Below are 220,261 nucleotides of genomic sequence, written 5' to 3'. Positions count from 1 at the left end.
TCCTCTAAAGAGCCGTTGAAGACTACGACGTTGATAGGTTGGATGTGGAAGCATAGTGATATGTGAAGCTGACCAATACTAATTGCTCGTGAGGCTTGACTATACAACACCCAAACAGTTGTTGTATTAAGCATCAATTGATTCGATATTCAGCAAAATAACTTGATTTAGTGATCAAGCTAGTTAAACTAAACAAACTTAATTCAACCCAAATATTCTGTTAATAACTCATTTGGTAGAAAGCATTGGCATACACTGAAAAGTGACGAAATAAGACCAAAGCGAGTATCCATAAACAGTTGTGCTGGCGACAATAGCAAGAGTGAACCACCTGATCCCTTCCCGAACTCAGAAGTGAAACCTCTTTGCGCTGATGGTAGTGTGGGGTTACCCATGTGAGAGTAAGTCATCGCCAGCTCATTATTCCAAACACCCCCAATTTAACAGTTGGGGGTGTTTTTTTGTGCGTGAAGAAAGGCTTAGGTGATCACTCAGATGAAATCTCCACAGAAAAAATGAGCGAAAGGCGTATACTGGATCTATCTAAGGAGCGGATATGTCCTCAAATTCATCTTCTAGCCATATTGAATATGGTACTACCGCATTTAAAGCAGTACTTTTTTCCTTATTTCTTGCCGGCTTTGCCATTTTCTCATCTTTGTATTGCCTACAGCCGATGATGCCCATTTTGGCAGATTATTTTCAGGTCAGTCCGACTCAAAGTAGTTTTCCCTTATCACTTTCTACCCTTGCCTTAGCCATTGGTCTGCTATTTACCGGACTGATTTCAGACCGTTTTGGACGTAAACCGGTGATGGTCTGTTCCCTGGCATTGATTGCAATTTTGTTAATGCTCAGTTCGATACTATCTCTTTGGTCGGTATTTTTATTGCTTCGGATCTTGATTGGTCTCTGTGTCAGTGGTGTGGCAGCAGTCGCCATGACTTATATCGGGGAAGAAATTGCCGAAAAAGATATCGGTTTCGCCATGGGCTTATATATTTCTGGTACAGCCATTGGCGGGATGGGCGGGCGTTTGATTGCCGGAGTTCTAGTTGATTTTATCTCCTGGCAATCTGCTACTCTGATAATTGGTATCTTAAATATCTGTATTGCAGGATTATTTTATTATCTGTTGCCGGCATCGCAACATTTTAAAGCTTATCCGATCAAGTTTAATCGATTCAAAAACTCATTCAGGCATAATCTGGCCGATCCGAAACTTCGGATTTTATTTCTGCAAGGTTTTATCCTGATGGGCTGTTTTGTCTCGATATTTAACTATCTCAGCTATCGTTTGCTTCAGGCACCTTTTGAATTATCACAGGCCTGGATTGGTTTAATCTCGGTGACATATTTGGCTGGTATTTATAGCTCCCCCCGAGCGGCACATTGGGGTCGGCATTATGGTAAATTCAAGACATTGGTCGTCATGATGCTGATGATGCTCCTTGGATTAACGCTCATGCTGCTCAACCAGCTGGCTCTGGTCTTTATCGGATTACTAATCTTCACTTTTTCATTTTTTGCCGCGCACTCTACTGCAAGTAGCTGGGTGTCGATCCAGTCGTTACAATATCGGGCAGTCGGTTCTTCGCTATATTTATTCTGTTATTACCTCGGTTCCAGTGTGTTGGGCAGTTCGAGTGGACTGGTCTGGGAAAATTATGGTTGGAGTGGATTAACTGCATTTATTACACTACTGTTGCTGAGTGGTCTGGCATTCAGTTTCAAGCTCCGCTCAGATTAGAACATCGTATTTAGATTTTTCTCTATAAAATAAACCCTGTGCATTTATCTTGCGGATCATTTTGCTTTCAATTCTGATGATGACCAGGCCTTGATTCGCTTAGTTCCTGATTTTGTATAAATTATAATCAAGCAAGCTGGGTCTAATTCATGGTAAAATGATCGGCTTTCATCTTTGATCTTATTTTAGATCTCCTATCATCTGCCAGCCGAGAATTGCTAGCCATGTCTACTGCTTATACCATGCAGACTGCGCCAAAAGCGTTGTTTGATTACGACAAATATTGGGCGTCTTGTTTTGACCCTGCGCCTTTTTTGCCGATGTCACGCGAGGAAATGGATCAACTCGGCTGGGACAGCTGTGACTTTATTCTGGTCTGTGGCGATGCCTATATTGATCATCCGTCTTTCTGTTCAGGTATTATTGGCCGGGTATTAGAAGCCCAAGGCTTTCGTGTCGGTATTATTGCACAGCCAGACTGGACCAACGTGGATGCGTTCCGCGTTCTGGGTAAACCGAATATTGCTTGGGGGGTAACGGCAGGGAACATGGATTCCATGATCAACCGTTATACCGCCGACCGTAAAATCCGCTCGGATGATGCCTATTCCCCAGATAATCAGCCAAATAAACGTCCAGACCGTGCAGCAACTGTATATTGTCAGCGTGTCCGTGAAGCATATCCAGATGTGCCTGTATTATTAGGTGGAATTGAAGCTTCTCTGCGTCGTATTGCACATTATGATTACTGGTCAGATAAAGTCCGTCGTTCAGTGTTGATGGACTCAAAAGCCGATCTTTTGATGTACGGCAATGGCGAACGCTCAATTACCGAAATTATGCATCGTCTGGCGCGTGGCGAAAAAATTCACGAGATTACCGATGTTCGCGGTACTGCGTTCATTGTCAATAAACATAACCGTGCATCGAAAGCAAAGTTTGTCGAAATTGCCTCGAATGATGTTGATGCGATTGGCCGTGTCGATCCAATCATTAACCCTTATGTGATGACTGAAGATCTGGAAGGTTGTGAAATTGAAAAAGACAAAGATAGTCTGACTCAATATCAAGGTTTCCAGAAAGAGCCTGTCGCCAATCCGATTGTGCGGGCCGGCGATGAGCTAGATCCTGATACGCAAATCGTGCAATTACAACCCGCTTCAAAAGCAATTAAACATAAATTACCACCGCGTGAACTGGCCGTAATTCGCTTGCCTGCATTTGAAGAAGTGGCTGCAGATCCGGTGCTTTATGCCCATGCCAACCGAATTTTGCATTTAGAAACCAATCCGGGCAATGCCCGTGCCATGGTACAAAAGCATGGTGAACGTGATGTCTGGCTAAATGCGCCACCAATTCCGTTGACCACGGAAGAAATGGACTATGTGTTTGACCTGCCTTATGCACGTTTGCCACATCCTGCTTATGGTGAAGCGCGTTTTCCAGCGTTTGACATGATCAAGTTCTCTGTGAATATCATGCGTGGCTGTTTTGGTGGCTGTACCTTCTGTTCGATTACAGAACATGAGGGTCGTATTATCCAGAACCGTTCTGAAGAGTCGATTCTGCGTGAAGTGGAAAAAATCCGTGATACGGCGCCGGGCTTTACCGGGATTATTTCAGACCTAGGTGGCCCGACAGCCAACATGTACCGTCTGGCCTGTAAAGATCCAGAGATTGAAAAGAACTGCCGTAAACCGTCGTGTGTCTTCCCGGGCGTTTGTCAGAACCTGCATACCGATCATGCACCATTGACCCAGTTATACCGTAAAGCACGTTCATTACCGGGTATTAAGAAGATCTTGATTGGTTCTGGTTTACGTTATGACTTAGCGGTTTTAAACCCTGAATATGTCAAAGAATTGGTAACCCATCACGTCGGTGGTTATTTAAAAATTGCACCGGAACATACCGAAAAAGGCCCACTCAATAAAATGATGAAGCCGGGAATCGGAACCTATGATCGTTTCAAACAGATGTTTGAACGTTATAGTAAGGAAGCCGGCAAGGAACAGTATCTGATTCCTTATTTCATCGCAGCGCATCCGGGGACTACCGATTACGACATGATGAATCTTGCGATTTGGTTGAAGAAGAACGGTTTCCGTGCTGACCAAGTACAGACCTTTTATCCATCACCGATGGCAACGGCTACCACCATGTATTACACCGGTAAAAACCCGCTTGCCAAAGTGGCACGTTATACTGAGCAAGTAGATATTGTCAAAGGTGATAAACGTCGTCGTCTGCACAAAGCTTTCTTGCGTTACCATGATTCAAACAACTGGCCGTTGTTGCGTGAAGCTCTGAGAGAAATGGGTCGTCAGGATTTGATTGGTAACTCCAAACAGCATTTGATTCCGACTTATCAGCCTGCTGGCAGTGCAGAAGGTCAATACCAGTCTGCGCGCAAGAAAAACTCGACAGTGGCGGGTGATTCGCAGAAACGTACCGGTGAGCAGGGAAATCGTGGCAAGGCTGCACAAGCTCAGTCCCGTCCTTCAAATACCAAGAAGCGTCCTGAGCGTGGTCAAATCCTGACCCAGCACACAGGCCTACCGCCGCGTGAAACAGGGGATGCCAAAAAACCATTTGGTGGATCAAAGCCGAAAGCAAAGCCTAAATCACGTGCATAATTGAGTTAATAGAAAAGACACTTCGGTGTCTTTTTTTAGCACTTAGGTAAAGTAACGTAGCTTGAAACGAGGACTGAAAAATGTAAAAGGATGTATTATTTACATTAAGTCTGGCTTAAAAGTGATATAAAAATAACACTTTATCGGAATTGTTCTACAGTTGGGCAGATTTGTATTGCGATCAATTCTAGGGATGTTTTAGAGTGCATTATCAGTACTTTAAATCCACTTTCATTGACATAGGGAAAGATGTCATTTTAGGTAACGCAGAATCAGGTTTTGATACCGGTTGTATGGGTATCTAAGCAGATTAGTTGTAAGACCTATTTAAAATAAAGTGTGAGTTTATACTGCACCACAATAAAACAAAAATGATGATAAGAATGCAAGGATTGAGGCATGACCACCTATATTATGATTGGGAGTTTCCTGCTCTTCTGTGTCGTGCTCATGGCATGGAAAACGCTCGGAAATAATTCCAAACCACAAGACAGCGCGTTAAAGCAGCGTGCTATTTTTAACCTGAATGAGCAATTGACCTTCACGCGCTTGAAGGAAGTATTACCTGAATATATTGTTTTGGCCCATGTGTCCTATGACGCCTTAATGACCACCAAATTTAACCGGACGCGACATAAATATCGCAACCTGACTGCAGATTTTGTGATTATGGATCAACAGCATCAGATTATAGCCATTGTGGCTGTGGATGATCCTTTAATCTTGAAGCGTCCACAGCAGACTGGTTTTCAGGATGCCTTGTTGAGTATGGCCGGTTATCGGGTGATTCGCTACGATGATGTGCCGGAATATTACCAGTTGCGGCAAGATTTTCTGCAGGAGCAAGCGCAAATGAAGAAAATGCCCAAATATACGGTCAGCAATGATCTGAAAAAGTATTATTTATATTCAGATTTAGAGCGCAGTAAAATCAAAGCAGTAGGTTAAAATAAAAAAGCATGCCATGAGCATGCTTTTTTATGCATATCGATTTTGCCACATTATTCTGGTTTGACGGCCACGACTGTCATTTCAACCAAAACCCGTGGATCATAAAGTTTTGCCTCGACACAGGTACGAGGTAATGCTTCGATATCAGCCACCCATGCATCCCAGATTTCATTAAATGCCGCATAATCTTTTTCAATGTCTTTTAAATAGATGGTCACCGACATGATGTGACTTTTGTCTGTACCGGCATCTGCCAGAAACTGGTCGATAATATCTAAAGTTTGTTGGGTTTGACCTTTGATATCCAGCTCAACATCTGTGGCCAGTTGCCCGGCAAGATGTACCAGATTGCCTGCAATGGCAATTTCTGAAAAGCGTTTCGAGATATGTAAGCGTTCCACTGTCATATTATTCATCCTGCGTTTTGGGCACCAGGGCTGCGACCAGTGCGGTCAGCAAGCAACCCACTGCCAGATAGAGGGCAATATAATGCCATGAACCGTCTGCCCAAATCACCCGTACTGCTGCAATAAATGGGGGTAAAACCACCACCAATAATACTGCCCATCTGATAGCCAACGCCGGCACCGCTGTAGCGATATTCGGTACCGAACAGGGAAGTGAAAATCGGTTGATGAGCCCTGACCACCCTGTCGTATGCAACATTTGCCAGTAAAATTATGTCGACAATGATCATTCAGGTGTTTTGTGCATCGAGTGCCATAAAGAATGAAAAGGCCGAGAGCGCACCAATCAAACTATTCTAGCCACACATTTTTTGATGATGAAATGTATCCACCCGTCAGGCAAAAAACGGAATGCTGAAACAGCGGATTGCACCGACCATCAAGGTGATATTCCAGAAGAACTGTTTGTCCATGCCCAAGTAATTGCTAGAAATTCCCATCAGGACGACGGTTAAGACCTGCATTTTCTTATGGCCAAGCTAGTGACCAACGTGACCAAAGACCATGCCATCTAAGGGCAAAACAGAAAGCCAACACCAAAAGTGGCCAATGCCGCCAGAGTGTCCATATTCTCACCAATGCTGTGGAAACTGATCTTTAAAAATTAAGGTTGCAACAATGCCGTAAAGGAGAAAATCGATACCAATCGACAACAGCACCAACAAAACTAGACAGCGCAGCTTTACGCGTGTTGTTTTTGAACTACAGAAGATTTACAGAAGACATGCAGGAAGGAAGTCCATGAGTTACATCAGAGTTGCCCTGTAATATTCGGATTTGATCGTCACGCCAATCACAGGACAGCATGCTGAAAGTAAAGGTGATTTTCAGCATCTCAGCATATACATGGATAATGCATTGCGCAGATAGAGTACTCTAAAAAATCAAAATATAAAAATAAAGTTGCTGTATTTTTAAACTGATGTTCAAAACATGAACAAAAGTCGTTTAGAGCAGTAATAATTGGGTTTCAGTCTCGGGGGCGCTGAGTTGATAGACGCCGACACCGATCAGCCGGAATTGCATCTGCGGCGCGATATGCAGATCATCCAATAGTAAGTCTAAGGCTTGTGCTAATTCCTGCGGACTGCGCAAGAGCTGCTTAAAACTTTTACTGTGTTGCATCACCTGAAAATTCTTGAGCTTTAATTTGACCGTAACGCCGCGAGCCGAAAGCTGCTTTTTTTGCAAGCTTTGCCACAGTTGTGTAACTAAAGCTTCCCAATAGGGATGGCACTGATTTAAATAAAGATCATCATCAAAGGTGGTCTCTTTGGAAATCTGCTGGCGTTCCCGTTCTACTTCGACCGGTCGTTCATCAATGCCTTGCGCATATAAAAACAGCCGCCGTCCATATTTACCAAAATGCTGAATCAGGATAGCTTCATCTATCTGTTGTAAGTCACCCAAGGTATCCAGATTCAGGCTTTTCAGTTTTTCCTGGGTGACTTTACCCACCCCGGGAATTTTCTTCAGCGGCAGATTCTGAATAAAACGCTGCACCTGTGAGGGCTTGATCACACAGATGCCATTCGGTTTGTGCCAGTCCGAGGCAATTTTGGCCAGAAATTTATTTGGTGCCACGCCGGCAGAAGCAGTCAGTCCAGTCACTTGAACAATATCCTCCCGAATCCGCATGGCGACCTCGGTAGCACTCGGAATCTGCTGTAAATTTTCTGTGACATCCAGAAAGGCTTCATCTAGCGATAAAGGCTCAATCAGGGCAGTATATTGCTGGAAAATTTGATGGATCTGTGCAGAGACCTGACGGTATTTGGCAAAGTCCGGCTCAATCACGATGACCTGCGGACAGAGCTTGCGCGCCTGTCCCATCGACATGGCAGAACGTAGACCATATTCGCGTGCCGGATAGGAGGCAGCCGCAACCACCGCCCGGGGATGATGCGAGGCAATCACCACAGGCAGGTGTCTGAGTTCTGGACGTTCACGCAGCTCGACCGAGGCATAAAACGCATCCATATCGATATGAATAATTTTGCGCATAGCCGCTATCTTAAGGGGCTTTAATCTGCTTGGGAAGAGACCGCTTCGCGGAGTAAGTAAGGCTGTGGGCCGCTGAGCAGGATGACTTTAGTGCCTTGTGCCTCGGCGGCCTGAATCAGCAGATTTAAACTTTTTGGCGTGTCATCTGCAAGGCGGGGTAAAAATTGTAGCGGCTGGCTTAAAGGCTGGAAAAAATCATCCCAATGTATCGGGATGACCACTTTGGGTTTGAGCGTTTGCAGGGTTTCAGCCAGATAGTGCTACTGATAGTCATTGGATTGTCTGGAGAGCTGGGCAATACCCAAAAATAACGTATCGACCTGCAGGTTTTTAAATTGATCCGGGATAAATCCGGTACTGGCCTTGACCAGAATCTTGTGTCCTGAATGCTCAATCAGGTAATCAAAACTGCCGCCTTCCTTAAATTCGGAAAATTTGGCCGGCAGGGCTAAAGGTTGGAATAACTCTTCGCCTAGGTCATCATTTACCGCTGTGGCTGGCGTATGTTGTGAAGGAATTGCGGTTACTTGAAATTTGTTGACGTGCTGTATTTGCTCAGGCGTGACGGAGTGTAACTGCTGCGGACTTACTTTGGGATTTGCCCGGGCGATATTCAGGCTAGTGGGTGAACCGATGACAGCGGTTTCAGGAAGCATTTCCAGTAAAGCCGGTAGATCCAGAACATGATCATAATGCGAGTGACTGACCAGAATGGCTTTGGCCCGGTGCAGTTCATGCTCTTGAATTAGCTGCCTTAATAGCACGCTATCACTCTGAATTGGACCGCTAAGCACTTGCGACAACGACGGCCGGCTAAAGAAACCATCTATCAGGATCTGATCCTGACCATCATCCAGCAACAGGGTGGAAACACCGAAAAATTTAACGTTTAGTCCAGAACGAGAGGAACTGCTTTGCGGCTGCCAGTTCTGAAAGTCACTGAGCTTGCCTGAAGGTTGCAGCAGATAAGCCAGCACACCCACGCTGAGCAGCAGAACAATCACCAGACCGAGTAAAATACCTTTAATCCATTTCAAGATTTTTATTTCCTTATTTTTCTACTTTTATAAAGCGCTTGTTTTCAATCGATCGATTTTATTTGGCCTGATGAGTAGATGATGGTACTGCAATTGCATTCATTCTCAGAAAATCCAGCCACTGCTGTTCTGAGCCATAGAACACATTCAGATCCACAGTTGTACTAATGCCGGGAATTTTACCCTGATTGCTATGTTGCCAGAAGGTCCATTTGGGCTGATTGTTTAAATCGGGCAGGCCCTTATACTCGCGTACCCAGAGTGGCACTTCGGGAAAATATCCTGCCAATACAATATTATAAAATGCTTTAGAAATATAGAAAACTGGCTGTTTGCCATAATGCTTTTGCAGGGCATCGTGCATGATCTGGATTTCGTTTAGAAGCTGCTCTTTGGAATAGGTATTGATGCAATTGCTGTCATATTCCAGATCAATCACCGGCGGTAAAGCATTGGCTTGCTTGGGGACGGAGTCGATAAAGTTCTGTGCCTGAATGCTGCCATCGCGACAAAGCCGATAGAAATGATAGGCACCAACCAGAAAGCCGCGTTCCCGGGCCTTGAGCCAGTTCTCTTGAAAACGCGTATCTTTAAAGTCACCACCTTCTGTGGCTTTCAGATAGACAAAACGGTATTTTTCCGGCGAAATCTGCTGCCATTGAATTTCTTTTTGATGATGTGATACATCGAAACCCTGGATCGGATAATCTGCTGCATGCGCAGAAGGGGCTTTAATCAGGCAAAGATAAATCATGGCGATAATCATCACGGCGATCAGAATGCCAAGCCCGATGAAAAGCGGCTGTTTGAATCTGTTCAGAGCCAGATTTTTTTGCATTTTCAGTTCTTACCTGTATCTAAACCTGAGCTTAAAGGCTGCATTCGCCTGGCGTTAATATATCGTATTAAACAGGGGTGTTTTTAGGAATATGCCAGAAAATATAAGCCGCAATAATATTGATACAGCCTAAACAGATCAGTGACACATGAAAAGCAGCCACCAGATTGTCAGCGCCGTAATAGGCACTCAGCATGTTGACCAGGGTGCCTGCCAGCGCCACCCCGATACTCATTGACAGCATCATGATCATCGACAGGAAACTGTTGCCGCTACTGGCATCCTGCTGGCTTAAGTCCTTTAAAGTTAGGGTATTCATCGATACAAATTGTAGGGAATTTAAAATGCCGAAGATAAAGAAATGAATTGCACGCAGCCAGATCGGGGTGTCCGCCGTGGTCAGGGCAAAACTGGCAATACACAGACCCACCAATAAGGTATTGACCAGCAAAACCCGACGATAACCAAAACGCTGAATGATTTTTCGGATAATCGGTTTAGACGCCAGAGAGCCGAGTACGATTGGAATCATCAATAGACCGGTAATAAAGGGCTCAAAACCAAAGGCGACTTGCAACATAAGGGGGAGTAAAAACGGAATCGAATTACCGCCAAGACGGGCAAAAAAATTCCCCAGAATGCCAATCGCATAAATTTTATTTTTAAAGAGCCGACTGCGGAACAGGGCATTGCTATGCGTATGCGAATGATAGGCATACATCAAGGCCGCCAAGATTCCGGCCAGAATCAGGCTTAGACTCCACCACAGCGAATTTTGTGGACTGGCAAAATTTTCAATTCCCAGACAGAGTCCCACCATGGCCACAACCAGCAAGACAAAGCCCCAATAATCAAAGCGAGCGACCAGCGGTTCAATGACATTCGGCATGGCCCTAAAAGTAATCAGCGCTCCCAGTAAGCCAATCGGCAGATTGATCAGGAAAATCCATTGCCAGGACAGATATTCCACCATCCAGCCCCCAAGAGTTGGACCAATCAGGGGGCCAATCAGGCCGGCCAGACTCATTAGGCTCATGGCAGCCAGAAACTGGGTACGGGGAATGATCTTGAGCATGGCCAAACGGCCGACGGGGAGCAGTAAGGCGCCACCCATTCCTTGCAAGATCCGATAAGCCAGTAATTCATTCAGACTATCTGACCAGGCACAGCCCAAAGAGGCCAAAGAGAAAATAATAATTGCAGCAAAATAGATATTTCTGACGCCGAAACGGTCTGCCAGCCAGCCACTCAAGGGAATACAGGCTGCCACAGACAAGACATAAGCCACCACAACACTGTGCATGCGTAAAGGATCGGCCTGTAAGTTATGTGCAATCGCGGGCAGAGCTGTATTAATAATGGTGGTATCCAGCCCCTGCATAAAAAATCCGATCGATACCAACAAGACCAGCAGTCTGAATTCGGGATCTAAGGCTTGATGCGTAGGCGTGGCATTCATAATTCTGGAAAACTGAAAATTTTGAATAGTTTAAAGGAAGAGTAAGGCACAGGTGTAGTGAATACGTGTGAACTTTTTTGCAAGATATAAATCAGTTATAAGTGTAAAACTCATAACAAAGTGAGTATTTATCAGATCGGTGCTCCATAGCTGTAAAGAGCGATAAAAATAAAATTAAAGCAGTACTTTTTTGTTTATAAACAGCTTTCTCTGTCAATTTCATCTTCATCAAATGAAAATATGACAAAATTGTCATGAAAATGAAATAAAACCGTCATAATCTTGGGCCAACTTTTCAGCAATGCTGAAATCTCCTCGCGTATAGGTTTGTTTTTATGACAATCGAGATTTTGATGGTGATCGGCTTCTGTTTAGCCGCTTATTCTATTGTCGGAAATGATGTACCTCAAACCCTAGGGACATTTATTTCTTCGAATTCACATCGCCCATGGTGGGTGTTGTGGATTTATATCAGCTCAATTTTAATTGTCGTATTGGTCTATGGTTGGTATGCATCTGGGGTGGGTGATGCCTCATACGGTCGTTTAGAAACCATTCCTTTCCCTGAAGGTGGCATTACCTGGCTGTACATTGTGCCGCCAATTCTCCTGTTACTACTGACCAGATACGGGATTCCAGTCAGTACCACCTTCCTGGTGCTTACGATTTTCTCTCCTGCCAGCCTGGGCTCGATGATGGTCAAATCGATGATGGGCTATGCCGTCGCCTTTATCGTGGCGATTGTTATCTATCGTTTTGTGGTCAAGCAGCTGGCACGCCATTTTGCCAAGACACGTCATCAGGAGCACTCCAAGGTCTGGATGGGCTTGCAGTGGGTCTCTACCGGTTTCCTGTGGAGTCAATGGCTGATTCAGGATCTGGCTAACATCTTCGTGTATGTGCCACGTCAGGTTCCATTTGAATTCCTGATGTTTGCGATTACGGTATTCGTGGTCTTGCTGGGCGTCATTCTGTATCAACGTGGCGGGGCGATCCAGAACATTGTCGACACCAAAACCGGTGTGACCGACATTCGTGCTGCAACGATTATTGACTTCATGTATGCCATTATCCTGTTAGTTTTTAAAGAGTGGAGCAACATTCCAATGAGTACCACCTGGGTATTCCTGGGATTACTCGCAGGTCGTGAATTTGCCATGTCGATGATTCTGGATGAAGTCAACAAACATCGTACTTCACGTAATGTCAGTGCAGATGCCATGAAACTGATGTTCGGTCTGGCTATGTCTGTCATTCTGGCAACAACTTTGCCGATGTTTTACGAGTTCGTGACGAATTATGGTCAATAAGTCCTGATATTAAAAATCCAATAAAAAAGCGAGCCAGGTGCTCGCTTTTTTATTAATTGGAACGGTTTAAACCACAAATCTTTGCGGATGGCCTAAATTGGTTAAAGTTGTATAAATTTCTTCTTCGTGTTCGCAAATGATCAGTTTGGCGCGATGCTGTGGTGGTAAAAAACCATCTTCGACTGCACGGTCCAGCTGCGCAATCAAGGCATCATAGAAACCATTCACGTTATACAGCATCATCGGTTTCTGGTGCTGGTTCAGCTGACCCCAGGTGGCAATTTCCAGAATTTCCTCAAACGTGCCCAGTCCGCCCGGTAGTGCCACAAAGGCACAGGCCCGCTCAGCCATCATAGCCTTACGTTGATGCATGCTGGTCACCACATGTAATTCAGTGAGCTGGTTATGGGCAATTTCATAATCCAGCATAAATTCGGGAATCACCCCAACGGCTTCACCGCCATGCTGGATCATGGCATCCGCGACCTGTCCCATCAGGCCAATACTGGCGCCACCATAGACTAGCCCGAAACCATGTTCTGCCAGTCCTTGCGAGAGATGAATGGCTTTTTCTAAATAAACCGGTTTGTTGCCTGCACGTGAACCACAATAGAGTGCCACTAGAGGGCGAGTTGTTTTTGGGGAGTTGTCTTTAAAATAATCTGTCATTTGAATTACGCTTTGCATTTATTTTCTTCACCTTATCATTTTTCTTTCTGGTGACTCTAGCTTAATTAATAAATATGACAATTCTGTGTGCGGCTACATTTTCACTGCAATAGGGCTCAGCAAAATTCATCGATAAACAGCCATGAAAACAGGTGAATTTCAAATTGATCTTGATATACTGAAAATTGGTTTCACAACAATAGAACGAAAATGGGTAGTGGTAGTTGGCCGTGTAACGCTATAAATCGCCGTCAAGTAATTGGTATTGTTCAATATCAAAAATATTATGCTGTTTCATTACAGTCTCGGTTCATTCAATGCTGCAGTCCTGAGCTTCAGGAGCCAAGCGTATGATCTTTGAATGGATGTCGGACCCTTCAGCCTGGGTCGGTTTACTCACGTTAATTGTTCTTGAGATTGTACTCGGGATCGACAATCTGGTTTTTATTGCCATTTTGGCGGAGAAACTGCCACCAGAACAACGTAATGCCGCGCGGATTGTGGGCTTAATGCTGGCCCTGGTGATGCGTTTGATCTTGCTGGCTTCGATTGCCTGGGTGGTCACTCTTACTGATCCACTGTTCCAGATCTTTGATCATGCTTTCTCGGGCCGGGATCTGATTCTATTGTTTGGTGGGGTATTCCTGCTGTTCAAAGGCACCATGGAACTGCATGAGCGTCTGGAAGCCAAACCTGTCATTAAAGAAGAAAATCCGGTACATGCGGTATTCTGGATGGTCATTGTCCAGATTGTAGTCCTGGATGCGGTATTCTCGCTCGACAGCGTGATTACTGCGGTGGGCATGGTCAAAGACCTGTCTGTGATGATGATTGCCGTGATTATTGCCATCGGGATTATGCTATGGGCATCCAAAGCCTTGATGGATTTCGTCAATAAGCATCCGACCGTGGTGATTCTGTGTCTTGGCTTCCTGATGATGATCGGTTTCTCGCTGGTGGTAGAAGGCTTTGGTTTCCATATTCCGAAAGGTTACTTATACGCAGCAATTGGCTTCTCTGTCATTGTCGAGTTTATTAATCAGACCATGAAACGCAATCAGGAAAAAATGGTGACCACCACGGATATGCGTTACCGAACTGCTTCTGCAGTGATGCGGATGCTCGGTGGTAAACCTGCTCAGGACAATGATTCTTCGGAGCCGGAAGATGTTCTGGCAACCCGTGCCTTTGCTGATGAAGTCTTTAATGATGACAACGGCATCTATCACAGTGTCATGGTGCAGGGAGTTTTGGGTCTGTCTGAACGTCCGGTAAAATCGGTGATGACGCCGCGTCCCGAACTGGAATGGATCGATCTGGACAATGATGCCGACAGCATCAAAGCACAATTGTTGCAGATGAGCCATTCGCGTTTGATCATCGCTCGCGGCGAACTGGACAATATTGCCGGTGTGGTGCTGACCCATAAAGTCCTGAATGAATATATTGAAACTGGGGTGCTGGACTTTGAAAAGCATTTACGTGAGCCAGTCATCGTACATGAAAATGCTCAGGTACTGATGGTGATGGATCAGTTGCGTCAAGCTCCCTTACAGATGGCGATTGTGCTGAATGAATATGGCTCAATTGAAGGGATTGCCACGCCGATTGATATTCTTGAAGCGATTGCCGGTGAATTTCCAGATGAAGATGAGCTGCAAGTGGCAGCAGAAAGTCTGGATGATGGTAGCCTGATTCTGGATGGTTCTACCGATATTCGTCACGTTTCCTTGCTGCTGGATCGTGATCTGGTCAATGAAACCGAAGAATATTCAACCCTGTCCGGCTATGTGTTATTCCATATGGCACGTTTACCACATAGCGGTGAAAAGTTTGAAGCAGTCGGGCATATCTTTGAGGTCGTGACTATGGACGGTCATAAGATCGATAAAGTGCATATCATTCCGCAGCTTCCTGCACAGGACTAGACTCTAGCCAGTGTTTGGCCTGTAAAGTTTGCTAAAATAGCCCGCATTGTCGGGCTATTTTTATGGAACTGAAATGTCAGAAGCATGTCCATGTGGACAAGGCGAATATCACAACTGTTGTCAGCCGCTGCATGCAGGACAACAGGTCGCAGAGACTGCACAGCAACTCATGCGTTCCCGTTATAGTGCCTTTGCCAAGCATGAAATCGATTACATCAAAACCACGACTGCGCTGGGTCAGCAGCAGGCACTGGATTTGCAAGCCATTAGCGATTGGAGCAAAGCCAATCAGTGGTTAAAGCTTGAGATTATTCAAGCCAATGAAAAATTAGATAAAAATCATGCCTTAGTCGAGTTTAAGGCGTATTTTCATGCTGGCAAGCAGGCACACGTGCATCATGAAGCTTCGCATTTTGTAAAATTTGAAGGCCACTGGTATTTTCTGGACCCGACCACGGAGCAGAAACTCAGCATGAAACAGGTTTGCATTTGTGGCTCGGGGAAAAAATTTAAGCAATGTTGTGCGGGATTTTTATAACTTTCACATAGATTTAGCTTAGAATAAGCGCCATCTCAAAGCCTCAGGTGGAAGCAGGGCGATGTTACTGACCGTCATCTATATTATTGCAATTACCGCTGAAGCGATGACCGGGGCACTGTCCGCTGGCCGGCGCAGCATGGACTGGTTTGGTGTCATGATCATTGCCTGTGTTACGGCACTGGGTGGTGGGTCGGTTCGTGATGTTCTGCTGGGACATTATCCTTTAACCTGGGTCAAACACCCCGAATATCTGGTGCTGACCTGTTGCGCTGCTTTCGTCACCATCCTGATTGCAAAATGGATGCGCCAGTTACGTAATGTCTTCCTGGTACTGGATGCCTTGGGTCTGATTGGTTTTACCATTATTGGCTGCCAGATTGCTCTGGAAATGGGACATGGTTTTGTGGTGAGTGCCGTTGCAGGTGTCTTGACCGGTGTATCCGGCGGGATCTTGCGTGACATCCTATGTAATGATGTACCTTTGGTTTTCCGTCGTGAACTGTATGCCAGTATTGCTTTTGTTTCAGTGATCTTTTACTGGCTCTGTAGCCATTACGGCTTGTCGCAGGACCTGACCATTCTTTCCACCCTGATTTTCGGCTTTAGCTTGCGTTTGATCGCCATCTATTTTGGACTGGAAATGCCAAAATTCATTTATAAAGAAGATGATGAACATTCGGCATCTTCCAAAGACGAATCCTGATTTGTAATCGTCATGAATGCGGCTATAAAAAATAGCCGCATTCAGCTTAATTCATAGTATAAAAAATACAAAGCAGCCTACCTGTTGAGAAAGCAGCATCTCCCGTTCCACCTGATCAGAGATTTTTGTTATGGATTTAGTTTCTCGCATACAACGCTTACCGATTGGTCGGTTTCATTACACCTTGCTGGTGGTGATTGGACTCGGTTGGATGTTTGATGCCATGGATACCGGATTGATTTCGTTTATTCTGGCAAAAATGGCTGAAGACTGGCAGATGACTGCGGATCAAAAAAGCTGGGTAGTGTCGATTGGTTTTGTTGGTATGGCAATCGGTGCAATCTGTTCAGGTGGTCTGGCAGACCGTTTCGGCCGTAAAACCGTATTCGCTGTGACACTGGTGATTTATAGCTTGGCTACAGCGGCCTGCGCTTTTGCACCGAATTTGACCTGGTTGTTGGTGTTTCGTTTTATCGTCGGTTTAGGTCTGGGTGGACAGTTACCCGTGGCAGTGACGCTGGTCAGTGAATATATTCCTGCGCATGTGCGTGGCCGTTTTATCGTATTGCTGGAAAGCTTCTGGGGACTGGGCTGGTTGGTTGCGGCTCTGGTATCGCGCTTTGTCATTCCGGATTTTGGCTGGCAAACCGCTTTCCTGATCGGTGGTCTGCCTGCGCTATATGCGATTGTGATCTGGAAAATGGTGCCGGAATCTATTCCATTTCTGATTAACCGTGGCCGTGTAGAAGAAGCTTCGGCACTGGTGAAAAAGATCGAGCGTCAATGCGGCGTTGAAGTTTATGAAATCTTTGAAGTGAAGCCGGTCGCAGAGAAACAGTATATTTCATTTACCCAGTTGTGGTCGGGTATCTTTGCGCGTCGTACCCTCATGCTGTGGCTGATCTGGTTCGGTATTATATTTTCTTATTATGGCATCTTTACCTGGTTGCCAAGTTTGCTGGTCAAAGAAGGCTATAGCATCGTCCAGTCCTTTGAATACGTGCTGATTATGATTTTAGCGCAGTTGCCCGGTTATCTGGTGGCAGCATGGCTGGTCGAAAAACTCGGTCGTAAACCGACCTTGGCAGGTTTCATCGGCATGTGTGCCATCTCGGCATATTTCTTTGGCCAGTCGGGCAGTGTCACCGAAATTGTGATCTGGGGCTGTCTGATGTCCTTCTTTAATCTGGGTGCTTGGGGCGTGCTTTATACCTATACACCAGAACAATATCCAACCAATATCCGTGCTTTTGGTTCAGGCTGGGCTGGCGCAGTAGGCCGAATTGGGGGCATCGCAGCACCTTTTGCTGTCACCCATCTGATGGGCATGCCAAATGGTTTCAGTTATGTCTTCACCATGTTTACTGCGGTTCTGGTTGCCGTTGCAATCGTGATTCTGGTTTTGGGTGAAGAAACCAAAGGCAAGACCCTTGAGTCGATGGGCTTATAAACTTGATGAATTTTTAGTTGCTTAGGGTCTATAAAGTGGATATTTTTAGGCCATAAGACACAAATTGTCGCGCTGAGGCATTTGATGCTCTTGTGTCATCCCCAGCCGCGACATAGCATAAGAAACATTGATACAAAAACGAATTATTTAGGACTATAGGTTGTTATGACAAGCCTTGCGCATCATGCGACAGAAAACCGCTCCGTAGCAGAATTTACCGAACAAGCTTATCTGAATTACGCCATGTACGTGATTATGGATCGGGCATTACCGCACATCAGTGATGGCCTGAAACCGGTACAGCGCCGTATTGTCTATGCCATGAGTGAGCTGGGCCTGAAATGGACCAGCAAACCAAAGAAATCTGCACGTACCGTCGGTGACGTACTGGGTAAATATCATCCGCATGGTGACTTGGCCTGTTATGAAGCCATGGTGCTGATGGCACAGCCGTTTAGCTATCGTTATCCGTTTATTGAAGGACAGGGCAACTGGGGCTCACCCGATGATCCGAAGTCTTTTGCCGCAATGCGTTATACCGAAGCCAAACTGTCTCAGTACAGTGAACTGTTACTGTCTGAACTGGGTCAGGGTACCTGTGACTGGCAGGACAACTTTGACGGTTCGATGAAAGAGCCGGTGAACTTGCCGGCACGTGTACCGAATATTCTCTTAAATGGTACAACGGGAATCGCCGTCGGTATGGCCACCGACATTCCGCCGCATAACCTGCGTGAAGTGATTAAAGGCACCATTGCCCTGATTCGTAACCCGAATCTGACCGATGAAAAAATCTCAGAATATATTCCTGCGCCGGACTTGCCGACCAAAGCAGAAATTATTACCCCACCTGCTGAACTGTTAAAAATTCAGGTCACAGGTCGTGGTAGTTATCGTATGCGCGCGGTCTATACCGTCGATAAAAATGAAATTGTGATTACCGAACTGCCATATCAGGTCTCAGGCTCCAAAATCATCACCCAGATTGCCGACCAGATGCAGGCCAAGAAACTGCCTTTGGTCAGCGATGTACGGGATGAATCGGATCATGCCAATCCAACCCGTTTAGTGATTGTATTGCGTTCTAACCGGATTGATGCCGAAGCGGTGATGAGTCATTTATTTGCCACCACTGATCTGGAATCGAGCTACCGTGTCAACATGAATATGATTGGTGCTGATGGCCGTCCACAGGTGAAATCGATTCGTCGCATTTTACTGGAATGGATCGAGATCCGTAAAACCACGGTGACCCGCCGTCTGCAATATCATCTGAACAAAATCGAAAAACGCCTGCATATTCTGGGGGGGCTGATCATTGCCTACTTGAGTATCGATGAAGTGATTCAGATTATTCGTGAACAAGATCAGCCCAAGCCCGTGTTAATGGAACGCTTTGGCATTGATGAGATTCAGGCCGAAGCCATTCTGGAGCTGAAATTGCGTCATTTGGCCAAGCTTGAAGAAATGGAAATGCGCCGTGAGCAGGACGAGCTGGAAGCGAAGGCTGCGGTGATTCGTGAACAGCTGGCCAATCCGGAATCTTTAAAAGCGCTGATCATCAATGAACTGAAAGATGATGCCAAGAAATTTGGCGATGATCGCCGTTCGCCACTGGTGCAACGTGCCGAAGCTGCTGCGATTAATGAAAATGAAATGTTACCAGCCGATCCTGTGACCGTTATTTTGTCGGAAGCTGGCTGGATTCGCTGTGCCAAAGGCCATGATGTTGACGCTGAAAATCTGAATTTCCGTGCCGGTGATCAATATCTCAGCCATGCACAGGGCAAATCCAATCAGCGTGTCTATATATTAGATGAATCGGGACGTAGTTATGCCTTGCCAATCAATAACCTGCCGTCGGCGCGTGGTCTGGGTGAACCTTTAAGTTCAAAATTATCACCTGCCAGCGGCATCGGTTTTAAACAGGTCTTTGTTGCAGAGGATGAGACGGAAGTCCTGGCGCTGAGTAACAAGGGCTATGGTTTTAAAACGCAGGCCAAACAGCTGGATACCAATGCCAAAGCAGGGAAGGCCTTCCTGAACTTATCCGATGGGGCGCAAGTCATGAGCCTGCAGCCACTCGAAGATGCCACGCATGTTGCACTGCTCAGTTCAGCAGGACGCCTGTTGATTGTCGATTTGGCAGAATTGCCTGTATTGAACAAAGGTAAAGGAAATAAATTGATACAACTTGAAGGTGGTGATCAAATTTTGTCCATGACAATATTGAAGCTTGATGAAATAATTCAAGTGCTTGCAGGACAACAGCAGTTAAAATTAAAAGGGGATGATTTGCAGAAATATATCGGCAAGCGCGGTGCAAAAGGACAGCTTTTACCACGCGGATATCAAAAAGCAAATAAACTGTTGATTCAAAGATAAGACTAGCATCCATCCTGTAAAATACGTTATATATGAACAACGATTCAACAAGATGGATGCAATATTGCACATATACAAGTCTAAAAATGGCGTGTGATATTGAAAAAAACAGTTGAAAACACTAAGGATTATGATTGGAGAGATGGGCATTATGGAAAAAATTTGGTTGGCTGAATACCAAAAGACAGGGATTCCGGAAACAGTAGAATTACCGGCAGAGAATACTTCTCTAGTCGATGTTTTTGAACGTAATTTCCAAAAATTTGGTTCGCGTGATGCCTTTATCTTTATGGATAAGGCCATGACTTTCAATGATCTGGAAGAGGCGAGCCGTAAGTTTGCAACGTATTTACAAAGCTTGGGGTTGGCAAAAGGTTCACGTGTGGCGGTGATGATGCCAAACGTTCTTCAGTATCCGGTCGTGGCACTTGGGGTTTTCCGCGCAGGGTTGGTACTGGTCAACGTCAATCCACTTTATACTTCGCGTGAACTTGAGCATCAACTCAATGACTCAGGTTCTGAAGTCCTGGTGATTATTGAGAACTTTGCCTCTGTTTACCAGGCGATTCTGGGTAAAACCCCGGTAAAACATGTGGTTATTGCTTCTGTAGGCGATATGCTGGGTGCTTTGAAAGGAACTCTGGTGAACTTTGTCTTGCGTTCTGTGCGTAAGCAGATTCCAGCTTGGGACATTCCAGGCCACGTGAAATTCAATACGGCATTAAATAAAATTAGCCCGAGCAATTACAAACGTCCTGAGTTGAGCCTGAGCGATACTGCGGTTCTACAATATACTGGTGGTACTACGGGCGTATCGAAAGGGGCTGAACTGACACATCGTAACCTGGTTGCGAACATGTTGCAGTGTGACGGGATCTTCCAGAGTAAGTTTGGTGCACAAGATGGCCAGCCAGATGACCGTATTTTCTGTGCCTTGCCGCTTTATCATATCTTTGCATTCATGGTGTGCGCACTTTATGGCATGTATAAAGGTCAGGCCAACGTCCTGATTCCGAATCCGCGTGATCTTCCTGCGGTGATGAAGGAACTACGTAAATACCAGCCGACTTTCTTCCCGGCAGTGAATACACTATTCAATGCGCTGGTGAACAATGAAGAGTTCAAACAGCTTGATCATAGCAAATTGAAAATGGCGATGGGCGGCGGTATGGCGGTACTTCCTTCTACAGCAGCAGCGTGGAAAAAGCTCACTGGAACCAATATTGTTGAAGGTTATGGCTTGTCTGAAACCTCTCCGGTTGCAACGGCAAACCCGCCTGCTTCTGAAGAATTCAGTGGCACCATCGGTATTCCATTGCCATTAACTGAAGTGGCGATTCTGGATGATGACGGCAATGAAGTTGCACTGGGTGAGCAAGGTGAAATTTCAATCCGTGGTCCTCAGGTCATGAAAGGCTACTGGAACCGCCCAGACGAAACTGAAAAAGTCATGGTTAATGGCTTCTTCCGTACTGGTGATATCGGTGTCATGGATTCACGTGGTTATGTGAAAATCGTAGACCGTAAAAAAGACATGATTTTAGTGTCTGGTTTTAACGTGTATCCATCTGAGATTGAAGAAGTTGTTGCAACCCATCCAAAAGTACTGGAAGTGGCTGCGATTGGTGTGCCAGATGAAAAATCTGGTGAAGTACCGAAACTGTTTGTTGTGAAAAAAGATCCGTCTTTGACCACAGAAGAAGTCTTGGCCTTCGCTAAAGAAAATCTGACCGGTTATAAACGTCCACGCTATGTGGAGTTTATGGACGAATTACCGAAATCGAACGTGGGTAAAATCCTGCGTAAAGATTTACGTAAAACAGCTTAAACTCGATATTAAAAAAAGCGCCTGATGGCGCTTTTTTTATTTGCAGGTTTTTATTTTTTCATGAGCCAGCGGTCAAAATAAGGACGTCCTACACCGACTACTCCCAGAAAAATAAACATGGTGCCAAATTGGCGGGTAAATCCTGTCTGGTTAAAGTTGCCATAACTCAGAATATTGTCGACCACACAATAGACCAAAATGGCTACCACCCAGTGCCAGATTGGCATGCGCTTGATGCCGACGGCATAAAAGGCAATCCATAAAATGGCAAAGCTAAAGATCGGCGACCAGATATTCATATTGGCACAAATCACGGCCATCAAAAAAGCCACAATCGGCAGCACGATTTTTAATACGCGATCCACTTGACGTTGATGCTGGCGCTGTTTATCGAGGACATCGAACATTTCATTTTGCTCAGGCGCGACCATAGTGAATCCTTCTTAAGTAATAAAAAACACTCTATTTAACAAAATTTATTCACGAAACACCATGCTATGATAGATATAAAATTTTCATGAGAAAAAACAGATGCACAGCATTAGTGGGGTGATTTATCTCATTTTAGCCGCTTGTCTTTTGCCTTATGTATTTACTTTGATTGCAAAGAAATCGGCAGGCTTTAGCGCGAAAGACAATCAGAACCCACGAGAGTTTTTAGCAAAATCAACCGGGCTCTCGAGCCGTGCCAATGCGGTTCAACAAAATAGTTTTGAAAGTTTACCATTGTTTATTGCCGCTATTTTAATGGCTGAATATATGGTGGTTCCTCAAACCCTGGTCATGACCTTCGGGATAGCCTATCTGGTATTTCGTGTGTTGTACGGCATTTGTTATCTGGCCAATTGGGCGACTTTACGTTCGATCGTCTGGCTACTTTCAATTTTATGTCCTGTGGCTTTATTGCTGCTGATCATCAAGATCGTTTAAGCAATCAATTACAGTTCGCGGACATATTTACAGTTCGATATTTTAAAATCCAAAAATTTCTTTAAAAACCGTTATAATTGTCGCGGTTTTTTAAAAGATATAACTTGTTAAAGAGTGATGCTATGAGCTACAGCAATATCCCAGCGGGTAAAGATGCGCCAAACGACATCTATGTCATTATCGAAATTCCTGCCAATGCAGCACCGATCAAATACGAAATTGATAAAGATTCTGATGCATTATTCGTAGACCGTTTCATGGGTACAGCAATGTTCTACCCAGCGAACTACGGTTATGTACCAAATACACTTTCATTGGATGGTGACCCGTTAGACGTATTGGTCGTAACACCACATCCAGTAGAGCCAGGTTCTGTGATTCGTTGCCGCCCAGTGGGTAAATTGAACATGGAAGATGACGGTGGTATTGATGCGAAACTGGTTGCTGTTCCGCACGAAAAACTAACCCCAATTTATAAAGATGTTCAAGAATATACTGATCTTCCACCATTGTTGATCAGCCAAATTGAACACTTCTTCCAACACTATAAAGACTTAGAACCAGGTAAATGGGTGAAGTTAAGTGGTTGGGAAGGTGCAGATGTTGCAAAACAAGAAGTATTGAACTCAATTGAAGGTTATAAAGCAGCAAATCCATAATTTGCGCTTAGCCTGCTAAGCTTTTTATTTTAAAGCTGAGATAAAAAAACCTGCACAATTTTTGTGCAGGTTTTTTATTGGGTTTCTATTCTGAGAAATTAGAATAATTTCACAGGAATATCTAACCAGATACGCCATTCATTGGTTGAGCCAATACCTTCGCTGTTATTCACTTTTTGGTTATTGTAGCTGCTACTTGAACGCAAGTACGAGTAGCGTAAGCGTAAGCTCGCATCTTTGAAGGCACCAGATTGAACCGTGTATTTCACTTGGTTGAAAAACTCATGTTCTTCAGCTTGATCAATAATTTCAGTTTGGTTGTCGCGTTCCGCAACATCAATATCCCAACCGTAAACAAATGCACTTGTCCAGTTCAAGCCAGGTAAACCGTGGTTTTTAAAGTTGTAGTTGTATTGCAAACCTACTGATTTTTCATCATTACCGTTGAAATCAGATAAGTATGAATTTGGTACATAAATACTTTGTAGACCATCTGCATTGTATGCATAGTCATAACCTGTATTGCCAGCATTATCTTGATAAGCCAGCATTACATTGTGAACATCTTTATTGTAGGTTGCCGAAACTCCCCAAATAGTGTTTTCACGGTCTGCAAGGTTATCTGTAGTATGTGAACCTGTGGCTGCGCCAGCTTCCCATTGTGTGTTATAGGCGACAGCATCTAAGGTTACATTTGCATCGTTTGGTACAGCAAAGTTGTAATTTGCATTGGCATAATGGCGTTCTAATTTATCTTTAACGTCTACCCCATAATAAGAGGCATTAACTTGGTCGTTAAACTTGTATTTTGCGCCCCAGAAAATAGCACTGTCCAAATTTTGTTGGTCTGAGCTGATATCATTAGACCATTGGTTTTTAGTAAATTTACCGCCAATTAAGGTCAAGTCTTTAATTTCATTACTTTCAATATAAAGACCAGTGTAGTACTCAGGGGTTAAACGAGCAGTATTGCTTGCAATTACTGGAATTTCAGATACTTGTGTACCATATTTAGCTGTGGTATTCGATACACGTGCTTTTACATAAGCACCGCCACGTGCCCAATGATCATAGGCATCTTTAGTTCCATCGGCATTATCTTGACTATGAGTTGGGATCATTTGGTTACCAGTATGCCCATTTTTACCGAGTTTAAATGAAGCATCCCCAATAATCCCTGCACCAAAACCAATTACACCTTTAGTAAAGCCTGAATCTAAATTGACAATTGCTGTTTGGGCAGCAGAACTGGTGTCATTAGTGAGACCATCTTTTTTATCACGATGTACAAAACCTGTACGGAATAAAACCGAACCGTTTGCGTCTTCTACAAAGCCTTTAGATTCACTTTGTTCATTTGCATATACAGATGAAACCAAAGCAGCCTGAATCAAAACTGCCAACATTAATTTTTTTGAATTTTGCATTGGGGAGAGAGCCTTATACAAATTGATCGGAATTTTTAGGAATTGTATAAGAATTGCTGAAAAAATGTCATTTTTTATTGAGCATATTCCACTAAAGTTAAGATTTTTTACAGATTACATAAGAATCTGATTGAATATTAAGTGGTGTATTTTTTTATCTATCATATAAAATTTATTAAAAACAATATTATATTTAAATATCAAAATAATGAGCTTAAGCATCTTCATCCTAGAACTGTTCAGTCTATTTACTTTTTTAAAGTTAAAATTCTACAACAAGATCAAGAGTGGTGATGATGCACTGTTTTTTAGCATAAATTTTAATCAATATGGAAATGGGGTTAAAAAGAGGCAATATGTAAATAAATATATATTGTTTAAAAAAACAATAAGAGAGTATTGAAAAACATTTTGAGAATGAATTATCCAGCGTAAAGGTATTTTAAATATTCTATTTTTTAGTTTTAAATCAAATAATTAAAGTAGAAAGTATTTTTCTATTTTTAGCTCATTTGTATTTCTTTCTCGATTGGCATAGCTTTTGCAAAGTTTATCCCGAGTGCAATAAATGATCATAAAAACGTCTGAGGACGGTCTTGGGGAGCCATATAATGAAACTAATTTTAAAAGCCTTATCCGTTGCTGTGTTGGGTGCTGCATCTACTTTTACTTTTGCAGATGAACCTGCATCGGAACATACATTCTCTGGAAATATTGGCGTACTTTCGAGCTATAACTTGCGTGGTATCACCAATGTACCTGAAAATAAAGGCGCGACATTACAAGGTGGGCTCGATTATAACCATGCCTCTGGTTTTTATGCAGGATGGTGGGGTTCAACCCTAGATTATGGCAGCGATAATGGTAGCGAATTCGAAAATAACTTTTATGCAGGTTATAACGGTTCAATCAATGATGATTTGGCTTATACCATCGGTTTAACTTACTATTATTACTATGATGTCGGAAATACAGACTCGAATGGCTTTGAAACCATGTTAGGTCTGAGCTACAAAGATTTCGGTATAAGCGCTCAAACACTTTTGGAAGATACCGCTTGGGGCAATACTGGCGATACCTACCTCAAAGGCAGCTATAGCTATGCCTTACCTCATGATTTTAGTCTGGATACCGCACTGGGTTTGTATATTTATAAAGAAAGTGGTGATTATATTCCTGACTCAACTGAAAGCTTTGGCTTCCGTCATTTTGATATCGGTTTAAGCAAGCCGCTTGCCGATACAGGCGTAACGGCAAGCATGAATTATATTCTGGGTGGTTATGATCGTAATGATGTAAAACAAAATAATAAAGTGGTCTTCGGGTTGGCTTACAGCTTCTAATTTCCTCTAGATAAAAAGCGACCTCAGGTCGCTTTTTATCTGTTGATTTAGATCTGTTGCTGTCCCCGATAAGACAAAGCTTCAGACAGATGCTGACTCTGGATTTCTGTGCTTTGATTTAAATCAGCAATAGTACGTGCCACCCGTAATACCCGATGATAGCCACGTGCGGATAAATTCAGTTTTTGTTGAGCCAGTTCAAGCATATTCTGGGCAGTCGGATTTAAACCAGCATAATGTTCTAACTGTTTTGGACTCAAACTCATATTCAAGCTATTTTGCCGTTGCATCTGAATCTCATAAGCTGCTATCACGCGTTGTCTGACCGTTTCAGAGTCTTCTGTCGGCCGATTATCCTGTAACTCATGCGCCTGTAGGGGCGGTACATCAATATGTAAATCAATCCGATCCAGCAGCGGCCCTGAAATCCGGTTCTGATAGCGCTTGATACTGTCAGGCGAACATTGGCAGCGAATATCCTGATTAAAGGCATAACCGCATGGGCAGGGATTCATGGCAGCCACCAGCTGAAAATTGGCTGGAAAAGTGATCTGACGTGATGCACGAGAAATCACAATTTCTTTGGCTTCCAGAGGCTGGCGCAAAACTTCCAGTACCTTTCGATCAAATTCAGGCAATTCATCCAGAAATAACACGCCCAAATGCGCCAGCGTAATTTCACCCGGTTTGGGGTGTGAGCCGCCACCGACCAGTGCAACAGCAGAAGCAGTATGATGCGGTGCTCGAAACGGCCGCTGGCCAAAAGGATGATTAGCATTGGCGACTGAATAAATACTGGCAACTTCCAGATTTTCCTGGGTTTTTAAAGGCGGTAAAATACTGGCCAATCGAGATGCGAGTAAGGTTTTTCCTGTCCCCGGTGGTCCTCGAAACAGCAGGGAATGGCCACCCGCTGCTGCAATTTCCAGTGCACGCCGTGGCCGCAATTGGCCTTTGACATCGGCAAGATCACATTTATAAAAATGGTTGGTATCGACTGGGATGGTTTGTATTTCTGCTAAGCACTGCGTCTGAGCAAGATGCTCACACACCTCTTTTAGATGATTGGCAGCAAAGACCTTAAAGTCCGGGAGTTGGCAGGCTTCTTGTGCATTCGGACCCGGCAGCATCAGTTGATGCTGATCATGTTGACAGGCAATCGCAATGCTCAGGATCCCTGTGACTGGGCGAAGTTGACCATCGAGAGCCAATTCTCCAATAAACTCAAGATCATCGGTGCAGTTTTCCGGAAGCTGTCCGGAGGCGACCAAAATACCTAAAGCAATCGGTAAATCCAGACGCGAACCATCTTTCGGTAGATCTGCTGGAGCCAGATTAATGGTCAGGCGTTTGGTCGGAAACTGAAAGCCACTATTTAAAATGGCAGAACGCACCCTGTCTTTACTTTCCCGGACTGCGGCTTCAGGAAGCCCCACAATCGTGAGTGAAGGCATGCCGGAACTGACATGAACCTCGACTTCAATTAAAGGCGCGTGCAGGCCAAGCAAGCCTCGCGTATAAATTTTGGCAAAAGACATTATTATTGTTCCAATTTAGTGCATTATTTTTATCGGTCTTAGGTCTTTTGTGCACTGTACTTGTGCTTATTTTTTATTCGAAATTTTATCTTCTAAGGCTTCAACCTGTTTCAGCAAATCATTGAGGCGATGATTGGCATTATCGAGGGCAGTACGTTGACGTTCAATTTCTTCTTTGGACACCAGATCCATTTTTGTCACAGCTTCATTTAATAGAGCACGAATATTCTGTTCCAGATCTTTCTTAGGTTGTTCAACTTGCTGCAAAATTGCTTGTAATAGGGTTTCAATCATTGTCTGATCCATCGCCATCGAAAGGAAGCGACAGTTTAGCATTGCTCGAATACAGACCCTAGTATTTCAGACAAAATATAGGCTTAATCGATAAGAGATATTGTAAAAATCCACATAAAAAATGTCGGTTTTTTAAAGATTCAAAACCTTTATAAGTATAAAATAAGGTATAAATAAACCGCATGCCGGGCTTTCTAATTTCCCCCGACCTTAGGAATCTTGGCATGAAATTTGAACGTAAAACCTTACTGGTGAAATAAGCCGAAGGAAAACAAACATGAAGCTCGTAACTGCAATCGTAAAACCTTTTAAATTGGATGATGTTCGTGAAGCATTGTCTGAAATTGGTGTTCAAGGCATCACTGTAACTGAAGTGAAAGGCTTTGGTCGTCAAAAAGGCCATACTGAACTCTATCGTGGTGCTGAATACGTTGTAGATTTCCTGCCGAAAGTCAAAATTGAAATCGCGATTAGCGATGACATGGTTGACTCCGTCATTGAATCTATTACGCGTGTTGCTAGCACTGGAAAAATTGGTGACGGAAAAATTTTCGTGACGAACTTAGAACAAGTCATCCGTATTCGTACAGGTGAAACAGGTGCAGACGCTGTTTAACTTGGCACGAAGTTTGCTGAGTACCTAAGAACTCACAAAAACTTGGTTGGGGGATACGAATGAAAAAAATGCTACTTGCGTTCGGCATGGCCGGCGCACTTTTTGGTGGTTCTGTTGCATGGGCTGAAAATGCTGCAACAGCAACACCACCCGCAGAAGACATTGTGCTTGTTGAAGAAACAGGCGAAACCACACTGAATAATACGGCAGATACTCCAGCAGCAATTGCTGAAGCAGCGCCAGTTGAAACAGCAGTACCTGCAGAAGAAGAAGCAACATTAGATACAGGTGATACTGCCTGGGTTTTAACGTCCACCGCATTAGTTTTACTCATGACCATTCCGGGTCTAGCACTCTTTTATGGCGGTATGGTCCGTAAGAAAAACGTCCTGGCGACCATGGCGCATAGCTTTATTGCCGCTGCAGTCGTCAGCATTGTCTGGGTGATTATCGGTTATACCCTGGCCTTCGGGGAAGGAAATGCCTTCATTGGTAGCTTGGACAAATTTATGTTGGCCGGTATTACCACAGAGGCGCTTTCAGGCACCATTCCTGAAATTCTGTTTGTCATTTTCCAAATGACTTTTGCCATCATTACCGTTGCAATTATTAGTGGTTCGATCGCAGAACGGATGAAATTTGGTGCTTTCGTTGCTTTCATTGCACTTTGGGTGGTGATTGTCTATGCGCCGATTACTCACTGGGTCTGGGGCGGCGGCTGGTTGGGTAATGACGGTGCGCTCGATTTTGCTGGTGGTACAGTGGTTCACATCAACTCGGGTGTTGCCGGTCTGGTAGCAGCGTATATGCTGGGCAAACGTATGGGCCTGGGCCGTGAATCGATGGCGCCACACAACTTGACCCTTACTGTGGTGGGTGCATCTTTACTTTGGGTGGGCTGGTTCGGTTTCAACGGTGGTTCTGCCTTGGGTGCGAACGGCTCTGCAGGTTATGCGCTGGTGGTGACTCAGGTGGCAGCGGCAGCGGCAGCGCTCTCTTGGCTGATTACTGAAAAACTGGCACGTGGCAAAGCATCTGTATTAGGCGGCGTATCGGGTGCAGTTGCTGGTCTGGTGGTGATTACGCCAGCCGCAGGTTTTGTGACGGTCGGTGGTGCATTGGCGATGGGTCTGATCGGTGGTGTGGTGTGTTTCTGGGGGATTACTGCGCTGAAACGTGCCTTGAAAGCCGATGATTCTTTAGATGCGTTTGGCCTGCATGGTGTAGGTGGTGTGGTCGGTGCAATTTTGACCGCTTTTTTTGCCAGCGAATTCATTATGGGGGATGCTGCGCCAGCCAACATGATGAGCCAGCTTTGGGTTCAAGTTGAAGGTGTACTTGCGACCATCGCTTACTCTGCCATCATGACCTTCATCATCCTGAAAGTGATTGACTTGATCATTGGTATCCGTGTCGCATCTGATGATGAGCGCATGGGTCTGGATTTGAGCCAGCATGGTGAACGTGTCGAATAATAATAAACACACAATAATCAATATATAGTGCAAAACAGCCCAAATGGGCTGTTTTTTTTCTATATGTTGCGTAAGACTCTACAAAGTTTGCAATTTTTGCTACACTCGGAATCCATCTGGATTTGTTCAATTAAACCGCTATGCATTGCCCATTTTGCAATACTGCCGACAGTAAAGTGATTGATTCACGCCTGGCAGCTGAAGGCTGTCAGATTCGTCGTCGCCGTGAATGTGTCAGTTGTAATGAACGTTTTACGACTTTTGAAAGTTATGAAGTGGTGATGCCGCGCGTGATTAAATCGGATGGCAAGAATGAACCCTTTGATGAAGCCAAATTACGTCGTTCCCTGATGCATGCCTTGCAGAAACGTCCGGTAACCCAAGAGCAGATTGAAACAGTTTTGAGCGATATCCAGTTACAGATTCGCCGTTTGGGTGAGCGTGATGTGAAATCGCGTACCATCGGTGAAATTGTCATGCAGTCTTTATTCGCACTCGATCACGTGGCCTATGTGCGTTTCGCTTCGGTTTATCAGGATTTCCAGGATGTTGAAGCTTTTCGTCATCAAATTGAACAGATGCAACAGCGAGAATCACAAGAATAAGCATGTCTGAACTGAATCAAGATCAAGTCTGGATGCGCCGCGCAATTCAGCTTGCCCAGCAAGGTCAATACTCGACCAAGCCCAATCCGAATGTCGGCTGTGTCATTGTCAAAGATGGCGTCATTATCGGTGAGGGTTTTCATCCTCAAGCAGGGCAGCCGCATGCTGAAGTATTCGCGCTGCGTCAGGCTAGTGAGCAGGCACGTGGTGCAACCGCGTATGTCACTTTGGAGCCGTGTGCGCATTATGGGCGAACGCCGCCATGTGCCAAGGGTCTGGTTGAAGCTGGTGTGGCTAAAGTGGTCGTGGCCTGTCCTGATCCAAATCCGCTGGTGGCGGGCAAGGGTGTACAGATTTTAAAAGATGCCGGTATCGATGTTGAAGTCGGGATTGGTCAGGAACAAGCGCATCAGCTGAATCAAGGTTTCCTGAAAGCCATGGCGACCGGCATGCCGTATGTGCGACTTAAAATTGCATCCAGTCTGGATGGCCGTACGGCGATGGCATCCGGTGAATCGAAATGGATTACCGGAGCCGAGGCGCGTCAGGACGTGCAGTATTGGCGGGCCATTTCCGGTGCAGTCATCACTGGGATTGAAACAGTTCTGGCCGATGACTGTCAGCTGAATGTGCGGCAACTCGATGGCATTGAAGATATTGAAACAGTAGTACAGCCCAAGCGTATCATTTTGGATCGTCAGGGGCGTTTGCCATTAACGGCGAAAATTCTAGCGCAAGCCGACACCGTGTTGGTGATGGGACCTTTTCGGCAAGAGCTGGCCGATCTGGGTGTGTTACAATTGCCGGTACAGCCTTTAAAACAATTATTGTCCCAGCTGGCTGAGCAGCATCAGATTTATGATGTCTTGGTGGAAGCAGGGGCGACCTTATCTACGGCATTTTTACAAGAACAATTGGTTGATGAACTGATCAGTTACGTTGCACCGACCTTATTGGGTCAGTCTGCACGTACTATGTTTAATGCAGAATTCAGCCTTATGGCAGAACAACTCCGATTTAAGCTGCGCGATGTGACCCGCTTGGGTGATGACGTGCGCTTCAGGTTAATTCCTTTTCAAGAGACACTATGAGTTCAGAGTCTACGGTTTATCATAAACGTCGCCATGCGGCACGTACCACCGATGAATATCTTTTCCATCAGCTGGTTCCTTATCTGGGCAACAAACGCCGTTTATTACATTTGATTCTGGAAGCACTTGAAATTACAGGAACTCTGAAGCGTGAAGATGGCCGTGCGCCGATTTTTGCTGATTTTTTTGCTGGTTCTGGTGTGGTATCACGCTTAGCCCGTCAAAATGGTTATCGCGTGATTGCCAATGACTGGGAACCCTATAGCCATGCATTGAATCATGCGGTGCTGGCCTGTACTGAAGCACCGGCGTTTAAAGAATTGGGTGGCTATCAGAAAGCCATTGATTATCTGAACCGTCTGCCGGAAGTGAAAGGCTGGGTCACGCATAACCTGTGTCCGCGCAATGATGAAATTTATGATCCCGCCCGTGACCGTTTGTTCTTTAAACGTCGTAACGGCATGCGTATTGATGCGATTCGTCAGCAGATTGCAGCTTGGCAGGCCCAAGGTGCCATTGACGATGTAGAGATGTCTGCCTTGCTGGCACCATTACTGTATTCAGCCAGTTTTGTCAGCAATACCTCGGGCGTTTTCAAGAGTTTCCACCACGGCTGGGGCGGAAAAACCCAAACGGCGCTGGAACGGATTGAATCTTTACTGTGGCTGACCCCAAGCCGCTTTTGCGAGTCGGATCAGAAGAAAGGTATGGCTGCCGAAATGTGGTGTGTCGATGCCCAGCATCTGGCCAATCAGATGAGCGGTTTTGAAGTAGATGTGGCTTATCTGGATCCACCGTATAATCAGCATGCCTATAGCAGTAATTACCATGTCCTGAATGCTTTGACCTTATGGGATCAGGCCGATTTACCGACGCCAGATACCAAGGGCTTCAAGAGCGGGATTGACCGGGCATGGCGCAAAGAGCGTCCGAGCCAGTACAACTCTTCCAAATATGCCAAAGAAGCCTATGAAAACTTGTTGGCGACCATCAATGCGCGTTTCATTCTGACCAGTTATTCAACGGATGGTAATATCAGCGCCACTGATTTATTGCAGGCCAACCTGAAACGTGGCCGGGTGACCTTGCTGACTCAGGATGTACCACGTTATCGGGTCAGCAAACAGCGCCAATCTGAACGTGCACGCGTACTGGAATTTATTGTGATTACCGATACCCATGCCAGGTCAGGTCCACCGATCCGTCAACTCCTCAGCCAGTTGCATCATTATGCAGAATTGGGCGGTGTGGATACCACCGGTGTCAGTACCCAGTTGGCACTCTGGTAAAAGAATAGAAAAGGAAATAAAAATGTTTACAGGTATTATCGAAAGCCTTAGCAAAGTAGACAGTCTGCAAAGTGTGGGTGGTGATGTACGTTTACGTATCCAGACTGACCTGGACATGTCGGATGTACATCTGGGTGATTCTATTGCTACAAATGGCATCTGCCTGACAGTCATAGACTGGGGCGAAAACTGGTATGCAGCTGATGTGTCCCGTGAAAGTCTGAACCGGACGACACTGGGCAACTGGAAAGCCGGTCAACCTGTTAACGTCGAAAAAGCCATGTTGCCGACCACGCGTTTTGGCGGCCATATTGTTTCAGGTCATGTCGATGCAGTCGGCGAGATCACTTTGGTGCGTGCAGATGCACGCTCGATTTATTATGAAGTCACTGCACCGGCTGAAATTGCCAGATATCTGGCAGAAAAAGGTTCGGTCACAGTCGATGGTATTAGCCTGACCATTAATCACTTGCGTGGCTGTGTGATTAGTCTGAACTTGATTCCGCATACGGCTGAACGTACCAATATCAGTACCTGGAAAGTGGGTAGCAAGGTCAATCTGGAAGTGGATGTGCTGGCACGTTATATCGAGCGTTTATTGCTCGGTGATAAAGCCGCAGATACCACTGAACAGTCTAAGATCAGCATGGATTTTCTGGCTGAAAATGGCTTTTTAAAATAAGCGGAATGCTTAAATACTGAACAGTCTGATTGAAAAATTAGACTGTTTTTTTATTTTTCGGGATAATCAGCAATTCAATTTGCAAATATTGCCTTGGTGGACGGGTCGAATGCTCGATTTTTTACTCAACTTGGAACAGTCATTACCGCTATTGCTTGATCAATATGGGGTATGGATCTACGCGATCCTGTTTCTGGTGATTTTTGCGGAAACCGGCTCAGTATTTTTCTTTTTTCTGCCCGGTGACAGTTTATTGCTGGCTGTAGGAGCTTTGTGTGCCAGCAGCGATATATTGACCCTGCATTCGATGGGATTACTGCTCTTTACTGCATCGGTACTCGGCTACACCGTGAATTATTACACTGGAAAAGTGCTGGGTCTAAAATATTTTAATCGGCATTCACGCTATTTCAAGCCGGAATATATGGTGAAAACCAATCACTATTTTATGAAACATGGCGGTAAAACCATTCTGATTGCCCGTTTTATTCCCTTTGTTCGTTCATTTGGTCCTTTTGCCGCCGGTTCAGCCCATATGAGTTTTGCCACATTCAGCTTTTATAATATTACGGGTGGTATTCTCTGGATTGGTACTTTATTAACTATTGGCTATTTGCTTGGAAATGCTGCCTTTATGCTGGCCGATGTGCTCTAAAAGATCAAATTAAAAATCCGAATCAGCCGAATGCCAGTCAGTTAAGCAATTGACTGGCATTTTCTTTTTTAAATTCATGATTATATTTGATGGGTGGAAAAGTCATCCGCAACTGTTTGAGGTATGCGGTGTATTGCACCGCGAGATGTCCTCCTTGCGAAGCTCTGCTTCTCATTTGGGCAAAACCAAATTAACCAATAATTTACAGATGTTTGATGTAAAACCTTAAGGTTTCGTCGTGAACGGCTAAACAGTTAAAGCATCTATTTCTAAACTCCTTAACTGATCAGCATTACCGAATGAGCGGACTTTCTATATGAATTGGGATTTTTAATCAGGTCTCACTTGCTCGGAAAATTCTGAATTTTTCAGTATGTAGTCGATTTCTTCTTGGGCCGCCACACGCATTTGTTCTCTTAGTGCATTGATGGTCTGTTCAATCACCGTTTCTGCTTCAAGTTCCAGACGCAAACGCACACTCTCTAATTCAGATAAAATGGTGTGGTCTTCAATCTGGATACGACCTTGGGCAAAGTCAAAACTATGCTCAGGATTTTTCTGATAACGGGCAACATAGTGCTGCATTTCTGTCTTTAGACTGAGGTTTATGTCAGCGAGGGCTTGGGTCTGTTCAGCAAATTTACGTTGTTCATCCTGATATAGCTGTGCAATCGCAGCCTGCTCTGCAGCACGTTTATCGGCCAAGGCCTGTTCGAGTGCCAGCTGTCTGCGAATACGTGCAGCCTCAATCAATTCAGCCTTGCGCTGCGCATAGGCTTCTTCAATCTTGCGTTCAGATTCCTGCTGTAAGCGCTGATCACGAATCTGCCATTCTTCTAAAGAGGTTTCAGGCTTTAAAATGTCACAGATCCGAGAGAGGTCATCGATAAAGGTCTGACGTACAGCTTCCGGCACATTTAACCAGCGCTGTTTAAAATCTGGACCTACATTTAATGCCACATGCCTCTCCTTGTGGGTGATATCGGTTAAAGCTTATGGGTGTTGGGCTCAATACCTAAACGACGATATTGTTTGAATTTTTCACGACCCAGCTGTTTAGCCGTTTCATGGTTTTCAATGATCTCAATAATGTGACTAAATTTTGCGTAAGGTTCAAGTGCTTCCGGATTAAAATTGAAAATAATCCAGTCGGACTGTTCAGGCAATGTTGCCGAAATACACACGCTCGCCTCAGGCTGATCAATGCCATGCGGAATAAAACTCGCGCGATCAAAGCTCCACAGGCGTTCATCCAGCTGCTGTTGTAACGCTGCATCGGCACATAGTAACCAGATCCGCGCCGGCTGGCGCAGAATCTTGCGGCATAAACGACAAGCACTTTCGACTTGTCGTTCAGGACTTTTTTCAAATAAATAAAAGCTGACCTTAGCCATTCGTTTGAACGCGGTTGGCCAGGAACTGCATCAATAATGGCACTGGACGCCCAGTTGCGCCTTTATTGGCACCTGAGTTCCATGCTGTACCTGCAACATCCAGATGTGCCCAGCGATATTCACGGGTAAAACGTTGCAAGAAGCAGGCTGCAGTGACAGAACCAGCTTTTGGGCCACCGATATTGCCAATATCGGCAAATGGTGAATCGAGTTGTTCCTGATAGTCATCTATGACCGGCATACGCCATACCCGGTCAAATGAATGCTGGCCGGCAGTTTCCAGTTCTGCTGCCAATTTATCATCTGGTGTGAACAGACCTGTCAGCACGGAACCCAAAGCCACCACACATGCACCGGTCAAGGTCGCAATATCAATCACCAGAGCAGGGTTGAAACGTTTCACATAGGTCAGGGTGTCACATAACACCAGACGACCTTCGGCATCGGTATTCAGGATTTCAACCGTTTGACCGCTCATCGTCGTGACGATATCACCTGGACGAGTGGCTTTACCAGAAGGCATATTTTCTGCTGCGGCAATGGTTCCTACCACATGCAGAGCTAAGCGGGACTCACACAATGCACGCATGGTACCCAGTACAGAGGCTGCACCGCACATGTCGTATTTCATTTCATCCATACCTGCGCCAGGTTTGAGTGAAATACCACCGGTATCAAAGGTAATGCCTTTACCGACCAGTACCACTGGCGCTTCACTACGCTCTGATTGATATTCAATGCTGATAATACGACCCGGACGCTCTGAACCCTGGCTGACTGCAAGGAAGGCACCCATGCCTAAATATGCCATCTGTTGTTCATCCAGTACCGTGACTTTCAGTAAATCCGGATATTCAGCAGCCAAGGCGATGGCCTGATCTGCCAGATATTCCGGGAAACAGATATTGCCCGGACGGTTGCCCAGATCACGTGCCAGGTTTTGCCCGCTCTGTACTGCTTGAACCAGTTGCAGCTGTTCTGTCGTTAAAACGCTATGCGTGGCAATCAGGTCGATCTGTTCAAGTACAAATTCATTCTTTTTCGACTTATATTCATCATAACCATAGCTGGCTTGGGTCAAAGCCAGAGCAAACAGATAATGCAATTCTTGTGGAAGTTGTGTCAGGTCTACAGAAATCTGTTTGAATTTTTTTTGAGTGGCCTGAATAATAGTCTGGGCAATTTTTGCGAGTTTTGCTGGTTGCAATTCAGCGACTTTGCCTAAACCGATCAGTGCTGCATGGCTGGACTGGCTGACTTGGCCAATCAGGCTCAGACTTTCAGCCAAAGCTGCTTTGAACTGAGATGCTTCAATTAATCTGTCTAAATTGTTGATTTGATAGGTTGAGGTGGTATTTTGAAGTTGTTCTGAGTCAACTAAAATCAACAAAGATTGACTTGATCCATTCTCTGGGAATGACGTATTAATTGTAAGTTTCATATTCTGTTTTCACGCCTGTCTAGATTTGTAAATCATTCAGTCATTGAACCATTTATCTGAATAGAGTTTCAATGGGTAGGGCCGTGTAGGTTTTATATTTTTGCTATTCGGGTAAACTAGCACTCGTTTTATAGACCTTATTTTGGAAGAATTAATTTGATTATTCGGCGTTATCTGGTCAAGCAAGTTGTCTCGACATCCTTGGTGGTGATTGCCTTATTGACCTTGATCATGATGGGTGGCCGACTGATCAAGTATTTTGGTGTCGCAGCGCAAGGCCGTCTGGATGCAGGCATTTTATTTAGCATCATTGGCTACCGTTTGCCTGAGTTTTTGACCTTAATTCTTCCGCTCGGTTTCTTTATTGGCCTGATGCTGGTATTTGGCCGTTTATATGTCGACCATGAAATGGCGGTGATGAATGGCAGTGGTGTCAGCCGGCATCAATTGGCGCGCCTTCTGGTGCCGATGACCTTGGTGTTTCTCATTGCCCAAGCCGGCTTGATGCTCTGGGCAGCGCCATGGGGAATCCGCCAGTTTGAAGCGCTGACCACCAGTCAGGCGGTACGCACCGGCTTTGATCTGGTACGACCCAAAGAATTTATTTCCTCTGGCCCCTATACCATTTATGCCGGTGATCTGTCCGAAGACCGTAAAAACTTAAAAGATATTTTCTTCTATCAGCGAGCAGAAAAACCCGGTAAACCGGATGTGATGATTCTGGCCCAGGAAGCCACCCGCATTGAGGTGCCAAATGATGCGGCCAATGTGGTCGATCTGATTCAAGGTCGCCGTTATGAAATCTATCCGGGCACTCCGCAATATACCCAGGCTGAATTTGCAAGCTATCGTCTGCGTTTAGAAAATGATGAGGAAGCACAGTTTGCCAGTGCTGAAGTTGAAGCCCTGCCAACCTCGCAATTGTGGCAGAACCGTCAGGATCCTGTGGTGGCCAGTGAATTAGGCTGGCGGGTATTTGTACCATTTGCGATTCTGATTGCTTTGATTCTGGCCGTGGCCTTGTCTGAAGTGAGTCCACGCCAAGGTCGTTATCTCAAGTTATTTCCGGCGCTCATGATTTTTGCCAGTCTGATTGTGGCGTTAATGGCCGTGAAAACCCGGATCAGTAAAGAGGAAATGGGGATCTGGGCTTATCCATTGATCCTGATTGCTTATGCGATTGCGGGTGCCTTGTTCTCACGTAAACAGAATTTGGCCCCGAAAATCAAGAAACAGATTCAGCGAGTGAGGTCTTAATAATGTTGGCACGTCGTATAGTTGCAAAACATGTGACCCAAACCACTGCGCTGGCGATGCTGGGTGCAACCGCTGTGTTGGCGGGTTTACAGGTGTTATTTACTTATCTGGGTGAGCTGGGTTCACTAAAAGAAGGTTATGGCGCCTGGGATGCCTTGAAATATGTGCTCTGGGGTGCTCCGAATTATCTTTATGAAATTCTGCCGATCTCGGCGCTGATCGGTGCGGTTTTAGGTTTGGGCACATTAGCCTCAAATAGTGAACTGATTGTGATGCGCTCGATCGGGATCAGTCTGTGGCGGATTGTCGGCTGGGTGATCCGTTCAGCATTACTGCTGGTGGTCTTGTCATTTGCCTTGAGCGAGTGGGTGATTCCTTATACCAATGAACAGGCCAAGAGCGTAAAAAGTTCGAGTAAAGCCGCGCAACTGGGCGAAGTACGGGGTTACTGGACACGGGAAGGGCAGCGCTTTATTTATATTGATTATGCCAATTCGCAAGGCCAGCTGAAAAATGTACAGATGCTGGATTTTGATGACGATTATCGCTTGCGCGGCACCTTGCAGGCAGATCAGGGCGAGTTCGTCAAAGATGGCTCCTGGACGCTAGGCAACACCGAGCAGTTCGATATTTTACAAAATGGTAATGCCACCCTGATCAAGCAGCAACAGCAACCCTTGGCGCTGGCCTTGCAGCCTAAATATGTGCATATGGTCACCATCGATCCTGAAGACTTGTCACCGAGCCAACTGGTCAGTTTCACAAGTTATATGCATGAATATAGTCAGGTGCCAAAAACCTATCAACTGGCTTTCTGGCAGAAACTCGGTTCTCCTTTTGCCCTGATTGCACTGGTGGTGATTGCCTGTTCATTTATTTTTGGGCCGCTGCGTCAGCAATCCATGGGTTTTCGTCTGGTGATTGCCTTATTTGCCGGTCTGGGCTTTTTCTATCTGCAGGATTTCCTCGGTTATGCCAGTCTGGTCTATGCACCATCTCCGGCATGGTTTGTCTTTATTCCGATTCTGATCATGTTCGGTATTGGGGGTTACCTGCTGCATCGGGCACGCTAAGACCCAGGAAAATAGAACAAATCAATCGCGATGAGTGGCTTAAACCATACTCTGGTCATGGCCTCTTTTTGCAAACTTCGCTAAAATAGAGCGATTAATTCGTAGACGAACAGAGTATTTCATTATGACGGATGCAACTGCTGGCAAAATCCCTCACGTTTTGGTGATTATGGATGGTGTGGGTCATCGCGAAGCGGTCGAAGACAACGCGTTTTTAGCAGCTAAACGACCAAATTTAACTGCAATGCAGGACAAGCATCCGCATGGTTTGATCTCGGGTTCAGGCGAAGATGTTGGTCTGCCAGATGGCCAGATGGGGAACTCGGAAGTCGGACATATGAACCTCGGTGCAGGTCGTGTGCTGTATCAGGATTTTACCCGGATTACCAAAGACATTCGTACCGGTGATTTCTTCAATCATGAAGTACTCGTCGATGCGGTTGAAAAAGCCAAAGCTTCAGGTGGTGCAGTGCATTTGCTCGGCCTTTTATCTCAAGGCGGTGTGCATTCGCATGAAGACCATATTGTTGCGATGGCTGAACTGGCACTCAAACGTGGTGTCAAAGTTTATTTGCATGCTTTCCTGGATGGTCGTGATACGCCGCCACGAAGTGCCCAGCCGTCATTGGAAAAACTGGATGCGCTGTTTGCACAATATCCAGGTCAAGGTCGTATTGCCAGCATGATTGGTCGTTACTTCGCGATGGATCGTGACAACCGTTGGGATCGCGTCGAACAGGCCTATCGTTTATTGACTGAAGGCGAAGCGGCCCGTACAGCTGCCACCGCAGTTCAAGGTCTGGAACAGGCTTATGCCGCAGATGAGTCGGATGAATTTGTCAAAGCCACCCGCATTGGTGAGCTGGCAAAAATTCAGGATGGCGACAGCGTGGTCTTCATGAACTTCCGTGCCGATCGTGCCCGTGAATTGACTCGCGCATTTGTAGAAAAAGATTTTGCTGGATTTGCACGTAAAGTGGTGCCGAACTTAGCCAAGTTTGTGATGTTGACGCGTTACCAAGCAACGATTGATGCGCCTGTGGCCTATATGCCAGAAGCGTTGGTCAACTCGATTGGTGAATACCTGTCAAATCTGGGTAAAACCCAATTGCGTATTGCTGAAACTGAAAAATATGCACACGTGACGTTCTTCTTTAGTGGCGGTCGTGAAGATGAATATCCGGGTGAAAAACGTATCCTGATTCCATCGCCAAATGTAGCAACTTATGACATCAAACCGGAAATGAGTGCTTATGAAGTGACTGATGAGCTGGTCGCTGCGATCAATTCAGGCGAATTTGACCTGCTGGTGGTGAACTATGCCAATGGTGATATGGTCGGTCATACCGGTGTTTTTGATGCCGCAGTGAAAGCGGTTGAAGCGGTCGATACCTGCTTAGGCCGGGTTTATGAGGCGGTGATGGCGCAAAAAGGTCATATGCTTATCACTGCCGATCATGGTAATGTAGAGCAGATGCAGGACTATCACAGTGGTCAGGTGCATACTCAACATACCACTGAATTGGTTCCATTTATTTATGTAGGTCCAACTCAGGCCACGATCGCAGAAGGTGGCGTATTGGCAGATGTCGCACCGACCTTATTAAGTCTGATGCAAGTTCCAGTCCCTGCGGAAATGCAAGGTCGCAACCTGATTAAACTGAATCAATAATTTTCGATAAGATTTTAAAGAAAGGTAAAAAATGGCAACAACACATTGGAAGTCTGTCGTTATACCATGCTTACTGATGTGTTTGAGTCATTCGGCCTGGGGTGCGGGCTCAAAAGAGCCGGTATTCGATGATATGCAAATGGATGGTCAGGTTTATACTGAAATTCCTGTGGCATCCATTCAAGAATTTGTACAAATTTACGGCATCGTCAAAGACAATTATATTCAAGACAAAAATGACGACGCCTTGTTCCAACAGGCAATCCAAGGGCTGGTCAGTGGCTTAGACCGCTATTCGCGTTATTTGTCTCCTGAAGATTATAAGCAGCTACGTGAATATACTGAAGGTGATCTGGCCAGCATTGATTTCGATCTGCAATTTAACTCGCAGATGAAGCAATGGATGGTGCAGGGATTGAGCGCCGATGCCGACTCTGCCAAGCAGGGACTGCGCAATGGTGTCACGGTCTATAAAATTGATGATCAGGTACTGAGTAGCCTGAATCAGGAGCAGGTGCGACAGTTATTGAGCGGGGCGGTCGGCTCTACGCTGAGCATACAGCTTTCCCCGCAAAGTCCGGTGGTTCGTCTGGTAAGGAATACCAAGCTCGATACTGAAATTAAATCCAGTCTGCACAATAATCAGGTACTGGTATTGCAGGTCAAAGTTTTCCAGCAAGATACAGCCAATGAAATCAAGCGCCTGATTGAAAGCTATTCTGACAGACGCTTAAAAGCGGTGATGTTTGATCTACGCAATAACCCGGGTGGCTTACTTTCTGCCGCAGTAGAATCGGCCGATTTATTTTTGAATCAGGGTGTGATTGTCTCGACCCAAAGCCGTTCGGAAGGCAATCAGCAATTTCAGGCGCTGCCAAGTTTTGAATTTCAGAATCTGAAAGTGGGCGTTCTGATTAATAACCGTTCAGCTTCGGCAGCTGAAGTCTTTACGGCAGCATTGAAAGAACATAGCCGGGCTTGGGTGGTCGGTGAGCAAAGCTATGGCAAAGGTGTGGTACAAAAGCTATTTCCACTGAGTAATGGTTCTGCTTTACAAATGACAGTGGCACAATACTTCAGTCCGAGTGGTCAGATGATTGAAGGGCGGGGCGTGCAGCCACATTTCAGTTATCCGTTTAAGCAGGAAATGCGTGAGGAGAGCTATCTGGAACACGTCACAGACCTGCTGCTCCTGCAAAAATAATTATTCGTCTTCCTCAGTATCCAGTCCGAACTTTTTCAAACGATAGCGTAGGGAGCGGAATGACATACCGAGCTTTTTCGCGGCCAGTGTGCGGTTCCAGTGCGTTAGATTCAGCGCATTGAGTAGGACTTCTTTTTCAATCTTTTCTAAATATAGCTCTAGGCCTTCTTCTGGGAGCTTTCTCGGGGCAATCAGGGTGTCAGTCGCAATGATCTCGCTCGTGAGCGTATTCATCTCCTGAGCGCTGTTAAGAGCCTGACGTAACGGTGCACTTTGCAGGTGCTGAAGGTCAATCCGTTCTTCATCACTCAAGGTGATTGCACGTTCCATAATATTACGCAATTCACGTACATTACCCGGATAATATTGTTCCAATAAAAATTCTTTACTGCGTTCTGTCAGTTTTTTATTGGCAATGCCCCATTCCTGGCAAATCTTCTGAATAAAATGTTCGGCGAGTAAGAGAATATCCTGACTCCGTTCACGCAGCGGCGGTAAAGTCAGATCCATCACATGAATACGGAAATATAAATCCTGACGGAATTTGCCTTGGTGTACCAAGGCTTCCAGATCCTGATGAGTGGCACTGATGACGCGGAAATCCACATCAATTTCAGTATCTGAACCGAGTGGACGAATACGTTTTTCCTGTACGGCACGTAACAGTTTGACCTGCATGGAAAGTGGCAGTTCTGCAATTTCATCCAGAAACAGGCTGCCACCATGTGCCGATTGAATCAGCCCCTGTTTGTCCTGAGCGGCGCCAGTAAAGCTGCCTTTCTTATGCCCAAACAGTTCGCTTTCCATCAGTTCAGTGGGAATCGCACCACAGTTAATTGCAATAAAAGGGCCTTCATTACGGTTGCTCAGGCGATGGACCAGATTGGCCACCACTTCCTTGCCAGTTCCCGATTCGCCAGTAATAAAAACCGGTGCCTGGGAGCGGGCAATTTTTTGTAAGGTAATACGTAAGTGCTGAATCGGTATCGATTGCCCAATCAGCATTTTATGTTCTAAAGCATCATTTGGATTATTATGGGAATAATCCACCGGTTTATTCAGTGCTTTTTGTAGCAGCTGTTCCAGATGTTTCTGATTGATCGGTTTGCTGACAAAGTCAAAGGCACCGGCCTTGAGTGCAGCAATCGCGATTTCCATGTTGCCATAGGCGGTCAGAACCGCGACCGGAAGTGCAGGATAGAGATGACCAATCCAGTCCAGTAACTCCAAACCATTGCCATCGGGCAGGTTCAGGTCAGTTAAACAGGCATCATATTGATGATCTGCAAGATATTTTTTAGCATCTTGCAGACGATGTGCGATGTGCGTACGAATCCCCATCCGCAGCAACGACATTTGCATGAGGGTGCATAAATCTTCTTCATCATCCACCAAGAGCACCAGTGGCTGTTGTTCCACACTCATTTCCCTTAAACCCCTTTATACCGTAATACGTTGGCAGCTAATGCGAAAGCATGCGCCCTGTTCTTGTTGTATATAGTTTAATTGTGCCTGATTTGCTTCACAAAAACTATGTGATAAGTACAGTCCTAATCCGGTTCCACTAATCGAGGTACTGAAAAAAGGTTGAAATAATAGGGCTTGGTCGTGTATGGCTACACCTGAGCCGAAATCCCGGATATCAATCCAGACCCGATGTTCATAGGGATGTATATTCAGCTGAATGTAATTGGCATCTGCTGAATTGTGACGGATGGCATTGCGAAGCAGGTTAATCAGGACTTGCCGGAACTGCGCTTCATCGAACTGAATCAGCAGTGGCACATCAATATTAAATTGAATCTGATCGCAAATATCGGCCAAATCTTCCTGGATAAATAACGGGATAAATTCATTGAGATGAATCGGCACCGGATGGGTTTCTTTATTTTTGACCATATTCAGCGTGTCCTGAATAATCCGGTCAATCCGGGTCGCCTGTCGGCCAATCATCTGGTTGAGTACTTGTTGTTGTTCATTGTCAGAGTCATGATATAAATCATTGGCCTGCACAATAGCTGCCAATGGATTACGAATTTCATGCGCAATACTGGCTGAAAGCTGGCCCAGTGCAGCAAGCTTGAGTTGCTGCACCTGTTGATTGAGTTTTTTGGCATCCTGTAACACCAATAACATCAGGGTTTGATGCGGCACAATCAGCTTTTGTACCTGTACATGAATGTTATAGCGACTTTGCTGTGATTCAAACTGAAAACGCTCGCCATTTTCCAGCGTTTCAAACTGGATCAGTTCAAATAAATCTGGTTGTGACTGGTAGAGGGTAAATTTCTCATGTGCAAATTTTGCTTCGATCCCGAGCAGTGTACAGGCCGCAGGGTTACTCAGGACCACATGATAATTCTCATCCAGCACCAGATAACCGGTTTCGATCTGTTCCAGAATATAACGGTTAATATTCTGTAAGCGATAAAGTTCCAGAGATTGCGAAAAGTTCAGGTTTTCCAGAATCTGAAAACGGCGTACCGCAATTTGCCCGGTTCCATAGACCACAAAGAACAAAAAGGCCAGCAGGGCACTATTACTGATATTGCTTAAGGAAGAAAATGCAAAAATACTGCCGATAAAATGTTGATATATGACACTAATCACAGCAATCAGCGTGACCACCAAAGCTTTTTTTGCATCCAGCAATAACGATGCGGAAAAGATGGTAATCACAAACAGCAAACCAATTTGCAGATTAGGCCCATCACTTGCCAAAGTCAGTAAACTTAAGACGCAGACATCGCTAAAAAAAATCATAATCAGCTGCGGCTGGATCAGGCGTCTGATCCATTTCAGTGCGAACAGCTGCGCTGTATTAATGGCAACACCGATTCCTAGCGCATAATAATACAGTTGTGGATATTGATAATCGCCGGTTAGCTCGGGGTAGGTCAGCAGAAAAATCAGCAGCAGGCCAGTGCTGATCAGCAGGCGATACGCACTATACCAGATCCCTAAATGATACTGATTGAGTTCAGAATAATTGGTTTTTTGTGCCATATGCAGCGCGACTCGCCAAAGGCTAAGGTTTAATCAGCCCATAGCGCATGGCCAGATGCGTCAGTTTGACATCACTATCAATATTCAGTTTTTCAAAAATACGATAACGATAAGTATTTACGGTTTTGACGCTGACAAAGAGCTTGTCAGCAATTTCCTGAGCGCTGATACAGTTCACCACCATCATCGCCACTTGCATTTCACGTTCTGACAGTGCATCAAAAGGCGATTGCTGTGTATCAGAAAGGTAAGAACTCGCTAACTGTTCTGCAATGTCGGCACTAAAATATTTACCGCCTTGCATGACTTTATTGATGGCGCGAACCATTTCTGAAATCGGCGCCCCTTTGGTAATATAACCTTTGGCTCCGGCTTTTAATAACAGCGAAGGATAGGGTTCTTCTGCCAGACCGCTGACAGCCAGTACTTTGGTTTCAGGGGCGCTCTGAAGCAGACGACGCGTGGTTTCTACGCCACCAATGCCCGGCATATTCACATCCAGTAAAACCACATTCGGATGATGCTGACGAACCAGAGAAATCGCTTCTTCACCAGATTCAGCCTGTCCAATCACCTGAACCTCCGCATGGTCTTCCAGCATTCTGCAAATTCCAGTACGTACTAATTCATGGTCGTCCACAACTAAAACTGTGATCACCTACGCTCTCCCTCTGTTAAAAAAATCATTTTTTTGTTACATAAAGCAAAATAAGCTTGCAATGAAAGTACAAAATTAGCAATCCTATTCGCAAGATAAAATCTGAAACTTATCACACAGTGTCAAGATCAAAAAATGTTCTGCAATGTGTTTAAATGTAAGGCATATTAGAGGTAATACGCAAATCAATCTTACCTCTGTTAGTTGAGTGAAGAAATAGTGAAGAAAATAAACAAGTCTTTAAGGCATGTATTGGGCCTGTCCGTGTTAGTCAGCATGAGTGCGACAAGTTTTGCTGAAATCATTATGAATTCTGGCACGACAGAGGGCGGATCCAGCATTAGTTGGTCTTCTGAGGAAGTCAATCAGCTGATGAGTGATGATTTCCGTGTGGCTGCTGATGAGCCTTCGCCACCCGGTTCAGCCACCGTGACCACGACCTTGCGTCAGAGTGTACCGAGCACCCAGCAGTCGGTCAGTGTTCAGCAACCAGCAAAAACAACACAGATTTTTGATACAAACAGTTATAGCAATCAACCCTCTGTAAATGCCCGTGCTGCATTGGTTATGGATGCGCAAACCGGTGAGGTGCTGTTTAGCAAAAACACCAATACCGCTTTGCCGATTGCATCTATTACCAAATTAATGACAGCAGTGGTGATTTCCGATGCACGTTTAAACATGTCAGAAAAAATCACGCTGCAACAGGTTGATTTCTCTTGCGCAGGTTGTAAAAGCTCAAGCTCGACCTTACGTGCTGGCGATAGCATGAACCGTGCCGAAGCTTTATTGTTTGCTCTAATGAAGTCTGAAAACCCGGCAGCTGCAGCCTTGGCGCGAACGTATCCAGGTGGTCGCAGTGCATTTATTGCAGCGATGAACAGTAAGGCCAAGGCCTTAGGCATGAATTCATCCCGCTTTATGGAATCAACCGGCTTACACCCTGGAAATGTGGCATCAGCACGTGATTTGGGTATTTTAGTGAATACCGCTTCTCAATATGGTTTGATTCGTCAATTCTCGACCACACCAAGCTATGACTTTAACTTGGGTTATCGTGTACTGAAATCGAATAATACCAATGCACTGGTGCGTAACGGCGGCTGGAATATCAATATTTCTAAAACCGGTTTTATTAATGAAGCAGGGCGCTGTGTGGTGATGCATACGACCCTGAATAACCGTCCGGTGGCAGTGGTACTGTTAGGTGCAAATAGCTCACAGGCGCGTACCAATGATGCGACCCGTTTGATGAGCTGGGTGAGCCAGCAACCAAAACGAATCTAATCTCTGCGCTCATAAAAAACCCTGCAAATGCAGGGTTTTTTATTCTGGCTGAAATTACATGTTCGACAGAATAGAGTCTTTTACCTGAGCCATGGTTGCGTCGATAGACAGCATCACCGCATCGGCACATTGTTTGATCGCGGTATCTGGATCTTTTAGACCATTACCGGTTACGGTACATACGATTACTGAACCTTCAGCGATTTTACCTGCTTTGATATCACGGATTGCACCGCCAACAGACGCAGCAGATGCAGGTTCTACGAATACACCTTCATACATCGACAGCAGACGTTGCGCTTCAAGAATCTCAGCATCCGTCAGTTCATCAAACCAGCCGTTTGAATCACGAACGACAGCTTTGGCATGATTGAAGCTTTGCGGATTACCAATACGAATTGCAGTTGCAACAGTTTCCGGATTTTCTACTGGACCACCACGCAGGAACGGAGCAGCACCAGACGCTTGGTAACCGGCCATGATTGGCAAGCCAGCCGGTTTAGGACCAGTGAAAGCATCGGTTTCAGCATCGTAAATCACTTGCTCAAATTCTTCTTTCGACTGATTGGCCACCGCTTCGGTATAGCCCATCCAGTGTGCAGTGATATTACCTGCGTTACCCACTGGCAGGCAGTGGTAATCCGGGGCACGACCTAAAGCTTCAACGATCTCGTAAGCAATGGTTTTTTGACCCTGCAGGCGGTACGGGTTGATTGAGTTTACAATCGTTACCGGTGCCTGATCAGCAACTTCCTTCACCAGACGCATGCCGTCATCGAAGTTACCACGAATTTGCATGGTGATTGCACCATACATCATCGCTTGGGCCATTTTACCCATGGCAATTTTGCCTTCCGGGATGAGCACGAATGCTTTGATACCGGCACGAGCAGCGTATGCAGCCGCAGCAGCAGAAGTATTACCAGTGGATGCACAGATGATGGCTTTAGAGCCTTCTTCAACGGCTTTGGTCACTGCCATAGTCATACCGCGGTCTTTAAATGAACCAGTCGGGTTTAAGCCCTCGTACTTCACATAAATTTCAACATCTTTACCAATAATGCGTGGAATATTCTCAAGCTTGATCAGTGGAGTATTACCCTCACCCAAAGAGATCGCACGAGTAGTTGCAGACACTGGTAAACGGTCGCGATAGCGGTCAACTAAACCAGTATAACGATTGGCATTCGACATGATGATGTTCCAATTGTGTGTAGAGCTTGGCAAGGGGAAATACTCCCCTTAACCCGATTAATTATCAAGCGATTCTAAACGAATTCGTACAATTTCGCCATGAATGACGGGTAATGCTTGAATTTGTGAGAGCGCTGCATCCATTTTTGATTCGACGATAGGATCGGTCAGAATCACGATCGGAATAAGGTCTTTTAAGCGAGGTTGCTGCATGATGGCATCGATACTGATTCCGGCACGACTGAGAATCGTGGTGACATCGGCAAGCACGCCCATTTGATCTTCGGCATTAATACGGATGTAATAGCCGGTGGTCATTTGTTCACGACTCAAGATCGGTAAATCGGTCAGTGCTTCAAAGGCCAGTTGCGGAATGGTTCCAGCACCGTCTTCGGTATAAATGATATCACGGACAATATCCACCACGTCTGCGACCACAGCAGAAGCCGTTGGGCCTGCACCCGCACCTGCGCCGTAGTACAGCGTTGGGCCAACCGCATTGGCTTGTACCAGTACGGCGTTTTTCACGCCATTGACGTTGGCAATCAGTTCTTCTTCAGGAATCAGGGTTGGATGAACACGGAGTTCAATCCCGGCATCGGTGCGGCGTGCAATTCCCAGGTGCTTGATACGGAAACCGAGGTCTTCTGCATATTTCACATCTTGTGCAGTGACTTTGCCAATACCTTCAGTAAAGACTTTGTCAAACTGTAGCGGAATACCAAAGGCACATGAAGCCAGAATGGTCAGCTTATGTGCAGCATCAATACCTTCCACGTCAAAGGTTGGATCGGCTTCGGCATATCCGAGTTCTTGTGCTTCTTTGAGTACGTCTTCAAAAGTACGGCCTTTTTCACGCATTTCGCTGAGAATGAAGTTACCCGTACCATTGATGATGCCCGCCAGCCATTCAATCTTGTTGGCCGCCAGACCTTCACGAATCACTTTAATAATGGGAATACCGCCAGCCACTGCCGCTTCATAGGCAATCTGCACGGCATTGTCTTCAGCCGCTTTAAACAGCTCATTCCCATGTTCAGCCAATAGCGCCTTGTTGGCAGTCACAATATGCTTGCCATGTTTCATGGCTTCCATAATAATTTCAAAAGCAGGATGAATCCCGCCCATGACTTCGACCACCACGTCTACGTCAGGTTGACGCACGATGTCCATCAAGTCTGCACTTTGTTTCACTGATGCAGGTAGGTCCAGATCAGGACGTGGACGACGGGTGCCTACATAGGTAATTTCAATTTCACGACCGGTGCGACGTTTAATCTCAGCAGCATTTTCTTTTAATAGTTTCAAGGCACCACCACCTACAGTACCAAGACCGAGGATAGCCAGACGAACTGGTTTCACGTCACACTCCAAATAAACAGTTTTTTACGAGAACCTAGATCATAGCTAAAAAAACGCCATGACTCTAGGGTCATTTCAGAATATCTTTATGTATAAAATAAAGTTAAATAACGTATTAAAATGAGTTATTTAAGTCGCTTCAATAATTCAGCGCTAGACAGATATCCGCCGAGGTAAACCCCTTCCGAACTATAAATGGCAGGGGTGCCATTGACGCCCATATTCAGGCCCATGTGATATTGATCTTGAACAGGATTTTCACATTTCTCTGCACTAATTTGTGCGCCGGCAATGGCCTGATCAAAAGCACTATGACGGTCAGCACTACACCAGATTGCTTCCATGGCCGGCATATGCTGTTCACCACGCGGCCAGGCGATATAACGAACTTCAATACCTTTACTATTCATTTCATCCATTTGTTCATGGAATTTATGGCAATACGGACAGCTGACATCGGTAAAGACATAGACCACATGCTTGGCCTTGCCTTTGGCCGGATAGATCAGCAGATCTTCTGCTTTCAGTTCGGCAAAGAGTTTATTGTTGATTCCGGCTTGCAGGTTTTCACTGACATTATGCAGCTGTTTATCACCGAGTCGGATCACGTCGCCCTGAATCAGGTATTTACCATCGCTGGTGACATAGACCGCAGACATACCTTCCAGACTGACCCAGAACAGGTTCGGTACTTCGGTGGTTTTAATATCGGTAATTTTGGCACTGATCCCCGCAGTTTTGAAATGCTTTTCCAAGGTAGAGACCAGACGCTGTTGTGCATTGCGTTCGGTCAGGGTAGAGGCTTCTCCCGTTGCTGGTGCACTTGCAGTCAGTGTATCTTGCTTTTTAGTGTTGTTATCGGAATTGGAACATGCGCTAAGCCCCAAACCAGCAGCAAGTGTACAAGCCATAAAAACTTTTGAGCGGGCAAATGTCATAAATAACCCTTTTCTTCTTGGACTAAAAACAGAGCATTAGCATAACAAAAAAAAATACAAACACGTCAAACTTCTCAGTTTATTCCATGTGTAGATATTTTAAGCCCGTGGATGATGCGCTGCATGCAGTTGCTGCATCCGCACTTGCGCCACATGGGTATAAATCTGGGTGGTCGACAGATCACTATGTCCAAGCAGCATCTGTACCACACGTAAATCTGCGCCATGATTGAGCAGATGCGTTGCAAAGGCATGCCGCAAGGTGTGCGGTGACAGCTCGGATGCAATTCCGGCCTGTAAAGCATAGCGTTTAATCGCATACCAGAAATTTTGCCGGCTCATGATGCCGCCATGCTGAGTCAAAAACAGATAATCGGTTGAGGTCTTATACAGTTGTGGACGGGCTTCATTCAGATATTTTTCCACCCATTCACAGGCCATGTGTCCCATCGGTACCAGACGTTCTTTATTGCCTTTACCGACGATGCGTAAATAGCCCTGTTTTAAGTTAATCAGTTCCAGACGCAAGTTAATCAGTTCAGTGACACGTAAACCGCAGGCATACAGCACTTCAAACATGGCACGGTCACGCAGGCCTAAAGCAGTATTGATATCGGGGGCATCAATCAAGGCCTCAACATCGGCTTCAGACAGGTCTTTGGGCAAGGCACGGCCAAGCTTCGGGGTTTTATGCGCTGCCACCGGATTATCACTACGCAGCTTCTGTTCACGCAGAAATTTATAAAATGAACGCAAGGCTGACAGACAGCGGGCAATTGAGCGTGGGCTTTTTTGCTGTTTGGTCAGTGCAATCAATACATCGGAAATATCGTCATGGGTCCATTCTGGCAAAGGCTTGCTCAGACATTCTGCACATTGCAGCAAATCAGATAAATAGGCATTTCGGGTGTGTGGACTGACCGTTTGCGCAATCAGATAATCACGAAAACCCTGTAAATAGCTCAAGGCTTCAGGAATTTGAACCGGGGCGGGAATACGGGGTTTTTTGTTCAGCATAGGGTAAAAGGATCTGATCTGAAAAAGCGATGAATTTAATAGGTATTCTCCACTGTAGTTTAATTTCACCAGACTGTCGATGTGATATAAAAACTAATTCAGCATGTAATCAATCTTATTTGTTAATTATTCTCATTTGTTTGTATACTGTACAAAATAGTTCAGGAATTTCACGGTGCGTTTGTCTGATTTAAAAGCAAAACAAATTGCCATCATTCGAAAAGTGAGTCGAACAACTGATGGTGAAAGTGCTCTACACGATGTCGTCGCGAGTCGTTTGGAAACTCTAGGCTTTGTGCCGGGTACGAAGGTACAGGTGATTACGAAAGGTATTTTTGGTGGAGATCCCATTTTGATTCAAGTTGGATTTACCCGTTTTGCTTTGCGTAAATCAGAAGCAGCCAAAATTGAAATCGAACAGGCGGTGTCGGCATGAGTGATACATTACGTATTGCCCTTGTCGGTAACCCTAATTGCGGTAAAACTTCATTATTCAACCATTTAACCGGAACACGCCAAAAAGTTGGTAACTATGCGGGGGTCACGGTTGAACGTAAAGTCGGTACGTTTCAGCTTGCTTCAGGCAAAGCGGTGCGGGTACTGGATTTGCCAGGGACTTATAGTCTGGATGCGACCAGCCCGGATGAAGAAATTACCCGTAATGTGGTGCAAGGTAAAATCGCAGAAGAACAGCAGCAGGATGCATTCTTATGTGTAGTAGATGCCACTAACCTGAAACTGCATCTGGGTCTGGTCCTAGAAATGATTGCTTTGGGTCGTCCGATTCTGGTTGTACTCAACATGATGGATGAAGCACGCCGTCGTGGGATGCAAATCAATACCCAGAAGCTGTCTGAACGTCTCGGCGTGCCCGTGGTGGAAACTGTAGCGGTACGCAGTTCAGGGATTGAAAACCTGAAGAATGCCCTGGATCAGGGAAAATTCTCGGTACCGCAGACTGAACTGAGTGGCTTAAAGGGTGACCCGCATCAGCAGGTAGAAGTCATTCTGAACGACGTGGTCAATTTCGTCGATCAGGAAGACAAACGTACTGATTTTCTCGACAGGATTTTTTTACATCCGGTACTGGGTCTACTCAGCCTGGCTGTAATGATGTTCGTGATTTTCCAAGCGGTATTTGCCTGGGCTGCGCCGTTTATGGATGGCATCGAAACCTTCTTTGGTTGGCTCGGTGAATTCCTCGGTGAATATATTGCTCATCCCTTACTGAATAGTCTGGTGGTGGACGGGATTATTGCTGGTGCCGGCGGGGTGGTGGTATTCCTGCCACAGATTCTGATTCTGTTCTTCTTTATTCTAGTCTTGGAAGAATCAGGTTATTTACCACGAGCAGCCTTCTTGCTCGATAAGCTGATGTTTAAAGCGGGCCTGTCAGGCCGTGCCTTTATTCCGTTATTGTCCAGCTTTGCCTGTGCCATTCCGGGCATCATGGCATCGCGTACCATCAGTGATCCGCGAGATCGTTTAACCACGATTTTTGTGGCACCGCTGATGACCTGTTCAGCACGTTTGCCGGTATATGCCTTGCTGATTGCAGCTTTCATTCCACAGCAAACTGTCTGGGGTTTTATGAACCTGCAAGGTCTGGTGTTATTTGGCCTGTATATGGCGGGTATTGTCAGTGCTCTGGCGGTGTCTTTTGTACTGAAATTTTTCCATAAAGATAAATCCCAGCACATGCTGTTGATGGAGCTGCCAAGCTACCGTTTCCCGGATCTGAAAAACGTCTGGATCGGCTTGCTGGATCGCGGCAAAATCTTCTTGAAGCGGGTCGGTGGCATCATCTTCGCCTTATCGATTGTACTCTGGTTCCTGTGCACCTTCCCGCAACCCCCAGAAGGTGCGACTTTGCCGGCGATTGATTATTCACTGGCAGGTATGCTCGGTCATCTGATGCAGCCAATCTTTGCACCGCTCGGTTTTAACTGGCAGATCTGTATTGCCTTGATTCCAGCCATGGCAGCACGTGAAGTGGTGGTTGCTGCATTGGGCACTGTCTATGCACTGTCTGCCGTAGATGACGATGCAATGTCCGAAGGTCTCTCTTCACTCATCAGTAGTGGTGGTGATCTGGGCTGGTCAGTGGCGACAGGTCTGTCTTTACTGGTGTGGTTTATTTATGCACCGCATTGTCTGGCAACTTTGGCGACAGTCAAACGTGAAACTGGTTCCTGGAAAACGGTCAGTATCATGACGGTTTACCTGTTTGGCTTGGCATATTTCATGTCATTCCTGACTTATCAAATTGCTTCATATTATTTGGGCTAATCTCAGGTTGGCCTCGGCCCGTTGAGCTTGCCTGAGTATATGCATGGGAGATTGAGATGATTGAAATTTTGATTGTGGCGGCACTGGTGCTGTGGAGTGCGCTGGTGGTATTTAAAAAGGTGTTTCCGAACACCTCTCACTCAGTCTTCCAGAAGCTGTCTGATGCCTGCGCAGCAAAAGGCTGGACGCGTCTGGCCAAATGGCTGCAACCGGGTATGGCTGCAGGCTGTGGTGGCAACTGTGCCTGTCCGGTGTCGGAGCAAAGTGCACAGGAAAAGCCGGCCCAGCAAGCGGTCAAATGGAAATAAGTTCCTTTTTGGCTGTAATTTTAAAAACCGTCATGAGCATGACGGTTTTTTACGCATGGACACAAAAAAATATGCAGAAAACTCAATCAGAAAAGGCATTCAAAACAGCAAAGTGCTACCATTTCGTCAGTTTCAAAATAGACCAAAATATGGGGCGAAAATGTTAATACAACGTGGTGGGTTAAAAGTCGTTGCAGGACTCGGAATATCAGGTGTTGCAGCAGTCAATTTCTTACATGACCAGGGCTACCGCGTTGCAGTAACGGATTCTAGAGCCATCCCTCCGGGACATGACCAGATTCCGGCCGAAGTCCAGACCAGTTTCGGCCAGTTTGATGCCGAGCTGTTGCTGTCTGCAGAAGAAATCGTGATCAGTCCGGGACTGGATCCAAAATTGCCAGAAATTCAGGCGGCGATGGCGCAGGGTATTCCTGTGGTGAGTGAAATCCAGATTTTACGCCGTGCTACGGATAAGCCCATTGTCGCGATTACCGGTTCCAATGCCAAAAGTACAGTGACCACTTTGATTGGCTTAATGGCAGCCGATGCTGGCAAAAAAGTCGCGGTCGGTGGCAATCTGGGACGTCCTGCACTGGATTTAACCAAAGATGATCCTGAGTTATATATCTTAGAATTATCCAGTTTTCAGCTGGAAACTACTTCAAATCTGGCGGCTGAAGTGGCGGTGGTACTGAACATGAGTGAAGATCATCTGGATCGGCATGGCGATATGATGGGCTATCACACCGCCAAGCACCGGATTTTTCAGGGTGTGAAAAAAGTGGTGTATAACCGGGATGATTCTTTGACCCGTCCTTTGGTGCCAGATGTGACGCCGATGCAAAGTTTTGGCCTGAATGCACCCGATATGAACCAGTACGGGATTCTTAAAGATACCGATGGTGGCATCTGGTTGGCGCGTGGTCGTGAACGTCTGTTAAAAAGTACCGAGATGTATATGCAGGGCACGCATAATGTTGCCAATGCCCTGGCTTGTCTGGCACTCGGTGAAGCGATTGGTTTGCCATTGGACAGCATGCTAAACACTTTAAAAACTTTCAAAGGTCTGGAATATCGCTGCGAATTTGTCAAAGCAGTGCAGGGCGTACGTTATTATAACGACTCCAAAGGCACCAACATCGGTGCAACCTTGGCGGCACTCGATGGTTTAGGTATGGCGATTGAAGCCCAAGGTGGCAAAGTTGCGATTATTCTCGGTGGACAGGGCAAAGGACAGGACTTTAAGGCTTTGCGTGAATCATTGAGTAAATATGCCAAGATTGCAGTGCTGATTGGTGAAGACCGTCCGATCATCGAAGCAGCGATTAGGGGCACGACTGAGCTGGTTCATGCAGAGAGTTTGCAGCAGGCCGTAGAAATCTGCCAAAAGCACACCCAGGCAGATGATGTCGTGCTATTGTCTCCTGCATGCGCAAGTTTTGATATGTTCTCGGGTTATCCTGAGCGTGGTCGCAAGTTTGTTGCGTATGTGAATGAACTCAATTAAGAATAACAAGGATTCGTGATATGGCTGGGTTTGCTCAGACTACGATCAATAAACTAAACCAATTTTATAGCCAGTGGGTACCCAAGCTCCCCGCTGAGCTAAATCCACGGAATGTACTAATTTTCTGTGTATTGGCTTTACTGTGTATTGGTTCGATCATGGTGGCATCGGCCTCGATGCCTTATGCTGAACGTATGCATGAAAATGCCTTTCATTATATTAGCCGCCATGGCATTTCGATTTTTGTGGCAGCAGTAGCCGCCTATCTAACCTATAAAATTCCCTTAAAGGTCTGGTTTAATAACACCTTCTTTTTGTGGATTATTACCATTGTACTGTTGGTGGCCGTGCTGGTGGTCGGGACTGAGGTCAATGGTTCCAAGCGCTGGATTCGGGTGGCCGGATTTACCTTGCAGGCCTCGGAAGTGGCGAAAGTGATGATGGCGATTTTTACCGCGGACTATGTGGTACGCCGTGCGGAAGAAGTCCGGAACAATATTAAAGGTTTGGTTCGTTTAAGTGCGATTATGGGTGTGACCGTCGGTTTGATTATTCTTGAGCCGGACTTGGGGGCAACCGTAGTAATTACCTTGACCATGCTTGGCGTGTTTTTCCTCGCGGGTGCGCCGTGGATTCAGTTTGGTGTGGCCTTTATGACCTTGGTCGGTGCATTTGCCGCAGCGATTTTATTAGAGCCTTATCGCTTGCAGCGTTTGATGTCTTTTTCAAATCCATGGGAAGATCCACTGGGTAGCGGTTATCAGCTCTCGAATGCACTAATGGCCTTCGGCCGTGGTGAGTGGGCCGGGGTTGGATTGGGGCACAGCATTCAGAAAATGTCTTATCTGCCTGAAGCGCATACTGATTTTATGCTGGCGATTTTAGGTGAGGAATTTGGCTTTTTAGGTATTGCGACCATCCTGATCCTGTCTTTTACCATGCTGGTCTGCTGTATCCGGATCGGACATCGTGCCTTGCAACATCAATATCTACGCGCCGGCTATCTGGCCTATGGGATCTGTATCATTTTCCTGTTACAGATTCTGGTGAATGCCGGTATGAATATGGGCGTGTTACCGACCAAAGGTTTGACCCTGCCATTTATTAGTTATGGGGGTTCATCATTGATTGTCTGTGCGGTGATGATCAGTTTAGTGCTGAAAATTGATTCGACCACTCGGCAGGTCAATCCAAGCCGGGAAGAATCAAGCTTCTAGATTGGAGTTGGACCCGGGCTCCGGCTGAGCATGGTCAAGCACTGTGCTCGGCATTGCAGTTCCGCAATTGGAACAGGTCACAAAAGCAGTTTTAGGCTTGGAAAGTGGAATCAATGGAATAAAAAACAAAGAAAAATAATGACGTTGCTGTTTCAGCTCATAGCCTGTACGGGTTCGGCAGACTGGACACAGGAACTGGCTCTTTTCAATAGTTTTGGTTTTAGGGCCGAATCCAAAAATAAAAAACATCTGCTTTTCCTCTCTGATTTTAATTCTAGAATTCTAGCTTAAGCCAAAACAGGTTTTTATTGATAACAACCTTGTAGCGCTGTTGTATGTGGAATCCGTTCAATGTTCCATTGCGCAACCGCCTGTTGCAGCATGCGTTGTGGCGTATCCAGATCAACTTCAGCCTGATGCAAAGCATTAAGTGCCTGTTTTAAGAGTTGTGGGGCCTGACTTAAATCCAGTGCTTGGGCCAGATTCTGTTTTGAGAGTTTTTGTCCCTGATCATTCATCGCCAGGGGTAGATGCATATAATTCAGACGCGGATAACCGAGCAACTGCCCCAGATAGATTTGCCGTTCGGTATTGTCCAGCAGGTCAGCACCACGTACCACATGGGTCATGCCTTGCAGATAGTCATCGACCACTACCGCCAGCTGATAATTAATAATCCCGTCACGACGTTTTAAGACAAAGTCTCCCAGATCTTTCTTCAGCTTTGAGCAGTGTCGACCTTGTAATTGATCTTCAAAACAGATTTCGATATCTTCGACTTTTAAACGGATCGCTTGATTGTCGAATGCCAGAGCTAGGTCACGGCAGGTATCCTGATAGATATGATTGGAACCGAGCATTTTACGGGTACATTGACAGGCATAAACCAGACCCTGCTGACGTAATTGTTCGATCACATCTGCATAAATATCTAAACGGTCTTTCTGGAAAATGATTTCGCCGTCTGGCTCAAGCTGAAAGGCGTCCATGGCACGCAAAATATGCTCTTCACTGCCCGGATAAATACGCGGAATATCGGTATCTTCCACCCGAACCAGCCATGTGCCGTGGTTGGCTTTGGCATCGCAATAACTGGCAACTGCGGTAATGAGGGAGCCAAAATGCAAAGGGCCGGTTGGCGATGGCGCGAACCGACCCACATAAGCCATCCTATTGTCCCCCTCCTTTTTTAAAGGAGGGGTTAGGGGAGGATTATTCAACAGCATCATTAACCGTTATTTTGCTTCTCTTTGATTTCCGCCAGGGTTTTGCAGTCAATACATAAAGTAGCCGTTGGACGGGCTTCTAAACGACGCAAACCAATTTCGATGCCACAAGTTTCACAGAAACCATAGTCATCATTCTGTATCGCTTCGATTGACTGTTCGATTTTACGGATCAGTTTACGTTCACGGTCACGGGTACGCAGCTCAATTGCAAATTCTTCTTCCTGAGTGGCACGATCGTTGACATCAGGCAGGGCAGTATTCTCATCTTGCATCGTATTCAGCGTACGATCCACTTCTGACATCAACTCGGCTTTCCAGGCCAGCAAAATTTGGCGGAAATGCTGAAGCTGACCTTCAGACATGTATTCTTCATTTTTTTTAGGTTGATAAGGTTCAATACCAAATAAGCTAGCAGTAGAACCACCGTCAGTCGTTTTAGGCTTAGATTTGCGTACGCGCTTTGCAGCTTTCTCTTCTACAACTTCAATTTGATTGTCTAAGACTTGATTTTGGTTGTCATTCGCCATTTAGGGCATTCCTCATCATATGCGTATGATTGCTACGCAAAAAATATGGTGATATGCAATTTTTATCCACCCTGTAGAAGGATTATCCTCCTGTGGGGGCCGTCATCATATAGACTTTTTATGCTTATTGATAGTCTTTGATGTCTGGACTATGCATATCACATTTCCTTTGGTTGCAATAAAGTAATGCAAAAAAAACAAATTGAAAAGTTAATAACCTGAAATTTCAGTATTAATATTTTGCTGACTCAATGCCACCCGTTCAATATAGGTATCAAACTCACCATTTTGTTGCAAATGTAATACACGATAACCGGGCGCCGCCTGATCTAGCGCGAAATCCTGGCTTTTAGGTTTGAACTGCACACTGGTCGATGGCGTGGATAAAAAATAGATACCATGCCATTCATTACAGGAATCCTGATGCACATGACCAAACAAGACCAGCTTTATATTCTGGTGCCGTGCCAGGACATCTTTCAGAGCTTCGGCATTTTTAAGCCGGTGCTGGTCAATCCAGTGCGATTTCATCGCAAAAGGGTGATGATGACAAGCGATGATGACATGCTGATGCTTAAACTCAAGCAATAATTGGTTCAATTGATCAAGCTGAGCTTGTTCCACCCAGCCATCAACCTTGCCTTGAACCGCACTATTCAACAAAATCATGGTCCAGCTACCAAAATGAATCGCATGTACCTGATTGGCATTCTGATGAAACGGAAAGATCCGGGTGTCATCATGATTACCTGGAATTTGATAATGCGGCACGTTTAAGAACTGGATAAAGTCTAAATAACGCTGATAAGTTCGTTCCACCGGCACCTGCGCCAGATCACCGGTATGAATCAGCGCATCCATTTTGGGAAAGCGCTGCTGAATCTGCTGCATCACTTCATGAAAACTCTGCTCCGGATTCATCCGGGCAAATTCCAGCTCTTCCCGATCCATCAAATGGGTATCAGAAATCTGGATAATGGTCCAGTCGGGCTGTTCGGTTGTATTTGACTGCGAAAAACTCATGTCTTTCCCCTTAGACATATCCCTGCAGTATGAATATGTTGTTGCAACCATTGCAAGGCCATAATGACCGGTGCATTCCTTAAGCGCCCATTGCTGAGTAGTGCGGAAATATCTGCATAATCCAGAATATGCAGCTGGATATTTTCACCTTCATCCGGCATACCAAAAATACCGCCCTGTTCAGGCAATTCGGTCTGGGCCACATATAAATGAAATAATTCGGAACAGGCACCTGCGGAAGGGTAGAAGCTGAAAATGTGCTGTAGCTCATCCAGGGTACAGCCTGATTCTTCGAGTGCCTCGCGGCGGATACATGCTTCAGGTGCTTCATTGCCATCCAAAACGCCAGCAATCACTTCGAGTTGCCAAGGAGAATCGACATCGTCCAATCCACCAATCCGAAACTGTTCAATCAGGCCGAATTTCTGCTGTTGATGGTTGTACATCAGTACACCCGCTGCTTCTGGCCGGTGAATCAGCTCACGTTGCAAAATAGGCGTCGAGCTGTCCTGCTGGAATAAACGGTGTCGCAGGCTGACTTTTTCCACCTGAATAAATCCCCGGTACAAAAACTCACGTGCCTCTATGCAAAAGTCTTTTTTATTATAAGAGGCCTGTTTAATAATATTCATATGCTCAGATAGAATGAATTGATTTATTTTCATCCTATCTGAGTTTTTTTTGAAGACAACTGTTTTTTTTAAAGTTTTATAGTTTGTGGTACAGATTTTGGCCAGACTTATGGAAGCTGGCTTTCATCTGATCCATACCTGCTTCAATTTCGGCCTGAGAGCTTGCCGGCTGATCAGGCTTGGCCTGCTGATTGGCATAGTCTCGAACATTCTGGCTAATCTTCATTGAACAGAACTTCGGTCCACACATGGAACAGAAATGTGCAGATTTATGTGCTGCTTTGGGCATGGTTTCATCATGCATGCTACGGGCTGTATCCGGATCCAGACTCAAATTAAACTGGTCTTCCCAGCGGAATTCAAAACGTGCCTTGGACAGCGCATTGTCCCGGGCCTGTGCGCCTGGATGCCCTTTGGCCAGATCGGCTGCATGTGCTGCAATCTTGTAGGTAATAATGCCGTCTTTGACATCTTTTTTATTTGGCAAGCCAAGATGCTCTTTCGGGGTGACATAGCACAGCATGGCGGTGCCATACCAGCCAATCATTGCGGCACCAATCGCTGAAGTAATATGGTCATAACCCGGGGCGATATCCGTAGTTAAAGGGCCAAGGGTATAGAAGGGCGCTTCTTTACAGACTTCCAGTTGCAGGTCCATATTTTCCTTGATCATGTGCATCGGCACATGGCCCGGACCTTCAATCATCACCTGTACATCATGTTCCCAGGCACGATGGGTCAGTTCACCCAAGGTTCTCAGTTCAGCAAATTGCGCTTCGTCATTGGCATCTTGCACACAGCCTGGACGCAGGCCATCGCCGAGGCTGAAAGACACATCGTATGCTTTCATAATTTCGCAGATGTCATCAAAATGGGTGTAGAGAAAGTTTTCCTGATGATGCGCCAGACACCACTGTGCCATGATCGAACCGCCACGCGAAACAATGCCGGTCAGACGGTTGGCCGTGAGCGGTACATATCTTAAAAGTACACCGGCATGAATGGTGAAATAATCCACGCCCTGTTCCGCCTGTTCAATCAGGGTATCTTTAAAGATTTCCCAAGTCAGGTCTTCGGCTACGCCGTTGACTTTTTCCAAGGCCTGATAGATCGGTACGGTGCCAATTGGCACGGGAGAATTGCGGATAATCCATTCCCGGGTTTCATGGATGTTCTGCCCGGTTGAGAGATCCATAATGGTATCTGCACCCCAGCGTGTCGCCCAGGTCATTTTCGAGACTTCTTCTTCAATCGAAGAACCCAAAGCCGAGTTACCAATATTGGCATTGATTTTGACCAGAAAATTGCGTCCGATGATCATCGGTTCCAGTTCCGGATGATTGATATTGGCCGGAATAATCGCGCGGCCGGCAGCGACTTCCTGCCGTACAAACTCCGGGGTGATTTCAGTCAGGTTTTTAGCACCGAAATTTTGTCCCGGATGCTGGCGCATATCGACACCCTCCAGTTGACGCAGGTTTTCACGAATGGCGATATATTCCATTTCTGGCGTAATCATGCCTTGTTTGGCATAGTGCATCTGGGTGATGTTCTGGCCGCGTTTGGCTTTGCGCGGTTTTTGAATATGCGCGAAACGGATGGCCGCAGTACGGATATCACGTAAACGTTGTCGGCCAAATTCAGAGCTTAAATCGTCCAGCATTTCTGTATCGTTACGCTGTTCAATCCAGCTGTCACGGATATTGGGCAGGCCTTTATTCAGGTCAATCGTCACATTGGGGTCGGTATAGACACCAGACGTGTCATAAACCATCAAGGGCGGATTATATTCACCGCCCAAGCCGGTCGGGGTTTCACTGAGGGAAATTTCCCGCATCGGCACCTGAATATCAGGACGCGAGCCTGGCAGATAGACTTTACGTGAAGCGGGTAGAATGCGCGTTAAATCACGTGCTTCCTGTTCATGAGCGGAGAGAGAAGTTTCAGAAGAAAGATTCGTTAACTGGTTCATGGCTATGATCCTTATGAATGACATCAACGAATCAAGCACGACCAAAAACGCGGGCAGATTTATCCTGAGCAGATAAAGCAGGGGCTGGGTTTTTAGCTGGCTTGATTCCTACGCAGGTATTAACCTGATCAGGTTCAACGGTACCCATGCTCAATTCCTGATAAAGATAAAAGGAATCACATGATCTCAGCGAGGGATTACTCGCGCTCCGTCAAGCGAGGCTAAAGCTTAGCTCAGTTTATGCCGAATAAACAGGTCTAAATCTCTCAACTTTAGCGATGGTCTCTTCAGGCAGGGGAAGCTGGACTTAAGCCAAATATTTCTAGCTAGATACAGAATGCATCCATAAAACAGTCTTTATCATATTTTTGTGAGGGTGGGCTGATCTTGGCATAATACAGAATCTGTTCAGCATCCGAACGGTTTCGATAGTCGGCAGGCAAGGCTTGCTGGCGCTGTTGCGGATTCATGTCCAGAAACTCCAGAAATTGGCGAGCCTGGGTCGAAAGCGTTGATTTCTGACCACTGGATAGACCAATAATGGTTTCCAGATGACTGGTATCGACTGCATAACGGTCGCGATAATCCTCAGAAACGGGAGATGCTTCGGTGCCTCTAAACAAAAAATAGGTATATTGTTTCAGCAGGTATTCGGCATCCCGCTTATAGCTGCTCTCAGGATAGGTCTTGAGATAATCTTCCCAAAGCAGACTGCGGGCTGCAATGTCAGCTGCTTCAATTTGCAGGCGTTTTTCCACCAGTACCGGCTGCATATTCTGTTCAGCCAGATGTTCAATAAAGGCTTTTTCAGCGTCGGGTAAATAAGGCGCAAAAATGCGGGCCAGATATTCCGGACTACGACGATAATGTAAGTTGCCATCGCCAAGATCCAGCAGTTCGACATAAGCCTGACCTTTGTGTTTTAACAGGTACTGGTCACGTGAGGTGAGCTGCTGAAAATGGGCTTGCTGAATGGTCGGATGCTGGGCCATTTCCAGCGCATACTGTTCAAAGGCGCGTTGCTGGAACTCGGTACGGTCGACGGCTAAAAAGCGCTGATACATTTCAGTAGAACGCAGCATCAGATGCTTCTGCTCCGCCAATTCCATCAGGGGCAGACACACTTTAAGATCCTGATTAACCTGTTCCAGCGCAAAAGTGGTGCGCTGGTCATTAATCTGGGACATATTTTTTTCAATATTCTTGCACATCAGGCTAAAGTCATTGACTGGACTTTGCTTCTGATTGGTCTCAGTCTGTTCAACCTGGATCTGTGGTTCCGACGGCTGCTGACAGCCTGCCAGAAACAGCAGGCTGCCGGAAATTAGACAGGCTTTGAATATCGACGGGAATGGCATTAACACTATGTTTCAGGACTCTGTATAGGTGAATTCAGAAAATAACGGCCTTGCTGGGAGATATATTGTATAGATCAAATAAAAATACTATGTTTAGTATTGTGAATTGCTTTGTTACATTGCGGGTATAGATCTTGAAAATTGAATTAATCGTGGATAAAACCCGAGAGTTATATTAAAAAGTTAATAAAAATCATACGCAAAAATGCAAAAAATCTCTTTAGTATGGCTTAGCTTAAAGCGCCAGAATTTTTGATCTGAATGGCTGTTAGGGGTTAACACTATAAAATGAAACTAAAACTCAGTGTCATGGCCGGTTTATTGTGCAGTAGTCCGGCGATTTTTGCCCTGGATCTGCAACAAGCCTATGCGCGCGCCCAGCAAAACGATCCGAACTGGCAAGCGAATCTGTTGCAATATCAGGCCGATCAGCTCAATCTGGGGATTGCCAGCGGCAATTTACTGCCGACCGTGAGTCTTTCAGGAAATATCACCCGTAAAAACCAGTCTGTCAATAACTCGCAATCTGCAGGTTTGCCGCCTGAGTTTGGTGAGTTGCAAAGTTCCAGTACCACCAGCCGTCAGGTGGCTTTAACTGCACGCCAGCCTTTATTTCGCTGGGATGCCTGGCAGGGCTATAAACAGGTCAAAACTTCGGTCGAACTCAGCGAAGTCAATCTGCGTCTGCAAAAACAGCAGCATATTTTACAGGTGGCAGAAGCCTATTTTAATGTCTTGCGTCAGCAGTCTTTGACCACGGCATATTTGCAGGAAGAACAGGCTCTATCTGAGCAGCTGCGCATGATGAATGCCAAACTAAAAGAAGGTCTGGTGGCACGTAGTGAGGTCAGTGAAGCCAATGCCCAGTATCAAAGTGCCCAAGCCAACCGGATTTCGACCCAAGTTCAGCTGATTCTAGCTCAGGAGCAACTGGCTCAGCTGATCGGGCCTTATCAGGAAAATCTGGCGGTATTACGCAATGACTTCCAGTTTCAGAAACCGATTCCAAGTGACATGCAGTCCTGGACAGATTTGGCACAAAGCCAGAATCTGAACATTCTGCAAGCCCGTCTGCAAAAACGCTATTCTGAAGATGCCAAACGGGTTGAGCAGGCCGCCCTCTATCCGCAGGTTGAAGCGGTCGGCACCTATGGCTATCTGAAACAGACACCAGAAACGATTATGTCCAGCAATGGTGATTTCGACCAGATTGGGGTGGAAGTCAACTGGAACCTATTTAGTGGTGGCCGTACCCAGAAAAGTATTCGTCAGGCTGGGGTCAATGTACAAAAAAGTGCAGCCCAATTAGACGCTGCGATCCGCAAAGCCAATACCAATGTGAAGCAGTCCTTCATGCAGGTAGAAACCGATCAGGCCAAACTGAATGCGCGTAAAGCGGCGATGGAATCTTCGGAAATGGTTTCACAAGCCTCCAGAGCCCAATATCAGGAGGGCTTAAAGACCATGGTCGATGTGTTGCTGGCCCAGCGCAATGCTTTTTCTGCCAAAACGGATTATCTGAATGCCAAATATGATTATCTGCTGCATGTACTCCAGTTACAGGCTTCAGTCGGGCAGCTGACCGAAAAGGAGCTGGCAGAGCTGAATGCCTGGCTGATCGAATATGATTCACCTCAGCCCAGATGACGCTACGATTGTCATCAAACTTTCATCATAAATATGCTTTAATGTGCTTTATTATTGATCATCGCTATATGCCGTTTCAGGAGTAGACTTCCTTGTGTCCAAATAATCCTGTGTTAAGTCATCACATTTCTTCGCAATTTAATGAAGAGTTGCAGGACGTCAATACCAAATTCATGACCATGGGCGGACTGGTGGAACAGCAGGTGGCCAACGCCATTCATGCCTTACTGGATACCGATGTCGCCATGGCGATTGATGTGCAGTTTCAGGACAATGTTGTCAATCAGATGGAAAGAGACATTGATGAAGCACTGACCCTGATTCTGGCACGCCGTCATCCTGCTGCGATTGATTTACGGATGGTACTGGCCATGTCCAAGGCCAATACCGATCTTGAGCGTATTGGTGATGAAGCGTCTAAAATAGGCCGGATTGCACAAAGCCTGAGCGAAGAGGGTAGTTCGCCGCGCGGTTATATGGAAACCCGGCATATTGGCAACCAGGTTCGGGTGATGATTCATGATGCACTGGATGCTTTTGCACGTCTGGATGTAGATCAGGCCTTGAAAGTGATGTTGGCAGATGCGGATATCGACCGTGAATACCAGTCAGCAACGCGTACTCTCATGACCTATATGATTGAAGATCCGCGACATATTAGTCGTGTTATCAATGTACTATGGGTGCTTCGTTCACTCGAAAGAATTGGCGACCATGCCCGGAATATTTCTGAACAGGTGATCTATATGGTCAAAGGTTTTGACGTACGTCATACTAGCGTCGAAGAAATTGAGCAAAAAGTTCAGCGTTAAGAGTGATCATCTTTCAATAAAAGACCTCCCGCTCGGAGGTTTTTTTATTGGCTTGGAAGAAGCCCTAACTATGGGTTTCTTCCTCGGCATCATCCTCAAAAGTCTTGGCGATTTTTTCAATATTCAGGCTCTTGGCCATGGCATCAAAAATTTCCTTATACACGCCTTGCTGATGATAAAGCTGAGCGTGCTCACCATGTTCGGCAATCCTTCCCTCTTTCATCACATAGGTATAATCCGCGTCAATAATTTGCGACAGGCTATGTGAAATGATGATCACGGTACGGCCTTGCTTGATTTGATCCAGACTTTGCTTGATCTGTTCGGTGGCGATGGCATCCAGACTCGCCGTCGGTTCATCCAGAAAAATAATCGGTGGATTTTTCAGGAACATCCGCGCCAAGGCAATGCGTTGCTGCTGTCCGCCAGACAGCATGAGGGCATCACTATCATAGCCATCCGGTAACTGTAAAATCTGCGCATGAATCGAGGCTTTTTCTGCCGCCTCAATGACATCGTCCATTGAAGCTGTAGTTTTGCCATAACGGATATTCTCAAAAATGGTGCCTTGAAAAATATGATTTTTCTGCAACACCAGACCAATATGATCACGCAAAAATTGGGTGTCATAGTCTTTCAGGTCAATGCCATCCAGTTTAATCTGGCCTTGTTGCGGCTCATAAAATTTATCCAGCAGGCTGATCAGGGTAGATTTCCCCGCACCGGATAAGCCGACCAAAGCCGTGATCTTATTCGGACGAATTTCCATCTCAATATCTTTCAGGGCATGATGGCCATTCGGATAATAAAAATTCACCCCAGTCAGTTCAAATTTACCAGTCACTTGCGGTTTTTGTTGACCACTTTGTTCAATTTCCTGATCCGCTTCCAGAATCTTAAAGAAGCTTTCTGAATAGATCATGGCATCATTCACTTCATCATAAATCCGGTGCAGTGAGCGAATCGGGGCGGAGACATTATTAAACAGCAGCACATGAAACATGATCATGCCGATACTCATCTGGCCATCCAGCACAAAATAAGAGGTCAGAATAATAATCAGCACAATGCCGATCTGTTCCAGGAACGTTTTCAGACCATCAAACAGGAAACTGGTCTGACGGGTTTTCATCTGGTTGTCGGTCAGTTCGCGTTGCAATCCTAGCTGCTTTTCCGACTCAATCGCTTCCCGGTTAAAGGATTTGATCACGGTAATTGAATTAATAATACTGAGAATACCCTGACTCTTTTTCTCGCGGCCATCTCTTAAACTGCGGCGCCAACCACCGAGCTTTTGTGCCTGTTTATAGGTCAGCCAGAAATAGATTGGGACAATGGCGGTGGCCACCAGACCGACATACATATTGGCATAGTACATCAGGCCCAAAGCCACAATCGCACTGGTAAATAACGGTAAAATATCAATAAAAAAGATCTGTACCAGACGGGTCAGTGAGCCGATACCACGATCAATACGGGTCTGTAATTTTCCGGCCTGATTATTTTCCTGATTAAAAAATTCCAGACGATATTTTAAGAATTTTTCAATAATTCCTTGGGCCAGATCCTGAGAAACAAAAATCCGTAGCTTTTCTCCATAAAACTTCTGGCCGAACTGGACAAAGGCATTGATAATCTCTTTACCGAGCAAGATCGCTGAAATCGTAATCAGAATATGCCAGCCCTGCTCCAGTCCCTGACCTTGTTCCAGCAGCGCATTGATACTATCGACTGCATATTGCAGGGTTAGCGCATTGACCTGTGCGGTAAAGGATCCGATCAGGGTCAAAATCAGCGTGGCAATGACCAGCACCCGATAGGGCTGAACAAAAGGACGAAGTTTCTGAAACAGCTGCCATAAGTTCATAAAGGATTATTTTTATTGTGAAAGTTAAATTCAGTTTAGGCAGGAACAGGACAAGTCACAAGAGCAAATCTTGTAGTCATTTGTGAAATCCGGTTGTACTTTTTCAAAGTCAATGTCAGTATTTTCAGTAAGATACTGGGTCTAATTGAGATGACTTTAGATTTATTTGCGCCCCAACCTGAAACGAATATCTTACCCTTTGATGGGGTGGTGGAGGACTATGGTCTGATTCTGGAGCAGGCACAAAGCCAGCAGTATTTGCAGTATTTTCTGAGCCAGTTGGCCTGGCAACATGATGAAGTACGGTTGTTCGGCAAGCACTATATCACAGCACGCAAGGTGGTCTGGTATGGCGATGCGCACTATCAATATCGCTATTCGGGGACGCTCAAGCAAGCTCAGTTGTGGCCCCCGGGATTATTGCGTTTAAAGCAGCATATTGAACAGCTGGTGGGTCATCCCTTTAATTCCTGTCTGGCCAATTTATATGAAGATGGTTCACAAGGCTTGGGTTGGCATAGCGATGATGAGCCTGCTTTATATACAGGAAGTTCTCGGGAAAATGTCATTGCTTCTCTGAGTCTGGGCGTGACCCGTAAAATGAGTTTTAAACATAAAACCCACGGGGATAAAGTCGAGTTGCTGTTACACAGTGGCCAACTGATTGTGATGCGCGGCCAGACCCAGCAGCACTGGAAACACAGCATTGGTAAAAGCAGCAAAGTATTAACACCCAGAATTAACCTGACCTTTCGTTATTTTTACCCTTAATAAATATTCCTAGGTATGAAAAAGCATCCCAAAAGGATGCTGATTTTAAAATTTCACCAGCAGTTTAAGGGGTGATTCCGGCAGGATGGCGATACCAGCTTTCAATCAATAAGGCTGCGGCGATACTGTCCGCAGACAACTTTTTGCCGCGACCTTGCGCCTGATAATGATCCAGCTCATCGCGTGCTTCACGGGTGGTCAGACGCTCATCGACCATCAAAGTTTCAATATTGGTCTGGTGCCGTAAACGGCGCGCAAATTTACGTGCCCGTGTCGAAAGCTCCGATTCACTATCATCCATATTCAGTGGCAAACCGACCAGAAATAGATTCGGTTGATGGCTTTTCACTATTTTGAGCAGTTCATCCCAGTTCGGAATACCATCTTTCATGGGAAATAAAGGTAGGGGACTGGCACTTGCAATCAGGGATTGTCCAACAGACATTCCCATTTTTTGTGTACCAAAATCAAACGCCATAATGGTTTGTGGCGTGTTTACATCAGGCATGTCCAATCTCGGAAGATAACCAGTTGCGGTCGACGCCCATCTTTTTATAGGCAGCATCCCAACGGTCGTTATAAGGTAAGTTAAAAATCAGATCCATATCAGAATCACAAATCAGCCAGTCACCGTGGGCAATTTCCTGTTCTAGCTGGTGTTTGCCCCAACTGGCATAGCCAAGTGCGATCTGATAGCGACCCACACCTTCATTATGCGCAATTGCATCCAGAATATCTTTGGAGGTGGTGATACAGACATTTTCACCCACCGCAATAGAGGAATGCCAGGTCGGCTGACCGGTATGCAGCACAAAGCCGGCCTCAGGGCGTAAAGGGCCACCTTGCAAGACTTCATGTGGATTGACATTGTCTGCTTCAATATCAAGATCATTCAGCAATTCTTTAATTTGAATACCGGCAGGGCGATTGATGATGATGCCTTGTGCACCATCTTCATCATGGCGAGCCAGATAGATCACCGTCTGGGCAAAAAAATCATCATCCGCATGTGGCGGCGCAATCAGACAACGATGTGTCAGAAACTGTTTGGTCACCTGAGCAGTTCTCCTTAAAATCAATTTCTTTGCAAAGAAATCGTATGATCCTAACCGCTACGTTACTCGAGCTTTATGGATTTACCAACTTTTATTTGTCTGGATTGTGATATTTAAACCTGCTGAAATTTCAACTGACGTAACTGACGGGCATGTTGTAAAGTCGTTTCACTGATTTCAACACCACCGGTCATGCGCGCGAGTTCATCAATACGTGCATCTTCTTGCAAACTCAGAATGGTGCTGCTGGCCGGGTCGGTTTGCTGCTTTTTCACCAGTAAATGCTGGTCAGATTGTGCGGCCACTTGTGCCTGATGGGTAATACACAGAATCTGTACATGCTGGGCCAAACCTGCCAATAAACGCCCGACAATCTCTGCTGTACCGCCACTGATCCCGACATCAATTTCGTCAAAGACCAGTACTTCGGCTTCGGTTTTTTCTGCATTCATGACCTGCATCACCAGTGCAATACGCGACAGCTCACCACCTGATGCCACGCGAGCCAGGGGTTGTGCTGGAATGCCTTTATTGGCAGTAAATAGGAGTTGAATAAAGCTGAGGCCTTCACTCGATGGCTGTTCCAAAGCTTCAAACTTAAACTCGAAATGGGCTTCTGGTAGTGCCAGTTGTTTAACCTGTTCTGTGAGCTGCTTGGCCAGAGGTGCTGCGGCTTCACGGCGAATCTGATCCAGGTGTTGGGCTTTCTCCAGAAAATCCTGATAAGAGACTGCAACCTGTTCAGCCAGTGTTTCTGGGTCTTCCAGTTGATGCAGCTGTTCTAATTCGGTTTGCCAGGTTTCATATTCTGCCTTGAGCAATTCCGGTTGAGTACGATATTTACGAGCCAGACGGTGGAAAACCTCTAAAGTTGAATTCAGTTCTTCCATGCGTTCCGGGTCAAAACTCTGACGATCCATAAACTGACGTAAATTCGCCGCAGCATCTTCAAGTTCGCTTTGTGCATTTAATAAGGAATTATAAATTCCGGAAAGCTGCTCACTACGACCGGCATGCGATTCGACCCGACGCATAATTGATGCGAGTTCCTGGGTCATGTTCTGTTCAGCCTCATCGAGTACATTCAGGCTATAGACACAATCCTGCATGATCGCTTCATGATGGGAAAGCCGGTCAAATTCCTGCTCAATCTCCTGATAATCAGTCTGAACGATGTCTTCCAGTTCTTCCAGTTGCAGCTCAAGGGTTTCGATACGCTGTTTACGGGTGGCTTGTGCATCCAGTGCTGCCTGATGCTGGCGGATATTTTTCTGCCAGGTACTGTAGGCATCCCGTACCGCTTGCGCCGGCGCATAAAAATGATAATAACGATCCAGCCAATGCTTCGGATAAGGGGGTTCGAGTAGTTGTTGCTGACTGTGCTGGCTATAGAGTTGTACCAATAAACGCCCAATTTCTTTTAGTTCGGACAGGCTGCTCGGTCGTCCATTGATCCAGGCTTTGCTGCGACCGGTGGCAAAAATTACCCGGCGTAAATGGATTTCACCTGATTCATCATCCAGCTCATGTTCTTTTAACCACGCGGCTTCAGGACTATGTTCCTGATAGCTAAAGCTTGCAGTCACATCGGCTTTTTCGGAACCATAACGCACATAATTGGTATCGGTTCGCTCACCCAGACAGGCAGACAAGGCATCTAACAAGAGGGATTTACCTGCACCAGTTTCACCGGTTAAAACGTTAAAACCTTTATCAATATCAATAGCAAGGTGCTCAGCTAAAGCAAAATTGATCAGAGTTAAATGTGTCAGCATAAACGCATCCGGGCTGCGAAAAGTTTGAGTGAAATAGCCTGATGTTGGATTGGGGTCACAACACGGCTGTGATTATAAATCAGGATGAATCAATTTCATTCTATCTTAAATTTTAGCGATTCATATATGCTTATTTCACTGTATTTTCGAAAGAAGCTGACTCAAAAGCCGGCAAATTCACTGCTTGTTTTCATAGTTTTGACATTGTCAAAGTTTAAGCTAGAAACCAAATCTGGCGGGCTGAATATACCATCAAGCCAGTAAACAAGCGGCCTGAATACCCCTTTCGCAACAGGCATTCAGGCGAGATAGAATATTTCACCGCTGCCGACAAACTTCGATTGATTAGTTGAGAGTGCACATTTAAACTACAGCAATCAAAATATTACAAAATGCTTTATCTGGAGAAATCGCATGTCAGCTCAGTTTGATCATGTATCTGTACTTAAAAAATCAAATGTATATTTCGGCGGTTTATGTATCAGCCATATTGTTCAATTTGAAGATGGCACCAAAAAGACTTTGGGGGTCATTTTACCATCAGAAAATGCCTTAACCTTTGAAACGCATGTGCCTGAGCGCATGGAAATTGTTTCAGGTGAATGTCGTGTTCAGATCGGAGATAGCGAAGAAAGTGAGCTGTTCCGTGCAGGCCAGTCCTTCTATGTGCCGGGTAATAGCCGTTTTAAAATCGAAACCGATGATGTGCTGGACTATGTCTGCCATTTTGAAGGTTAAGTACAGCGCAAGATCAGTGCAAACCGGGCAAGAAATTTCAGTGCGAATCGGTTAAACTAATCATTCTATAGAAATCCTGTGAAGTCAGCTTTACGGGATTTTTCTTTTATATATAAATTTAATTTAGAGGTCGTTCATGGCAAAACCTGAATATTTTTATGGCGTACATTCAGTGGAGTCATTGTTAGAGCTTGAGCCTGAACGTGTCTTGACATTATTCACTCTCAAAGGACGCGATGATCAGCGTTTAAAACGTGTACTGGAACTGGCTGAGCCGTTTGGCATCAGTGTGCAGCAAGCCAGCCGTGACAAACTGGAAAAATTGGCCGGTCAACCCTTTCATCAGGGTGTCGTAGCAGCCGTTCGTGCTCATCCGGTCTTGAATGAAAAAGATCTTGAGACATTATTGAGCGCAAATCCGCAAGCCTTGTTATTGGCCCTTGATCATATTACCGATCCACACAACCTCGGCGCATGTGTACGTACTGCCGCCGCGATGGGGGTTGAGGCGGTGATTGCACCACGTGATCGTTCTGCAAGCTTGACTCCGACTGCACGTAAAGTGGCTGCTGGTGGTGCTGACAAAGTCAAATTTATTCAGGTGACTAATCTGGCGCGTACCTTGGGGCAAATCAAAGAAGACTTTAATGTGCGAGTCGTTGGTACCATGCTGGATGAAAAAGCGCTGCCGATTCAGGAGTTTGATTTCACCGGTACTGGTGTCTGTGTGGTGATGGGTGCGGAAGATACCGGTCTACGTCCAATTACACAAAGCCAATGCGATCAGACGGTGTATATCCCGATGGCGGGTAATCTACAAAGCCTGAATGTCAGTGTTGCAACAGGTATGGCACTGTATGAAGCTTGCCGCCAGCGTAACCTGTAATTGATGATGGCATTGTCAGATCGTACACAAGGTTATGTCTTTCTACTGACGACTATGTGTATCTGGGGCGGTTTTACTTTAACCGCCCGTCTGAATGCGCTTTGGAACATCAGTGCCTGGGATATCGTGGCTCTGCGGTTTTCTCTGGCTTTTCTGATTCTGATGCCGATCTTGCTCTATCGCAAGGAGGCGGCTTTTTTACTGAAAAAAGAACCCTTTATTCTGGCCATGATTGGCGGAGTAATTTACTGTCTGTTTGCCTATAGCGCCTTTCATTATGCGCCTACCGCCCATGCCGCGATTTTCTTGAATGGCTGTATTCCGATTTGTACTGCAATCATGGCTTTTTTCCTGATGGGGCAGGCTTTTGATAAGCATACCTGGGCCAGCCTGATTATTATGATTGCGGTGCTCTGTATCATGAGTCTGTTGATGTATCAGGAAACCGGGGTGGCATTCGGGGCAGGGGATGGGCTGTTTTTTATCAGTGCAATACTCTGGGCAATTTTTACCGTGTTATTGCGGAAATATCAGTTAACTGCATGGCAGGCAATGAGCGGTGTCGCGATCTGGTCAGCAGTGGTTTACGTACCTGTTTATCTGCTGTTTTTACCCAAAAATTTGAGTGTGCCAGAACCCCAGCATTTATTGTTTCAAACCATCTTTCATGGGGTTTTTGTGGTAATTATTGCCACTTTAAGCTATGTCGAAGCAATCAAGCGTCTCGGTGCATTTAAAGCCGGTAGCATTACCAATCTTGCACCATTTATTGCTGCGATTCTGGCGGTGCCTTTATTAAATGAAGCGCTGAGCCTGGCGATGATCTGTGGCTTGGTGGGGATGGCAATTGGGGCCTTACAGCCTTGGCGCTGGATTGGCCGTAAAGATAGTTTAGAAGCACAACTTGCAGCACAGAAAAAGCAGTCTTAATCGGACTGCTTTTTTTATACCTCAGGCAGCTGCCATGTTTAAATATTTTTCATGCAATGGGCGGAGATGGGCATAAAGATGATCCAGATGACCATCATTCAGCACAATATCATCAGCCATGGCCTGTTTCTGTTCACGTGACATTTGTGCGGCAATAATGTTTCGGATTTGCTCAATATTTTGACCATCACGTTGTGAGGCACGTTCAATTTGCAATTCGATTGTGGCATCAATCAGTAAGCGATGCTGAGTGAGCTCATGTTGATTGGTCTCAAACAGGAGCGGTGAAACCAGAATGGCATAGGAACTTTGCGCAGCATCTAACTGCTGAATAATCGAAGTGCGAATTGCTGGATGAGTAATATTTTCCAGGGTTTTACGTGCTTCAGGAGACTGGAAAATATATTCGCGCAAGGCACGACGATTCAGTGAACCATCTTCAAGCAGTACCCAATCCCCAAAAGCCTGCTGAATCTGGGCGAGTGCAGGCTGGCCAATCTCGACCACTTCACGCGCCACCACATCGGCATCCACAACGACAATGCCTTGTGCTTCAAACCATTGACTGGCCGCAGACTTGCCACTACCAATCCCGCCGGTTAATCCGAGTATAAATTTCACTTTATTGACCTAAATACACTTTCATAATCTGCTCGCCCCACAGAAAAGCAATCCAGCCGGCAATCGCGATATAGGGACCAAAGGCAAAAGGCTGATTTTCCTTACGGACTTTCAGCAGGATAATCCCGATAATCGCACCCACTAAAGAAGAAAGGAGCACAATTAATGGTAATAGCAAAGGCCCCATCCAGGCACCCAAGGCGGCAAGCAATTTAAAATCGCCATAGCCCATACCTTCCTTGCCAGTGACAATTTTAAAGACATAATACACCACCCACAAACACAGGAAGCCAATGATATAGCCCCAGATGGCAGAACTCGGTGAGGTATAGAGGGCATAACTATTGACGCCCAGACCCAGCGCGGCCAGGGGTAGGGTATAACGGTCCGGCAATAACTGGGTGTCAAAATCAATAAAGGTCAGTGCAATTAAGACATAAGTCAGAATCAGGCCAAATAACATCTGGACAGTCGGACCAAAAACAGCCACCACCATCAGCGCACAGGCCGCGGTCAGAAGCTCAATAAATGGATAGCGGATACTGATGGGATTTTGACAGTTGCCGCACTTGCCGCGTAAGACCAGCCAGCTGATGACGGGAATATTCTGGTACCAGCGGATTGGCTGATGACATTTGGGGCAAGTCGAATCGGGTTTGCTTAAACTTAATTTGGTCTCATCAATAATTGGCTGTTCCGGATGCAGGAACATTTGGCAATCGGTACGCCATTCCTGCTCCATCATCTTGGGAGTGCGATAAATCACCACATTTAAGAAACTACCAATGCAGAGACTAAAAAGCCCAACTGCGCTATACAGCGCTGTTGGGTTTTGAATGAAATATTGAATAAGATCTTGCATTAAACCACAGAACCCATTTGGAAGATTGGAAGGTACATGGCAATCACTAGACCACCGACAAGTACACCGAGAACAGCCATGATCAAGGGCTCCATCATGGAAGTGAGGCCGTCTACGGCATTGTCGACTTCATTTTCATAATGGGTAGCAACTTTATCCAGCATGGCATCTAACGCACCGGATTCCTCACCAATGGCGACCATTTGCACGGCCATAGATGGAAACTTGTTGGTCACCCGCATGGCAAACTGTAATTGCTGACCAGTGGCAACATCTTCGCGGATTTTCATGACGGCATCTTCATACACCACGTTATTGGTTGCGCCAGCAGTGGATTCCAGTGCATCAATCAAGGGTACACCGGCTGCAAAAGTGGTGGCCAAGGTACGGCTATAACGGGCAATAATCGCTTTATACACCAGATCACCGAAAATCGGTGCTTTAAGTGCTGCTTTATCCAGAAAATCGCGGAATTTTTTACTGCGTTTTTTTGCTTCCAGAAAAGCCGTAATGATGGCCCCAATGGCAATAATGAGCAGGAACCAATATTTTTGCATCCATTCCGACATATTGACTACCATTTTGGTAAAAGCCGGTAAGTCAGCACCAAATGAAGAGAATAAATCCTGGAAAACCGGGACCACTTTTACCATTAGAATAATCGTGACAATCAGCGCGACCACGACCACCGCAGCCGGGTACTTCATGGCTTTTTTAATTTTTTGCTTGAGCAGTTCACTTTTTTCCTTGTAGATCGCAACCCGATCCAGCATGGTTTCTAGCGCACCGGATTGTTCACCCGATTCGACCAGTGAACAAAATAGTTTATCGAAGTATTGCGGGTATTTACGCAGTGCACCGGCAAAGGTATTACCACCTTCCACCTCACCTTTAATCCCCAGAACGACTTCACGCATGGCTGGATTCTCCAGACCCTCTGCAACAATTTCAAAGCCTTGTACTAAAGGTACGCCGGCTTTCATCATGGTCGCGAGCTGTCGAGTAAAAATCGTAATATCCAGTGTGCTGACACGTTTTTTCATTAAGCCTTCGAGAATGTTTTTTTTCTTTTCCCGAATGGTCTTGATGCTGATGCCCTGTTTTCTGAGCGTCACTTTGGCCAGTGCCATGTTGCGCGCCGGCAATTCCCCCTTGATCTTTGCCCCTTTACGATCAATTCCTTCATAGCTGAAGATCGGCATCATCTGGCCTTTCTTTACTGCTGCCATACCTTTATCCTTATTTTAGATCAGCGCACGATCATTCGCTGGTGACACGATTGACTTCCTGTAAAGAAGTCACCCCCTGCATCACCTTGATTAAACCTGATCGGCGTAAATTGTTAAAACCTGCACGGGCAGAAGCATCGGCAATTTCAAGTGCATTGCCATCTTCCATAATAATTCTAGAAATTTCAGGCGTCACTTTCATGACTTCATAAACACCTACACGACCCTTATAGCCTTCGCGACATTCATTGCAACCTACCGGCTCATAGATCTGGAACTCTGGTTGCTGGAGATCTGCTTCGGTAAAACCCATTTCCAATAAACTCTGCTGTGGAATGTCGGCAGGTTTTTTACATTGTGAACACAGGCGACGTGCCAGTCGTTGTGCAATAACCAGATTCACTGAAGTGGCAATATTAAAAGACGGCACGCCCATATTGCGTAAACGGGTCAGGGTCTCAGGCGCACTGTTGGTATGCAGCGTTGACATCACCATATGACCGGTCTGTGCCGCTTTAATGGCAATTTCTGCAGTTTCCAGATCCCGGATCTCACCGACCATCACGATATCTGGATCTTGGCGTAAGAATGACTTCAAGGCAGCAGAGAAGGTCAGGCCGACTTTATTGTTGACGTTGACCTGGTTAATTCCTTGCAGGTTGATCTCGACCGGATCTTCCGCGGTGGAAATATTGGTATCTTCACGATTCAGGATGTTCAAACCGGTATAAAGTGAAACCGTTTTACCAGAACCCGTTGGCCCGGTAATCAGCAGCATGCCTTGCGGTTTATCCAGCGCCTGCATAAACAGTTCTTTTTGTTCCGGTTCATAACCGAGTGCATCGATCCCCAGCATCGCGCTAGATGGATCTAGAATACGCAGTACCAGTTTTTCGCCAAACAGGGTCGGTAATGAGTTGACACGGAAATCAATGGCTTTGTTCTTTGAGAGTTTCAGCTTGATACGGCCATCCTGAGGAACACGTTTTTCAGAAATGTCCATTTGCGACATGACTTTTAAACGTGAAGACAGGCGGGTTGCCAACTGCAGCGGCGGTGTTGCAATTTGGCGTAATACCCCATCGACCCGATAACGAACCCGGTAGATTTTTTCATAAGGTTCAAAATGCAGATCCGAAGCACCCATACGAATCGCATCGATTAATAATTTATTGATATATTTGACAATCGGTGCTTCTTCTTCACCTTTGTCTTTTTCATCTTCTTCTTTACTCGGATCAGATGAATCGAAATCTACATCCAGATCAAAGTCTTCATCAAACTCAAAAGTGCTTTCTTCGGTAAAATTCTGCTCGATCAGTTTTTCCAGTTTATTGTGTTCAACAATAATGGTTTCAATATTGAGCTTGGTTGAAAAGCGAACGGCATCAATCGCTTCAATATTGGTCGGATTACTGATGGCAATATATAAAATACTGGAATTTTTAAAAATTGGCAGGATGCGATGCTTGGTAATCAGCTTCTCATCAATGATATCCCGCAAAATTTGCGCAGGATCATAGGCACTGATATCAAACAGCGGCTCACCAAATTCGACTGAAATCGTTTCAGCAATAACGGTTGGGGAGAGCTGTTGCTGGTTAATCAGCTCCGCCACAATATCTATTTTTTCTTGCTTGGCATGTGCCAAAGCACTGCGCATATCTTCAGCCGAGATGACGCCTTCCTCGACCAAACGACGAATAAATCCGGTAAATCTTGGCGACCCCTGTAATGCTGTCATGCTATAAATGCCTATAAATCAAATTTTTTTAATTGCTATATTAAAATTATACGTTTGTTACGTAAAAATACCATAGCTAAGAGTGCTGCTACCTTCCTCATATCCAGTAAAACTTTGAACTGGTTAGAAGAAGTTCCCATTTTTTTAAGTGATAACAAAAAACAACCATTTTGAATAGTCTAAACCTAGAATAAGTGATAAGAAAACTATTCTTTAAATTTTCCAATTCCGTGTAGAATGTGCCCAATTCGAAATATGTAAATAAAATAGGTTAATTATGTCAGTTTCGACGATTACCCCTTGGGTAATAGGTAACTGGAAAATGAATCCGCTGCAGGCAGATGCATTAACACTGGTGCACGGTATTAAAAATTTACTGGAAACTGCACCAATCGCCGCAGATAAATGTCATATCGGTGTAGCCCCGATTGCTCTTGCCCTGACCCAGATTCAGGCGGAACTGTCATCTGCGACTCGTCCTGTTTACACTGTAGCACAAGATGTTTCACGTATTTCAGGAACGGGTGCTTATACCGGTGAAGTGAGCGCTGAATTATTGCAAGACAGCCAGATTCATTATGTACTGATTGGTCATTCTGAGCGTCGTGAAGTTTTCGCAGAAAACGCAGAAGTTCTGAATGCCAAAATCAAGCATGCATTAACTGCCGGTTTAACGGTGATTTACTGCGTGGGTGAAAGCCTGGAACAACGTGAAGCAGGGCAGGCTGAAGCGGTCGTATTGCAACAGATTTGTGATATTGCAGCGGTAGTGGACGCTGAGCAATGGAAAAATATCGTGATTGCTTATGAGCCGATCTGGGCAATTGGTACCGGTAAAACCGCCTCTCCTGAAGATGCACAAGCCATGCATGCACAAATCCGTCAAGGTTTGAGCCAGATCACCGGCTATGGTGCAACCATGGCGATTTTATATGGTGGTAGTGTCAAGCCGGAAAATGCAGTAGAGTTAGCAGCCTGCCCGGATATCAATGGAGCACTGGTCGGTGGTGCATCACTCAATGCTGAGTCGTTCCATAAAATTGCTCACGCATTTGCAAATACACAATAATTAGGAGTTCAGCATGCAAACTTTTGTGCTGGTAGTACATATTATCTTAGCTGTTTTGATGATTGTCTTGATTTTGGTTCAGCATGGTAAAGGTGCAGATGCTGGTGCCTCTTTCGGTGGCGGTGGTGCGGCGACAGTATTCGGGGCATCGGGTTCCGGCAATTTTATGACCCGTTTGACTGCCATTTTAACGGCGCTATTTTTTGTGACCAGTTTGACTCTGGCTGTTTTGGCCAAGAAAGACAGCACAAATGCCTATAGTTTGGGAACGGTTCAATCTGCGCCGACCATGCCTGTGCAATCGAATGAAACTTCACCAACTGCACCAGAAACGACCGAATAGTTTTAATTAGTCCTTTCTTTTTTCCAGTGATGCGACTAGAATGCGTCACAGCTGCGGTGGTGGTGGAATTGGTAGACACGCTACCTTGAGGTGGTAGTGCTTTCGGGCGTGGGGGTTCAAGTCCCCCCTTCCGCACCAACTTATAATCCAGAAATTTAAGTTGGTGTATGCAGCTGAAAAAACTTCTGTTGATGCGGGATGGAGCAGTCTGGTAGCTCGTCGGGCTCATAACCCGAAGGTCGTTGGTTCAAATCCAGCTCCCGCTACCAATCAATCCTTTTTAAAGACGCAAACTTTTAAGAGGCAGTTTAATAAGTTATTAAGCTGAGAAATATAATTTGCATGTTGTTGCGGGATGGAGCAGTCTGGTAGCTCGTCGGGCTCATAACCCGAAGGTCGTTGGTTCAAATCCAGCTCCCGCTACCAATCTTTTAAAGATGCAAACTTTAAAAGCAGTTTAAGTTTTTTTAAGCTGAATGTTATTTGTACGCTGATGCGGGATGGAGCAGTCTGGTAGCTCGTCGGGCTCATAACCCGAAGGTCGTTGGTTCAAATCCAGCTCCCGCTACCATTTAAATGGTTTGGTAAATGTTATTTATGGATTTAGTTGATTGCTTGTCGGGCTCAACTCTCTATAAACTGGCGAAGGTTGTTGGTTTACATCTAGCACCCACTACCATTTTTTCAGTCACAGATGACAAATATGCAGAATGATGCAGTTTTGATTGAAAAGCTCTCATCTTTTGTATATAATTTTTGCACGTTGATGCGGGATGGAGCAGTCTGGTAGCTCGTCGGGCTCATAACCCGAAGGTCGTTGGTTCAAATCCAGCTCCCGCTACCAAGTTTCTAAAAAGAGGCTCACAACAAGGTGGGCCTTTTTGCACAGTGGGATTTGAAAAAAATCGCTATTGTGCTTAATTGGGGCGATTTACGCCCTTTTTTATTGGCTATCGTGTAGTGTCGACATTATTTGGTCACGTCTCCATGTTTCACTACTACTATAGTTTGTATTGGTTTGTAGTGGTCAAATAGATCATAAAATCGCACCAGATGACGAGAGTAAATGAAGCTATCAAATAAAACTCAAGCACTTCAGGACTTGATTGCACCGGCAGTTGAAGCCTGTAATGTAAACCTTTGGGGGATTGAGTTCCTGCCACAGGGTAAACGTTCGTTATTACGTATCTACATCGATAAACCGGTCGATGCAAGCGCTGAACCGGCCGTTAATGAAGACGGTGAAGAGGAACAGGGGCGTGGTATTGGTGTTCAGGATTGTGTGCGTGTAACGCAGCAAGTCGGCGCCATGCTGGATGTTCATGATCCGATCTCGGGTGAATATTCACTTGAAGTGTCTTCTCCAGGCTGGGATCGTCCATTCTTCCAGCTCGAACAGATGTCAGGCTATATTGGTCATAGCGTAGCATTACGTCTGATTAGTGCAGTAGATAACCGTCGTAAATTCCAGGCCAAACTGGTTGCAGTCGACCTAGACAATGAAATGATTCAAGTTGAAGTAGAAAAGCAACAGGTATTGGAGATCGACAGTCACAATATCGATAAAGCAAATTTGGTCTTCCAAGATTAATTGAATAAATAAAAATTTAACGAATAGGTGACGTATGGCACGTGAAATTCTGACCGTCGTTGAAACGGTTAGTAACGAAAAGGGTGTACCTCGTGAAGCAATTTTCGAAGCGCTTGAGCAAGCTTTAGTTGCGGCGACCAAGAAAAAATTCTACGAAGGAACTCGCTCTGAAGAAGCACGTTTACGTGTGGAAATTGATCGCAAAACAGGTGACTACCGTACTTTTCGTCAGTGGGAAGTAGTCGCTGACGAAGATCATGAAATGCCAGCGTGTCAGGATGCGATTTCTGATCTTGATCCTGCACAATGGTCAATTGGTGATATTCGTGAACTCGAAGTAGAGTCGATTGATTTCGGTCGTATTGCAGCACAAATTGCCAAGCAAGTGATTGTACAGAAGATCCGTGAAGCAGAACGCGCACTTGTGGCCGATGCTTACGAATCTAAAGTCGGCGAGCTGATCTATGGTGAAGTGAAGAAACAAACCAAAGATGGCTTTATCATTGACTTGGGTGATAATGCTGAAGCATACCTTGCGCGTGAAGAAATGATTCCGAAAGAAATCCTTCGTCCGAAGCAACGTATGAATGCGATTCTGTTCAATGTGAACCGTGAAGGTCGTGGTGCGCAACTCCAGTTGTCACGTGCCAAGCCGGATATGCTGATCGCATTGATGAAGAAAGAGATCCCTGAGATTTCTGAAGAAATTATTGAAATTAAAGCAGCAGCTCGTCAACCGGGTGTGCGTGCTAAAATTGCAGTAAAAACAAATGATCACCGTATTGATCCGGTTGGTGCATGTATTGGTATGCGTGGTACACGTATCCAGGCTGTTCAACAAGAATTGAACGGTGAGCGTATCGATGTCGTGGTATGGTCTGACGATCCTGCCCAGTACATCGCCAGCGCACTGGAACCAGCAGATGTATCGAGTATTGTCATCGATGAAGATGCCCGTACTGCAGACATCATCTTTGCAACGAGTGATCAATTGGCTCGTGCGATTGGTTCACAAGGTCAGAACGTTCGTCTGGCATCAGAATTGACTGGCTACAAGCTGGACATGATGCTGGAAGAGGAATACTACGCCCGTCAACAAAACGAAGCGCAACAGTATCTGGACATGTTTGTAACACGTCTGGATATCGCGGAAGATTTGGCGATGGCACTGGTAGAAATGGGCTTCACCTCGCTTGAAGAAATTGCTTATGTCCCTGCAGAAACGTTTGATGAAATCGAACTTGATGCTGAACTGGTTGAATTATTGCAAAGCCGTGCGAAAGAAATTGCACTTGCTGATGCATTACAACAGCAAGAAAATATACAAGCGCCAAGTGAAGAACTTGTTGCAATGGAAGGCATGACAGCAGAGATCGCGCAAGCTCTAGCAGCTCGTGGTGTGGTAACAGTTGACGATTTGGCAGATCAGGCGACCGACGATATCGAAGATATTGAAGGTTTGGGTGCTGAGAAAGCCGGTCAACTCATTATGAAAGCGCGCGAATCATGGTTTAACTAGGAGGTAGTATATGACGGACAAGTCGATTAAAGAGTTAGCCCTCAGCGTGGGTCGTCCAGTTGAGAAGCTCCTAGAGCAGGTTCGTGAGGCAGGTTTACCACAGCGTAAAGCTGACGATATTATTACCACCGAACAACAAGATAGCTTGATGAGCCATGTGAAGAAATCACAAGGTTCAGAAAGCCAAGCAGGGCAAATCACGTTGAAACGTAAAACAACCAGTACTGCAAAAGTTGCGAGTACTTCAGGTAAGGCGAAAACGATTAATGTAGAAGTTCGCAAGAAGCATACATTTGTTAAGCCTGATCCAGAACAGATCAAAGCAGAAGCATTGGCGAAAGCCAAGGCTGAACAACAGGCCAAAGCTGCGCCTGAGCAGAATACAGCACAAGCTGCTTCTTCTGCTGAAGCTCCGAAAACTGGCGTAAATAACGCGAGTAAAGCTCTAGAAGCGATGCGTGCTGCTGCAAAACAAACCAGCGACAAGCAAGAAGTTTCTAAAGCGGCAGTCGTGGTAAAACGCAAATCGACCAACAAGCCGATTGTAAAACAGGTTGTTAAACAAACTGAAACGGCTGAACAGAAAAAAGCACGTGAAGCTCAGGCAGCGCAATTAAAAGCGACTGAAGAAGCAGCACGTCGTAAAGCGGCTGAAGAAGCGCAGCAACGTACGCTTGAACAAATGCGTCAGATGGCGTCTAAGTACACCGCTGAAGATACAACAGCAACGATTCGTGTCGTAGATGATTCTCCGCTTGCTGCCGGTCTGGTAGGTCAGGCATATGAAGACTCATTTGCCAAAGAAGACCGCGAGATCAAACGTGGTACCAATACCCCAGCTGCACGTGCACCGAAAAAAGGTGGACGTCGTGGTCAGGAAGAACAGAGCTTCAGCAAACAGCCTAAACGCGGTTTGAAAACCAGCCAGGGCAATAAGCACGGCTTCGAAAAACCTGTGAAGAAACAGGTTTACGATGTTGAAATTGGTGAAACCATTGTTGTGGCTGACCTGGCTGCGAAAATGGCGATCAAGGTTCGTGAAGTTATTAAATCTCTCATGAAAATGGGTGAGCTGGTTACTCAGAACCAAGCCATTGATCAGGAAATTGCAGCGTTAATCGTAGAAGAAATGGGTCATAACCCGGTATTGGTTTCTGATACGCAAGCTGAAGATAACTTGCTTGAAGCAGCTGAAGAAGCACGTGGTGCACAAACAACGCGCGCACCAGTGGTTACCATCATGGGCCATGTTGACCATGGTAAAACATCGCTTCTTGACCGTATCCGCCGTGCCAAAGTGGCGCAAGGCGAAGCAGGCGGTATTACCCAGCATATCGGTGCTTACCACGTTACAACCGACAAAGGTATTATTACCTTCCTTGATACTCCGGGACACGCAGCGTTTACTGCAATGCGTTCACGTGGTGCCAAAGCAACGGATATCGTGGTACTGGTTGTTGCAGCAGATGATGGTGTTATGCCACAAACTGCAGAAGCAATCGACCATGCACGTGCTGCAGGTACACCAATCATTGTTGCAATCAACAAGATGGATAAAGAATCTGCTGATCCAGATCGCGTATTGAACGAATTGACCACCAAACAGATCGTACCTGAACAATGGGGCGGTGATGTACCGGTTGCCATGGTTTCGGCGCATTCTGGTCAAGGTATCGATGAACTTCTAGACCTGATTTCGATCCAGGCTGAATTGCTTGAATTGAAAGCATCGGAAGAAGGTGCTGCACAAGGTGTGGTGATTGAAGCACGTGTAGACAACAGCCGTGGTGCGGTCACGTCTATTCTGGTTCAAAACGGTACCTTGAAAGTGGGTGACCTGGTTCTTGCTGGTTCATCTTATGGTCGCGTTCGTGCAATGACCGATGAAAATGGTCAGCGTATCAAATCTGCAGGTCCTTCAATTCCAGTGGAAATTTTGGGTCTTCCAGAAGCGCCAATGGCAGGTGACGAAGTTCTTGTTGTTAGCGATGAGAAAAAAGCACGTGAAGTTGCCGATGCACGTATGGATCGTGAACGTCAAAAACGTCTTGAGCGTCAATCTGCAATGCGTCTTGAAAACATCATGGCGTCTATGGGCAAGAAAGATGTGCCTATCGTGAACGTGGTGCTGAAAACTGACGTACGCGGTACACTGGAAGCCTTGCATGTTGCACTTGCTGAACTTGCAACGGATGAAGTGAAAGTACGTATTATTGGTTCGGGCGTTGGTGCAATCACCGAGTCTGACGTAACACTGGCTGAATCTTCAGAAGCAGTTCTACTTGGCTTTAACGTTCGTGCGGACAACACTGCGCGTCAAAAAGCCGATGCAGACAGCATCGACATTCGTTACTACTCAATTATCTATCAATTGATTGATGATGTGAAAGCAGCAATGAGTGGTAAGCTGGCACCTGAACATCGTGAAACGATTCTGGGTGTTGCACAAGTACGTGAAGTATTCCACTCAAGTAAATTCGGTGCGGCTGCGGGCTGTATGGTTCTTGAAGGCGTATTGCATCGTAACAAACCGATTCGCGTACTCCGTGATGACGTGGTGGTATTCCAGGGCGAGCTTGAATCTCTTCGTCGCTATAAAGAAGTGGTTGAAGAAGTTCGTGCCGGTATGGAATGTGGTCTTGCGGTGAAAGGTTATAAAGACATCAAAGCACTGGATAAGATCGAAGTGTACGATGTTCAACTGATTAAACGGAGTCTTTAATGGCGGGTAGTCAACGTCTGAAGCGTATGGCGGATACAGTACAACGCGAGTTGTCAGAACTGATCCGTCAGGAGCTGAAAGATCCACGCTTAGGTGGTCTGGTGACCATCTCTGCCGTGAAGGTGAGCCCGGACTTGGGATATGCGGAAGTTTATGTCACTGTTATGGGACGTGAGCTGGGCGATGAACAAAGTGAAGCGGCGAATAAAGAAACTTTAGAGGTGTTAAACAAAGCCTCTGGTTTCCTGCGTCACGAACTGAGCCGTCGTATCAAAACCCGTATTACACCTCGTCTACGTTTCCATTACGACAAGACCAATGCCTATGGTAACTATATGTTTGGTCTAATTGCTGAAGCTGTGAAGGATTTACCTGAAGCTGAAGCAAAAAAAGATGATGAATAAGTCTTAGGACAATAAAAAAGCCACCTTCGGGTGGCTTTTTTATAGCTGGCTTTATTGAAACTTTAAACATTAGAAGTGAATCGACCTATCTAAAAATAGTCCAAATCAAGTGAGATCATCATTTTTATGATTCATTTTTTTCTCATAAAAAGCACGGCGACGTGAACGTTGCCAAGGCAGGGGACGCTCCAGTGTTTCTGGAACCTCACCACTTAGCGAGCGTAAACGTAAATGCAATGCTGCCTGCGCCATCAGATTGGCCGATACGGGTGCAGTGATAAAAGCAAACAGGGTAATCAGCACTTCAGCAAAACCGAAACGGCCGTACATGGCAGAAAAAATAATCGCGGCAATCAGAAAACTGCCCAAGCCCAAGGTACTGGATTTGGTCGGTGCATGCAGCCGCATAAACAGATCGGGCAGGCGCACCATCCCGATCCCACCGACCAGCATGAAGAAAGCACCAATCAATAAAAAAATCGAAACTAGTATTTCTAAAATTAACGGCATTTAAAAACTCCTAGTCGATGACATGGCCAGTGGTGAAATAACGCGCCAAAGCTGCTGTAGAGACAAAGCCGAGCATCGCCACCAGTAAGGCCTCTTCAAACAGAAAAGTGCTGCTCCAGTAAATTCCCAAAATGACAATCAGACAGGTGGCATTCAGGAACAGGGTATCGAGTGCCAAGAGGCGGTCAACGATAGAAGGGCCGGTAATGAGTCGGATCAGGCAGAGTAACATCGAGACAGTGACTGCACCCAGGCAAATCATTAATGCATAAGGCAGAATCGTCATATTTTTTCTCCTGTCTGTGCGCTGAAAATTTTAAGCAAGGGCTGTTCATAACGTTGTTTGATCAGCTCGATTTCAGCTGCTTCATCATCCGTGCTTAAAGCATGCACCAGAATATCACCACGATCCTGATCAATACCGGCAGTGACTGTGCCCGGTGTAGTGGTAATAATCATGGCCAGTAAGGTGTTGACTTCTTCATGCTCGGTTTCCAGAGGCACACGGAACCATTTGGGATGTAGATTTTTGGTCGGCCCCAAGACCAGTTTTGCAACTTTAAGATTGGCCACCACAATGTCCCAGACCACGACAAAGAACAGACGCAGCGCAGGCCGCCACTGGATATTCGGGGTATAGTCAATAAACGGCGCGACCATTTTGGGAATGACAATCGCCAGAAGCAGGGCCACCAGCAAGGTTCCGGCTTCTGTGCTATGTGACAGCAAAGTCCAGCTGAGTCCCACGATTACAGAAACCAACGGGTGCGGGAACCAACGTTGCAGGAATGATTCAGCCATTAAGGTCCCTCCGCCGGTTTAAGTTGATTATCATCATGTTGGGTTTGTTCAATATGCTGCTGGTCAATCTGACGTTGTTTGAATTCAGAAATATTTTCACCTTCCAAAGTGGCTTCTGAAATCATATAAGGAATCAGATGTGCATTTGGATCTACCACCTCGCCACCATATTTGGTTTCTGGCAAATAACTTGGATCAAAGGGTTGCACACTAATAAATTGACCTTCTGCATCACGTTTTAACAGGGCAGCTTCATAGACCGGATTGTTTTTAATCTGTTCTGCCGTCTGATAGTTATATTGATAGATCGGTCCAGCAAATACAACATAAGCTGTTAAGCCGGCAAGTAGCAAATAGATCGTGTGATCATTACGTGCAGGTGCCTTACTGGGTAAAGCTTCATATTTGTGGAAATCGTCAGAATTCAAATCATCTTCAGGTTTGGTCGAGCGCCAGAACAGCATAAAGCCGACTCGAGTAAAAGCCAGAATACTGAGGAAACTCACCAGCAGAATGGTCAGGATAATGATCATCTGATGCTCTGAATTGGCAGAAGCCTGCAAAATAAAGACTTTGCCAAAGAAGCCGCTTAACGGTGGCAGACCGGCCATCATCAAGGCAATGATGAAATAGACAATCGAAACCAGCTTGTTCTGTTTCATCAGCGGTGCGATTTTAAAATGATCTTTGAACTCACCGCGCTGTGAGGTAATCCAGCCAGACAGGATATAAAATGCCGCAGCAATCAGGGTACTGTGTACCATATAGTATAGGGCGCCGGCCCAGGCTGCCGTCGTATTCATGCCAATGGCCACCAGAATCGTACCGACTGAAGACAGCACCATAAAGCCGACAAAACGGCGCAGGCGTTCTGTACCAATCGCACAAATGACACCATAGACTGAAGTAATCAGACCGATCACCAGTAGACAGTTCATCAGAATCTGATGGCTGTATTCATCATCAAAAACAGTTCCATTGATTCGCAAAATCGCATAGATCCCGACTTTGGTCATGATGGTAAAGAGTGCGGCAACAGGGGTGGTGGCTACGGCATAGGTTTTGGGTAACCAGAAGCCCACCGGCAGCATTGCCGCCTTAATCCCGAAGACCACGAATAGCATGAGTCCACCGGCAACGGCCAGTTTATGCTGATCTGCTGCCAAGGTAGGCATTAAGCGCGCCACATCGGCCATGTTCAGACTGCCGACACTGCCATAAATCATGCCGAGTCCAATCAGGAACAGCGCAGAAGCCAGCAGGTTAATGGTGACGTAATGAATTCCCAGCTGGAAACGCGCCTTGCCCTGTCCATGCAATAGCAGCACATAGGACGCCATCAGCAAGATTTCAAAGAATACGAACAGGTTGAATAAGTCACCAGTCAGGAAGGCGCCGGTCAGGCCCATCAGCAGGAAATGCACCATGGTATGGAAATAACGGCCACGGGTATCCCATTCTTTACTGGCATACCAGACCACCGGTACTGCCAGGGCATAGGTCAACACCAGCATCATGGCAGAGAGTTGGTCCAGCACCAGCACGATCCCAAAAGGTGCCGCCCATTCGCCCAGTGTATATACACTGACTTGACCCTGACTGCTGTCAATTAAATAACTGACCGCAATGATCAGACCCAAGATACCCGAGATATGGCTGATACCACGACGCCAAGGCTGACGCCAGTCTGTGGTCAGGGAGCCAGAACCCGGATTGCCTAAAAGTACCAGACTAAAAGCGGTAATGGCCGGTAAAAGAATACTGAAAATTGGCGTATGTTGAGACCAGAAGTGAAGAAGATCAGTCATTAAGGCTCATCCTCACGTGGGTCAATCTGAGGTGTTTCTTCTTTTGAATCAACGTGGTCTGTTCCTGATTCATAACGGCTACGCAGTGCCAGCTGAACAATAAAGGCAGTGGTGGCAAAGCCAATCACGATGGCGGTCAGCACCAGTGCCTGCGGAAGGGGATCGGTGACTCTGGAGGCCTCGGTCAATACGGCAGGCGAATTCATCTGGATCCGCCCCATGGCAAATAAAAACAGGTTGACCGCATAACCAATCATGGCCAAGCCCAGCACCACCGGAAAAGTACGCGCACGCAGAATCAGATAGATTCCGGTGGCGGTGAGTAGACCAATGGCGGAGGCTAATAAAAATTCTAAACTCATCATTCTATTATCCTCTTGGTACTGGGCCAGTCATACTGGAGTGACGTGAATCGCCCAGCACAGAAATCATCAGCATGGTCGCACCGACTACAGTGACATAGACACCGACATCAAACAGCGCCGCCGAAGCCAGATGCATTTCTCCAATCACGGGTGGCGAGACATAAATATGCGCACTGGTCAGGAATGGGCGTGACCAGAACCAGGCTGCAACCCCGGTCAAACCGGCAATGGTTAAACCCACGCCAATCCAGATTTCATAAAGACGACCAGATTTGGCACCCAGCAACTGTTCAGTTTTATCCTGTCCCACCGCAATATATTGAATAATTAAGGCCAGTGAGGTGACTAATCCTGCAATGAATCCACCGCCCGGCAGGTTATGGCCACGCATAAAGATATACAGGCTGACTACCAGAGCTACAGGTAAAATCCATGATGCCGTGATACGTAACATCAAGGGGGAGGGATTAAATCGATAGGTCAAACCTTGGGTCATGGTGGTGCCATGCGCACGCATGCCATCCATAAGGCTAAGCACACCAATCGCGGCAATCCCGAGTACAGTAATTTCGCCGAAGGTATCGAAACCACGGAAGTCGACCAGAATCACATTGACCACATTGGTGCCGCCGCCGAGTGGAATTGACTGCTGCAGGAAGAACCATGAAATAGAATTATGATCACGGGTCATGATCAGCCAGGCGATGGTGGCAATACCGAGACCGCCGCCCAGCGCAATGATCGCATCGCGCCAGCGCCGGGTTGGACTGGATTCATAAGGGGTTAGCTGTGGTAGCAGAGATAAACTCATTAATAACAAGACGGTGGTTACCACATCGACCGTAATTTGGGTCAATGCCAGGTCAGGTGCCGAGAAGCCAATAAAGACCATGGTTACCACCAGACCCACTGCACCACTGATCAGTACCGCTTTAATCCGTTCATGATGGAACCATAGCAGCATCCAGCAGGCAGAAAATAGCAACATCCACAAGACAATGGCCAGGGCAGGGGCGTGGGTCAGCTCACGCGTACCGCTACCGATACCATTGGATAGCAATGGGAAACCAACCAGACCGATGGTAAAGATCACAATCCATAATAAATAGCTTTGTAATTTGCCAGTTTCAGTGGCACGGCGGAAACGACGTGAATTTAACAGCAGATTTTTCAGGAACAGGTCAAACAGGATCCGACCCTGTAAGCGGCCCAGTTTTGGATCCAGATCAATTTCACGTAAGGCACCACCTTTAGCCAGAGAAAAGTAAAATACTGCACCACCGGCCAAAGCAATCACACTCATTAATAATGGCAGATTAAACCCATGCCAGAGGGCCAGATGCGTACCTTCAAAAGCAAAATTTTGAGTCGTTGCCTGCGTGGTACTATTCACGATTTTTTCGACCAAAAGTGCGGGCAATAGACCCACTAAAATACATAAAAATGCCAGTAAAGTGGCGGGTGCACGCATGCCAAATGGTGGCTCATGCGCATTTTTATTCGGGACTTGCTTGCCCAGTGGGCCGTCGAAAAATACCCCATGCACCAGACGAATCGAATAAGTGACTGCAAAAATTCCGGCCAATGTTGCCACAATGGCTGAACCGACCAGCACTGGCCCGCTTAAATTGGCCACCAGCTCAGTAAAGAACATCTCTTTGGAGAGGAAACCATTGGTCAATGGAACACCGGCCATAGAGGCCGCAGTGATCATGGTCAGCGTTGCAGTAAAGGGCAGCAGTTGCCACAGACCGGAAAGCTTACGTAAATCACGGGTGCCAGATTCATGATCGATAATACCGGCAATCATAAACAGGGCCGCTTTAAAGGTCGCGTGGTTAATAATATGGAAAATTGCTGCTGCGACTGCCAGTGGAGAACCAATCCCGAGCAGACACATGATCAGACCCAGATGACTGATGGTTGAATAGGCCAACAGACCTTTCAGATCTTCCTTAAAAATGGCAAAAAAGGCGGCCATGCACAGGGTAAACAGACCGACAAAGGTCACAATATTATGAAACAGTGCCGCACCCGCAAAAATCGGGAGTAAACGTGCGACCAGAAACAGGCCGGCTTTGACCATGGTGGCCGAGTGTAAATAGGCAGAGACCGGTGTCGGTGCTGCCATGGCATTGGGTAACCAGAAATGGAAGGGAAACTGCGCACTCTTGGTAAAGGCACCGAGTAAAATCAGCAACAAAGTGGGAACAAATAGCGCATGTGACTGGATCTGTTCAGTCATCGTCAGGATTTGATCAATCTGATAAGTGCCGGTAATTTGACCCAGCAGGATGAAGCCACCAAGCATGGCCAAGCCACCCATGCCGGTAATGGTCAAGGCCATACGTGAGCCGCGCTGTGCGGCTTCGTAATTGCTCCAATAGCCCACCAGTAAAAATGATGAAATACTGGTAAGTTCCCAGAAAACCAGCAGGATCAGCAAGTTATTCGACAATGAAATTCCGAGCATGGCTGCCATAAACAGCATCAGCAAGAAATAAAGTTTGCTCAGCGAATTTTTAGGATTGAGATAATAATAGGCATAAATATAGATCAGGGTGCCTATGCCATTGATCAGCAAGGCAAACAGCAGGGCCAGAGAATCCAGACGGAAACTGAAATCGATCCCGAGCTGGGGCAGCCAGGACCAGGTCTGAATGATCACGGCACCATCAAAGATGGCAGGCGCCTGACTCAATAATAATAAGAAACTGCTGAGGCTGACACCAATTGCCCCTAAAGCCGTTACCCCGCGCGAAAATTGCTTCAGCCACGAGACAAGGGTTGTGCCTAATACTAACGGTAACAATATAATAATCGGCAGCACACTCGTATCCATTGTCGTGATTTAGGTTGTGACCAACCTAGGGTGAATCTTCATCTTTCAAGGACTACAGGATTACAAGGAGCAACCCAAACTTCTCAATCTTGAAAGCCAAAAGAATATTCAAAAAGAATATAAAAACAGTTGTATTGCGCAACTTATAAACGATAGCAAATTCCGATTTTACAATGAAATTCGCAAATAAAACCGATCATATTACAGGATAACAACAACATCAACGTTTTTATGTCGAACTTATAAATTATACGCGAGCAGGCTTTTGGCGTGGGGTGGATGCTTAAACAGATCATCCAGAAGTGACCGAAAATTAAGATTAAATTGCAAGCATTGATTGTAAATATGACTAAATGCAGTTTTACAATTGCAAAAAGACAGCACTAAAATGGTCTGGATAAATCTCGATATTCATCGAAACGATCATTACTGTTTTTCAACGTTACTTAGAGCGATTGCGGTAGCGTCGGCTGATCCTGAGCAAGTAAACGTAACAATTCCTGCTGCTGTTCAGGATTCAACTGTTGCTGAATCCGCTGTAATACAGCAAGCGGTGTAGTCGGTTCGGTGACGGTTTCTATTAGCGCTTCTTCGGCAGGAATTGCGTCTGGATCAGTATGTAGACCCATTTCGGCATAGATCTGATCAAACTGGATTTTCATGCTTTCAAGATGAATTGGATGCAACTGTTTATTTTCGAGTCTTAAGCACTGAAAGGCCTGTGCATGTTCCAGTAACTCAGGTCGGTTGCCGGTGGCAATAATTTGCAAGTTAGGAAATGCCTGATGCAGACGTGGCAGAATCTCTGCTGCCAGATCCTGATCCAGCTGATGATCAATGGCATCAATCAACAACACTCCTGTACCTTCCTGACATGGAAATAAACTGTTCGGGTTGAGCAGACAAAGACGCCGTACAATATCGCCCACCAGTGCAATCCAGGTGCGGATGCTATTGGGAAGTTGCTGAAAAGTAAAACTCTTGTCCTGATAGGTCAGCATCAGTTGCAGCTTGGGCTGGTATTTTAACTCAATCTGGCTGATGTCAGGCAATACCTGCGACAGGGCATTTTTTAAGGCCGTTAAATGCGGGGTATGCAGCTGTGCCTGGGCTTTCTCGATCTGCCACGCCAGTTCATCTCCCCGAATATCTTCAGGCTGCTGCAAGGCACGCGCTAAAATCTGATCCATGATCTTGGCGCTTTGCGCATTTTCAATATCACTGACTTCACGCAACCATTCAAAGAAACGGGCAAAGGTCGTAAACGGAATCGCGCCAATGTCGTAAGCATACGCTGTATGGAAAATGGCTGGATTGTTTTTGCTGATCAGATTGACGTCATTGACAAAGCGGTCGGCAGGATAATAGGCAATCAGCGGCAAGCCGAGCAGAGGATCATTGAATCGGGCTTTCTGATAAAGGCCAAGCATGCTGTCCAGTTGTGCAGTTTCTGCTTTGCTAAAGCCGAGTCCCTGACTATTTAAAGTCTTATAGACTTGCCAGGAACAGCTCTGTTGCTGTGCAGCTTCAGTCTGGCTGGATTCTGTAAGCGCTGAAACCTCTTCGGGAAAGCCAACCCGGATATCAATTTTGGATTGCAGCCGGTGTTGCATGATGTCCTGATCAGGCATCACCAGACCGGCAGCCCGGCTATCGCGATAACGCGCTGCAAACCAGGTCAGCGCCTGATAAGCACAGCGTAACAAAGTGGTTTTGCCAGTACCCTGATTGCCCAAAATTAAGGTAAGCGGATATTGTGAATAATCAAGCTGAAGCTGAATCTCTGGAAAATGCAGGGTGTGTTTCAGTTGAAGCGCTTCGATGTGCATAGATCACCTGTACCATGATTTTACATCCATACCTTAACCGACGGCTTGACGAAGCGACTGCGGCATCTTGATCTTCAGTTGTTGAATCAGGTCATAAATGTGATGAATATTTAAGCTTACTTTAGCACGTGTACAGGCCACGTAAAGTAAACGTAGCTCTTCATCACTAATTTTATGATCTTTTTCATTCAGCTTAAACTGATAGTCATCTTCAATATGCACCCGTTCCCACTCCAGACCTTTGGCCTTATGGGCAGTGGAAATAATATAGTCCGCCTGTCCAATCGGGGTGATTTTGGCTAGGGCTTTTTTCAATGGATCGGTGCCATGTTCATCGACCAGTTTAACCAGCGGTTTGATGTCGCTACCTTCATTGGTTTCACAGTATTCATGCACATCATGCCAGGAATTAAACCAAGCCAATTCCGGCACATCGACCACACGTTTGCCCTGTTTCAACATGGCAGCCGCATCGACAAAACGATTCAGTTTGACATGATCGGCTTGCAGGCTGACTTTATCACCACGCACCAGTCCGGCAAGTAACAGTTCCATGGCCCGGGCATTGGTCCGGCATAAAATTGCATCCCGCATTTTGGTATGCGGTTTATTCACGACTTTAGAATCTAACAACGGATTGCCAAGCAAAGGCACGGTTTCATTCAGTGCACCTAAAATGGCATTGGCATTTAACGCGATTTCAGGGCCGAAACGAAACGATGTGGTCAGGCGTGATTCGGGTAAGGGCAGTTGCTGCATGGCATTCACCGCACCGCGCCAAGCATAAATCTGCTGATGCGCATCGCCGACATAAATCACCTGAGTATTCCGCTGTTTCAGCAAAATTCCGAGCATGAGTGGGTCGGCATCCTGCGCTTCATCAAACAGCACATAATCGGCCGGAATATTCGGTTCAGACAGCGCCCAGAGTTTCAGGTAAATATCATGGCCAATCCCGGCCTGATGATTGGGATCGATTGATTCTAGCCAGCGCCGTTCTACGGCCGGATAGAGTTTCTTTTGCAGAATTTCAATATCATCTGGATGCAACCAGCTCGGTGCCTGAATATGCCGCGGAGCAGGGTATTGCGAACTGGTCGAACAGAAATAGCCAACCGCATTGGCGACTAAACTCGCCAGACGCGAAGGCATCAAGACATATTTTTCATAACGCCCACCCATCATACGGCGCATGGTCATCGGTTCCAGACGGTATTCTTTGGCAATAAAGCTTGGACTTAAACGGGGCAGACGCAGCTTGTCGGTGATTCCACGTGGAACACTGCGAAATGCCAGCGAGTGAAAAGTGCGGCAATCTACGCCGCGATGAAATTTGGCTTGCGCTTCACTGGCAATGGCTTTGTTGAAAGCCAGATACATGCCACGCCGTTCAGGCATGGCATCACTGATCATTTGTAATGTGGTGGTTTTACCTGTGCCGGCATAGGCAATTACTTTAAAGGAATTACCCAGACGGGCATTATCGATGGCAGTGGCCTGCTCATAAGTGGCCTTGGGTTTTTGCAGATCAGACACAGGCATATTCATCATTTAATGCTGACGGCTGGCTTTTTCAACCAGACCGGATAAGCCCTGACGACGTGCCAGCTCATTCAAGACCAGTTGCGGTTCGATATCGAAATAGCCGAGCATGACGATAGTATGGAACCACAGATCTGCCACCTCATAAATCAGATCATTTTTATTGTCTTCAGAGACCTGAGCGTTGAAATCTTTGGCAGCCAGCACAGTTTCAAAGCTTTCTTCACCGACTTTTTCTAAAATCTTGTTCAGGCCTTTGTGATAGAGCTTGGCCACATAAGAGGAATCCGGATCGGCCTGTTTGCGTTCTGCCATCATTTGGCCCAGATAGGACAAGACTTCGACCTGTTCAGACTGGGCGCTTGACGCTTCCATCGCCAGCGTATGCGGATTTGTGGATTTTTCACCATAAATTGCAGACGGGTGTTTCAGCTGTGCATCGACAATTTCCCAGCCATTTGGCGTGAGTTTACGATAGAAACATGATTCACGACCAGTATGACAAGCGATGCCGCCATGCTGTTCAATTTGCAGCACAATTACATCGGCATCACAGTCCAGACGGATTTCATGTACGGTTTGAAAATGTCCTGATTCTTCGCCCTTATGCCATAACTTGCTGCGTGAACGGGAGAAATACACGGCTTGGTTTTTCTCAGCCGTTAGTGCTAGCGCTTCACGGTTCATCCAGGCCACCATCAAGACACGACCAGTTTGATGATGCTGGGCAATGGCAGGGACTAATCCTTGTTCGTTAAATTTTACTTCATCGAGCCATTGCGCGTTGTTCATAAGGGTTTCCATCATTTCAATCAAAATATAAAAATACGGATAGGAAATATCCGCAGATAGTGTACGTGATCTCGCAGCATTTGCGGCAAAAATCTGTGTCGATAAAGACAGGCTATGTCGTGTGTGATCCAGATGAGCTTGCTTTCACCTAGAGATTTAAAACTGAGACATCAAAAAAGCCGCCCGATCGGCGGCTCGTATTTTCAGGAAATTATCCCAGTAAAAATTACCAGTGTTCGCCCGGGAACAGCCGTGCATATGCTTTTTGCACCAAATTTAATTTTTGTGGTTGACCCACAGAGGCACTTGAACTTGGGAACAGGTTATAACCAATCGACATCAGAACATTGTTGATATCCGGAGCAATCGAATAAGTAATCGAGGCCAGACGACCCAAACCGGTCGCAACTTTCTTCGGACGTTTCACGATGGCATAGGCAATCAGGTCAGCTGCCTGTTCCGGAGAAAGTGTCGGGACGTATTTATAAATTTTGGTTGGTGCAATCATCGGAGTGCGTACCAAAGGCATATAGATCGAGGTGATGGCGATTTTATGCGAATGTACTTCGGCAGACAGACAGCGACTAAAGGCATCCAGCGCAGCTTTTGACGCGACATAGGCCGAAAAACGGGTGGCATTGGCCAGTACGCCAATCGAACTGATGTTAATGATATGACCCGCGCGACGGATCATCATTTGTGGCAGGATATTCATGACCAGACGCACGGCGCCGAAATAGTTCAGCTGCATGGTCCGTTCAAAATCATGGAAGCGGTCGACCGATTCATGCACGGCGCGGCGAATCGAACGACCCGCATTATTGATCAGAATATCAATATGATCGACTGAGGCAATGATCTGTTTGGAGACCTCATCAATCGCCTCCATATTGTTTAAATCGCATGGAAAGATTGAGGCTTTGCCGCCTTTGGCTTCAATGTCTGCTTTTACTTGTTCTAGGGTTTCTTGAGTACGGGCCACCAGTAAAACATGCGCACCTGCATCGGCCAGTTGATGTGCCGTCGTTAACCCAATACCGCTGGATGCGCCGGTGATCAGGACGGTTTTACCCGCAACAGATTTTTCCAGTTGTTTGTGTAATCTAGTTTTCACATTTGTTATCCCTAATTTGAAGTCAGCGTTCAAATTATTTTTATTAAAGGTGTATGGCGCTCTAACAGGAGATGAGAGCGAAGGTGAGTACAGATATGATAACCAATTCTTCAGGAAAATCTATAAATTAAACCATTGAAATTAAAATAAAAATTAGAGTAATTGCTCTATTTGTGTTCGCTATTTCATTTAACTTTTACCATGAAAATAAAAAGCAAAGCAAGTGGCTGTTTTAGAATATAAATAAAAAAACTCCACCAGAAAGGGTGGAGTTTTGAGTCAGATGAAACACGCCTTTAAACGGTCGCTAGCGCCTGTTCCAGATCCGCGATCAGGTCATCAATATGTTCAATCCCAATCGAGAGTCGCACCATATCTTCACTGACACCTGCTGATTTTAACTCCTCGGCATTGAGTTGGCGATGTGTGGTGGTCGCCGGATGGCAGGCCAGACTTTTGGCATCGCCGATATTAACCAGACGGGTAAACAGTTGCAGCGCATCAATAAAACGTGTGCCGCCTTCAAGACCATGCTCTACACCAAAGGTCAGAATTGCAGACGGTTTACCTTTCACATATTTTTGTGCCAAGGCATGTTGTGGATGATCTTTCAGACCAGCGTAATTGACCCATTTTACTTTAGGATGCTGCTGTAAATATTCCGCAATTTTAAGCGCATTTTCAGTATGACGCTCCATACGCAGACTTAAAGTTTCCAAACCTTGCAGGATCAGAAATACATTTTGCGGGCTGATCGCGGCCCCAGTATTGCGTAGTGGCACCACACGCGCTCGAGCGATATAAGCCGCTTCACCGAGAACTTCGACATAGTTTACGCCATGATAACTTGGATCGGGGGTATTCAGCGCGGGAAAGCGTTCAGGATATTTACCCCACGGGAATTTACCGCTATCGACAATGATGCCACCAATCGAATTGCCATGACCGCCGATATATTTGGTCAATGAATGCACGATAATGTCGGCACCAAAATCAAAAGATTTTTGTAGCACTGGCGTTGCCACCGTGTTGTCCACGACCACAGGCACACCGTACTCATGCGCGATTTTTGCAATCTCTTCCAGATCAATAATATTACCCAGTGGATTACCAATGGATTCCACAAAGACCAGTTTGGTCTTGTCATCAATTAAACTACGCAAGCTTTCCGGTTTTTCATAATCAAAGAAACGCACGTCAATACCTTGCTTCGGCAGGGTGTGTGCGAACAGGTTATAGGTGCCGCCATAGAGCGTAGATACGGATGCAATATTGTCACCGGCTTCAGCAATGGTCTGAATCGCATAGGTAATTGCAGCCATACCAGACGCTAAAGCAAGTGCGCCAATCCCGCCTTCAAGTGCGGCGATACGTTGCTCTAACACCGCCGTGGTCGGGTTCATGATCCGGGTATAGATATTGCCCTGTACCTTTAAATCGAACAAATCGGCCCCATGTTGAGTATTGTCAAAGGCATAAGACGTAGTTTGGTAAATTGGCACTGCAACTGCTTTGGTGGTGGCTTCAGGGCTATAACCTGCATGAATCGCAAGGGTTTCTGCTTTATAACTCATTATGACTGATCTTCTTGTGTTTAAGTTTATGACTTGAGTGTAACATTTTCATATATAAGTAAAAGTGCAATTTTACTGAAATAGATAGATGAAATAATCATATATAAATTGGGATTCGACGCACTTATTTGACTTAAATCAGCTGTTTGAAAAATCACCATAAATAAACTTGTAACAATGCATTGAAGTTCATGGCAATGGCTTATGTTTTCGCAGCTTTCTGCGTATAATAGCCGATTATTTTTTCGCTCTTTTTTGAGCTGGGGTGGTTGTTTTAACCCCATTTGGTTTTTCAGTTGAGGAGTCCTACGTGGCCCAATATATTTATACGATGAACCGAGTGTCTAAGATGGTGCCGCCGAAACGCGAAATCCTGAAAGATATCTCCTTATCATTTTTCCCGGGCGCAAAAATTGGTGTGCTTGGTCTAAACGGTGCAGGTAAATCGACCTTGCTTCGTATTATGGCGGGCGTAGATAAAGATTTCTCTGGTGAAGCACGTGCACAACCAGGTACTAAAATCGGTTATCTCGAGCAAGAGCCGCCTTTAGATGAAACTAAAGACGTGCGTGGCAACGTTGAAGATGGTCTGCGTGAGCCGCTGGATGCTTTGGCACGTCTTGACGAAGTATTTGCAGAATATGCAGCAGAAGATGCTGACTTTGATGCACTTGCAAAAGAGCAAGAAAAGCTCGAAGCCATTATCCATGCATGGGATGCACATAACCTTGCCAATCAGATGGATCAGGCAGCTGCTGCACTGAACCTTCCAGCTTGGGATGCCGATGTTAAACTGCTTTCAGGTGGTGAACGCCGCCGTGTGGCACTGTGCCGTTTGCTCTTGTCTAAGCCAGACATGTTGCTTCTTGACGAACCGACGAACCATTTAGATGCATCATCTGTTGCCTGGTTAGAACGTTTCTTGAAAGACTTCCCGGGTACCATCGTTGCGATTACGCATGACCGTTATTTCTTGGATAACGTGGCTGAGTGGATTCTTGAGCTTGACCGTGGCATGGGCATTCCATACCAAGGTAACTACTCTTCTTGGTTAGAGCAGAAAAATGCGCGTCTAGAGCAAGAGAACAAGCAAGAAGAATCTTTTGCTAAAGCATTGAAAAAAGAACTTGAATGGGTTCGCTCAAATGCCAAAGGCCAGCAAAAGAAAAACAAAGCGCGTATGGAGCGTTTTGAAGAGCTTAACTCGCGTGAATTCCAACAGCGTAACGAAACCTCTGAAATCTACATTCCACCTGGCCCACGTCTAGGCAACAAGGTTGTAGAAGTTGAAGGCATCAGCAAATCGTTTGGTGATCGTACCCTGTATAAAGATTTATCATTCGTTGTACCGCCTGCTGCGATCGTGGGTATCGTCGGTGAGAACGGTGCAGGTAAAACCACACTGTTCCGCATGATGACCGGTGAGCAACAACCTGATACCGGTTCTGTGGTACTGGGTGAGTCGGTGAAAGTGGCTTATGTCGGTCAGATTCGTGACACGCTTGATGACAACAAAACCGTTTGGGAAGAAGTTTCTGGCGGTTTAGACATCTTGAAGATTGGCGAATACGAAATTGCATCTCGTGCATATATCGGTCGCTTTAACTTTAAAGGCCAGGATCAGCAAAAACGTGTCGGTCAATTGTCAGGTGGTGAGCGTAACCGTTTACAACTGGCGAAAATCCTGCAAATGGGCGCAAACGTAATCTTGCTCGATGAACCGTCAAACGACCTGGATATCGAAACCTTACGTGCGCTTGAGGATGCCATTCTGGTGTTCCCGGGTACTGTGATGGTGATCTCGCATGACCGTTGGTTCCTGGACCGTATTGCAACGCACATCTTGTCATTTGAAGGTGAAACACCTGAATTCTTCACTGGTAACTATGCTGAGTTTGAAGAATATCGCCGTAAGCGCGATGGTGATGATCTGGTCGCGAAGCGTCAAAAATACCGTAAAATTGGTGTTTAATCCCTGATTTTAAAATAAAAAACCAGCCTTCGGGCTGGTTTTTTGTGCTTATAGGGCGGTGGTGAGTGACTTAGAGTTCCCACTCGTGATTACATTCACGACATTTCCATTTCTTCTGGGTTTGCATAAATGCTTGCATGGAGATTTTAAAATCAGGTAGATCTTTATAAAACATAAAGCCTGCAATCAAAGAAAGAATAAAGACGATGACGGTTGCAGTCTGTAAAGTGGTACCTGCACCATCACCAAAGATCCACATCGCGATACTGATGATCACCAGTAATAATAATAGGAACAGGGCGGGCACCAGAAACATCAGGCTTTTAGGAACCACCGGACGTGGAGCTGCTTGACCTGGCTGGGCCACTGGCATGATTTTCGGGCTTTGACACTTAGGGCAACGATATTGCATTACAACTCCAAAATTCTAAATTACTGATTATTTTATCGGAAGATGCGAAGAAACCGAAATATTGCCCAACATAAAATATACAGGCAATAAAAAACCCAAGTCATAATGCTTGGGTTTTTTAAAAGACCACTTCAAAAGTAATCTTGAATATGGCGTCCCTACGGGGATTCGAACCCCGGTTACCGCCGTGAAAGGGCGATGTCCTAGGCCTCTAGACGATAGGGACAATTGAGGCGTTACACAGCTAAAGCAAGACTTGATTTGGTGGAGTCAAGGAGGATCGAACTCCTGACCTCTACAATGCCATTGTAGCGCTCTACCAACTGAGCTATGACCCCAGTCTGTGTGAGCGCTATATTAGGGATATCGCGCTCACACGTCAACAAAAAAATTAATTAAGCTTGATCAACCGCTTCATTTTTCGGCAATTTTAAGCTTTCATTGAGTTTTTCCCAGACTTTCAGCTCTTTTTTGCTTGGGCCACCGACAATTTCCAGCGCATGACGTAAACGTGCGAAGGTCAAATCCGGGCCAATGGTGACCATAGTCTGCATCACCGGGGTAGACGCAGTTGAACCGGCAATGGCAATAAAAAAGGCCGGCATGAAGTCACGCAGTTTAATTTCCATTTGTGCTGCCAAATCCATCAAGGTTTGGCTGACCGTGTCATTGTTCCAGGTGAACAGGCTTTCTAAACGCCAAATGGCAAACTGCAAGCTCTGACGTACCTGTTCGTCAGACAGTTTTTTGCTGACAAACTGCTCCTGAGTCAGGGCCGGGAAGTGGTTGAAGTAATGCGCAGACCAGTTCACTGCTTCAGACAGCAAGTTGATACGTGGTTGAATCGCAGCTGCGATTTCTTCTAATTTGGCACGGTCTGCTTTCCATGCCAGCAGCGTATCGAGCAATTCAGCAGGAGAAAGGGCTTTGATCCATTGACCATTGAGCCAGTTGAGTTTTTCAACATCAAAGATTGGACCACCGAGTGATACGCGTTTGATATCAAAATGTTCAATCATTTCTACCAATGTGAATTTTTCACTTTCATCTGGCATTGACCAGCCCATACGACCCAAGTAGTTCAACAAGGCTTCAGGCAGTACACCGATATCTTTGTAATAGTTGATTGAAGTTGGGTTTTTACGCTTAGACAATTTTGATTTGTCCGGGTTGCGTAGCAGTGGCATGTGACACAGCACCGGCATCTCCCAACCGAAGTACTGGTACAGCAACTGATGCTTCGGTGCAGATGGAATCCATTCTTCACCACGAATCACATGCGTGATTTGCATTAAATGGTCATCCACCACGTTGGCCAAATGATAGGTTGGCAAGCCGTCAGTTTTCAGCAGAATCTGCATGTCGACCTGCGCCCATGGAATCTCGACTTCACCACGCAGCATGTCATTAAATTTACAAATACCTTCAGTCGGTACTTTCATGCGAATCACATGTGCTTCGCCAGCAGCCAAACGACGCTCGACCTCTGCTTGAGAAAGGTTTAAGCCTCGACCGTCATAACGTGGAGATTCACCACGTGCTTGCTGTTCAGCACGCATTTGATCCAGTTCTTCGGCAGTGGCGAAACAGTAGAAGGCATGACCTTTTTCAACCAGTTCCAGCGCATAGTTTTTATAAATATCCATACGTTCTGACTGGCGGTACGGTGCATGTGGGCCACCCACATCTGGACCTTCAGACCAGTTGAGACCGAGCCAGCGCAATGAATCCAGGATCATCTTTTCAGATTCAGGTGTTGAGCGCAGTTGGTCAGTATCTTCAATACGAAGGATGAATTCACCCCCATGCTGTTTAGCAAAACATAAGTTAAACAAGGCAATATAGGCAGTACCTACATGAGGAAAACCTGTAGGAGAAGGTGCAATACGAGTACGAACAGTCATAGCCGGATATAATCTAGAATATAAATTTGGTTCTATTATAGCGAAAAAGCCACATCACTTAATGCTTTATTCAACATTCAGTGATATGGCTTTAAATCTTGGTGTTATTCGAGTTGGTTAAAACTGATTAAGAATTATCGCTAGAAAATATGCTTTGTACGAAGCGGGTAAAGCGATAATTTTGTGCTGCAAAGAAATTTTGTGAAGGTGCGACTTTCAGCGCAGTTAAGACTTTAAGATTATCGTCTGTATGCAACGTTTTTTCGCTTTTTTGTTGTTGAATTGCTTTTTCAATCGGCGATGTCTTGTTTTCAACAGTAGTGACTGAGGCCTTCTGCAAATCTGTCTTCACAACGACGGCATGACCCAGTTGAATCGAAAACAGCATGATCAGACTTAGGATGCTAGCTGTGAATAATTTAAATTTCATATCCAAACTTCCTCCTTGCTTCTGGTTGGTTTTATTCTGTTAAAAATGTTTTTTTAATACTCCGTCTACAATTTAATCACAGTTGATTATAAAGAAGTAGAACCAAGTCACATTTTTTACAAAAAATTAATATAACATCTATGGAAAATTACTAAAAATCGTAATTCTCTCTTCTGGCGGCCTATTTTTAACAGACAACTATGAAGAGAACGTGAAGAACTGTCTTATATTGTAGCAGGATATTAATTTTTTAGCAGAATATGTATCCAGGTTTAATTGTTAGCAGATATCTCAAAATCAGAAATAGATCATCAATATTATTATAAACACATGATTGTTATATTTATTTTTTATTTATACAGTGTGGTTATCTCAATAATGAGTCACATAACATGAAAAAAATAATAGCAACCGCAATCTTGACAATATTTACAGCAACCACCATGCAAAATGTAATGGCCAAAGATTTCCTGAATGTCTCTTATGATCCGACCCGTGAATTTTACCAAGAATATAATCAGGAGTTTGGCCAGTTCTGGAAGTAGAAAACCGGACAGACAATCAATTTTAAACAGTCACATGGCGGTTCAGGCAAGCAGGCACGTTCGGTCGTCGATGGTTTGCAGGCCGATGTGGTGACTTTGGCTTTGGCCAATGACATTGAGGAAATCGTCAATGCCGGTTTAATCGAGAAAGGCTGGCAAAAAGAGTTTTCAAATAATTCAGCACCGTATACATCGACAATCGTTTTTTTGGTGCGTAAGGCTAATCCCAAGCAAATCAAGGACTGGAATGATCTGACCAAACCGGGTGTCGAGATTATTACGCCTAACCCGAAAACTGGTGGAGCGCCACGTTGGATTTATCTGTCTGCTTGGGGCTATGCGCTGAAACAGCCCGGTGGCAATGATGCCAAAGCCCGAGATCTGGTCAAAAAGCTTTATCAAAATGTCAAAGTGTTGGATTCCGGTGCCCGTGGTTCACTGACGACTTTTGCCGAGCGCGGTATTGGCGATGTACTATTATCTTGGGAAAATGAAGCCTTGCTGGCAACGCAAGGTCTAGGTAAGGACAAGTACGATATCATCTATCCCTCTATTTCAATTCTGGCCGAGCCATCGGTGGCAATCGTTGATAAAAATGTGAATAAAAATGGCAATGCCAATCTGGCGAAAGGCTATTTGAATTATCTGTATTCCCCGAAAGGGCAGGAGTTGGCTGCGAAATATTTCTTCCGTCCACGCGATGCTAAAGTGGCTGCCAAATATTCCGCCCAATTTCCGAAAACTCAAACCTTTACCATTGATAAAGTCTTTGGTGGCTGGGCAAAAGCGCAAAAAACCCATTTTGTGAATGGGGCGATTTATGACCAGATTTATAATGAAAAGCGATAACAAGCTTGAATCTAAATTGAATGAAGAAAACGGATAAAGCGTTATCCGTTTTTTTTATATTTAATGCATAAAATTCTATATATTCGAAATAAGTGAAATGACTGGCTATATTTTGTTTTTAAAAACAGATGATTAAGAATAAAAAACCTTTGATTATATCGTGTTGTGATGTTGTAGGTTGAATTGCGATAAATGATTTTATTTCATATAGTTATATCTATACAAGATAAACTCCCGTGCGCTCATGAAAAATCAATTAAAATCGTTATTTAGCGTTGCCTTATTGGCTACAGGTCTAGGCTTGACAGCGACTGTCTCACAGGCGGCTGATCGTCAATTTCTAAACGTGTCTTATGATGCAACCCGTGAATTCTATGATGAATTCAATAAATCATTTGGTGCTTACTGGAAAAACCGTACCGGTCTGGATGTGAACTTTAAACAGTCACATGGTGGTTCGGGCAAGCAGGCACGTTCGGTGGTCGATGGCCTAAAAGGCGATGTGGTGACTTTGGCGCTGGCCAATGACATCGAAGAAATCGTGAAATCTGGTCAGATTCAACCCGGCTGGCAAAAAGAGTTTCCGCATAATTCTGCACCTTATACCTCAACCATCGTGTTTATGGTGCGCAAAGGCAATCCGAAGGGCATCAAGGACTGGAGTGATCTGACCAAGCCAGGCGTAGAAATTATTACCCCCAACCCGAAAACCGGTGGTTTGCCACGTTGGGTATACCTGTCTGCTTGGGGCTATGCCGAGAAACAGCCGGGGGGTAATAAAGCCAAAGCACAGGACTTTGTCGGTAAACTCTATAAAAATGTCAAAGTGATGGACTCAGCAGCACGTGCTTCGATGACCACGTTTGCTGAGCGTGGCATTGGTGATGTATTGCTGACTTGGGAAAATGAAGCACTGGTTACCCAAAAGACTTTGGGTAAAGACAAGTTTGATATTATTTATCCGTCAATTACGATTTTGACCGAACCATCGGTGGCCATTGTCGATCGTACCGTGGATAAAAATGGCAATAAATGGTTGGCAACAGGTTATATCAACTACCTGTATTCTCCATTGGGTCAGGAAATGGCAGCCAAACATTTCTACCGTCCGCGCAATGAGAAAGTATTAGCCAAATATTCAGCACAATTCCCGAAAATCAAAACTTTTACCATTGATGAAGTGTTTGGCGGCTGGGCCAATGCACAGAAAACCCATTTTGTGAATGGCGCGATTTTTGATCAGATTTATAACTCAAAACGTTAATCTGCTGATTTGAAGACGAATTACAGATAAACAGGCCTCCCTCGCGGAGGCTTTTTTATTGACGACACTCAAATAAAAACGGTTTTCTCTATGGAAAGTAATATTTATCTACAAAAAGTCGTTTGGAGCTTTGCTGAAACAGGGTGATAATGTGCAGTTAAATTTTTCGCCCTATTGATTGAGTTTTTATGTCACATATTTCTGTATTACTTCACGAAACGATTGATGCCTTGTTGGCAGGTCGCAATACGGGAATTTATGTAGACGGTACTTTTGGTCGTGGCGGACATACTCGTTTATTGTTATCAAAATTAGATGAACATGCACGTGTATATGGCTTTGATAAAGATCCTCAGGCCCTAGAGACGGCAGCAATCTTAGAACAAGAGGATCCACGTTTTAAAATTATTCATGCCAGCTTTGCCGATCTGAAAGACGCACTGGCTGAGCTTGGGATTGAGACCGTGGATGGAGTGATGGCAGATTTAGGCGTGTCTTCGCCGCAGCTGGATCAGGCCGAACGTGGTTTCAGTTTTATGAAAGATGGCCCGCTGGATATGCGCATGGACAATTCTCAAGGTCCAACTGCAGCAGAATGGCTGCTTGAAATTGAAGAAGAAGCACTGGCCAATATCATTTTTAAATACGGTGAAGAGCGTTATAGTCGCCGGATTGCCAAAGCCATCAAGGCGGCAGGGCAGATTGATACCACGGCTCAACTTGCGGAAATTGTGAAAGTCGCGCATCCAAAATGGGAAAAAAATAAGCATGCTGCGACGCGTACTTTCCAGGCGATTCGTATTGCTATTAATAAAGAATTAGAAGATATTGAAATCTTCTTGCCTCAAGCAGTTGAGATTTTAAAACCTGAGGCACGTTTGGCCGTAATTAGCTTTCACTCTCTGGAAGACCGTTTGATCAAACAGTTTATTCAAAAAGAATCTACATTAGACGAAGATTTTGGCTGGGGAATGCCGGGGCAGCAAAAAGATACACGACGTTTAAAGAAGGTATCCCGCGTAAAAGCCAGTGACGAAGAAGTCAAAGCCAATCCTCGTTCACGTAGTGCATGGCTCCGGGTCGCAGAACGTTTAGCTTAATAGGCACATCATGAAAACTGAAGTGGTTGATAAAAAAACAGAAAAGTTATGGCTTAAACAAGCTAGCATCTATCTCGTCTTGATACTGATGGTCTTCATCAGTGCAGTCTTTGTGGTATTTCAGGTGTTTGAATATCGTCAGGACACCAGAAAACTGAGCACTTATCTGCGTGAGCGTGATGACCTGAATGCAGATTGGGGGCGTTTGTTAATTGAACAGCAAACTTTTGGTGCAACTGCGCAGATTGGCACACGTGCTGTCACCCAGCTGCGCATGTATTCTCCCCCGGTTTCACAAAGTGTCGTCATTTCTTTACCACAAACTTCAGATGAGAAAAAATAAGGCTAGCGCTCGGACATGATAGACAAAAGAAAGAAGCAAGCGGTACGTAAAAAACAATCAGTTACCGACAAAAACGCCTCAAATGTGTATATCAATCGTTTCTATATCATGTGGGCGGTGGTGTTGCTGTGTTTTATTACACTGATTTGCCGGGCCTTCTATGTGCAGATTATCAATAAGGATTTTTTGCAAAATAAAGCCAATGCCAATATTTTAAGAACCAATACCATCAAGGCCATGCGTGGCGTGATTTATGACCGTAATGGGGTGCCGCTGGCGATCAGTACGCCGATCATGAAAATCGTGATTGATCCACGTGACTATTTTGACAATAAAAAACTCTATGACGAGACCATATTGGCACTAGAAAAAGAGCCAGATAGCCGCAAGCTGAAACGCCAGTTGCCGGATAAAAACCTGAATCTGGATGAACTGGCCGATGCAGTCGGTATGGATCGGGCAGAACTACGCAAAAAAATGCAAGAACGCCCGCGTTCTCGTTATCTGATCCTGAAAAAAGAAGTTCCGCCACAACAGGCCGAACTGATCATGAAGCGTAATTTTCAAGGCGTGTATACCGAGAAAAATTACAAACGTTATTATCCGCAGCCACAGCCCAATTCACAGATTATTGGTCTGACCAATAGTGAAGGCACCGGGATTGAAGGTCTGGAAATGCAGCTCAATACCCGTCTGGCAGGTAAAGATGGTGAGCAGCAGATTATCCGGGATAAAAAAGGCAACCGGGTTAAAGAGCCGGAAGTGATTAAAGAAGTCGAGCCGGGCGAGAATATCACCCTGAGTATTGACTCGCGTCTGCAATATATTATGTACCGTGAATTGACTGCGGCAGGTGTGGCCAATAATGCCCGTTCTGCGACTGCGATTGCGGTCGATGTAAAAACCGGGGAAATTCTGGCCTTGTCATCTTGGCCATCATATAACCCGAATGATAAAAATGGTCTGCTGAACAAGGATGCCATGCGTAACCGTGGTGCAGTGGATTCCTTCGAACCGGGTTCGACCATGAAGCCCTTCACTGTGGCAATGGCTCTGGAAAGTGGTAAATATACGGCCAATTCAGTGGTCAACACCACACCGGGCAGTATGCGAATTGGCAATCACACCATTCGTGATACGCATAACTATGGTCAGTTAACACTGGGCGGTATTATCCAGAAATCTTCGAACGTGGGTGTCGCCAAACTGGCCTTGTCTTTGCCGTATGAAACTCTACCTACTTTCTATAAACGCTTGGGTTTTGGCTCACGCTCAGCAGTAAAATTCCCGGGTGAAAGTGCCGGTCTGATCTTGCCACCAAGTAAATGGAATGTGTCAGAAGTGGCAACCATGTCCTATGGTTATGGTCTGAATGCTACTGTGCTGCAAATGGCGGATGCTTATGCCATGCTGGCCAATAAGGGTGTGAGAATGCCGCTGAGCCTGTACAAGCTGGAAGAACAGCCGCAGGGTGAGCAAATGATTGATGCCAATATTGCAGATCAGGTCTTGCTTATGCTGGAAGTAGCAACTCTGCCTGGCGGTACCGCCACGCGCGCGACAATTCCGGGTTATCGTGTGGCAGGGAAAACCGGTACTGCGCATAAACTGCGTGCCGATCGTAAAGGCTATTCTACCAATGAATATCGGGCTTTGTTTGCTGGCGTAGCGCCCGTGAGTGATCCGCGTATTGCCATGGTGGTGGTGGTCGAAAATCCGCAAGGCACCTATTACGGTGGTACGGTATCGGCACCGGTATTTGCACGCGTGATGCAGGAATCCTTGCGTCTGCTAAATGTCCCTCTGGACAAACCTTTAGAATCTCCCAAAGTCCAGTAAATAGGTGATCAATGTCTATTACATTTAAAGATCTCTACGCCGTTCAGGATACTGCTGAATGGATGACCCAAGCCTTTCAGGGTTTCGAACTGGATAGCCGTAAAGTTAAGGCAGGGCAAATTTTTATTGCCCTGACCAGTCTGTCACAACCAGAAAAAACGGCAGTATTTGCACAAAAAGCTTTAGAGCAGGGTGCCTTAGCGGTGATTTCTGAAATCGAATTGGATATCTCACCCAATCTGGTGGTTGCTAATGTCCGACATTTGATGGGACAGTGGCAAAAACAATACTTACAAGCCAGCCAACCTGTTCAGGCTGCAGGTATTCTTGCAGTGACTGGTACCAATGGTAAAACCACGATTTCACGTTTGGTTGCGGAATTGTTCATGTTGCAAAGCAAAGCTTGTGCAGTGATGGGGACGACAGGTAACGGGATTTTACCAAATCTGGAAGCCTCGTCGCATACCACGCTCGATGCTTTGCAATTGCAAAATGCTTTACATGTTTATGCTCAAGCCGGTGCTAAATTTGCCTCGATTGAAGCCAGTTCGCATGGTCTGGAGCAAGGTCGCTTGAATGGCTGTGATATCGAGATTGCGGGCTATAGTAATTTAAGTCGCGATCATCTGGATTATCACGGGACGCTGCAAGCCTATGCAGAAGCCAAATCTGCTTTATTTAAATTTGAAAGTTTAAAAGTGGCTGTCATCAACCTGGATGATGCGCATGCTCATATCATGATTGATGCAGCGCGCAACAATCCCTCACAGCCAGAAATTTTGACCTATTCAACCCGTCAAGCTGCGGATTATCAGGTTCAGGATATTCAATACAGCATTTCAGGTGCGACCTTTAAGCTGAAAACTGCTTCTGCTGAATATGTTGTTAACAGTCCGCTGCTTGGACATTTCAATATTGAAAATCTGGTCGCCAGTCTGATCATGGCAGAGCAGGCCGGATTTGATTTAAACAGCTTGATTGTGACTGTGCCACAGCTCAAAGGTGCACCAGGCCGGATGCAGGTGCTGCGTGATGGCGAGCGCCTATTTGTAGTGGATTATGCGCATACGCCTGATGCCTTGACTCAGGTTCTCATCACTTTAAAACGTCATGTTTCACAAAATCTCTGGGCAGTCTTTGGCTGTGGCGGCGATCGTGACCGCGGCAAGCGTCCACTCATGACCCAAGCAGCATTAGAAGGTTCGGATATTGCGGTCTTGACTTCCGATAACCCGCGAACCGAAGATCCTGCACAAATTTTTGCCGATATGAAAAATGGCATCGACTTTTTAGGCAAAAGCTACCATGAAATTCATGACCGTCGTGAAGCGATCAAGTTTGCCGTTAAACACGCGCAGGCAGGGGACATCGTGGTGATTGCAGGCAAAGGTCACGAAAATTATCAGGAAATTGATGGTGTACGTCACTGGTTTGATGATGTGGTCGAAGTGCAAGCCGCGATTGATGCCCAGCATCACAGCGCAGATTCAGCTTATCCAGCGTATTAGGATTCATATATGCATACCTCAACAACCAGTACCGTGCCACTTGCACCTTGGACAGCAGAACAGCTTGAACAAGCGACTCAAGGCAATTGGCTCAATAATAAAAAACCGGCAGACGCCATCAAACGTATTCTGACCGATTCGCGTGATGCTGAACAAGGGGATGCTTTCCTTGCGCTGCAAGGCGAGCGCTTTGATGCCCATGATTTTGTGGCACAAGTAGCAGCAAGCGGCTGTCAGATTGCGATCGTCAGTCGACCGCTCGATATCGATATCTGCCAGCTTGTCGTAGACGATACCCGTTTGGCACTAGGGCGGTTAGGCGCATACCGTCGTCAGCAGAATTCTCAGCTCAAAGTCATTGCCTTGACCGGCAGCAGTGGCAAGACCACCACCAAGGAAATGCTGGGGAGCATCTTGTCTCGTCTTGCGCCGACACTGATCACGCGTGGCAACCTGAATAATGACCTCGGCGTACCGGTGATGTTGCTCGAATTACGTCCCGAACATCAGTATGCAGTGATGGAGCTGGGTGCCAGTCATCAGGGCGAAATTGATTACACCTCGAAAATGGTGCAGCCGCATGTGGCTGGGATCATTAATATTGGGACGGCACATTTAGGTGAATTTGGCGGTCGTGACGGAATTTGCCGTGCAAAATCTGAGATTTATGCGCATATCTCTGAAACCTCAATTATTCCTGCTGCAGATGATTTTGCTGAAACCATTCATGCCGCAGTAACAACTGAAAAAAGCTTGAGTTTTGGTGCTGGTGGGGATGTGTATGCCAGCGACGTGGTATTGGATGCGCAATCATCAACCTTTACCCTGAATACAGCGCAAGGCTCGAAAACAGTTCAGTTGCCGTTTGCCGGTGAGCATAATGTCGAAAATGCGACCGCAGCAGCAGCTTTCGCCTTGGCGATCGGTATTGGTCTTGATGATATCGTGGCTGGTCTGGAACAGGCAGTCGGTGCTAAAGGTCGTCTGAACTTTATTCCGCACAAAGACTATTTATTTATTGACGACACCTACAATGCCAATCCGGGTTCGATGCGTGCAGCGGCTGAAGTTCTAGCGCAGCAGCAGGGCATCCGGGTGATGGTCACCGGCGATATTGGTGAACTCGGTTCATCTGCCGCAATCGAGCATTACAAGCTCGGTCGGGATCTGGTCTCGGTGAAAGGCATTAATTTTGTGGTGGCTGTGGGTGAATTTGCTCCGGCAGCACAAGAAGGTGCTCGTAGTACACAATATAGTAAAAAAATGCAGGCTTTCCTGAATCAGGAGCAGGCCTTACCGTTTTTAATTGATTTGATTAAAACACATCAACCTCAGCCGATGTCATTTCTATTTAAAGGGTCGCGTTTTACCCATATGGAAACATTGATGGCTGCATTGATGGAGAAACTCTAAATGCTGTTATGGCTCTTTGAACATTTGGCGGGCTTTGACAGCACGTTTCAGGTGGTTCGTTATTTAACTTTACGTGCTTTGCTCAGTGTCTTGACGGCATTGACCATCGGTCTGGTGCTTGGTCCTGTGATGATTCGCAAGCTGCAGGCGCTGAAATATGGTCAGGCAGTCAGCTCGTATGCTCCTGAAAACCATGCCAAGAAAATGGGCACGCCGACCATGGGCGGGGTGCTGATCCTGCTTTCGATTGGTATCTCAACTCTACTCTGGGCAGATCTTTCCAATCCTTATGTCTGGATTGTGCTGGGTGTGATGGTCATCTTCGGTGCCGTTGGCTGGGCCGATGACTGGATTAAAATCCGTTATAAAGACAATGCGGGTTTGCCTGCGAAGAAAAAATTCTTCTGGACTTCAGTTGGTTCTTTGGGTGCTGGTATTGCTTTGTATGTCATTGCACAGCAACAGACCAATCCGGTGCATACCGCGAATATGCTGGATCTGCTGATTCCATTCTTTAAAGACCTAAGCATTCCATTATCGATGATCCCATTGGGCATTGGTTTTATTATCTTTACCTATTTCGTGATTAACGGTGCCTCCAATGCCGTGAACTTGACTGATGGTCTGGATGGTCTGGCAATCATGCCAATCGTGCTGGTTGCTACAGGTTTGGGCGTATTTGCCTATTTGGCCGGTGACGTGCGCTTTGCCAATTATCTGCATATTCCTTATGTAAAATATTCGTCTGAACTGGTGGTGGTCTGTGCTGCCATGATCGGAGCGGGTCTGGCTTTCCTTTGGTATAACGCCCATCCAGCCCAAGTATTTATGGGGGATGTCGGTGCTTTATCTCTCGGTGCAATGCTCGGTACGATTGCCGTCATGGTTCGTCAGGAAATCGTATTTGCGATTATGGCCGGTGTCTTTGTGGTGGAAGCGGTTTCAGTGTTCTTGCAGATTGGTTCATTAAGAATGCGCAATAAACGTGTATTCCTGATGGCACCGCTACATCATCATTATGAAAAGAAAGGCTGGCGTGAAACCCAAGTCGTCATTCGTTTCTGGATTATTACGATTATGCTGGTAGTTTTGGGTCTAATGACCTTAAAATTGCGCTAAGAAATGCATTGAAAAAAGTCGGCGTATGCCGGCTTTTTTATTTTGGAGAAAATGATGAATTTACTCATGTGCCCAGTCTGTCGCCAGCAGTTGAGCTTAAATGAAAGAACATGGCGATGTGAGAATCATCATAGTTACGATGTCGCTAAACAAGGCTATGTGAACCTGCATGTGGTTCAGCATAAGCACAGCAAAAACCCGGGAGATACGCCTGAGTCTGTGCAGGCACGTCGTGCATTTCTCAGCGCAGGTTATTATGCGCCTTTGCAACAGGCTGTCGTGGAAAAGATTCGCGAGTTGCGGATTGAGAATCTTTTAGATATTGGTTGTGGTGAAGGCTACTATACTGATGCCATGCAGACTGAAGTGCTGCAATGCGTCGGGGTGGATATTGCCAAAAATGCCGTTCAGGTCGCGGCCAAGTTCAATAAAAATATCACCTGGGTCGTAGGAACCGGGGCGACTTTACCGGTGCTGGATGGGTCGATTGATATGTGTACCAGCCTGTTCAGTCCGATCCCAAAACAGGAAATTTTACGGGTTTTAAAAGCTGAAGGTTATTTAATGGTGGTGACACCTGCGCCACAGCATTTATATGCGATGCGTGAGGCACTTTTTGAAGAAGTGAAACCCCACGAACCGCAAAAGTTTGTTGAGCAACTGCAAGATGAATTTGATCTGCTCAGTGAGCAGGTGATTGATGCCCCGATGACTTTGCCACAGACAGATTTAAAAAACCTGATTGCTATGACGCCGTATGCTTACAAGGCCAAACCTGAACGCCGTCTGGCACTTGAACAGCAGGATCAGTTTAAATTGCTGGCGCAATATCAGATCTATCTGTTTCAGAAAAAATAAAAATTCACCGATAAAAAAGCCCTCATTGTTGAGGGCTTTTTTATACTAGTTTGTCGGTTGTGGTTATTGCACTTCTTGAATCAGGTTTTCTAAAGCGTCCACTTTGCTTGGTTGAAGCGGCTGTTCTGGCGGAGCAGTTGTTTCAGTAGCATCTGGCACAGCGATTTCCTGTCCCGGCAGATCTTCGAAATCTGTTTCTGTCCGTTTCGGGACGACCACAGGTGCCGGGCGGTAAAGCGCAGTGGCCATTGGTGGTGAAGACGGATCATTCTGCGCTTCATCACCCTGAACTACCTTGCTTCGATTCACTGGTGCCTTGGCATTACGGTCTAAACGCACCCATGCTTCTGGATGACCTTTTAAGGCATTGCCCATAAAGTCGGTCCAGATGGGTAAGGCTGCCACACCACCATATTCACGGCGTCCCAAGGTTTTAGGTTGGTCAAAGCCGACCCAGGTGATGGTAACCAGTTTGCCATTGAACCCTGCGAACCAGGCATCTTTGGCGTCATTTGTGGTTCCCGTTTTGCCCCCAATATCATTTCGCCCGATTCTTAAGGCCGCACGGCCGGTACCGTGCTGAATCACATCACGCAGAATATTGGCCATGTCATAGGCAGAGCTGGATTTTAAAATACGCTGTGCCTGACGATAATTACTGTCTTCAGCAGAGACTTTGGGTGCAGCCTGTTTCTGTTCTAGACTTGTATTGTTGATTGCAATCGCTTCGTCATCTGCGGTCATGGTGTCGGCAGGTTGAGCAGGTTCTTCTTCGGTATTGATACATGAAATACACGCATATTCAGGCTGAGCCTCAAAAATGGTATGGCCATAGGCATCTTCAATACGGGTAATGAAATGTGGCTGGATCCGGTAACCACCGTTGGCAAAAGTCGCATAACCTGTCGCCATCTGAATCGGCAGAACCTGAGGCGTGCCGAGTGCGATGGTGTAGTTACGCGGAATCTGATTGTCCTGTAAACCAAAATCCATAAACAGCTGACGGGTACGTTCAATCCCGACAGCCTGTAATAAACGCACTGAAACGGTATTGCGCGAAAGATATAGTGCGCGGCGTAGCGGGATCATCCCCAGATAACGGCCATCTGAATTACGAGGTGTCCATTTGCCAATGGTAATTGGTGCATCATTCACCATGGTATGCGGTGTCATGCCTCGTTCTAAAGCCAGTGCATAAACAAAAGGCTTAATCGTAGAGCCGGGTTGACGCCAGCCCTGGATTGCACGGTTAAATTTCGACTGATAAAAGTTGTATCCGCCCACAATGGCTTCAATTGCACCATTATTTGGATTGATGGCAATCAACTGTCCTTGCACATTTGGAATTTGTACCAGCGACCACGAGGTTTTATTCTGATTCGGTCGTAAACGTATAATATCTTTGACTTTGACAATCTCGGAAGCTTTGCTCGGCGCACCACCTACACTGTTGACATTGCGAAAGGGGCGCGCCCAAGACATACCGGACCACGGTACAGTTACCGTGGTGCCATCCTGCATTAACGCTTCAAAACTGGAATTGCCAATCTTGGTCACTTGAGCAGGGTAGGTGTTGGCATAGGCACGGAAATTTTCCAGTGGTTGATCATGTGCTTCAGCACCACGCCAGCCATGTCGACGGTCATAAGCTTCCAGACCTTCTTGTACCGCCTGTTCTGCATAGGTCTGGCGTTCACTATGGATGGTGGTATAGACCTTGTAGCCAGAATCTACCGCCTGTTCGCCAAAGTTTTGTACCAGTTCAGAACGCACCATCTCACCGACATACGGGAATTTATTGCGGGTACTGCGGTCAGGCATATCCAGATTGATGGGTTCAGCAATCGCTTGTTGATACTGACTCTGGTTCAGATAGCCCAGTTGCAGCATACGTCCTAAAATCCAGTTGCGACGTTCGAGAGCACGTTTGGGGTTGGCCACCGGATTATATCGAGAAGGTGCTTTAGGTAAGCCCGAAATCATGGCCATCTGCGCAATCGAAAGCTCTTCTAAACTCTTGTTATAGTAAATTTTGGCTGCTGCTGCGATCCCGTAGGCATTTTTACCCAAGAAGATTTTATTCACATAGAGTGTCAGAATTTCTTCTTTGGTCAGGCTTTGCTCAATCTTACGGGCCAGAAAAATTTCAGTCAGTTTACGCTTGAGTGTTCGTTCGGGGCTGAGATAATAATTTTTCGCCACCTGCATGGTGATAGTGGAACCACCGGTCTGCACATCCGAACCGGTGATACTTTCACTGACTGCACGGCCTAAGCTTTTAAAACTGATTCCGCTATGCTCGAAAAAGCTGGAATCTTCAGCGGCGAGGAAAGCATGAATAAACTCGGATGGAATTTGTTCATATTTCACGGGAACAGAAAGCTTGCCACCATACTCAGCAATTAATTCATTATCTGAACTAAAAACTTGTAAAGGCTTTAATAAAGGCGCCTTTTTAAGCGTGGACATTTCAGGCAAAGATGGGGCAATATAGAGATACATGCCATAGAAACCCATCGGAATTGAGATCAGGATAATGATAATGATCAAAAAAAATGGGTGAACAAGGCCTGAACAAGATAGCTTTTTCATAACAAGTAAGTTTTAATAAGAGCTAATGGCGAACTAATTACCGATCAGTATATCCTTTAGATATACATATTGTTAGATGAGTTATTGTATCTATATAAAATTATAGATCGGATCGATTGGTAAGTTAGATTTAATTGGGGACAAAAAAATAATAGGAATTATATTGTGCGCAGGTTATATCGTAAACCAAATAAGGGGTTAATAGGAGTTGATATTAGTTCGACTTCTGTTAAGGTTTTGGAGCTTTCTGTAAAAAGTAGCCGTTACTGGGTAGAGAGCTATGCTTTGGTCCCATTAATGGAAAACAGTGTTGTTGAAAAAAACGTCTTAAACCCGGAAGCAGTCGCGGATGCCCTTGGGCGTGCAATTAATTTGGCCAACACCCAGTCGAATCATGCCGCTTTTGCCATTCCAACCTCTATGGTGATTACCAAAACTATCGAGATGGATGCAGACATGTCGAATGATGAGCGTGAAGTTCAGATTCGTGAAGATGCAGAACAGTATATTCCGTTCCCACTCGATGAAGCCAGTCTGGACTTTGAAGTTCTGCCTGACCGTCTTGCCAATCCAAACCGGGTCAATGTGCTGTTGGTGGCAACCCGCATTGAAAATATTGAAGCACGCTCTGAAGTTTTGGAAATTGCCGGACTGACACCCAAGATCGCGGATGTAGAAAGTTTTGCGCTGGAAAATGCTTTTAAAGTGTTTTCGGATACTTTGCCGATGGGGGTAAATACTGTCGGTATTTTAGACATTGGACATAGTATGACCACCTTGTCGGTGATGCAGAACAACAAAATTATTTATACCCGTGAGCAGGTGTTCGGTGGCAAACAGCTGACTCAGGAAATTCAGAACCGTTATGGTCTGTCTTTTGAAGAAGCCGGGCGTGCTAAAAAAACCCGTGCTTTGCCAGATGATTATGATATTGAAGTGCTAGAACCGTTCCTGGATGCCGTAGTGCAACAGGCAGCGCGGTCATTACAATTCTTCTTTTCATCGTCTCAGTTTAATGAGATTGATCATATTTTATTGGCCGGCGGGAATGCCAATATTCCAGGTCTGGCAAAATTATTACAACAAAAACTCGGTTACCGTGTCACGATCGCGAATCCATTTTTGCAAATGGGCTTTTCTCCTCAAATTGATATTAAAAAAATTGAAAATGACGCGTCATCACTCATGGTTGCATGTGGTTTGGCATTGAGGAGTTTTGATTAATGGCAAAGATTAACTTACTTCCTTGGCGTGATGAGCTAAGAATTAAAAGAAATAATGAATTCGTGGCAATCTGTGTGGGGGCGCTTTTCTTAGGACTGGCGGCGGCAGGTTCAACCTGGTTTTATTATGATCACAAGCTTCAGGATCAGGAACAGGCCAATCAGCTGATTCAAAGTACCAACCAGAATCTGGATGTGCAGTTAAAAGCGCTAGAAGGTTTGCAAGAGCAACGTAATGCCATTGTTGAGCGGATGAAGCTGATTCAGGGCTTGCAAACGCAACGTCCGATCGCGGTACATTTGATTGATGAAATTGTACGGGTGACACCAGCCAATATGTACATCACCAAGTTTCAGCGTACTGGCGATAAATTTAGCATCGAAGGTCGAGCCGAGAGTCCAAATACCGTAGCAGAATTACTGCGTAATCTGGAAGCTTCCTCCTGGTACCGAAATGCCTTTATGAATGCCTTTCTGGTGGCTGAAGAATCCAAAGAAAAGGCACCGAGCTCGATTATTCCACGTGTTGAAGAGTCTTATGGCAGCTTTACCGTGACTGTGGATCTGGATCAGATCGCTGAACCGGTACTGAATGAAGAACAGCAAGCAGCCAATACCACTCCGGGGGCATCATCATGAGTAATGAAAAATTCGATGAGTTCAGCCAGGATGCCGTGGCTGTACCTAAAAATAAAATGACAGTTGAGAAATTTTTTCAGCAATTCAATACTCTAGATCCTAATAATTATGGCAGCTGGCCTTTATCAGTCAAGATTAGCTGCTGGATTTTTATTGTTATCTTGGTATTTATGCTGATTTATTTTGCTCTGACCAGAAGTACGATTGAATCAATTTCACAAGCCAGTGCCCAGGAACAAAACCTGCTGAATGAGTTTCGTGAAAAGGAATCAAAATTACGTAATCTACAACAATATCAGATTCAGCTTCAGGAAATGGAAGCACGTTTTAACCAGCAATTAGAACAATTGCCGAAGGAAACTGAAATTCCGGGTCTGGTCGAAGATATTAACCTGAGTGGGGTGAATTCAGGTCTGAAATTTAAAAATATCCGTCTGGAACCGGAGATCAAGCAGGAATTCTTTATTGAACAGCCGATTGCGATTGAAGCGACTGGGGATTATCACGCATTTGGCTCTTTTGTCAGCAGTATTGCCGGCTTGTCGCGTATCGTAACCTTACATGACTTCACCATTACCGGTACTGAGAATAAAGAGAAAAAATCTGAGATTCCGGTGATTGATTATGTGGTTAAAGCCAAAACCTATCGCTATGTCGGCAATGCTGATACTTCTGCAGCAGCGGGTAGCACAACTCAGGGGGCGCAGTAATGAATAGAATGAAAATTACTTCAGCTTTAACACTTGGGTTTTTATTGTTGGGATGCGATTCACGCATTGATGCAGTCAATCAGGAAATGGCTAATATTCGTAATCAGCCACCTTTGCCAATTGAACCTGCGCCTGATTTTATGCCAGTTGAAACCTTCAACTATGCAGCACATCAGATCAAAAGTCCTTTTTTACCAAGCTCTCTGGCTGCCGAACTGAAAATTATGGCGGGGAAACGGGTTTATCCAAACCTATCACGTCAACTGCAACCGCTAGAAAGTTATCCGCTCGAAACATTGACCATGAAAGGCAGTATGCGCAATCAGGCAGGACAAATTCTGGCTTTAATCCAGACGCCTGATGGTGAGGTTGAGCGGATTCAACGTGGTAGCTATATGGGACTTAATCATGGTCGTGTGGTTGGAATTACACCAACACAAATCGATTTGATTGAGATTATTCCAGATGGCCGTGAGGGATATGTGGAACGTCCGCGAAGTTTGGTTCTTATCGGGCCGGCGCCATAAGTTTTAAAGGAATAACAATGAATAAGAGTATTAAAGAATTTATTTTTGGGGATGTTAATACAATGAATCGTGTGTTTCGTCAGTTTTCCATGGGTGCTGTTGCGATTGCGGTGATGCAAGCAGCCAGCGCACAAGTGGCCGTAACGAATGTGGTACCTATGCAGCTTCCTGGTCAAGGAACTGAAATTCGGGTGATGTTTAATGGTTTACCACCTCAACCACAAGCCTATCAATTAGAATCACCGTCACGTTTGATTCTGGACTTTGACAAGGCCCAACAGAATTTAAAACAAAGCAAAATTCCGGTCGCAACGCGTGAAGCCAGTTCAGTGGAGGTCACTTCGGATGCACAGCGTGCCCGTTTGACGGTTAATCTGACAGATGCAGGTGCCTTTACCACTCGAGTAGAAGGCAATACTTTTATTCTTAAAATTAACTCGGCAACTCCTGTAGCCATAGCTCAACCTGTGCAGCAACAGTCAGCTCAGGGTATTAGCAATATTGGTTTCCAGCGCGGTGCGCAAGGTGAAGGCCAGGTCGTTATTGATCTATTAGGAAATAATACTCCTGTTGATGTACAGCAGCAGGGTACCAAGGTTATTGTGCGCACTTTAGGTTCCAAGATTCCGGCTCATTTGACCCGCCGTCTTAATGTGACAGATTTCGCGACTCCGGTATCAAGTGTGGATGCTGTGAATCAAAATGGTTCAGGAGTCATTACGATTCAGTCTGCGGAAAGTTATGAATATATGGCTTACCAGACTGATAACAAGCTGACCATCAGCTTGAAACGACCAGAAGCCAAGAGTCCATTGCGTCCTAAAACCGTCGCTTATAGTGGTAAGAAAATTTCACTAGATTTCCAGGATATTGAAGTGCGCCGCGTGTTGCAGTTATTGGCTGATTTTACCGATATCAATATGGTGGCTGCGGACAGTGTGCAAGGTAATATTACCTTGCGCTTGAAAGAGGTACCTTGGGATCAGGCGCTGGATATTGTGCTGAAAACCAAGAATCTGGATAAACGCCGCAATGGCAATGTGATCTGGATCGCACCAGTTACAGAGCTGATAAAGGCTGAAGAGGAAGAAGCTAAGGCGATTAAGCAGAGTGTAGCACTTGCTCCTATCCAAACTGAGTATATGCAGCTCAATTATGCCAAAGCTGCTGATATCGAAAAACTGATTACGCAGAATAAAGGGGCATCAAGTGGTTCGAGTGCTGGGGATAAGGAAAGCTTGTTGAGTTCACGAGGGTCTATTTCTGTAGATGCTCGAACCAATACTTTAATTATTAGTGATACTCAGCAATTTATTGATAAAATTAAAAATATGGTGGATTTGCTTGATATTCAAGTGAAGCAAGTTATGGTTGAGGCAAGAATAGTTACAGCTGAGAGAAACTTTTCTCGAGACTTAGGCATTCGTTGGGGCTTGCAAAGAAATAACCCAATTCCTTTGGATACTCCAGGTTCTACTGTATGGGGGGGAGATTATTCGCCGAGCTTAGATCTAGGGGTTAATCTAGGAACTGCTTCTGCAGGTACATTCAGTTTTGGATTATTAAAAATTTCTGACTATATGTTGGATTTACAATTAACAGCATTACAGTCAGATGGGCTGGGTGAGGTGCTTTCTGCTCCTAAAATTCTGACTGGTGATAAGCAGAAGGCTTATATTTTGCGTGGTACAGAGATTCCTTATCAATCTTATAGTGCTACTGAAGGGGTTAAAACTGAATTTAAAGCGGCTAATTTAAGACTTGAAGTGACTCCAAGTATTACACCTGATGGTAAGGTTCAGATGGAGCTTAAGATTGAAAAAGATACTATTGGAGCGATGACTCCTGATGGCCCATCTATCAATACCAATGAGTTGGAAACTAATGTCTTGATGGGTGATGGTGAAACGGTAGTTTTAGGTGGTATTTTTGATGATGCAAATACTAACAATTCACAAAAAGTACCAGTATTTGGGGATTTACCATATATTGGTGGTTTGTTCCGTAACAATACAAAAACTACCAACCAAACCGAGCTACTGATTTTCGTTACACCTCGAATTGTTAATGACAGTGTTTCAAGAAATCATTAATATATTTTGAATTTAACAAAACGAATAGGTGACTCCTTGCCAAGCAAAGAGTTTGAAACCCTGCCAAATATTTATTTGGTAGGGCCGATGGGGGCCGGTAAAACAACAGTAGGACGACATCTCGCAGAATTGTTAGGGCGTGAATTTCTAGACAGTGATCATGAAATTGAACGTAAAACAGGCGCGACCATTCCTTGGATTTTTGAAAAAGAAGGGGAGCAGGGTTTCCGTGACCGTGAAACTGCTGTCATTAATGACCTTACCTCACGTCCCCATCTGGTTTTAGCCACTGGCGGTGGTGCCATTACTCAGACCTTAAATCGGGATTATCTGAAACAGCGCGGAATTGTTGTCTATCTCTATACGCCGGTTGAAATTCAACTGCAACGTACCTATCGCGATAAAAACCGTCCTCTCCTTCAAGTCGAAAATCCGGAACAAAAGTTGCGTGATTTACTGGCAGTTCGTGATCCCTTGTATCGGGAAGTGGCACATCATATTATTGAGACCAATCAGGGTGCTGCACGAGATCTGGCGCAGCGGATTCTCAATCTCATTGTTCCTAAAAATTAAGTTCATTGAATAAAGTGGTTAATCAAGCATGCAAACCTTATATGTAGAACTCGGAGAACGTCGTTATCCTATTTTTATTGGAAGCGATCTGGATCCACAGGCCTTATTGGCTCCCTATATTCAGGGCAAGCAAGTGATGATTGTGAGCAATACTACGGTTGCACCACTCTATTTGCAGCGTTATCAAACTGCAATTGAGGCTCTGGATAAACGTGTTGCGACCTGTATTTTGCCTGATGGTGAAAAATACAAAGATAGCCAGCATTTGAATCTGATCTTTGATGCACTGCTTGAAGCCGGGTTTAATCGGGACTGTACTGTGCTTGCGTTGGGTGGGGGTGTGATTGGAGATATGGCTGGGTTTGCTTCGGCCTGTTTCCAGCGCGGTGTGTACTTTATCCAGGTACCGACGACCTTGCTGTCGCAGGTAGATTCAAGTGTTGGTGGAAAAACCGGGATTAATCATCCCTTGGGCAAAAACATGATTGGTGCTTTCCAGCAGCCGCAAGTGGTACTGGCGGATATGTCGCAGCTTTCTACTTTGCCTGATCGAGAGCTTTCAGCAGGTCTGGCTGAAGTCATTAAATATGCGCTGCTAGGCGATGAGTCATTTCTGGTCTGGCTTGAAGAAAACATGGATGCGCTGGTCGACCGTAATAAAGAATTACTTGCTGAAGCCGTTTACCGTTCCTGTGCGCATAAGGCCCGAATTGTGGCCAATGATGAGAAGGAACAGGGTGAACGTGCTTTACTCAATTTAGGGCATACCTTTGGTCATGCGATTGAATCCTATATGGGTTACGGGGTCTGGCTACATGGCGAAGCTGTGGCAACCGGTATGGTGATGGCAGCAGATTTATCACAGCGTATGGGCTGGATTTCTCAGGATGATGTGGAACGTACAAAAAAAATCATTTCTCGTGCCAAACTTCCGATTGTTTGTCCTAAAATCCCTCTGGACGATTTCCTGGCTTATATGGCCCATGACAAAAAAGTCTTAAATGGGCAATTGCGTCTGGTATTGTTGCAACAATTAGGCAAAGCTGTGATTACCCGAGACTTTGATCTTGAGTTAATGCAACAGGCAATTTTGGCCAATCAGGCATAGGTTTTAGTTTTTATGGCAGCATTACACACTCCTTGGCAAAAGGTTCAGCACTATTTCTGGCTGGTCTGTGGGATATGCTGTCTATTTGCAGCCTTGATCTTCTGGGCGATTACTGACCCAGATACCGTGGTTGAAGTAGAAAAAAAGCCGGAAACTAAAGCTCAGCTACAAATTCAGCCGGAAAAAGTAGCGACTATGACCCATCTTGGTGCGCTTTTCGACGAGGTTCAACCCCTTGACTTGAATACGCGCACCATTGTGAATGCCAATCATGAACCGGAATTTCGTGGCACCAAATTTGTCAATGAAGCTAAAAACCAGCATGCGATTGAGTTATTTCGCGTAAGTAATGAAGCCATCCTAAAAAGTTTTCTTAAGAAACAGTCAGATCGTAAGCCTTTTATTTATTTAAGAATATCGGGTGAAAATCAGCCAGAACAATATGTGCTGCTCTATGGTCGATATAAAACCGCAGCAGAAGCCAAACAGGCTCTGGCTAACTTGAATATAAATCTGCCTACGTCAGTCCAACCTGAAATTGTGCAAATCCAGCAGTATGTCGGTCTGGTGAATAATCTGGGTTCAGATGAGTTGGCAAGCAATCAGAAGCTGTATGAGGTGCGCTTGAAAAACGTTCCTTTACCGAAGATCGATGAATCGGTGCGGCTAAGACAGCAGACCCAGCCTGAGAGCAAGTCACCTAGTGCTGATGTAACGACCAGTACCACGATTGTACGTCGTGATTCTTCTGGCAATGTTGTTGATGTACAAAAATCCGAGAGCGCTGTAGAGGGTACACCGCAACTACAAAATAATAATAATCGACCGAACCCGGGAACTCCTTCCCGCCCTCAAAATAATGAGATTAGCGATCCTTTTAATTAAATCGGTCTAAAATAGCGCACCCAGGCAATTATATAATTATAAATGTGCGCTTTTGGTGCAAAAAATACCCATTAAAAATAAGCTATATTGCCCTGATCTATACTAAATCTCTGTCATGTGTATGGTTTTAATTTATGCGCTGTTTGTTGGCATGTAATTTGCTTTATTGGTGCATGAGTTGAATTAATCTCCCTGTTTTAGCGCGAAAAATGATTCGATGACAATGTATGAATGTCATATTTATTGCTAATTTTTATGTTATTCATCAGCAAAATAAACTTTATTTTTTATGCATTCGGTCTAAAAAAGGACTACGCTGAAGAAATAAAGAGGAAAAATTTTGCTCGATTAAAACGGTCTTCGAAAGTCCATTCAACGCAGCGCAGAGAAGAATTTAGATTGTTTAACAGCCTATTGAGGCTTCGTGAAAGAAGGGTACGCTATGCACATGCCATCGCCTAATAATGTAGCTCCCGCTCAAGGTTTATACCAACCGGATGAGTTTAAAGATAACTGTGGTTTCGGTTTAATTGCCCATATGCAGGGTGATGCAAGCCATGATCTCGTCAAGACCGCGATTCATAGTCTGAGTTGTATGACCCACCGTGGTGGTATTGCCGCGGATGGTAAGACTGGGGATGGTTGTGGCCTGCTGTTGGCGATGCCGAAGAAATTCTTCCGTGAAGAAGCAAAGCGCTTAAGTGATACGACTTTAAGTGAAGTCTTTGCTGTGGGTTCGGTATTCCTGAATCTTGATCCTGCCCTTGCTGCACATGCCAAACAGGTTTTAAACAAAGAAATTGAAGCTGAAGGCTTAATCGTTCTGGCTTGGCGTCTGATTCCAACCAATGTCAATGCTTTGGGTGAAATTGCCTTGCAATCGATGCCGGCATTTGAGCAGATTATTGTCAATTGCCCGATGGGTGTGACTGAGGTTGAATTTAACCGCAAATTATTCCTGGCGCGTCGTCGTGCAGAACAGTTGCTGGTAAATGACACTTCATTCTATGTCACCACCTTATGTTCAACAGTCATCAGCTATAAAGGCCTGATGATGCCGGAAGCGATTGCCGATTTTTATACCGATCTGGCGGATCCGCGTCTGGAATCGCATATTGTGGTATTCCACCAACGTTTCTCGACCAATACCTTGCCACGCTGGCCGTTGGCACAGCCGTTCCGTTATCTGGCGCACAATGGTGAAATCAATACCATTACTGCGAACCGTAACTGGGCCATGGCGCGGGTACCAAAATTTGAAAATCCGTTATTGCCGGGTTTAACTGAACTGAATCCAATCGTGAACCGTACCGGTTCAGACTCTTCAAGTCTGGACAATATGCTGGAAATTCTGGTCGGTGGCGGTATGGATCTGTTCCGTGCCCTGCGTATGCTGGTGCCGCCGGCCTGGCAGAACGTGGAAACACTAGATGCTGACTTGCGTGCATTCTATGAGTTTAACTCGAAACATATGGAAGCCTGGGATGGTCCGGCAGGTCTGGTAATTCAGGATGGCCGTCATGCCATCTGTATGCTGGATCGTAACGGTCTGCGTCCGGCACGTTGGGTGATTACCAAAAATGGTTATATCACGCTGGCGTCAGAAATTGGGGTCTGGGGTTATCAACCTGAAGATGTAATTTCTAAAGGTCGTGTCGGCCCAGGTCAAATGCTGGTCATCGATACGCAAACCGGCAAGGTACTGGATACGCAAGATGTCAATAATCATCTAAAACGGATGCGTCCATACCGTGAATGGTTACGTGACAATTCTGTACGTCTGCAAGGCAGTCCGGAGCTGGAAGAATATTTATGTGATCAAGGCTTAAAAGGCGATGGCCTGAAAGCCTCACAGAAAATGTTCATGGTGACCTTTGAAGAACGTGACCAGCTATTGCGTCCAATCGCAGAAAGTGGTCAGGAAGCGGTGGGTTCCATGGGTGATGATACGCCAATGGCAGTATTGTCACGTCAGGTGCGTCATGTCTCGGATTATTTCCGCCAGCAGTTTGCACAGGTGACCAATCCACCGATCGATCCATTACGTGAATCGATTGTGATGTCACTGGAAACCTGTTTAGGCCGTGAACAGAACGTGTTTGAACAGGGTCCTGAACATGCCGATCGCCTGATTATTTCCAGTCCGGTACTGTCAAATTCGAAAATGCACCAGATCCGTACCTTGGGTCGTAAAGGCTATGAAATTGCGGACATCGACCTGAACTATGCTGAAACTGAAGGTCTGCAAGCCGCAATCCTGCGTATTTGTGAAGAATCTGCGCAAGCGATTCGTGATGGCAAAACTTTACTGGTGCTTTCCGACAAGAAAATTCGTGAAGGTTACTTGCCAGCCAATGCCTTTATGGTGACTGGTGCGGTGCATCATCATTTGATTAATACCGGTTTACGTACCGATGCCAATCTGATTATTGAAACCGGTTTTGCCCGTGATCCGCACCAGTTTGCAGTACTTCTTGGCTTTGGTGCAACGGCAATCTATCCGTACCTGGCTTATGACGTGATCAATGATCTGGTTGCCAAAGGCGAGCTCTTGGGTGATCCGATCTATGCACAAAACAATTTCCGTAAAGGGATTGAGAAAGGCTTATTGAAAGTCCTGTCAAAAATGGGAATTTCGACAGTTGCCTCGTATCGCGGTGGCCAGTTGTTTGAAGCCGTGGGTCTGTCCAATGAAGTGGTCGATACATGTTTCGTTGGTGTGCCGAGCCGTATCCAGGGTGCGACCTTTGTTGACCTTGAAAATGACCAGAAACAGCTGGCAGATATTGCCTGGAAAAACCGTAAGCCAATCGATCAGGGCGGCCTGCTGAAATTTGTCTTTGGCAAGGAATACCATGCCTTTAACCCGGACGTGATCAACTCGCTGCACAAGGCGGTGCGTTCAGGTAATTATGCTGATTTTAAAGAATATGCAGAACTGGTGAATAACCGTCCGATTGCCACCATTCGTGACCTGTTCAAACTGAAAACTGATAATTCGATTCCTATTGAACAAGTGGAATCGGTAGAAGAGATCCTGCCGCGTTTTGACTCTGCTGGTATGTCTTTGGGTGCATTGTCGCCGGAAGCACATGAAGCAATTGCGATTGCCATGAACACCATCGGCGGTCGCTCGAATTCAGGTGAGGGCGGTGAAGATCCAGCGCGTTACGGTACCATCCGTAACTCGAAAATCAAACAAATTGCATCGGGCCGTTTTGGTGTGACCCCTGCTTACTTAACGTCTGCAGAAGTTCTCCAAATTAAAGTCGCGCAAGGTGCAAAACCAGGTGAAGGTGGTCAGTTGCCGGGTGGTAAAGTGAATGGTCTGATTGCCCGTTTACGTTACTCTGTACCGGGTGTCACGCTTATTTCGCCACCTCCGCATCATGACATCTATTCAATCGAAGATTTATCACAGTTGATCTTTGATTTAAAACAGGTTAACCCACAGGCGATGGTGTCCGTTAAGCTGGTTTCTGAACCGGGTGTCGGTACGATTGCGGCAGGTGTAGCAAAAGCCTATGCCGATTTCATTACCATTTCTGGTTATGATGGCGGTACAGCGGCTTCTCCACTTTCTTCAATTCATCATGCAGGTTCCCCGTGGGAACTGGGTCTTTCTGAGGCGCATCAGGCACTGCGTGTGAATGACTTACGTGGAAAGGTTCGCGTACAGACAGACGGCGGTTTAAAAACCGGTCTGGATGTGGTCAAAGCCGCGATTTTAGGGGCTGAAAGCTTTGGCTTTGGTTCAACGCCAATGATCGCATTGGGTTGTAAATACCTGCGTATCTGTCACTTGAATAACTGTGCAACCGGTGTAGCAACTCAGCAGGATCACTTACGTCAAGAGCATTATATTGGCGAGCCACAAATGCTGATCAACTTCTTCACTTTCATTGCTGAAGAAACCCGTGAATGGTTGGCAGCACTGGGGGTATCGAGTCTAAAAGACCTGATTGGCCGGACAGATTTATTAGAAGTCTTACCGGGTGAGACCGCCAAACATGCGCATCTGGATTTGAGTAAATTACTGGAATCCCATCCTGCTGCGGAAGGTAAAGCACAGTATTGTCAGGTTCAAGGCAATGCGCCATTTGATAAAGGTATTCTGGCAGAGAAAATGGTGGCGGAAATCCTGCCTGCGATTGAAGCCGGAACAGGCGGTGAGTATCACTTCTCGATTGGTAACTGTGACCGTTCGATTGGTGCGCGTTTATCCGGTGAAATTGCCCGCCGTTATGGCAACCTGAGCATGGAAAATCATCCGGTGAAAGTACACCTGAATGGTACTGCAGGCCAGTCGCTGGGTGTATGGAATGCTGGTGGCTTACATATCAGTCTGGAAGGTGATGCCAATGACTATGTAGGTAAAGGTATGGCCGGTGGTCGCATCTCGATCTTTCCGCCAAAAGGTTCGCCATTCCAGACGCAAAATACCGCGATTATTGGTAACACCTGCTTGTACGGTGCGACTGGCGGTAAATTATATGCAGCGGGTACAGCAGGCGAGCGTTTCGCGGTGCGTAACTCGGGTGCATTTGCCGTGATTGAAGGTGCAGGTGATCACTGCTGTGAATATATGACCGGTGGTATTGTGACCGTACTAGGTAAAGTTGGGCATAACTTCGGTGCAGGTATGACGGGTGGTTTTGCTTATGTACTTGATCTGGATAATGACTTCGTTGATCATTATAACCACGAACTGATTGAGCTGAATCGTATTTCCACTGAAGCGATGGAAGAGCATAAAGCCTTCCTGGGTCGTATCCTGGATGAACATATTAAAGAAACCGGTAGTGCTTGGGCGTACAAGATCCGCCATGAGTTTGATTTCTACAGCCGTAAGTTCTGGTTGGTGAAACCAAAAGCAGCCAACTTGCAAACGCTGTTAAAAACCACTCAAGCTGATCCACAATAATTTCACGACGAACAGATATATCGGCAGATGTAAGGCAACTGTGAACCCCTTACATCTAGCCACGGAGAGAGACATGGCAGAACGCCTGAGTAATGACTTTCAATTTCTGGATGTCGCACGCCAAGATCCAGAGAAAAAAGAGCTTGATGTCCGCAAAGCAGAATTTGTGGAAATTTATAAACCGTTTACTGCGGAAATTGCTGCGAATCAGACCCATCGTTGTCTTGGTTGTGGTAACCCATATTGCGAATGGAAATGTCCGGTACATAACTACATTCCAAACTGGTTAAAACTGGTGTCTGAAGGCCGTCTATTCCAAGCCGCTGAATTGTGTCACCAGACTAATACCTTGCCGGAGGTCTGTGGCCGTGTTTGTCCGCAAGACCGTCTGTGTGAAGGGGCATGTACCCTGAACGACGGTTTCGGTGCGGTGACGATCGGGAATGCAGAAAAATATATCAACGATACCGCCTTTGCTTTGGGCTGGCGTCCAGATATGTCCAATGTGCAATGGACCAATAAGAAAGTCGCAATCATCGGTGCAGGTCCTGCCGGACTTGGCTGTGCAGATATTCTAGTGCGTAACGGGGTAAAACCTGTAGTCTTTGACAAGCGTCCGGAAATCGGTGGTTTGCTCACTTTCGGTATTCCAGAATTCAAAATGGAAAAAGACGTAATGAAACGCCGCCGTGAAATTTTCACCGGTATGGGGGTGGAATTCCGTCTGAATACTGAGATTGGTACAGATGTGACTATTGACCAGTTACTTGCCGATTATGATGCTGTCTTTATGGGGATGGGAACCTATACCTACATGAAAGGTGGCTTCGCGGGTGAAGAGCTGAATGGTGTCCATGATGCACTGGATTTCCTGATTGCGAATGTCAATCGTTGTCAGGGCTGGGAAAAAGATCCATCTGAATACATCAGCGTGGAAGGCAAAAAGGTCATTGTTTTAGGCGGTGGTGATACTGCCATGGACTGTAACCGTACTTCGATTCGTCAAGGTGCTGAATCGGTGGTCTGTGCCTATCGTCGCGATGAAGAAAACATGCCGGGTTCACGCCGTGAAGTACAAAATGCACGTGAAGAAGGGGTGAATTTCCAGTTTAACCGTCAGCCGATCAAAGTTGTTGGTGAAAATGGTAAAGTGACCGGTGTGAAATTTATTACTACTCAGCTGGGTGAGCCGGACAGCCGCGGTCGCCGTAGCCCAGAACCAATTCCGGGTTCAGAAGAAATTCTTCCGGCGGATGCAGTCCTGCTTGCTTTCGGTTTCCGTACCAGCCCAGCTGACTGGTTCACCGATGTGGAAATTAATCTGGATGGTTCAGGTCGTGTCGTTGCCGCTGAGCAGCAGCAATATAAATTCCAGACCTCGAATCCAAAAATCTTCGCTGGTGGTGATATGGTGCGTGGTTCAGATCTTGTAGTAACTGCAATCTGGGAAGGCCGTCAGGCAGCTGAAGGGATTCTGGATTATCTGGATGTTTAACAGTTGAAAATTCACTGAAGTCATTCAAACAACCCGCTACGGCGGGTTTTTTATTTTTGGATATTGTCTAACTTAAAGAGAGGCCATTAAAAAAGATTATAAAAAGTAACAAAACTTTAGAAAATACTGTTTAAAATCAAATTAATTATATAAATATTAATAAAGAATTGAGGACAAGATATCATGCGTGTATTTAAACAATCTCTTATCGCCTTGATGCTGGCCAGTACCTTGACCCTGAGTGGTTGTGGTTATAACACCTTACAAGTCAAAGATGAAGCCGTAACGGCAGCCTGGTCGGAAGTCCAGAACCAGTATCAGCGCCGTGCCGATTTGGTGCCTAATCTGGTCAATGTCGTGAAAGGCTATGCCTCGCATGAAGAGCAGGTTTTAACTGAAGTCACACAAGCACGTGCCAATGTTGCCGGTTTAAAAGTAGATCGTGAAGTGCTGGAAAATCCTGAATTATTCCAGCGTTATCAGGAAGCACAGGCCCAGATGACCAGCGCCTTGTCTCGTCTGTTGGCTGTGACTGAAAATTATCCAGATTTGAAAGCGAATCAACAGTTCCGTGATTTACAGGTACAGCTAGAAGGGACTGAAAACCGGATTGCAGTGGCACGTAACCGTTATATTACGACAGTACAGGACTTCAACTCTTATGCGCGTCAGTTCCCGCAAGTCATGACTGCTAAAGTGATTGGCATGGACACTAAACCGAACTTTAGTGCCGAGCAAAGTGCTCAGAAAGCGCCAACGGTTTCCTTTGAATAAGTAAGATTTGTAAATAAGCGAGAGATCAGATGTCCGAGATGCTGCTGAAATATTGTGCTGGTTTGCTCCTCATGCTGGGCATGGGAATAACCACACTTGTTTCAGCAGAAACAGCCACAGCTACAGATACTGAAGAGGTCATCGTAGCCGGTGAAATTTTGCAGCCTAAAAATAATCAAAATACTCCAGCCCAAAATACAGAAACTGCAGCAGTATCACAGCCACAAATTGCCAATGATATGGCTGAAGGGCAGCTGCAGCGCGACTTGCCAAGCCTGAACCAACCCATCATTGACCAAGCCAATATACTCAGTGCCACTGAAAAACAGCAACTTAGTCAGCGTATTCTGAAGCTCTATGAGGAAGGAAAAGGCCAGATTGGTGTAGTGATTGTCCCAACAACGGGCCAGGAAGATATTTTTGATTATTCCATGCGGGTGGCCGACGCCTGGCAGCTCGGTTCGGCCAAACGGGATAATGGCTTATTGATGACGATTGCCATCAATGATCGCCGTATTCAGATCCTGACCGGTTATGGTCTGGAAGGGGTGCTGCCCGATATCGTGGCAGGTCGGATTATCAATGACAAGATCACGCCATATTTTAAACAGGGCCAATATGCGCAAGGGATTGATACGGGACTGGCTGAAATTGAACGGATTTTAAATCTTGATCCTGAAATTGCAGCACAGGCAGCGGATGAACTGAAAGAGCGTCAGGAACAGGCCTATCAGGCTCAAAAAGCCAGTAAGGCGACGTTCAGTAGCGTGCTTTTTATTATTGTTGCTGGTGTGATTGCTTCGATGATTTTTGGCAGAAAACTCAGTGCTGCAACTGCTGCAGTTGCAGGCACAGCTGCTGGCTTAGTCAATGGCATGGGTTTAATTGCCAGTTTAATGATTGGTGCCGGGGTATTCTTTTTATTGGTCACTTCACTGGCCCAACTGATTTTACATGCCTTTTTAGCAGGTGGCGGCCGAGGCGGCGGTAGTGGCCGTGGTGGTTTTGGTGGCGGCGGCTTCGGCGGTGGCGGTGGTGGTTTTGGTGGGGGAGGAGCATCAGGCTCATGGTAACAACGACAGATACGACAGAAATTGTCACGCGGCCGAAGCTGGAAGAGCATGCGCAGCCGAGCTTTAAGCGCTGGCTCAAGCATTTCTTTTATATGCCGGCCACCAAGCGTTTTTTTTCCAAGCAGGATCAGCATGCGATTGCAGTGGCGGTGGAAGAAGCCGAGCATGGACATGTGGGCGAAATTCAGGTGGTGATTGAAGGCTGTCTACCTTCACGATCTGCTTATTATCAGGATACTTTATGTCGTGCCCGACAACTCTTTGCTGAACTTGGGGTTTGGGATACTGAATATAATAGTGGGGTACTGCTGTATTTGAATCTATGCGAGCACAAGGTTGAAATTGTGATTGATCGTGGAATTAAAAATGCGACGACCCAGCAAGTCTGGGATGAAATCTGTCAAAACATCATTCAAAATCTGGCTCAACAGAGGTTTAAAGAAGGTGTAATTGAAGGTGTAAAGCAGATTGGAGAAGTATTAGATCAGTACTATGATCGGAAAATAGATGATTTAGAAAATGAATTAGGGGATAAACCGATTATTCTGGGGTGATTTTAGTCAACTAACTGACGATTTTTGTCAGTTAGTTACACAAAATAAAACACAGTAGTTACAAAAATAAAAATATTTTTTTAAAGTGCTGTTTTTTATCTCAATTTTATTATAATAAAACTTGGCACGCTTAGTGCTAAATATAAAATTAAGCTAAATGAGCTTTTTCTTTAGGCTTATAAATAAACAAAAAACATTTGTGGAGAATGTTATGAAAACTATGCAAAAGGGTTTTACCCTGATTGAATTAATGATTGTTGTAGCAATTATCGGTATTTTGGCTGCAATTGCGATTCCTCAGTATCAAAACTATATTGCGAAGTCTCAAGTAACACGTGTGATGGGTGAATTAAGCTCAATTAAGACAACACTTGAAACATGTATTCTTGAGGGTAAGACAGAAATTGTTAATGTTGAAGGTGATATAGCGGCAAATGAAGCACCAATTACCTGTGTTTTAGGTGCATCAACATCGAACCTGTTAGGTGAAACAGTACAATTATCTGAGGAAAATGGATTTAACGGCTTACTCGTTGGTTTACCAGTTGCTAGTACTGATCTAGGTTACGTTTCAGGTAAGTTTGGTAGTTCTGCAGCAGCAACACTTAAAGAAAGTATATTAACTTGGACTCGTCCAGTTAATGGTGCATGGCAGTGTAATACTGATGTAGCAGAAAAATTTGTTCCAACTGGCTGTACTTATACTGAAACAATGACTCATGGTACTGCAGTAACCTCCGAAGTAGTACCTGATTAATTGATATATTATAAAAAGTCCCTGTAAAGGGACTTTTTATAATCCACAAGAATATGCTAAAAAAAATGCTGTTTTTCAGCTATCTTTGCGCCATTTTTTGTTGGGGTATTTATCATACCTATGGTATAACTCCTTTTCTAAAAAAAAGCTATACTTTGGAAGCATGGTGGGGAGCTACAACCATTCATTGCAATGGGCAAGCAACAGATGCCATGATTCATATTTTAAAAACAATAATGCAAGACTATGGCAGTTTGTCGAATCAGTTTGTACTTAAGAAGCAAGATGGCCGAATTTTATCTTGCACCACAGGTGCAAAAACCCAAGAAGATACGAGATTCAGATTTGCAAGTTTAACAAAGCCTATTACTGCAGCATTGTTTTTAGAACATGAAGCACAAGGGCAGGTTCATAGAACGATGTTAATGAGCCAAGCTTTAGGTATTTCATCATCTACTGACTTAAGAATTAATACCATCACGTTACATCAACTTTTAACTCATACCTCGGGCTTTGACCGTTTACGTAGTCAAGACCCCCTCATGCAAGAGGGTGGGAAATCATGGTGTCCGTATAATTTATCTAAATTAAGCACTATAAGATTGGACCATAATCCGGGGGAAATATATAGTTACGATAATAGGAATTACTGTTTATTAGCCGTTGCTTTAGAAAAGGCAACAAATAAAAAGTATGAACAATTATTATCAGAGTATTTATTTAAATATAATTTTGAAAATATTCGTCTATTAGAAGGCCCATTTTTAAAAGATGAAGCTAGATATGATTTCCGCCATGAAGAACATTATTTCCCAAGTTATACAAAAAAATTTGATTTTTATGCAATGCGGCCGGTTGCGGGATTATCCGGATCAGCATTTGATTATGCAAGACTCATACATTTTTTCTTATATCAACGAAATTTACCTTTTCTGGAAATAATTGCGCAGAATCAAGATACCAAAGGCAGGTTAATAACGATAACTGCAGCATTAAGACAAAAGAAAATGAAAACTGGAGAAAGTGTTTTTTATCATACAGGAGCATTACCAGCTGCTAGAAGTCTACTTATGATACGAGAGAATGGAGATATTATTGTATGGTTGGGAAGCGGTGTACCTGCTGATCCAAACCTGGGAACAGAGGATCTGATGGAAGTAATTTTGTCTAATATTAACTGATTATCCTTTAAAAATTGCATAGGTACTAAGAATGTCCAAACGTGTAAAGTTTTTTATTAGTCATTTAACTATTTCTGCTCTAATAGCATGTTGCATTATTAGTGTAATATTTTTGCTCTGGTATCCTGGCGCTTTAGCATCTGCGGAAGGTGTAACTTATATCATTTTAATGTTGATTATTATTGATGTCATTATTGGACCTGCTCTTGGTTTCTTAGTTTATAAAGAAAATAAAAAAACATTAAAAATAGATTTAGGTGTGATAATTATATTGCAAATTACAGCATTAAGTTACGGAGTATATAATATTGCACAATCTCGTCCTATATGGATTGTACAGGCAGGTTCAATTTTTCAAGTTGTGCGTTTAAATATGATTGATGTTGATAGCCAAGAGCGTGCTGAGGCGGTGTATCAGGAACATTCTTTACTTAAACCTCAATGGGTGGCTGTTAATGAAAAGATTGCAAATGCAAGATTATTTGCAGAGCCGACAATAATGCCTGAAACTTATACTAATATGAAGGCTGCAATCGTACGAATCAGTACTCGTGCAAAATCTATCGATCAACTGCAAAATTTTAATCAGCTTGATGATGTAATACAGATTATAGATAAATATCCTTCAGCCAGTGGCTGGTTACCATTGCGTGCAGCTGACCAAGATAAGGTTGTACTTATAGACACTAATAAAGGCGAGGTGATCAAAATCGTCGACCTCCGACCTTGGAACTAATATTTTTTCTCTCTATAAAAAGCAGATTACCTCAAATCTGCTTTTTGATTATCATATGCCCAACCTCCACCGCGCATTCTCCACATGAAATTTACGCTCGCCCTTATCGCAGCAATCCTGATCTCCCTGGCATGGCTCATGCCCATTCATTATCGCCCTTGGGTGACTTACACAGGTGAGCTATACACATTTTTTGCCTTATTCGCCTTAGCTGCAATCTGCCTTAAAGAAAAACTAAAAGTCCCAGCTATTAGCTTACCTTTATTACTACTTGCCTGTGTACCATTTATACATTTACTGGCGGGACAGGTGTTTTTCTTTAGTATCGCCATGATGGGCTTTATTTTCGTATTTAGCTTTTGGCTGGCAAGTGTGCTGGGTTATCACCTTTCAACAGGAAACTATAACCGGGAAGAAACCTTTACCAACTTGAGTTATGTATTTCTAGCTTCAGGAACGATTACAGGCTTAATTGCTCTATGTCAGTGGACAAATCTGGATTCAATCCTGCCAGGCATGGTGAATATCAGTGGCAACCAACGGCCTTATGCCAACTTTGCCCAGCCTAATAATATGGCGACTTTTCTCATCATGGCTTTGATGAGCTGCCTTTACTTATATGAAAAGAAAAAAATCCAGACCAAATGGTTATTTGCCTGCGCTGCAGTGATTGTTATGGGAGTGGCGTTAAGTCAGTCGCGTACCGCGTGGGTCGCTGCGATTGCGATCATACTGTATCTGGCGTTCTATCAATATAAAGGCATCATTCGCCTGAAATGGTATTACAGCATCACTTGGTTGATCTTCTTTATTGCCTGTATCGTAGCGTTTCCATTACTCAGTCAGCTCGCTGCCCAGACGATGGATGCAGATGTCGTACAAAGTCGGGATGTGGTGTCGCGTGCCACCGGCGATATGTCACGCCTCGCGATCTGGGAGCAGATGCTGGCAGCAATTCAGGCACAGCCATGGTTTGGCTATGGCTGGTATCAGACCAGTGTGGCTTTTGTTTCGATCAGCGATACGGTGCAAGGCCCGGTCTGGATTCGTAGCGCACATAATTTTATTCTGGATTTTTTGCTCTGGAATGGACTGTTCATCGGTCTGCCTTTCTTGGCCTATTTTAGTTATTTGGGTTATCAGCTACAACGCTGGGTCAATACCCCAGAGTCTGTCATCGGGATTCTGATGATTGGGGCATTTGTGACACATGCCATGTTTGAGTTTCCACAACACTATGCCTATTTCCTGTTACCAGCCGGTTTTATTCTGGGTACGGTCTTGGCACAGAATCCAAAAATTAAAACGATTACGTTGCCATCTATATGGATGAAACTGACTTTCAGCCTTGGAGTGATCTTATTGCTCGTGATTTACCGGGATTATGATGTTGCTGTACCAAAACTTGGACAAAGTATTCGTTATGAAATGCAGCCAGAAAAGATCACTAATGAAAAGCCGATCTATCTGCTGACTGAGTTTAATCACCGGATTGCCTGGATTCGGGTCAATCCTTATCGCAAGATGAGCGAAGATGAAATTCATCAATATGAAAAGCTGGTGGTGAGCTATCCAACCAAATACAACTTTTTAAAATATATTCGTTTATTGGCTTATAATGGCTATGTAGATGAAGCCCAGCATCAACTTCAGCGTTTAAATACGATTCAGAAAACTGAACTCAGCTATGCCGAAGTGACGCGGGATATGCCAAGCCAATAAGTACAAAAAAGCCAGCATCTGCTGGCTTTTTTATTGTGAATCGAATCTTAGAGCTGGCTTTGAATATAGTTTTCGATACCCACACTTTCAATCAGATCGATTTGCGTGGTCGTCCAGTCCAGATAGTTTTCTTCTTTTTCCAGAATTTCCTGTAGCAGATCGCGGGTCACATAATCCATTTCCGTTTCGGCCAGTGCTACAGCTTTCTGAATGGTTTCGATATTTTCTTTGACTTTGCGCACATCACAATGCAGCACTTCTTGAGTGTGCTGGCCGATATACAGTTTGCCCAGATGTTGCAGATTTGGCAGACCTTCTAAAAATAAAATCCGTTCAATGATTTTGTCGGCATGCTTCATCTGAACAATGGATTCTTTATATTCTGCCGAGCCCAGTTTCTCAATGCCCCAGTCATTAAACATGCGCGAATGCAGGAAATACTGGTTAATCGCAGTTAGGTGGTGATACAACACCTGATTGAGCTGATTAATCACATCACGATTGCCTTTCATCACATAACTCCATTTGAACCTGTTTTATCTTTCTAAGAAAGCGCTCTAACTCATGATAGTAAAGCAAGTCAGGGGGCAATGGCGAGTAATTTATAGAACAGCAAATGAAAATCGCAATCAAATCGATCCAGCTCCAGATCGATGACAATAAAAACCCGCCAGAGTCAGAGGCGGGGGAGGAAGAATGATCTTAGATCATTGGTGTTATCATTATCTTTATTCGGTTTAGGCGGCCACAGCCAGACGGGCTGCAATTTGTGAAACTTCATCACTGATGATCATACGGGCTTCTGGTGCACAGCGGCCACAGCAAGTTCCCAAGTCCAATGCATCGCGCACATCACGATAACTTTCAGCGCCATTTGCAATAGCATCTTTAATGTCTTGATCTGTAATGCCACGGCATAAACAAACGTACATAGGACACAACCACAGTGTTTAAATAAGATAAGTAATATTATTGATAATTGTTATCGTTTGTCAATAAAAATCATTTGAAATAGCTTTTATTGTGATTGGTGATTTAGATAAAAAAATATCACTCAAGCAAAAATCCGATTATTGCTCGGGTTTTTGCTTGAGTGATTCATGATTGCAAACGAAATATAGAAGTTTAGGTATTAAATAAATTTTAAAAATTATTGCTGAATGATAACAACGCCATCCATCTCGACCAGAGCATCTTTTGGCAGGCTGGCAACACCGAGTGCTGCACGTGCTGGATAAGGCTGGGCAAAATATTCACCCATAATCTGGTTCACCAGCTGGAAGTGCGATAAATCAGTCAGATAAATATTCAGTTTGGCGATGTCTGCCAGAGAGCCACCGGCCGCTTCGCAGACGGCTTTTAAATTATCGAATACACGGCGAATCTGTGCCTCAATGCCTTCAACCAATTCCATACTATAAGGATCTAAGCCAATTTGACCCGATAGATATAAGGTATCACTGACTAAAATGGCTTGCGAATAGGTACCAATCGCAGCAGGGGCATTTTCAGTATGGATCACTTGGCGGGACATTAATTTCTCCTTTTATCATCAACATACATCATATTCGATCAATCCAGCCGACAACAGCATTATCGTTTTAAATGATTAACTCGCTTTAGATGCTTCGCTCAGAATGACGGGCCGGGTCAGACGGGTAATTCTTGGAAAACCGAAATACATACGCAGGTCCCGGATGATCTGGGCAATCTGTTTGCGGTTATGCACCACGATATTGACATAGGTCTGCTCATCTTGGGTGCGCACCATTTCCACCCCGGAATGTGCTTTACGACATTGATAGATCAGGTCAGAAATCTGCTCATCATCCATGGCCAGATCAATACAGAGATAGGCAGTAAAGCTGATGTCGTCCAGATCATCGGCGGTCCACTGCAAGGGCATGATATTTTCCGGATGCTGATGCTGTTCATGCAGCAGGTTATGACAGCGTGAACGATGTACAATCAGGCCGCGGCGGGTCAGATGACCCTGAATCGGGTCGCCCAGTACCGGATTGCAGCAATGGGCATATTTGACATCAACGCCTTCAGTACCCTGAATCAGACGTCCCGAGCTGGCGATATTCTGATGCTGGTCTTGGGCAAATAGATGATTGGCCACCAGTTGCGGCAATAAATCACCAACAGCAATCTGCTCAAAGAGTTGTTCTTTGGTCGCAACATGACGCCATTCCAGCAGGTTTTTCCAGTCTGCTTCGGTCAGATCTCGAATTGAGCGATGAAACAGTTTTAGTGCACGATTTAGTGCCTGTTGACCCACCAGACGTTGTTCGTCCAGATCCTGATCGCGCAAGATATTTTGAATGGCACGGCGGGCTTTTTGGGTGTTGATAAAGCTGAGCCAGTCCGGGTTGGGGGTTGCCAGGACATCGGTAATGATTTCGACCACCTGGCCGCTGACTAGCGGGGTAGAGAGCGGTTTAGTCTCATTGTTAATTTTCGCCCCGATGGCATGGTTGCCGAGGAACAGGCTGGCCGCATAAGCAAAATCAACCGCTGTGGCACCTTGTGGCAATTCGTGTAAATGCCCATGCGGGGTATATACCCAGATTTTTTCCTGATGCAGATAATCCAGTAATTCACTAAAGGTGGTTTTGGCGCATTCACCATCGACCAACACGTTCAGATTTTGCATCGAGGCCTGAATTGCAGAACGACAGGCTTGCGGGGCATTTTCACCCAGTACCACGCCAAAACGTGCGGCTTTACGCATCAGTTCGGTTTGAATGGTGAGCGACAAGGTGGTCTTTTCACCTTTTAAACGCATCATCAAGGACTGGTTGCCACCGGGTAATGGACGGCGAATATGATCTTCATAGCTTTGAATTTTAAAGCTTTGAGTCAGAATCTCTGCCAGACGGTCACAATCTGCAATGCTTTGTAAAATAATTTCAAAGGCATGACTATGGGTCAGCTCTTGCAGGTCAATATCATTTTTAACAAAATGACGTAACAGCTCAATATTATTATTTTTCTTTTTGATTCGACCTTCAATTTTATAGTCTTCTAAGAGATCATTCAGCTTTTGTTCCCAGATCGCCTGATATTCACAACGTTTTGGCTTGGTTTCTAATAGCGCTGCCTGAACGTTGTTGTACATGTCCAGATCAAGATTCTGATAACACAGGTGTTCCAGGTTGTCGGCCATTTCATTCATACCGACAATACGTGCCATCGGCACAAAAATTTCAAAGGTTTCGCGGGCGATACGGGCACGTTTGTCCGGGCGTAGCGCCTCTAAAGTGGTCATGTTGTGATAGCGGTCGGCCAGTTTCACAATAATGACACGTGGATCCTGTAAGGTGGCTTGCAGGATTTTTCGGAATGACGCGGCTTTATTATATTCTTTATCGCTGGAATGGCTGAGTTTGGTCACGCCATCGACCAGCTCGGCCACAGTAAAACCAAAAGTCTCGCTAATATCATCTTTGTTAAAGTCAGTATCTTCAATAACATCATGCAGCAGGGCGGCCATCAGGGTTTCAGTATCCAGCCGCATATGAGCCAAAATACAGCTTACCGCAATCGGGTGCAGAATATAGGGTTCGCCGCTTTTACGGGTAATACCTTCATGGGCCAGATCTGCATAATCACAAGCCGCAAGCACACGCTCGACTTCGCTTTCATTTAAATACGCGTCGATAATGATATGTAATTGTTGCTTGGCTTGACTGACCTGTGGCCCTGGCATAAAACACCTTTTAAACTGGATTTTCTTACAAACAAAAAACTGAAAGCTCTAATGAAATCGAAATCATAAAGCTTGTCAATTTTTTTCATGCTTAAAAGCAGAAAACCGGGACAAACTCGGGAGCTAACTGTTAAGTTATAACCGTTCTAGCATAAATATAAAAGTCACATAACAAAAAAAGCCTAGTTTTAAACTAGGCTTTTTTTCAGGAGGAGGGCTTATTGGAAAGAAAAGCCATCCAGATTAAGGTTGTTTGCAGAAAGTGCCAGATCCAAGCTCGAAGTTTGGTAATCCTGATCACGCTGTTTTAAAATATCTTTGGACACATGCCCTGCAGCGATTTCACGCAAAGCCACTACAGTCGGCTTGTCGTTGTCCCATTCCACAGTCGGTTCAATGCCTTGACGTGCCAATTGACGCGCGCGTTTGCTTGCCACTAGTACAAGCTCAAAGCGGTTGTCTACATGGTCTAAACAATCTTCAACGGTGACGCGTGCCATAAGAATTCTCGTTTGAATAATAAATTTTAACAGACTGCACAGTATAAAAGGCTTTGTCTATAGACTCAAGTTTTAATCACTGCTCAGTTGGCGTAATCAGTTTTTGGATCAGTTTTTCATGACGGTTGGCTTGCTGGCTAAGCACCAGACGATTGGCAATAATCACCGCTTCCAGGTCATGCAGCGCCTTATTAAAGTCGTCATTAATAATGATATAGTCAAAGTTGCTATATTGTTGCATATCTTCTACCGCACAGCTCAGACGATGCTCAATCACATCCACAGCATCAGTACCACGGTTAGACAGGCGTTCACGCAAGTCGAACTGGCTTGGTGGCAAGATAAAAATTTGTTTAGATTCAGGAAAAAGTCGACGAACCTGTTGCGCACCTTGCCAGTCAATTTCCAGTAGCACATCATGGCCTTTGGCCAGTTGCTCTTTGACTGTGGCTTGTGCGGTCCCGTAGTAATTACCAAATACTTCGGCGTATTCGATAAAACCACCTTCATTGACCAGATTTAAAAAATCTTCTTTATTGGAGAAATGATAGTGCACGCCATCGAGTTCGCCAGGTCGTTGACCGCGTGTGGTATGTGACACAGAAACGTGAAGGTTATTGACACGCTCAAGTAGGGCTTTAACGAGGGATGTTTTGCCTGTTCCAGACGCTGCAGAAACGACAAACAAGAGACCCGACATGATATTTTTCCTGATATGATAAAATATCTTCTCTATTTTAGAGTAGAGCGGCTTTAAACTAAATAGTTGTCAGTCGATTGTTTTACATTTATTTCAATTGAACCGCTAAAAATGGTGTGAGTATTGAGGATTCTATGGAAATTGTTTTAGCCAACCCACGTGGTTTTTGTGCTGGTGTAGATCGTGCGATTGCGATCGTGAACCGTGCCTTAGAATGCTTTAACCCACCGATTTATGTACGACATGAAGTGGTACACAACAAATTTGTCGTGGATGACTTGCGTCAGCGTGGCGCCATCTTTGTCGATGAGCTGGATGAAGTCCCTGACGACAATATTGTGATTTTTAGTGCACATGGGGTTTCGAAAGCAGTACAGCTTGAGGCTGAACGCCGTGGTTTAAAAGTCTTCGATGCGACCTGTCCGTTAGTGACCAAGGTGCATATCGAAGTGACCAAATATGCACGTGAAGGCGTAGAAGCCATTCTGATTGGCCATGAAGGCCACCCGGAAGTCGAAGGCACCATGGGGCAATATGATAAAAAAAATGGCGGTGCAATTTATCTGGTCGAAGATGAAGAAGATGTCGCTGCCTTAAGCGTGCATCATCCTGAAAAAGTCGCTTTTGTCACCCAAACAACCTTGTCGATTGATGACACCGCCAAAGTCATTGATGCCTTGCGCCAAAAATTCCCTTTAATTCAAGGGCCACGTAAAGACGATATCTGCTATGCGACGCAAAACCGTCAGGATGCTGTACGTGATCTGGCTGAACGTTGTGATGTAGTCTTAGTTGTGGGTTCACCAAATTCATCCAACTCCAATCGTTTGCGTGAGCTGGCGGAACGTATGGGTAAAGCAGCTTACCTAGTCGATAATGCCGATGAACTTAAACAGGAATGGTTTAAGGAAAATGCTCAGATTGGAGTTACAGCAGGTGCTTCTGCACCGGAAATTTTAATTAAACAGGTGATTCAGCGTTTGCAGGACTGGGGCGCTCAGGCACCACATGAGCTGGATGGGCGTGAAGAGAATATCACTTTTAGTTTGCCGAAAGAGTTACGTATTTCGGTAACTCAAGTCTGAAGTGTTAAGCATTTAACATTCTGAATTTTTTAAAAATTGACAGATAATTGGATTTTGGCAATTATCTGTTTTTTTATACCTTTTATCTGTTCTGTGTAGTTTTTGTAATTTTAATAAGTAATAGTTTAAATGGATCAAGCTTCGACCTAGGGGGAGGGAGAGTATGCGTAAAATTCAGGGGTTTACCTTAATTGAGTTAATGGTGACGATTGCGGTGTTGGCGATTATCGCGATGATGGCAGCACCATCTGTAGGCACAATACTTAATAAACAGAATTTAAAAAAAAGTAGTACTGATCTAATGAATACTTTGGCTAAAGCACGAGCAAAAGCAGCTTTAGAGCGCAGAGAGATAACTGTGGTAATAGGAGAGGGAGCGGACACCCCTAATAGACTACATTGGTCTCCATCTGGTAAAGCAATATTAAAGTCAGGTAATAATCTTATTTTTATGCCTAATGGATTGGTTCGAGATCCATTAAATGCAAATACAGTAATAGCGAATAATACAACTTTTGTGATTTGTGATACTGCAACGAATGCAACAGCATCTAAAACAATATCAATTTCTCGAATGGGTACAATACAACAACCTGTTGATGGAGCATGTGCATAATGAACAAAATACAACAAACAGGTGTGGGATTGATAGAAATTTTAGTCGCACTTTTAATACTCGCAATTGGAGTATTAGGTTTTGTAGCATTGCAATATCGTGCCATAGAAGCATCGAGTGAGGGAGAGAATCGAATCCAAGCTATTAATACAGCAAGAGATGTGGCTGAGAAGATTCGAGTGAATCGTGCAGCCTTAGCAACTTATTCAATAGAGCTTGCTCGAACAAATATAACTGAATTAACCACACCTAGTTGTTTTAGTACTTATTGTTCTCCTACACAAAAAGCTGAATTTGACTCTTCATTTGTAAAACTCTCCACTCAAAGAATGGGTATGACTATAAATATGATGACGTGTCCTGGTATACAAAATGGTCGGCGGTGTATTTACGTCGCTTGGGGAGATACTGCAGCGACAAATGCTGACGGACTGAATAATTGTACGACTTCGGGTCTTTACAGAGCAGATTCCACTTGTGTTGTGATGGAGGCCTATTAAATGAGACAGCAAAACGGTTATACATTAATGGAGCTGCTGATAGCATTAACTCTTGGTTTGGTCATTGTTGCTGCCGCCACTATGCTATTTTTGACAGGTGTCCGAAGTCAAGCAATGCAACAGGGTGTTGCAGATTTACAAGATAATGCTAATTTTGGACTGAATTATATTACCCAAGATTTACGTCTAGCAAATTTAAATAATCTTGCCGCAGAAATGAATGATCAGCTTTTATTGGGGGGTATTGTCCTTTCACAAAATAACTATCCTAACCCTTTAAGACCTCAACCAGATCCAGCAAATCCAACTGCAGTACCGCCACCTATGAATCAGATATTGTTAAGTTCTTCAGGTAGCGGCCTCACAAATGTAGCCCAAGGTAGTGATCAATTGGTCATTCAATACCAACCCATGACAGTAGGTGGTTTTGATTGTGAAGGCCGTGAGATCACGAATAGTAACCGCATCATTGTGCAACGTTATTTTTTAAGAACGGATGCTAATCAAGCAACAGGTGAGACTAATCCTTTAGCTTTAGCATGTGATGCTGGGCATTATGCCGTTGGGGATAATACTGTTACTAACTATGGTGATGCAGGTGAAATCATCATGAAACGTGTTGATTATTTCAGAGTTCTTCTTAATGTTGCTAATGCTACAGGTGCTCAAAGATATGTAGCAATTAATAATTATTTAACTCTCACCCCTAGACCTAGAATTTTGGGTGTGTCATTGGGAGTGTTGACGCGTTCAGCACAGAGTGTGGGAACTGATCAAGCCATTGCTCAAAATAATAATTTCACTGTATTGGATCAAACTGTGCAAGTGACAAATACTGGCAACCCGAATGGCTATATGCGTCGAGTCGTTACACAAGATGTCGCACTTAGAAATGCATTAGGTGAAAGAGAGGAGGTGCAAGATGCTGAATAGGCAGAAAGGAGCAACATTAATAGTTGTGCTTATTTTACTTGTAGCTTTGACTGTCATAGGAACACTAGCTATCCGTCAGAGCCTAGTTTCTCTGAATATTGCGACAAATGGACAAGCGCAACAACTTCTTATTCAAAATTCAGACTCAGCTACATTTAATGTAGAGAATCCGAATAATTTGATAAGAAGTCTAGCGCGTGATGGAATGTTTGGCTTTATTAAGGGATCAACAAATAAAGGTAAAGAATTGATTTTTTGCTATCGCGGAGATCAGTCACAATTTTTTAATTTATCCCGGGCCAGTCTTATTTATGAGCAAAATGGCAGTATTGTGAATAACTCTTTAGGAGTTTCTGGTTATTGTCAACTTGGTTCACAAAATTTTTTCACTAGTAATCGACGTGCTGTTTTAACACAAGTTTCTGTAAGTTTTGTAGAGGGTGGAAATGTGAAGCCCTTCCAATTTTATATTCGTGGCACAGATCCTGAAAAAGCAAAAATTGAGCAAACAGAACGTGTTGTGGTTAACACAGTTTCGCTTATTCCATCACTTTCTACAGCAACGGATGAGGAAATTAATACTTGTCTATCAACTCGTCTGAGCAATACGGATATTCCAGCTCATAGTATTGCGACCTGTTTATCTAGCTTTAATGTGCCATTCACAGTACATGTAACAGAATATACGCTTGGTCAAGCATTTATTTAGGGTGAATAAAATGAAATATAAATTTATATCTAATAAAGAAACTCATCCATTAAAAAGTGTATTGGCAATGAGTTTATCTGCATTGATGACCTCAACGTTATGTGTTTCTACATCATCTTTTGCCAGTGATATTGAGATTTACCAAGAGGCTAAATCTGGTGATATTACTTTGATGTTTATGCTTGATATTTCGGGGAGTATGACAAATAAAGATAATGGTTCTACTTCAAGGGTAGATCGTTTAAAGAGAGCAATGAATGATTTGCTTAATGGAAATGTAACAAATAAAATTGCAAAAATTGATGATGATAAAATAATAGGTTTATCCACATTAGGTGCAAGATGGAACAATACTAATTATAATGCAGGTGCTGTTCTTATTCCTGCAAAAAAATTAGGCTATAAATATACCTCAGGCACCAATATTAACAAGACACATAGGGAAGTGCTAGTTGCTGCTATTAACGATTTAGGTGCTAACACAAATACTCCAACTTCTAGATCATATGCAGAAACAATTGCTTATTTAATGGGGACAACAACTAAACCACAAGGCATTTATCAGAATTATTTTAAACTCGATCAATATAATAATTATGGTATGTGTACCCAATGGAATGCGAGTAATAATTGTACAAGCTGGGACCGGTGGTATGAAGGATCATATATTCCTAGTGCATACACTAATTCCGGAAGTGGGAAGGTAGATAATTATAATGGAAAGTATTATGTTGGTACACATATTGCATCAGGTTTTGATTTTTCGAGTACAGATACTAAATCAGGAAATAATTATATTCCACCCACATCTTTAACTCAAACAGATGAAATTAAAAAATGTAGTGGGCAAGGTATTTATGTTTTAACCGATGGTGAACCTAACCAAAATGCTTCAACTCAAACTACAGCTCGATTAGCATTAAATAATCCTAATTTTACTTGTGATAATAATGGTGATGGTTGGGATTGCACAAGAAAATTAAATGCTGCATTAATAGATCCTAAACAAAATCCTAAGAATTTAAAATTTAAAACTGCTGTAGTCGGTTTTGGTAATTCGTTTAATAATGTGACCAGCTATGATCGTTCAAAAACACAAAAAGAAAATTTAGATGCTTTGGGAAATATTAATAGTGATGTAAAACGTGCTGCAGAGTGGGGTATTTTGGGAGAAGGAGGATGGTATGCGGGTAACAGTTCTCAAGATATTGTTGATAGTGTAAATAATTTTATTAACGATTTGGGAGCTGAAATTCCAGCTGTAACTACAGGTACTCCCACGATTCCATCTGATGAGTTGAATCCAATTGTTTTACAAAATTATGCGTATTATCCACAGTTTGAACCTATGCCTGAGAAAACCTATCAGCATTGGTCTGGAAACTTAAAAAAATATAATGTAGATAGAAATGGTAAATTACTCGATAAATTGAGTAATTTGATCACGGATGTTAAAGGTAAAATCATTGATAACTATGATTTATGGTCACCTACAGTTGGAGCAACTCCGAGTGATGTGCAAAAAACTGCGGCTTTAGTAGGTGGGGTGAAAATGCAATTAGATTTGCGTCATACTGGGACTGACGCTGTTCAGCGTAAGTTATTTACTACTCGTGGTTATACATCGGCGGGGGTAGTAACAAATACTGATACATTACAGCAAGTGAAAGTCACAGATCTTGATGATAATTTAAAGAAAAAAGATCAAAAAATTGGCTACTTAATGAATTTATTGGGCTATTCTTTTGATCCAAAATCTTATCTAAATTCTACTAAAACAGAAAACACTTTAACAAAAGCGACTTTATTACAACAACCTGAATTAAGACAGATTGGAGCTGTAATGCATTCTAGTCCAGTTTTATTAACAAATCAGGGTAAAATTACTTATAACGATACTACTAATGTAGTTGGATCAGAGAATCGTAAAGATTTTATTCTATTTGGAACCACACAAGGATTACTACATGTTGTGGATGCTATCTCAGGTAAAGAAAAATTTGCTTTCGTTCCCAATGAACTAGTTGAGAGTCAAGCGGAAGCATTTAATAAGCCTGAATTGACAAGCGGTGGTATGAAGAGCATGTATTATGGTGTTGACGGACCTTGGACTGCTTATACAGAATATGTAATAGATAAAAATAATGCAGATTTATTATCTGTTGGTGAGGGAAAACCCTATACAGTTGTTGAAAATAACCAAAATGTGAATAAAACCGTGAAAGGAAAACAAATAGTTTATGGTGGGTTACGCATGGGGGGTAAGGGGTATTATGCATTAAATTTAGCAGATATTGATGCGCCGAAACTTCAATTTCAAATCAATCCCACAGGTACTTGTTCAACTGAAAATCCTCTTGGGTGTATGGGACAAAGTTGGTCAAAACCCACAATTACTTGGGTAAATTGGAAAGGTGTTAAAAAACTGGTCATGTTTGTAGGTGGTGGTTATGATGCAGAAGGTACTAATGCTGGTAATGATAACCATAAAACCACTGATAAATACCGTGGTTACGAGTACGACGATTATGTGCAATCAAATAAGGTAGGTGCAGGAGTCTATATGTTTGATGCCTTAAATGGCGATTTATTATGGTGGACTGGTGCAAATGCTACTGAAAGTAAAAAAACATTTGTTGCTAAACCAGCCTCACAAATGGCATATAGTGTAGTCAGCCAAATTCGTACTATAGATCGTGATTCGGATGGTTTAACAGATCATTTGTATTTCGGTGACTTAGGGGGGCAAGTTTGGCGTATTGATTTAAATAATCAGGCAGGTAGTGAAACAGATCTCTTCACAAGAAATCCGACGCGTATTCTTAATTTGAATAAAGGTAAATACAGCCCGCGTTTTTATGAAACACCCGCATTTTCTACATATGCTAGCAATGGACAAATTTTCGGCTTAGTTTCAATTGGATCAGGAAATAGAAGCAAGCCTTTAAGTGAATACACACATAATACGACCACGACTGGAACAGATACAAACTATAGTTATGATGGTGTGTTCAATATTTATGATAAGGATGTTGCTAGAGAAAGCTTACTGAAATTGACACGTAATAATCCAACAAGCACAACTGATAAATCTCATAAATACTCATTAACCGATGCTGAGTTATTTACAAAAAATATAAAGTTGCAACCTGAAAGTATGGTGGGAATTACCGCAGATTCTAAAAATAAGTTATTAGCTATTACAGATGCTACAAGGTTCCCTAAAGCTGGGGAATCAAAAGTAGAAAGGGTTGCCCCTTATGCATTAACTTCAGGTTGGTATTACAACTTTAATAGCCAAAAAGTTCAAAGTGAAAAAGTAATGTCGACACCTATCGTAATTAATAATGATATGTATGTAACGACCTTCGATGGAAGTAAGCCTGGATTGTCTGGTGATTGTGGAGCGGGAGTGAAAGGCGAAAGCTTTATGACATTATTCTGTATGCCTTTTGGTCAGTGTAATAGTGGTTCTGTAAGTACACATCGTTTAAATTTAGGTGCTGGGATTGTAGGCGGTGCCGTAGGTGCTGGGGATAGTTCTGGTATGCAGCGTTTAATAGTTGTTAACGTGGATACCACAAAAGTTCCTCAACCGAATAATATTTTAAATGAACGGTATAACACTATTAATAAATTAATCCCACAGCGTTGGTATGAGCGTCGATAAACGAGGGATCAAAATGATTAAAGATAAATTCTCTGGGTTTACGCTTATAGATTTGATGGTGGTTGTGGTGATTGTTGCAATATTTGCAGCAATCGCTATTCCTTCTTATCAAGAATATGTACGACGTGCACACGCAAGTCAGGCCCAACAAGAGATGATGCATCTTTCTAGCTTGTTAGAAAGACATAAGGCTAGAAATTTTTCTTATAGGAATTTTACTCCTTCTGCTGTGGTTATTCCAGAAGGTGCGACTGGAAGTGCCATTAAATATAATATAGAAGTTGTTAGCGGAGATAATAGTAACCCTCTGCTAAATGCATCTACTGCAACTGGTCGTAGTTGGGTTATTAGGGGATTGAGTACGGATACTCAAAACTATTCATTTTTACTAACAAGTACAGGCATTCGTTGTAAGAACAAAGCAGCAGAAAACGTTAGTTTTACAAGCTGTGGAAATACTAACTCTGGTAGTGAGACATGGTAAATGAAAACTAAAGGTTTCACGCTGATTGAATTAATGATTGTTGTGGCGATTATAGGTATCTTAGCTGCTATAGCTTATCCTTCATATCTAGAATATGTTCGTAAAACCCATCGTCAAGAAGTAAAAGCTGAGTTAATTGATATTGCAAAAAAAATTCAACGATACAAAATTTCCAATTTCTCATATTTAAGACCCTCTGTGCCTCCAGCCACTATTGGACTACCAATTACATTAGCTGATATTGGGGAAACAGTGCCATTAAATATTCCGAGACAGGGCACAGCACTATATACAGTTACATTGACGAATGTTACACGGAATACTTGGACATTAAATGCAACACCAATTAATGGCACAACTCAACAAAGTGACGGTAGCCTGGTTATGAATCACCGTGGGGAAAAATGCTGGATAAAGGGGCAGTCAACCTGCAATCTTTCAGCTACCTCCAACTGGGACGGACGTTAACCTAAATTCAAAATTGTAGCCAACCAACTTTTGATCTTTCATTCAGCGCAAATATAACGTAGAATACTGCCCTCTATGAAAGGGGTTTGAAATGTATCGATGGTCGATGCAGGGATAATCCGTAAAAACTATAAGGTTGTATCATGGTAGTTATTCGTCTTACTCGTGGTGGTGCTAAAAAGCGTCCATTCTATCAAATCGTTGTAACTGACAGCCGCAATGCGCGTGACGGTCGTTTCATCGAACGTATCGGTTTCTTCAACCCAACAGCGCAAGGTAAAGCAGAAAAACTTCGTTTAGATGCTGACCGTTTTGCTCACTGGGTTGCTCAAGGTGCTCAACCTTCAGATCGCGTTGCTTCTTTAGCTGCTCAAGCTAAAAAAGCTGCAACTGCTGTTTAATATGGTAGTAGATTGCCCATGACACCAACACAGAATGTTCCCGAAGATCGTATTCAGATTGGACAGCTACGTTCAGCATATGGATTAAATGGGTGGCTCTGGGTCTATTCCAATACAGAACCCATGAGCAACATATTTGACTATCTGCCTTGGTACATTGAGACCAAAGCAGGTTGGCAAATTGTCGATGTAAAACGTTGGAAACCACATGGTAAAGGCTTGGTTGTTTCGCTTAAAGGTGTGAGTGATCGCACTGGGGCAGACCAACTGGTTGGCACCAATGTCTGGATTGCTAAATCGCAACTACCTCAAGCGGGTGTAGATGAATATTATTGGTCTGATTTAAAGGGTCTAACAGTGTTAGGTCTGAATGATGAGGATCAAGAAATTAATCTCGGTCAAATTTTTGAACTGTTTGAAACAGGTGCCAATGATGTGATGGTGGTTCGCGCAACTGCCGACAGTATCGATGGCGAAGAGCGCATGATTCCATGGCATAAAGATGTGGTACAACGCGTTGATCTTGAAGCTGGTCGTATTTACGTCAATTGGGGCGTAGACTACTAACACTTTTTGGAAATAAGGGAGTCTGCGATGTTTTTTGCAGTCATTACGCTTTTTCCTGAAATGTTTGAAGCGATTACAGCCTACGGTATTAGCGGGCGCGCAGCAAAACGTGATTTGATGCAAATTCATTGTATCAATCCTCGCGATTTTGCGACGGGCAACTACAAACGGGTGGATGAACGTCCATTCGGTGGTGGTCCGGGTATGGTGATGATGGCGGAGCCTTTGGCACAAGCAATCCACCGTGCCAAAGAGCTTGCAAATGAAGCAGGCGCAGTTCAGGTTCCTGTGGTGTATATGTCACCGCAAGGAAAAACCTTAAACGAAACTGCAGTACAAGACTTCGTTCAATATGACGGATTGATTGTACTGTGTGGGCGTTATGAGGGGGTCGATGAACGTTTGATCCAGCAATATGTTGATCAGGAATGGTCAATTGGTGATTATGTTTTGTCGGGTGGTGAACTGCCAGCGATGGTTTTATTAGACAGTATTATCCGGAGGCTTCCGGGGGCGATGTCTGATGAACAATCTCATGTGCAAGACTCCTTTGTGGATGGTCTGTTAGACTGCCCACAATATACCAAGCCTGACCAGTTTGAAGGTTTGGATGTGCCTGAGGTACTTAAATCAGGTCATCATGCAAACATTGAAAAATGGCGGTTTTTGCAGCGTTATCAGCGAACACTTGAACGTCGACCTGAATTGGTTGAACAAGTCGAGTTGAGCAAGCAGCAAAAAAAATGGCTGAAAGATTTGTAAGGCATCGCCAAGCAATTGGTTCTGTCTTCGAAAACGGTACTTAAATTGAGTTTAAGTATTCTTTAATAGGCTCTTTAAAGTTGAGATGGTCAACTTTAAAGGGAAAGATAATCGGGTCTATGCGCTTTAGCCTCTAGTCCCCGCGATGATCAGACCTCTTCTGACTCGCATTATTGGAGATACCCCATGAGCGGTAAGCATCCTTTAGTTCAAGTAATTGAAAATGCACAATTGAAACAAGACATCCCTGCTTTCGCACCAGGTGATACAGTGATTGTTTCTGTAAAAGTTAAAGAGGGCGACCGTGAGCGTCTTCAGGCTTTTGAAGGTGTGGTAATTGCGAAGAAAAACCGTGGCTTGAACTCTGCGTTCACAGTACGTAAAATTTCTAGCGGTGTTGGTGTTGAGCGTGTATTCCAAACTCACTCTCCAATCGTAGCTAAAGTTGAAGTGAAACGTCGTGGTGATGTTCGTCGCGCTAAACTTTACTACCTACGTGAATTGTCTGGTAAAGCTGCACGTATCCGTGAAAAATTACCAGCTCGTAAAGTTAAAGCTTCTTAAGTTTAGGCTCAAGTTAAGTTTTATCTCGAGTTAAAAAATGCGCCTTTGGGCGCATTTTTTATATCCTAATATTTATATAAGAACTATAAGCCTTGCAGTTTCAATCGATTGGCATGTTGACGATACACATCGACTGGGTCAGGGGCAAAGATGCTTTTCAGGCCTAAGACCATATTGACTTCATCCAGATGATTCCAGTTGTAGTTATCACGAATGGTTTTACCAAATTTGGCACTACAGCGAGAGACCAGACCATCATTGTCCTTGCCACCATCAATCAGCAGGCTGGTGACTTTCAAAGCAGAGTCGGGATCGAGAATGTTGGTCACTGTGCCAGTGCCGGTAAATGAATAGTTATAAATATTATTCTGTTTATAGGCACCTTCGCCACAGGTCGTGCTTGACATTCCCAGCGGATATTTCTGATTAAATTGTGCCGATCCTGCCAGTGTCAGACTGCGACCACCTGCAAGAGAATCATGCGGGAAGCTGTTTGGATCCAGTCCTTGGGCCCAGGTGATGGCTTTAGACACCAGATTAATCCCACCGACCAAAGGGCCTTGTAGTGGCGTATCTTCTGCCTGAAGAATCAGATCTGCAACTGGTGAGCCTTTATGCGGCGCACCGACCGCAGTCAGAGAGGCGACCAGTTGAGGCGCTACACCAGCGACATAACGAATCGTGGGACCACCATGAGAATGACCAATCAGATTGACTTTAGATGCGCCTGTAATCGCCCGAATTTCCTTCACTTGTTCTAAGAGTTGTTCACCGCGAATTTCTGATGAGTTAAACGGCGATACTCGGGTCGCCCAGACATTGCCACCATTGCGGGCCAGATCCGGTAAAATCTGATACCAGTAATCCAGACCAAACTGATCTGTTCCGACCCGGATAAAGCCTGCCATCCCGTGTGCAAACACGATGGGATATTGGGTCTTGGCATAGTGTGAGCTGGCTTTCGCTGTGACCTGACTGGCTTGAGTGGATGCCTGAGCCGTGACACATGTGCCAGCTAGCAGCAGACTGGTGATGAATAAGCCGTATTTCATATATTTTCCTCATTTTTGTTGTTTTGACAGGATGATTCTTATCCTGCTTTGCCAAATGACCCATCCGAAACGGGCGAGTTAAGTTTTAAGTTGCTGTATTTAAAAAATTATGATTGATGGATAACAGTAAATGATTTATAAGCCTTGCAGTTTGAGCCGGTTGGCATGTTGGCGATAGAGTGCTATCGGGTCTTGGGCAAAAGGCCCTAAAATGCCGAAGAACTGGTTCACTTCATCGAAATGATTGTGGGCATAGTCTTGACGAATGATCTGACCATAACGTCCACTACATAAAGGTAGAGCGCCATCATTGGCTTCACCTTTCAAGAAAGTCCCGCCTAAACTGACAATAGTCGATTCAATGATATCCAGAGGATTGGTGGCTTGCCGGTTGCCCATCCAAGAGTAATGATGAATGCCATTGGCTGTGATCTTCATGCCTTGGGTCTGACAGTCTTCAGGAATCGCAGCAGAACCGTATTTTATATTGAAGGCTCGAATGTCTTCAGGATGCATGGCACTTAAGGCCGCTGTGATATTTACGGGATATTGATTTGCTGTTACCAGATTCATGCTGTAGCCCAGAATTGTTCCAATGGCATGAATCAGCGGTTCTAGTAAAGGTGTCTGGCTGGCATTGACAAAAACAGGTGTGCCTTTCATCGCACCTGCAATTGCGGTCAGTGAAGCCACTTTGGCAGGTGCAACAGCTTCAATATATTGAATGGTTGGTCCACCTTGACTATGTCCAATCAGATTGACTTTAGCTTTACCCGTCAGTGCAAGAACTTCGTCAATTTGTAGTAACAGCTGTTCACCACGTAGTTCATTGGATGCAACCGCAGATAATTCCGCGGAAAATACACGCGCACCATGACGGGCTAAATCTTGCGGGATCTGATACCAATAATCTAAACCGATGTTATCGGTTCCAATGCGGTTAAAGCCCAGACCGAAGCCATGGACAAAGATGAGCGGATAATGGGTTTTGGCGTAGCTGGATATAGCGAATTTGGGTGTATATTCAATCAATGGACTCTGCTTGGCATAAGCCAAGGAACAACTGAATCCAATAAATAGACTGAATACCAGGCTTATTATTTTCATTATTCTATCTCTGCTTCATCCGGGGAAATGATGACCGCTTATATAGCAAAGCCTTTATCAATCCCGATAAAGGCGAGCAGCTTACAAACCTTGCAGCTTTAAGCGATTTGCATGCTGACGGTATAAAGTCACCGGATCTGGGGCGAATAGACCTTTCAAGCCAAACATCATGTTGGCCAAGTCAGTATGGTTGAGTTTGTAATTGTCATTAATCACTTTACCCATATAAGCACTACAGCGTGCGACCATACCATCATTGTTTTTATTGCCATAAGACAGTGGGCCCAGTTGCATTAAAATCGTATCGATGTCTAAGGCATTGGTGGCTTGTGCCACACCTGTCCATGAATAGTAATAAATACCTTTAGAATCTTTAGGTTTGAGGTTTTTATTACAGTTCTCAGTTGCTGCTAAAACGCCGTCTTTGACTGCTTCTTTTGCAACAGTTGCATTAAAGTTTTTTGATTCTGTTTGGGTTAATGATTTCATCGATGCATCAAAATCGATTTCTAATTCAGGTTTAAGCTGAGCGAGTGCAATTAAAGGTCCCACAATATAGTCACCTAAAATATTAAACGCGGTGCGGCTTAAACTATTGCTTTGAATATCGTCAGCAACTTTAGAACCATGATAGGTACCAGCAACGCCTGTAATCGATGCCAGATATTCTGGTTTAGTGGCAGCGACATAGAGCACGGTTGGCCCGCCATGAGAGTGACCAATCAGGTTGACTTTGTGTTTGCCGGTGATTGCTATTACATCTTCAACCTGGCTGATCAGCTGTTCACCGCGATGTGCTGTCTTATTTGCCGGAGACAACTGTGCAGCAAAGACGGTAGAACCATTGCGTGCCATATCCGGTAGAATCTGATACCAGTAATCCAGCCCGATGCTGTCGGTGCCAATGCGTGACCAGCCTAGCCAGCCATGTACCATCAGAATAGGATATTTGGTTTTGGCATAATCAGATCTTGCCTTTTCAGTGATCTGTGTCGCACTTGCCGCGGCATGGGCCTGTGCAGAAAAGCTTAATCCCAGAGTTGTTGCTAAAGTCACAGTCAGTAACTGTGCTGTCTTGCTGAAAGTACGCATAAGCATCCCTTTTTAATTTTATCGTTATTAAAGCAATCATTGCTTTTCTAGAGTGTTGTAAGCCACAAAATCAGACTTTGGACCATACAGTTTTGGCCTTCTATGGCTGAGCAATTTTTCTTTTGAGTAGCGGTATTTTTTCACTTCAACGCGCTAAAACCATGTCATTTTAGGACACGACAGAGAGAAGAGATTTACATTGTAAGAATATGTTTTATTTACGGCTGTATTTAAATTTTAAGTTGTTGAAATACAAAACACTCATTGAGGTTATTTTATGTAAACAAGAAATATTTAGAAACAAAGTTAGGGCGGGAGATATGAAGGCATAAAGCTTTCGATATGAGGATCATAAAAAAAGCCATCAACAGGTGATGGCTTTTAGGCTTAATTCGCAAAGGGCAACTTGCCGCCTTGATCATGAATCTGTTCAAAGGTTTCGACCCGCAGCTGGTCATTCGGCTGTTGAAAACGTTGCTGGCGCAGCTTCTCGACGGCTTGCTGTTTGGCGCTGTCACTCATGCCACTTTGCATGATACTATCCCGTTCATTGAGATACGTCGTGACACTGGATTTCCAGCTGGCACGTTCGCCATCCAGTTGCTCCAGACGTTGCGTGGCTTCAGGGCCGACCAGGTTTAATCGCATTTGACGAATCTCTGCATTTGAGCCACCACGCGCTTTAATGTCTGCGCTGAGTTTGCGTAAATCTTCGAGTTTATTCAGTTGTTCCAGATTTTCCTGCCAGTCTTGTGGTAATTGTTCAAACAGATTTTTGAGCTTCTGGGCTTTTTCAGACTCGCTTAAGCTGTTGTCTGCCAGCACGGCCATACGGTCAAGCGTATATTCATGATAGGTGTCTTCGGTACCAAATAAACCTTCAATTTCATAATTAGAAAAATATTGTTTACGCAAATTCTGGGTGCTGCTATAGATGCTGCGGTAATAGGCCGGATCTTCCTGATCGAGGCCTGTCGGTGCAGTCAGTTGGCCTAAACCTTGACGATACTGAATATAGCGATCCCATAAATCCAGAATTTGTGAGAGAGCGGGTTCTTTATGATTCTGGCGAATGTAAGTTTTAAAATCCTGTTGAATCTGTGCCAGATTTTTTTCACCAAACTGGGTAATAAAATATTCAAAACAGTTTCGAGTCTGTTCATTGACGGTCAGACGGTTACTCGCATCCAGCTGCATCTGGCAATTGATTTCGGTATCTTGCTGGCTGGCACTGGAAAACGCTGCATTGGCCGGGCTGGTCATACTTAATGCAGCGGGTTCGCCGCGGCGTTCACTAAGAGGTGATTGGCCAATAGTTTCTGTCTGTGATTCATTCTGAGGAGATAACCAGAGCATCAGGGTGATAAAGCACAGCACCACCAGAGCCAGAATGATCCATATCTTGTATTTCTGCATATCCTATGCACCTGTTTTTTCGGTTTCATTATTTTTAGAGTTTTGATTCGGCTCAATATGCCATAAAAATCATCAGATACCATAGAAAAGTTGTAAATCATCGCACAGGGTCTTACCATGGCGCCAATTTATAAAATGTCTGATTTTTTTGCCATGAAAGCATCATCTCCTAAAATTCAGCGTCGTCATCTTAGTGGTGTCTTCCTTTTGAATAAACCCTTGGGCATTAGTTCTAATGCTGCATTGCAAAAAGTTCGCTGGTTGTATCGTGCACAAAAAGCAGGCCATACCGGGGCACTGGATCCTCTGGCCTCGGGTTTATTGCCGATATGTTTAGGTGAGGCGACCAAGTTTTCGCATTATTTATTAGATTCAGTCAAGCGTTATCAAACGACGGTCTTTCTTGGACATAGCACCACCACCGGCGATGTCGAAGGCGAAGTCTTATTAGAAAAAGCGGTTCCTGAACTTTCGGAAGCGTTGATTCAAGAAACCTTGACACAGTTTATCGGTGATATCCAGCAAGTGCCACCGATGTATTCGGCGCTGAAGAAAGAAGGCCGTCCTTTATATGAACTGGCACGTAAGGGCATCGAGATTGAACGTGAAGCGCGCCCGATTAGCATTCTGGCCATTGAGCTTTTATCCTTTACTGAAAATAGCATCACGCTGGATATTACCTGCTCTAAAGGGACTTATATCCGGGTACTCGGTGAAGATATTGCCAAAGCCTTGGGTACTTACGGTCATCTGACCTATTTACACCGCATTAAAACCGGTCATTTTGATTTGATCCCGAGTTATACCATTGAATATCTGGAAAGCTTGAATGAAGACGAGCGTGATAGGTTGTTGTTGCCGGCTTATGCGCCGGTGCAACATTTCCCGCAAATCCAAGTGCCAGAAGGGCGGGCAGAATATTTTAGCCGTGGTATGGAAAGTAATATCGAGCATGAAGCAGCTGAACAGGTCTTGGTTTTTGATGGTGAAAAATGTTTAGGCTTGGCAGAAATTAGTGATAAAAAACGCCTGGTGCCAAAACGCGTCTTAAACCTCTAAGCAAGGTCTGAAATATGGATATTGAGATCATCATCAGTCTGATTGTCTTTGCATTTTTTGCAGGGGCAATTGATGCTGCCGTAGGCGGTGGTGGTCTGATCCAGATTCCGGCAATTATGGGCAGTCTGCCGCATTTACAGCCGGCTACCGTATTTGGTACCAACAAACTGGCCTCGATTTTTGGTACTGGCTCTGCGGCATTTTCCTATTTGCGTCAGGTAAAACTGCCGTGGTTGCTCTTGGGCGTGATTGCAGCTTGCAGTTTCATCAGCTCGTTTATGGGTGCGGCCAGTGTCACCTTGATTCCGGTCGAAATCCTCAAACCTTTTGTATTGATCATGCTGATTGTCATCGCGATTTATACCGTGATGAAAAAGCAGTTTGGTCAGGTGCATGTTCAGCAAAAGCTCACCAAGAAAATGTTGGCATTGGCAGTTTTGGGCAGTCTGGCCATCGGATTTTATGACGGAATTTTCGGGCCGGGCACGGGCAGTTTCTTTATTTTCTTTTTCATTCGTTATTTAAGTGTCGATTTTTTACATGCTTCAGCTTTATCTAAAATTGCCAATTTCACCACCAATCTGGCAGCGTTAACTTTCTTTATTCCCAGCGGCAATGTGCTATTTATGGTCGGGGCGATGATGGCGGTGGCCAATATCTGTGGTTCCTTGCTGGGTGTCAAATTAGCCTTTAAATATGGCAGTGGCTTTATCCGGATTTTATTCCTGATTCTGGTCAGTTTACTGATTTGCCGGATGGCCTATCAGATGTTCTTTATATAAGAATAGATGTAAACCATTCTCAATATTAAAGTTTTTTATACAATTTGTACTTATAAAACCTCCTGAACCCATGCCATTTTCTTTCTATGATGTAAAAAGGCAGGGCGAAAACAGGAGAAAAATTAGATGACCACCATTTTTGAAGCATTAAGAGAAAGTCATGAAATTCAGCGTGATCTTGCAGAAAAATTACTACAAACTTCAGGGGATACAGCAGAACGTCGTGAGCTGTTCAAACAACTCAAGAATGAATTATTTGCCCATGAAGCGGCTGAAGACCGTTATTTCTATATCCCCCTGATGATGACTGATTCGGGCTTGAATATCACCCGGCATGCCTTGGCCGAACATCATGAAATGGACGAGATGATTGAAGAGCTGACTGCAACAGAATTGAGTAATCCGGGCTGGATTGCAATTGCCAAAAAGCTTTCCGAAAAAGTGCATCACCACTTAAAAGAAGAGGAACATGGTTTCTTCCAGCAGGCGGGAAAAATTCTCGGTGAAGAGCAAAAGACCGCTTTAGCAGTGCAGTACAAGACTGAATATCAACGTTATAAAGACATGAAAAAAGATATGCTGGTACAAAGCTAAATTTTAACTTCAAATCAAATAAATAAGTAAAAAAGATGGCGCTACAGCCGTCTTTTTTATCCGGATTCATTTCTCCGAGGTATTTCTCCCAAAGGAAGCAAGCACAAGAATGAATGAAAACCGTGAGTCAGTTGCCCAGATCCCAATCAGGCTTTATGCATTCCGTTCTGCAGCTCCTTGACGCGCGGCACGTACTGTCACACCGACAGAGGCCAGCATAATACACACCAGAGCGACCGCTTGCAGTACCGTGATTTTCTCACCCAATAACAGAAAACCGGTCAAAGCTGCTAAAGCCGGAGAGAGGCTGGACAGGGTGCCATAGCTCATTTTGTTTAAATGCTGTAAGGCTTTTAAATCGAGGGCATAAGGAATCGCAGTGGCCAGAATTGCAATTACAATGGCCTTGCCCCAATGTTGTGTATCAATCAATGCGGGCGCATTGTTGTAGAGCCCGATCGGCAGCAGACACAATGCTGAAATACTGATGGCAATGGTCAGTGCATGCATGCCGATATTCTGCTGAACTACACGTTGGCCAAAGAAAATATATAATGCCCAGCAGAAACCTGCCCCCAAGGCACAAGCTGCGCCCAACAGGTCAAAATTGCTGCTATTGGCCTGTCCCCATGGCACCATCAGCGCGATGCCCAAAATGGCCATCAATACCCAGATATAATCACTACGGTGTTTAATCGACAGTAGAGCCAGGCCCAAAGGGCCAATAAACTCCAGACCTACCGCAATGCCCTGCGGTAAACGACCAAGTGACAGATAGAATAAAATATTCATGACCCCTAAAGCCGCGCTATAGCAGAGTAAATCCCGCCATTTTAAAAAAGGCAAACGTGAAATTATTTTCCAAGAGCGGAACATGACGCAGACAATGATTGCAGCAAAACAGAGTCTTAAAATGGTGACAGTAATCGGATCCAGTACACTAAACAGCTGTTTGGCAAAAGATGCACTGATCTGGTACGAAGTCATGGACAAGACCATGAAGAATACGGCAAGAAGTTGGGCGTTTGGCATGAAAGCAGCTTCTACCCAGAGCGGGTGAAAATGAGAAATAGAAAGAAATGAAATTATAGCAAACTGGTTGATTTTTGCTGAGTAGGCCAGAGCAATATTTTGTGAATGCAACTTAAGTTTGGAGATAATCAATTTACATTTTAGCTCAATCAAATATGTGAAGTTTTAAATTCAAAATTAAACTTACCTCAGGTGTGGTTACAAATTAATCAATTTTTAATTTGATCTTATTTTTATATTTATTAAAATATCTTAGATCCCAATTCGGGGCAGCATTAAAATAACAATGAAAATAATAAGGTAGATAATAATGAAATTAAGAATACTTTCTTGCGCCATTTTGGGCTGTATGCTTGCAGCATGTGGTAGCTCTGATAATTCGGATAATAATACACCAGTCCCTAGCCAACCGGCTCCGAGCAATCCTGGTAATCCGAACAATCCTGGAACCCCGGGTGATGGAGCATCAGACACAGTGTCGGAATTCTACAACTATCAGTTCAACTTGCCCAATGCTGATGCAGCAGACATGGAGTCGAAAAAACTTCTATTGGCCAGTCATAAAAATAAAATTACTGACGGCATATTATATGCGGATGATAACAGTGTCGTGGATACTGAATATAATATTGAGGAGAACATGGTGTTCCCGACTTATGTCACCGCTAAAGGGGTATTTCCTGCAGATCTGACCCGTACAGCATTCGGCTATAAGCTGGAAAAAGTACTGGAAAATACGACCACTCAATTTAAGAGTCGTCCTGTGACCATACCGGAGAACAACATCAGTAATCATCGGCATATAGAGTGGTACGACCTGTCAGGAAAAGCATTAACTGAACGTACCAATATTGCTGTGGTGAAAATGTATGAGGATGCTGCAACCAGAGTGTTATTTAATAGTGATAATACGACAGCCGCTGACCGTAAATATTATAATGAGTTTGCAGCCAATTTTATTGATTTGCAGAAGGCGCGCACATTCCCGAATGGATCTAAATGTTTCCGTCTTCAGGCTGAACATCCGGAAGAAGAATATATTGAATTTGATCCGGAAACAAAAACTGACTATCGCACGCTGGCTGATTGGCAGGCACAAACGTCTGTCCAGGAGCTGGCAAAAATTATTCTAGATGAAACCATGGCTGGCTTGAAATATAAAAAGGCAGAATATAAAGATACTGCTATGCAATATTACAAATATTTTGGTGCGATCGAATATCAAGGAGGAATTTATAACAGTGCGTTCTCGGAACATGGAGAACATATTGATCACAACGATTATGTTGCCCAATCACGAAAAGTGGCTTTAGACAAATTAAAGGAAAATGATGCCAGTCCTTTAATGATCAAATGGACAGAATACACTTATGATCAGCTTGCTTTTGCATGTGATGGCTATAATGTGACAGCAGCCACGGTATTAAATACGGCGATTAAAGATGCAACACCACGTTAAAATGATTCTAATAAAGCTATCTTAAATAAAGGCGCTATAGCGCCTTTATTTTTATTCAATGTTTTCGTCTTTGACTGGTCACCGTACAGCCAATTGAAGCACTAATAATCGTGGCCAGTGCCAGCCATTGTGTCCACAATAAAGTTTCACCCAAGAAGATAAAACCAGAGAGTGCTGCGATTGCAGGTTCTAGACTCATCAAAGTACCAAAACTCAAGGCGGTTAAATTTCGCAGGGCAATCATTTCCAGGGTAAAAGGCAGGGCGCTGGCCAGCACAGCCAGAGCTATGAAATATAACAGGCTGATGGGTTCAAATGTATGCGCAGGAATGCCAGCAAAAAGCGCAATTGGCATCAGCACCAGCATCCCGACCAACATGCCCAAGCACACGGTATGGTTGCCGGAAACCCCGGAAGGCTTTTGCCCAGCGACGATGTATAGCGCCCAACAGGCACCCGCACTTAGGGCAAATAGAATCCCGACCGGATCAAGTGGCTGTGCAGCCTGATCAAAGGGAAACAGCAGAATCAGGCCTAAAATAGCCAATCCGACCCAGACAAAATCAAATTTTTGCCGCGCATAAAACAGCGCCACACTTAAAGGGCCAATGAATTCAAAAGCAACCGCAATGCCCAGCGGTAAGCGATCAATAGACAGATAAAACAGCAGGTTCATACCTGCCAGGGCCAGACCATAACTGAGAATGGCCGGCCACTTGATCTGTCTGAAATGAATTTGCCAAATTTTAAAAATCAATGCCAAAATTACAGCACCCAAAAGCAGACGCATGGCTGAAACGGTCAGAATGGGAAACTGACCGAACAGATATTTGGCAAAGGAGCCACTGCTTTGCATACTGATCATCGCGATCAGGAGAATCAGTGGCGCTTGTACAATAGGTGCAATTTTAAAATTCAGCATAACTTAATAGGTTTCGATTTCTCGAAGAGCGGAAGAACAGTAAAGGCTGAAAAATAAAAACCTTAAAAAACAAAAAACCACAGCCCGAAAGCTGTGGTTTTTGCATATCGTTAAATTAGAACAGTACGCGTACGCGGATTGTTCCTTCAACTTCATGTAGGGTATCGAGTGCTTCTTTAGATGCAGTCGCGTCTACGTCCATCACCAGGTAACCGACATCACCTTTGGTCATTAAAGACTGGCCAGAGATGTTAATACCGTGTTCAGCAAACAGGTTGTTGATCTTAGAAAGAACGCCCGGCATGTTTTTATGAATGTGCAGTAAACGGTGTTTACCTTCAGTCAATGGCAGTGCAATTTCCGGGAAGTTCACTGCAGATAAAGTCATACCTTTATCTGAATAAGCAACGAATTTCTCAGCAACTTCCAGACCGATGTTGGCTTGTGCCTCCATGGTCGAACCACCCACGTGCGGAGTCAGGATCACGTTTGGAAGGTTACGCAGTGGAGAAACGAATTCTTCACCATTGGCTTTCGGCTCTTTCGGGAATACGTCTACTGCAGCACCAGCAATGTGACCAGACTTGATCGCATCTGCCAGATCTTCAATCACAACACATGTACCACGTGCTGCGTTCAGGAAGATTGCACCTTCTTTCATTTGCGCAAACTGTTCTTTGCCAAAGAAATTACGGGTAGATGGCAGATCCGGAACATGTAGAGTAACCACATCTGCATTGGCCAGTAATTCGCCCATAGAACCGACTTGACGTGCATTTCCTAAAGGTAGTTTTGTCACTGCATCATAATAGGTCACTTTCATGCCCAGGCTTTCAGCCAGTACAGAAAGTTGTGAACCGATTGAACCGTAACCAACGATACCTAAAGTTTTACCACGTGTTTCGAATGAACCCACAGCCGATTTGTTCCAGCCACCTGCATGTGTATCTGTTGATTTTTCAGGTACACGGCGCAGAAGCAGAATCGTTTCTGCCAAGACCAGTTCAGCCACTGAACGGGTATTTGAATACGGTGCATTAAATACCGGAATACCGCGACGCATTGCAGCATCGAGGTTAACCTGATTGGTACCGATACAGAAACAACCCACAGCAATCAGTTTGTTCGCAGCTTCAAATACTTCTTCAGTCAATTGAGTACGGGAACGAATACCGACGAAGTGTGCATCTTTAATCGCTTCTTTCAGTGCTTCGCCTTCGAGCGCTGTTTTACGATAATCGATGTTGGTATATCCAGCTGCATTCAATGTGTCGATTGCGTTCTGATGAACGCCTTCTAACAGTAGAAAACGGATTTTATCTTTAGGTAGAGATAGATGTTGGCTCATTACGGCTCCGCTACAAAGGCCAAATTTAGTCGCGGTATAATAGCACAGGAAAAGGGCGGTTATACATTTCCTTGATGACGGCAATATCAGCTATTTTTGCAAGTGATAGTAGTGAAAATGATAAATCTGGTTGATTTAAATATTCATTTTCAAAGGTATATTATCAAAATTGTCATTTTTTAAAGGAATCCCCTAAAAATAGCTTATAATATTGCGCCATGCTGTTTAAGCTGCCATTTTTGGTGCTTTAATCATCATGTTTCGCCTGATTTGTATACAGGCTTTTATGCCTAAAAAATATGCAAATAAACCAGCGAAGTCTCTCTTGTTTAAATCATGCTAGGTCTGCAAACGATGAATGCTCCAGTCGCTTTAACCCCTGAGTTATTGACCCAATTGACGGCAATTTTGGGTGAAAACCGTATTAAAACCGATACGGACAGCCTCCAGAATTGGGGTCGTGATCATACGAAACACTTTGATCCAAACCCATCGGTCATCGTTTTTCCTTCGACGACTGAACAGGTTCAAGACATCGTAAAATTGGCAAACCAGTTTAATGTTGCAGTCACCCCATCAGGCGGTCGTACGGGTCTGTCTGCAGGTGCAGTTGCAGCCAATGGCGAGATTGTGGTGAGCATGGACAAGATGAACCAGATTCTGGAATTCTTCCCGGCAGACCGGATGGTTCGCGTGCAGGCAGGCGTGGTGACTGAACAGTTGCAAAACTATGCTTCCGATCAGGGTATGTATTATCCTGTTGACTTTGCTTCTGCGGGCTCAAGCCAGATTGGCGGGAACATCGGCACCAATGCCGGTGGTATTAAAGTCATTAAATACGGCATGACCCGTAACTGGGTACTTGGCCTGACCGTGGTGACAGGTAAAGGTGATGTACTACGCCTGAACAAGGGCATGATCAAGAATGCAACCGGTTATGCGCTGCAACACTTATTCATTGGTGGTGAAGGTACACTGGGGCTAGTCACAGAAGCTGAAATCAAGTTGGAACGTCAACCGCAAGACCTGCAAGTGATGGTGCTGGGTGTCACTGATTTTGATGCAGTCATGCCCGTGCTTCATGCATTCCAGGCGAAAATTGATTTAACCGCATTTGAGTTCTTTGGTGAACTGGCAATGCAAAAAGTATTGGCCAATGGTCATGTACAACGTCCATTTGAAACTGAATGTCCATTTTATGTTTTGCTTGAGTTTGAAGCGCCGTTTGAGCCGATTATGGACAAGGCGATGGAAATTTTTGAGCATTGTATGGAACAAGGTTGGGTACTGGACGGCGTTCTGAGCCAAAGTCTGGACCAAGTCGAAAGCTTATGGCGTTTACGCGAAGACATCTCTGAGTCAATCGCACCGTTTATTCCATACAAAAATGATATTTCAGTATTGATCACGCACGTTCCTGCATTTATTAAAGAAATTGATGCAATTGTTGCAGAGAACTATCCAGACTTTGAAATTTGCTGGTTCGGTCATATCGGTGACGGTAACTTGCATTTGAACATCTTGAAACCAGCGGATTTAAGCAAGGATGAATTCTTCGCTAAATGTCAGGTAGTAAACAAGTATGTCTTTGACACCGTGAAAAAATATGATGGTTCAATTTCAGCCGAACATGGCGTAGGGATGACCAAGAAGCCATACCTTGAATATTCACGTTCTGCGGAAGAAATTGAATATATGAAAGCCCTGAAACAAGTGTTCGATCCAAATGGCATTATGAACCCGGGTAAATTATTTGATCTTTAATCTGATCGGATTTTAAAAGTTTACAAAAGCGCATCGCAAGTTGCGCTTTTTTTATCAAATGAAGCGTAAAACTCTGTCCTTCAGAGCAGAGATATAAGCGACACGACATAAGATGTCGTTTTAAGAATTGCCCCACATAGGGTATAGAGAAAAAATTGTTAATATAACCACATGAAAACACTTAAATTACGCATAAAAGACAAACATTGCAAGGTGCTAGATCAATTAGCATCTGAGGTGAACTTTGTTTGGAATTATGTCAATGATTTAGGGTTTAAGCATCTAAAAAGAAAAGGTGAATTTCTATCAGCTTATGATGTTGCCAAATACACCAAAGGCGCATCGAAAGAATGCAATCTACATAGCCAAACCATTCAGGCTGTTACAGAAGAATTAATCACTCGAAGAAAACAGTTCAAGAAAGCAAAGCTGAAATGGCGTGTGAGCAATAAGAAATCAGCGAGAAGATCACTTGGTTGGATTCCTTTCAAGAAAGTAGCAATCAAATACGCTGATGGATATGTTCAGTACGGCAAGCATCAATTCAAGTTATGGGATAGTTACGGATTAAGTAAATACAGCGTGAGAACAGGCTCATTCGTTGAGGATAGTCGTGGACGGTGGTATGTATGCCTTGTAGTGGATTCATCTAAGCAAAATAAACCTACTGCAACTAAAGCGATTGGTATTGATCTAGGTTTAAAAGACGTTGCCACCTGTTCTGATGGTACTGTAATTTCAAATCCTAAGTTCTATCGGAAATATGAACAGAAATTAGGTATTGCTCAACGAGCCAAGAATAAAAAACGTGTACGTGCATTACACGCTAAAATTGCCAATTGTCGTAAAGATCATTTGCATAAGGCAAGCACCATGCTTGTGAGAGAAAATGCACTGATTGTTGTTGGCGATCTGAGCGCGGGTAAACTTGTAAAAACTAAAATGGCAAAATCTGTTTTAGATACAGGTTTTTCAGCATTCAAAACAATGCTCAAGTATAAATGCGAGAACGCAGGGGCAATGTTTGAAGAAGTAAGTGAGAGATTCACAACCTGAGAAACATTGTTTCGCAAGGTTCGTGCTGTGGTGAGATCACTTCTAGCAGTCCGAAAGGTAGAGCAGATTTGCGAATAAGAGTATGGGAGTGTGAATGCGGAAGTTCCAATAACAGGGACGAAAACGCAGCTAAGAACATACTTGCGCTTGGGCATAAGCGTCTAGTAGTAGGAATCACCTCCGTTTCAGGGAGGTGAGGATGTCAATGCTGTGTAAATGGGGTTACATAGTCTAAATAGCGTTAAGCTGAAAAGCGCGGCATGATAAATTTGTATAATAAGGATAATCTGGGTTAAACGATATGTTACGGTTATTAGCGGTTACAGCTTTAGGTCTGGGTATGATGATGTCGGGTTGTACCACTACCCAGCAGGTGATTGCAAAAGTGCAGTCTTCTTCGGATACACCTTTGGATCAGGTACTTAAAATGAGGCCTGATTTACGTAATGAACTGGCAACAGTCGAGATTCGTCAGTTTTTTAATAATGTGGAGTCACCCACCGTTGGGCAGGTGAAAGTGACTGAAACAGGTTTGTTGGATGATTCGGTCAAATCAGTTCAGACCATTTATCATTTCAAAAAAGAACAGAAAAGCTGGAAAATGCAGAATGCTGAAAAGTTATATCAGTGTGCACGTGGTTCAAATACCAGAAACTTCCAGAAAGCAGCCTGCCCATAATAGTGTTTGATCTTTAGTCAGAATTTGGTTAAAAGCGTATCTTAGTGATGCGCTTTTTGCTTTTGGGAAGAGGGGGGAGTTGATGGACTCAAATATATTAGCCGCTACAATTGGCGTGATTGGAGGATTTTTAGCTTCACTCTTATTATTCTATCTAAATAGGTTTTATACCAATTACGATAAAAGAAAATCAGAAAAAATCCTACGAGAAAAATTATTGTATCGTGAGAAAGATAGTGAATTAGAGGCAGATCAAAATTTTATTTTTTCTTTACCTGACTTGAAAAGAGGTGTATTTAAACTGTCATATCAATTGGGATAGCGAAATTGCTCTTAATATGATGAAAGGTAATGAAGACTTAATCTGGTTTTTAAGATTCTGTTGGCTGAGCTTAGTAAAATTTTTTCCTCAAGACCATTTTTCAACAGAAGGACATGTTAATTATATTGATAAATTTATCATGGATAGGGCTAACTATCATTACTCTAGATTAGACTGTAGTGACCCATTAAAAAGTGGAAGTATTTCAAAAATAAAGTTAGGATCTTCGATAGCAAAAGATATTGATCAACTAATTATAGACTTAGTAGAACAAATTCTTCATTTTGAAAATCCTAGAAAAGAAAAATGGTTTCAAGAGTGGAACTCAGTAGAGTCTATTTGATTTTTATAAATTATTAGAATATAGATGAATAATGTATCCTCCATTGATTTGTTTTGAGTAGGTCATTAAAAAAGAGAACGGACTTAAAAACAGGACTCTGCTAAAATTTCCTCTTTCTATTTTAGACAAAGTTTAGCCTGCTTAAACGAGCAGGGTGACAATAAAAACTCCCATGCAAAACATCCAAACCCAAAAACTGACCCGTGCCACACTCATGTTCCCGCTGGCACTGGTTCTGTTTGAATTTTCCGTCTATATCTGTAATGACCTGATCCAACCAGCCATGCTATCGATTACCCGTGATTTTGGGGTAAGCAGTTCATGGGCGCCATCCTCCATGTCCTTTTTCCTGTTAGGTGGGGCATTTGTTGCAGCGATCCTGGGGCCATTATCCGATCGTCTTGGACGTAAAACCGTGCTCTTGGGCGGCGTGGCATTTTTCACAATTAGCTGTCTGGCAATTTTACTAACACCCAATATCGAAAGCTTTTTATTCCTGCGTTTCTTACAAGGCTTTGGACTGTCCTTTATTACCGCCGTAGGTTATGCCGCCATTCAGGAAAGCTTCGAAGAGCGCGATGCCATTAAAGTCATGGCACTCATGGCCAATGTTTCTTTACTGGCGCCATTGCTCGGGCCGGTACTGGGTGCCTTTATGATTGATCATATTTCCTGGCATTGGGGCTTTATCGGCATTGCATTTCTGTCATTTTTAAGCTGGTTTGGCCTGAAAGCCAAAATGCCAAACCTGAAAGTCAGTGTTCCGAAGCAGCCGTTTAGCTATATTCTGGATGACTTTAAACAGGTTTTAAAAAATAAACGCTTTGTGATTATGACCGCGGCACTACCTTTGGTCAGCCTGCCGTTGATGTTATAGATTGCCTTATCGCCTGTAATTCTGGTCGAGAAATTTGGATTCAGTAGCGTGCAATATGGTCTGGCACAGTTTCCGGTCTTGGGCGGCTTGATTATCGGTAATCTGGTTTTGCTAAAAATCATCGACAAAATGCCGCTGGGGAAAACTGTACTCTTGGGTGTGCCATTGATGCTGTTTGGTACAGGCTTATTAATACTCGGTCTGTTTATTCCAGACTATTTTGTACATTGCCTGATTATCGGCACCACCTGTATCAGCCTTGGTGAAGGCGTAAGTTTCTCGGTGCTGTACCGTTTTGCACTGATGTCTTCTGAAGTGTCCAAAGGTACGGTGGCTGCTACGGTTTCGATTATCCTGATGCTGAGCTTTTTCGTGGTGATTGAAGCAGTTCGAATGGCTTATGAAGCCTATGATATTTGGGCCTATTGCATCGCATCTTTCATTTTGATTGCATTGTGGTTTACTTTGCCGCGTCTGAGCTTAAAGCAGATTATTTCTGAGCGGAAGGTGAGAGGGGAGTTTTAAAGCTCCTCCTTTTATAAAGGAAGGCTATACCCTCTCTCTAACTCTCTCCCAGAGGGGGAGAGGATTTTAATATCTATTGAAGCTCAGCGACGGGCTGCTCTAGTTTCTTTAATTTCAGATCAAACAAAAATGGCCCAAATGGCAAAATTGAAGCGATCAGGCCCATCAAAAACATGCTGAGCGACCATTTTTGCTTTTCACAGACCGCAAATAACACCACTAAAAACAGTACAAATAGTACGCCATGGCCCATACCAACATATTTCACTAAAATCGGATTATCCATCATGTATTTCACGGGCATCGCGATAAATAAAAGTAGCAGAAATGAAATCCCTTCAAACAAACCGACCAGACGTAAAGTTTTGATGTTCATAAGACATACTGATTTAATTAAATTAACCCTGAGTGTACCCAATATAAATTGAAGATTAAATCTTAAAAATAAAAATATATTCAATATTTATAATGAGTTATAACCGAGTAAAGCAGTTGGTTATGGAGTTTCACGATACTATTATTGATGGCATAACTGCAAAAAAACTTTAAGTTTTCCGACAATAAACTGATCTATTTCAAGAGTAAAAAAGTTATTTAGATACCAACTCTAAAGAAAATTTCATGAAAAAAGACGAGCAGATAGCCCGTCTTTTTCTTTTTATATCTACACTAATCTGTTTAGATCACACCACATGCAATGCGGTCGCCACCACCACCTAATGGTAAGGGGTTGTCAGAATAGTTGTCGCCGCCGGCATGAACCATAATGGCACGACCCTGAAGATCTGCCAGTTTCAAACGTGGTGCAAGCAGGGTGACACGGGCAGTACCGTCAGTATTGACTTTTAATGCAGGCAAATCACCGAGGTGACCGGTCACCGGCGTACCATGATTGGGTGACTGGTTCGGATTGTAATGACTACCGGCAGCCAGTGCTGCACCCATCTTGCCATCTTTCATGGCGGGTGCACATGAACCATTTTCGTGAATATGGAAACCTCGCTCACCGGCAGGGAGCTGTTTCAGGTTGGTACGTATCACCAGACCGGCTGGACTGTCACTGAGTAATACGGTGCCAATCTCTTGACCTATCCCCTCAGCGGTTACTGCATTTACAGTCACGGCTCTGACCAGTTCATTCGATGGAGAAGTCGAGGCGCAACCTGTGAAAAGTGCAGCACTGAGCGCACAAAGTGTCGTAATTTTAAACAATGAAGACATGGTATTGGCATCCTGATCTTTATTCTGTTTTGTAAATCTATTGAAACAGAGCAAGATCAGAAGCTCTATATAGAATCAGTACTTAAATGTTTTGTTTTGTTTAAGTCGATTCAATCTGTGCTTTAAGGTGCTTTGGGCGGTGTGTCCTCGGTCTGCGGATCGATGTCATGTGCCATGGTGGCTTTAGGCATCATTAAGGGTTCATTCAAATTACTTTCATGTAACCATTCACGCCAAATTGCCAGCAAGACTGCAAGAATCACTGGACCAATGAAGACGCCGACCAGACCAAAACTGGCAATACCGCCCAGAACACCAAACATAATCAACAGGAATGGAATTTGTGTTGCGCCAGAAATCACCAGTGGACGAATTACGTTGTCGGCCGTGCTGACAATACAGACACCCCAAGCCATCACCCCAATCGCCTCAATCGTCTGTCCCTGTGAAAAGAGCCACAGTGATACTGCGCTATAAGCCACCGGTGGGCCAAAAGGAATCAGAGCGAAAATAAAGGTCACAATGGTCAAGACCATCGGATTTGGCACACCCGCGACAAAATAACTCAGACCTGCCAATAAAGACTGGGCAATTGCAGTCAAACCAACGCCATAGACCACCGCACGTGTAGTGGCAGAAATGGTAGAAAAATAATGATGTACACGTGGCCCGACCACCATCTCAAAAGCTTTACGCACCTGATTTAAAATGGTCTGACCATCACGGTAGAAAAAGAACAGCGAAAGTATCGCAAAACACAATTTAAAGATATTTTTACTGACTTCATTCAATACCACTTTGCCGTAATTCAGATGACCTTGAATCCAGCTCGAGATCGATAGCGCGATACTGTTTGGATCGGTATTGATTTCATTTAAAGTTCGGCTAATTTCCTTGCCGACAATCGGAAGGCCACGAATAAAATCCGGTACATCCAGATGACCGGAAAAGACCTGTCGCTGCAATTCAAAATACAGATTACGACCTTCATGCTGCAACATAAAAATGGCGAAGATAAATGGCAGACCAAACACCAGAATCACGGCCAGAATCATCACGGTTGCACTCAGCGTTGGCCGATTGCCGCACATGCGTAACACCGACTGATACAAGGGCCAAGTCATATAGGCGATAATCGCTGCCCAAACTACAGGGATGATGAAATATTTGAGTATATGAAAACTCAAAAAAATCAGGATAAAGAACAATCCAAATAATAAGACTTTTTGTAATGTAGGCGCGTACTGTTGCACTGAATTTAATGGCTCATTTTTTAGGTCGTGTTCAGGCATATTAACTGAAAAAAAAGCGATCGAAAATGACGGCTTGGTAAGTAGCGTGATTATTTTCCCAAAGCAGTGTTAGGATTCAGCGGACTGGCTTAAAACCACTGACTGGGATCATCGATAATGGCATTCAGCACCGGTTGCCATTGATCCTGTAATTCCCGATAGATTTTTTGAGGTTTATCAAAGACTGACAGACCTTCCATAGCCAGACGGCTATAAGGTGCACGTTCTGAAATCCAGGCCACCGGCTGCTGGTCGATCTTATCAAAAAACTGCTGTATGTCCTGATTACTGGCTGCATTCGGTTTGGTACGGTTGGCCAACAGTAAAATTTCAACCTTGCCTTTACGAATCCGCTTAATGTCCTGCAAATGCTTGAGAAAACGGCGGGTCGAATCAATATCAAAAAATGAAGGCTGGATCGGAATAATAATCGCATGCGCTTCACTGATCAGCTGCTCGGCATGATCTTCAGTCAACGCTCCCGGTGCATCAATGATCAGATATTCAATCTGCTTCGGTGCATCACCAATGGATTTGTGATTGCGCCAGTCCAGACTTTGAATCGGCATGGCCTGTTCCGGACGTTGCTTGAGCCATTGCAATGCCGATTTCTGGTTATCGGCATCGGCCAGCGCCACCTTATAACCTTTTTGTGCGAGTGCTGACGCTAAACTAATAGCTGTCATGGTTTTGCCACAACCGCCTTTCTGATTCGCAACTAAAATTGTTTTCATGACTCAAGGTGATTTTATTCTGTTCCTGCCTAGCATATCATTCTTTTCAAGCGTACCAATGGCTGATGTTTTCAACTTCAGTCGAATGTTACGCTGAAAAAATAAAGTAAATTAGGAAGATTGAATGTCCATATGGATGGCCATGCTGATTGGCGCATGTATCGGGGTGGTACTGACCACCATTATTTTAAGTCAGACACGCAATGGACGCATCAAGGCTGAATATGAGCAGTATATTGCCGAGCTGGAACTAGAACATCAGCAGGCATTGATCGCAGCACAAAAACGCAGTGTCAATACCAGCCGTGCAGTCCTGAAAGGCAAAATGGCGGAACAGCTCGCACCGATCATGCCGGAATTTCAATATCTGCCCAGTGATGCCAAGTTTCTGGGCGATCCTGTCGATTATGTGGTCTTTGATGGCTATACCGATTTCAGAGACGGCGAAGGCGAAGCAGAGGATATTGAAGTGGTATTGATTGATATCAAAAGTGGCGGAGCGCGTCTGACTAAAGGCCAGCAAGCGATTGCCCGTGCAGTTCAGGAAGGGCGGGTGCGTTTTGAAACCATCCGGATTGATTTCGATGATTGAGCACGACCAAGGAAAGAATAAGAAATTATGCAGAAATTACTGATCACTGCGCTGCTGTTTATGCTTGGACTGTGGGTCTGGAATGAGTTTTTTCGTGCGATCCCACATCTGGAAGAACGAGGTGTCTTAAAAAACTTTTCGGTAGAGCCGATTCAGCCCATTTCAGCTACATTTACTGTGCATGATAAACGTTTCGTTAAACCGAATCGTCGTGTCTTGCATCAGGCCAGCCCTATGGTTGGACATTTTAATGATCTGGCCTATGTCAGTAATATCGATGTGCTGTTGCTCAGTCAGTCACTGCCAGTCATGCAGGCAACATTAGCATTTGATAAAGCAAAACGCTGTTATCAAATCGAGGAACAAATCAGCCAGGCTGAAGCTGAATTTCTCAACACGCATGTCCAACATTTTAGTCTGATCGCTGCCAACGAGAAAATTGCCAATCAGATTCGCAGGCTAAAATCAGGGCAGAAGATTACACTCAGCGGTGATCTGGTCACAGTACATTCAGGAAGCACGGGACAGGAATTTCAGATGGGTACAGGCTCGGAATATCATGCCCATTGTCAGTTGCTGCGTGTGACTCAGTTGCAGCAACATTAACGGCAAAACGAAAATAAATTAGCCTTGCGGTTTACGCAGTCGAGCCAGCAGCATACGCTGGCCAATCTTCGGAATCCCTGCGGCATTGATATAATTCAATTCTTCAATTTCAAAACCAGTTTCCAGTAAGGCAGTTTCAATATCCCGGTTTAAATGACAGCCATCTGCGACTTTCTTCTGAATCGGGGTGAGTAAATGCTGCAGGCGCTGGATATTTAAATTTTGTCGATTCAGCACATGTTCGACCACATGCAAGTGACCGCCCGGTTGTAGCACACGATAAATCTCACGCAGACTTTGGCCGAGGTCAGCAATACTACACAGCGTCCAGGTCGAGATCACATGTTCTAGACTATGTTCTGCAAAAGGCAATGCTTCTGCGCTGGCCTGAATATGTTCAACCTGAAAAGCAGCCTGCTGGATGCGCGGTTCTGCCAGCTTGAAAATGGCCGGATTGGGTTCTACGGCATAGACCAGATCTACTTCTTGATAGAAAGGCAGATTCAGCCCTGTACCAAAACCAATTTCCAGTACTTCACCAGAAATGTTCAAAAGCAATTCACGGCGTAAATCCATCAAGGACGGCGTTTGCATCACCTGATTTAAAAGGTGCGGAAAGATGTGTTGTTGATAAAGTTGATACAGCATTTGGGTTGTTTTAATTTAATCTGAATGTATTTTAGCTTAACTGAAAAATACAATATTCGGGAATGCCCAAGCTGACTAAATACACCCAGTTTGTTACCAAGTTCAACTGTTTATTCATTAAAAAATACGTAAGATCAAGGAAGATATCCTTAAAACGTTTGATCAACTCGATTAGGATTAGATTAAAAATGATGTTCAAACACTTTAAACATTATGCTTTGTTGGCCGGTTTGTTGCTGCCTATTTCCAGCTATAGCTCGGTCGATCACAATATTGCCAAAGGTTTGCCACCTGTGGTCAAAGGACAGTCGATTTCCGTCTTGCAGCCTTTTAAAGGTGATTTCCGTATTTTGGGTTCCAAAGTCTATAGCGCTGATCCGCAGGCCAAATTCTCTCCGATTGATTATGCGGTGAGTTGGGGCCTGTTTGCTGAACCTGAAATTGCCCGACATATTAGTGTCAATCAATATGACCGTTATCTGAACTGGAAAATGGATCGGGTGCCCGTGCCGGTAGAACAAGCCAAGCAGATGGTGTCCAATATGCATATCATTCCGGCCAATCCTGAAATTGCCAAGGCCATTAAAAAGGTAAAACGTGGCGATCTGGTGCGTATGCAGGGTGAGCTGGTTGAAGTGCGTGATAAAGATCTGGTCTGGACTTCTTCATTGACCCCGACGGATACCGGTGATGGCGCCTGTGAGGTATTCCGTGTCAGTTCAATTCAGTGGATTGAACAGGTTGGGAAAAGCTAAATTAAAATTTGCTATTTAGATGCCTATAAAAAACCGCTCTTATGAGCGGTTTTTTATACTGATAAACTGCTTATTTAGCAGTTAAAGCCTGACCTTCAAATGCAATGCCATCCCAGCCATTTTGCATAAACTGGCGGATATTCTGATGATCGCTGGCTTGAGGCGTCGCTTGTACAGCTGCATAGTGCTCGGCAAACAGGCTTAAGGTTTGGGCCTGATCCAGCCCATTGAGTCGTGCAAAGGCAAAAACTTTGGCGCTGCCTTGGTTTTCAGTGGTTGCATTGCTCTGCTGGCCATTTTTAAATGCAGTCGGGGTATGGGTATAACGCGTTTCGATATAGGCAATCACATCTGCAAATTTTGCCTCACCTGCGGCCAATTGTGCCAATAAATCTTGTGCCATACTGTTTTCCCTTTGCAATCAATAAAAATTCGATGCGATGAATATAGCAATTTTCTTGCGAAGTTCCATGGTATTTAATAGGTTTTCAGTTCAAGATAATCATGAAAATGATTCATAATTAATTTGAAATTTCGGATCAAATCAACTGGATCAATAAATAGAATAGGAACGTATATGGGCTGGCTTTGGGTGGCAATCGGCGGGGCAGTGGGTGCCAGTTTACGGTATGCAGCAGGGCTCTGGTTGCTAAAACCACAGATGCAATTTCCTTGGCCGACGTGGTGGGTCAATATTCTGGGCTGCTTATGTGCAGGGATCTTTTTTGCCTGTAGCCAAAAATATCCAATGCTGCAACAGGAAGCACGTCTGTTTTTAATGGTGGGGATACTGGGCGGATTTACCACATTTTCCAGTTTTGGTCTGGAAAGCTTTCAGCTTTTGAAACATGGCGCTGTAGGTTTAGCTCTATTGTATGCGCTGTCGAGTGTAATTGTTGGAATTATCGTTCTGGCGCTGGGTTTTTACTTGACTTCACTGGCTTTGGCTCAAAGCTGAAACAGACATAAAAAAGTCAGGAAACTGGAGGTTATTTCCTGACATAAACCACGATTTGAAGATCAAGATAATCGACGGTTTTTAGTTTTAGCCACGTTTAAAGCGGCCAAAACGTTTATTAAAGCTTGCCACGCGACCTTCATTGCTGGTTTGACGCTGCTCGCCAGTATAGAAGGGATGAGAAGCACTTGAAATATCAAGCGTGACATAAGGATATGTTTTACCTTCATATTCTTTAGTCTGGCTAGAGTTCATTGTGCTGCCAATCACAAAATAAGTATTGGCATTGGTATCATGGAATAACACTTCACGATACGCTGGATGAATATCTGGACGCATATATAATTCCCTTATGATTCTTAATGAAATGTTATAATATAACATTTGGTATTTCAAGTCATTTAGAGTTACAGCGTGTAAGCCTTTGGGGTCAAAATTAACCTCGACTCGGCACCAGTTCTTCAAATACATCACTCAGATCATCATGAACTTTTAAATGAATCAGGTTCCAGTATTGTCCTGAAATTGTCCGGTTCACCATGAGCGTATCTGGAGATGGCTTAAACACATCCCAATATTTTAGAGAAGGTTTGAGCAACTCCATGCCATCATGATGGGCCGAGTTTTCAGCAAAATCATAATGGGTGACCAGTGGACGCATCAGAACTTCCAGCCATTGTTCATACAATTCAGTCGGGAATTTTCCGGTTTCAGTCAAGGAATGCAGCGCATCTAACTGTTGCTCGATCACGGGAATATTCTTCTCGCGTGCGGCATGAATAAGTTCCCGGAAATGCCCAATCACTTCAGTCGAAAGAGTCTTAACGCCACCATAATCATAAACAATCACAGAGCCATCTTCACGAAAGGCAAAGTTGCCCGGATGCGGGTCACAGTGAAAGCGTTTCAGATAAAAAATTTCCTGACCAATCGCACGCAGCAGACGGCGCCCTAAGGCATTGCGGGTTTCCTGTGGCCAGGTGCTGGCGGTTTCAATACTTTCTCCCATTTCCTGACTCAAGGTTAGAATATGCCGTGAAGAATATTCATGAAAAACCTGTGGAATCACAATTTTATGATCCAGGGATTCATGGAAGGCGCGGGCAACTTCCAGGTTCTGGGCTTCAATTTCATAGTTGAGCTCATTGTCCAGACTATGCTGGATTTCTTTAAATAACTGATCCTGAAGTTTACGGTCAATCTTTAAAACGCCCATCATGCGTAGCGCCAGACGTACCTGTTTCAGGTCACTTTCACAGGCTTCATCGACACCCGGATACTGTACCTTGACCACCACTTGCTGGCCATTGGGTAAAGTGGCTTTATGTACCTGACCAATCGATGCTGCGGCAAAAGGTTGTTCATCAAACTGTTGAAATAATTGCTGTAAAGGTTTACCGAGTTCCTTTTCAATTTGCGCCTGAATGTCCTTAAATGGCATGGGCGGTGCCTGACGTTGCAATTTGGCAATGGCTTTGGCAACTTCGGGTGGAAAAATATCTTTATATTGCGAGGCGATCTGACCAACTTTCATGACCGCGCCTTTCATTTCTCCCAAGGTATCCGCGATTTGTATACCAATATCCTGAAATAATTTGCTGCGCGCAGTATTTTTTTGCTCTTCGTCGGCAGTTAAATTTTTAATTGAATTGGATAGGGTTTTACCTGCAATACTTGCGGTCATTCCGGCAAGTTTCATAAAGCGACGACCGGGTGTGCTAGCCGTTTTTGCCATGCGAGATTCCTTGAAACCAACAATTATTTGATGTATTTGATCATAGGTGACAAAGATTCAATTGCCTAGATTTAATTGTAGAGGTTGTGTTGTGATTTTCTTTAACTTCTCCATCTTTGGTGCATGATCTTTGATTTATCAGAAGATTTTTCTTCATCTCCTGTACTTAAACCAAAACAAGATTCCTGAATACATCATTGTTTTAGGTCAGGCTGCATAATCATACTAAAGGTTGTTTTAGTCCCAAAAGTATAAATAAAACAACTCGCAGTAATGAAGAAAATTCAATGAAAGTCTATCGATATTTTACTGCTCAAGATGATGTGTATTTTTGTGTGCGTATCACTTAAACCTTAAATACAGGACCTAAGTTAGATGATTCACCCACCATGCGCTTTAATGGCACGGAGGTGGTTGTAGAGCCGCTGCTGATCAAAGATGTGATAGACGAATCAGAGATTTCCAAAGCATTAAAAAATGCGCTGGATCCTGAATCGCAGCGCATTTTCCAGCTTGAATTAATCGGCTGAACGCATTGAGTGGTCGAGACTTAAACGTTTATTGTTGTCATATAAACGAGCTAATAAAAGTACACAGGCCACACTCAGACCCACAATCAGGCCAACCCAGACACCGGCTGCGCCCATGTCGGTAAAGCGGGACAAATACACCCCGACCGGGAAGGCAATCACCCAGTAAGCCAGCATGGTGATCCACATAGGGCCTTTGGTGTCCTGCATCCCACGCAGACAACCTGCTGCACTGATCTGCCAGCCATCCATTAGTTGATAAGCAATCGCAAACAGAATCAGATAGACCGCGATTTGGGTCACGATCATATCCGAGGTGTAGAGCGCCACGATTTCATTACGGAACACCCAAAGCAAAATCATGGTCAGGATTGCCAGAATAGTGGCCGTAATCAGGCCGAGATATTGCACTTTACGCATTGCCTGCCAGTTCTGTTCGCCATAATAGGTGCCGACCCGAATGGTCAGGGCAATCGCCAGTGACATTGGAATCATAAACAGCTGTGAGGTCACTGAAATGGCAATCTGATGCGCAGCAACAATGGTTTCTCCCAAAGGGCTGAGCACGATCGCCGCAGTACTAAAAATACTGACCTCAAAGAAAATCGCCAGTCCGATCGGCAGACCAAGCTGCAAGATGCGTTTCATCCATTCCGGGTTGATTTTTTCCCAATGAGTAAACGGCTGGGTGCGTTGATAGGCTTTATTCTTAAAAATATACAGTGCCAGAGTAATGACCATTAACCACTGTAAAATTGCCGTAGCAAAACCACAGCCGGCACTACCCAAGGCTGGAACAGGGCCAATTCCATACATAAATACATAGTTCAGTGGAACCAGCAATACCAGTGCCAATAGGCTGATGACGGTCACCGGGCGTGGATGACCAATCGCTTCTGAATAGCCACGTAAGGCGGCATACATAGTCACTGCCGGCATACCAAAACCAATTGCATGCAGGAATAAACCGGCTTTAGGCTGCAAGCTTTCCGGTACACCTAAGATTGGTAAAGTCGCTGGCAACAGCTGCAAAATCAGGCCAGCAATAATCCCCAGAATCAGGGCCACCCAAAGTGACTGACGGGCAATGGTGGCAATTTTTTCAGGGGTACGTGCGCCATTCGCTTCAGCCACCAAGGGTGTCGTGGCAATCATGATGCCGCTAAACAGCAGCATCACCGGAATCCACAGACCCACCCCGACTGCAATTGCTGCAAGATCGGTCGCAGACAGATGACCTGCCATAATGGTATCAATCAGGCCCAAACCTGCCTGGGAAAATTGGGTCACCAGAATAGGTAACATCAGATGAAACAGTTTTTTTAATTCAAAACCAAAGGTCGTAACCGGTGTAACATTCGACACAAAAATTACTCATCGTGATCATGTGCTTAAATAGAGGGGTTTAGCGTTGTAAAGTGAGAAGCACACCAATAAAAATTACTCCGCCGCCTAAAAGACGTTGCCAGTTAATCGGCATTTTTTCGTTGCCCAATAAACCCAGATGATCGACCAGCATCGACATGGCCATCTGACCAAAAATAATCAGGCCGCTAAGCACCAGAAAGCCAAGTTTGGGTGCTGCATAAATGCTCATGCTAATCGCGTAGACACCCACAATGCCCCCAAGCCATAAATACCAGGGAACATTCATTAATTCCTGTACACCGGGTTTGGGATTGGACTGAAAAAGTACAATCACAGCGAGCACTATTGTACCAATCAAAAAGGAAAAAAATGCAGCTTGCATAGGAGAATATAAATATTCTTTCAGTTGCGTGTTAATTGCGGTTTGAAGCGTCAGCAAAACACCAATTGCAAAGACTAAAGGAAGTAAAATAATCAGTTGAGAAGATATTTTCATAATTTTAACTGTCTAATTCTATTTGAGTTTTTAGATATAACCCGGTGATCATTTTAATTTTAGCAGTGTTGCTGTCGAGTCATGTTAAAATTCAGCTATATCTTGTAGTCGTTTTTGAGTAGTTCTTTGGCTGAATTGAATCCTGCTGTTATCCCATTGTCTTTATATATTCATATGCCATGGTGCGTGCGCAAATGTCCGTATTGTGACTTTAATTCGCATGCTGTTCCTGATGGTGAATTATCACTGGAACTAGAACAGGAATATTTACATGCCTTGGTTGAGGATTTTAAAACGCAGGTCGATTTTGCCCAAGGCCGTCAGATTCATACTGTATTTATTGGTGGCGGTACGCCGTCGCTGATTTCTGCTCAAGGTTATCAATGGCTATTTGATCAGTTGCAAGCCATTATTCCCTTTGCAGAAGGCTGTGAAATTACGCTGGAAGCTAATCCTGGTACGGTAGAGCATGACCCATTTGCAGGTTATTTGCAGGCTGGCATTAACCGTTTGTCGATTGGGGTGCAGAGTTTTAATACTGACCATCTTAAACGTTTGGGTCGGATTCACAGCAATGAAGATGCGATTTCTGCGATTGGATTGGCGCGTGAAGCAGGCTTTCAACGAATTAATGTCGATTTAATGCATGGCTTGCCTGAGCAGACTTTAGATCAGGCCTTACATGATTTAAAACTTGCGGTAGAAAATGGCGCGACACATATTTCCTGGTATCAGCTGACGATTGAACCGAATACGGTATTTTTCCGTACCCAACCTATTCTACCGGTAGATGATGTGCTTGAAGAGATTCAGGAGCAGGGCGAAATTTACCTCAAAGCTCAAGGCTTTATCAATTATGAAGTTTCTGCCTGGCGTAAAGAATTACCTTCAGCGCATAATCTGAATTATTGGCAATTCGGCGATTATCTGGCGATTGGTGCGGGTGCACATGGCAAAGTGACTCAACCTGATGGCGTATATCGTTTCCAGAAAACCCGCTTACCTAAGGATTACTTAGCCAAAGTACCTGCTGAACATTTGCAGTTTAAATGTATTGAAGCTGCAGAGATGCCATTTGAGTTTATGATGAATGCGCTACGCTTAAATCAGGGCGTAGAGGCTAAATTTTATATCGAGCGTACTGGTCAAAGTTTGGATACTTTACAAGATTTATTAAGCTCTTTACGTAAAAGAAAATTAATGATCGATGATCAAAACCGGCTTGCATGTACCGAGCAGGGGCATATCTTTTTAAATTCGGTACTGGAAGAATTTCTTTAACTGATTTTTATTTTCTGAACATTTTTCAAAGACCTTCATAAATCTATATGAGGGTTTTTTATTGTGCAGATTTTACCAGATCAGGAATTTTTAGCTTGGCATAGAGCACACCGGTTTTTAAATCAAACAAATAATCTTTGAAAGCTAGAGCTGAATAAGAGAAATTACAAGCACAAAAAAAGCACTCTAAGAGTGCTTTTTTTCAATATCTTGCTTCTAAATTATAGAGCAACGATATTTACAGCTGTAGGGCCTTTTTGACCTTGAGCTACGCTGAAAGAAACCTTTTGGCCTTCAACTAAAGTTTTGAAACCTGAACCAGTGATTTCGCTGAAATGAGCAAAAACGTCTGGACCTGATTCTTGTTGAATGAAACCGAAACCTTTAGTTTCGTTGAACCATTTTACTGTACCGTTAACTGTATTAGACATAATGTAACCTATTGAATCGTATGAATTTATAGCCAAAATTTCAGATGACTAACTGTAACTTTGAAAAATAAAAAGGATGGAGCTTTTTGATCTGTAATACGAAGGTTTATGACTAAAACTGCGATACTTAAAAGAAACTAACCAAAACAAGAATTTTTCTAGTTGGGATTATCATACCGCTTATTTTGAGATATACAAGCGTTTTATTTATCTAATTTATTAGGCTATTGAAAAATATAAAATTAAACCTGTATATTTTGTATTCAGGCCAGTGTTTTTAGGGTTTAAAAGGGTAGCTCTCAATAAAAAGAGCGCCGAAGCGCTCTTTGTAATTCAATTTACAGCTTAGTAATCAAAACTAAAGTGCTCTGGTGCCAGTGCGGTCATAGTTTTGGATGGATTCACCATCGCTTCAGCATGACCTTGGGTACGAGGCAGAATACGTTCGAAATAGAAATCAGCGGTTTTGATTTTTGCTTTATAGAACTCAGGTACTTCTGCGCCATCGCCAGAAGCCAGTTTGGCTGAGGCAACTGCGGCTTGCTGCGCCCAGAAGTATGCCATCATCACATAGCCCGAGAACATCAGGAAATCGACTGAAGCAGAAGAGACGATGTCGCGGTCTTTACGGGCTGCCAGCATGATTCGAACAGTTAATGCATTCCACTGGGCACATAGCTTGGTGAGATCCCAGGCAAAGCGGCGCATATATTTATTACGCGCATGCTGACCACAAAATTTCAGGATTTCAGCGGTATAATCACGAATCACTTTGCCTTTCGAGGTTAACAGTACTTTACGACCGATCAGATCGAGTGCCTGTACACCTGTCGTTCCTTCGTAAAGGGTAGAAATACGTGAGTCACGCACGATCTGTTCCATGCCCCATTCTTTGATATAGCCATGACCACCAAAGACTTGCATACCGTGATTCGATGCTTCATAGCCCATTTCAGTCAGGAAGCCTTTTAGAATCGGGGTATAGAAACCTAAGTGATCATCATGCTGTTCAAAGGCAGCGGTATCGCCACGCAATAAAGCATCATTCATGTTGTCGGCAATTTGCGCAGCATGATAAATCATGGCACGGCCACCTTCGGCAATGGCTTTTTGCGTCAACAGCATACGGCGTACATCGGCATGATGAATGATGGCATCCGCCACTTTTTCCGGATCTTTTTTGCCAGACAGGGCACGCATCGACATACGTTCTTTGGCATACGGCAGAGCACCTTGGAAGGATAACTCCGCATGACAGATGCCTTGAATCGCAGTGCCAATACGCGCAGTGTTCATGAAGGTGAACATGGCATGCAAGCCTTTATTCGGTTCACCAATCAAGTAACCCGTGGCCTTGTCGAAATTCAGCACGGCTGTTGCTGAGGCGCGAATCCCCATTTTATGTTCAATCGAACCGCAATTGACTGGATTGCGCTCACCGATGCCACCATCGGCAGCAGCAATAAATTTCGGTACGATAAACAGTGAAATGCCTTTAGTACCTTGCGGTGCATCCGGAAGGCGCGCCAGCACGATATGTACGATATTTTCAGTGAGATCGTGCTCGCCTGCGGAAATAAAGATTTTGGTTCCTGAAATGGCATATGTGCCATCTTCTTGCGGCTCGGCTTTGGTTTTAACCTGACCCAAGTCAGTACCACATTGCGGCTCAGTCAGACACATGGTGCCAGCCCAAGTACCCGCAACCAGATGCGGCAGATAGGTATTCTTCTGCTCATCGGTGCCGTACTGGATAATGGTATTGATACAGCCCACGCTTAAACCCGGATACATCTGGAATGACCAGTTTGCAGTTCCCATCATTTCCGATTTGATCAGGTTTAAAGACATTGGCAGGTTTTGACCACCAAACTCTTCAGGATAAGACAGACCTTGCCAGCCACCTTGGACGAACTGATCATAAGCGTCTTTAAAGCCTTTAGGCGTTTTCACTTCGCCATTTTCAAAATGACAGCCTTCAGCATCACCGCTTTCATTCAGAGGTGAAAGTACGTTTTCACAGAAATCTGCTGCACCTTCCAAGATCATGTCTACCGTGTCGGTATCGGCATATTCACCATTCGACAAATTCTGGTAGTGCGCAGGGTAATCGAGCACTTCATTCATGAGGAAGCGAATGTCGTGTAAAGGGGCTTTATATGCTGGCATGCGTTTAATCCTGATTAAAATAGTTTTGGATTATCTGTATCGATTCTTTGATTATTCATATTTGAGATAAAAAAACATTGATAAGGCAAGCAAATAAAAATGTCAGAAAAGCGAATCGAGTCTTAGAGCCAACCAATAAAATCGGATGATTTCATCTTCTGGCTGTCAGCGTACAGAAAGGTTGAAAACTTCTTATCTGATTGGACTTTAATGAATTGAACACCAGATTGTCTAGTGCTACTTTTGTATGAATTGTACTCAATTGTTATCAATAAAAAATTCAAGTTAAAAATGTCATTAAATCCAGTAGCTGAATTTTTAGTCTTTAATAATGGAGTTAAGATCAATTCGGGTTGTTGTTACAACCCGAATTCTCTGGTCAAAATAACTGGATATTTATAGAAAATCTTTTAAATCTGGTTTGATGCCATTCCAGATAGAAAAAGATTCCAGTGCCTGACCGACCAGCATGCCAAAGCCTTCAGATGTTGGCACAGCACGTGCTTTGGCCTGATCAAGGAAGGAGGAAGGTTTGCCATAGGCCATTTCATAGGCATAGTTAAACTGTAAGGCTTCTGGAAGCAGCAAAGCATCACCGCTGAGGCTGGCTGAAGTGGCATTGATCACCAGATCAAACTCACCGGCAAGATGTTCTAGTGAAATAGCCTGTAATTCGAGCTGCGCTACAGCATTCTGCAGATCCGCAACCAGTTGTTCAGCGCGTGCCAAGGTACGATTGGCAATCACAATTTTTTTTGCGCCTGCCTGGGCGAGTGGATAGATCACGCCACGGGTTGCGCCGCCTGCACCGATAATCAGGATGTTGGTATTTTCCAGCGGCCAGTTGAGTGCACGAATCGCGTCGACCAGACCTTGCCCATCAGTATTATCGCCATGCAGAACGCCATTTTTCATCCACAGGGTATTCACCGCCTTGGCAATTTTGGCTCGCTCACTGAGTACCTGACATTGGGCAAAAGCCTGCTCTTTAAACGGCACGGTGACATTCATCCCGATTCCGCCATGGGCAAAAAACTCCTGAATATTGGCCTCAAAGCCATCCAGTGGAGCCAGACGTTTGCTGTAATTTAGATCAATTCCGGTTTTTGCTGCAAAAGCATGATGCAATTCTGGAGAGCGTGACTGTTCAATCGGATTACCAATCACGGCAAATTGTTTGCTCATTTCACAATGTCCATGTGCTGAAATGAGCATCAATATACGTGAAAAAGCGCAGGGACTAAAGCCTGCGCTGTTTTAAATAAGGGGGCTGGAAGTGCGGTTTAGGAACTGCAGATGTCCATAATATGTTCTGCAAATACCAGCGCCATACTAAGCACAGCTCCGACCACAGTCAGGATACTCACCAGAATAGCCGCGCCATCCAGAAGCAGATTATGACTCAAAACGGCGGTACTCATCGCACTGATGGCGAGAGCCAGAAAAAGCCAAAAGGCAAAAACAGGAAGATTTAATTGAAGATGATGCATTGTTATTCTCACTAGACATCTAATAGATTGTGATCGATGTAGCGATAGGATGCCGCGACCAAATCAGGGATTACTCTGCAGCAGTATAGAGGAATAATGGATTAAAACAGCCCTCTATTTGAGGGCTGTTTGTATCATTTCATTGCAGTTGATTTTAATTCTGTGAGCCAGTCATGGGGTTTCAGATAGTAATCGGTCAAACGCTTTTCCGGCGAGCCTTCATCCCATTCAGGACGATAGGACCAGCCGGTCAGCGGAGGCAAGCTCACCAAGATTGATTCAATTCGGCCGCCGGTCTGCAAACCAAATAGCGTACCGCGGTCATAAACCAGATTGTATTCGACATAACGGCCACGACGATACAACTGGAACTCGCGTTGTGCTTCGGTATAAGGCTTATCCTGATTACGCTGGAAAATCGGCAGAATCGCCTCTAGATAACCATTGCCTACGGCCTGTATATACTGGAAACAGGTATCAAAATCCCACTGATTCAGATCATCAAAGAATAACCCGCCGACACCACGCTGTTCATCACGATGTTTTAAATAGAAATAGTCATCACACCATTGTTTATGTTCAGGATAAATCTCTTCACCAAATGGCGCACACAGATCATGCGCCGTCTGATGCCACGAAAGGACATCTTCATCATTTGGATAGAAGGGCGTCAGGTCGAAACCGCCACCAAACCACCAGATTGGATCTTGCCCTTCTTTTTCTGCAACAAATAAACGCACGTTGGCATGTGAGGTCGGTACATTCGGATTTTTCGGATGGATGACCAGCGATACACCCATCGCTTGCGCCTTGGCACCGGCAATATTGGGATGGCGTTCAGTGGCTGAAGCGGGCAGTTTGGAAATATTGATATGGGAGAACATCACCCCGCCTTTCTCAATCACGGTACCATTTTGCAAGACACGCGAACGGCCACCACCACCTTCCGGACGTTCCCAGTCATCAATGATAAATTCGGCCGTACCGCCGCCAGCACGCTCCTGTTGTTCCAGTGCTGCACAAATCCGTGCCTGCAAGTCGAGGAGAAATTCACGAACGCGTTGAATATCCGCAGATGTAGGATGCTGCATCAGAGCCTCGTAGGAAAATAAAAAACTAGCTACATCAAAGCATAAAATCAGTCAAAGATTAAGGTCTATTTAGCAATGTAGTGGATTGAACCATGCTTTAAATTTGAGTATTGATGGACAGAATGGGGCATTAAATCCGACCAAATGGCTAGGTTGAATTCTTTTTTCAAGCTCCGCACAATAACTTGCAAGCGCTCATGGGTTTGGGCATTTCTCGATGGTAATAGGTGGGTGTCATGTCGGTACAGGTCAATTCCCTGATTCAAAAATATAATGTTCCCGGTCCCCGCTATACCAGTTATCCGACCGTTCCATATTGGGAAGAGCAGAATTTCTCACTGGAACAATGGAAGCAAACGCTGAAAAAATCCTTTACTGAATCCAATCAAAGTGAAGGCATCAGCCTGTATATCCATCTGCCATTTTGCGAAAGCCTGTGCACTTTTTGCGGGTGTCATAAGCGAGTCACGAAAAAACATGAAATGGAACAGCCCTATATTCAGGCAGTGCTGAAAGAATGGGATTTGTATTGTGAGTTGCTGAAAGATAAGCCAATGATTAAAGAAATTCATTTGGGCGGGGGAACACCGACTTTCTTTTCTGTTGAGCATTTGACTCAACTGATTCAAGGTATTTTGGCCAAAGCAGACATAGCGCCTGTGCATGAATTCAGTTTTGAAGGGCATCCGAACAATACCACGCGTGAGCATTTACAAGGCTTGTATGATCTGGGCTTTCGCCGGGTCAGTTATGGGGTGCAGGATTATAATGAAACCGTGCAAAAAGCCATTCACCGGATTCAGCCCTATGAACATGTCAAACAGGTAACCGAATGGGCGCGTGAAATTGGCTATGAGTCGATTTCGCATGACTTGGTGTTTGGCCTGCCTTTTCAGCATCTGGACGATGTCTTAAACACCATTGAGCAAACCAATTCACTTCTGCCGGATCGTTTGGCTTTATATAGCTATGCACATGTGCCTTGGATTAAAGGCAATGGCCAGCGCGGGTTTAAAGATGCTGATGTACCCAAAGATGCGATCAAACGTGAATGTTATGAAGCGGCTAAAAAGAAACTGCTGGCGTATGGCTATCATGAAATTGGCATGGATCATTTTGCTTTAGATACAGATGACATGTACCAGTCCTTTCAAGCTGGAACATTACACCGCAATTTTATGGGATATACCGCCTCTAAAACTCAAGTGATGATCGGTTTAGGAATTTCTTCGATCAGTGATAGCTGGTACAGCTTTGCCCAGAATGTGAAAACCATTGAAGAATATTATGCGTGTTTAGCCCGTAATGAAATTCCGGTATTTAAAGGGCATCTATTAAGTCAGGAAGATTTGATTATTCGTCAGCATATTCTGAATTTGATGTGCAGCTTTAGTACCTCATGGGAAAAACCCGAACTATTTTTCCCTGAAATTGGTCAGGTCTTGGTGCAGCTTGAAGAAATGGCACAGGATGGTTTGATTCAAATGACAGACTCATCAGTCACGATTTTGGAGAAAGGGAAACCATTTGTACGTAATATTTGTATGGCTTTTGATTTACGTTTAAAGCGACGCATGCCCGAGAACCGGATTTTTTCGATGACGATTTAACACTTAATCCACCCCAGCCCTCCTTTAAGAAAGGAGGGAGTTTTCTCCTCTTTTTGAAAGAAGGAAAAGCCTCCCTGAGCAAGACTTAAGCATTGCTTTAAGTCGAAGCGCAAGAAAGGGAGGTTTGGAGGGATTTATTAAGGGGAGGATTTAAAAATCATCCTTCTGATAAAGATGCGCCATACGTTCATGTTTGGTTTTGAGATATTGCTCATTAAACGGATTTAAGCCGACGGTGAGGGGCACCCGATCGACCACATTAATCCCTTGGGCTTTTAAAGCTTCAATTTTTAAAGGATTGTTGGTCACCAGACGTACCGCTTTGACCTGCAAATGATCCAGCATAATGCTGCACATGTCATATTGACGTGCATCAGCCGGCAGATTAAGCATTAAATTGGCATCGACCGTATCATGTCCCTGATCTTGCAGGGCATAGGCACGAATCTTGTTGGTCAGGCCAATACCGCGTCCTTCCTGACGCAAATACAGAATCGCCCCGCGACCTAACTCATTGATCAGCTTTAAAGTCGCCTGCAATTGCGGGCCACAGTCACATTTCAGTGAAGCAAAGGCATCACCGGTTAAACATTCAGAATGTACACGAACCACGACTGGCTCGTCAGAAACTTCTTCAAGTCCTTTGGAAAGAGCGACATGTTCTTCGCCAGTCTTAGGGTCTTGAAATACAGTAATTTTAAATTCACCGTGAGCGGTAGGTAATCTTGACGTTGCGACAAATTCGATTGGCACAGCTGAACCCGTTAAATCCTGAAAGTGGCTAAAGTATAGCGTAATGATTGAACATTGGTAGAATTGCAAAGTCGAAATTCTGTATTAGATTTTCTTTTTTGTATAAAGCAGACGATAATAGTTGATAAATAGTAAGATTATTCAGGATAATCGTAGCCTGCGATTTTTTCACCCCGATGAGATCATTGTTTAATATTGCATCGCTAGAAGCGTAGCTGAATTGAAGCTGCTACAATTCAGCTATATGATCGGGTACTCCCCATTGACCTAGCTTTAGATTTGCCAGGCTTTAGAAGGCTTTGCCATAATATGCTGTATACAGAAATCCCTACTCAACGCCCTGTAACACCGTTGCTGGATACGATCAATCATCCTGAGCAACTACGTTTACTCGAGCAAAGCCAGCTAGTACAGGTGGCAGATGAGTTACGTCAATTCATTTTGTATGCTGCCGGGCAAAGTGGTGGACATTTTGGTGCAAACCTCGGTGTTATTGAGCTTACGGTGGCTCTGCACTATTGCTTCAATACTCCACATGACCGTCTGATCTGGGATGTGGGGCATCAGGCCTATCCGCATAAGGCATTGACCGGCCGTCGTGAACAGCTCACCACTATCCGGGCCAAAGATGGTCTGGCAGCCTTTCCAGCACGTGAAGAATCTGAATTTGATACCTTTGGGGTAGGGCATTCTTCGACGGCAATTTCTGCTGGTCTGGGCATGGCCTTGGCACGTCGCTACCAGAACAAGCCATGTGAAGTGGTATCGATTATTGGCGATGGCGCCATGACGGCGGGTATGGCCTTTGAAGCCTTGAACGATGCCGTTGCGCACAATGCCGATCTGATGGTGGTGCTGAACGACAATGACATGTCGATTTCTTGCAGTACTGGCGGTTTTGCCAAGCATCTGGCGGCGATCTGGGAGCGCGGTGAATTCGTTAATATTACCGAGGAAGGTGAAGCTTACGTACAGCCGTATCCGGAGTGGCTGTATAACTCACGCTTGCACTGTGCCGCGACTGATGCCGCAGATAACCTGTTTAAAGCCATCGGCTTTGACTATTTTGGCCCTTATGATGGTCATGATGTCAAACAACTGGTGCATGTATTTAAAGCGCTGAAAAAGCGTACAGGCCCACGTCTGATTCATATCTATACTAAAAAGGGCAAGGGCTTTGCGCCGGCCGAATCGGATCAAATCAAATATCACGCGATTAGCAAGCTTAATGCCATTACCGCTGCCAAGACTGCACCGAAATATTCGGATGTATTTGGACAGTGGCTCTGCGATGAAGCAGCACAGGACTCGCGCTTGCTCGCGATTACACCGGCCATGTGCGAAGGCTCAGGTATGGTGCAGTTTGCCAAAGAATATCCGGAACGTTTTTTCGATGTCGCGATTGCAGAGCAGCATGCCGTGACGCTGGCTGCGGGCATGGCCTGTGAAGGCTTAAAGCCGGTCGTGGCAATTTATTCGACCTTCCTGCAACGTGGTTATGACCAGCTGGTACACGATGTGGCCTTACAAAATCTGGATGTGACCTTCGGTATTGATCGTGCTGGTCTGGTCGGTGAAGATGGCCCGACCCATGCCGGTGCCTATGACTATGCCTATATGCGGACGATCCCGAATATCGTGATCATGGCACCAAAAGACGAAAATGAATGTCGTCAAATGCTGCATACCGCTTATTTATATCCTGGGCCGGCAGCTGTGCGTTATCCACGTGGTAATGGCTTAGGGGTGGATATCCAGCAAAAGATGCTTGAAATTCCAATCGGTCAGGCGGAAATTGTCGCCAGCTTTAATGCGCAGTGTGACGAATATATTTCTGTGCTGGCTTTTGGCAGCCGGGTACAGGCCGCAGTCGACGCCGCTGAAGCCTTTGCAGTGAAACATGAGATTGGTGTGCGTGTTGTGAACATGCGTTTTATCAAACCTCTTGATACGCAAATGCTGGATGATCTGGCATCAAGCACCAGTCTGTTTGTGACAGTAGAAGAACATGCCGTGATGGGCGGTGCGGGTAGTGCTGTGAATGAATATCTGGCAGAAGCACAGATTGTGAAACCGCTGCTGAATCTTGGTTTAGACGACACGTTTATGGCTCAGGCCACGCATGCACAAATGTTGCAGCAGGCCGGATTGGATGCGCAAGGTATTGAAAAATCAATGAATCAAGCCTGGTCAGCCTTGGGGCAAAGCGTTTTGTCATAAGTTCTTAAAAATTTTAGACACATTTTCTCCAAAAAAGCCCTGATATTTGCTAAGATATCGGGGCTTTTATGCATTATTCTTTATCAGTTTCTTTAAATTTGTAGTGGGTGTTCAATGGAACCTATGGTGGTGATGGCTGCGCGTGCGGCTCAGTTAGTTGGTCAAGAGCTTTTAAAAGCGCATCAGAATCGTCATAAACTCGATCTACAAGTCGAAGAAAAAGGAATTGATGGTCCAGTAACGCGTGTAGATCGTTATTTGGAGCAGTTGACCATCGATACCCTACGTAAAAGCTATAAAAATCACAGTTTCCTTGGTGAAGAGTTTGGCTATCAGGAAGGTAATGGTCACGACGCCGATTGGTGTTGGGTGATCGATCCACTGGATGGTACTTTAAACTTCATTAACGGTTTCCCGCATTTCTGTATCTCTATCGCAGTTCAGCACAAAGGCATTACTCAACACGGGGTGATTTATGACCCGGTGAAAGATGAGCTATTCTCTGCCAGTCGTGGTCGTGGTGCCATGATGAACCAGCGTCGTATTCGTGTGAATGTCAAAGACAGTCTGGAAAATACCTTTATGGCTGTTGGTCACGCTTACCGTGCTAAACGTAATGGCGAAGTTGTATCTTATGCCAAGAACCATTTTCAAAGTTTGTTAAACGTGACTGAAGCTGGCGCGCAATATCGTCGTTCAGGTTCTGCGGCATTGGATTTAGCCTATGTTGCTGCAGGCCGTTTTGATGCTTACTTCGAACTTGGTTTAAAACCTTGGGATATCGCAGCGGGCGAATTGATCGTGAAAGAAGCAGGCGGTACTGTAGTTGATGCACGTGGTGGTAGCGACTCTATGGAAAATGGTCAAGTTTTGGCTTGTTCAATGAAAATGCTTAAACCTTTAATGCAAGCAGTTGTTCCTGCTTGGGGTGAAGCAGCAAAATAATCGGGTTTAGATGAAATATATCTAATTTTCAGAAAAGGCATCCTTCGGGATGCCTTTTTTAGAGCAGTAAAATAGTTAAGAAGGGAGGTAGAGTATATTTCTAACATGATATGAATATTGGAAATATCAAGTGAATTGGCGAAAACTGCCTTTTTATACCGGTTGTTACATTTTTTATTCATATTTAAGTGTATGAAATTAATATATAAATTATAGACAGAGCAAATTAGTTTTAAAACTTAATGACATTGTTGATTATTCTGCTATAATTTCGCCACGCACTTAATTTCTGTTCTTTACCTGAACACTATCTTCTAATCATTGTATGCGCGTGCTGTCCATAGAGAGGACATATCCTTCGCGCCCCAATCGCTTAAGCGATTCCTTCAGGTTTGCGGCCGTAATCATGCGTGCGTTATATCCACATCGTCGTTACTCGGATCGCTGCTGAATCCTAATATTTTCAGCATTATTTGCTGTGCCGCTTTTTGCCGATGTCCATAATTGTTATTTATTAAATGGAGCACCCACTTCAGGGTGAATACTCTCTATGAGCAAAACTTTTGCTGATTTTTCCCTCGACGAATCTCTAACCCAGGCTCTCGATGCTTTAGGCTTTACTACTCCAACTCCTGTACAAGAACAAGCGATTCCAGCTGCACTTGAAGGTAAAGACCTTCTTGTGTCAAGCCAAACAGGTTCTGGTAAAACTGCTGCTTTCTTGCTTCCTACCTTAAATGCGTTGGCAAGCCAAGATACATTAGTACCATTTAAAGACCGTATGAAAGCGGTTACTCAACCGAATATTCTGGTGATTTCACCGACTCGTGAATTGGCACAACAGGTATGTCAAGACGCAATTGCATTTGTACGTCACATGAAAGGTGTTCGTATTGCTGCAATCATGGGCGGTATGCCTTTCGGTAAGCAAATTCAACAGTTAAAAGGCGCGCAAGTTGTTGTTGCAACTCCAGGCCGTCTACTTGACTTGGTGAATCGTCGTCAAATCAAGCTTGATAAAGTTGACGCGTTAATCGTCGATGAAGCTGACCGTATGCTTGACCTCGGTTTCTCTGAAGACTTAGAAGCAATTGGTGAGTTGGCTGCAAACCGTAAACAAACTCTAATGTTCTCTGCGACGTTTGCACCACGTATCATTACACTTGCAGAACGCATGATGAATGATCCACTGCGTATTTCGATTGAAACTGGTCACTCTACAAATACTGATATTACTCAGACTTTGCATTGGACTGACGGTTTCGAGCACAAGAAAAAACTTCTTACTCACTGGTTGAACGAAGAAGACGTTGATCAAGCAGTTGTATTTGCGTCAACTCAAGAAGACACAGATATGCTGGCTGAAGAACTTGCTGAAGCAGGCCTATCAGTTGTAGCGCTACACGGTGCTATGCCACAAACTGTACGTAACCGCCGTTTACGCAGCATCCGTGAAGGTCGTGCGAAGATCTTAGTTGCAACTGACGTTGCTGCTCGTGGTCTTGACGTACCAACCATTTCACACGTAATTAACTTCGGTCTTCCAATGAAGAACGAAGACTATGTACACCGTATTGGTCGTACAGGTCGTGCCGGTCGTACTGGTAAAGCCATTACACTTGCAACTTACCGTGAGCGTGGCAAGATCCGTGCTTTGGAAGACTTCCTTGATGCGCGTCTAAACGTATCTGAAATCGAGGGTCTTGAGCCATCTCCACCTCCTGCACGTGGTAGCCGTGATGGCGCTGGCCGTGGTCGTGGTCGTGATGGCGGCGGTCGTCGTGATGGCGGTCGTGGTGATGGCGGTCGTGGTGGTTTTGGCGGTGGTCGTCGTTTTGAAGGCGAAAGCAACTTCAAACGTCGTGAAGGCGGTGATGATCGTCCACGTCGTAGCTTCGATGACAAACCACGTGGCGAACGTCCGGCATTTGGCGAAGATCGTCCACGTCGTGACTTCGGTGATCGTCCAGCGCCACGTCGTGAAGGTGGTTTTGGCGACCGTCCACAACGTTCGTTTGATGACCGTCCAAAGCGTGACTTCGGTGATCGTCCAGCTCCGCGTCGTGAAGGTGGTTTTGGCGACCGTCCACAACGTTCGTTTGATGACCGTCCAAAGCGTGACTTCGGTGATCGTGCAGCTCCGCGTCGTGAAGGTGGTTTTGGTGACCGTCCTCGCTCTAATGATGACAACCGTGGCAACCGTGTAGATTACAAGCCAGCTCGTGAAGGCGGTTATGGTGATCGTCCAAAACGTGATTTTGGTGATCGTCCTGCTCCACGTCGTGAAGGTGGTTTCGGTGATCGTCCAGCGCGTTCATTCGGTGATGACCGTCCAAAACGTGATTTCGGTGATCGTCCAGTACGTCGCAACTTTGATGACAAACCACGTGGTGAACGTTCGTTCGGTGGTGAAGATCGTCCACGTCGTAAATTTAACGACTAATAGAGTCGCTAGATGAAGATAAAAAAACCGGTAGAAATACCGGTTTTTTTATGCATTGAGTTTTTTGCTTTTTAACGTAAAATGTCTACTAATTCATATTTTGTCAGGGTTATGATAATTATTAATATGAAAAGTTTAGCTGCTCGATCTCAATTGATAGAGGTGCATATGCCATATATCGCATTGACTTTGATTTTATGTAATATTATCTATTATTTATACAGTGTTTTTAATTAATCAATCTAGTCATTTTAAGCCTAAGTACATATTTTTATTATAAAAAACACGAAATAATCAATTATTGTCATCTTTTTATGATATTCACCCACCTTTTTCAACTGCTAACATTTTGAACTTCGTTCCTTTATAGTATGCATGCTGAAAAAATGTAGGAATAAACTCAGCTATGAAAAATCAAACAGCGCGAGATACTCAGTCTTTGATTGAAGTCAAGAATTTGAGCTTCAAACGAGGCGAGCGCGTGATTTATGACGACGTGAGTTTAAATATTCGTCGTGGGCAGATTACCGCCATTATGGGGCCATCCGGAACTGGTAAAACTACCTTATTAAGATTGATCGGTGGGCAGCTGACGCCTGAGCATGGTCAGGTCTTATTGGATGGCAAAGATATTGCCTCGATGTCACGTTCCGAACTTTTTTCAGCACGTGCACGGATGGGTATGCTATTTCAGAGCGGTGCTTTGTTTACCGATATGAGCGTGTATGAAAATGTCGCGTTTCCAATTCGGGCCCATACCAAACTGCCAGAACATCTAATTAAGGAAATCGTGGCATTGAAACTGGAATCCGTCGGCTTGCGCGGTGCAGAGCAAATGATGCCATCGGAACTGTCTGGTGGTATGAACCGACGTGTGGCTTTGGCCCGGGCGATTGCGCTGGACCCTGAACTGATCATGTACGATGAACCCTTTGCCGGACAAGATCCGATTGTGATGGGGGTATTGACTCGCCTGATCCGTTCATTGCGTGAAGCACTGGATCTGACCACGATTATTGTCTCGCATGATGTGACAGAAACCTTATCCATTGCTGATTACATTTATATTGTGGCAGAAGGCAAGATCCAGGGCGAGGGGACACCGGCAGAGCTAAAAGTGCATCCTTCAACTTTTGTGCAGCAATTCCTGACGGGTTCGGTGGAAGGTCCAGTCGATTATCAGTTTAGTCATCGGGCTTATTTAAGTGATGAGGTACGTTCATGAATGCAATTGCCGCATTAGGTAGACGCGTTATTGAACGTGTACAGGGGATTGGGGTCGCAACCCTGATGCTGTTGCAGATCTTATTTTCCATGCCGACCTGGCTTGGGCTAAGACTATTTATTTATCAGATGTATCGGGTCGGGGTATTGTCCCTGCTGATTATTGTGGTTTCTGGTCTGTTTATTGGTGCCGTGCTTGGCTTGCAGATGTTCAGTATTCTGTCGACCTTTGGCAGTGAATCCATGCTTGGTACAGCGGTGGCGTTGACCTTGCTGCGTGAATTAGCACCTGTGGTCGCGGCTTTGCTGTTTGCAGGACGTGCCGGTTCGGCTTTGACCGCAGAAATTGGTCTGATGAAAGCCACTGAACAATTGTCCAGTATGGAAATGATCGGGGTGGATCCCTTAAAACGGGTGATTTCGCCACGTCTCTGGGCGGGGATTTTCAGCTTGCCCATGCTTTCGGTGATCTTTGCCGCAGTCGGAATTATGGGCGGTAAAATGGTCGGTGTAGACTTTTTGGGGGCTGATGAAGGCGCTTATTGGAGCGGCATGGAAAGCAGCGTGCAATTCTATAAAGATGTCTTGAATGGCACTATTATTAAAAGTTTTGTATTCGCATTAATGTGTACCTGGATTGCGGTATATCAAGGCTATGCCTGTGTACCAACATCGGAAGGTATTGCAACTTCTACAACGCGTACAGTCGTGTATTCTTCACTGTGCGTTTTAGGCTTTGATTTTGTGTTGACTGCGGTCATGTTCGGAGGTGTTTAATGAAATCACGTACTAGTGAGCTGGCCGTTGGTGTTTTTGTTATTTTATTTGGTATTGCCTTATTCTTTTTAGCGATGCGTGTCAGTGGTCTGGTCGGCAGCAATATTTCCGACAGCTATAAAATGACGGCAACTTTTGAAAATGTGAATGGCATCAAGCCACGTGCCAAAGTCGCTTTAAGCGGGGTGAAAGTGGGACAGGTCGATGAGATTACCCTGGATCCTGTAACGCGTCTGGCAACCGTACATATGACTTTAGATGGCTCATTGACCTCGTTTAATGCTGAACAATTAAAGCAAGTTCAGGAGGAAGCTCTGGACGAGTTACGCTACAGCTCGGACTATGAAGCAGCGACACCTGCGCAACAAAAAGACATGGAAAAACAACTGTTAGCTAACATGAAATCCATCACCAATATTGATGAAGATGCTTATATTATGGTAGCGACCAATGGCTTATTGGGTGAAAAGTACCTGAAAATTATTCCAGGTGGTGGCCTGAGCTATTTGCAACGCGGCGATCAGATTGCCAATACCCAAGGCACTATGGAAATTGAAGATTTGGTGACGAAATTTATTACCGGTGGTGCTGGCAAATCGTCAGATAGTCAAGAAACTACATCGGAACAGACGACAGTTTCAGAAACAACAGATGCAGAACCTGCATTTGTTGAATAATAGATTGAGGAGAATTCAGTGAAGACTTTAGTAAAACAAACGCTTGCAGTAAGCATTCTTTCAACAATGGTTGCTGGTACAGTGTTTGCTGCACCGTCTGAAGCACCACCTGCTTTTATTAAAAAAGTAGCAGATGGTTTAATTGAGCGCCTCAAAGCTGACAATGCAAAACTGCAATCAAATCCAGCTTTGGTCAAAAGCATTGTGCGCCAGAATCTGGATCCGTATATTGATTCTCAATCTTTCACACGTATTGTGATGGGCACATATGCCACGAACCAATATAGTACGGCGGCACAGCGTGCGCAGTTTGAAAAGAATTTCCGTGAAACCTTAATTGAAAACTATGGTTCTGCCTTTGCCAAGTTCAGTAATCAGACTTATAGCGTGCGTCCTTACAAGGCCAGCAACAGCAAAAACCCTGTCGTGACCATCGACTTTAATAACAAGGGCGAGAAAATTCCAGTAGCATTCCAGCTGGTGGACAAGGGTTCACAATGGAAAATCCGCAATATCAACGTATCGGGTATTGACCTGGGTTTGCAGTTCCGTAACCAGTTTGCTGCGACGGTAAAACGTAATGGCGGTAATATTGATAAAGCAATTGCTAACTTTAAACCGGATGCAGAAGCTGCAATCGACAAGAAATAATCAAACAGGTGAGCCGTGATTACATTCAATGATCAGGAACTACAGGTTTCAGGCAAGATTGACTATGACAATGCACAGGACTATTACTTAAATGGTCTGCGTGTGATCCAGTCACAAAGCAAGTTTCCACTTGTGGTTAATCTGGCTGAGCTTGAAAGTGGCAGTACTTTGGCTTTGGCAGTGTTGGTGCGCTGGCTGCGCCAGACTCCTCAGGCTCAAGGGCTACAGTTTAAAGCTGTTCCTGCTAAAATGATGAATATCATTCAGGCCAGCCATTTGCAGGATGATTTAAACATCGTTCAGTAAAAGAAAAGCACCGAAAGGTGCTTTTTTATTGTGATCAAATTTTAAGAAATCATTCAAATCAAATAGATCTAAATATGGATTGCACGTCCTCTCTGCCTCAGGGAGAGAGTTAGAGAGAGGGGTGTAAAAATCCTCCCTAACCATTTTCTTCACTTTTTAAAGAGAAGTTGAAGAGGGATTAAATAAATATGAATTAAATACAGGCATTTCTTGCGCTTCACTTTAATTAAAGAGCAAGTGAGACTTAGAAAGGGATATCTAATAAAAAAACCTCTCCCTGACAGGAAACATCTCTCCCTTTTCAAAAGGGAGGTTAGGAGGGATTCTAGATCCACTTCTTCCATCTAAAGTAAATCAATGGGCCAATCAGGAAGCCAATTAAAATAATACTGACCATGATGAAACTCATGGTGCCTTGTGCAAAGGGCAGCACTTCGGTGTTCATACCGTAAATACTGGCAATCAGCATTGGTGGCGCAAGCATACTCGGCAGAATCGAGAATCGACGAATGGTATCGTTCTGCTCAGTGTTAATGAATCCGGACGTGGTATCGAGCAGGAAACGTACTTTCTGGAACAAGAAAGCATCATGCTCGACCAGCGAGCGCACATCTTCACTCAGTTCTCGAATATCCGCATCATAAATATGACTGCCCAAGGCGCGTGGACGCGACAGGAAGGTCAGGACGCGGCGTAAATCGATTAAACACAGTTGCGCTTTACCCAACATATCTTCAAGTTGCGCCAAGCGGGTAATCATGTCATCCAGATCCAGAATCTGTTCACGATGGCGGTTATTCAACACTTCAGTTGAATATTTCTCTAAATCTTTATGCACATCTTCCAGAATATCGGCCAGCTCATCCAGCTTGGCTTCGAGTAAGCCCAATAAAATCCAGGTCGGATCTTTATAATCGATTTCATAATCATTGCGGCGCGCGCGAGCACGAAAGGCGCGAAAAGCCACCAGTTTTTCACCACGCAAAGTAAACAGACGATCCTTGTGCAGAATGAATGCAACGGTTTGTACTGTTGCCAACATACTGGATTCATCTTCGTGTTCGTTTTCGACCTGATAGTTTTTATTCTTGGTTAAAAAATAGGTGCTGATATGCAAAATACCGTCATCATCACGGTAAAATCGGGCACTCGAGGAAATATCTTCCAGCGATTTTAAGGTCGGTAAATTTTGCTCGTAGGCATCTAAAATCCATTGCTGCTCTTCCTGTGAAGGTGCAATCAGATCAAGCCAGACTAAATCTGGATGCAGGTCGAAATCACCATTAATCGTGATATCTTCTAAGCTACCGCGCTCTGTGGCGTAAAAGGCTTCAAGCATGCTGTCTTTTCTCCCGGGCGCAGTATGTGAATTGGAATGGGTGTATTTTAGACAAGGAATTGAATAAAAACACTGATATTAAGCAGTTATTTTGGTAAAAAGCGTGCTTGCCGCGATTTCGTACAATATAGCGTCAATTGGAGAGTGAAATGATGAATTCTATCGCAATTTTTTGTGGTTCAGCGCTTGGCTCGGATCCTCTTTATACGCAGGTTGCCGAAAAAGTCGGTCAGACTCTGGCGGCACGACAGCAAACGCTGGTTTATGGAGGAGGTCGTTCTGGCTTAATGGGTATTGTGGCTGATAGTGCCTTGGCGGCGGGCGGTAAGGTGATTGGCGTAATTCCAAGACAGCTGGTCAATCGTGAGCTGGCACATCCACATATTACCGAGCTGTATGTGGTGGATAATATGCATGAGCGTAAAACCCGGATGTCGGAACTGGCTCAGGGATTTATTGCCATTCCCGGTGGTGCAGGAACACTGGAAGAGATTTCTGAACAATGGACTTGGGCACAATTGGGGATTCATCAGAAGCCTTGTGCTTTTCTCAATACCGATGGTTTTTATGATGACCTGATTAAATTCATCCGTATGACCACGGAGAAGGGTTTTACTAAATCACGTTTCACTGAGGCGTTGATTATCAGTGATGATCTGGACGATATTTTGCGCCAATTCGAAAGTTATCAGCCGCCTGAAGCCAAATGGGGTATGGTTGATCAGACCGACCTTGTAAAATAAGTTATCCAGAATACGCAATTGTAGAAAATAAATGAAAGTGATTACGGTGGCTGCAGCCATTATTTTAAATGAAGCGCAGCAACTGCTGGTGGTTCGCAAGCAAGGAACATCCTGCTTTATGCAGGTCGGTGGCAAGCTGGAGCCAAATGAAACCCCGGAAGCCACCATGTTGCGTGAAATTCAGGAAGAAATTGGCACACAAGCCCAGATTCAGCAATTCATTGGCCGTTTTGAAACCCAGACTGCCAATGAACCTGATCATCAACTGGTGAGTTATGTCTATTGGGTAAGGCTCGATCAAGCACCTAAAATTGAAGCAGAAATCGCTGAAATGAAATGGGTTGATCTGGATGAAAAAGAGGTCTTGCTGGCGCCCTTAACGACTGAAATTGTGATTCCGTGGGTGAAGTCACATTTGCTCGCCCAAGCTTAAATTTTAGATTTGCGCGCCTGCCAGACAGGCTGCATAAATTTTTTGACAGCCTAGCTCTTCAAGTTTTCGAGTGAGCGCTAGAATCGAACTGCCAGTCGTCACTACATCATCAATGATTAGCACGCGTCGGTAACGAATATTAGACGGTGTACTGATCTGAAACTGCGACTGGATATCTTCGATTCTTTCCAGACGGCTTAAGCCTTTTTGTGAATGCTGTTTCAGCCGGCTAACAGGTTGCCAGATGGGAACATTCAATTTTTTCGCCACATGCTTGGCCAGTACCAGAGATTGATTATAACCGCGTTCGGCCAGGCGTTCAGTCGAGATCGGCATCGGGACTATTGCACTGACTTTGGGTAATTCTAAACTCAACAGCGTACCGGCCAGTAAATTTTGCAAATGCAGCTTCTGTTCATATTTAAACAGCTGAATCAACCGATCCATTGGGTAGGCATAATCGCAGGCAATCTGAAACTGCATTTCTTGACGCTGAATGGTTTGATGTATCCACGGCAACTGCTGCCAGCAATCCTGACAGACTGAATAAATGCTCTGATAATCAGTCTGACACAACTGGCAGGGCTGAAGCGTATTCAGCTTGGAGATTCCCTGTGCCAGTAATTTAAACATAGGCATAACGCGGTGCTTCCGGTAGCCAGCGTTGTAATAACGCCTCAGCCTGATCTGGATAATCTTTTAAAATTTGCTGCGCCACATAATGTGCCTGATTGAGCAGGTGATCATCGCGTTCAAGTTTGGCCACGCGGAAATTCATATCGCCGGTTTGTTTAGTCCCCAGTAATTCACCTGGCCCACGCAATTCCAGATCTTTCTCGGCAATCATAAAACCATCATTGGTTTCACGCATGATTCTTAAACGTTCCTGACCGTTTTGCGACAGCGGATGCTTGTATAGCAGGGCGCAGAAACTGGCTTTGGCACCACGGCCAACCCGACCACGTAGCTGATGTAGCTGTGACAGGCCTAAACGTTCGGCATTTTCAATCACCATAATGGAAGCGTTGGGTACATCGACCCCGACCTCAATTACGGTAGTGGCAATGAGTAGCTGTAATTCATTGTTTTTGAATTGCTGCATCACCGCCTGTTTTTCATCGGCTTTCATTTTGCCATGTACCAGACCGATATTCAGCGCAGGAAAGCGTTCCCGAATTTCGGCAAAAGTGGCTTCCGCGGCCTGAGCATCTAAAGTTTCGGATTGCTCCACCAAGGTACAGACCCAATAGGCCTGTTTGCCTTCAGCGCAATTCGTCGCAATACGTTGCAGAACTTGTTCACGCCGATCCAGTGGAATGGTCACCGTTTGAATCGGGGTACGACCCGGTGGCAGCTCGTCAATCACCGAGGTATCCAGATCACCATAAGCCGACATGGCCAAGGTGCGGGGAATCGGGGTTGCGGTCATCACCAGCTGATGCGGGGACATGCCATCCAGGCCTTTATTTCTGAGTGCAAGACGTTGATCGACTCCAAAGCGGTGTTGCTCATCAATAATCACCAGACCGAGTTTGGCAAACTCGACATTCTCCTGAAACAGGGCGTGGGTGCCAATCACCAGATGGGCGCTCCCGTCCCGAATCAGCTGTTCCGCTGCGGCGCGGGCTTTGCCTTTTTGCTTGCCGGACAGCCAAGCGATATTAAGACCTAGTGGCTCAAACCAGCGTTTAAAGTTGAGATAATGCTGCTCGGCCAGAATTTCGGTAGGTGCCATCAACGCCACTTGCCAGCTTTCTTCCAGGGCATGACAGGCTGCGACACCGGCCACCAATGTTTTGCCGGCACCGACATCGCCTTGTACCAGACGTAACATCGGTTTATTGGCTTTTAAATCTTGTGCGATTTCTTTGGATACACGTTTTTGCGCACCGGTCATTTCAAAAGCCAGACTGGCCAGAAGCTGTTTGGCATAGGTTTTACTCGGTGCAAATGAAGGGGCTTCAACCTGATGAATAAAGGCACGCCGGGTCAATAAACTGATCTGATGCGCCACCAGTTCTTCAAAGATCAGGCGTTGCTGTGCGGGATGCGAACCTTGTGCCAGTTGCAACATATTGGCATTGACTGGTGGATGATGAATATATTCCAGTGCCTGTTTTAACGCATAACCATTGCTAAATTTTGCTGGCAGCAGTTCAGGCAGATGATCGCTATACTGAGCCAAAGCCTGCTGAATATAATCGCGTATTTTTGGCTGGGTCAGACCTTCAGTGGCCGGGTAAATCGCGGTAAGTTGGGTTTGCGGTAGCGGGGTATCTTCAGTAATGACTTGCAGTTCGGGATGATACATTTCCAGACCGCGCGCACCGACCCGGACTTCACCAAAAATTCTTAAACGGTGACCGAGCTTGCAGCGATCGGTGATGCCTTTATAAATATGATAAAAACGCAAAGTGACTTTACCGCAGTCATCATCCAGTAATACAGCCATGGACTTGCGTTTACCCGGCGGGAAATCCACACCTTTGACGATACCTTCGAGCAAATAGCTACGCCCCACGCTCAATTGATTCATGGGAATGATCGTGCTACGGTCTTCATAGTCACGTGGTAGATGAAAAAGCAAATCATCAGTATTGAAGATATTTAATTTTTCAAGTAATGCAGCGGCGGCATTACCAACGCCTTGTAACTGATGGACTGCAGCCATGTCCCCTCAACCAGATTCGTGATTCGGTGCTCAATGCATATTCTATTTATCGGTTATGGTAAAACATCCCGGCGTGTTGCTAAACAACTATTTGAGCAAGGTCATCAAATTAGCACAATTAGCTCAAGTCCCAAAACAGATTCCTTTGCAACTCATCTGATTCAAGATGTGCATAAACTGAATTTAACGACAGTCACACCGATTGATTGGGTCTATGTATTGCTTAGTCCAAAACAAAGTGCTGTCGATGGTTATCAACAGACCTATCTGGATTCAGTTCAGCCGATTGTCACTGCCTTGAAACAGCATCCAGTGCAGCGGATTGTGGTGGTGTCATCGACACGGGTCTATGGGCAAAATGCTGGAGAAAATATCAATGATGAAACGCCTCTACAGCCCAACGATGTGCAAGGAAAAATCCTGTATCGGATGGAGCAGGCCTATTTAGCGGCTTATCCTGAGCAATGTACAATCATTCGCCCAAGTGGAATTTATGGAACATCGGTAGAGCGCTTACAAAAAATGGCAGTATCTATGACCAGTTATCCAAATCTGCACTGGTCAAACCGGATTCATATCGAAGATTTATCACGTTTCTTGTCACAGATGATTCACGTGGAACATCCTGAGTCTTCTTATATTATGAGCAATAACCAGCCACAGCTTTTACATGAAGTCTTGCAATGGTTTCAGCAGCAGATGGGGCTGCCTTTACTCGAAGTTGAGAACAAGCAGGTCACCGGTAAAAAGCTCTATGCCACTCGGATGCAAAAAACAGGATTTGAATTAAAGCATACAGATTGTTTTGAGGATTATTTGGAACTAATGAGGAAAAGTAATCCCTCCTAACCTCCCTTTAAAAAGGGAGGATTAAATTCCCATTCCTTGTAGGAGAGAGCTGGGGAGAAGGGGAAGGATTTTAAATTCTCCCTCATCCCCTTATGAAGCACTGCTTCCCATCTCCTGAAAGAGAGAGAATAAAAGCTTTACTTCTTTTTGCGCTTGGCGCGTTTCTTGGCTTGTTCAGCCGCAACTGCATCAAGTGCTTCTTTGAGTTCTTCATCGGTAAAGGCGGTGATGTGATGCAACATCTGTAATTTTACTTCATCCAGTACCAGATCTGCATATTGCGCCACGTTGGTCAGCTGTTCATCAAAAACAATGGCATTGTCGTCATTGGTACACAGATAACCTTTTTGGGTTAAGACTTTAATAAAGCTCTGGAACAGGGCTTTGTCGAAGAATTCAGGCGAATTGAATTCGTATAGAACTGATAAACGCTGACCAACCAGATAGCTCAATTCTTCAACCTGACGGGTCGAAATATTGCCTGAACCACGCTGGGTAATCAGTGCCAAAGTCATGTAATAACGTTCCAGACTTTGAGTCACTGGTGCAGCCAGAACTTCGAGCTGATGATGGACTTCAGTATTGGGTGCCGGAGCAAGCAGATTTTCACCATCTTGCGTGATCAGTTTGGCAGAAATCAAGTTATCAATATGCGCATTGACTTGATCCTGAATCTCATCTTCACGCCATTTTAAAAACAGCTCTGCTTTTAGGAATGGGTACAGGGTGCTGCTGATGTTGACGACATCATCACGGCGAATCGTTCCATTGTGTTCAGCCAGTGCTGCAATCAATGACGGAAGCACAAAGGAATGCACGATATTGTTACGGAAATAAGTCAGCAAAACTGCCTGATTATCTTCAATGGCAATGATATCGCCCAGCACATGTTTTACCCGCTTGATCAGTTTCAGCTTCATTGCATAGGCAATAATTTCTTTGCCTGAAAGCGGTGTAACTTCCATCCGTTCATCATAAGGTAATGCCGCCAGCAGGGTACGATAAGTATCAAGCTGCTTGATACAGATTTCTTCATCCAGCGTATGTTTTGGCGTGGCCAACAGGATCAATGATAATAGCGATACCGGATTGATCACCACTGCACGGTTGATATTTTCCAGAATCGCTTGCGCAGAGCTGTTTACTGCATCAGAAACTGCTTGTGGAATTGGATCATCGTTCTTTTCAATTTTAATATTTTCTGCGCCATGCTGTTTCAGGATGTCATCCAGAAATACCGGCTCACCAAAATTCAGATGCACTTTACCGAAAATGCGTTCAATTTTGCGCAGGGTTTTGACAATACCAAAAATAGATTCGGCTTCTTTCGGCTTGCCGCTCATCTCACCGACATAAGTGCCGCCTTCCATCAGGCGTTCATAACCGATATAGGTCGGTACAAAGACAATTGGTTTGGCTTTGCCGCGTAAATGACCATGCACGGTCATCGCCAGCATCCCAGTTTTAGGTGGTAGCAAACGACCAGTACGTGAACGACCACCTTCGATAAAGTATTCCAGTGGGGTATTGCGTGATAGAACGCTATATAAATATTCTTTAAAGACTGTGGTATAGAGCGCATTGCCACGGAAAGTACGGCGGATAAAGAAGGCACCGCCACCACGTAAAATCTGACCCACAAAAGGCATGTTCAGGTTATCGCCCGCAGCGATATACGGCACCATCAAGCCACGACGATAGATCACATAAGACAATAACAAATAGTCGATGTGACTGCGGTGACATGGGGTATAGACAATCTCATAATCTTTGGCCAGTTCACGCACGGTACTGAAATTATGCACTTCCACGCCGTCATAGAGCTGTGTCCATAAACGGGTCAGGGCTTTATCGGCAAAACGTACAGTCGAATGAGAATAATCGGAAACAATTTCGTTCAGATAACCAATGGCACGACGTTCAGATTCCAGCATCGAGATTTTACTGCGAATACTGTCATTGCGAATCGCAGCCTGTACATCTGGCGATTTGATGAGACTGTGCATGACATTACGGCGATCGGACAGATCCGGCCCGAGAATCACTTCGCGCTGATCATCCAGATAATCATTTAAAGTGCTAACAATATAAGTTGCTGGCGCTGAATTTGGATGCGTTTCTTTGGCATGCTCAATCATGGCACGTAAAGACTGGGGTTCGTGAAACTCTAAATAAGACTGACGGCCATGCAGACCGATATTGACCAGTTGCTTGACCCGGCTTGGCGTAGACCAGGTATCGGTAAATAGCAGTTTGAACCAGGAATCTTCTTTTTCAGGTTCACGTCCCCAAAGCACCGTGACTGGTACCAGTTCGATATCCAGCTCAGGATGTTGTTCCAGGATTTCAATCAGGCGTAACAGGCGCGGCGGAAACGCATGCGGCGGTGAGCTGAGCAGGTTATTTTCATCATGATGCTGTAAAAACAGCAGTGAAGCTTTTTCCTTACTATTGCCCAGTTGCATTGGATCGAGCGCAGCTGGCAACTTTAAACGGCGGGTTTCTGCATCGACGACCAACGCATTACTACGCGAATGGTTCTGTAAAACGTAGCAGACCAGCTTTCGCGATTCTGCCGCGGTCTGATCAGGTTCAGGTGCTGTCACTTCACTTGGTACTTCCCCAAGAACATGAGGGGTAACCACAAGATCAAGTAGCTTACTTGAAAGCTTGCGATACATTTGACCAAAGCCATTCTTGGACATAGCTGCTCCTAATTTTACTGACCAAAACCACAGGACTTCTGAGGGGATTTATTTTTGCGGGTTTCCAAAGCGAAACCATATATCTTTTTTTAACAACTTCAACAGAAGTGCGCTAATTTTAGCGTGAAAGCAGATGCTTTTCCTAGTCACTTATGACATCAGTATGACAGAACAGTCATGCAATCTTTAGAGTTTCGGTCTGATTTTGTGGCAGAATATTCCAGATTAATTATTTAGATCTGTTTTTCCATTTTGGGATATCTCCAATATTACGTAGGTTGCTTATGAATGCCTTAACACAGGAACTGGTCGAGCTGCTCAGCTTGGAAAAGTTAGAAGAAAACATTTTTCGGGGAATCAGCCGTAATCTGGTGGGCAAGCGCGTGTTTGGTGGGCAGGTTTTAGGGCAGGCACTCCGCGCTGCGTCTTATACCACAGACCGTCCGGCACACTCGTTACATGCCTATTTTCTGTTTGGCGGAGATGTCAACGCACCGATTATTTATGAAGTGGATCGTATCCGTGACGGCAAGAGCTTTGTCAGCCGTCAAGTACGTGCGATTCAGCATGGTCGCACTATTTTTATGTGTATGGTGTCTTTTGCGCATCAGGAAGAAGGTCTCAATTACCAGATTTCAGAGCCGGAATATCCGCCAGCAGAAAGCCTGAAAAATGAAGCAGAACTGATCAAACAAATGATTGAGTTTATTCCGGAAAATGTCCGTGCGTCCTTCACCCGTGATCGTCATGTCGAGATCCGCCCGATCAATCCGCAAAACCCCTTTCAGCCTCAGCCGGAAGCGCCGTCTTATGCGCACTATATCCGCACCCATGACCGAATTGCTGTAGAAGTGGATCAGATTTCTTTGCATCAGGCGATTGCCGCTTTCTATTCAGACTTTACCTTGATGACCACGGCACTGCGTCCACATGGTCTGAGTTATATTTCGCCAAGCCTGCAATGTGCCAGTATTGACCATGCCATGTACTTCCATAAGCCATTTCGTGCCGATGAATGGATGCTATATGACATGGATGCCACCCAGAGCGCCAGCTCACGCGGTCTGAATTTTGGCCGGATGTGGCAGAATGGCGAACTGGTCTGTAGTACCACGCAGGAAGGGCTGATCCGCTTACGTGAAATCGAAACCCAATAATTTTTATATTTTTTGCTCAAAAAGCCGAATCCCAGATTCGGTTTTTTTGTTTTTAATTCGCAGAACAATCATTATTTGAGATCTTGTTCTAGGCACGCGTTTATAAAATATTACTCGATTCTGTAGAATCGGCATGGCATAGTGCCGCTTAAGATCTATATTAAAATGCATGAAAAGATGAGCTTAAATACGCAAATTTTAATTGCCGCCGTATTGGGGGTGCTGTTTGGATTTTTACTCACGATATTTCCGCAGACCTCATTTTTTGATGTCAGTTTATACGGCATCGGCATCGTCAGCAGTGTTTTTATCGGCTTATTAAAAATGCTGTTGGTTCCGCTAATTTTTACGTCGATTGTGGTCGGGGTATCTAATCTACAGGCAGGCGGACAACTGAATCGCACCTGGAAAATCACCCTGATGTGCTGTGTGACCACAACGACTTTGGCACTCATTTTAGGTCTGGCCTGTGCACATCTGTTTGATGTCGGCAAGGGTGTCGATGTACTGATGTTCCAGGATGCCATGGCGCAGCATCAGACTCCGGACACCTTAACGCCATCTTCTTTCTTTACCAATTTTATCCAAAATACCCTGATCAATCCGTTTAAGGCATTTTCAGATGGCAATGTCCTGGCGGTGGTGGTCTTTGCCTTGTTTGTCGGTGTGGCACTGGTCGCAGGCGGAGATAAATTCCGTACCGTGCGCAAGTTGAGTCACCAGTTTTTTGAAATCATGATGTTGATGATTGGCTGGGTGATGAAACTGGCACCTTTCGGTATTTTTGCTTTATTGGCCAAGCTGATCGCGACTGAGGATATTTCGGTACTCAGTCGTCTGGCTGAATTTGCGGCCGTGGTCACTGGAACCACCATTTTCCATGGCATCGTGGTATTGCCTTTATTGCTGTGGATTTTTGGCAAGATGGATCCGATCACGTTCTTTAAAGGCACACGCGCTGCTTTAATTACCGCATTTGCCACCAGTTCCAGTTCGGCCACCATGCCACTGTCAATGAAATGTGCGCAGGAAAATCTGGGCGTACGTCCGCATACGGCAGGTTTTGTGATTCCACTGGGAACACAGCTGAATATGGATGGCACAGCTCTTTATGAGGCAGCCGCCGCCTTGTTTATTGCCAATTTAATGGGGCTGGATCTGAGTTTAGGGCAACAGCTGGTGGTCTGTGCCACGGCAATGATTGCATCCTTAGGCGCACCTGGGATTCCAAGCGCTGGCATGGTCACCATGATTATGGTGTTGCAATCTGTGGGATTGCCTGCCGAGGCGATTGCGATTTTATTGCCGATCGACCGTTTACTGGATACGGTACGTACCGTGGTGAATGTGCAGGGCGATATGATGATCAGTGTGGTGGTAGACCGGCATACCCGTGAACCTGAAGCGCCGGTTTAATCTTTATCTAAGTCCGGATTCCAGACAATTTCCCAGAGATGACCATTGGGATCCTGAAAATAACCAGCATATCCGCCATAAAAGGTGGTGTGTGCAGCTTTGATAATTTTAGCGCCCGCACGTTCAGCCAGCGCCATGATCTGGTCAACCTCTAAGGGGCTAAATACATGATGCCCCAGTGCCATTTGCGTGGGGCAGATCGGACTCAAGGCAAGACCGGTATCTTGCTGCAGGCTATGCTGTGGCCATAAGGCAAGCTGAAGGCCGGATTGCAGTTGAATAAAAGCCACCGCTCCATACTCAAATTCCTGACCAATAATTCCATCACTGCTAAAACCTAAACCTTCACAATAAAATTGCAATGATTGCTCTAGATCCTGTACCGCCAGAGTGATGACAGAGATAGAGGGTTTCATAATGTTTTCCTGATCTACAGTTGAACAAGATTTATTCTAATATGAATCGAGATTCGGCCATTCAGCAGAAATATAGCGTTCATGTAAATACAGTGAAGCATCTCAACAAACTGCTGCTGTTATCAGTAGCACTGTATGATCTAGCGAAAATTAGCCTGTAAAAAACCTCCGTTATGCGGCATAACGGAGGTTTCTCATTTAAATCAATTAATCAAATATTTTGTTATTTGATTATTCAGCTGAGCGTTTATTCTGGTTCAGCTCATCTGCTGCTTTAAGTTCTGACTGATCCTGCTCGAGTAATTCAAGCGGTTCTTCAGCTTCATTTAAGTCATGCGGTGAAACCTCACCAATAGCAGTTGCATCAGACCCAGAGTCGAGTTCAACTGGTTCATCGAATTGATTTAGATCATGAGCCGATACTTCCGGAATACTGTCCAAATCAAATTGAGTTGATTGATCTAAAGTGAAATTCAGACGGCCGCCCATGACGCTGGCCAGTTCTTCAAGTCCCTCTTTGTTCATAGAGGAGAACAATTGAATCGAGAAGTCCAGTTTCATTTTTTTTAATGCGGCTTTGACTTCCTGAAGCGCTTTAGAGGCAGGGCCACGATTCAGCTTATCTGATTTGGTCAAAAGAACATGCACAAACAAATGACGTGAATAAGCCCATTCCAGCATCATCACATCAAAGTGTTGTAGCGGATGACGAATATCCATCAACAGCACCAAGCCCTGTAAGCTTTTGCGATGAATCAGATAATTTTCCAGTTCTTTTTGCCAAACAATTTTCATCGCCTCTGGTACGGCAGCATAGCCATAGCCTGGTAAATCGACCAGACGCTGATCTGGATTACCCAAGCTAAAAAAGTTAATCATCTGGGTGCGGCCGGGTCTTTTTGATGCACGTGCCAACTGTTTCTGGTTGGTCAGGGCATTAATCGCACTGGATTTACCGGCATTGGAGCGACCGGCAAAAGCAATTTCATAGCCTGTATCTTCTACACAAAGACTGAGTTTTGGTGCACTCATTAAAAATTCGGCTTTGCGTAGCCAGTTGAGTGAGCGCACAGAATATTCAGTAATAGCAGAATCAACTTTTTTCTCGTAGCTGATCTTTTGCTTGGGTGCATGGGCTGTCTTACTGTTTTTGGATTTTCCTCTGCTGTGGTGCATAACTCAACTTCAATAAATGATCTACAAAGAAACATTATAAAGGAAGTCGCACAGGCAAGCGAACTTTGCTTTGCAATGCTATTGCAACTTAATCCATCAGGTTAATTAAACCGATTGGAGAAACAGTACTAAAATGAGATTGGTTAGATGGGGTGAGCACATCGGCCAGCGTATATTGGTTCAGGCTTTGGTAAAACTGTTCCAGCGCATGGTCGAGAATACCTTTTAAACCACAATTGCTACGCAGTACGCAGGGTGGGGTATTACATTCGACAATCACATGATTTTCACCCTGCAAGCTAAGCACGATCTCACCGAGTTTTAGATTTAGTGTAGTAGGATTTAAGCGGATGCCGCCGCCTTTACCGCGTGTGGCAATAATCCAGTCTTGTTTCGACATGAAATGCACAATCTTCATTAAATGATTTTGTGACACATACAAATCTCGCGCAATTTCCGCAATCGTATACGGCGTATCTCGCGGCTGGGAGATGTACATTAAAATACGCAAAGCATAGTCGGTAAATTTGTTTAATTGCATGATCGCACTAATATCTTTAAGAATTAAATAGATAAGGGCTAGTCTAGCATAACCAGACTAGCCCCACCTATTCAGCTTGAAGCGAGGGCTTAGTGGTGAACCCCACCTGTACCAAATGCTTCACTATGAATATTTTCAGCAGGAATACCGCGGGCAACGAGTGCTTTTTGCTGTTCTGCCATAAATGGCATTGGGCCGCAAAGGTAGTAATCGGCATTGACTGGTAACAGCGCTGCATCAACTGTACTCAGATCCAGACGACCTGCTACATCATAATCCTCACCCAGTTTGTCAGCTTGATGTGGAAATTCATAAGCAGTAAGGGTGCTTAAGCGCGGATATTTTGCTTTCAGGTCATGAATATGCTGGTGCATCGCATGAACCTGTTTGCTACGGCAAGCATGGATAAAGGTCACAGGTTGTGGCATATCCAGAGTCACCAGCTGGTTCAGCATCGCGATCATTGGCGTCAGGCCAACACCACCACTGATAAACACATTACGTTTAGCTGGATCGATCAGGTAGAAGTTACCTGTTGGTGCAGATACTTCAATTTCTGAACCTTCCGGCAAACCATGTAGAGTGTTAGACACCCAACCTGCAACTTGATCTGCGCCATTGCCCGGTTCACGTTTAACTGAAATACGCAAATAGTCTGCTTGAGGGCTGGTTGAAAGCGTATATTGACGCGGCTGTTTTAAGCCGAGTTCTTCTACGAATACACGAACTGAAATATATTGACCCGCTTCATATTTCGGTAAATCGCCACCATCTACCGGTTGTAGATAGATTGAAGTAATCTCGTCACTTTCTACTACTTTTCGGGCAATTTTGAAATTGCGCCAGCCTAACCAGCTACCTTTGGTTTGCTGATGCTGCTCATAGATCGTTTTTTCAGTGCTGATGAACAAGTCAGCCAATTGACCATAAGCTGTAGCCCAAGCATCAATTAATGGATCTTCCATCGGGATGCTTAATACTTCACTAATAGAATGCAGCAGGTTTTCACCCACAATATTATAGTCTGGCGCTTGAATGTTTAAGCTCACGTGTTTATGCGCGATCAGCTCAACCACAGGTAAAAGTACAGATGGGTCTTCAATATTTTCGGCATAGGCCAATACAGCGCCGGCAAGAGCTTGCGCCTGTGCACCACTGCGTTGGTGACCCATATTAAACGTTTCTTTAAGGGCAGGGTTGTTGCCTAACATGCGGTTATAAAAATAGCCCGTGAGTGCCACACCATTTTCGCGGAGTACAGGCACTGTTGCTTTTACAAGGTCAATTTGCTGCGGAGTCATGTTTGATCTCTCATGGCTGTTTATTTATAAGATGTATTTAAAATACATCTTAAAGCGTGCCTTGTAAATACATCTTTTAATAAAACCATAAAAAAATTATGGGATATCTGAATATCCCATAATTTTAAAAATCTTGATAGGAATAAATCGTGCTATTTTCACTGAAAAAGCAGTCATGAAACTCGCGGACAATTCTCCCCGGTATCATCTCCGAGCCTGCGTGCGCAGTTTGATAAATCGATCAGTATCTTTTATGAACTTTTTAGGTTGCCTAAGTCGCGTGTTCTAATTCCTTTTGTTGCTCACCGGTTAGAGGTCACTGTTCCTTGGCTTGCTGTTTTGCAAATTCTGCTTGTTTGGCATTTTTTTGAGGTTCGGCCACTTGGGTTTTGCAGCATTTCAAAAGCACTATTCCGATCGACACTCTGTTCATAAATTAAGAGTGACTGTTTTTTTAGTTTCAGTTAAACCGACAAGCAGACCATGCCGACTGGCAAGCTGTGAACGTAAAACAATGTCTTGCATGGTATTTGTGGTTTTTTAGCAATACCAAGTGGTGCTCACATAACTTTTCCTATTGTTTATTATTCATTTTTAGGCTTTTTCATATGTTCTAGAGCGTAGTGGATATCTTGAATCAAATCTTGCGGATGTTCCAGGCCGATACAGAAACGAACCAGAAAGCCATCTTTTAAATGTGAATGTTCCAGTACACGCATGTCTTTTAAGTTATAGAGCATGACCAGGCTGACAGGGCCACCCCAGCTAAAGCCGAGCTTAAACAGGTTTAAGCTGTCACAGAAATTGCGAATATCTTGCAGCTTATAAGAATGATCAAAAATCACGCTAACCAGGCCGGCACTTTGACCTGTCTTACAAATATCTTTCCAGTATTGATGTCCAGCGCAATCTGGATCGGCTGGATGTAAAACTTGAACAAGCTCAGTTTGCTGTTTGAGCCACTTCATTAAAGTCAGTGCGCTTTCGGACTGATGCTGATAACGCAGTTGCATCGAAGCCAGACTGCGTTGTACCTGCGCCACATCATCACCAGAAACACTAATGCCCTGAATGGCATGGGTACGGAACAGTTTGTGATGCAGGGTTTTATCTCGTGTAACAACTGAGCCCATCAAGATGTCGCCACCACCGCTTGGATATTTGGTCAGGGCATGAACCGTGATATCGACACTTAAATGCTCTTCGCCAAAATCAAAAGCATTAAAAGCCAGACCTGCGCCCCAGGTATTATCCAGCGCCGTCAAAATATGATGTGCCTGGGCTTTTTTGATTAAACCGACCAGATCTGGAAACTCCAGTGTGACTGAACCGGCCGCTTCCAGCCAAAGCAGTTTTGCTTTTTCACTTGGTGTAAAGGTTTCGACCTCAAGCGGGTTATACACTTTGACCGCAATGCCATAACGCGTTTCCAGATTGCGCAGATGTTCCATGTTTGGGCCATAGATGTTATCGGCAACCCAGACTTCATCACCTTGGCTCAAGAAACAAGAATTCACCAGGTTAATGGCGGATAAACCGCTCGGCGCAAGTAGGCAGTATTCACCCCCTTCAATTTGCGCGATGTTATCGCCTAAGGTGAATGTCGTGGGTGTGCCGTGGGTGCCGTAGCTATAGTCATAAGCATCGGTCCAGTGGCGATTAAATAGCGCATCAGTATTCTCAAAAATAATGGTCGATGCACGAAACAGGGGAGGTTGAACCGTAGAAATGGATTGAGGGGCTTTTCGTGGTGCATGAATCAGGGTGGTTTGAGCGTTTTTTTTCACGTGAATGCCCTTAAATGTAATCAAATATTACCTTAGCTTAAGAGAATCTGTGACTCACTGCCAGTTCGGTTGTGAATTGTTAAAAAAATTGGTCCTTGAAAAAAGTTGGCTTCATTTTTGCAAAACCTAAAACTATCTAGCTAAAAAATAGGTTGAGGAGCATGAAGTCGCATTTAAAAGTGCATTATTTTCAGCATATTGCTGGTGAAGGCTATGGTAGTTGTCATGAGTTTTTAAAGCAGTATCAGGCGTACATTAGTGCGACTGAGTTTTTTGCTTTACCGTTGGATCGTCCTTTAGAGATTGAGGCTTTGCCAAGGGTTGAGGACGTCGATTTACTGATCATCATGGGCGGAACCATGAGTGTCAATGATGAGGTGAATTTCCCTTGGTTAAAGATAGAGAAACGCTGGTTGCGTCGTTATCTGTCACATGGCAAACCGGCAATCGGTTTATGCCTGGGTGGACAATTGATTGCCAATGCATTGGGGGCGGGCGTCAGTCGTAATCCTGAGCAGGAATTGGGCTGGGCCACGGTACACAAGGTAGCCAATCTACCGCAAGAATGTTTTAGCTTGCCCGAACAGTTCAATATTCTGCAATGGCATAGTGAAAGCTTTGAAATACCCAAAGGGGCAGTGCATCTGGCAGAAAACCAAGCCTGTCGTAATCAGATGTACCAGTTGGGCAAAAATGTACTCGGTTTTCAGTTTCATCCAGAGAGTACTCCAGAAACCCTGTCTTTATTTTTGGAAGATGAGGAGCAGCTTGCACAATTTTCAGGAAAATATGTTCAGGATCTCTCTGAATTAAAAAAGACCCATAAAAATAAGTTTGTTGAAGGAAATCAGATATTAAATCGAGCTATAGAATATGTCTTGGCGAAAACTGCCCCGCATTCAGAAAATAAACTCTTGTTTTAGGGGGTAAATTGAAAACTTGGATAAAACCATAAAAGGGATTTGCTTATGCATTAAACAATGGCTATAATAAGCGACCCTTCGATAGGAAGGGGGTTAACTGCGAATAAAGTAGTTAACTATCGTTACAGTCGTGGCATCGATCACGACCTTAGTGATATTTCACTGCTCTTGACACTTACCCGTATTAAAGTGGGGTGAGATGCGTCAGGAGTGATTCTTTATATATTTGGCTTGGAGTTTACTGGTATGTCTAACCAGAGAATTCGTATCCGTCTTAAGTCTTTTGATCATCGCCTGATTGATCAATCTGCTCAAGAAATCGTAGAAACCGCAAAACGTACTGGCGCACAAGTGTGTGGTCCAATTCCAATGCCAACACGCATTGAACGTTTTAACGTTTTAACATCACCACACGTAAACAAAGACGCGCGTGACCAGTACGAAATTCGTACTTACAAGCGTTTGATCGACATCGTTCAACCTACAGACAAAACTGTAGATGCATTGATGAAGTTAGATCTTGCAGCTGGTGTTGATGTTCAGATCGCATTGGGTTAAGGCTTTCGGGTTAATTAACACTCTAAGTTAATTAGGCCGCTTTTTTAGAGGTTTATGCACATGGCTATTGGTTTAGTCGGTCGCAAGTGCGGTATGACACGTATCTTTACAGATGCTGGTGTTTCTGTGCCTGTTACAGTGATTGAGGTTGATCCTAACCGCATCACTCAAATCAAAACGCTTGAAACTGATGGTTATCAAGCGATTCAAATCACTACTGGTGAACGTCGCGAATCTCGCGTAACTAACGCTCAGAAAGGCCACTTCGCGAAAGCAGGTGTTGCAGCTGGTCGTCTAGTTCAAGAATTCCGCGCTACAGAAGCTGATCTTGAAGGTCGTGAAGTTGGTGGTACGCTTACCGTTGAATTGTTCCAGGTTGGTCAAGTTGTTGACGTAACTGGTCAATCTAAAGGTAAAGGTTTCCAGGGTGGTGTTAAGCGTTGGAACTTCCGTACGCAAGATGCAACTCACGGTAACTCGCTTTCTCACCGTGTTTTAGGTTCTACTGGTCAAAACCAGACTCCTGGTCGCGTATTCAAAGGCAAAAAAATGGCTGGCCATTTAGGTGCTGAACGCGTAACTACACAGGGTCTTGAGATCGTTGCTATCGACACAGAACGTTCAGTTCTTGTTGTTAAAGGCGCGGTTCCTGGTGCTACTGGTGGCGACGTAATCGTTCGTCCTACGATCAAGGCCTGAGGGGAAATAACGTGAATTTAAATACTGTTTCCGGCTCTGCTGTTGAATTATCAGAAGTTGCGTTCGGTCGTGAATTTAATGAAGCTCTTGTTCACCAAGTGGTTACAGCTTATTTAGCTGGTGGCCGTCAAGGTTCAAAAGCTCAGAAATCACGTGCAGACGTTTCTGGCGGTGGCCGCAAGCCATTCCGTCAAAAAGGTACTGGCCGTGCTCGTGCTGGTTCTATTCGTAGCCCAATCTGGGTTGGCGGTGGTAAAACTTTTGCTGCTCGTCCACAAGACTGGTCTCAAAAAGTAAACCGTAAAATGTACCGCGGTGCTATGCAATGCATCATGGCTGAACTTGTTCGTCAAGATCGCCTAATTTTAGTTGATGAGTTTGCTGTTGCAGCTCCAAAAACTAAAGAATTGCTTGCAAAGCTTAACGACTTGA

At 44.7% G+C, this 220,261-nt stretch carries 199 protein-coding genes, 7 tRNA genes, 2 rRNA genes, 6 pseudogenes and 1 riboswitch (1 of these 215 cut by a window edge); of the genes and pseudogenes, 122 read left to right on the top strand and 92 right to left on the bottom strand.

All coding sequences use genetic code 11. The annotated features are described in order from the left end of the window. From FTU95_RS04280 to FTU95_RS04260, 5 genes are all read left to right on the top strand, one after another. A 23S ribosomal RNA gene (locus tag FTU95_RS04280) occupies window positions 1–103 on the top strand; the annotation flags it as partial. Window positions 104–303: 200 nt separating this feature from the next. Next, window positions 304–418 (top strand): 5S ribosomal RNA (rrf, locus tag FTU95_RS04275). A 138-nt stretch (window positions 419–556) separates the two neighbouring features. Beyond that, a complete protein-coding gene (locus FTU95_RS04270) occupies window positions 557–1,750 on the top strand; it encodes an MFS transporter (RefSeq protein WP_180077663.1) in 1,194 nt (397 codons plus the stop codon). 224 nt (window positions 1,751–1,974) lie between these two features. Continuing rightward, window positions 1,975–4,386, top strand: a complete 2,412-nt coding sequence (locus tag FTU95_RS04265; protein ID WP_005169087.1) for a YgiQ family radical SAM protein — start codon at window positions 1,975–1,977, stop codon at window positions 4,384–4,386. Between the two features lie 399 nt (window positions 4,387–4,785). Then, on the top strand, window positions 4,786–5,334 hold the full coding sequence (locus tag FTU95_RS04260; RefSeq protein ID WP_005169085.1) for a DUF2726 domain-containing protein: 549 nt from the start codon (window positions 4,786–4,788) through the stop codon (window positions 5,332–5,334). Between the two features lie 53 nt (window positions 5,335–5,387). Here FTU95_RS04260 and FTU95_RS04255 read toward each other — a convergent pair whose 3' ends face one another. From FTU95_RS04255 to mdtD, 6 genes and pseudogenes are all read right to left on the bottom strand, one after another. Next, complete coding sequence (locus tag FTU95_RS04255; RefSeq protein ID WP_005094519.1) at window positions 5,388–5,744, bottom strand: RidA family protein; 357 nt, start codon at window positions 5,742–5,744, stop codon at window positions 5,388–5,390. Window position 5,745: 1 nt separating this feature from the next. Next, a pseudogene (locus tag FTU95_RS04250) lies at window positions 5,746–6,479 on the bottom strand (hypothetical protein). A 273-nt stretch (window positions 6,480–6,752) separates the two neighbouring features. Beyond that, on the bottom strand, window positions 6,753–7,808 hold the full coding sequence (dinB, locus tag FTU95_RS04245) for a DNA polymerase IV (protein WP_180077661.1): 1,056 nt from the start codon (window positions 7,806–7,808) through the stop codon (window positions 6,753–6,755). 20 nt (window positions 7,809–7,828) lie between these two features. Further along, window positions 7,829–8,845, bottom strand: a pseudogene (locus FTU95_RS04240) (MBL fold metallo-hydrolase). A gap of 58 nt (window positions 8,846–8,903) precedes the next feature. Beyond that, window positions 8,904–9,683 carry a GH25 family lysozyme gene (locus FTU95_RS04235; protein WP_180077659.1) on the bottom strand — a complete coding sequence of 260 codons (780 nt, stop codon included), beginning with the start codon at window positions 9,681–9,683 and terminating at the stop codon, window positions 8,904–8,906. Window positions 9,684–9,750: 67 nt separating this feature from the next. After that, window positions 9,751–11,142 carry a multidrug transporter subunit MdtD gene (gene mdtD, locus FTU95_RS04230; RefSeq protein ID WP_180077657.1) on the bottom strand — a complete coding sequence of 464 codons (1,392 nt, stop codon included), beginning with the start codon at window positions 11,140–11,142 and terminating at the stop codon, window positions 9,751–9,753. Window positions 11,143–11,477: 335 nt separating this feature from the next. On the opposite strand from mdtD, the gene FTU95_RS04225 reads away from it, so the two are divergent. Beyond that, complete coding sequence (locus FTU95_RS04225; RefSeq protein WP_086044352.1) at window positions 11,478–12,452, top strand: hypothetical protein; 975 nt, start codon at window positions 11,478–11,480, stop codon at window positions 12,450–12,452. Window positions 12,453–12,518: 66 nt separating this feature from the next. Here the strand turns inward: FTU95_RS04225 and FTU95_RS04220 are convergent, their stop codons facing one another. Beyond that, the gene (locus FTU95_RS04220) at window positions 12,519–13,139 is read right to left on the bottom strand and encodes a TIGR00730 family Rossman fold protein (RefSeq protein ID WP_004732555.1); all 621 of its coding nucleotides are present in this window, start codon (window positions 13,137–13,139) and stop codon (window positions 12,519–12,521) included. A gap of 332 nt (window positions 13,140–13,471) precedes the next feature. Here FTU95_RS04220 and FTU95_RS04215 point away from each other — a divergent pair, with 332 nt between their 5' ends. The 6 genes from FTU95_RS04215 (at window position 13,472) to FTU95_RS04190 (ending at window position 21,956) form a co-directional block, all read left to right on the top strand. After that, the gene (locus FTU95_RS04215; protein ID WP_180077655.1) at window positions 13,472–15,049 is read left to right on the top strand and encodes a TerC family protein; all 1,578 of its coding nucleotides are present in this window, start codon (window positions 13,472–13,474) and stop codon (window positions 15,047–15,049) included. A gap of 73 nt (window positions 15,050–15,122) precedes the next feature. Next, window positions 15,123–15,587, top strand: a complete 465-nt coding sequence (locus FTU95_RS04210) for a YchJ family protein (protein WP_180077653.1) — start codon at window positions 15,123–15,125, stop codon at window positions 15,585–15,587. A gap of 61 nt (window positions 15,588–15,648) precedes the next feature. Beyond that, complete coding sequence (locus FTU95_RS04205; protein WP_005108433.1) at window positions 15,649–16,293, top strand: trimeric intracellular cation channel family protein; 645 nt, start codon at window positions 15,649–15,651, stop codon at window positions 16,291–16,293. A 130-nt stretch (window positions 16,294–16,423) separates the two neighbouring features. Continuing rightward, entirely contained in the window at window positions 16,424–17,743 is a 1,320-nt protein-coding gene (locus tag FTU95_RS04200) for an MFS transporter (protein ID WP_005108434.1), read from the top strand. 165 nt (window positions 17,744–17,908) lie between these two features. Further along, on the top strand, window positions 17,909–20,128 hold the full coding sequence (gene parC, locus FTU95_RS04195; RefSeq protein WP_180077651.1) for a DNA topoisomerase IV subunit A: 2,220 nt from the start codon (window positions 17,909–17,911) through the stop codon (window positions 20,126–20,128). Window positions 20,129–20,279: 151 nt separating this feature from the next. Then, window positions 20,280–21,956: a long-chain-fatty-acid--CoA ligase gene (locus FTU95_RS04190; RefSeq protein ID WP_005094498.1), complete on the top strand. Its 1,677-nt coding sequence runs from the start codon at window positions 20,280–20,282 to the stop codon at window positions 21,954–21,956. Between the two features lie 50 nt (window positions 21,957–22,006). Here the strand turns inward: FTU95_RS04190 and FTU95_RS04185 are convergent, their stop codons facing one another. Then, entirely contained in the window at window positions 22,007–22,387 is a 381-nt protein-coding gene (locus tag FTU95_RS04185; protein WP_074383676.1) for a hypothetical protein, read from the bottom strand. A 100-nt stretch (window positions 22,388–22,487) separates the two neighbouring features. Here FTU95_RS04185 and FTU95_RS04180 point away from each other — a divergent pair, with 100 nt between their 5' ends. Further along, complete coding sequence (locus FTU95_RS04180; RefSeq protein ID WP_005094494.1) at window positions 22,488–22,886, top strand: MAPEG family protein; 399 nt, start codon at window positions 22,488–22,490, stop codon at window positions 22,884–22,886. Between the two features lie 122 nt (window positions 22,887–23,008). Further along, window positions 23,009–23,545, top strand: coding sequence for an inorganic diphosphatase (gene ppa, locus FTU95_RS04175; protein ID WP_004975651.1), 537 nt, complete (start codon window positions 23,009–23,011; stop codon window positions 23,543–23,545). Window positions 23,546–23,643: 98 nt separating this feature from the next. Here ppa and FTU95_RS04170 read toward each other — a convergent pair whose 3' ends face one another. Next, entirely contained in the window at window positions 23,644–24,972 is a 1,329-nt protein-coding gene (locus tag FTU95_RS04170; RefSeq protein ID WP_180077649.1) for an OprD family outer membrane porin, read from the bottom strand. 611 nt (window positions 24,973–25,583) lie between these two features. On the opposite strand from FTU95_RS04170, the gene FTU95_RS04165 reads away from it, so the two are divergent. Next, window positions 25,584–26,315 (top strand): TorF family putative porin, encoded by a 732-nt coding sequence (locus FTU95_RS04165; protein ID WP_005094491.1) that lies wholly within the window; start codon window positions 25,584–25,586, stop codon window positions 26,313–26,315. 47 nt (window positions 26,316–26,362) lie between these two features. Here FTU95_RS04165 and FTU95_RS04160 read toward each other — a convergent pair whose 3' ends face one another. Then, on the bottom strand, window positions 26,363–27,853 hold the full coding sequence (locus tag FTU95_RS04160; RefSeq protein ID WP_180077647.1) for a YifB family Mg chelatase-like AAA ATPase: 1,491 nt from the start codon (window positions 27,851–27,853) through the stop codon (window positions 26,363–26,365). A 66-nt stretch (window positions 27,854–27,919) separates the two neighbouring features. Then, window positions 27,920–28,147, bottom strand: a complete 228-nt coding sequence (locus tag FTU95_RS04155; protein ID WP_005094487.1) for an accessory factor UbiK family protein — start codon at window positions 28,145–28,147, stop codon at window positions 27,920–27,922. A 277-nt stretch (window positions 28,148–28,424) separates the two neighbouring features. Here FTU95_RS04155 and glnK point away from each other — a divergent pair, with 277 nt between their 5' ends. From glnK to FTU95_RS04120, 7 genes are all read left to right on the top strand, one after another. Further along, window positions 28,425–28,763, top strand: coding sequence for a P-II family nitrogen regulator (gene glnK, locus FTU95_RS04150; RefSeq protein WP_005094485.1), 339 nt, complete (start codon window positions 28,425–28,427; stop codon window positions 28,761–28,763). Between the two features lie 59 nt (window positions 28,764–28,822). Further along, complete coding sequence (locus FTU95_RS04145; protein WP_005169048.1) at window positions 28,823–30,238, top strand: ammonium transporter; 1,416 nt, start codon at window positions 28,823–28,825, stop codon at window positions 30,236–30,238. A 140-nt stretch (window positions 30,239–30,378) separates the two neighbouring features. Next, entirely contained in the window at window positions 30,379–30,843 is a 465-nt protein-coding gene (gene nrdR, locus FTU95_RS04140; protein WP_005094481.1) for a transcriptional regulator NrdR, read from the top strand. A gap of 2 nt (window positions 30,844–30,845) precedes the next feature. Continuing rightward, window positions 30,846–31,934, top strand: a complete 1,089-nt coding sequence (gene ribD / locus FTU95_RS04135; protein WP_005169044.1) for a bifunctional diaminohydroxyphosphoribosylaminopyrimidine deaminase/5-amino-6-(5-phosphoribosylamino)uracil reductase RibD — start codon at window positions 30,846–30,848, stop codon at window positions 31,932–31,934. Beyond that, a complete protein-coding gene (locus FTU95_RS04130; RefSeq protein WP_005094477.1) occupies window positions 31,931–33,223 on the top strand; it encodes a DNA adenine methylase in 1,293 nt (430 codons plus the stop codon). Before ribD ends, FTU95_RS04130 begins: the two co-directional genes overlap by 4 nt. Before the next feature lie 22 nt (window positions 33,224–33,245). Next, window positions 33,246–33,905 carry a riboflavin synthase gene (locus FTU95_RS04125; protein ID WP_180077645.1) on the top strand — a complete coding sequence of 220 codons (660 nt, stop codon included), beginning with the start codon at window positions 33,246–33,248 and terminating at the stop codon, window positions 33,903–33,905. A gap of 109 nt (window positions 33,906–34,014) precedes the next feature. Then, on the top strand, window positions 34,015–34,560 hold the full coding sequence (locus FTU95_RS04120; protein WP_005169036.1) for a VTT domain-containing protein: 546 nt from the start codon (window positions 34,015–34,017) through the stop codon (window positions 34,558–34,560). Window positions 34,561–34,890: 330 nt separating this feature from the next. On the opposite strand, the gene FTU95_RS04115 is transcribed toward FTU95_RS04120, so the two are convergent. Genes FTU95_RS04115 through FTU95_RS04105 form a run of 3 tightly spaced genes read right to left on the bottom strand, consistent with a single transcriptional unit; the run spans window position 34,891 to window position 37,395 of the window. Then, entirely contained in the window at window positions 34,891–35,520 is a 630-nt protein-coding gene (locus FTU95_RS04115) for a hypothetical protein (protein ID WP_100357786.1), read from the bottom strand. Between the two features lie 26 nt (window positions 35,521–35,546). Further along, window positions 35,547–35,954, bottom strand: a complete 408-nt coding sequence (locus FTU95_RS04110; protein ID WP_005094466.1) for a DNA polymerase III subunit chi — start codon at window positions 35,952–35,954, stop codon at window positions 35,547–35,549. Further along, on the bottom strand, window positions 35,947–37,395 hold the full coding sequence (locus tag FTU95_RS04105) for a leucyl aminopeptidase (RefSeq protein ID WP_180077643.1): 1,449 nt from the start codon (window positions 37,393–37,395) through the stop codon (window positions 35,947–35,949). The genes FTU95_RS04110 and FTU95_RS04105 overlap by 8 nt, the downstream gene beginning before the upstream one ends. Before the next feature lie 156 nt (window positions 37,396–37,551). Between FTU95_RS04105 and lptF the strand changes: the two genes are divergently transcribed. The 4 genes from lptF to FTU95_RS04085 all read left to right on the top strand — a co-directional run bounded on the left by lptF (window position 37,552) and on the right by FTU95_RS04085 (window position 42,601). Further along, window positions 37,552–38,652: an LPS export ABC transporter permease LptF gene (gene lptF, locus FTU95_RS04100; RefSeq protein ID WP_005169028.1), complete on the top strand. Its 1,101-nt coding sequence runs from the start codon at window positions 37,552–37,554 to the stop codon at window positions 38,650–38,652. A 2-nt stretch (window positions 38,653–38,654) separates the two neighbouring features. Next, window positions 38,655–39,725, top strand: a complete 1,071-nt coding sequence (gene lptG, locus FTU95_RS04095; RefSeq protein ID WP_180077641.1) for an LPS export ABC transporter permease LptG — start codon at window positions 38,655–38,657, stop codon at window positions 39,723–39,725. Window positions 39,726–39,849: 124 nt separating this feature from the next. Continuing rightward, complete coding sequence (gpmI, locus tag FTU95_RS04090; RefSeq protein ID WP_180077639.1) at window positions 39,850–41,397, top strand: 2,3-bisphosphoglycerate-independent phosphoglycerate mutase; 1,548 nt, start codon at window positions 39,850–39,852, stop codon at window positions 41,395–41,397. A 31-nt stretch (window positions 41,398–41,428) separates the two neighbouring features. Then, on the top strand, window positions 41,429–42,601 hold the full coding sequence (locus tag FTU95_RS04085; protein WP_180077637.1) for a S41 family peptidase: 1,173 nt from the start codon (window positions 41,429–41,431) through the stop codon (window positions 42,599–42,601). On the opposite strand, the gene FTU95_RS04080 is transcribed toward FTU95_RS04085, so the two are convergent. The 3 genes from FTU95_RS04080 to FTU95_RS04070 are packed head-to-tail and all read right to left on the bottom strand — an operon-like array spanning window position 42,602 to window position 46,265. Next, on the bottom strand, window positions 42,602–44,026 hold the full coding sequence (locus FTU95_RS04080; protein WP_180077635.1) for a sigma-54 dependent transcriptional regulator: 1,425 nt from the start codon (window positions 44,024–44,026) through the stop codon (window positions 42,602–42,604). Window positions 44,027–44,041: 15 nt separating this feature from the next. Further along, complete coding sequence (locus FTU95_RS04075; RefSeq protein ID WP_180077633.1) at window positions 44,042–45,607, bottom strand: PAS domain-containing sensor histidine kinase; 1,566 nt, start codon at window positions 45,605–45,607, stop codon at window positions 44,042–44,044. Between the two features lie 22 nt (window positions 45,608–45,629). Beyond that, on the bottom strand, window positions 45,630–46,265 hold the full coding sequence (locus tag FTU95_RS04070) for a response regulator (RefSeq protein WP_005108454.1): 636 nt from the start codon (window positions 46,263–46,265) through the stop codon (window positions 45,630–45,632). A 219-nt stretch (window positions 46,266–46,484) separates the two neighbouring features. Between FTU95_RS04070 and FTU95_RS04065 the strand changes: the two genes are divergently transcribed. Beyond that, window positions 46,485–47,552, top strand: a complete 1,068-nt coding sequence (locus tag FTU95_RS04065; RefSeq protein WP_180077631.1) for a serine hydrolase — start codon at window positions 46,485–46,487, stop codon at window positions 47,550–47,552. Between the two features lie 54 nt (window positions 47,553–47,606). On the opposite strand, the gene thrC is transcribed toward FTU95_RS04065, so the two are convergent. From thrC to xerD, 4 genes are all read right to left on the bottom strand, one after another. Next, window positions 47,607–48,746 (bottom strand): threonine synthase, encoded by a 1,140-nt coding sequence (thrC, locus tag FTU95_RS04060; protein ID WP_005094446.1) that lies wholly within the window; start codon window positions 48,744–48,746, stop codon window positions 47,607–47,609. Window positions 48,747–48,803: 57 nt separating this feature from the next. Beyond that, the gene (locus tag FTU95_RS04055; RefSeq protein ID WP_005094444.1) at window positions 48,804–50,108 is read right to left on the bottom strand and encodes a homoserine dehydrogenase; all 1,305 of its coding nucleotides are present in this window, start codon (window positions 50,106–50,108) and stop codon (window positions 48,804–48,806) included. A gap of 125 nt (window positions 50,109–50,233) precedes the next feature. Continuing rightward, window positions 50,234–51,046: a DsbC family protein gene (locus tag FTU95_RS04050; protein WP_005169007.1), complete on the bottom strand. Its 813-nt coding sequence runs from the start codon at window positions 51,044–51,046 to the stop codon at window positions 50,234–50,236. Between the two features lie 99 nt (window positions 51,047–51,145). Next, the gene (xerD, locus tag FTU95_RS04045) at window positions 51,146–52,063 is read right to left on the bottom strand and encodes a site-specific tyrosine recombinase XerD (RefSeq protein WP_005094442.1); all 918 of its coding nucleotides are present in this window, start codon (window positions 52,061–52,063) and stop codon (window positions 51,146–51,148) included. A 175-nt stretch (window positions 52,064–52,238) separates the two neighbouring features. On the opposite strand from xerD, the gene FTU95_RS04040 reads away from it, so the two are divergent. The 5 genes from FTU95_RS04040 (at window position 52,239) to ftsW (ending at window position 57,384) form a co-directional block, all read left to right on the top strand. Continuing rightward, entirely contained in the window at window positions 52,239–52,499 is a 261-nt protein-coding gene (locus FTU95_RS04040) for a FeoA family protein (RefSeq protein WP_004281065.1), read from the top strand. Next, window positions 52,496–54,352 (top strand): ferrous iron transporter B, encoded by a 1,857-nt coding sequence (locus FTU95_RS04035; protein WP_005094440.1) that lies wholly within the window; start codon window positions 52,496–52,498, stop codon window positions 54,350–54,352. The genes FTU95_RS04040 and FTU95_RS04035 overlap by 4 nt, the downstream gene beginning before the upstream one ends. Before the next feature lie 56 nt (window positions 54,353–54,408). After that, window positions 54,409–54,660: a DUF6587 family protein gene (locus FTU95_RS04030; RefSeq protein WP_005094438.1), complete on the top strand. Its 252-nt coding sequence runs from the start codon at window positions 54,409–54,411 to the stop codon at window positions 54,658–54,660. Between the two features lie 160 nt (window positions 54,661–54,820). Continuing rightward, window positions 54,821–56,167: a UDP-N-acetylmuramoyl-L-alanine--D-glutamate ligase gene (murD, locus tag FTU95_RS04025; protein ID WP_180077629.1), complete on the top strand. Its 1,347-nt coding sequence runs from the start codon at window positions 54,821–54,823 to the stop codon at window positions 56,165–56,167. Window positions 56,168–56,187: 20 nt separating this feature from the next. Further along, a complete protein-coding gene (ftsW, locus tag FTU95_RS04020) occupies window positions 56,188–57,384 on the top strand; it encodes a putative lipid II flippase FtsW (protein WP_180077626.1) in 1,197 nt (398 codons plus the stop codon). On the opposite strand, the gene FTU95_RS04015 is transcribed toward ftsW, so the two are convergent. The 7 genes from FTU95_RS04015 to FTU95_RS03985 all read right to left on the bottom strand — a co-directional run bounded on the left by FTU95_RS04015 (window position 57,373) and on the right by FTU95_RS03985 (window position 64,125). After that, window positions 57,373–57,633, bottom strand: a complete 261-nt coding sequence (locus tag FTU95_RS04015; RefSeq protein ID WP_005094432.1) for a zinc ribbon domain-containing protein — start codon at window positions 57,631–57,633, stop codon at window positions 57,373–57,375. The genes ftsW and FTU95_RS04015 overlap by 12 nt on opposite strands. 56 nt (window positions 57,634–57,689) lie before the next feature. Continuing rightward, entirely contained in the window at window positions 57,690–58,610 is a 921-nt protein-coding gene (gene gluQRS / locus FTU95_RS04010; protein WP_225553535.1) for a tRNA glutamyl-Q(34) synthetase GluQRS, read from the bottom strand. 2 nt (window positions 58,611–58,612) lie between these two features. Beyond that, on the bottom strand, window positions 58,613–59,140 hold the full coding sequence (dksA, locus tag FTU95_RS04005; RefSeq protein WP_005094428.1) for an RNA polymerase-binding protein DksA: 528 nt from the start codon (window positions 59,138–59,140) through the stop codon (window positions 58,613–58,615). A 210-nt stretch (window positions 59,141–59,350) separates the two neighbouring features. Next, window positions 59,351–60,163, bottom strand: a complete 813-nt coding sequence (gene cpdA, locus FTU95_RS04000; RefSeq protein WP_180076072.1) for a 3',5'-cyclic-AMP phosphodiesterase — start codon at window positions 60,161–60,163, stop codon at window positions 59,351–59,353. After that, window positions 60,160–60,795, bottom strand: a complete 636-nt coding sequence (locus FTU95_RS03995; protein WP_180077624.1) for an NUDIX domain-containing protein — start codon at window positions 60,793–60,795, stop codon at window positions 60,160–60,162. Before FTU95_RS03995 ends, cpdA begins: the two co-directional genes overlap by 4 nt. A 76-nt stretch (window positions 60,796–60,871) precedes the next feature. Continuing rightward, the gene (gene thiC / locus FTU95_RS03990) at window positions 60,872–62,767 is read right to left on the bottom strand and encodes a phosphomethylpyrimidine synthase ThiC (protein WP_074383658.1); all 1,896 of its coding nucleotides are present in this window, start codon (window positions 62,765–62,767) and stop codon (window positions 60,872–60,874) included. 88 nt (window positions 62,768–62,855) lie between these two features. Then, window positions 62,856–62,988, bottom strand: a riboswitch (TPP riboswitch). A gap of 105 nt (window positions 62,989–63,093) precedes the next feature. After that, window positions 63,094–64,125: a hypothetical protein gene (locus FTU95_RS03985; protein WP_074383657.1), complete on the bottom strand. Its 1,032-nt coding sequence runs from the start codon at window positions 64,123–64,125 to the stop codon at window positions 63,094–63,096. 288 nt (window positions 64,126–64,413) lie between these two features. On the opposite strand from FTU95_RS03985, the gene FTU95_RS03980 reads away from it, so the two are divergent. Together FTU95_RS03980 and phoU are read left to right on the top strand one after the other, a co-directional pair. Beyond that, complete coding sequence (locus FTU95_RS03980; RefSeq protein WP_180077622.1) at window positions 64,414–65,772, top strand: TolC family outer membrane protein; 1,359 nt, start codon at window positions 64,414–64,416, stop codon at window positions 65,770–65,772. Window positions 65,773–65,864: 92 nt separating this feature from the next. Further along, on the top strand, window positions 65,865–66,584 hold the full coding sequence (gene phoU / locus FTU95_RS03975; protein ID WP_005094412.1) for a phosphate signaling complex protein PhoU: 720 nt from the start codon (window positions 65,865–65,867) through the stop codon (window positions 66,582–66,584). A gap of 64 nt (window positions 66,585–66,648) precedes the next feature. Here the strand turns inward: phoU and FTU95_RS03970 are convergent, their stop codons facing one another. Further along, the gene (locus FTU95_RS03970; protein ID WP_005168969.1) at window positions 66,649–68,451 is read right to left on the bottom strand and encodes an ABC transporter ATP-binding protein; all 1,803 of its coding nucleotides are present in this window, start codon (window positions 68,449–68,451) and stop codon (window positions 66,649–66,651) included. A 150-nt stretch (window positions 68,452–68,601) separates the two neighbouring features. Here FTU95_RS03970 and FTU95_RS03965 point away from each other — a divergent pair, with 150 nt between their 5' ends. After that, complete coding sequence (locus tag FTU95_RS03965; protein ID WP_180077620.1) at window positions 68,602–69,222, top strand: alpha-ketoglutarate-dependent dioxygenase AlkB; 621 nt, start codon at window positions 68,602–68,604, stop codon at window positions 69,220–69,222. Window positions 69,223–69,286: 64 nt separating this feature from the next. On the opposite strand, the gene ruvX is transcribed toward FTU95_RS03965, so the two are convergent. The 3 genes from ruvX to recN form a co-directional block, all read right to left on the bottom strand. Continuing rightward, window positions 69,287–69,730 (bottom strand): Holliday junction resolvase RuvX, encoded by a 444-nt coding sequence (gene ruvX / locus FTU95_RS03960; protein WP_100329418.1) that lies wholly within the window; start codon window positions 69,728–69,730, stop codon window positions 69,287–69,289. After that, complete coding sequence (locus tag FTU95_RS03955; RefSeq protein ID WP_159138536.1) at window positions 69,723–70,277, bottom strand: YqgE/AlgH family protein; 555 nt, start codon at window positions 70,275–70,277, stop codon at window positions 69,723–69,725. Before FTU95_RS03955 ends, ruvX begins: the two co-directional genes overlap by 8 nt. A 113-nt stretch (window positions 70,278–70,390) precedes the next feature. Beyond that, the gene (gene recN / locus FTU95_RS03950) at window positions 70,391–72,052 is read right to left on the bottom strand and encodes a DNA repair protein RecN (RefSeq protein ID WP_100329416.1); all 1,662 of its coding nucleotides are present in this window, start codon (window positions 72,050–72,052) and stop codon (window positions 70,391–70,393) included. Between the two features lie 414 nt (window positions 72,053–72,466). Here recN and FTU95_RS03945 point away from each other — a divergent pair, with 414 nt between their 5' ends. From FTU95_RS03945 to FTU95_RS03935, 3 genes are all read left to right on the top strand, one after another. Further along, window positions 72,467–72,790, top strand: a complete 324-nt coding sequence (locus FTU95_RS03945; RefSeq protein ID WP_004281089.1) for a pyrimidine/purine nucleoside phosphorylase — start codon at window positions 72,467–72,469, stop codon at window positions 72,788–72,790. A gap of 136 nt (window positions 72,791–72,926) precedes the next feature. Continuing rightward, window positions 72,927–73,676, top strand: a complete 750-nt coding sequence (gene rlmB, locus FTU95_RS03940; protein ID WP_005168959.1) for a 23S rRNA (guanosine(2251)-2'-O)-methyltransferase RlmB — start codon at window positions 72,927–72,929, stop codon at window positions 73,674–73,676. 6 nt (window positions 73,677–73,682) lie between these two features. Next, window positions 73,683–74,606, top strand: coding sequence for a DMT family transporter (locus FTU95_RS03935; RefSeq protein WP_005094400.1), 924 nt, complete (start codon window positions 73,683–73,685; stop codon window positions 74,604–74,606). 21 nt (window positions 74,607–74,627) lie between these two features. Here the strand turns inward: FTU95_RS03935 and coaE are convergent, their stop codons facing one another. The 4 genes from coaE to pilB are packed head-to-tail and all read right to left on the bottom strand — an operon-like array spanning window position 74,628 to window position 79,062. Continuing rightward, window positions 74,628–75,227: a dephospho-CoA kinase gene (gene coaE / locus FTU95_RS03930; protein ID WP_074383651.1), complete on the bottom strand. Its 600-nt coding sequence runs from the start codon at window positions 75,225–75,227 to the stop codon at window positions 74,628–74,630. Between the two features lies 1 nt (window position 75,228). Then, complete coding sequence (locus FTU95_RS03925; protein ID WP_074383650.1) at window positions 75,229–76,089, bottom strand: A24 family peptidase; 861 nt, start codon at window positions 76,087–76,089, stop codon at window positions 75,229–75,231. Beyond that, window positions 76,089–77,318, bottom strand: coding sequence for a type II secretion system F family protein (locus FTU95_RS03920; RefSeq protein ID WP_100329414.1), 1,230 nt, complete (start codon window positions 77,316–77,318; stop codon window positions 76,089–76,091). The genes FTU95_RS03925 and FTU95_RS03920 overlap by 1 nt, the downstream gene beginning before the upstream one ends. 31 nt (window positions 77,319–77,349) lie before the next feature. Then, entirely contained in the window at window positions 77,350–79,062 is a 1,713-nt protein-coding gene (gene pilB, locus FTU95_RS03915; protein ID WP_005094394.1) for a type IV-A pilus assembly ATPase PilB, read from the bottom strand. Window positions 79,063–79,339: 277 nt separating this feature from the next. Between pilB and tpiA the strand changes: the two genes are divergently transcribed. From tpiA to FTU95_RS03860, 11 genes are all read left to right on the top strand, one after another. Then, window positions 79,340–80,131, top strand: a complete 792-nt coding sequence (tpiA, locus tag FTU95_RS03910) for a triose-phosphate isomerase (protein WP_005094392.1) — start codon at window positions 79,340–79,342, stop codon at window positions 80,129–80,131. Between the two features lie 13 nt (window positions 80,132–80,144). Further along, window positions 80,145–80,474 (top strand): preprotein translocase subunit SecG, encoded by a 330-nt coding sequence (secG, locus tag FTU95_RS03905; RefSeq protein WP_005094388.1) that lies wholly within the window; start codon window positions 80,145–80,147, stop codon window positions 80,472–80,474. 53 nt (window positions 80,475–80,527) lie between these two features. Beyond that, a tRNA-Leu gene (locus tag FTU95_RS03900) sits at window positions 80,528–80,612 on the top strand. Between the two features lie 54 nt (window positions 80,613–80,666). Further along, window positions 80,667–80,743, top strand: a tRNA-Met gene (locus FTU95_RS03895). 80 nt (window positions 80,744–80,823) lie between these two features. Next, window positions 80,824–80,900 (top strand) — tRNA-Met (locus FTU95_RS03890). A gap of 68 nt (window positions 80,901–80,968) precedes the next feature. After that, window positions 80,969–81,045, top strand: a tRNA-Met gene (locus FTU95_RS03885). Window positions 81,046–81,241: 196 nt separating this feature from the next. Next, window positions 81,242–81,318 (top strand) — tRNA-Met (locus FTU95_RS03880). Between the two features lie 222 nt (window positions 81,319–81,540). Continuing rightward, window positions 81,541–82,065 carry a ribosome maturation factor RimP gene (gene rimP, locus FTU95_RS03875; RefSeq protein WP_005094386.1) on the top strand — a complete coding sequence of 175 codons (525 nt, stop codon included), beginning with the start codon at window positions 81,541–81,543 and terminating at the stop codon, window positions 82,063–82,065. A 34-nt stretch (window positions 82,066–82,099) separates the two neighbouring features. Continuing rightward, window positions 82,100–83,584: a transcription termination factor NusA gene (gene nusA / locus FTU95_RS03870; RefSeq protein ID WP_005094384.1), complete on the top strand. Its 1,485-nt coding sequence runs from the start codon at window positions 82,100–82,102 to the stop codon at window positions 83,582–83,584. A gap of 10 nt (window positions 83,585–83,594) precedes the next feature. After that, window positions 83,595–86,306, top strand: coding sequence for a translation initiation factor IF-2 (gene infB / locus FTU95_RS03865; RefSeq protein WP_005094383.1), 2,712 nt, complete (start codon window positions 83,595–83,597; stop codon window positions 86,304–86,306). Next, on the top strand, window positions 86,306–86,710 hold the full coding sequence (locus FTU95_RS03860; protein ID WP_005094380.1) for a ribosome-binding factor A: 405 nt from the start codon (window positions 86,306–86,308) through the stop codon (window positions 86,708–86,710). Before infB ends, FTU95_RS03860 begins: the two co-directional genes overlap by 1 nt. Window positions 86,711–86,815: 105 nt before the next feature. On the opposite strand, the gene FTU95_RS03855 is transcribed toward FTU95_RS03860, so the two are convergent. The 11 genes from FTU95_RS03855 to FTU95_RS03805 all read right to left on the bottom strand — a co-directional run bounded on the left by FTU95_RS03855 (window position 86,816) and on the right by FTU95_RS03805 (window position 99,887). Further along, window positions 86,816–87,220 carry a Na+/H+ antiporter subunit G gene (locus tag FTU95_RS03855; RefSeq protein WP_005094378.1) on the bottom strand — a complete coding sequence of 135 codons (405 nt, stop codon included), beginning with the start codon at window positions 87,218–87,220 and terminating at the stop codon, window positions 86,816–86,818. Between the two features lie 10 nt (window positions 87,221–87,230). Next, window positions 87,231–87,506: a monovalent cation/H+ antiporter subunit F gene (locus FTU95_RS03850; protein WP_005094376.1), complete on the bottom strand. Its 276-nt coding sequence runs from the start codon at window positions 87,504–87,506 to the stop codon at window positions 87,231–87,233. Beyond that, window positions 87,503–88,021 carry a Na+/H+ antiporter subunit E gene (locus tag FTU95_RS03845; RefSeq protein WP_005094373.1) on the bottom strand — a complete coding sequence of 173 codons (519 nt, stop codon included), beginning with the start codon at window positions 88,019–88,021 and terminating at the stop codon, window positions 87,503–87,505. Before FTU95_RS03845 ends, FTU95_RS03850 begins: the two co-directional genes overlap by 4 nt. Further along, window positions 88,021–89,829: a monovalent cation/H+ antiporter subunit D gene (locus FTU95_RS03840; protein ID WP_180077618.1), complete on the bottom strand. Its 1,809-nt coding sequence runs from the start codon at window positions 89,827–89,829 to the stop codon at window positions 88,021–88,023. The genes FTU95_RS03845 and FTU95_RS03840 overlap by 1 nt, the downstream gene beginning before the upstream one ends. Then, window positions 89,829–90,194 carry a Na+/H+ antiporter subunit C gene (locus FTU95_RS03835; protein ID WP_180077616.1) on the bottom strand — a complete coding sequence of 122 codons (366 nt, stop codon included), beginning with the start codon at window positions 90,192–90,194 and terminating at the stop codon, window positions 89,829–89,831. Before FTU95_RS03835 ends, FTU95_RS03840 begins: the two co-directional genes overlap by 1 nt. A 4-nt stretch (window positions 90,195–90,198) precedes the next feature. Further along, complete coding sequence (locus FTU95_RS03830) at window positions 90,199–93,036, bottom strand: monovalent cation/H+ antiporter subunit A (protein ID WP_180077614.1); 2,838 nt, start codon at window positions 93,034–93,036, stop codon at window positions 90,199–90,201. Between the two features lie 446 nt (window positions 93,037–93,482). After that, a complete protein-coding gene (locus tag FTU95_RS03825) occupies window positions 93,483–94,865 on the bottom strand; it encodes an AAA family ATPase (RefSeq protein ID WP_180077612.1) in 1,383 nt (460 codons plus the stop codon). A gap of 33 nt (window positions 94,866–94,898) precedes the next feature. Further along, on the bottom strand, window positions 94,899–96,401 hold the full coding sequence (locus FTU95_RS03820; protein WP_034608364.1) for a UvrD-helicase domain-containing protein: 1,503 nt from the start codon (window positions 96,399–96,401) through the stop codon (window positions 94,899–94,901). Window positions 96,402–96,416: 15 nt separating this feature from the next. Continuing rightward, window positions 96,417–97,199 (bottom strand): bifunctional phosphoribosyl-AMP cyclohydrolase/phosphoribosyl-ATP diphosphatase HisIE, encoded by a 783-nt coding sequence (hisIE, locus tag FTU95_RS03815; protein WP_159138540.1) that lies wholly within the window; start codon window positions 97,197–97,199, stop codon window positions 96,417–96,419. Window positions 97,200–97,425: 226 nt separating this feature from the next. After that, on the bottom strand, window positions 97,426–98,313 hold the full coding sequence (locus tag FTU95_RS03810) for an SDR family NAD(P)-dependent oxidoreductase (protein ID WP_044108999.1): 888 nt from the start codon (window positions 98,311–98,313) through the stop codon (window positions 97,426–97,428). A gap of 296 nt (window positions 98,314–98,609) precedes the next feature. Beyond that, window positions 98,610–99,887 carry an O-acetylhomoserine aminocarboxypropyltransferase/cysteine synthase family protein gene (locus FTU95_RS03805; protein ID WP_005168919.1) on the bottom strand — a complete coding sequence of 426 codons (1,278 nt, stop codon included), beginning with the start codon at window positions 99,885–99,887 and terminating at the stop codon, window positions 98,610–98,612. A gap of 310 nt (window positions 99,888–100,197) precedes the next feature. Here FTU95_RS03805 and ettA point away from each other — a divergent pair, with 310 nt between their 5' ends. Further along, window positions 100,198–101,859, top strand: a complete 1,662-nt coding sequence (ettA, locus tag FTU95_RS03800; RefSeq protein ID WP_005168915.1) for an energy-dependent translational throttle protein EttA — start codon at window positions 100,198–100,200, stop codon at window positions 101,857–101,859. 70 nt (window positions 101,860–101,929) lie between these two features. Here the strand turns inward: ettA and FTU95_RS03795 are convergent, their stop codons facing one another. The 5 genes from FTU95_RS03795 to FTU95_RS03775 form a co-directional block, all read right to left on the bottom strand. After that, entirely contained in the window at window positions 101,930–102,271 is a 342-nt protein-coding gene (locus FTU95_RS03795) for a hypothetical protein (RefSeq protein WP_180077610.1), read from the bottom strand. 150 nt (window positions 102,272–102,421) lie between these two features. Next, window positions 102,422–102,497, bottom strand: a tRNA-Glu gene (locus FTU95_RS03790). 36 nt (window positions 102,498–102,533) lie between these two features. Continuing rightward, window positions 102,534–102,609: transfer RNA gene (locus FTU95_RS03785), tRNA-Ala, on the bottom strand. A gap of 57 nt (window positions 102,610–102,666) precedes the next feature. Then, window positions 102,667–104,175: a glutamate--tRNA ligase gene (gltX, locus tag FTU95_RS03780; protein WP_180077608.1), complete on the bottom strand. Its 1,509-nt coding sequence runs from the start codon at window positions 104,173–104,175 to the stop codon at window positions 102,667–102,669. 127 nt (window positions 104,176–104,302) lie between these two features. Then, window positions 104,303–104,605, bottom strand: a complete 303-nt coding sequence (locus FTU95_RS03775) for a hypothetical protein (RefSeq protein ID WP_180077606.1) — start codon at window positions 104,603–104,605, stop codon at window positions 104,303–104,305. A 392-nt stretch (window positions 104,606–104,997) separates the two neighbouring features. On the opposite strand from FTU95_RS03775, the pseudogene FTU95_RS03770 reads away from it, so the two are divergent. From FTU95_RS03770 to FTU95_RS03730, 9 genes and pseudogenes are all read left to right on the top strand, one after another. Next, a pseudogene (locus FTU95_RS03770) lies at window positions 104,998–105,999 on the top strand (sulfate ABC transporter substrate-binding protein). Between the two features lie 244 nt (window positions 106,000–106,243). Next, window positions 106,244–107,263, top strand: coding sequence for a sulfate ABC transporter substrate-binding protein (locus tag FTU95_RS03765; protein WP_005094348.1), 1,020 nt, complete (start codon window positions 106,244–106,246; stop codon window positions 107,261–107,263). Between the two features lie 188 nt (window positions 107,264–107,451). Further along, window positions 107,452–108,363 carry a 16S rRNA (cytosine(1402)-N(4))-methyltransferase RsmH gene (rsmH, locus tag FTU95_RS03760; protein WP_005168904.1) on the top strand — a complete coding sequence of 304 codons (912 nt, stop codon included), beginning with the start codon at window positions 107,452–107,454 and terminating at the stop codon, window positions 108,361–108,363. Between the two features lie 10 nt (window positions 108,364–108,373). Next, a complete protein-coding gene (gene ftsL, locus FTU95_RS03755; protein WP_005168901.1) occupies window positions 108,374–108,706 on the top strand; it encodes a cell division protein FtsL in 333 nt (110 codons plus the stop codon). Between the two features lie 15 nt (window positions 108,707–108,721). Then, entirely contained in the window at window positions 108,722–110,545 is a 1,824-nt protein-coding gene (ftsI, locus tag FTU95_RS03750) for a penicillin-binding protein PBP3 (protein ID WP_180077604.1), read from the top strand. An 11-nt stretch (window positions 110,546–110,556) separates the two neighbouring features. Beyond that, the gene (locus FTU95_RS03745) at window positions 110,557–112,053 is read left to right on the top strand and encodes a UDP-N-acetylmuramoyl-L-alanyl-D-glutamate--2,6-diaminopimelate ligase (protein ID WP_180077603.1); all 1,497 of its coding nucleotides are present in this window, start codon (window positions 110,557–110,559) and stop codon (window positions 112,051–112,053) included. Window positions 112,054–112,062: 9 nt separating this feature from the next. Beyond that, window positions 112,063–113,466, top strand: a complete 1,404-nt coding sequence (gene murF, locus FTU95_RS03740) for a UDP-N-acetylmuramoyl-tripeptide--D-alanyl-D-alanine ligase (protein ID WP_180077601.1) — start codon at window positions 112,063–112,065, stop codon at window positions 113,464–113,466. Continuing rightward, window positions 113,467–114,585 carry a phospho-N-acetylmuramoyl-pentapeptide-transferase gene (gene mraY / locus FTU95_RS03735; protein ID WP_004644946.1) on the top strand — a complete coding sequence of 373 codons (1,119 nt, stop codon included), beginning with the start codon at window positions 113,467–113,469 and terminating at the stop codon, window positions 114,583–114,585. 54 nt (window positions 114,586–114,639) lie between these two features. Then, window positions 114,640–115,443, top strand: coding sequence for a putative RNA methyltransferase (locus FTU95_RS03730; protein ID WP_180077672.1), 804 nt, complete (start codon window positions 114,640–114,642; stop codon window positions 115,441–115,443). A 63-nt stretch (window positions 115,444–115,506) separates the two neighbouring features. Here the strand turns inward: FTU95_RS03730 and ponA are convergent, their stop codons facing one another. Continuing rightward, window positions 115,507–118,035 carry a penicillin-binding protein PBP1a gene (ponA, locus tag FTU95_RS03725; RefSeq protein ID WP_180077599.1) on the bottom strand — a complete coding sequence of 843 codons (2,529 nt, stop codon included), beginning with the start codon at window positions 118,033–118,035 and terminating at the stop codon, window positions 115,507–115,509. Window positions 118,036–118,200: 165 nt separating this feature from the next. Between ponA and FTU95_RS03720 the strand changes: the two genes are divergently transcribed. The 17 genes from FTU95_RS03720 to FTU95_RS03640 all read left to right on the top strand — a co-directional run bounded on the left by FTU95_RS03720 (window position 118,201) and on the right by FTU95_RS03640 (window position 139,009). Next, window positions 118,201–119,259: a pilus assembly protein PilM gene (locus FTU95_RS03720; RefSeq protein ID WP_005168888.1), complete on the top strand. Its 1,059-nt coding sequence runs from the start codon at window positions 118,201–118,203 to the stop codon at window positions 119,257–119,259. Next, complete coding sequence (locus FTU95_RS03715) at window positions 119,259–119,897, top strand: PilN domain-containing protein (RefSeq protein ID WP_005094324.1); 639 nt, start codon at window positions 119,259–119,261, stop codon at window positions 119,895–119,897. The genes FTU95_RS03720 and FTU95_RS03715 overlap by 1 nt, the downstream gene beginning before the upstream one ends. Beyond that, window positions 119,894–120,607 carry a type 4a pilus biogenesis protein PilO gene (locus FTU95_RS03710; RefSeq protein WP_180077597.1) on the top strand — a complete coding sequence of 238 codons (714 nt, stop codon included), beginning with the start codon at window positions 119,894–119,896 and terminating at the stop codon, window positions 120,605–120,607. Before FTU95_RS03715 ends, FTU95_RS03710 begins: the two co-directional genes overlap by 4 nt. Beyond that, window positions 120,607–121,134 carry a pilus assembly protein PilP gene (locus FTU95_RS03705; protein ID WP_180077595.1) on the top strand — a complete coding sequence of 176 codons (528 nt, stop codon included), beginning with the start codon at window positions 120,607–120,609 and terminating at the stop codon, window positions 121,132–121,134. Before FTU95_RS03710 ends, FTU95_RS03705 begins: the two co-directional genes overlap by 1 nt. 17 nt (window positions 121,135–121,151) lie before the next feature. Next, window positions 121,152–123,227, top strand: coding sequence for a type IV pilus secretin PilQ (pilQ, locus tag FTU95_RS03700; RefSeq protein ID WP_180077593.1), 2,076 nt, complete (start codon window positions 121,152–121,154; stop codon window positions 123,225–123,227). A gap of 36 nt (window positions 123,228–123,263) precedes the next feature. Beyond that, a complete protein-coding gene (gene aroK / locus FTU95_RS03695; RefSeq protein ID WP_180077591.1) occupies window positions 123,264–123,800 on the top strand; it encodes a shikimate kinase AroK in 537 nt (178 codons plus the stop codon). A 28-nt stretch (window positions 123,801–123,828) separates the two neighbouring features. Then, a complete protein-coding gene (aroB, locus tag FTU95_RS03690; protein WP_180077589.1) occupies window positions 123,829–124,908 on the top strand; it encodes a 3-dehydroquinate synthase in 1,080 nt (359 codons plus the stop codon). Window positions 124,909–124,920: 12 nt separating this feature from the next. Further along, window positions 124,921–125,793, top strand: a complete 873-nt coding sequence (locus tag FTU95_RS03685; RefSeq protein WP_180077587.1) for a hypothetical protein — start codon at window positions 124,921–124,923, stop codon at window positions 125,791–125,793. 448 nt (window positions 125,794–126,241) lie between these two features. Then, window positions 126,242–130,717, top strand: coding sequence for a glutamate synthase large subunit (gltB, locus tag FTU95_RS03680; RefSeq protein WP_180077585.1), 4,476 nt, complete (start codon window positions 126,242–126,244; stop codon window positions 130,715–130,717). Between the two features lie 73 nt (window positions 130,718–130,790). Beyond that, a complete protein-coding gene (locus FTU95_RS03675; protein WP_180077582.1) occupies window positions 130,791–132,212 on the top strand; it encodes a glutamate synthase subunit beta in 1,422 nt (473 codons plus the stop codon). 183 nt (window positions 132,213–132,395) lie between these two features. Next, the gene (locus tag FTU95_RS03670) at window positions 132,396–132,986 is read left to right on the top strand and encodes a LemA family protein (RefSeq protein WP_180077580.1); all 591 of its coding nucleotides are present in this window, start codon (window positions 132,396–132,398) and stop codon (window positions 132,984–132,986) included. Between the two features lie 29 nt (window positions 132,987–133,015). After that, window positions 133,016–134,059: a YgcG family protein gene (locus tag FTU95_RS03665; protein WP_180077578.1), complete on the top strand. Its 1,044-nt coding sequence runs from the start codon at window positions 133,016–133,018 to the stop codon at window positions 134,057–134,059. Then, complete coding sequence (locus FTU95_RS03660) at window positions 134,053–134,613, top strand: TPM domain-containing protein (RefSeq protein ID WP_180077576.1); 561 nt, start codon at window positions 134,053–134,055, stop codon at window positions 134,611–134,613. The genes FTU95_RS03665 and FTU95_RS03660 overlap by 7 nt, the downstream gene beginning before the upstream one ends. Window positions 134,614–134,824: 211 nt before the next feature. Continuing rightward, a complete protein-coding gene (locus FTU95_RS03655) occupies window positions 134,825–135,370 on the top strand; it encodes a pilin (protein ID WP_180077574.1) in 546 nt (181 codons plus the stop codon). A 53-nt stretch (window positions 135,371–135,423) separates the two neighbouring features. Further along, window positions 135,424–136,551, top strand: coding sequence for a serine hydrolase (locus tag FTU95_RS03650; protein ID WP_180077573.1), 1,128 nt, complete (start codon window positions 135,424–135,426; stop codon window positions 136,549–136,551). Between the two features lie 31 nt (window positions 136,552–136,582). Next, a complete protein-coding gene (tfpZ, locus tag FTU95_RS03645) occupies window positions 136,583–137,287 on the top strand; it encodes a TfpX/TfpZ family type IV pilin accessory protein (protein WP_180077571.1) in 705 nt (234 codons plus the stop codon). 84 nt (window positions 137,288–137,371) lie between these two features. Continuing rightward, entirely contained in the window at window positions 137,372–139,009 is a 1,638-nt protein-coding gene (locus FTU95_RS03640; protein WP_180077569.1) for a PglL family O-oligosaccharyltransferase, read from the top strand. A 47-nt stretch (window positions 139,010–139,056) separates the two neighbouring features. On the opposite strand, the gene bfr is transcribed toward FTU95_RS03640, so the two are convergent. The 6 genes from bfr to gmk form a co-directional block, all read right to left on the bottom strand. Next, window positions 139,057–139,521 carry a bacterioferritin gene (gene bfr / locus FTU95_RS03635; RefSeq protein WP_180049914.1) on the bottom strand — a complete coding sequence of 155 codons (465 nt, stop codon included), beginning with the start codon at window positions 139,519–139,521 and terminating at the stop codon, window positions 139,057–139,059. Window positions 139,522–139,746: 225 nt separating this feature from the next. Further along, window positions 139,747–139,941 carry a bacterioferritin-associated ferredoxin gene (locus tag FTU95_RS03630; RefSeq protein ID WP_005094295.1) on the bottom strand — a complete coding sequence of 65 codons (195 nt, stop codon included), beginning with the start codon at window positions 139,939–139,941 and terminating at the stop codon, window positions 139,747–139,749. A 218-nt stretch (window positions 139,942–140,159) separates the two neighbouring features. Next, window positions 140,160–140,543 (bottom strand): RidA family protein, encoded by a 384-nt coding sequence (locus tag FTU95_RS03625; RefSeq protein WP_180077567.1) that lies wholly within the window; start codon window positions 140,541–140,543, stop codon window positions 140,160–140,162. Window positions 140,544–140,618: 75 nt separating this feature from the next. After that, on the bottom strand, window positions 140,619–142,724 hold the full coding sequence (locus tag FTU95_RS03620) for a bifunctional (p)ppGpp synthetase/guanosine-3',5'-bis(diphosphate) 3'-pyrophosphohydrolase (protein WP_180077565.1): 2,106 nt from the start codon (window positions 142,722–142,724) through the stop codon (window positions 140,619–140,621). A gap of 218 nt (window positions 142,725–142,942) precedes the next feature. Then, a complete protein-coding gene (gene rpoZ, locus FTU95_RS03615; RefSeq protein WP_004650579.1) occupies window positions 142,943–143,224 on the bottom strand; it encodes a DNA-directed RNA polymerase subunit omega in 282 nt (93 codons plus the stop codon). Between the two features lie 76 nt (window positions 143,225–143,300). Then, window positions 143,301–143,924 carry a guanylate kinase gene (gmk, locus tag FTU95_RS03610; RefSeq protein WP_004281187.1) on the bottom strand — a complete coding sequence of 208 codons (624 nt, stop codon included), beginning with the start codon at window positions 143,922–143,924 and terminating at the stop codon, window positions 143,301–143,303. Window positions 143,925–144,058: 134 nt separating this feature from the next. Here gmk and ispH point away from each other — a divergent pair, with 134 nt between their 5' ends. From ispH to rplS, 12 genes are all read left to right on the top strand, one after another. Next, window positions 144,059–145,009 carry a 4-hydroxy-3-methylbut-2-enyl diphosphate reductase gene (ispH, locus tag FTU95_RS03605; protein WP_180077563.1) on the top strand — a complete coding sequence of 317 codons (951 nt, stop codon included), beginning with the start codon at window positions 144,059–144,061 and terminating at the stop codon, window positions 145,007–145,009. 163 nt (window positions 145,010–145,172) lie between these two features. Then, on the top strand, window positions 145,173–145,625 hold the full coding sequence (locus tag FTU95_RS03600) for a Tfp pilus assembly protein FimT/FimU (RefSeq protein WP_180077561.1): 453 nt from the start codon (window positions 145,173–145,175) through the stop codon (window positions 145,623–145,625). Beyond that, entirely contained in the window at window positions 145,625–146,125 is a 501-nt protein-coding gene (gene pilV, locus FTU95_RS03595) for a type IV pilus modification protein PilV (protein WP_180077559.1), read from the top strand. The genes FTU95_RS03600 and pilV overlap by 1 nt, the downstream gene beginning before the upstream one ends. Beyond that, window positions 146,126–147,058, top strand: coding sequence for a PilW family protein (locus FTU95_RS03590; protein ID WP_180077556.1), 933 nt, complete (start codon window positions 146,126–146,128; stop codon window positions 147,056–147,058). Beyond that, the gene (locus FTU95_RS03585; protein ID WP_180077554.1) at window positions 147,048–147,767 is read left to right on the top strand and encodes a PilX N-terminal domain-containing pilus assembly protein; all 720 of its coding nucleotides are present in this window, start codon (window positions 147,048–147,050) and stop codon (window positions 147,765–147,767) included. Before FTU95_RS03590 ends, FTU95_RS03585 begins: the two co-directional genes overlap by 11 nt. A gap of 10 nt (window positions 147,768–147,777) precedes the next feature. Then, window positions 147,778–151,437, top strand: coding sequence for a pilus assembly protein PilY (locus FTU95_RS03580; RefSeq protein ID WP_180077552.1), 3,660 nt, complete (start codon window positions 147,778–147,780; stop codon window positions 151,435–151,437). Beyond that, a complete protein-coding gene (locus FTU95_RS03575) occupies window positions 151,424–151,921 on the top strand; it encodes a type IV pilin protein (protein WP_306669418.1) in 498 nt (165 codons plus the stop codon). Before FTU95_RS03580 ends, FTU95_RS03575 begins: the two co-directional genes overlap by 14 nt. Beyond that, window positions 151,922–152,389, top strand: coding sequence for a type IV pilin protein (locus FTU95_RS03570; protein WP_180004772.1), 468 nt, complete (start codon window positions 151,922–151,924; stop codon window positions 152,387–152,389). It begins immediately after the preceding gene. Window positions 152,390–152,532: 143 nt separating this feature from the next. Then, a complete protein-coding gene (rpsP, locus tag FTU95_RS03565; RefSeq protein WP_180077548.1) occupies window positions 152,533–152,790 on the top strand; it encodes a 30S ribosomal protein S16 in 258 nt (85 codons plus the stop codon). 18 nt (window positions 152,791–152,808) lie between these two features. Further along, the gene (gene rimM, locus FTU95_RS03560; RefSeq protein ID WP_074383613.1) at window positions 152,809–153,357 is read left to right on the top strand and encodes a ribosome maturation factor RimM; all 549 of its coding nucleotides are present in this window, start codon (window positions 152,809–152,811) and stop codon (window positions 153,355–153,357) included. Window positions 153,358–153,384: 27 nt separating this feature from the next. Further along, on the top strand, window positions 153,385–154,119 hold the full coding sequence (gene trmD, locus FTU95_RS03555; protein WP_180077546.1) for a tRNA (guanosine(37)-N1)-methyltransferase TrmD: 735 nt from the start codon (window positions 153,385–153,387) through the stop codon (window positions 154,117–154,119). A gap of 186 nt (window positions 154,120–154,305) precedes the next feature. Then, a complete protein-coding gene (gene rplS, locus FTU95_RS03550; protein WP_005094271.1) occupies window positions 154,306–154,683 on the top strand; it encodes a 50S ribosomal protein L19 in 378 nt (125 codons plus the stop codon). An 83-nt stretch (window positions 154,684–154,766) separates the two neighbouring features. On the opposite strand, the gene FTU95_RS03545 is transcribed toward rplS, so the two are convergent. The 4 genes from FTU95_RS03545 to FTU95_RS03530 all read right to left on the bottom strand — a co-directional run bounded on the left by FTU95_RS03545 (window position 154,767) and on the right by FTU95_RS03530 (window position 159,350). Beyond that, window positions 154,767–155,735: a triacylglycerol lipase gene (locus tag FTU95_RS03545; protein WP_074383612.1), complete on the bottom strand. Its 969-nt coding sequence runs from the start codon at window positions 155,733–155,735 to the stop codon at window positions 154,767–154,769. Window positions 155,736–155,870: 135 nt separating this feature from the next. After that, window positions 155,871–156,842, bottom strand: a complete 972-nt coding sequence (locus tag FTU95_RS03540; protein WP_180077545.1) for a triacylglycerol lipase — start codon at window positions 156,840–156,842, stop codon at window positions 155,871–155,873. 81 nt (window positions 156,843–156,923) lie between these two features. Further along, a complete protein-coding gene (locus FTU95_RS03535) occupies window positions 156,924–157,934 on the bottom strand; it encodes a triacylglycerol lipase (RefSeq protein WP_180077542.1) in 1,011 nt (336 codons plus the stop codon). A gap of 387 nt (window positions 157,935–158,321) precedes the next feature. Beyond that, on the bottom strand, window positions 158,322–159,350 hold the full coding sequence (locus tag FTU95_RS03530) for a lipase secretion chaperone (RefSeq protein WP_180077540.1): 1,029 nt from the start codon (window positions 159,348–159,350) through the stop codon (window positions 158,322–158,324). A gap of 153 nt (window positions 159,351–159,503) precedes the next feature. Between FTU95_RS03530 and truB the strand changes: the two genes are divergently transcribed. The 3 genes from truB to FTU95_RS03515 all read left to right on the top strand — a co-directional run bounded on the left by truB (window position 159,504) and on the right by FTU95_RS03515 (window position 161,785). Continuing rightward, complete coding sequence (truB, locus tag FTU95_RS03525) at window positions 159,504–160,409, top strand: tRNA pseudouridine(55) synthase TruB (protein ID WP_159138820.1); 906 nt, start codon at window positions 159,504–159,506, stop codon at window positions 160,407–160,409. 14 nt (window positions 160,410–160,423) lie between these two features. Then, window positions 160,424–161,191 (top strand): TSUP family transporter, encoded by a 768-nt coding sequence (locus FTU95_RS03520; protein WP_074383607.1) that lies wholly within the window; start codon window positions 160,424–160,426, stop codon window positions 161,189–161,191. Window positions 161,192–161,317: 126 nt separating this feature from the next. Further along, entirely contained in the window at window positions 161,318–161,785 is a 468-nt protein-coding gene (locus FTU95_RS03515) for a hemerythrin domain-containing protein (protein WP_180040693.1), read from the top strand. 153 nt (window positions 161,786–161,938) lie between these two features. Here FTU95_RS03515 and FTU95_RS03510 read toward each other — a convergent pair whose 3' ends face one another. After that, complete coding sequence (locus FTU95_RS03510) at window positions 161,939–162,817, bottom strand: DMT family transporter (RefSeq protein WP_074383605.1); 879 nt, start codon at window positions 162,815–162,817, stop codon at window positions 161,939–161,941. Between the two features lie 310 nt (window positions 162,818–163,127). Between FTU95_RS03510 and FTU95_RS03505 the strand changes: the two genes are divergently transcribed. After that, a complete protein-coding gene (locus tag FTU95_RS03505; RefSeq protein ID WP_100329375.1) occupies window positions 163,128–164,276 on the top strand; it encodes a hypothetical protein in 1,149 nt (382 codons plus the stop codon). Window positions 164,277–164,331: 55 nt separating this feature from the next. On the opposite strand, the gene FTU95_RS03500 is transcribed toward FTU95_RS03505, so the two are convergent. Both FTU95_RS03500 and serA read right to left on the bottom strand, forming a co-directional pair. After that, window positions 164,332–165,198 (bottom strand): EamA family transporter, encoded by an 867-nt coding sequence (locus FTU95_RS03500; RefSeq protein WP_100358171.1) that lies wholly within the window; start codon window positions 165,196–165,198, stop codon window positions 164,332–164,334. Between the two features lie 115 nt (window positions 165,199–165,313). Next, window positions 165,314–166,546, bottom strand: a complete 1,233-nt coding sequence (gene serA / locus FTU95_RS03495) for a phosphoglycerate dehydrogenase (RefSeq protein ID WP_005094251.1) — start codon at window positions 166,544–166,546, stop codon at window positions 165,314–165,316. A gap of 354 nt (window positions 166,547–166,900) precedes the next feature. Here serA and FTU95_RS03490 point away from each other — a divergent pair, with 354 nt between their 5' ends. The 6 genes and pseudogenes from FTU95_RS03490 to FTU95_RS03470 all read left to right on the top strand — a co-directional run bounded on the left by FTU95_RS03490 (window position 166,901) and on the right by FTU95_RS03470 (window position 172,112). Beyond that, complete coding sequence (locus FTU95_RS03490; RefSeq protein WP_005094248.1) at window positions 166,901–168,310, top strand: FAD-binding oxidoreductase; 1,410 nt, start codon at window positions 166,901–166,903, stop codon at window positions 168,308–168,310. A gap of 171 nt (window positions 168,311–168,481) precedes the next feature. Continuing rightward, a pseudogene (locus FTU95_RS03485) lies at window positions 168,482–169,563 on the top strand (RNA-guided endonuclease InsQ/TnpB family protein). A gap of 104 nt (window positions 169,564–169,667) precedes the next feature. Continuing rightward, window positions 169,668–170,045 carry a hypothetical protein gene (locus FTU95_RS03480; RefSeq protein ID WP_005094245.1) on the top strand — a complete coding sequence of 126 codons (378 nt, stop codon included), beginning with the start codon at window positions 169,668–169,670 and terminating at the stop codon, window positions 170,043–170,045. Between the two features lie 82 nt (window positions 170,046–170,127). Continuing rightward, complete coding sequence (locus FTU95_RS14990; RefSeq protein ID WP_005094237.1) at window positions 170,128–170,367, top strand: hypothetical protein; 240 nt, start codon at window positions 170,128–170,130, stop codon at window positions 170,365–170,367. A 16-nt stretch (window positions 170,368–170,383) separates the two neighbouring features. Further along, window positions 170,384–170,710: a hypothetical protein gene (locus FTU95_RS14985; protein WP_252721262.1), complete on the top strand. Its 327-nt coding sequence runs from the start codon at window positions 170,384–170,386 to the stop codon at window positions 170,708–170,710. 172 nt (window positions 170,711–170,882) lie between these two features. After that, a pseudogene (locus FTU95_RS03470) lies at window positions 170,883–172,112 on the top strand (MFS transporter). Window positions 172,113–172,185: 73 nt separating this feature from the next. On the opposite strand, the gene FTU95_RS03465 reads toward FTU95_RS03470, so the two are convergent. From FTU95_RS03465 to FTU95_RS03450, 4 genes are all read right to left on the bottom strand, one after another. Then, complete coding sequence (locus tag FTU95_RS03465; protein ID WP_005094233.1) at window positions 172,186–172,488, bottom strand: DUF3817 domain-containing protein; 303 nt, start codon at window positions 172,486–172,488, stop codon at window positions 172,186–172,188. 302 nt (window positions 172,489–172,790) lie between these two features. Then, the gene (sodC, locus tag FTU95_RS03460; RefSeq protein ID WP_005168781.1) at window positions 172,791–173,333 is read right to left on the bottom strand and encodes a superoxide dismutase family protein; all 543 of its coding nucleotides are present in this window, start codon (window positions 173,331–173,333) and stop codon (window positions 172,791–172,793) included. 122 nt (window positions 173,334–173,455) lie between these two features. Beyond that, on the bottom strand, window positions 173,456–174,586 hold the full coding sequence (locus FTU95_RS03455; protein ID WP_370982120.1) for an AI-2E family transporter: 1,131 nt from the start codon (window positions 174,584–174,586) through the stop codon (window positions 173,456–173,458). A 128-nt stretch (window positions 174,587–174,714) separates the two neighbouring features. Next, entirely contained in the window at window positions 174,715–175,359 is a 645-nt protein-coding gene (locus tag FTU95_RS03450; protein WP_005094230.1) for a ParA family protein, read from the bottom strand. Window positions 175,360–175,483: 124 nt separating this feature from the next. Here FTU95_RS03450 and FTU95_RS03445 point away from each other — a divergent pair, with 124 nt between their 5' ends. Both FTU95_RS03445 and FTU95_RS03440 read left to right on the top strand, forming a co-directional pair. Next, on the top strand, window positions 175,484–175,951 hold the full coding sequence (locus FTU95_RS03445; RefSeq protein ID WP_180077538.1) for a Holliday junction resolvase-like protein: 468 nt from the start codon (window positions 175,484–175,486) through the stop codon (window positions 175,949–175,951). Between the two features lie 27 nt (window positions 175,952–175,978). Next, window positions 175,979–176,557, top strand: coding sequence for a hypothetical protein (locus tag FTU95_RS03440; RefSeq protein WP_180077537.1), 579 nt, complete (start codon window positions 175,979–175,981; stop codon window positions 176,555–176,557). 18 nt (window positions 176,558–176,575) lie between these two features. On the opposite strand, the gene FTU95_RS03435 is transcribed toward FTU95_RS03440, so the two are convergent. Next, window positions 176,576–177,205: a class I SAM-dependent methyltransferase gene (locus tag FTU95_RS03435; RefSeq protein ID WP_100357832.1), complete on the bottom strand. Its 630-nt coding sequence runs from the start codon at window positions 177,203–177,205 to the stop codon at window positions 176,576–176,578. 191 nt (window positions 177,206–177,396) lie between these two features. Between FTU95_RS03435 and FTU95_RS03430 the strand changes: the two genes are divergently transcribed. Further along, on the top strand, window positions 177,397–177,960 hold the full coding sequence (locus tag FTU95_RS03430) for a hypothetical protein (RefSeq protein ID WP_034608360.1): 564 nt from the start codon (window positions 177,397–177,399) through the stop codon (window positions 177,958–177,960). Window positions 177,961–178,030: 70 nt separating this feature from the next. Here FTU95_RS03430 and FTU95_RS03425 read toward each other — a convergent pair whose 3' ends face one another. Continuing rightward, entirely contained in the window at window positions 178,031–178,363 is a 333-nt protein-coding gene (locus FTU95_RS03425; RefSeq protein ID WP_180075512.1) for a HopJ type III effector protein, read from the bottom strand. Window positions 178,364–178,537: 174 nt separating this feature from the next. Here FTU95_RS03425 and crcB point away from each other — a divergent pair, with 174 nt between their 5' ends. Then, complete coding sequence (gene crcB, locus FTU95_RS03420) at window positions 178,538–178,918, top strand: fluoride efflux transporter CrcB (protein ID WP_004281556.1); 381 nt, start codon at window positions 178,538–178,540, stop codon at window positions 178,916–178,918. A gap of 87 nt (window positions 178,919–179,005) precedes the next feature. Here crcB and FTU95_RS03415 read toward each other — a convergent pair whose 3' ends face one another. Together FTU95_RS03415 and FTU95_RS03410 are read right to left on the bottom strand one after the other, a co-directional pair. Then, window positions 179,006–179,257, bottom strand: a complete 252-nt coding sequence (locus FTU95_RS03415) for a type B 50S ribosomal protein L31 (RefSeq protein ID WP_100329368.1) — start codon at window positions 179,255–179,257, stop codon at window positions 179,006–179,008. 97 nt (window positions 179,258–179,354) lie between these two features. Beyond that, on the bottom strand, window positions 179,355–180,653 hold the full coding sequence (locus FTU95_RS03410) for an AarF/ABC1/UbiB kinase family protein (RefSeq protein ID WP_005094220.1): 1,299 nt from the start codon (window positions 180,651–180,653) through the stop codon (window positions 179,355–179,357). Window positions 180,654–181,042: 389 nt separating this feature from the next. On the opposite strand from FTU95_RS03410, the gene FTU95_RS15140 reads away from it, so the two are divergent. Next, window positions 181,043–181,183, top strand: coding sequence for a hypothetical protein (locus FTU95_RS15140; protein WP_005094217.1), 141 nt, complete (start codon window positions 181,043–181,045; stop codon window positions 181,181–181,183). Here the strand turns inward: FTU95_RS15140 and FTU95_RS03400 are convergent. After that, window positions 181,172–182,548, bottom strand: a complete 1,377-nt coding sequence (locus FTU95_RS03400) for an MATE family efflux transporter (RefSeq protein WP_373688059.1) — start codon at window positions 182,546–182,548, stop codon at window positions 181,172–181,174. The two genes, FTU95_RS15140 and FTU95_RS03400, sit on opposite strands and share 12 nt — an antisense overlap. A 40-nt stretch (window positions 182,549–182,588) precedes the next feature. Then, window positions 182,589–183,047: a DMT family transporter gene (locus tag FTU95_RS03395; RefSeq protein ID WP_005094208.1), complete on the bottom strand. Its 459-nt coding sequence runs from the start codon at window positions 183,045–183,047 to the stop codon at window positions 182,589–182,591. Between the two features lie 126 nt (window positions 183,048–183,173). On the opposite strand from FTU95_RS03395, the gene hemW reads away from it, so the two are divergent. Then, window positions 183,174–184,328 carry a radical SAM family heme chaperone HemW gene (gene hemW / locus FTU95_RS03390; RefSeq protein WP_005094206.1) on the top strand — a complete coding sequence of 385 codons (1,155 nt, stop codon included), beginning with the start codon at window positions 183,174–183,176 and terminating at the stop codon, window positions 184,326–184,328. A gap of 221 nt (window positions 184,329–184,549) precedes the next feature. Here hemW and FTU95_RS03385 read toward each other — a convergent pair whose 3' ends face one another. The 5 genes from FTU95_RS03385 to hemF form a co-directional block, all read right to left on the bottom strand. Beyond that, complete coding sequence (locus FTU95_RS03385) at window positions 184,550–184,759, bottom strand: cold-shock protein (protein ID WP_004281542.1); 210 nt, start codon at window positions 184,757–184,759, stop codon at window positions 184,550–184,552. Window positions 184,760–185,104: 345 nt separating this feature from the next. Beyond that, the gene (locus FTU95_RS03380; RefSeq protein ID WP_005168756.1) at window positions 185,105–186,928 is read right to left on the bottom strand and encodes an acyl-CoA dehydrogenase C-terminal domain-containing protein; all 1,824 of its coding nucleotides are present in this window, start codon (window positions 186,926–186,928) and stop codon (window positions 185,105–185,107) included. Window positions 186,929–187,324: 396 nt separating this feature from the next. Further along, the gene (gene aroE / locus FTU95_RS03375) at window positions 187,325–188,113 is read right to left on the bottom strand and encodes a shikimate dehydrogenase (RefSeq protein ID WP_180077527.1); all 789 of its coding nucleotides are present in this window, start codon (window positions 188,111–188,113) and stop codon (window positions 187,325–187,327) included. Window positions 188,114–188,211: 98 nt separating this feature from the next. Next, window positions 188,212–188,418: a hypothetical protein gene (locus tag FTU95_RS03370; RefSeq protein ID WP_005094202.1), complete on the bottom strand. Its 207-nt coding sequence runs from the start codon at window positions 188,416–188,418 to the stop codon at window positions 188,212–188,214. Between the two features lie 134 nt (window positions 188,419–188,552). Then, complete coding sequence (gene hemF, locus FTU95_RS03365) at window positions 188,553–189,509, bottom strand: oxygen-dependent coproporphyrinogen oxidase (protein ID WP_005094200.1); 957 nt, start codon at window positions 189,507–189,509, stop codon at window positions 188,553–188,555. A 236-nt stretch (window positions 189,510–189,745) separates the two neighbouring features. Here hemF and hemN point away from each other — a divergent pair, with 236 nt between their 5' ends. Further along, a complete protein-coding gene (gene hemN, locus FTU95_RS03360) occupies window positions 189,746–191,119 on the top strand; it encodes an oxygen-independent coproporphyrinogen III oxidase (RefSeq protein WP_180077525.1) in 1,374 nt (457 codons plus the stop codon). Between the two features lie 150 nt (window positions 191,120–191,269). Here the strand turns inward: hemN and ribA are convergent, their stop codons facing one another. Continuing rightward, window positions 191,270–191,872, bottom strand: coding sequence for a GTP cyclohydrolase II (ribA, locus tag FTU95_RS03355; protein WP_005094196.1), 603 nt, complete (start codon window positions 191,870–191,872; stop codon window positions 191,270–191,272). Between the two features lie 309 nt (window positions 191,873–192,181). Here ribA and dxs point away from each other — a divergent pair, with 309 nt between their 5' ends. From dxs to FTU95_RS03315, 8 genes are all read left to right on the top strand, one after another. Then, complete coding sequence (gene dxs / locus FTU95_RS03350; protein WP_180077523.1) at window positions 192,182–194,092, top strand: 1-deoxy-D-xylulose-5-phosphate synthase; 1,911 nt, start codon at window positions 192,182–192,184, stop codon at window positions 194,090–194,092. A 114-nt stretch (window positions 194,093–194,206) separates the two neighbouring features. Next, window positions 194,207–195,037, top strand: a complete 831-nt coding sequence (locus FTU95_RS03345; RefSeq protein ID WP_034608351.1) for an inositol monophosphatase family protein — start codon at window positions 194,207–194,209, stop codon at window positions 195,035–195,037. 550 nt (window positions 195,038–195,587) lie between these two features. Then, window positions 195,588–197,480: a DEAD/DEAH box helicase gene (locus FTU95_RS03340; RefSeq protein ID WP_180077521.1), complete on the top strand. Its 1,893-nt coding sequence runs from the start codon at window positions 195,588–195,590 to the stop codon at window positions 197,478–197,480. Window positions 197,481–197,886: 406 nt separating this feature from the next. Continuing rightward, entirely contained in the window at window positions 197,887–198,705 is an 819-nt protein-coding gene (locus FTU95_RS03335; protein WP_005094190.1) for an ABC transporter ATP-binding protein, read from the top strand. Further along, window positions 198,702–199,481: a lipid asymmetry maintenance ABC transporter permease subunit MlaE gene (gene mlaE / locus FTU95_RS03330; protein WP_100355139.1), complete on the top strand. Its 780-nt coding sequence runs from the start codon at window positions 198,702–198,704 to the stop codon at window positions 199,479–199,481. The genes FTU95_RS03335 and mlaE overlap by 4 nt, the downstream gene beginning before the upstream one ends. Further along, window positions 199,481–200,158, top strand: a complete 678-nt coding sequence (locus FTU95_RS03325; RefSeq protein ID WP_005094188.1) for an outer membrane lipid asymmetry maintenance protein MlaD — start codon at window positions 199,481–199,483, stop codon at window positions 200,156–200,158. Before mlaE ends, FTU95_RS03325 begins: the two co-directional genes overlap by 1 nt. An 18-nt stretch (window positions 200,159–200,176) precedes the next feature. Further along, complete coding sequence (locus FTU95_RS03320; protein WP_005094187.1) at window positions 200,177–200,809, top strand: phospholipid-binding protein MlaC; 633 nt, start codon at window positions 200,177–200,179, stop codon at window positions 200,807–200,809. A gap of 15 nt (window positions 200,810–200,824) precedes the next feature. Beyond that, window positions 200,825–201,115: an STAS domain-containing protein gene (locus FTU95_RS03315; protein ID WP_005168745.1), complete on the top strand. Its 291-nt coding sequence runs from the start codon at window positions 200,825–200,827 to the stop codon at window positions 201,113–201,115. A 325-nt stretch (window positions 201,116–201,440) separates the two neighbouring features. Here the strand turns inward: FTU95_RS03315 and FTU95_RS03310 are convergent, their stop codons facing one another. Next, a complete protein-coding gene (locus FTU95_RS03310; RefSeq protein ID WP_005168743.1) occupies window positions 201,441–202,454 on the bottom strand; it encodes a CorA family divalent cation transporter in 1,014 nt (337 codons plus the stop codon). Window positions 202,455–202,606: 152 nt separating this feature from the next. Between FTU95_RS03310 and FTU95_RS03305 the strand changes: the two genes are divergently transcribed. Then, window positions 202,607–203,197, top strand: a complete 591-nt coding sequence (locus FTU95_RS03305) for a TIGR00730 family Rossman fold protein (RefSeq protein ID WP_005094184.1) — start codon at window positions 202,607–202,609, stop codon at window positions 203,195–203,197. 31 nt (window positions 203,198–203,228) lie between these two features. Next, window positions 203,229–203,630 carry an NUDIX domain-containing protein gene (locus FTU95_RS03300; RefSeq protein WP_005094183.1) on the top strand — a complete coding sequence of 134 codons (402 nt, stop codon included), beginning with the start codon at window positions 203,229–203,231 and terminating at the stop codon, window positions 203,628–203,630. Window positions 203,631–203,633: 3 nt separating this feature from the next. Here FTU95_RS03300 and FTU95_RS03295 read toward each other — a convergent pair whose 3' ends face one another. Then, complete coding sequence (locus FTU95_RS03295) at window positions 203,634–204,269, bottom strand: ComF family protein (RefSeq protein WP_074383589.1); 636 nt, start codon at window positions 204,267–204,269, stop codon at window positions 203,634–203,636. Then, window positions 204,256–206,301, bottom strand: coding sequence for an ATP-dependent DNA helicase RecG (gene recG, locus FTU95_RS03290; RefSeq protein ID WP_180077518.1), 2,046 nt, complete (start codon window positions 206,299–206,301; stop codon window positions 204,256–204,258). The genes FTU95_RS03295 and recG overlap by 14 nt, the downstream gene beginning before the upstream one ends. A 33-nt stretch (window positions 206,302–206,334) precedes the next feature. On the opposite strand from recG, the gene FTU95_RS03285 reads away from it, so the two are divergent. Further along, a complete protein-coding gene (locus tag FTU95_RS03285; RefSeq protein WP_180077516.1) occupies window positions 206,335–207,150 on the top strand; it encodes an NAD-dependent epimerase/dehydratase family protein in 816 nt (271 codons plus the stop codon). Between the two features lie 137 nt (window positions 207,151–207,287). On the opposite strand, the gene plsB is transcribed toward FTU95_RS03285, so the two are convergent. Then, window positions 207,288–209,855, bottom strand: a complete 2,568-nt coding sequence (gene plsB / locus FTU95_RS03280) for a glycerol-3-phosphate 1-O-acyltransferase PlsB (RefSeq protein ID WP_180077514.1) — start codon at window positions 209,853–209,855, stop codon at window positions 207,288–207,290. 284 nt (window positions 209,856–210,139) lie between these two features. Here plsB and FTU95_RS03275 point away from each other — a divergent pair, with 284 nt between their 5' ends. Both FTU95_RS03275 and FTU95_RS03270 read left to right on the top strand, forming a co-directional pair. Then, the gene (locus FTU95_RS03275; protein ID WP_180076353.1) at window positions 210,140–211,012 is read left to right on the top strand and encodes an acyl-CoA thioesterase II; all 873 of its coding nucleotides are present in this window, start codon (window positions 210,140–210,142) and stop codon (window positions 211,010–211,012) included. A 177-nt stretch (window positions 211,013–211,189) separates the two neighbouring features. Then, a complete protein-coding gene (locus tag FTU95_RS03270) occupies window positions 211,190–212,428 on the top strand; it encodes a dicarboxylate/amino acid:cation symporter (protein WP_034608350.1) in 1,239 nt (412 codons plus the stop codon). On the opposite strand, the gene FTU95_RS03265 is transcribed toward FTU95_RS03270, so the two are convergent. The 6 genes and pseudogenes from FTU95_RS03265 to FTU95_RS03245 form a co-directional block, all read right to left on the bottom strand. Continuing rightward, window positions 212,425–212,844 carry a VOC family protein gene (locus FTU95_RS03265; RefSeq protein ID WP_180077512.1) on the bottom strand — a complete coding sequence of 140 codons (420 nt, stop codon included), beginning with the start codon at window positions 212,842–212,844 and terminating at the stop codon, window positions 212,425–212,427. The genes FTU95_RS03270 and FTU95_RS03265 overlap by 4 nt on opposite strands. Before the next feature lie 231 nt (window positions 212,845–213,075). Beyond that, entirely contained in the window at window positions 213,076–214,020 is a 945-nt protein-coding gene (yihA, locus tag FTU95_RS03260; RefSeq protein WP_005168732.1) for a ribosome biogenesis GTP-binding protein YihA/YsxC, read from the bottom strand. An 88-nt stretch (window positions 214,021–214,108) separates the two neighbouring features. Continuing rightward, window positions 214,109–214,561: an Rrf2 family transcriptional regulator gene (locus FTU95_RS03255; RefSeq protein ID WP_005094159.1), complete on the bottom strand. Its 453-nt coding sequence runs from the start codon at window positions 214,559–214,561 to the stop codon at window positions 214,109–214,111. Window positions 214,562–214,650: 89 nt separating this feature from the next. Continuing rightward, entirely contained in the window at window positions 214,651–215,862 is a 1,212-nt protein-coding gene (gene hmpA / locus FTU95_RS03250) for an NO-inducible flavohemoprotein (RefSeq protein WP_005094157.1), read from the bottom strand. A gap of 432 nt (window positions 215,863–216,294) precedes the next feature. Then, window positions 216,295–216,387 (bottom strand): annotated as a pseudogene (locus FTU95_RS14975) (DUF853 family protein); the annotation flags it as partial. Between the two features lie 59 nt (window positions 216,388–216,446). Beyond that, complete coding sequence (locus tag FTU95_RS03245) at window positions 216,447–217,649, bottom strand: PLP-dependent transferase (protein WP_180077510.1); 1,203 nt, start codon at window positions 217,647–217,649, stop codon at window positions 216,447–216,449. A 161-nt stretch (window positions 217,650–217,810) separates the two neighbouring features. Between FTU95_RS03245 and FTU95_RS03240 the strand changes: the two genes are divergently transcribed. From FTU95_RS03240 to rplD, 4 genes are all read left to right on the top strand, one after another. Further along, window positions 217,811–218,572, top strand: coding sequence for a type 1 glutamine amidotransferase (locus FTU95_RS03240; RefSeq protein WP_180077508.1), 762 nt, complete (start codon window positions 217,811–217,813; stop codon window positions 218,570–218,572). Window positions 218,573–218,818: 246 nt separating this feature from the next. After that, entirely contained in the window at window positions 218,819–219,130 is a 312-nt protein-coding gene (gene rpsJ, locus FTU95_RS03235; RefSeq protein ID WP_000070912.1) for a 30S ribosomal protein S10, read from the top strand. A 60-nt stretch (window positions 219,131–219,190) separates the two neighbouring features. Beyond that, window positions 219,191–219,829 carry a 50S ribosomal protein L3 gene (rplC, locus tag FTU95_RS03230; RefSeq protein WP_005094152.1) on the top strand — a complete coding sequence of 213 codons (639 nt, stop codon included), beginning with the start codon at window positions 219,191–219,193 and terminating at the stop codon, window positions 219,827–219,829. 11 nt (window positions 219,830–219,840) lie between these two features. Then, window positions 219,841–220,261 carry the 5' portion of a 50S ribosomal protein L4 gene (gene rplD / locus FTU95_RS03225; RefSeq protein ID WP_005094150.1) on the top strand. Its footprint extends 182 nt past the window's final position, so only the first 421 of its 603 coding nucleotides appear in the window; the start codon lies at window positions 219,841–219,843; its stop codon lies off the right edge, out of view.

Origin of the sequence: Acinetobacter sp. YH12208 (genome assembly GCF_013418055.1) — a bacterium.
In the GTDB taxonomy this organism is placed as follows: Bacteria; Pseudomonadota; Gammaproteobacteria; order Pseudomonadales; family Moraxellaceae; genus Acinetobacter; species Acinetobacter pseudolwoffii.
This window is presented reverse-complemented; position numbering and strand designations above follow the sequence as displayed.

Bases quoted from the DNA above. Each gene is read 5' to 3' on its own strand.
- FTU95_RS04270 (WP_180077663.1), top strand. From the start codon at position 557: ATGTCCTCAAATTCATCTTCTAGCCATATTGAATATGGTACTACCGCA.
- FTU95_RS04265 (WP_005169087.1), top strand. From the start codon at position 1,975: ATGTCTACTGCTTATACCATGCAGACTGCGCCAAAAGCGTTGTTTGAT.
- FTU95_RS04260 (WP_005169085.1), top strand. From the start codon at position 4,786: ATGACCACCTATATTATGATTGGGAGTTTCCTGCTCTTCTGTGTCGTG.
- FTU95_RS04255 (WP_005094519.1), bottom strand. From the start codon at position 5,744: ATGACAGTGGAACGCTTACATATCTCGAAACGCTTTTCAGAAATTGCC.
- dinB (WP_180077661.1), bottom strand. From the start codon at position 7,808: ATGCGCAAAATTATTCATATCGATATGGATGCGTTTTATGCCTCGGTC.
- FTU95_RS04235 (WP_180077659.1), bottom strand. From the start codon at position 9,683: ATGCAAAAAAATCTGGCTCTGAACAGATTCAAACAGCCGCTTTTCATC.
- mdtD (WP_180077657.1), bottom strand. From the start codon at position 11,142: ATGAATGCCACGCCTACGCATCAAGCCTTAGATCCCGAATTCAGACTG.
- FTU95_RS04225 (WP_086044352.1), top strand. From the start codon at position 11,478: ATGACAATCGAGATTTTGATGGTGATCGGCTTCTGTTTAGCCGCTTAT.
- FTU95_RS04220 (WP_004732555.1), bottom strand. From the start codon at position 13,139: ATGCAAAGCGTAATTCAAATGACAGATTATTTTAAAGACAACTCCCCA.
- FTU95_RS04215 (WP_180077655.1), top strand. From the start codon at position 13,472: ATGATCTTTGAATGGATGTCGGACCCTTCAGCCTGGGTCGGTTTACTC.
- FTU95_RS04210 (WP_180077653.1), top strand. From the start codon at position 15,123: ATGTCAGAAGCATGTCCATGTGGACAAGGCGAATATCACAACTGTTGT.
- FTU95_RS04205 (WP_005108433.1), top strand. From the start codon at position 15,649: ATGTTACTGACCGTCATCTATATTATTGCAATTACCGCTGAAGCGATG.
- FTU95_RS04200 (WP_005108434.1), top strand. From the start codon at position 16,424: ATGGATTTAGTTTCTCGCATACAACGCTTACCGATTGGTCGGTTTCAT.
- parC (WP_180077651.1), top strand. From the start codon at position 17,909: ATGACAAGCCTTGCGCATCATGCGACAGAAAACCGCTCCGTAGCAGAA.
- FTU95_RS04190 (WP_005094498.1), top strand. From the start codon at position 20,280: ATGGAAAAAATTTGGTTGGCTGAATACCAAAAGACAGGGATTCCGGAA.
- FTU95_RS04185 (WP_074383676.1), bottom strand. From the start codon at position 22,387: ATGGTCGCGCCTGAGCAAAATGAAATGTTCGATGTCCTCGATAAACAG.
- FTU95_RS04180 (WP_005094494.1), top strand. From the start codon at position 22,488: ATGCACAGCATTAGTGGGGTGATTTATCTCATTTTAGCCGCTTGTCTT.
- ppa (WP_004975651.1), top strand. From the start codon at position 23,009: ATGAGCTACAGCAATATCCCAGCGGGTAAAGATGCGCCAAACGACATC.
- FTU95_RS04170 (WP_180077649.1), bottom strand. From the start codon at position 24,972: ATGCAAAATTCAAAAAAATTAATGTTGGCAGTTTTGATTCAGGCTGCT.
- FTU95_RS04165 (WP_005094491.1), top strand. From the start codon at position 25,584: ATGAAACTAATTTTAAAAGCCTTATCCGTTGCTGTGTTGGGTGCTGCA.
- FTU95_RS04160 (WP_180077647.1), bottom strand. From the start codon at position 27,853: ATGTCTTTTGCCAAAATTTATACGCGAGGCTTGCTTGGCCTGCACGCG.
- FTU95_RS04155 (WP_005094487.1), bottom strand. From the start codon at position 28,147: ATGATTGAAACCCTATTACAAGCAATTTTGCAGCAAGTTGAACAACCT.
- glnK (WP_005094485.1), top strand. From the start codon at position 28,425: ATGAAGCTCGTAACTGCAATCGTAAAACCTTTTAAATTGGATGATGTT.
- FTU95_RS04145 (WP_005169048.1), top strand. From the start codon at position 28,823: ATGAAAAAAATGCTACTTGCGTTCGGCATGGCCGGCGCACTTTTTGGT.
- nrdR (WP_005094481.1), top strand. From the start codon at position 30,379: ATGCATTGCCCATTTTGCAATACTGCCGACAGTAAAGTGATTGATTCA.
- ribD (WP_005169044.1), top strand. From the start codon at position 30,846: ATGTCTGAACTGAATCAAGATCAAGTCTGGATGCGCCGCGCAATTCAG.
- FTU95_RS04130 (WP_005094477.1), top strand. From the start codon at position 31,931: ATGAGTTCAGAGTCTACGGTTTATCATAAACGTCGCCATGCGGCACGT.
- FTU95_RS04125 (WP_180077645.1), top strand. From the start codon at position 33,246: ATGTTTACAGGTATTATCGAAAGCCTTAGCAAAGTAGACAGTCTGCAA.
- FTU95_RS04120 (WP_005169036.1), top strand. From the start codon at position 34,015: ATGCTCGATTTTTTACTCAACTTGGAACAGTCATTACCGCTATTGCTT.
- FTU95_RS04110 (WP_005094466.1), bottom strand. From the start codon at position 35,954: ATGGCTAAGGTCAGCTTTTATTTATTTGAAAAAAGTCCTGAACGACAA.
- FTU95_RS04105 (WP_180077643.1), bottom strand. From the start codon at position 37,395: ATGAAACTTACAATTAATACGTCATTCCCAGAGAATGGATCAAGTCAA.
- lptG (WP_180077641.1), top strand. From the start codon at position 38,655: ATGTTGGCACGTCGTATAGTTGCAAAACATGTGACCCAAACCACTGCG.
- gpmI (WP_180077639.1), top strand. From the start codon at position 39,850: ATGACGGATGCAACTGCTGGCAAAATCCCTCACGTTTTGGTGATTATG.
- FTU95_RS04085 (WP_180077637.1), top strand. From the start codon at position 41,429: ATGGCAACAACACATTGGAAGTCTGTCGTTATACCATGCTTACTGATG.
- FTU95_RS04080 (WP_180077635.1), bottom strand. From the start codon at position 44,026: ATGAGTGTGGAACAACAGCCACTGGTGCTCTTGGTGGATGATGAAGAA.
- FTU95_RS04075 (WP_180077633.1), bottom strand. From the start codon at position 45,607: ATGGCACAAAAAACCAATTATTCTGAACTCAATCAGTATCATTTAGGG.
- thrC (WP_005094446.1), bottom strand. From the start codon at position 48,746: ATGTCGAATGCCAATCGTTATACTGGTTTAGTTGACCGCTATCGCGAC.
- FTU95_RS04050 (WP_005169007.1), bottom strand. From the start codon at position 51,046: ATGACATTTGCCCGCTCAAAAGTTTTTATGGCTTGTACACTTGCTGCT.
- xerD (WP_005094442.1), bottom strand. From the start codon at position 52,063: ATGCTGAACAAAAAACCCCGTATTCCCGCCCCGGTTCAAATTCCTGAA.
- FTU95_RS04035 (WP_005094440.1), top strand. From the start codon at position 52,496: ATGAGTGATACATTACGTATTGCCCTTGTCGGTAACCCTAATTGCGGT.
- FTU95_RS04030 (WP_005094438.1), top strand. From the start codon at position 54,409: ATGATTGAAATTTTGATTGTGGCGGCACTGGTGCTGTGGAGTGCGCTG.
- murD (WP_180077629.1), top strand. From the start codon at position 54,821: ATGTTAATACAACGTGGTGGGTTAAAAGTCGTTGCAGGACTCGGAATA.
- ftsW (WP_180077626.1), top strand. From the start codon at position 56,188: ATGGCTGGGTTTGCTCAGACTACGATCAATAAACTAAACCAATTTTAT.
- FTU95_RS04015 (WP_005094432.1), bottom strand. From the start codon at position 57,633: ATGTTTTTTATTTTTGGATTCGGCCCTAAAACCAAAACTATTGAAAAG.
- gluQRS (WP_225553535.1), bottom strand. From the start codon at position 58,610: ATGCTGTTGAATAATCCTCCCCTAACCCCTCCTTTAAAAAAGGAGGGG.
- dksA (WP_005094428.1), bottom strand. From the start codon at position 59,140: ATGGCGAATGACAACCAAAATCAAGTCTTAGACAATCAAATTGAAGTT.
- cpdA (WP_180076072.1), bottom strand. From the start codon at position 60,163: ATGAGTTTTTCGCAGTCAAATACAACCGAACAGCCCGACTGGACCATT.
- FTU95_RS03995 (WP_180077624.1), bottom strand. From the start codon at position 60,795: ATGAATATTATTAAACAGGCCTCTTATAATAAAAAAGACTTTTGCATA.
- thiC (WP_074383658.1), bottom strand. From the start codon at position 62,767: ATGAACCAGTTAACGAATCTTTCTTCTGAAACTTCTCTCTCCGCTCAT.
- FTU95_RS03985 (WP_074383657.1), bottom strand. From the start codon at position 64,125: ATGCCATTCCCGTCGATATTCAAAGCCTGTCTAATTTCCGGCAGCCTG.
- FTU95_RS03980 (WP_180077622.1), top strand. From the start codon at position 64,414: ATGAAACTAAAACTCAGTGTCATGGCCGGTTTATTGTGCAGTAGTCCG.
- FTU95_RS03970 (WP_005168969.1), bottom strand. From the start codon at position 68,451: ATGAACTTATGGCAGCTGTTTCAGAAACTTCGTCCTTTTGTTCAGCCC.
- FTU95_RS03965 (WP_180077620.1), top strand. From the start codon at position 68,602: ATGACTTTAGATTTATTTGCGCCCCAACCTGAAACGAATATCTTACCC.
- ruvX (WP_100329418.1), bottom strand. From the start codon at position 69,730: ATGCCTGATGTAAACACGCCACAAACCATTATGGCGTTTGATTTTGGT.
- recN (WP_100329416.1), bottom strand. From the start codon at position 72,052: ATGCTGACACATTTAACTCTGATCAATTTTGCTTTAGCTGAGCACCTT.
- FTU95_RS03945 (WP_004281089.1), top strand. From the start codon at position 72,467: ATGTCAGCTCAGTTTGATCATGTATCTGTACTTAAAAAATCAAATGTA.
- rlmB (WP_005168959.1), top strand. From the start codon at position 72,927: ATGGCAAAACCTGAATATTTTTATGGCGTACATTCAGTGGAGTCATTG.
- FTU95_RS03935 (WP_005094400.1), top strand. From the start codon at position 73,683: ATGGCATTGTCAGATCGTACACAAGGTTATGTCTTTCTACTGACGACT.
- FTU95_RS03925 (WP_074383650.1), bottom strand. From the start codon at position 76,089: ATGCAAGATCTTATTCAATATTTCATTCAAAACCCAACAGCGCTGTAT.
- FTU95_RS03920 (WP_100329414.1), bottom strand. From the start codon at position 77,318: ATGGCAGCAGTAAAGAAAGGCCAGATGATGCCGATCTTCAGCTATGAA.
- pilB (WP_005094394.1), bottom strand. From the start codon at position 79,062: ATGACAGCATTACAGGGGTCGCCAAGATTTACCGGATTTATTCGTCGT.
- tpiA (WP_005094392.1), top strand. From the start codon at position 79,340: ATGTCAGTTTCGACGATTACCCCTTGGGTAATAGGTAACTGGAAAATG.
- secG (WP_005094388.1), top strand. From the start codon at position 80,145: ATGCAAACTTTTGTGCTGGTAGTACATATTATCTTAGCTGTTTTGATG.
- rimP (WP_005094386.1), top strand. From the start codon at position 81,541: ATGAAGCTATCAAATAAAACTCAAGCACTTCAGGACTTGATTGCACCG.
- nusA (WP_005094384.1), top strand. From the start codon at position 82,100: ATGGCACGTGAAATTCTGACCGTCGTTGAAACGGTTAGTAACGAAAAG.
- infB (WP_005094383.1), top strand. From the start codon at position 83,595: ATGACGGACAAGTCGATTAAAGAGTTAGCCCTCAGCGTGGGTCGTCCA.
- FTU95_RS03860 (WP_005094380.1), top strand. From the start codon at position 86,306: ATGGCGGGTAGTCAACGTCTGAAGCGTATGGCGGATACAGTACAACGC.
- FTU95_RS03855 (WP_005094378.1), bottom strand. From the start codon at position 87,220: ATGCCGTTAATTTTAGAAATACTAGTTTCGATTTTTTTATTGATTGGT.
- FTU95_RS03850 (WP_005094376.1), bottom strand. From the start codon at position 87,506: ATGACGATTCTGCCTTATGCATTAATGATTTGCCTGGGTGCAGTCACT.
- FTU95_RS03845 (WP_005094373.1), bottom strand. From the start codon at position 88,021: ATGGCTGAATCATTCCTGCAACGTTGGTTCCCGCACCCGTTGGTTTCT.
- FTU95_RS03840 (WP_180077618.1), bottom strand. From the start codon at position 89,829: ATGACTGATCTTCTTCACTTCTGGTCTCAACATACGCCAATTTTCAGT.
- FTU95_RS03835 (WP_180077616.1), bottom strand. From the start codon at position 90,194: ATGATGAGTTTAGAATTTTTATTAGCCTCCGCCATTGGTCTACTCACC.
- FTU95_RS03830 (WP_180077614.1), bottom strand. From the start codon at position 93,036: ATGGATACGAGTGTGCTGCCGATTATTATATTGTTACCGTTAGTATTA.
- FTU95_RS03825 (WP_180077612.1), bottom strand. From the start codon at position 94,865: ATGCACATCGAAGCGCTTCAACTGAAACACACCCTGCATTTTCCAGAG.
- hisIE (WP_159138540.1), bottom strand. From the start codon at position 97,199: ATGAACAACGCGCAATGGCTCGATGAAGTAAAATTTAACGAACAAGGA.
- FTU95_RS03805 (WP_005168919.1), bottom strand. From the start codon at position 99,887: ATGAGTTATAAAGCAGAAACCCTTGCGATTCATGCAGGTTATAGCCCT.
- FTU95_RS03795 (WP_180077610.1), bottom strand. From the start codon at position 102,271: ATGCAATATCGTTGCCCTAAGTGTCAAAGCCCGAAAATCATGCCAGTG.
- gltX (WP_180077608.1), bottom strand. From the start codon at position 104,175: ATGACTGTTCGTACTCGTATTGCACCTTCTCCTACAGGTTTTCCTCAT.
- FTU95_RS03775 (WP_180077606.1), bottom strand. From the start codon at position 104,605: ATGAAATTTAAATTATTCACAGCTAGCATCCTAAGTCTGATCATGCTG.
- FTU95_RS03765 (WP_005094348.1), top strand. From the start codon at position 106,244: ATGAAAAATCAATTAAAATCGTTATTTAGCGTTGCCTTATTGGCTACA.
- rsmH (WP_005168904.1), top strand. From the start codon at position 107,452: ATGTCACATATTTCTGTATTACTTCACGAAACGATTGATGCCTTGTTG.
- ftsL (WP_005168901.1), top strand. From the start codon at position 108,374: ATGAAAACTGAAGTGGTTGATAAAAAAACAGAAAAGTTATGGCTTAAA.
- ftsI (WP_180077604.1), top strand. From the start codon at position 108,722: ATGATAGACAAAAGAAAGAAGCAAGCGGTACGTAAAAAACAATCAGTT.
- FTU95_RS03745 (WP_180077603.1), top strand. From the start codon at position 110,557: ATGTCTATTACATTTAAAGATCTCTACGCCGTTCAGGATACTGCTGAA.
- murF (WP_180077601.1), top strand. From the start codon at position 112,063: ATGCATACCTCAACAACCAGTACCGTGCCACTTGCACCTTGGACAGCA.
- mraY (WP_004644946.1), top strand. From the start codon at position 113,467: ATGCTGTTATGGCTCTTTGAACATTTGGCGGGCTTTGACAGCACGTTT.
- FTU95_RS03730 (WP_180077672.1), top strand. From the start codon at position 114,640: ATGAATTTACTCATGTGCCCAGTCTGTCGCCAGCAGTTGAGCTTAAAT.
- ponA (WP_180077599.1), bottom strand. From the start codon at position 118,035: ATGAAAAAGCTATCTTGTTCAGGCCTTGTTCACCCATTTTTTTTGATC.
- FTU95_RS03715 (WP_005094324.1), top strand. From the start codon at position 119,259: ATGGCAAAGATTAACTTACTTCCTTGGCGTGATGAGCTAAGAATTAAA.
- FTU95_RS03710 (WP_180077597.1), top strand. From the start codon at position 119,894: ATGAGTAATGAAAAATTCGATGAGTTCAGCCAGGATGCCGTGGCTGTA.
- FTU95_RS03705 (WP_180077595.1), top strand. From the start codon at position 120,607: ATGAATAGAATGAAAATTACTTCAGCTTTAACACTTGGGTTTTTATTG.
- pilQ (WP_180077593.1), top strand. From the start codon at position 121,152: ATGAATAAGAGTATTAAAGAATTTATTTTTGGGGATGTTAATACAATG.
- aroB (WP_180077589.1), top strand. From the start codon at position 123,829: ATGCAAACCTTATATGTAGAACTCGGAGAACGTCGTTATCCTATTTTT.
- FTU95_RS03685 (WP_180077587.1), top strand. From the start codon at position 124,921: ATGGCAGCATTACACACTCCTTGGCAAAAGGTTCAGCACTATTTCTGG.
- gltB (WP_180077585.1), top strand. From the start codon at position 126,242: ATGCCATCGCCTAATAATGTAGCTCCCGCTCAAGGTTTATACCAACCG.
- FTU95_RS03675 (WP_180077582.1), top strand. From the start codon at position 130,791: ATGGCAGAACGCCTGAGTAATGACTTTCAATTTCTGGATGTCGCACGC.
- FTU95_RS03670 (WP_180077580.1), top strand. From the start codon at position 132,396: ATGCGTGTATTTAAACAATCTCTTATCGCCTTGATGCTGGCCAGTACC.
- FTU95_RS03665 (WP_180077578.1), top strand. From the start codon at position 133,016: ATGTCCGAGATGCTGCTGAAATATTGTGCTGGTTTGCTCCTCATGCTG.
- FTU95_RS03660 (WP_180077576.1), top strand. From the start codon at position 134,053: ATGGTAACAACGACAGATACGACAGAAATTGTCACGCGGCCGAAGCTG.
- FTU95_RS03655 (WP_180077574.1), top strand. From the start codon at position 134,825: ATGAAAACTATGCAAAAGGGTTTTACCCTGATTGAATTAATGATTGTT.
- FTU95_RS03650 (WP_180077573.1), top strand. From the start codon at position 135,424: ATGCTAAAAAAAATGCTGTTTTTCAGCTATCTTTGCGCCATTTTTTGT.
- tfpZ (WP_180077571.1), top strand. From the start codon at position 136,583: ATGTCCAAACGTGTAAAGTTTTTTATTAGTCATTTAACTATTTCTGCT.
- FTU95_RS03640 (WP_180077569.1), top strand. From the start codon at position 137,372: ATGAAATTTACGCTCGCCCTTATCGCAGCAATCCTGATCTCCCTGGCA.
- bfr (WP_180049914.1), bottom strand. From the start codon at position 139,521: ATGAAAGGCAATCGTGATGTGATTAATCAGCTCAATCAGGTGTTGTAT.
- FTU95_RS03630 (WP_005094295.1), bottom strand. From the start codon at position 139,941: ATGTACGTTTGTTTATGCCGTGGCATTACAGATCAAGACATTAAAGAT.
- FTU95_RS03625 (WP_180077567.1), bottom strand. From the start codon at position 140,543: ATGTCCCGCCAAGTGATCCATACTGAAAATGCCCCTGCTGCGATTGGT.
- FTU95_RS03620 (WP_180077565.1), bottom strand. From the start codon at position 142,724: ATGCCAGGGCCACAGGTCAGTCAAGCCAAGCAACAATTACATATCATT.
- rpoZ (WP_004650579.1), bottom strand. From the start codon at position 143,224: ATGGCACGCGTCACCGTTGAAGATTGTTTAGACCATGTAGACAACCGC.
- gmk (WP_004281187.1), bottom strand. From the start codon at position 143,924: ATGTCGGGTCTCTTGTTTGTCGTTTCTGCAGCGTCTGGAACAGGCAAA.
- ispH (WP_180077563.1), top strand. From the start codon at position 144,059: ATGGAAATTGTTTTAGCCAACCCACGTGGTTTTTGTGCTGGTGTAGAT.
- FTU95_RS03600 (WP_180077561.1), top strand. From the start codon at position 145,173: ATGCGTAAAATTCAGGGGTTTACCTTAATTGAGTTAATGGTGACGATT.
- pilV (WP_180077559.1), top strand. From the start codon at position 145,625: ATGAACAAAATACAACAAACAGGTGTGGGATTGATAGAAATTTTAGTC.
- FTU95_RS03590 (WP_180077556.1), top strand. From the start codon at position 146,126: ATGAGACAGCAAAACGGTTATACATTAATGGAGCTGCTGATAGCATTA.
- FTU95_RS03585 (WP_180077554.1), top strand. From the start codon at position 147,048: ATGCTGAATAGGCAGAAAGGAGCAACATTAATAGTTGTGCTTATTTTA.
- FTU95_RS03580 (WP_180077552.1), top strand. From the start codon at position 147,778: ATGAAATATAAATTTATATCTAATAAAGAAACTCATCCATTAAAAAGT.
- FTU95_RS03575 (WP_306669418.1), top strand. From the start codon at position 151,424: ATGAGCGTCGATAAACGAGGGATCAAAATGATTAAAGATAAATTCTCT.
- FTU95_RS03570 (WP_180004772.1), top strand. From the start codon at position 151,922: ATGAAAACTAAAGGTTTCACGCTGATTGAATTAATGATTGTTGTGGCG.
- rpsP (WP_180077548.1), top strand. From the start codon at position 152,533: ATGGTAGTTATTCGTCTTACTCGTGGTGGTGCTAAAAAGCGTCCATTC.
- rimM (WP_074383613.1), top strand. From the start codon at position 152,809: ATGACACCAACACAGAATGTTCCCGAAGATCGTATTCAGATTGGACAG.
- trmD (WP_180077546.1), top strand. From the start codon at position 153,385: ATGTTTTTTGCAGTCATTACGCTTTTTCCTGAAATGTTTGAAGCGATT.
- rplS (WP_005094271.1), top strand. From the start codon at position 154,306: ATGAGCGGTAAGCATCCTTTAGTTCAAGTAATTGAAAATGCACAATTG.
- FTU95_RS03545 (WP_074383612.1), bottom strand. From the start codon at position 155,735: ATGAAATACGGCTTATTCATCACCAGTCTGCTGCTAGCTGGCACATGT.
- FTU95_RS03540 (WP_180077545.1), bottom strand. From the start codon at position 156,842: ATGAAAATAATAAGCCTGGTATTCAGTCTATTTATTGGATTCAGTTGT.
- FTU95_RS03535 (WP_180077542.1), bottom strand. From the start codon at position 157,934: ATGCGTACTTTCAGCAAGACAGCACAGTTACTGACTGTGACTTTAGCA.
- FTU95_RS03530 (WP_180077540.1), bottom strand. From the start codon at position 159,350: ATGCAGAAATACAAGATATGGATCATTCTGGCTCTGGTGGTGCTGTGC.
- truB (WP_159138820.1), top strand. From the start codon at position 159,504: ATGAAAGCATCATCTCCTAAAATTCAGCGTCGTCATCTTAGTGGTGTC.
- FTU95_RS03520 (WP_074383607.1), top strand. From the start codon at position 160,424: ATGGATATTGAGATCATCATCAGTCTGATTGTCTTTGCATTTTTTGCA.
- FTU95_RS03515 (WP_180040693.1), top strand. From the start codon at position 161,318: ATGACCACCATTTTTGAAGCATTAAGAGAAAGTCATGAAATTCAGCGT.
- FTU95_RS03510 (WP_074383605.1), bottom strand. From the start codon at position 162,817: ATGCCAAACGCCCAACTTCTTGCCGTATTCTTCATGGTCTTGTCCATG.
- FTU95_RS03505 (WP_100329375.1), top strand. From the start codon at position 163,128: ATGAAATTAAGAATACTTTCTTGCGCCATTTTGGGCTGTATGCTTGCA.
- FTU95_RS03500 (WP_100358171.1), bottom strand. From the start codon at position 165,198: ATGCTGAATTTTAAAATTGCACCTATTGTACAAGCGCCACTGATTCTC.
- serA (WP_005094251.1), bottom strand. From the start codon at position 166,546: ATGAGCCAACATCTATCTCTACCTAAAGATAAAATCCGTTTTCTACTG.
- FTU95_RS03490 (WP_005094248.1), top strand. From the start codon at position 166,901: ATGAATGCTCCAGTCGCTTTAACCCCTGAGTTATTGACCCAATTGACG.
- FTU95_RS03480 (WP_005094245.1), top strand. From the start codon at position 169,668: ATGTTACGGTTATTAGCGGTTACAGCTTTAGGTCTGGGTATGATGATG.
- FTU95_RS14990 (WP_005094237.1), top strand. From the start codon at position 170,128: ATGGACTCAAATATATTAGCCGCTACAATTGGCGTGATTGGAGGATTT.
- FTU95_RS14985 (WP_252721262.1), top strand. From the start codon at position 170,384: ATGATGAAAGGTAATGAAGACTTAATCTGGTTTTTAAGATTCTGTTGG.
- FTU95_RS03465 (WP_005094233.1), bottom strand. From the start codon at position 172,488: ATGAACATCAAAACTTTACGTCTGGTCGGTTTGTTTGAAGGGATTTCA.
- sodC (WP_005168781.1), bottom strand. From the start codon at position 173,333: ATGTCTTCATTGTTTAAAATTACGACACTTTGTGCGCTCAGTGCTGCA.
- FTU95_RS03450 (WP_005094230.1), bottom strand. From the start codon at position 175,359: ATGAAAACAATTTTAGTTGCGAATCAGAAAGGCGGTTGTGGCAAAACC.
- FTU95_RS03445 (WP_180077538.1), top strand. From the start codon at position 175,484: ATGTCCATATGGATGGCCATGCTGATTGGCGCATGTATCGGGGTGGTA.
- FTU95_RS03440 (WP_180077537.1), top strand. From the start codon at position 175,979: ATGCAGAAATTACTGATCACTGCGCTGCTGTTTATGCTTGGACTGTGG.
- FTU95_RS03435 (WP_100357832.1), bottom strand. From the start codon at position 177,205: ATGCTGTATCAACTTTATCAACAACACATCTTTCCGCACCTTTTAAAT.
- FTU95_RS03430 (WP_034608360.1), top strand. From the start codon at position 177,397: ATGTTCAAACACTTTAAACATTATGCTTTGTTGGCCGGTTTGTTGCTG.
- FTU95_RS03425 (WP_180075512.1), bottom strand. From the start codon at position 178,363: ATGGCACAAGATTTATTGGCACAATTGGCCGCAGGTGAGGCAAAATTT.
- crcB (WP_004281556.1), top strand. From the start codon at position 178,538: ATGGGCTGGCTTTGGGTGGCAATCGGCGGGGCAGTGGGTGCCAGTTTA.
- FTU95_RS03415 (WP_100329368.1), bottom strand. From the start codon at position 179,257: ATGCGTCCAGATATTCATCCAGCGTATCGTGAAGTGTTATTCCATGAT.
- FTU95_RS03410 (WP_005094220.1), bottom strand. From the start codon at position 180,653: ATGGCAAAAACGGCTAGCACACCCGGTCGTCGCTTTATGAAACTTGCC.
- FTU95_RS15140 (WP_005094217.1), top strand. From the start codon at position 181,043: ATGCGCTTTAATGGCACGGAGGTGGTTGTAGAGCCGCTGCTGATCAAA.
- FTU95_RS03395 (WP_005094208.1), bottom strand. From the start codon at position 183,047: ATGAAAATATCTTCTCAACTGATTATTTTACTTCCTTTAGTCTTTGCA.
- FTU95_RS03385 (WP_004281542.1), bottom strand. From the start codon at position 184,759: ATGTCTAATACAGTTAACGGTACAGTAAAATGGTTCAACGAAACTAAA.
- FTU95_RS03380 (WP_005168756.1), bottom strand. From the start codon at position 186,928: ATGCCAGCATATAAAGCCCCTTTACACGACATTCGCTTCCTCATGAAT.
- aroE (WP_180077527.1), bottom strand. From the start codon at position 188,113: ATGAGCAAACAATTTGCCGTGATTGGTAATCCGATTGAACAGTCACGC.
- FTU95_RS03370 (WP_005094202.1), bottom strand. From the start codon at position 188,418: ATGCATCATCTTCAATTAAATCTTCCTGTTTTTGCCTTTTGGCTTTTT.
- hemF (WP_005094200.1), bottom strand. From the start codon at position 189,509: ATGCAGCATCCTACATCTGCGGATATTCAACGCGTTCGTGAATTTCTC.
- hemN (WP_180077525.1), top strand. From the start codon at position 189,746: ATGTCGGTACAGGTCAATTCCCTGATTCAAAAATATAATGTTCCCGGT.
- dxs (WP_180077523.1), top strand. From the start codon at position 192,182: ATGCTGTATACAGAAATCCCTACTCAACGCCCTGTAACACCGTTGCTG.
- FTU95_RS03345 (WP_034608351.1), top strand. From the start codon at position 194,207: ATGGAACCTATGGTGGTGATGGCTGCGCGTGCGGCTCAGTTAGTTGGT.
- FTU95_RS03340 (WP_180077521.1), top strand. From the start codon at position 195,588: ATGAGCAAAACTTTTGCTGATTTTTCCCTCGACGAATCTCTAACCCAG.
- FTU95_RS03335 (WP_005094190.1), top strand. From the start codon at position 197,887: ATGAAAAATCAAACAGCGCGAGATACTCAGTCTTTGATTGAAGTCAAG.
- mlaE (WP_100355139.1), top strand. From the start codon at position 198,702: ATGAATGCAATTGCCGCATTAGGTAGACGCGTTATTGAACGTGTACAG.
- FTU95_RS03325 (WP_005094188.1), top strand. From the start codon at position 199,481: ATGAAATCACGTACTAGTGAGCTGGCCGTTGGTGTTTTTGTTATTTTA.
- FTU95_RS03310 (WP_005168743.1), bottom strand. From the start codon at position 202,454: ATGCTTGAAGCCTTTTACGCCACAGAGCGCGGTAGCTTAGAAGATATC.
- FTU95_RS03305 (WP_005094184.1), top strand. From the start codon at position 202,607: ATGAATTCTATCGCAATTTTTTGTGGTTCAGCGCTTGGCTCGGATCCT.
- FTU95_RS03300 (WP_005094183.1), top strand. From the start codon at position 203,229: ATGAAAGTGATTACGGTGGCTGCAGCCATTATTTTAAATGAAGCGCAG.
- FTU95_RS03295 (WP_074383589.1), bottom strand. From the start codon at position 204,269: ATGCCTATGTTTAAATTACTGGCACAGGGAATCTCCAAGCTGAATACG.
- recG (WP_180077518.1), bottom strand. From the start codon at position 206,301: ATGGCTGCAGTCCATCAGTTACAAGGCGTTGGTAATGCCGCCGCTGCA.
- FTU95_RS03285 (WP_180077516.1), top strand. From the start codon at position 206,335: ATGCATATTCTATTTATCGGTTATGGTAAAACATCCCGGCGTGTTGCT.
- plsB (WP_180077514.1), bottom strand. From the start codon at position 209,855: ATGTCCAAGAATGGCTTTGGTCAAATGTATCGCAAGCTTTCAAGTAAG.
- FTU95_RS03275 (WP_180076353.1), top strand. From the start codon at position 210,140: ATGAATGCCTTAACACAGGAACTGGTCGAGCTGCTCAGCTTGGAAAAG.
- FTU95_RS03270 (WP_034608350.1), top strand. From the start codon at position 211,190: ATGAGCTTAAATACGCAAATTTTAATTGCCGCCGTATTGGGGGTGCTG.
- FTU95_RS03265 (WP_180077512.1), bottom strand. From the start codon at position 212,844: ATGAAACCCTCTATCTCTGTCATCACTCTGGCGGTACAGGATCTAGAG.
- yihA (WP_005168732.1), bottom strand. From the start codon at position 214,020: ATGCACCACAGCAGAGGAAAATCCAAAAACAGTAAGACAGCCCATGCA.
- FTU95_RS03255 (WP_005094159.1), bottom strand. From the start codon at position 214,561: ATGCAATTAAACAAATTTACCGACTATGCTTTGCGTATTTTAATGTAC.
- hmpA (WP_005094157.1), bottom strand. From the start codon at position 215,862: ATGACTCCGCAGCAAATTGACCTTGTAAAAGCAACAGTGCCTGTACTC.
- FTU95_RS03240 (WP_180077508.1), top strand. From the start codon at position 217,811: ATGAAGTCGCATTTAAAAGTGCATTATTTTCAGCATATTGCTGGTGAA.
- rpsJ (WP_000070912.1), top strand. From the start codon at position 218,819: ATGTCTAACCAGAGAATTCGTATCCGTCTTAAGTCTTTTGATCATCGC.
- rplC (WP_005094152.1), top strand. From the start codon at position 219,191: ATGGCTATTGGTTTAGTCGGTCGCAAGTGCGGTATGACACGTATCTTT.